Raw genomic sequence first — 223,705 nt, forward strand, 5'->3', positions numbered from 1 at the left:
CTGCGGTGGAAGAGCTGACGCAGCCCACCCTCTCCCGCCGGGAGAGGGCTTGAGCGCCCGAGAGCGTCAGCGATCGGTCTTGCGCGAAAGGGTGAGGGGCACAGTGTTGAAAGGGTGAGGGGCAAGGTGGTGCGAACTGGCCCACCGGCGGACCCCTCATCCGGCCCTTCGGGCCACCTTCTCCCGCAAGGGGAGAAGGAAGAAACGCTTACAGCTTCAACCCGGCTTCACCGGCCAGATCGGCCAGTTTCACCATCGGCCGCGGACCCCAGTGGGCGATGACTTCAGACGCGGCCAGCGAGCCGAGCTTGCCGGCCTCTTCCAGCGTCAGGCCGCGCGCGACGCCCAGCAGGAAGCCGGCGGCGTATTGGTCGCCGGCGCCGGTGGTGTCGATCACCTTGGCGACCGGATAGGCGGCGACGACGACGCGCTCCTCGCCCTTGATCACGACCGAGCCTTCCGCGCCGCGCGTCACGGCCGCGATCTCGACGATGGCGGCCAGTTTCGCGGCGGCGGCGTCGAAATCATCGGTTTCGAACAGGGCGCCCAGTTCGGCCTCATTGGCCAGGACGATGTCGGCCGACTGTTCGATGAAGCTCAGCAATTCGGCGCGCCAGCGGGCGACCACGAAGGTGTCGGACAGGGTGATGGCCACCTTGCGGCCGGCCTTGTGCGCAGCGGCGGCGGCGCGTTCGAAGGCGGCGCGGGCCGGGGCCGGGTCGAACAGATAGCCTTCCAGATAGACGATCTCACTGGACGCGATCAGGGCCTCGTCGATGTCGTCGGCGTACAGCTGGTTGGCGGCGCCCAGGAAGGTGGCCATGGTGCGCGCCCCGTCCGACAGGACGTTGATCAGGCAGCGACCGGTGCCGAAGCCCTTGTCGGCCCCTCCGGTCAGGACCGGGGTGTCGAAATGCACGCCGGCGGCGCGAATGTCGTGGCTGAACACCTCGCCCAGGGTGTCGTCGGCCACCTTGCCGATATAGGCGGCGCGCCCGCCGAACGAGCCGACGCCCGCCACGGTGTTGCCGGCCGAACCGCCAGAGGCCTCGACCCCCGGCGCCATGGCCTCATACAGGGCGGCGCTGCGTTCGGCGTCGACCAGTTGCATGGAGTTGGGGGCCAGGTCCTGGGCCGTCAGGAAGGCGGCGTCGCAGGGGCTGAGCACGTCGACGATGGCGTTGCCGACAGCGCAGACGTCATATTGGGCGGTGTTCTGGGTCATGGTCGCGCCTTAACGGTTGAAGGCCCGCACGTCATCCGAAAACCTATAAGGAAGCCCTTATATGAGGCGGCGCAGTGCGATAGGCAGGCGTCATGACCCAGATCGCCGTCCTGATCCCCGACCCCGCCGACAAGACCTACGCCGGTCGCTGGCCCGAGGTGCTGGCCCGGCTGAGGGCGACGCTGGAGAGCGGCGGCGCGACCGTCGTCCCCACGCCCTGGACCGATCATGTGGAGGACGCCTCGGCTCTGACGGCCTATGACCTGATCCTGCCGGTCATCGCCTGGGGCTATCACCGCGACCACGCCCGCTGGCTGAAGGCCTGTGCGACCTGGACGCAGACCGGCCTGCCGGTCGCCAATCCGGCGACGGTTCTGGGCTGGAACTCGGACAAGACCTATCTGGCCCGGCTGGCTGACAAGGGCGTGCCCATTCCGCCGACCCAGTGGAGCGAGGCGATCAGCCAGGACCAGGTGGACGCCGCCTTCGCCGAAACCGGCGTCCACACCCTGATCGTCAAGCCGACCGTCTCGGCCGGGGCGTTTCGCACCCTGCGCCTGACGCCGGGCCAGATCCTGACCGACGCCCCGGAAGGCCCGGCCATGATCCAGCCCTATCTGAAATCGATCGAGACCGAGGGCGAGACCTCGCTGCTCTTCTTCGGCGGCCGCTTCAGCCATGCGGTCAACAAGCGGCCTGTCCCCGGCGACTTCCGCATCCAGATCCAGTTCGGCGGCCTCTATACGGCCGTGACGCCGGACGCGGCGGCGATGGCCCTGGCCGAACAGGTGATGGCCGCCGTCGAGGAGCCGCTGCTTTACGCCCGCATCGACCTGGCCCGCGACGACGCGGGCGCCTGGGTGTTGATGGAGGCCGAGCTGATCGAGCCCGACTTCTATCTGGACCACGACCCCGCCGACGGCGCCGGCTTCGCCCGCGCGGTGCAGGCCCGGCTCTAGAAGCTCTCCCAGCCCCCGCCCCCGCCGCCGGCGGCCAGACGCGGTCTGGCAGGCGCGGAGGACTCGGCGGCGAAGGCCTTGATCCGGGCCTGGGCTTGGCGGATCGGCGCCGGAGCCCCGCCTTCGCTGACCTGGAACCGCCCGACCAGTTGCGCCATATCGGTCGCCTCACGATTCAGACTCAGGCTGGCGGCGGTCGACTGCTCGACCATCGCAGCATTTTGTTGCGTGACCTGGTCCATCTCGTTGACGGCTGTATTGACCTCGTTCAACGCCAGGGCCTGTTCCTGGGTCGAGGCGCGGATTTCCCCCATCAGATGGGTGATCTCATTGACCCGCTCGGCGATCGCGGTGAGCGCCTCGCCCGACTCGCGCACCAGCACGACGCCGCTCTTGACCTGGGTGCTGCTGGTCGAGATCAGGGTCTTGATCTCGCGCGCCGAGTCCGCCGACCGTTGCGCCAGGGCGCGCACTTCCGACGCCACGACCGCAAAGCCGCGACCGGCCTCGCCCGCCCGCGCCGCCTCGACCCCGGCGTTCAGGGCCAGAAGATTGGTCTGGAAGGCGATCTCGTCGATCACCCCGATGATGTCGCCGATCTGTTTCGAGGACGATTCGATCTCGCTCATGGCAGAGATGGCGCGTTGAACGACGGAGCCGCCGGTCTCCGCCTGGGCCCGGGTCTGCCCAACGACCGCATCCGCCGACTGCGCGTTCTCGGCCGACTTGCGCACGGTGGCGGTGATCTGATCCAGGGCGGCGGCTGTTTCTTCCAGCCCGGCCGCCTGACGTTCCGTACGCCGCGACAGATCCTCGGCCGCGCTGCTGATCTCGTTGGCGCCCGACTGTATCGAGCCCGCATTGCCGCGAATGACCGCCACCGCCTGGTCCAGCGACGTGATGGCCCGGTTGAAGTCCTCGCGCAGGATCGCATACTCGCCGGGGAAGGTTTCATCGATCCGGTAGGACAGGTCCCCGGCCGCCAGGGCGGACAGGCCGCGCCCTGTGGCCTGGACCACTGAGGTCTGAACCTCGGCCGCCATGCGATCGGCCTCGGCGCGACGCTCGCGTTCCGCCTCCACCGCAGTGACGTCGGTCGCGAACTTGACGACCTTGTAGGGTTTGCCGTCGGCGTCGAAGACCGGATTGTAAGTGGCCTCGATCACGGCGCGGGCGCCGCCCTTGCCGTAACGCACGAACTTGTCGGAGAAGAACTCGCCGGCGTTCAGTCGACGCCAGAAGTCGAGATAGGCGGGCGCGTCTGCCTCGGCCGGATCCACGAACATCCGGTGATGGCGACCCCGAACCTCGTCCAGACTGTAGCCCACGACCTTCAGGAAATTCTCGTTGGCGGTAATGATCGTGCCATCCAGCTCGAACTCAATCACCGCCTGGGCCCGCTTCACGGCCGCCACGATGCTACGCAGTTCACGAAGTTCGACCTCGTCGAGCCGCCGCTGTGTCTTACCGAACATTACCTAGTTCCTCTTTCGCTCGACGGAGAGATAGAGAAGATTAGATAACAATTGATTATATCAACCGTGATATTTTGAGATGTATATTTCCTCGTCGCGGAGCTCGCTTTATGGTCCGTCTCCCGCACAAGATCGGCAGCGTATGACAAGCTTGAATCCCGGCGATGCACGGATCCCCGATCTCGAGATCGACGCCCAACTGTGTCTCGCGCTTCAGACGACCAGCAGTCTGGTGACCCGGATCTATCGGCGCCTGCTCGACCCGCTGAACCTGACGCATCCGCAGTATCTGATCCTCCTGGCGCTATGGGAGGCGGGCGCCCCCCTGACCATGGGCGAGATCGGTCTACGGACCCACATGGACACCGGGGCCTTGACGCCGCAGATAAAGAAGATGGAGGCGTCCCGCCTGCTGACCCGCAGACGTGACGTCAAGGACGAGCGCAAGGTCTGGGTCCAGCCGACCGAGGCGGCCTGGGACTTGCGGGACCGTGTTTTGGACGTGCGCCGCGAGGTGGTGAAACGCCTCCCGCTTTCAAACGGGCAAATCGCGCAGTTGCGCGCTCTGCTCCAAAAGATGAACGCCGAGATGGAAGCGGCCGAGGCCTAGCCGCCCGCCTCACCCAGCGCCATCAGCCCCGCCCGCGACGGGCACAAGTCGGCGATGACGCAGGCCAGGCATTTGGGCTTGCGCGCCGTGCAGGTGTAGCGCCCGTGCAGGATCAGCCAGTGGTGCGCCTTGGGCAGCCACTGCTCCGGCACGACCTTGAACAGCTGGGCCTCCACCTTGTCCGGCGTGCCCGCATTGGCCAGGCCCAGCCGGTGCGAGACGCGGAACACATGGGTGTCCACGGCGATGGCGGCTTCGATCCCCAGTTCGTTCAGCACCACCGAGGCCGTCTTGCGCCCCACGCCGGGCAGGGCCTGCAGATCGGTCCGGTTCAGCGGAACCTCGCCCCCGTGCTGCTCCAGCACCAGGCGGGACAGGGCGATGACGTTCCTCGCCTTGCCACGATACAGGCCGATGGAGGCGATATAGGTGACCAGCCCCTCCTCCCCCAGGGCCAGCATCTTCTCCGGCGTGTCGGCGACCTGGAACAGGCGGTCGGTGGCCTTGTTGACGGCGACGTCGGTGGTCTGGGCCGACAGGGCCACGGCGACGACCAGGGTGAAGGGGTTGGAGAAGTTCAGCTCGGTCTTCGGCTCGGGCATGATCCCGGACAGCCGCTCGAAAATGGTTTCGACCCGGTCCTCGTCCGGCGGCCAGCGCAGTACGGGCACGGATGCGCCGGTCATCACCGCCGGACGTTTCGCACCGGGCGTCTTGGCCTTGGCGACAGATTTTCGGGCCTTGGTCGGCTTCATGCCTCGCTGTCGCCGTCGCCGCGATGCGGGTCAAGACCCAGGGTCGTCAGGGCCGCATCCGCCGCCCGCTCGCCCTCCATCCAGGCGCCGTGGGCCGTGCCGTAATAGACCGGCGCCGTCGCCTCGCCCGCCAGGAAGATCCGATCCTCAACCGCGATCCGTAACTTCGCCCGCTCCCCCGCGTGGCCCGGCAGGGCGTGGGAATAGGCGCCGCGCGACCAGGGATCGACGCCCCAGTTCGACACGGCCACGGCCTCCAGCCGCCGCCTCATGTTCGACCCCAGGGCCGCGACCAGTTCGGACACGGCGAAATCGACCAGTGCGGCCGGCCCCTCCGCCTCCAGCCCCCAAGCCAGTCCTGCGCCGAAATAGGCCTCGATCATCGGCCGCCCGAACGGCCGCAGATGATAGCCGCCGGTCTCGGCCGTATCGGCCCGCGTCCACAGCTGGGTGTCGGGCTGGAAATCGCCCGCGCCCCGCACCGTCATATGCACCTTGGACGCCAGCCCCAGGGGCACGCCCGCCGTCGCCTCCAGCCAGGCCGGAACGGGCGGATCGATCCGCACCGCCTCGGTCGCGATCAGACTGTTGGGAACCGTCAGGATCACGACCCGCGCCGTCAGCTCGCCCCGGCTGGTCTCCAGCCGCAGCAGGGGACCGGACCGGTCGATCCGCCGCACGGCGCAGTCGCGCACCACCGCATCCGACACGGCCTCGCCCAGACGGGCGATCAGCCGGCCATAGCCTTCGCGCACCCGCCAGTTCACCCCGGTGTCGCCATAGGCGTCATAGTCCAGACTGGACACCTCGGCGAACCGCGCCCCGTTCAGCGCGCCCGAGATGGCGTCCATCCGGGCGTTCCAACGGCAGTCCAGATCGAAGAAGTCGGAGGCCGGCCGATCTTCCCCCCGCCCCGCCGCCTCGGTCACGCGCTGATCGAAGGCGGCGAAGGCCACGCCGAACTCCGCCTGATCGGCGGGCGTCATCTCGTGGTTGAAGGCCTGGGTCCGCCACGGGGGCGGGGTCTGGTCCAGCGTCAGCCCCTCGGCCTCCACCCGCCCGGCCAGGACGTTGTCGTCGGCCGAGTGCAGCCAGCCGCAACCCATGTCCAGTCCCTCGCCCTCGACCCGCGCCGTCCAGGCGCGGCCGCCGATCCGGTCGCGGGCCTCCAGCACCAGCACCGACAAGCCGGGCCGCATCAGCCGTCGCGCGGCGGCGATCCCCGCCGCCCCCGCGCCGATGATCGCCACGTCGACCTGGGACGGCAGCGGATGGGAGGCGGAAACACGATCGATCATGGGCAGGGAAATACACGAAAACCACGCGTGATCCGGCATTTGTCGATTGGACATTGATTTTTGGACGGCGACGTCCATTTTAGCGCCGCTTCAAAACGCCGCACCCTCCCCAGGATGTCCCATGTCGCCTGAACTGAAGAAACGCCTGCCGCTGTTCGCCGCGGTCATCGTCGGCCTCGCCCTGATCGCGGGCGGGATCGTCTGGTGGATGAACGGCCAGAGGTGGGAGACCACCGACAACGCCTTCGTCCAGGCCGACACCACCCTGATCAGCCCGCAACTGGCCGGCCGAGTGACCGAGGTCCTGGTCGGCGACAACCAGCGGGTCGAGGCCGGTCAGATGCTGGTCAAGCTGGACGACGGCGACCAGCGCGCAGAACTGGCCCGCGCCGAAGCCAATCTCCAGGCCGCCATCGCCGCCGTCGGCAATGTCGACGCCCAGTCCGCCCAGGAACAGGCCGCCATCGCCGCCCGCGCCGCCGCCGTGACCCAGGCCCGCGCCCAGGCCGGCCTGGCCCGCGCCGAGGTTGATCGTTACGGCAAGCTGGCCCAGCAGGGCTGGGTCTCGCAGCAGCGGATCCAGACCGAACGCGCCTCGGCCGCCACCGCCGACGCCAGCGTGCAACAGGCCCAGGCCGCCCTGGTCGCCGAACAGCGCACCGCCGGCGTGCTGGGCTCGACCCGCGAACAGAGCGTCGCCGCCGTCGAACAGGCCCGGGCCCAGGTCGAGACGGCCCGCATCGCCCTGGAACGCACCGTCATCCGCGCCCCCATCGCCGGCGTCGTCGGCGCCCGCAGCGTCCGCCCCGGCCAGTTCGTCAACGCCGGAACCCAGCTTCTGTCGATCGTGCCCCTGACCCAGACCTATGTCGTGGCCAACTTCAAGGAGACCCAGCTGGACCGGATGCGTCTGGGCCAGACGGTCGAGATTTCCGCCGACGCCTTCCCCGGTCGCAAGATCGAGGGCCGGATCGACAGTTTCGCCCCCGCCACCGGCTCGGAATTCGCCCTGATCCCGGTTGAGAACGCCACCGGCAACTTCACCAAGATCACCCAGCGGGTGCCCGTGCGGATCGTCGTCAGCGGCGCCGACCGGGGCCTGGCCCTGCGCCCTGGCCTGTCGGTCGACGTCAAGGTCGACCTGAAGAGCGAGGGCGGCCAGAGCTTCGCCGAGGCCGCCGTCGGCGCCCAGATGGCCGCCAACGAGGCGCCCCGCCCGTGACCGCCGTCGCCCCTGCCGCAAACGGCGGGGCCCCTTCCGACGCCAAGGGCCCCGTCGCCGGCCATCCCGAGATCAACTGGACCATGCTGCTGCTCGGCTTCGCCGGCATGGTGGTGGGCCAGTTCATGGCCATCCTGGACATCCAGATCGTCGCCGCCTCCCTGCCCCAGATCCAGGCCGGGGTCGGCGCCTCGGCCGACGAGATCAGCTGGATCCAGACCGCCTATCTGATCCCCGAAGTGGTGATGATCCCCCTGTCCGGCTTCCTGTCGCGACTGTGGGGCACCCAGAAGCTGTTCCTGGCCTCGTGCGCCGGCTTCGTCCTGATGAGCATCGCCACCGGCCTGTCGAACTCCATCGACACCATGATCCTGTTCCGGGCCATCCAGGGCTTTGTCGGCGGGGCCATGATCCCGACCGTCTTCGCCGTGGCCTTCACCGCCTTCCCGCCGGACAAGCGGGTCACGGCCAGCGTGGTCATGGGCCTGATCGTCACCCTGGCTCCGACCGTCGGCCCGACCCTGGGCGGACACCTGACCGACTGGCTCAGCTGGCGCTGGCTGTTCTTCATCAATGTCGCGCCGGGCTTGCTGGTCCTGTTCCTGGTCGGCCGCTACGGCAACTTCGACAAGGGCGATCCGTCCCTGGCCAAGGGGTTCGACTGGTGGGGCCTGGGCTTCATGGCGACCTTCCTGATGAGCATGCAATATGTGCTGGAGGAAGGCTCCAAGAACGACTGGTTCGACGACACCCACATCCTGATGCTGTCGGTCGTCGCCGCCGTGGCCGGGCCGGTCTTCATCTGGCGCTCCCTGGCCTATCGCCAGCCCATCGTCGAGCTGCGCGCCTTCGCCAACCGCAACTTCCTGGTCGGCTTCATCATGACCTTCATCGTCGGCTTCGCCCTGTACGGCGGCACCTTCCTGTTGCCGTTGTTCCTGGGTCGGGTGCTGGACTATTCGTCGTCCCAGGTGGGCACCACCATGGTCGTCTCGGGTCTTGCGATGTTCGCCACCGCCCCCTTCGCCGGACGGCTGGTGCGCCGGATGGACGCGCGGATCCTGATGTTCGGCGGCTTCATGCTGTGCGCCTGGGGCATGTGGGAGGCGCGGGTCGTCACCGACGACTGGGGCTTCTGGGAGTTCGCCTCGGTCCAGGCCTTCCGCGGCGTCGGCGTCATGCTGGCGATGATCGCCTCGCAGCAGGTGACCATGGCCACCCTGCCGCCGCATATGGTCAAGAACGCCTCGGGCCTGGTGAACCTCGCGCGCAACGTCGGCGGCGCCTTCGGCCTGGCCATTCTGAACACCAGCCTGACCACCAACACCGCGGTCCATATCGGCGAGCTGACCAGCGGCATCGCGCAAGGCGACCAGGCCATGCGCAATATGATGGCCGGCATGGCCCAGAGGTTCGCAGGCACCATCGACCCGGCCGCCTCGGCGATGAAGGCGGTCTATGGCCTGTTGCAGAAACAGGCCACGACCATGGCCTTCGGCGACGCCTTCGCCCTGCTGGGGATCATGTGCGCCGGCGCCGCCTTCGTCACCCTGCTGGCCCAGCCGGTCAAGGCTCAGCCGGGCGCCCCGCCTTCGGACGTCCACTGATGGCGCGCCGTCGCGGCCAGATCGACGAGAAGAAGAGCGAGGCCATCCTCGACGCCGCCATGAGCCTGTTCGCCGACAAGGGGATGACGGCGTCGATGGAGGAGATCGCCCGCCTCGCCGGGGTGTCGAAACAGACCCTCTACAACCGTTTCGCCTCCAAGCTGGAGATCGCCCGGGCCATGGCCAGCCAGAGGTCCGACGCGGTGGCGGCGCCGCTGAAGGCGCCCGGCGATCCGGTCGCGGTGCTGGAGGCCCTGGCCCTGAGCCTGCTGGAGCGCATCTGCCACCCGGACAAGGTCGGCTCGATGCGGGGCGTGGTTCTGATGTCCGCCGACGCCCCCGAGATCGCCCAGGCCGTCTATGAGGCGGGGCCCCTGCGCAGCCTCAAACTCCTGTCGGCCTGGCTGGCGGACCAGACGCGCGCGGGTCGGCTGGCCGTGCCCGATCCCGACGAGGCCGCCGAGATGTTCTCGGGCCTGGTCCTGGGCCACGGCCATCTGCGGGCCATGCTGAACGTGCCCCAGATCGACGCCGACCAGCGCCTCCGCCGCGCCCGCGAGGCCGCCCGCCTCTTCGTCACGGCCTATGCGCCAACCGTGGATCGCGCTAGTTGATGCGGGTCGCGTAAAGGAGTTCGCCCATGCTGATCCACCTGTCGTCCTGGCCCGAGATCGACGCCCGCATCGCGGCGGACCAGCCCCTGTCGAAGACGGTCGTGGTCCCCATCGGCTCCAACGAGCAGCACGGGCCGACCGGCCTTCTGGGCACCGACTGGCTGTGCCCCGAGATCATCGCCCACGAGGCCGAGCGTTCGGACGCCGCCCTGATGGTCGCCCCCACCTTCAACATCGGCATGGCCCAGCATCACCTGGCCTTCGCCGGCACCATCAGCCTGCGCCCCTCCACCTTCATGGCCGCCATCACCGACTGGGTCTCGTCGCTGAGCCGGCACGGGTTCGAGCGGATCTATTTCCTCAACGGCCACGGCGGAAACGTCGCCACCATCGAGGCGACCTTCTCGGAAATCTACGCGGAATGGAGCTTCGTCGAGGAGGCTCCCCCGTTCGTCCTGAAGCTCAAGAACTGGTGGGACCTGCCCGGCGTCCAGGGCCTGTGCAACTCGATCTTCCCGACCGGCCACGGCATGCACGCCACCCCGTCCGAGATCGCCGTGACCCAGGCCGCCTATCCCGACCGGATCAAGACGGCGGAATACGCCCCCAAGATCGCGCCCAGCGGCCCGATCCGCGACGCCCTCGACTATCGCGCCCGCTTCCCCGACGGCCGCATCGGCTCGGACCCGGCCCAGGCCAGCCCCGAAAAGGGCCGCCGCATCATCGACCTGGCCGTGCCCGCCCTGCTGTCCGACGTCGCGGCCTTCGCCGCCGAGGTCCGGCCTGGAGACGCCCCCGGAGACGCGTCCTGACCCGCAAAGCCCGCTCGCCGGCCGTTTTGGGCGCCGAACTCCTGTCCGCCTCGGCCGAGGTGATCGCCGCCCGCACCACCCTGATGGCCCAGGGCCTGACGGACCCCAAGGGCCAGGACCCGGTCGAACTGGCGCTGATGAGCTCGGAAAAGACCGAGGCCATGGCCGCCTCCGCCGCCGCCCTGACCGCCAGCGCCGGCGCCGTCGGCGAACGCCTGAGCCGCGACGCCATGAACGAGGGCGCCCGCGCCCTCCACGCCGCCACCGAAATCGCCGGCGCCCACACCCCGGCCGAAGCCGCCCAGGCCCAGTTCCGCTACGCCCTGGGCTGGTGGAGCCGCGCCGCCGGCCAGGCCCAGACCCTGACCGCCGAACTGACCCAGGCCCAGACCGACGCCCTCACCCCCATCCACAAGACCGCCGTCGCCAACGCCAAGCGGCTGAGGAAGACGTAGGGCGTCTCCTCCCCACACAGTGGGGAGGGGGACCGCGCGTCGCATGGTGGAGGGGCTCCATCCGCCCCCACCCCCGTCATCCTCGGGCTTGACCCGAGGACCGGGCGCCGATCGGGCGCTGCGCCAAAACCATCGCACAGGCGGCGGACCGCTCGATCCTCGGGTCAAGCCGAGGATGACGGGGTGGGGTCCAAAGGCGGACATTGCGAAGGGCTGTTTGGGGTGGTTAGCGGACGTTCGCGGCGTAGGGCTCAACAGAGCAACCCGTCGGTGTGGATTGCGGCGGCTGATCTGACCAATCGAATAGGACGAAGCGGTTAAGCGGCTCAGCCACGTTGTCGCCGGTCGCCCTGTTCAGCAGGCGTTCGCCGCAGACGAAAACCGTTATTCGTTCGGCGTTTGCCCCTTGCTCGACAAGCAGCGCAGCAACCGCTCGGGCGCGCTCTCGCGACAGTACCTCATTGGTGTCGGCGGTGCCTAACGTATCGGTTTGGCCCCGCACGTAGACGAAGTTGTCTGAGGTGATGCGCTGGCCGAGATACGCGATCGGATCGTATTCCGACCGCAGCCGGATAGGAACGGAAGACCCCAACTCAAAGCGAACGTAGCCGTGAACAAGTGGCGTTTGTTTCCGGGGCGCGGTCGTCGGGTTGGCTGTCTGAGCGGCTACAAGGAGCAACGTCGAAAACAGGGCTTTCATCGTCTGCGCTCCATGCCAGATGTAATCCTAGCCCGAAGTTGCGAGCGTCCGCTATGGGTCGGTTTGCGAAATTGAAGTCTGATCGCAGAGCAGACGTTCGTGCGCTCTCCTGTCCCCTCCCCACTTGGCGGGGAGGGGGACCGCGCGCAGCGGGGTGGAGGGGCTCCCTCCGCCCCCACCCCCGTCATCCTCGGGCTTGACCCGAGGACCGGGCGCTGATCGGGCGCTGCGCCAGGATCATCGCACAATCGGCGGACCGCTCGATCCTCGGGTCAAGCCCGAGGATGACGGGGGGGTTCTGTCGAGCAATGCGTCGTCAGCCTAAAAGCGGGCTACGCCGAGAGCTGCTTGGTTTGGCGGCGGCAGTCCTACAATAGCGTTTTCGTCGCCAGTTCACATCCGCTTGCGAGACTTGGGGTTGCGCGCCAGTTTACTGATGAACCACAGAAAAGCAGCGGGCGGCAACCAGAGAAGCGCGAACATGGCGATAGCGGGCACGCTCCCATCGAGCAGCAGCTTTGGGCTATTCCAAATCCACGGCAGCAGGCACTTGCGATAGCAATGGACACCGTATGCTTCTGGCCAACCAATTTGTCCGGAGGCCCAAACGAGAGAGAAGGGCCAGATCAACACAAACAGCACCGTACCGACGATCATCGCCCAGTAACGAGCTGGGCCGACCTTCTTCAAATATGCTGGCTGCTCATCAAGCCATTTCATCCGCTGATGTTATCGTAATGGGGTGAGAATGGAGAGAGAGGAAGGTCCGCATCAGTTCGATTAGCGCAACAGCCGCCCGCGCCGCAACGAACTCCCCCCTCACCTCAGCGGCAAGAACAACTCCGCCGCCGCCCCCCTCTCCGGCTCCCCCACGAACAGCCGCTGGCAGTAGATCGGAAAGTCCCGCATCTCTTCGCCACTGGCCGGCAGCCACTCGCGGTACAGATACAGCGCAGCGGGCTCCAGGTTATGGGTGTCGCCGACGACGCGCAGCACGGCGCACCGCCCGCCGGGGATTTCGCCCGCCTTCACCGCCGGGTCCTCCGCCTCCACCCGCTGACCGGGGTTCAGGCCGACGCACAGGTCCATCCGATAATCGGCGGGGTCGGCGGGGCGGCGTTCCGAATGCCAGACATTGAAGGTCGGGTTGGTCTTGGGCGACAGGCCGGCGGCCTTGCGCCAGGCGATGAACCGCTGGACCGTGGCGTCGATGGTCTCGGGATCGCCCCGATGTTCGAAGATCGCCACCCGGATCGGGGGCGTCTCGCGGATCGTCACCTGATCGGGGGTGAAGGGCGTCTGCATGAGCCTGCTCCGGGCTGAGTTGAGGGGGCCCAAGGCCTGAAGCCACGGCGCCCAGTCGGGTGATTTGCGGAAGCTGGACGGCGACTGCCGGAACCTCTGGCGAAAGGCGCGGGCGAAGGCGTCGGGCGTCTCGTAACCGGCGTCCAGGGCGATGTCGGTCACGCTTTCCCCCTGCCCGCCCGCCAGCCGTTTCGACGCCTGTCGCATCCGCGCCAGCTGGACATAGCGGTGCAGGGACAGCCCGAAGGTCGCCTTGAACTGCCGGTGGAAATGGAATTTGGAAAAGGCCGCGACACCGCTGACCGTCTCCAGGTCCAGATCGCCGTCCAGATGCCGGTCGATATGATCCAGCACCCTCAGCATCCGGGAATGGTAGTGGTCCAGCGCCGCCGTCATCATCCTCATCCGTCGTGGTGCGCTCAGATTGGCGCCTGACGCCGTCGCACGCTCTACCGATCTTGCGGTTTGAGACCCATCGCCGAACGCCCGCCTTGACTCATTTTGACGTTTAGCTAATGATCACATTATGAGCCAGGTCTTCAAAGCCCTTTCCGATCCGACCCGCCGGCGCGTGCTTCAGTTGCTGCGCCAGGGACCGATGACGGCCGGCGAGATCAGCGATCAATTCGACGTCTCGAAACCGACCATGTCGGCCCATTTCGCGGTGCTGAAGGAGGCCGATCTGGTTCATGCGGAGAAGGCCGGCAAGTCGGTCGTCTACCATCTGAAACTCTCGGTGCTGGAAGAGGCCCTGCTGGGCTTCGTCAATTCGTTCGGCCTCGGCGCAGAGACGCCCGGGCCCTCACAGGAGCCTGCGAAATGAACAAGGACGTCATCAACAGCCTCGCCTGGGGCGGCGGGATTCTGGTTCTGGCCCTGTGCGCCAGCCTGGGACGCCGGCTGGGCTATATCGACCACGAGACCACGCTTCGTCTGGTTCTGGGCGCCACCGGCCTGATGATCGCCGCCTTCGGCGATCGCATCCCCAAGACCTTCACCGCCAGCGCGGGCGCCAGAAAGGCCCAGCGCGTCTCGGCCTGGTCCATGGTGCTGAGCGGCCTCGTCTACGCCCTGGCCTTCGCCTTTGCCCCCACCATCATGACGGCGGTCGTCATCGGCTGCGGCGCGGTGATCGGCGGCATGGCATTCACCCTCCTCTACTGCCTGCGCCTGTCGGCCAGGGCCAGGACCAACGCCGGCTAGGATCGCCGTCCCCTAGCCCGCGCCGGTCCCCTTCTCGCGATGCGGGCATCCCGGCCAGCAGCAGGGGCGGCGTTTGCCATCGCTGAGGTTCTCGCGCCCCCAGTCGATCCGCTTGAGCCGCGTCTCGGTCTTCTTCGCCGACTCGACCCAGCAGATCCATTCGTTGCGGGCCAGGGGCGTGATCGCCGTCCAGGTCGCCACGGCTGCGGCGTCGCGGTTCAGCGCCGCCCGCAGATCGGCAGGCAGCGGATGGACGACGCCGCCGGGCAGGTCTGTCTCAGCCATGGCTCATGGTCGCAGTCACGGAAGCGCGCCGCAAGCCATGTCATCCCGATACCATAAGAGGCGACCTGCGCCGCACCCACCCGACGAGTAAAAAGGTCGTGCCGCCCAAAAACGCTCCCGGCGATCTGACCCTCTTCAGGAAAGGTCCAGCACTTCATAAGCGGGGGCTGGCCGCTTGATTGGACTTGCACAGCGCACCGACACACGGCGAATTTCAGCGCCGAACTTCAAAATGGCCGCCACCTCTTCTTTGGCGTCGCAGGCGGCCGCCACGTCGTCGAAGGCCTTGCCGCCGGCGTCGGCAAACCGGTTCTCGCCCACGCCCAGCAGTTCAGGGTCTCCCGACAAGACGCCACACCGATTTCCGGTATCCAGCACCCAGCGTCCATCCTCCGTCGTCATGACGCCTCTCTGGCCCGTGCAACTGGTTTCCAGAAGCGGCCAGATCGCTGCGGCGGCCCAGGCGGAAGGCGTGGGTTGGGCCAACTGGACATGTCCGGCCAGAGAAGCGACGACCTCGCCGCGCACGTCCGGCCCGCCCTCCAGAAGCGATCTCAAGCCTGCGTTTACGCCAGACGGCGGGGCTAGGGCGAGGAAGTCGGAAACCGAGTAGCCGCTCTCCGACGCAAGCAGCGTGCGCCAGACCCTCCAGACCCCGCCCGGGTCGGCCGTCGCGACATCCACCAGCCACTGGACGACGGTCCCGCAGTCATAGCGCGTGCTTTCGGCGGCGCCCGTCTCAAGGGCGAGCAGGCCGGTCTGCTGATCCTGCATCTTCTCGAGGCAGGCGCCGAGCCTCTGAGCCAGGATGTTGCGGCTTCGAAGCGCGGCCTCGGGCGCGATCGACGCCCCGGCCAGAAGGCTGAAATATTCGGCGGCGCCTTCGTCGAGCCACCTCGTGTTGACCCCGTCGACATTGCGCTGTCGACCGCCTTGCCAGTTGTGGAACACCTCGTGCGCCACAAAGGGCTGAACCATATCCGTAAATCGTTGGTCCCTGTCCGCCGGAACGCCCCGGGACGCAAACTGGAGATTGATCACCCCGTTCGGCGTGACGTCGCCGACATAGGACGCCCGGTCTTCGGCCGGCAGCGGACTGACGAGCACGACCGGCGCGCCTGGCGCTGGAAGTTTGAGGCGGGCGCCATAGTAAGCGTTGCTGGCTTCTGCAGCGGAGCGAATGTCATCGACAAGCCAGACCGGCAGCGAAGGATCTGCGATGATATCATCCGGATCGCGTCCTTCGTCGGACGGGCCGACATAGATGAACCCGTCGAACATCGCTTGCGCCGGGCCTGCGATCACGGCCCATCCGTCCGCGACCGATATTGTCTCGGGGAGAAGCGCCCCCGGCTTTCTGTTCACCAGGGATGGCAAATAGATCATCCATCCGGCGCCGAGCCGCGTCAGGACAGGATAGGTCGCATCTGTGCGAACGCGATCCGGACGCAGCGTCAGGATGAAATGGTCGCGGGGACCGGTCGATGACAGGCCTGTGCGGCTCAGAGAGACTTCGGAATCCGCCGATTCAACACGGGCGCCGGGCGGAACCTCGGTGTCGAAATCGAACCCGGTCGTGGGCGTGTGCAAGCGGTATTCTGCGATGACCTGATCGGCGGAGGGGCGGAACAGGACCTGATCCTGAGCCCATGCGCCCGTCGAAAGGCCCCAGGCCGCAAGAGCGACCGTCAAAAGACGCATGCATACCCCCGATTTAGGTTGAGATGTTCCTTTGGGTTGTGGGGGCGGGTCAACCGATTTCGACGCCTGGGGAAGAGGTCTTGCGGCGAATTCCCGCAACGAGGTGAAAGAGCGGCCCTCTGATCGTCAGCCTCGGGTTGAATTTAGTTCATTTGATATCGTCGCTCATTCTGTTCAGCATCTCCGCCTGGCCTAAGGCGTGAGGATCGGATGAAGCAGTTCCTGATGACGGCGGGATTTATCCTGGCGCTCGCAACGCCGGTGCTGTCGCAGGATGCGGCTTCCGTTCCGGACAACCCGGAGATGGCGGCTATTCTGGCTGAGGACCAGGCCGTTCGCCAGGATTTGGCTGCGGTGTTGGCCGGCGGTCGGGAAGGCGCCTTGCGCATCCATGCCGCGGACGCTGTGCGTCGCCAGCAGGTGCGCGCCATGCTGGACGCCGGAGCGCTGCGGACAGCGACGGACTTCTACTCCGCCGCGCTGGTGTTTCAGCACGGCGACACGCCGGAGGACTATCTGATGGCCCACACTCTTGCCGTCGCAGCATTGGGCGAGGGATCGACCGAATCGCCCTGGCTCGCGGCGGCGACGCTGGACCGGTATCTTCAAGCGGTGGGGCAGCCCCAGATTTACGGCACTCAGACCCTGATGCGGCGGGGAGAAAAGCCGACGCGCGAACCTTTCGACCACGCCCTCATACCCGACAGCATCCGGCGGGTGCTCGCTGTGCCGACCCGCGCTGCCGAGGAGGCGCGCCTGGCGGCGCAAACCCCAACCGACAGCCGTTCAACGCCCCAATAGCTGTCTCGCGCAATGCCCACGACGGGTTCGGCTGCGGAATAGCCGCCAGCGCCGAAACCTGACCCCCCTCACCTCAGCGGGAGGATCAACGCCGCCCCCTTCACCGCCGTCATCCTCGGGATCACCCCGTCTCAGGCGCTATTTCAGCCCGTCCTGGGCCAGAACATGGGCGACCACCGCGTTGGCGTGGCCATGCCCCATCCCGTGCTGGTCCTTCAACACCGCCACCAGCGCCATGTGCCGGCCCGGACCGGCGGCGCGCACGATCTGGAACCAGTGCCCCATGGGCTGGCCGTAGGTCTTCTCGATGGATGGGAAGTAGGACGCCGGGCCCTTGACGGGTTTGTCGGTCATACGGTGCGCTCCTCCCTTGAAGGATGGCGCCTTGGGCGGATGCCGGCAACCAACGAACGGCGATATGGCCAAGACGATCTGGCGTGTTAGACCGGCGCCCTGCTTGAGGGGGCGGTGATGTCCGAGGTTGCAAGCTGGATCGCCGTCCTGGCCGGAGGCTGGCTGATCGTGGTCGGCGTCTTCATGGCCGCCGCCCCGCGCCGCGCCCTGGCGGTCCTGGCGGCCATGGGCGGGACGCCGTCGGTTCATTTCGGCGAAATGGTCGTGCGCGGACTGGCGGGTCTTGTTCTGGTTGTCGCGGCGCCCGCCTCCCGGCTGCCGGCCTGGATCGCCGTCATCGGGGGGTTTCTGATCGTGTCGGCCCTGGCGCTGGCCCTGCTGCCCCGCCGATGGCATTCACACTATTCGCGCTGGTGGGCGCAGCGGATTCCGCCGTTCGCCGTGCGGCTGATCGCCCCCGTGTCGATCCTGGGCGGCGGCCTGCTGATCCGCTGCCTGATCTGAGCGACCTCAGGCGACCTCGACGACCTTAAGCTTGGGCTTCTTGGCCTTGGCGGGCTTGGCCGGGCGGACCGCCTTCTTGGCGGCCTTTTCGGCCTTCTTGGCTTCCTTCTCGGCCGTCTTCAGCGCCTTCTTGGCGGCCTTGGCCTCGGCCTTGGCGGCGTCGGGGGCGGCGTCGGCGGCGGCGGCCAGTTCGGCCAGCTGGACCAGGAAGGTCTCGCGCTGGCCCTTGGGCAGCAGGCCCATGATCCGCTTGTCGGCGGCCTCGACCAGCGGCCGGGCGGCCTCCAGACGGGCGGCGCCTTCCGTGGACAGACGAACCGCCTTGGCGCGGGCGTCCAGGGTCGAGCGTTCGCGCTCCAGCAGGCCCTTGGCGGTCATGCGGGTGACGAGATCAGCCAGGGTCGAGCGGTCGATGCCGGTCATCCGCACCAGTTCCGTCTGGGTCAGGCCCGCCTTCAGCGAGGCGGCCTCGAGAACCGCGAACTGGCGCTGGGTCAGGCCGTCGGCCCCCGTTTCCTCGGAATAGATGTCCAAGGCCAGCTGCAACGCGCGGTGCATCAGATGGCTGGGCGAGGTGGCCAGAGGACCGACCTTGCGCAACGCCTTGCCTGACTTGACCATATCGACCGTCCCCCGATTGTCTTTCGTCCGCACGCGTACCAGCGGCGCTTTACGATTTGACGCGAGAAGTATGTCGGTTACGCGACATTTTGTCTGTGCGCTACCGCGCTTCCGTCAAAGTCCCGTGTCCGGCGAGACCGGGCCGGGCTCCTCGTCCTTGGTCATGTTGCGCATGATCAGCGGCACCTGCGACAGGCCGAAGACCGAGGCGGCGATCCACAGAACCCCGCGGAACCCGGTCCAGACGTCGTTCGGATTGGGCGTGTCGCGGCCCAGGGCGTGCCAGAGGGCGGTGACGGCGGCGGGGCTGCGGAACACCTCGTTCAGCACGGCCACGGTCAGGAAATACAGGCCATAGCGCAGCGTCAGCGTCCGCCAGGCGGCGTCATTGACCTTGATGGCCGAACCCAGCAGGGCCTTGAACGGATACTTCTTCAGCGGGATCGAGCCCAGCAGCACGACCGCCAGCAGCCCGTTCTGCACCGTCAGCTTCAGCTTCACATACAGGTCGTCGTGGGTGAAGACGGTCAGCAGGCCGAACACCAGGGCGAACAGGCCGGTGATCAGCGGCAGGGGCGCGAACCGCCGCTCGACCGCATAGCCGACGACCAGGGCCAGGGCCGAGGCCCCGACCAGCACCCAGGTCGCGAAGATCATGTCCCGCGTCACGAAATAGCTGATCATGAAGGCGGCCAGGGCGCCGAAATCCACCAGTTGGCGGATCCACTGGCGGTTCTTCTTCTCGGGCGCGGGGGTCTCTTGGACCTTCGTCACCTCAACGTGTTCAACATCAACAGGCACTAGGTCGCGGCCGGGCTTTTGGTCGATCATCTCAGTCTTCCAATCCCACCAGCGAGCGGGCGAAGGCGCGGGCGTCGAAGGGTTGCAGATCCTCCACCCCCTCGCCCACGCCGATCAGCATCAGGGGCGCGTCGGAGGCCTGGGCCACGGGCACCAACACCCCGCCCCGCGCCGTCCCGTCCAGCTTGGTCATGACGACGCCCGTGACGAAGGCGGTGCGGCCGAAGATCTGTTCCTGGGCCAGGGCGTTGCGCCCCACCGTGGCGTCCAGCACCAGAAGCGTGTCGTGCGGCGCCTCCGGGTCCACCTTCTTCAGCACCCGCACGATCTTCAGCAGCTCGTCCATCAGGGCCGACTTGTTCTGCAGCCGCCCGGCCGTGTCGATCAGGACGACGTCGAACCCCTCGGCCCGCGCCTTGGTATAGGCGTCGAACGCCAGGCCCGCCGCATCCGCCCCGTCCCGGCGGCTCTCGAAATCAGCCCCGGCCCGGTCGGCCCAGACCTTCAGCTGTTCGCGGGCGGCCGCGCGGAAGGTGTCGCCGGCGACGATCATCACCTTGGCGCCCTTGCCCGTCAGGTCGGCGGCGATCTTGCCCAGGGTGGTGGTCTTGCCCGAGCCGTTCACCCCGACGAACAGCACCACATAGGGTTTGGGCCCGCTCAGCGGATCAAAGGTCGCCTGGCGCGGCGCCAGTTCGGCCGCCACCGCCTCGGCCAGGGCCTCCTTGACCTCGTGCTCCTGGGCGTCCTTGCCGAACTTCAGCGCCCGGAACCGTTCGACGATCCGCGCCGAGGCCGCCGGCCCCAGGTCGCTCTCCAGCAGATGTTCCTCCAGCCCCTCCAGCGCCGCCTCGGACAGGGGTTCCTTGACGAAGCTGGCGACGACCTGGTCGGTCATCTGTTTGGAGGAGCGCGAGAGCCCCGCGGACAGGCGCTGGAACCAGCCCTTTTTCGGCGTATCGTTCATGGATCAGGCTCTAGCGCGCCCGCCGCGCCCCGTCACGCGCAAAGCCCGCCCTCACAACACCCTGAACCACGGCCCCTGCCGTTCCTCCCCCAGCATCAGGTCGGTCAGGGCCCAGACCAGGGCGTCGGCCCGGTCCAGACTGCCCGTCTCGTCCCCGCCCAGGGCCATCAGCTCCTCCTCCAGCTCGCGGAACCGGCCCAGGTGCGTCACCCGCCCCTGTTCGTACAGGGCCGCCACCGGCTCGGCCCGCATCCGCTTGCCGCGCGTGGCCCGCACCTCGCGCACCACCACATCAGGGTCCAGAGTCTTCAGCACATGGGCCACCATGTCCCCGCCCTGGTTGACCTCGGCGACGATAGCCCCGGCCCCGAACTCGGCGGCGCAGGCCAGGGCCCGCCGCGCCCAGCCGTCGGGGCTTAAGCCCCGCATCGACCGGTCGGCCAGGACATAGGCCTGCGTCCCCACCCGCCCCGCCGCCACGATGCCGCAGGCGTCGCCCCCCGGCGTGGTGGTCGGATCGATCGCCACCACCACCCGGTCGAACCGCGCCGGCGCCGCCCCCTCAAACCGATTGGCCCGCGCCAGATCCTCCGCCCGGAACAGCGCCCCTTCGACGTCGAGGATCAGCCCCTCCATCTCCTGCGCCGCCCGCCGCGTGCCGCCGTACAGGTCCTCCAGCCGCGCGATCACCCCCGGCGCCAGATGGTCGGCATTGTCCCGCGTCGGCGCATGGGTGGTCACGCACCCGGCCTCGGCCCGCAAGGCCTTCAGCGCCGCCATCGGCCGGGGCGTGGTCGTCACCACCAGACGCGGATCCCGCCCCAGCCTCAAGCCCAGCCTCAGCATGGCCAGGGTCTCGTCCGGCCGCGCCCAGGCGCAGAATTCGTCGGCCCAGGCCCCGGCGAACTGTGGCCCGCGCAGGCTGTCGGGGTCCTCGGCGGAAAAGGCCCAGGCCTCGGCCCCGCTCGGGAACACCAGCCGCCGAGGCGTCGATTCATAGACCGGCCGCGCCCGCCCCCGCCAGCGCGGCAGGGCGTTGATGCCGCTGGGCCCGCCGATCATCACCTCGCGCACATCGTGCAGGGTCGCCCCCACCAGGGCCAGCCGCCCGCCGGGCCCCAGCCGCTCGGCCTCGTCCGCCGCCCACGACGCCCCCGCCAGGGTCTTGCCCGCCCCCCGTCCGCCCAGGAACAGCCAGGCGGACCAGGCGTCCTCCGGCGGCTTCTGCGCCGTCCTCAGCACCAGCTCCGGCCCCGGCTCTGCGTCGTCGCCCAGCCCCGCGGCCTCCAGAGCCTCCCGCGCCGCCTCGGGCCAGACCACATAGGGCAGGGGCGCCCCCGTCGCCGCGCGCAGGCCCGCGATACAGCGCAGGATTTCGCGAAACTCGGGCAGACGCCCCAGGCGGCACGCCGCCTTGCCCAGCTCGATCAGGGCCTCCATCGACAGATCCGGACGCTCGGGGTCCCATTCGAACCCCATCAAGGCGGCTCTCGCCTCCTCCAGCGTCCGCGTCTCCGGCGCCGCCGTCCCCTTCAGGAAGTTGGCCGGCAGGGACTCGCGCGGCGTCTGCCGGAAGAACCCGCGCTTGTGCATCTGGGTTTCCAGCGTGCCCTTGGAGACGCCCAGCTCGGCCGCCATCGCGCGCGCGGTCTTGTGCCGCTCGTTCATGTATCGTGGGCCGATCTCCTCGTCCCACACCTTATCCGTGAATATGCTCTTGGCTCCCATGCGCCCAGTATTCGCGCACCCGCACCTCAGGCGCGCAAATAGGCCCTCGCGCGCCTCAAGCCGCTGAAGTCCCAGACTTTCGATCGTCCAGTTATAAGCGCTGGACCGCCCAACCCATCACAAGTCGGCCCATCCTAGGTGGGACGAAGAACCCGCCGATCAGTGCTGGTTCTGCGGCAACCGCACCACCAGGCCGTCCAGCGCCTCCGACACCCGGATCTGGCACGACAACCGGCTGTTGGGCTCGACCTCTTCGGCGAAGTCCAGCATCGACTCCTCCATGGCCGAGGGTTTGCCCGCCGCCTCGCGCCAGGCTTCATCGACATAGACATGGCAGGTGGCGCAGGCGCAGGCCCCGCCGCAATCCGCATCGATCCCCGGCACATTGTTCCGGATCGCGCCCTCCATGACGGAAAGCCCCGGTTTCACGTCAACGACGTGCTCGGTTCCGTCATGCTCGATATAGGTGATGCTGGCCATGGCCCGCTCATATCAAGCCGGGGCGCGGGCGCAAGGCCGTAAGTCGACGCCCATATCGGAGTATGGCATCCTCGCCGCATGGACGACATGCGCAAGATCACCTCCATCCTGCCCGCCCGCCTGCTGGCGGCGGCCCAGGATGCGACCGGCCAGGGCGTGACGGAAACCCTGCGTCAGGCGCTGGAAACCCTGGCCCATTCCGACTGGAGCCGCCGCATGCTGGCCCTGGAAGGCGGCGCCCCCCTGGACCTCGATCTGGACGACCTGCGCGAGGATCTCGCCTTGGACCGACGAGCTGACCGACCGGATCAGCGAGTTTGATCGCCGCCGACACCAGCGCCGTCCTGCACTTCCTGCACGGCTTCGACGGCCCGGCCCGCCCAGCGCATCGACGGCGCCTTCAGTCCGGCTTCACGCACAGGCGGCTGATCGGATTGCTGGACGAGGCCGTCAGCAGGGCCAGTCGGTAGGGCAGGTTGATATAGTCCGTGTCCGGCGCGTGCGGCTCCAGGCCCTGGTACAGAAACTGCAATGGCTTGCACGGGTCGATGGTCAAGGTCTGGTCATGGCCGCTGCGGATCAGTTCGCCGTGCGACACCCCTTGCGACCAGGCAGGGCCGTCGAAGGCGACATTATCAGACCCGGCGAAGGGATCCGCGACGGTGGTGGCCAGCGGTCGCCATTCGCCGTCCAGCCTGTCGCTGATCCAGGACCGGAAGTATCGGCCCTGCGGTCCGATCGCCTCGACCGCCGTCAGATATTGGCCCGTGCCGGCGATCCTGTAGTGCATGCTGGCCTCGAAGATATCGTCCGCGCGGCCGGTCATGACCACTTCGGTGTCGGCGAACCCCTCGGGAAACCGCGTGATCGGCGTCTGGGATCGGAACAGCGATCCGTGATCGTCGGTGTTGAACAGGTGGCAGACGGCGTCGTCGCAGATGACCCAGAAGTCGAGCCAAGCGTCTTCACCGGTGGCGGCCTTGATGATCGCCGGGGTTTCCGAGAAGAAGGGCTTCGGCGCGCTCCAGGACGTGGGATCGTCAAGGGTCGCGGTCGTCGAATACATCGGCGGTCCGCTCTGATAGACCATGTACCAGAGCTTCTGGGGCTCGAAATAGAAGACCTGTGGCGCGGCCCGATAGCCGGGACCGATACCCGAACGTTCCAAACTGACGACAGGCGCGCGCGACGCCTGCGACCAGTCGGTGAAGCGGCTGTAGGCCATATGCCAGCCGTCCGGCGCGGCGGTCGTCATGAAGACGTGATAGGCCCCGTCATAATAGACGACCGACGGATCCTTCAGCCCTGAAAACCTCTTTTCGTCCTGGGGGCCAGGCGAGATCAAGGGCGCCGATGAGCGCCAGGCGAACTGCGGCGCCTCGGACGACGCCGGCGCAGCGACCGCCCCTGACACGCCGACCAGAAGGGCGACGGCGGCGGCCATCGTCGTGGATCGGGCGGCGAATTTCATGGGCAGACGTCCTTTGTGCAGGCGAACAGGGTCGGGCCGACGGCCGACATGAGGATAGGGATCATGCGGAGCCGCCCGGCCGCGCCAGCGTCAGCACCTCGTAAACAGTCAGGTTCCCGCCCTTCGCCTTCAGCGTGATCCGCGCCGGCGCGACACCCGCGGGGATCGGCAGATCGAAGGCCTGGAAGCCGTCACGGCGCTCGCCGGGGAAGGCGACGTCGCCCAAGGGCGCGCCATCCAACAGCACGACTCCCCGCTGGCCGACGTCGTCGCCCCAATAGATCAGGCGCAGCAGCATCGGGGTCTCGCGTCGCGCGATCCTGAGCTCGATCTGACCGCCGTCCGCGATGCGGCGGCCGCTACGTCCGTTGATCTGGATAATCTCGGCACGGTCGGCCTTCACCTCGTGATCGACCTCCGGCTGCTGTTCGCCCAGGAAGACGGTGTCGATGGTGCGTTGCGCCAGGTCGATACGGCGTCGCTCCGACTCCAGAAACGCCTCGCCGTCCGTGGCCCAGCGCGAGGGTGTGAACAGCGGCGAATAGACGGCCGTGCGCTGATCATACTGGTTGAAGAAGGGGGCGAAACGCACCCGCCCGCCCTGGGCCAGGGGAGCGCTGAAGAAATGAGGCTTCCCCGGTTCGGGCGTCAGCAGGGCCTTGGGCGTGTCCGTCACAATAAAGGCCGGGGCCGGCCGGTCGAACGCCTTGTCGGCCGGTCCCAGGTCGGACGCCAGGACCAGGGGGCCGCTGAGGAAGGCGACCAGATTCGGATCATCGGGCGTCGGCTCGACCCGCACCTCGAGCGGCAGGCTCAAAACGACACGGTCGCCGGCGCGCCAGCGGCGGCGAAGCCGCAGATAGCCCCGATCCGGCTCCGCGCCTTGCGTCGCGCCATTGACCGTCAGTCTGTGCGACGCCGCCCAGGCCGGCAGGCGAAGCGCCAGATCCATGGCGTCGGACGGCGCGCGGACCACGGTCAGCGTCACCACGCCGTCCATCGGATAGGCGGTCTCCATCTCCAGCGTCAGGCCGTTGTCCGGCAAGCTCAGGCGCGACGGGATGAAGAGGTTGACGTATAGGGCGCCCGCGTCGCGCCAATAGATCGAGTCCGCGTGTTTGGCGTGACTTTCCATGCCCGAGCCGACACAGCACCAGAAACTGTCCTCCGGCGTCGAATAGCTGCGCCGCGACCCGGCGGCCAAAGGCATGAAATAGACGAACCGCCCGCTGTCCGGTCGCTGGTGCGCCATGATGTGGTTCAGTTGGGCATGCTCGTAATCGTCGAACAAGGCCGCGTCCGGCGCCCATTGGTACAGGCGCCGGGTCAGTTTGAGCATATTGTAGGTGTTGCAGGCTTCGCAGGTCGTTTCGCTGATATGGGCGGCGATCTCGCCCGGCGGCGTGAAATGCTCCCGATCGGAGTTGCCGCCGATGGCGTAGCTGTGACGCCGCGTGACGGTGTCGTAGAAGAACCGCGCCGTCTGCGCCTCGGCGACGTCGCCTGTGACCTCGTAAAGACGCGCCAGGCCGATGACCTTGGGAATCTGCGTATTGGCGTGCAGGCTGGCGAGTTGGTCGCGGCCTTCCGCCAGCGGATCCAGCACCGCCCGGTGGCGAAGCCGGCGCGCGACATCCAGCCAGCGCCGGTCGCCCGTCAGGGCATAGGTCTCGGCATAGGCTTCATTGATCCCGCCGTGTTCGGCGATCAGGATCTCTTGCACCTGATCGTCGCTGAGGCCGTCCAGGATCGTCGCCAGATAGCCGGCCATGCCGACGGCGACATCCAGGGCGCCCGGCGTCCCCGCCAGACTATGGGCGGCCAGCAGACCGGCGTGAACCTTGTGCCAGGTGTAGATCGGCACCCATCCGTCGTTCAGACTGAAAGGCGTGGCGCGGATATCGCCGTGACGCAGCTGTTCGAACACCGCCTTGCCGCCGACGATATCGGTTTGCCCCCACAGGGTGGTTCCCCCGACGTATCCGTCGCCGTGGACCGCCTGGATGCGGGCCATTTCCTTGACGGTCTCGACCAGCCGCGCCCGCAGAACCGGGTCGCCGGTATTGGCCACGGTCAGGGCGCAACCGCTCAGATAATGGCCCAGCGTATGGCCGGCGATGCTCTGGGCTTCCCAGCCGCCGTAGATCGCGCCCTGCGGCTCCAGCCCGGCCGCCTTATGAAAATTATGAAGCAGTCTCTGGGGCGACAGCGAATGGAGATAGGCGCTGTTGGCGTCCTGGGCCTGAGAGAAGATCGAGGGCTTCAGCACCACCTGGCCCGCCGGGACCGGCGCGATCCGACCCGGTCGTCCCTGCGCCGGGGCCAGGCTCGGCCAAGCCAGGACAGGCAAGGCTGACGACAGCGCGGCCGTCGCCATCAGGCTTCTGCGGGTCATCCAGGCCCTCTGTCCGGCGTTCACCATCCATCCCCTCGCATCTCGCACTAAGCAGACACAGGATTGATAGCGCTAACAAGACAGACCCAACAAGGCGCCGTTAGGTCGCGTCCGCCGCCACATACACCCAGACCTCGGCGCCCGCCGCCGTCGTCGTGCGGATGCGGCGATACTCATCGGCCTCGTAGATGTCGGCGGCCGCGAGTTCGTCGGCGGTGATGCGGAACACCGTGCCGGGGATGACGTCGGCGGGGTCGTCGCTTTGCGTCAGGACCGGATGGTGGGTCAGGCCGCTTTCGGCGATGACTTCGAGGTCCGTGATCTCGAGCTCCGACAGGGCGAAACCGACCAGGCTGTCGGCCGTCCCTTCCAGCAGACGGCCGAAATTGGCGGTCTGCACCGCCGGGTCCTGCAAGGTGCCATAGGAAAACAGCAGGACGTCGGCGGTCATGGAAGGCACAGTCTCCAGGTCAGGCAGCCGGCGGTCAGGCCGCCTGTTTCTTGCGGCTGGGCGCGACCATCAGCTTCTTGGTTTCGGCGATGGCCTTGGCCGGGTTCAGGCCCTTGGGGCAGACCTGGGCGCAGTTCATGATGGTGTGGCAGCGGTACAGTTTGAACGGGTCTTCCAGGTCGTCCAGACGCTTGTCCGTGGCGTCGTCGCGGCTGTCGGCGATCCAGCGATAGGACTGCAACAGCGCCGCCGGGCCGAGATATTCCTCCTGGTTCCACCAGTAGCTGGGGCAGGAGGTGGAGCAGCAGGCGCACAGGATGCACTCGTACAGGCCGTCCAGTTTTTCGCGCTCGGCCGGGGTCTGGAGCCGTTCCTGTTCCGGGTCGGGCTCGTCCGACTGGAGATAGGGCTGGATCGAGTCGTACTGGGCGTAGAACAGGCTCAGGTCCGTCACCAGGTCCTTGACCACCGGCTGGTGCGGCAGGGGGGCGATGGTGATGTTGTGCGACTGGCACTCTTCCCAGCCCTTGGTGCAGGCCAGGGCGTTGCGCCCGTCGATATTCATCGAGCAGGAGCCGCAGATGCCCTCGCGGCACGACCGGCGGAAGGCCAGGGTCGGGTCGATGGCGTTCTTGATGTGGATCAGGGCGTCCAGCAGCATCGGACCGTGATCGTCGGTCGAGACCTCATAGACGTCCCAGCGCGGGTCGGCGTCGACCTCGGGGTCGTAGCGATAGACCTTGTAGGTCTTGACGTTCTTGGCGCCGGCCGGGGCCTTGTGGACCTTGCCCTTGGTGGGCTTGGAGCCGCGGGGGAGGGAGAGTTGAACCATCTGCGTTCGACCTCAGTAAACCCGAGCCTTGGGCTCGATGTACGCGATGTCGTCGGACATCGTGTAATTGTGCACGGGGCGGTAGTCGATCTGGACCTGCTCGCCCGGACGCTTCCACGCCAGGGTGTGTTTCATCCAGTTGGCGTCGTCCCGGTCGGGATAGTCCTCGCGGGCGTGGGCGCCGCGCGATTCCGTGCGGTTCAGCCCGCTCTCGATGGTGACGACGGCCTGAGCGATCAGGTTGTCGTACTCCAGCGTCTCCATCAGATCCGTATTCCAGATCAGGCCGCGATCGGTGGTCTTGATGTCGGCGCCGGCGGCGTCGATGGCCCTCAGCTTGTCGGTGCCCTGTTGCAGGGTCTCGCCGGTGCGGAACACCGCTGCGTCGGCCTGCATGGCGCGTTGCATGGACAGGCGCAGCTCGGCGGTCGGGGTCGAGCCGTCGGCGAAGCGGAAGCGGTCCAGGCGGGCCAGGTGGGCGTCGGTCTGGGCCTTGGAGGCGGACGGCACGGCCGAGGACTTGTCCACCACCTCGCCGCAGCGCAGGCCGACGGCGCGGCCGAAGACCACCAGGTCGGTCAGGGAGTTGGAGCCCAGACGGTTGGCGCCGTGCACCGAAACGCAGGCCGCCTCGCCGACGGCCATCAGGCCGGGCACGACGCTGTCGGGGTTGCCGTCGCGCAGCGTCAGGACTTCGCCGTGATAGTTGGTCGGGATGCCGCCCATATTATAGTGGACGGTCGGCAGGACCGGGATCGGCGCCTTGGTCACGTCCACGCCGGCGAAGATCTTGGCGCTTTCGGAAATGCCCGGCAGGCGCTGGTGCAGGATCTTGGGATCCAGGTGGTCCAGGTGCAGGAAGATGTGGTCCTTGTTCGGGCCCACGCCCCGACCTTCGCGGATCTCGATGGTCATGGAGCGCGAAACCATGTCGCGCGGCGCCAGGTCCTTCACGGTCGGCGCATAGCGCTCCATGAAGCGCTCGCCTTCCGAGTTGGTCAGGTATCCGCCCTCGCCGCGCGCGCCCTCGGTGATCAGGCAGCCGGCGCCATAGATGCCGGTCGGGTGGAACTGGACGAACTCCATGTCCTGCAGCGGCAGGCCGGCGCGCAGCACCATGGCGTTGCCGTCGCCGGTGCAGGTGTGGGCGCTGGTGGCGCTGAAATAGGCGCGGCCGTAGCCGCCGGTCGCCAGCACCACCATCTTGGCGCGGAATTGGTGCAGCTGGCCGTTATCGAGCTGAAGCGCTGTGACGCCGGTGCAGGCGCCGTCCTGCATGATCAGGTCCAGCGCGAAATATTCGACGAAGAACTTCACTTCCCGACGCACCGACTGGCCGTACAGGGTGTGCAGGATGGCGTGGCCGGTGCGGTCGGCGGCGGCGCAGGTGCGCTGCACCGGGCCTTCGCCGAAGTTGCGGGTCATGCCGCCGAAGGCGCGCTGATAAATCTTGCCTTCCTCGGTGCGCGAGAAGGGCACGCCCCAGTGTTCCAGCTCGTAGACGGCCTTGGGCGCGTTGCGGACCAGATATTCGATCGAATCCTGGTCGCCCAGCCAGTCCGACCCCTTGACGGTGTCGTACATGTGCCACTGCCAGCTGTCCTCGCCCATATTGCCAAGAGAGGCGGAGATGCCGCCTTGCGCCGCGACCGTGTGCGAGCGGGTCGGAAAGACCTTGGTGACGCAGGCGACCTTCAGCCCCTGCTGTGCGGCGCCGAGGGCGGCGCGGAGGCCGGAGCCCCCGGCGCCGACGACGACGACGTCGTATTCGTGGTCAATCAGTTCGTAAGCGGCCATCAGGGGATCAGGCTCCGAAACCGGCGGGCAGGGGCGCAGAACCCAGCGCCAACCGCACGATGAAGAACAGGCTGGCGGCCGCCAGCACGAAGAAGACCAGGTTCAGCAGACCCGTCAGCGCCTTGCGGGCGCCGGCCTGGGGCACATAGTCCTCGAGGATGACCTTCCAGGCCAGGCTGAGATAGCCGAACAGCAGCACGGCCGTGACCGCCAGCAGGCCGGCGTTCAGCGGCTTGGCGAACCAGACCAGCACGGCGTCATAGGCCGCGCCCGCCAGGGTAAAAGCGGTCGAGGCGACCCACAGGCCCAGCGGCAGCAGGGCCGTCAGCAGCACCCGCTCGGCCAGCCATTCGCCGCCGCCGTGCCGCTCGGAAATCTTGACGTTGTTCTTGAACTTGACGGCGCCGCTCACAGCGAGACCCTCCTGACAGCGAACAGGACGACCCAGAACAGGATCGCCAGGGGGACCGGCGCCCAGACCGCGATGTTGGACAGCGCAGTCGCCGACTTGATCGTCAGCCCATTGCCCGTGTCGTTGATCGTATGGCGCGCGCCGTTCAGGATGAAGGAGAACAAGATCACTGTCAGGCCGAAGCCGACGAACAGGCCCAACGGCGAACCCGCCAGGGCTAGGGCCGTCTCATAGGCCTCGGGCCCGAAGGCCAAGGCGCCCAGCCAGGCGACGACGAAGACCAGACCGACGGTGGCGGCGATCAGGGTCGCGCGGAACAGGATCGAGGCGGCCATGGTCACGTGCCAGCGCCAGATTCCCATATGGGGCGAGAGCGGCGTCTTGTGACCGTTGGGCTGGATGACGAAACGACCGGTCCGGTCGCCCGATGCAACCCCCGGGGTCGGGTTGGGTTGAGTCATGCGAATGGTTCTCAAAAGCGAATGAATTCAATCGCCGTGTGCGGTTGCGAAGGCTTTTGTGACCCTAGAGGGACGGTGTCAACGGACCGTTGATCACTTAGCGGATTCTAGCGTCGCTTAGCCCGAAAACGCGATATTCAAGGCATGATCGATCCTCGCTCTGCCTGATAGTAAGCCTTTACGCGGCGGCGGCGGTTTTGGATCACCAGCGCCCCGCTCGCCAAACCTGTGACCCGCCCTATATGAACCCCATGACCGAGACCACGCCCCGCCCCGTTCTTCGGCTGCATCCCGCCCACCGCGACGACATCGGCGACCTGACTACGCGTCGCCCCGTGCCCGGTCCGGGCCTGGACCAGGTCGATCCCTTCCTGTTCCTGAACCACCACGGGCCCCAGACCTATGCGCCGGGCAACGCCGGCCTGCCCTTCGGGCCGCACCCACACCGAGGGTTCGAGACCGTCACCTTCATTCTGGACGGCGAACTGGCCCACAATGACTCGGGCGGCGGCGAGAGCATCATCAAGGCGGGCGGAATCCAGTGGATGACGGCCGGTTCGGGCCTGATCCACGCCGAACTGTCCCCGGCCGATTTCAAGCGCGACGGCGGGCCGATGGAGATCCTGCAGCTGTGGGTGAACCTGCCGTCGCGCTTGAAGATGACCAAGCCCGACTATGTGGGGCTTCAGGCCGCCGACATCCCGACCTTCACCACTGAAGCCGGCGTCACGGTCGAGCCGGTCTCCGGCGAATGGCTGGGCGTAAAGGCGCCGATCCAGTCGCTGATCGACATCCATCTGGCCGTCGTCCGCCTGCCCGCCGGCGCCCGGTTCGAAGTCCCGGTCGCCGCCGGCCGCAATGTCTTCTTCTATGCGATCAAGGGCCAGGTCTCCGTCGCCGGAACCCCCGTGCCCGAATGGAACCTGGCCGCCCTGGGCGACGGCGACGTGGTCGAGATCACGGCCCAAAGCACAGACAAGACCGAGGCTGTCGTCCTGCTGGGCCACGCCCAACCGATCAACGAGCCCGTCTTCAGCCACGGCCCCTTCGTCATGACTACCCGCGAAGAAATCATCCAGGCCATCGAGGACTACCAAGCCGGCAAGTTCGGCCCGCAGCCGCGGGTGTGAGGCGCATGAAACGGGGGCGGTTCACCGAACCGCCCCTTGCCGATCAGTAAGGCCAGTCAGGCGGCAGATACGGGCCTATGCCAGAGCACACATAAGCGGGTGTCTCATCGTAGTAGGGCGTCGGAATATAGGGCTTGAGCACGTAGACGTTGCCGCCGCCTTCGCCGCAGCTGCCCCAAGCGTAGCCAAGCACTTCCGTCTTTGCTGCGTCTGCATAGTAGACATAGGAATAGGCCACGAGGTTGGGGTCCCAGGATTCTTGGACCAAGGCTTCGGCGGGGCCGAACGCCACCGTAGTCGCCGCGACCGCAGCGATCGCGATTGCGAGGTTTTGAACGCGTTTCATTTCAATCCTCTCCAGAGGCGCGAAATTGCGCACGTCAAATGCGCGTATAAATCAACTCAAGGTTCAACCTGTATATTGCTGCGAGGACGACCCTTTCGGAACCGCCTCACCACGCGCGGATGATGCGTTCCCCGACAAAACCCTATATGACGCCGGTTCCTTGCGACGACCGAGCCGAAGACACGCCCAAATGCCCAGCCTGAACGAGATCCGCGCCACCTATCTGAACTTCTTCGCGGCCGACGGCCACGAGAAGGTGCACTCGGCGCCGCTGGTGCCGCAGAACGATCCGTCCCTGCTGTTCGTCAATGCGGGCATGGTGCCGTTCAAGGACTATTTCACCGGCGCGTCGAAGCCGCCCTATCCCCGCGCCACCAGTTCGCAGAAATGCGTCCGCGCCGGGGGCAAGCACAATGACCTGGACAATGTCGGCTACACCGCCCGCCACCTGACCTTCTTCGAGATGCTGGGGAACTTCTCCTTCGGCGACTATTTCAAGGAACACGCCATCGACCGGGCGTGGAAACTGGTCACGCAGGAGTTCGGCCTGGACGCCAAACGCCTGCTGGTCACCGTCTATATCGATGACGACGAGGCCGCCGCGATCTGGAAGAAGGTCACCGGCTTCGGCGACGACAAGATCATCCGCATCGCCGGCAGCGACAACTTCTGGGCCATGGGCGACAGTGGTCCCTGCGGCCCCTGCACCGAGATCTTCTGGGACCACGGCGACAAGATTCCCGGCGGCCCTCCTGGCTCGCCGGACGAGGACGGTGATCGCTACGTCGAGATCTGGAACAACGTCTTCATGCAGTTCGAGAAGGAGAACGACCAGATCGTTCGCAACCTTCCCAAGCCCAGCGTGGACACCGGCATGGGTCTGGAGCGGATGACCACCGTGCTCCAGGGCGTGCATTCGGTGTTCGAGACCGACCTGTTCAAGACCCTGATCGCCGCCTCGGAAGACGCCACCTCGACCAAGGCCGCCGGCGACCAGGCCGCTAGCCACCGCGTCATCGCCGACCACCTGCGCTCGTCCTCCTTCCTGATCGCCGACGGCGTCACCCCGTCGAACGAAGGCCGGGGCTATGTGCTGCGCCGGATCATGCGCCGCGCCATGCGCCACGCCCACCTGCTGGGCGCCGCTGATCCGCTGATGCACCGCCTGGTGCCGACACTGGTGGCCCAGATGGGCGACGCCTATCCCGAACTGGCCCGCGCCCAGCCCTTCATCGAGGACACGCTGAAACAGGAAGAGGTCCGCTTCCGCACCACCCTGGGCCGGGGCATGGCCCTGTTCGACACGGCGGTTCAGGGCTTCCGTCCCGGCGACATGCTGGACGGCCAGACCGCCTTCACCCTGTCCGACACCTATGGCTTCCCGCTGGACCTGACCCAGGACGAGGCCCGGCGTCGCGGCTTCTCGGTCAATGTCGACGGCTTCGAATCCGCCATGGCCGAACAGCGCCAGCGTTCGCGCGAACACTGGAAGGGCTCGGGCCAGACCGCCAACACCAATGAATGGCTGGCGATCCGCGACCGCATGGGTCCGACCGTCTTCAACGGCTATGACACGATCGAGGGTTCGGGCGAGGTCCTGGCCCTGATGAACGGCGGCGCTCCGGCCGAGACGGCCGAGGCCGGCGACATCGTCGAAATCCTGTTCGACAACACCCCCTTCTACGCCGAGAGCGGCGGCCAGACCGGGGATCAAGGCACGCTGGAATGGCCCGGCGGGGAAGCCGAGGTGCTCGACGTCAAGAAACACGCCGGCGACCTGCATGTCCTGTCGGCCCAGATCACGGCCGGGACGCTTGAGATCGGCGCCCGCGTCGCCCAGCTGGTGGACGCCGACAAGCGCACCACCACCCGCGCCAACCACTCGGCCGCCCACCTGCTGCACACGGCCCTGAAGAATGTGCTCGGCCCGGCGGTCGCCCAGAAAGGTCAGCTGGTCGATTCCGAGCGCGCCCGCTTCGACTTCAGCCACGGCGCCCCCGTGACCGAGGACGAACTGGCGGCCATCGAGGCCGAGGTCAACGCCGTCATCCGCCAGAACGTCCCGGCGGAGACCAAGCTGATGGCCCCGCAAGAGGCCATTGAGGCCGGCGCCATCGCCCTGTTCGGCGAGAAATACGGCGACGAGGTCCGGGTTCTGACCCTGGGCCGTTCGCTGGTCAGCGACAACGCCCCCTATTCGGTCGAACTGTGCGGCGGCACCCATGTGGCCCGCACCGGCGACATCGGCCTGTTCAAGGTGGTCCAGGAAACCGGCGTCGCCGCCGGCGTCCGCCGCATCGAGGCCCTGACCGGCGAGGCGGCCCGCCTCTATCTGGAATCCCAGGCCAAGGTTACGCGCGGCCTGGCCCGCGACTTCAAGATCCAGACCCAGGACGTGCCCGGCCGGGTCGAGGCCCTGCAAGGCTCGGTCAAGACGCTGGAGAAACAGGTCGCCGAGCTGAAGAAGCAACTGGCCCTGGGCGGCGGCTCCGGCGCGGCGTCTGCGCCGGAAGAGATCGGCGGGATCAAGCTGATGGCCCGCGTTCTAGACGGTGTGGACGGCAAGGGTCTGCGCGGCGTCGCCGAGGACTTCCGCAAACAGGTCGGAACCGGCGTCGTCGCCCTGATCGGCGTGACCGAGGGCAAGGCCGCCGTCACTGTCGCCGTCACCTCGGACTTGGTCGGTAAGGTCAACGCCGCCGACCTGGCCCGCGCCGCCGTCATCGCCATGGGCGGCCAGGGCGCCGGCGGCAAACCCGACTTCGCTCAGGGCGGCGCCCCCGACGGCTCCAAGGCCGAAGACGGCCTCACCGCCGTCCGTGAGGCGCTGAAGGGCTGAGCCCCATCTTTCGTCATTCCGAGCAAAGGGCCGCTTGGCCCGAAGAACCGGAATGACGAAAAGAAGGTGGCCCGCGTCCCTAGCCCATCGGGTCGGGCGTCAGATCCACCCCGGCCAGCTTCCAGTTCAGCGGCCCCCGCCGTTCCATAATCAGCACCAGGGCGTCGTCCGGCCGGTCGTCGCGGGTCAGGGTGACGGCGAAGGTGTTGATCCCGCGATAGGCCCAGGACTGATGGATCCGCTCCTTCGGCGTCGCCGGCGTGTCGGACGCGGGGACGGGCCGCTCGGGCCGGGGCTTGTCGCCGGACCGGACCATGGCCGCGACCCCCTCGGGCGTGACCAGACCGTCCACGGCCCCCTCGACCAGCGACGGCGCCAGCAACATGCCCAGGGCGGCCATGGCCCGGTCTCCGCCGGTCCGCTCGCGGATCTCCAGCGCCGCGCGGGCGTTCAGCTCGGCCTTCAGACTGGCCCGGAAGGCTGGGAAGTCCACGGACTGCTCCAGACCGGCCACGTCGCCCGTCCGCGCCGCCCGGATCAAGGCCTGGGCGGCCACGAAGGGCGAGACGAAACAGGCGACCAGGGCCAGGCCCAGAATGGCCGCAACCAGTCCGATGGCGATCTTCTTCATGCTTACTCCTGCAGGCGAAACGTCGAGACGGGCCAGATGTTGCGCCTAGCGCGCCGTCGCGGGCGCAACCGCCTGGGGCGCGGCGGGCGCCGACCCATCGGGCAGACCGATCTGCACCAGAACCCACTCGAACGGCCCCCGCCGCTCGAAGGTGAAGACGGTGCGCGATCCGCCCTGGTCCTCAACCGCCATCCGCATCCGGTTCACGCTCCAGAACACAGGCCGGGGCCAGGGTTTGCGCGTCTCTGCGCTGGCCACAGGCGGAGCTGCCGCCGACCATTGGCTGGCGTAGCGGCCCTCCCCCCGCGTCAGGGCCGACAGGGCGGCCGGCGTAAGATAGGCGTCCACGTCCGGCGCGTTCAGGATCGGGTTCCGCTCCATCTGGCGTCTGACGGCGCCGATGGGGTCTTCCAGGAACGAGGGCGCCGGCGCCTGGACCCCGCCGCTCAGCTGCGGCCGCAGCGACTGGCGCACGGCCTGGAAGTCGATCAACCGGGCCAGCCCCTGCACATCCCCCGCCTCCGCCGCCGACCGGATGGCGAAGAAGCCCACCGCCGGCGCGAGGAAGAAGGCCACGGCGGCGGCCACCAGCCCCAGAACCACCAGATTGCCGAACAGTCGTTTCACGTCGCTTCCCCCACCCTCGGCCCGATCATGCACGGCCCATCGGAGGACGCAACGAAAAGCCCCGCCGGACGGATCCGACGGGGCTCTTTGTCATTGTCCTACCGCGCTTCGCGCTGCTTGAGGACGTTCTTTGTCCTACCGCGCTTCGCGCTGCTTGAGGACGGGCTCAGCCGACGTCGGGCAGGGCGGTCTTCAGGTTCTCGGCGACCTTGTCGAGGAAGCCCTCGGTGGTCAGCCAGCCCTGTTGATCGCCGACCAGCAGCGCCAGGTCCTTGGTCATGAAACCGGCTTCGACCGTCTGGACCACAACCTTTTCCAGGGTGTCGGCGAAAACGCCCAGGGCCTCGTTGCCGTCCAGCTTGGCGCGGTGCTTGAAGCCGCGGGTCCAGGCAAAGATCGAGGCGATCGAGTTGGTCGAGGTGGCCTCGCCCTTCTGGTGCTGGCGATAGTGGCGGGTGACGGTGCCGTGGGCGGCTTCCGTCTCCAGCACCTTGCCGTCCGGCGTCATCAGCACCGAGGTCATCAGGCCCAGCGAGCCGAAGCCCTGCGCCACCACGTCCGACTGGACGTCGCCGTCGTAGTTCTTGCAGGCCCAGACGAAGCCGCCGGACCACTTCATCGCCGCGGCGACCATGTCGTCGATCAGGCGGTGCTCATAGGTCAGGCCGCGCGCCTTGAACTCGGCGGCGTAGTGGGCGTCGAACACTTCCTGGAAGATGTCCTTGAAGCGGCCGTCATAGGCTTTCAGGATCGTGTTCTTGGTCGACAGATAGACCGGATAGTTGCGTTGCAGGCCATAGGCGAACGAGGCGTGGGCGAACTCGCGGATCGAGTCGTCCTGGTTGTACATGGCCATGGCCACGCCGGCGCCCGGGGCCTTGTAGACTTCGTGCTCGATCACGGCCCCGTCTTCACCGACGAACTTGATCGTCAGGGTGCCGGGGCCAGGCATCAGGAAGTCGGTGGCCTTGTACTGGTCGCCGAAGGCGTGACGGCCGACGACGATGGGCTGGGTCCAGCCCGGCACCAGGCGCGGCACGTTGGAGCAGATGATCGGCTCGCGGAAGACCACGCCGCCCAGGATGTTGCGGATGGTGCCGTTGGGCGACTTCCACATCTTCTTCAGGCCGAACTCCTTCACCCGGGCCTCGTCCGGGGTGATGGTGGCGCACTTCACGCCGACGCCGTGCTTCTGGATCGCGTGGGCGGCGTCGATCGTCACCTGGTCGTCAGTGGCGTCGCGGTGCTCCATGCCCAGGTCGTAGTAGTCCAGCTCGAGATCCAGGAACGGGAAGACCAGCTTGTCCTTGATCATCTGCCAGATGATGCGGGTCATTTCGTCGCCGTCGATGTCGACGATGGGGTTTTCGACCTTGATCTTGGCCATGCGTGCGGTCCGCCTCTGACTTTTGGGGAAAGAATATCGTGGCGGGGATATAGCCGGGCCGGGCGTCCGCGCAAACCCCGCTGACCGCCCTGAATCGTTCCCGCAGAGCCCCTACGACTTATTCGTAGAAGGAGCGCGTATCGACGCCAACGCGATCAATGATGACATCATCCCCGTCGAAATGGCCCGCAACCGTAGCGGGGTAAGCGTCGCTCATAGCGGCGCCGTCTTTCGAACCGCCGTATTGGAGCGTGACGTAGATTGTCGCGGTAGCTTCAAAACTATTGGTTCCCGAGACCTGAAATACACCGTCCGGGCTAGGATCGACGCCTTCGAAAAGCGTAGCCGAGGACAACTGGTTGAGGTCGTCAAGGGCGTCGGACATGACGGCGTCCTCAGCAGTCAAATCGGAAATCCTGCCGACGACCGACCTCAGCCTCTCCCCGTCGAGCGGTGCAAGATGTCTCGTGTCAAATGCGTGGGTCATCTAGCGCAAAGCTCCAAGCCCGATGCTGGATGAATACTGCCAAGCAATTCGCTCGCCGAGTCCATCCAGTCCGCCCTTTATACGCTGCGGCTCCACGCCGAGATAGAAGAGTCTCCTTCGAAAGAAGGCGCGCGCGTCACCCGGAATGTCGAAGATGTGCTGGTCGTCCTCCAGCGGATCGTCCCAAGGAACATCGGGCTGAGGGTGGACGCTAAAGACCCCGCTTTGAGTGACAATCCGCCCCGTAAGCGTTCGTGGAGATATGAAGCCGACCTTGCTTACTTCGAACGGCTTGTCTTCGTCGCTCAGCACCATACGAGGAAGAACACGATAGGCCACGATTCGGGCGGTCGTCGTAGCTAACGGCGGTGTGGCCGCCATCGACTTGCCGATCGTTCTTCCCGTTTCGCCGACACGGCGCATCTCAACAGGTTTGGGGTCGGAGGACACGGCGAAGTAAGCGGCAACCAACGGATTGGTCGTCCAATCCAACAATCGGGTTGGCAGCCCGTGATGCTGCGCCAACGCTAAAGCGTCCCAATCCTGCGGTGTCGTGAAGCCATTGAATTCGGCGACGCGTTTGCGGAAGATTTCCAGAATCGTGCGCTCGTCTGCAAGCTTGTAGGTTGGCCTTCTCCCGACGGAGGGCTTCAGTTCGAAGGCAGCATCGCCCAACCCCCTGAACACCCAGCGCGAGTCGCTATGGGCATCAACCCACGCCAGAAACCGACTCCATTGCCGGGTTCGGCGCTTCATCAGCCGACCGCTGTCGGTCTGAATGACTTTCAGAGACTTCATGTAGGCCCCGCCGATCTCGGATGGATCAAGACAAGAAACTTGCCTTGCGTTCAACTCACGGTTTTTAAATCGAGCATGATCGTTCGCCTCGCAAGAAAAACCTTCGGTGCCGACGGAATGACGGATGTAGAGCGCGAACTGGTCGAACGGTGGATCCTCGCCTTTTTTGCGAGCCGCCGCCCGTGGTCGATGCGGAACTGATGCGCCGGCTGCTCGCTGAACCGCATCTGCCGAAGGAGGCCGCACCATGACAGACAGGACGTTCAAGCCCGGCGACCGCGTGAAGTGGGATCACAGCCACGGGACGACCACCGGAAAGGTCGTGCGCAAGGTCACCGCCAAGACGCATATCAAAGGCCATGAGGTAGCGGCCTCGCCGGAGAATCCGGAGTATGTCGTCGAGAGCGCCAAGACCGGCGCCCGCGCCGCGCACAAGCCTTCGGCGCTGAGAAAGGCATGAGGATCATGGGTCTGTTTCGTGGGAGCGCCTTGGCGGCGTTGACGATTTCCGCCGCAGCGGTCGCGGGATGTGGCGACCGGGAGGCCGCGAAAGGGCCCGCCCCGACCCAGCCGGCCGTCTCCGAGGCCACGGCGGCAGCGGCCCCGCCGGCCGTCCTGGAGACTCGCAGCGAGACGCATCAGTTCAAGGACTGGAGCGCGACCTGCAGCAATGACGGGACCTGCTGGGCCTTCGGCTTTGCACCGGACTTTGCGGCGGGCTGGGTCCGCATCGCCTTGCCGCCCGGTCCCGACGCCAACCCGGAGGTCGCCTTCGGCTACTGGCCCGACAGCGACGCGCCCGCCTCGACCGCCGTGGGCCTTCAGATCGACGGCCGCGCCTTCCCGGCGACCCTCGACAACGGCGGCCAGACGCCGATCGGCCGCATCCGCTCCGACATCGCGCCCCTCATCGATGCGATGGCCCAAAGCCGTGCGATGACGATCAAGGGCGCGACGATCCAGCCTGTCTCCCTGAACGGCGCCGCCGCCGCCCTGCTTTGGATCGACGAGAAACAGGGCCGGCTGGGCACGACCACCGCCCTGATCCGCCGAGGCGATCGCCCCGCCTCGAGCGTCCCTGTGGCCCCGCCCCTGCCGACCGTCCCGGTCGCGCCCCGCGTCGATCAGACCGGTTTCGGCGACAGCGGCCAGACCCTGCCCGCGACCCTGCGCGCTCGAAAGGAAGTCGGCGACTGCCTCAAGGAGTCGCAGATGTCCGGCATAGGCGACGGAGTCTCGTCCGCGAGGTTGGACGCCCGAACGGTGCTGTGGGCGGTGGCGTGCGGATCAGGCGCCTATAACCTGACCCACTCCTGGTACCTGACCGGGCCGGACGGACGCGAGCCCCGTCCCGTCGCCCTGGTCGGAACCGCCGGACCGGGCGCGAACCCGGTCATGGCGGACAACACCACCATCAACGGCGCCTATGATTCCGAGACCCGAACCCTCTCCGCCTTCGCCAAGGGCCGGGGCATCGGCGACTGCGGCGCGCTCCAGACCTGGGCCTGGACCGGCGACCGCTTCGCCCTGACGCGTGAGAGTTCGATGGGGAATTGCGCCGGCGTCCCCAACTACCTGTGGCCCGTCGCCTGGCGCACCCGATGACGGATCCTGAGGTTCTGATCATCGGCGCCGGCCCCGCCGGCCTGACGGCGGCCACCTATCTCGGCCGGTTCCGGCGCCGCGCTTTGGTGATCGATGCGGGCGAGCCCCGCGCCTGCTGGATTCCGCTGAGCCATAATATGCCGGGCTTTCCCTCCGGCGTTTCCGGCGCCGATATCCTGAAGCGGATGCGCGAACAGGCCGAGGAGTTCGGGGCGGTCATCGAACCCGGCCGGGTCGAGCGCCTGGCCCACGACGGCGACGTCTTCACAGCCCAGGTTCAAGGCCGCGAAATCCGCACCCGGGCGGTGCTTCTCGCGACCGGAGTCGTCGATCACCACCCCGACCTGCCGGGCGTGGAGCGGGCGGTTCAGCGGTCGCTGGTCCGCATCTGCCCCATCTGCGACGGCTACGAGGCGACCGACAAGGCGGTCGCCGTCATCGGCCACGACGACAAGGGGGCGCGCGAAGCCGCCTTCCTGCGCACCTATTCCGATCGGGTGACGCTGATCCATATCGGGCCGCCCCAGGCCTTGACCCGGCACGAGGAACTGGACCGGCTGGGCGTCGAGCTGATCGTCGCACCGTTGGAGGCCGTCAATCTGGAACAGGACCGGGTCACCGCCCTGGGCTGGGGCGGTCGGACCCGCGCCTTCGATCTGGTCTATTCCGCCCTGGGCACGTCGCCCAACGCCGAACTGGCGCAGGGGCTCGACGCCCGGCTGGCGCCCGACGGCCGGCTCGAGGTCGATCTGCATCAGGCGAGCAGCGTGCCGGGCCTCTACGCCGCCGGCGACGTGGTGCGGGGCCTCAACCAGATCGCCGTCGCTACGGCCGAGGCGGCCGTCGCCGCCACCGACATCCACAATCGCCTGCGCCGAATGGATGGGCTGACCGTCTCCGACTAGGCCCCCATTAAGCCTGGGTCGCGATCCAGCCGTCCACGATCCGTTCCAGCACCGACAGGGGCACGCCGCCGGCAGACAGGGTCGTGTCGTGAAAGCCCTTGATATCGAACCGGTCGCCCAGGCTCGACTTCGCCTTTTCACGCAGACGCACCCATTCGGTATGTCCGACCTTGTAGCTGCAGGCCTGGCCGGGCCAGACGCAGTATCGATCAATCTCGGTGGCTATGGCGCTTTCCTCGTCGCCGCCCGTATCCACCATATAGCGGATCGCCTGTTCCCGGCTCCAGCGCTTGTGGTGCAATCCGGTGTCGGCCACCAAGCGGGAGGCTCGGAACAACAGGCTCTGCAGATAGCCCAGTTCCCCGAACCGATCCTCGGCGTAGACGCCCATCTCGTCGGCCAGTTGCTCCGAGTACAGCGCCCAGCCTTCACCGTGGGCGCTGAAGAACAGAGCCTTTGAGATCAAAGGCAGGCGGGTGTTTTCGATCGCCAGAGTGCCCTGGAGATGATGGCCTGGCAGCGCCTCATGATAGGCCAAGGTCGGCAGGCTGAAGCGAGGACACTCGGCCGTGTCGCGCAGATTTATGTAGAAGGCGCCCGGTCGCGACCCGTCCAGGCTGGGCGCCACGGCATAGCCCCCCGGCGCCCCGGCCTCGATAGCGGCGGGCACGCGGCGGACCTCCACCCTCGCTTTCGGCAGCCGTCCGAAATACTGGGGAAGTCGCGTCTCCATGTCGGCGATCTGGGCGTTCAGATCCGCCAGAATCTGGGCCTTGCCCGCATCGGTGTTCGGATAGATCTGGGACGGCTGGCGGCCCAGGGCGGCCATTCGCCGGCCGACCGTTCCCTCGGTCATGCCTTCGGCCTTCAGCAGGGCGTCCATGCGGGACAGGATGTCGCGCGACTGGTCCAGCCCCATCTGATGGATGGTCTCGGAGTCGAGCTCGGTGGTGGTCATCAGCCGCAGATTGGCGGCGTAATAGGCCTCGCCCTGAGGCCGAGCCCAGAGGCCTGCGTCGGTCGTGGCGCGAGGCCTCCAGGTCTCGAGCAGGGCGATCTGTCGCTCCAGCGCGGGATAAATCTCGCGCTCGACGATGACGGCGGCGCGCTCCGACCAATCGCCGGCGATGCCCTTCTCCGCAGCGCGTCGAGCGACGCTGCGCGTCAGGCCGGCGTCGGTGGCGGTCGGCGCACGCAGGGCCCGCATCTGGTCCAGCGCCTTGGCGACGATGAAGATCGGCGGAATCACGCCGCGATCCGCGTCCAGGCCGCTGGCCTCGGTCTCCTGATCCAGAACCTGTGCGAACGCCGAGAGGCGAGACAGATAGGCGTCTGCGTCGGCGGCGGTCTCGATCGAATGCTGGGTGTCGAGGAAATCCGGCGTCGCCTGATAGGCGCCCGTCAGCTGGGAGACCGTATAGGGCTGAAGCGGATAGACGCTGGGATCGACGAAGCCGAAATCGCCGTAGCCAAAGCCCTTGGCCGCATCGAGAGCCTCGGCCTGGAAACGAACCACTTCGAAACTGGCGGCGCTCTGGCCGGTCAGGCTCGAGGCGTCGACGGCGCGGATCTCGGCCAGCCAGGTCTCGTTCAGGGCGATCGCCCTGGCCCGGCCCTGAAGCCCTCGCCCCGCCAGGGCGGACTTCAGGCCGGCGCGGGATCCCGTATCGAGGCCGAGATTGGTCGCCAGCTGCGGATTGATATCGACGGCCTGCTCGCCGATCCGGGCGACGAGGGCGTCCGCCGCCCCGCTCTGGGCGCGCGCGAAGGCCGGCGCGGCGAATGCTGCAACGCTCGCAAGAGCTCCCGTCTTCAGCAGTTGGCGGCGGTCGATCATCTCAGCCTCCTCGGCTATCGGAGTGGCCGGCCTAGGCCTGCGTCGCGATCCAGCCGTCCACGATCCGCTCCAGCACCGACAGGGGCACGCCCCCGGCGGCCAGGGCCGTGTCGTGGAAGCTCTTCAGGTCGAACTTGGCGCCCAGGCTGGTCTTGGCCTTTTCGCGCAGCCGGACCCACTCGTTGTGGCCGACCTTGTAGGCGCAGGCCTGGCCCGGCCAGCCGCAATAGCGTTCGACCTCGGACACGGCGGCGCCTTCCTGATCGCCATAGGCCTCCATCATGTACTGGATGCCCTGTTCGCGGCTCCAGCCCTTGGAATGGATGCCGGTGTCCACCACCAGACGGGCGGAGCGGAACATCAGCGACTGGATATAGCCGATCTGCCCCACCGGATCGTTCTCATAGGCGCCCAGCTCGTCGGCCAGCTGTTCGGCGTACAGGCCCCAGCCCTCCACATAGCTTGAGAAGCCCAGCAAGTTCATCAGCTTGGGCGCGGCCGCACTCTCCTGCTGCAGGCTGATCTGCAGATGGTGGCCTGGCGCGGCCTCGTGATAGGTCAGGGTCGGCAGGGTCCAGGACGGCCATTCCGCCGTGTCCTTCAGATTGATCCAGTAGATGCCCGGCCGCGTCCCATCCAGGCTGGGCGAGTTGTAGTAGCCCATCGGCGCGCCGGCCTCGACCTCGGGCGGCACGCGCTTGATCTGGACCGAGGCCTTGGGCAGACGGCCGAAGGCGCTGGGCAGACGGGCCTGCATGTCGGCCATCTGGTCGTTCAGCTTCTCGATCAGCTCGGCCTTGCCCGCGTCGGTGTTGGGATAGACGTATTTCGGATCCTGGCCCAGGGCGCGGATCCGCTCAGCGACCGTTCCCTGGGTCAGGCCCTGGGCCTTGAGCAGGGCATCAGCGCGGGCGGACAGCTCGGCCATCTGGGCGCGGCCGGTGCGGTGGATCTCGTCCGCCGTCAACCGGGTGGTGGTGATGAAGCGCAGGCTGTTGGCGTAATACTGCTGGCCTTGCGGCAGGCGACGGACAGAAGCCTCGTGTCCGGCGCGCGGCAGGGCGGCCTTCAGCAGGGCGTTCTGGGCCGACAGGGCGGGATAGACCTTCTGGGTCAGCAGGGCCTCGACCTGGGCGCCCCAATCGCCCGACAGGCCCTTGGCCGTCGTCCGGTCCACCACTGAGGCCAACATGGGCGAGGCGGCGACGTCGGTGGCCAGTATGCCCTCCTGCTGAGCGATCGCCTTGGCCAGGATGAAGTCCGGCGGGATCACGCCCAGGCCATAGTCCTCGCGCAGCCGCTCGGTCTCGGCGCTCAGCACCTCGGCGAAGGCGGCGACGCGCGCCACATAGGCGTCGGCGTCGGCGGCGGTCTGGATCGTGTGCTGATTGGCCAGGAAGTCGGGCGTCGACTGATAGGCCCCGCCCTGCTGGCTGACCCGGTAAGGATTGGGCCAGCCGCCCTGGCCGTAGGGGATGGCGAAGGTGGCGATCACCCCGTCCAGATTATCGGCGATGGTGTCGTAGTAGATGCCGTCCTGGGCGTCCATCGACGACCGATCCAGGGCGCTCAGAGCGGCGCGTTGCGCCTTGGTGAAGGCCCGGAACTTCTCCTCGTTCTCCAGGGTCGGAGCGGTCAGCTTCGACTTGGCGGCGGCGCGCGCGCCGGTGTCCAGGCCGAAGGCCGTCACGGCCTCGGGGCTGAGGTCCAAGGTCTGTTCAAAGGCCTGATCCATGTAGGCGGCCAGCGCCGCCTTGGTCTGGGCGGCGTCGCCCGAGGCGTTCAGCGCCCATGCCTGACCATTGGCGGCGGCGAGGCCCGCGCCTGCGGCGGCGGACAGGAGAAGGCGGCGACGGTCGATCATGGAAGGCCCCAGCGAATATGTCTGGCGCCAATGGAGCGCCGGTCGCCTCGCCCCGCAAGTGAAATCGCGGACAGGCTCGATCCCAGCTCACCTCCCCGTCGGCGAAGGCCGACGGGGAGGACGGGCGCGCTCTGCGCGCCAGGAGGGGGCGACTCCGACGGCGGTGATGACCTCAAGAGCTTCAGACACCGAGTCGCCCCCTCCTGGCGCCCGCTGACGCGATCGCCTGTCCTCCCCGTTCGCCTTCGCGAACAGGGAGGTGAAGATCACCCGGCCGCCTTCACCGCCGCAGACACGTCCGACACAACGCGCTTCACCAGCGCCGCGTCATCCCCCTCCGCCATCACCCGGATCAGCTTCTCGGTGCCGGACGGGCGCACCAGCAGACGGCCCGAGCCGTTCAACGCCGCCTCGGCCTCGGCGATGGCCGCCTTGACCGTATCGCTCTCCAACGGCTTACCGGCCGTGAACCGCACATTCTCCAGCCTCTGCGGCACCGGGTCGAACTGGCGGGCCAGTTCGCTCATCGGCTTGCCGGACTCGACCAGCACCGCCAGCACCTGCAAGGCCGCCATCAAACCGTCGCCGGTGGTGGCGTGATCGTGCAGGATGATGTGGCCGGATTGTTCACCGCCGATATTGAACCCGCCCTCGCGCATCCGCTCCATCACATAGCGGTCGCCGACCTTGGTCCGCTCCAGCGTCAGACCTTCCGACTTGAGCTTCCGTTCCAGCCCCAGGTTGGACATGACGGTGGCGACCACGCCGCCCCCGGTCAGCAGACCGCGTTTGGCCCAGTCCAGCCCGACCAGGGCCATGATCTGGTCCCCGTCCACCACCTGGCCCTTTTCGTCGCAGATGATCAGTCGGTCAGCGTCCCCGTCCAGGGCGATGCCGATGTCGGCGCGGTAGCGTTTGACCGCCTCGGCCAGGGTCGCCGGATGGGTCGAGCCGCATTCGGCGTTGATATTGGTCCCGTTCGGGGTCACCCCCACGGGGAAGACCTCGGCGCCCAGCTCGAACAGGGTGGTGGGCGCGACCTTGTAGCCGGCGCCGTTGGCGCAATCGACCGCGATCCGCAGGCCTTGCAGCGACAGCCGCTTGGGGAAGGCCTGTTTGGCGATCTCGATATAGCGGGCCTGGGCGTCGTCGATGCGTTTGACTCGACCCAGCTTGTTCGACGGCGCCAGACCCTGGTCCAGGCCGTCGTCCATCAGGGCTTCGATCTTCAGCTCGATCTCGTCCGACAGCTTGTAGCCGTCCGGTCCGAACAGCTTGATGCCGTTGTCGGCGTAGTCGTTGTGCGAGGCCGAGATCATCACCCCCAGGTCGGCGCGCATGGACCGAGTCAGCATGGCCACGCCCGGCGTCGGCACCGGGCCGAAGGTCCGCACGTCCATGCCCACCGAGGCGAAACCGGCGACCAGGGCCGGCTCGATCGTATAGCCCGACAGCCGGGTGTCCTTGCCGATCACCACCAGATGGCGGCGGTCGTCGCCGGTGCGGAACAGTTTCCCGGCGGCCAGGCCCACGCGCAGCGCGACCTCGGCCGTCATCGGATAGGTGTTGGCGCGCCCGCGGATACCGTCGGTGCCGAAATATTTCCTGTCGCCCAAGGCGTCGTCCTTCGTTTCGGGTAACGTTCCGAAACCCCTTTTTTGATGCGGTCCGCCTTAAGATTGCATAGACGGCCGGTGGGGCTCGATGCGTGGCTTAGCCCCGGATCGCCGCCAGTGCAAAGCGGCGCCTTATCTGTCCCTCTTCCTCGGAGTTCCCAGCGCATGTGCGGCATCATCGGCGTCACCGGCAATGGACCCGTCGTTCCCCGGCTGATCGACAGCCTGAAACGGCTGGAATACCGGGGTTATGACTCGGCCGGGGTCGCCGCCGTCGTCGACGGCGCGGTCGAGCGCCGCCGCGCCCAGGGCAAGATCCGCAACCTTGAAGCCGTCCTGGCCGAAGCGCCGCTGAAGGCGACCGTGGGCATCGGCCACACCCGTTGGGCAACCCACGGCGCCCCGACCACCGCCAATGCCCACCCGCACAAAGCCGGCCGCGTCACCCTGGTCCACAATGGCATCATCGAAAACTTCGCCGAGCTGAAGGCCGAGCTGGCCGCCGAGGGCCATGTCTTCGAAAGCCAGACCGACACCGAGGTCATCGCCCACCTGCTGGACGCCGAGCTCGAGACGCAGCGGGCGCCGCTGGAGGCGTTCAAGCGCGTGCTGGACCGGCTGACCGGCGCCTATGCGCTCGCGGTGCTGATCGACGGCGAGGACGATCTGATCCTGGGCGCCCGTCGCGGCAGTCCGCTGGTGGTCGGCTGGGGCGAGGACGAGATGTATCTGGGATCGGACGCCCTGGCGGTCGGTCCCTTCACCCAGAAGATCTCCTATCTGGAAGAGGGCGACTATGTCGCCGTGAACAAGGGCGGCGCCCGGATGTTCGACGTCGCGGGCAAGCCGGTCGAACGGGCCGTCGTTCAGGTGTCGGCCTCCTCGGCCATGGTCGAGAAGGGCGAATATCGCCACTTTATGGAAAAGGAGATCCATGAACAGCCCGACAGCGTCCAGCATACCCTGTCGGAATATCTCGACCTGGTGACCGGCACGGCCAAAACCAACGCCGTCGACTTCGCCGCCATCGACCGGATCCAGATCGTCGCCTGCGGCACCGCCTTCTACGCCGGCCAGATCGGCCGCTACGCCTTCGAGAAGATCGCCGGCCTGCCCTGCGACGTCGAGATCGCCTCTGAGTTTCGCTACCGCTCGCCAGCCGTGTCGCCCAGGACCCTGGCCGTCGCCGTCAGCCAGTCGGGCGAGACGGCCGACACCCTGGCCAGCCTGACCTGGTGCAAGGCGCAGGGGCTGAAGACCGCCGCCGTGGTCAACGTCCACTCCTCCTCCATGGCGCGCGAGGCCGAGGCCCTATGGCCCACCCATGCCGGGCCGGAGATCGGCGTGGCTTCGACCAAGGCCTTCACCGCCCAGGTCGCCGCCCTGCTGGCCCTGGCCGTCGCGGCGGGCGTGGCGCGCGGCCGCATCGACGCGGCCCAGGAGCACGAACTGGTCAAGGCCCTGTTCGAGAGCCCCCGCCTGATCGCCGACGCCCTGCGGATGGACGCCAGCATCCGCGCCGTGGCCCACGATCTGGCCAAGGCCGACGACGTCCTGTTCCTGGGCCGGGGCGCCATGTTCCCACTCGCCATGGAAGGCGCGCTGAAGCTGAAGGAGATCAGCTATATCCACGCCGAGGGCTACGCCGCCGGCGAGCTGAAGCACGGCCCCATCGCCCTGATCGACGAAGAAACCCCGACCATCGCCCTGGCGCCCCTGGACGATGTGTTCGAAAAGACCGCTTCAAACCTGCAGGAAGTCGCCGCCCGCGGCGGCCCAGTGATCATGATCGCCCCGGAAAAGGCGCCCGACCCGCACGGCGCCGGCATCCGCCGCATCCATGCCCCGGACTGCCACCCCCTGATCGCGCCCCTGGTCTATGCGGTCCCGGTCCAGCTTCTGGCCTATTACACCGCCGTCCAGAAGGGCACCGACGTCGATCAGCCCCGCAACCTGGCCAAGTCCGTCACGGTGGAGTGAGGCCGGCGAGCGCTCAGGGGATGCGGTCAACCTCGCACTCGAACTGGCGCCGGGTGAAACGACAACCTCTAAAAGCGGAAACCGCCCAACCATATGTCGGCTCGTTCGGGATCGCAGGAGGCGTCGAGCGGGCCTGGAAACAGTTCGTCGGTCTCTTCAACCTGGTAGCGTGATCTGTTGACGAAGGTCGCCTCCAGCACATTGGGGAAGGTGACTCCGGCCATATTGGACAATCCCCCGTGGATATTGCCGTGGACGTGCACCAACGCATAGTGCTGATGCAGTTTTTCCAGGCAACGGCGTACCTTCTGCCGGAAAATCGGATCGGCCAAGCCTTGGAAATAATGCAACTCGCAGACAATCTGAGAAAAGGCTCCGACATTCTCCAGAGTATCGAACGCCTCCCACTCCCAGGCCTCGATATCCATCTTCAGTAATATGTTCTTCTGGTCGCCACCCTTGTCGTGTCGGTTCGCCAGGTCTTCTAGATTGATGCTGCCCTCTTTGGTATGGGCGGCGATCATAGTGGGCGAGAACTCCATCCGGTCGTCGTCAGGAGCGGGATCGGCGACCGTGTGGTCGAACTGATAAATCTTCAGTCCCCGGTCGGCGACAGCCAGGTCCCAGGTGATATCGTCATTGATTCCAAGGGAAAGGGCGACGTCCAACCCCTCGAAGTCGTCGATCATGACATAACCGCCGTCAGCCTCGTTCCCCAATCGCACCTTTTGGTGTCCCACGACCCGGTGGGGGCGCATCAGGCGGAGAATTTCACGGATAGCCAGCTGTTGTTGCGCCGGGGGCTCTGACCACTGTCGTCCCTTGGCCGGCGCATCGCCGCCACGGTCAGCCACAACAGGTTCGTCGATCGCGATGAGCGCGCGCACGCCCACCGCAAACACCCGGTATTCAAGTGTGGCGGAGACATCGAGGTCGAACTCGACCCGAAAGGGGCCGCCCCTTTTCAGGTCCCCGAGCGTGACATAGTCCACCGCGAAAACCTGTTTCCCAAACTCGGCTGTAACGTCCACGCGAGCGACAATGACCTCATCCGCTGCGTGACTTTCCTCGGCGTCATAGATCAGGAAATCAACAGAGTAGCGCCCAGGCTCCACCGGTTTATAGGGCCCGTAGACAGCGTGACCTGATCGTCCAAGCTCCGTTCGGATAGCCGGACCTTGGGCATGGTCTACGGCTTGGCCCAGGGCGAAGTTCAACATTGGACACTCTTGGAAATCTGAGATTGCGGACCGATCATTATCAGATCGACCGACCAAGTCGATCATTCCAAGCGCTTTTCTATTTCCTCAATAAACCCACTGCGTGCTTCGGGATACAGAGTTGCGGCGGAACGGAGCCAGATGTTTCTGAATTTCAGCTTCAGCATAGACTGGAAGGATTTCTACAACTGATCGCAGCCATAAAGCGCTAGACGTGTCCGCATTGACCACCGCCTTTACGGTCCGGGAGGCGCTTCGTTCATAGCGCCTCCCGGCATCAACTCCGAAACCTAGCCAAGTCCGTTTTTATGGTGCGCCATCTGATGGCGGACGACGCCGGCCGCAGAATCTTTCAAGAGTTCCAGATCGCAGAGGCGAATGGCCGCCCGTCCCACGCGTATGCCGCCAGCAGCCTGCAGTTCACCGCCCGCTGTGGAAATCCCCGCCCGCCGCACGGCCAGAAAACCGGCGATGTCGCTTTGGCGCAATGGGATTTCCATAACCTGGCTCAGGCCGTGAATATCGAGCAGCAGTGAGGCGAGGCGTTCCGTTACTCGTCCACGCGCCTGACGCTTCACTTCCACATGAGCCGCGTCCATCCGGCGCCGCAGGTCCGCCAAGGCGGTCTCTACCAAGGTTGGACGGTCGATCGTCTCGACCAGACGTTCCGCCGGGATGGTGACCTGCCGGCCGGCCGTCAGCCATAGGCCGTCCTCGTTCGCCTCGCCTCCGACAGCAGCGTCGAAGTTCAAAAGATCGCCCGGACCGGCCAGCCCGAGGCAGAGGGAATCCCGCCCTTGCCGCGCCACTGCGCCCTCGAGAACCAGGGTGACGAACGTCTGGCCGTCCTGAAACGGCGAGATACGGCCCCCGGGCGCGGCGGATTGATCCAACAGATCGACGCCCTGATCCGCCAAGCGAGAAAGTAGGATTTTGGCGAGATTCGGTGCGGACATGACGTCGATCAACCCCAGAGCGGGGTTGCGCGCGATAACATGGATTAAGTCAGACCGGCTCGTTCTGCAGACGCAGATAGGTAGCGTCGAACTCGGCGATCTCCGCCAGTCGGCGCCAGTCCAGAATCTCGACCTGGCCTCCGCTCCAGTTGATCACACCTTCGCCCCGGAGTTCGGTGACCAGGCGGCTGACATGGACGGTGGACAGGCCCAAGGCGTCGGCGAGCGTGGCCTGGGTCAGAGGCAGGTCGAACCGCAGTCGCTCCGCCTGGCCCACCGCCTGGAGTCGCAGATACAGTTCGCAAACCAGGTGGGCCAGATGGCCCAGGCCGCTGCGCCGCCCCATCGCCACCAGCCATTGTCGGTGGATGGCCGCATCGATGATCGTGTCCAGCCAAAGCAACCGCGTCAGATGCGGATGGCGTTCGGTCAGGGCAATGAGTTTCACATGGGGCGCGGGCGCTACGACGCAGTCGGTCAAGGCCACGACCCCATGGTCCATCTGCTTCATCAGCAGACTGTGCAGATCGATGAAATCACCCGGCACATTGATCTCGGTGATCTGACGTCCACCATCAGCAAGCGTGCTGTAACGCGCCGAAAAGCCCGAGATCAGCAAGGTGCTTTGCAGGGGGTGAGCATGTTCCTTGACGATGTCCGCGCCGCTGCGAACCTCCTGTGGAGACCCCAGAACATCCTGGAGCGCTTCGACTTCTTCTGGGCTGACATGATCGCGCAGGGACAGTTTGTCGATCAGGGTGGCGATCTTCGGCTGGGGTCCCGCCTTGGTCATGTCTCAGACTCGGCCAACGTCCAGCCCTCAGGCGCGGCGTCGGACGCCTTGGCAGTGACGCTGACCACCGTGCGCCCGTCGGCGTCGGTTACGATCACGCTGAACGAGGCCGTCTCCCAGAAGGCCGCGCCCCTGTACCGCAGGATCTCCCCCAGCACCGCCACCGCCTCTTCGCGGGCCGCGTCGGCATCGGGCAGATCCTCGCCCTGATCATCCCGAATACAATCGCCGTTTTCGGTGTGAAAATAAAAGTGCGGCAAGCGGTCCTCCAGCGTCAGGTCTGGATGAAGCGGTCGCAGGGCGGATTGGTTCAGGCCCTTTATATTTCCTGATTGAAGGCGCCGATCTCGGGATAGGCGGCCAGGCGCGGCTTGATCTCCTTGCGGAACAGGTCGCGCATGTCGTCCTCGGATCGCATGCTCTCGACCACCACGACCAGTTCGGGCTTGTTCGACGAGGCGCGGACCAGGACCCAGGAGCCGTCCTCCAGGTGCACCCGCACGCCGTTGACGGTGATGGCTTCAAGGATCTTGCGGCCCAGGATCTCGCCGCCGGCCTCGGCCAGGTCGGAGTATTCCTTCACGATCCGCTCCAGCACCCCGTATTTCAGCTCGTCGTCGCAGTGGGGCGACATGGTCAGGCTGGTCCAGGCGTCCGGCAGGGCGGCCTTCAGTTCGGAAAGTTTCTTGCCGGGATTGCGGTCCAGCATGGCGAGAACCGCCCCGGCCGCGACCAGGCCGTCGTCGTACCCATGCCCCAGATCGCCGGCCATGAAGAAGTGGCCCGACTTCTCGAACCCGGCCAGGGCGCCCAGTTCGGCGGTCTTGCGCTTGATGTAGGAGTGGCCCGTCTTCCAATAGACCACCTCGGCGCCATTGGCCTTGAGGATCTCGTCGGTCTTGTAGAGGCCGGTCGACTTCACATCGACGACGAAGGTGCTGTCCGGATAGACCTTGGACAGGTCGCGGGCCAGCATCAGGCCGATCTTGTCGGCGAAGATTTCCTCGCCCGTATCGTCCACCACGCCGCAGCGGTCGCCGTCGCCGTCGAAGCCCAGGGCCAGGTCGGCGCCCGTCTCGCGCACCCGCTGGGCCATCTGCACCAGCATGGCGTGATCTTCCGGGTTCGGATTGTACTTCGGGAAGGTGTAGTCGAGGTCGGTGTCCATCTCGATCACCTCGACGCCCATCCGGCGCAGGGCGTCCGGGGCAAAGGCGCCGGCCGTGCCGTTGCCGCAGGCGCAGACCACCTTCAGCGGGCGCTTGATCTGCACCTTGGAGGCGACGTCGGCCACATAGGTCTCGCGGAAGTCCTCGACACGGACCAGTTTCCCGCCCGGCCGGGCCACGCCCTCGCCGTTCAGCACGATCTGTTTCAGCCGGCCCATCTCCTCGGGGCCGAAGGTCAGGGGCTTGTTCGCTCCCATCTTCACGCCGGTCCAGCCGTTCTCGTTATGGCTGGCGGTGACCATGGCGACGCAGGGCGCGTCCAGCTCGAACTGACCGAAATAGGCCATGGGCGACAGGGCCAGGCCGACGTCCAGAACCTCCATCCCGCCTTCCAGCAACCCCAGGATCAGGGCCTGTTTGACGCTGAGGCTGTAGCTGCGGAAATCATGGCCGGTGACGATCTTCGGCGCGACGCCAATCTCGTGGACATAGGTGGCCAGGCCCAAACCCAGGGCCTGGATGCCGAGAAGATTGATCTCCTTCTCCAGGATCCAGCGGGCGTCGTATTCCCGGAACCCCGTCGGCTTGACCAAGGCCTGCGTCTCATAGGCCGCCGTGTTCGGCTTCAGGTCTTGCGGGGTTTAGGCATGCGTCTTCTTTCGGGGGCGGCTTACGGTCACAAACGATGCGCGCCGAATTAAGCCGCAGCGCGCTTGCGAATCCGGGCGATACGCCGAAGACGGCGCCAAAAACGGCCGCGCTCGGGCTCTGGATAAGGTTCCAGGTTCTCGACGAATTGCTCGGCCGAGGCGCGCCAGCTGAATTTTTCAGCATAGGCGCGGACATCCCGGCGGTCGAGCTCGAGACATTTCAGGCAGGCGGTCTTCAGATCCTGGTCGATCACTCCGGCGTTCGAGCCGGGAATAATGTCGATCGGACCATGCGCCGGATAGGCGGCGACCGGCGTGCCGGCGGCCATGGCCTCAAGGATCACCAGGCCGAAGGTGTCGGTCCAACTGGGGAAGACGAAGACGTCCGCATCGCGGAAACAACGGGCCAGGTCATCGCCGAACCTGGCGCCCAGGAACTTCGCTTCGGGGTACTTTTCCTGAAGCTCAGCTCTCGCCGGGCCGTCGCCGACGATGATCTTGGTGCCGGGAAGGTCCAACTCGAGGAAGGCCTCGATATTCTTCTCCACCGCGACCCGACCGACGTTCAGGAAGTAGGGTCGGGGCCAGTCCTTGCCGCCCATCTCGTCATAGATCCGGTCCAGATCGGGGTTGAACATCTCTGTGTCCACGCCGCGCGACCAGGGCGAGACATTCTTGAACCCATGTTCGACCAGTTCGTCGCGCAGCGTCGGGGTCGCCACCATCAGCCGGCCCGACGGCTTATGGAACCACTTCATATAGGCGTAGCCGACCTGAACCGGGATCGGGAACCGGGCCGAGACATATTCGGGGAATTTGGTGTGGTAGCTGGTCGTGAACGGCAGTTTCCATTCCACGCAGATGCGGCGCGTGGCGATGCCGATCGGCCCTTCGGTGGCGATGTGGACAGCCTCGGGCTCGAAAGCCCGCAGCATTTCGCGAATCTCTTCTTCCGCCCCCAGCGCCAGCCGGATTTCCGGATATGTCGGGCAGGGAATCGTCTTGAACAGGCTCGGCTCGATGACCTCCACCTCATGACCCATGCCGCGGCATTCCGCGACCGTGCGGGTCAGGGTGCGGACGACGCCGTTGACCTGAGGTTCCCAGGCGTCGGTGGCCAGAACGATGCGCATTGAGGCGGGCGGACCCTGAGCCGTTAAGTAAGGGCGGAACTTCTAGACGGTTCGAATGACGAAGGCGAGACGTTCGCTACAACGGCAGCACCGTCGTCGACTTCACCTCTTCGAGAACCGCATAGGTCCGCGTCTCGCGCACGCCCGGCATCCGCACCAGGACGTCGCCCAGAAGGGCCCGATAGGCGTCCATGTCGCCGACGCGCGCCTTGATCAGATAGTCGAATCCGCCGGCGACCATGTGGCATTCCAGCACTTCGGGCTGACTGCGGACGGCGGCGGCGAAGGCTTCGAAGACGTCGCCGGTCGTGCGGTCCAGCAGGACCTCAACGAAGATCAGCAAATCGCGACCAACCTGAGCCGGATCGATCATGGCGGCGTAGCCGGTGATGATCTTCTTTTCCCGCAGGCGCTTGACCCGCTCGAAACAGGCGGCCGGCGACAGGTTGCAACGCCGCGCCAGCTCGGCGTTGGAAATGCGGGCGTCGGTCTGAAGCACCCGCAGGAGGCGGCGGTCGACGGCGTCAATATCGATCATCGGAAAATGAGCCCCTACACCGAACGATTATCAGCATCGGGCCATATCATACGAAGCACCTTCAATGAACTCCGGCATATACGGCGGAAATCCACAGGATTGTCACCGATGACCGCCCCCGCCTTCATGCCTTCGAGCCTGGCCGTCTGGGACGGCCTGGACCACCACAAGTTCCGCGATGAGCGCGAGGCGGTCGCCGCCAACCTGGCCCGCATGCCTTTGAACGCCGCCGAACGCGCGGATGTCGTCGCCGAGGCCACCGCCCTGGTCGAACACGCCCGCCGCAGCCAGAAGAAGCAGGGGGTGGTCGAAAGCTTCCTTCAGCAGTTCAGTCTGGGCACCCGCGAGGGTCTGGCCCTGATGTGTCTGGCCGAGGCCCTGCTGCGCGTGCCGGACGAGGAGACGCGCGACCGGCTGATCGCCGAGAAGATCGGCTCGGCCGACTGGGCCAGTCATCTGGGCCAGTCCGACAGCCTGTTCGTCAACGCCTCGACCTGGGGCCTGATGCTGACCGGCAAGCTGGTGGACGTTGACGAGGAGGCCCGCAGCGACCTGCCCGGCTTCCTCAAGCGGATCGCCGGGCGACTGGGCGAGCCGGTCATCCGCCAGGCCGTGGCCACCGCCGTCAAGATCATGGGCGAGCAGTTCGTCGTCGGCCGCACCATCCAGGGCGCGCTGAAGCGGTCGAACAAGGAAGGCTGGCTGTGCAGCTTCGACATGCTGGGCGAGGGCGCCCGGACCATGGCCGACGCCGACCGCTACGAGAAGATCTACGCCGACGCTATCGAGGCCGTGGGCAAGACCTCGAAAGGCCAAGGTCCCGAGCACGGTCACGGCGTGTCAGTGAAACTGTCGGCCCTGTCGCCCCGCTATGAGGCGACGCACGAGGACGACGTCTGGGCGACCCTGTATCCCCGTATCCTGCGCCTGGCCCAGATCGCGGCCCGCTACGACATCAACTATACGATGGACGCCGAGGAGGCGGACCGTCTGGCCCTGTCGCTGAAACTGCTGGACCGACTGGCGCACGAACCCAGCCTGGGCGGCTGGACCGGCCTGGGTCTGGCGGTTCAGGCCTATCAGAAACGTGGCCTGGAGACGATCGAGCGCGTCGCCGACCTGGCCCGTCGCTCGGGCCGCCGGCTGATGGTGCGGCTGGTCAAGGGCGCCTATTGGGACACCGAGATCAAGCGCGCCCAGGTTTTCGGCCGCACCGACTATCCGGTCTTCACCACCAAGGCGGCGACCGACCTGAACTATCTCGTCTGCGCCAAGGCCATGATCGAGGCGGCGCCGGCCATCTATAGCCAGTTCGCCAGCCACAACGCCCACACCCTGGCGGCCGTGCGGCGCATGGCGCGCGACCGGGGCGTGGCCGTCGAGCACCAGCGCCTGCACGGCATGGGCGAGGCGCTTTACGACGCGGCGCACGAGGCGTGGGCCAACGAGACCGTCATCGTCCGCGCCTACGCCCCTGTCGGCGGGCATGAAGAGCTGCTGCCCTATCTGGTTCGGCGCCTGCTGGAAAACGGCGCCAACTCCTCCTTCGTCCACGCCCTGCTGGACGAACGCGTGCCCGCCTCGGCCGTCGCGGCCGATCCCATCTCCCTGGTCGAGCAAGCGCCCGACCGTCACCCCAAGATTCCGGTTCCGCAAGACATGTACGGCGATCGTCAGAACTCCATCGGCCGCGACTATTCGCAAGCCGCCGTCCGTGAAGCCCATGCGCGCGCGCTGGAGGGGATCGACCGTGAGAAGCTGACCTCCGGCCCGATCATCGGCGGCAAGCTGCGCGCCGGCATCGACGCCCAGGCCGTGACCAATCCGTTCGACCGATCGCAGACGCTCGGCCATGTCTCGGAGGCCGAGGCGACCGACATCGACGCCGCCGTCGAGGCCGCTGCGAACGCTCAGGTTCAATGGGACCGTCAGGGCGGGGCCAAGCGGGCCGTGACCTTGCGCGCCATGGCCGATGCGCTGGAGGCCGATCTGGACCGGCTGGTCGCCCTGCTCAGCCGCGAGGCGGGCAAGACCCTGAACGACGGCGTCGCCGAGGTGCGCGAGGCCGCCGACTTCTGCCGCTACTACGCCCTGCTGGCCGAACGCGACTTCACCGCCCCCCAGACCCTGAAGGGCCCGACGGGCGAGACCAACCAGCTGATCCTGCACGGGCGCGGCGTCTTCGCGTGCATCTCGCCGTGGAACTTCCCCCTGGCCATCTTCACCGGCCAGATCGCCGCCGCCCTGGCCGCCGGCAACGCCGTCCTGGCCAAGCCCGCCGAACAGACGCCGCTGATCGCCGCTGAGGCCGTGCGCCTGTATCACAAGGCCGGCCTGAACCCCGACCTGCTGGCCCTGGTTCCCGGACGCGGCGAGACGGTCGGCGCCACGCTCGTCACCCATCCCGGAATCGACGGCGTCGCCTTCACCGGCGGCACTGACACGGCCGGCGCCATCAACCGCGCCATCGCCGCCCGCCCCGGCGCCATCATCCCCTTCATCGCCGAGACCGGCGGCCTGAACGGCATGTTCATCGACACCACGGCGCTGAAGGAACAGGTGATCGACGACGTGATCCAATCCGCCTTCGGCTCAGCCGGCCAGCGCTGCTCGGCCCTGCGCGTCCTCTATGTGCCCAAGGATTCGGCCGACGCCCTGATCGAGGGGCTGAAGGGTGCCCTGGCGGTCCAGACCGTCGGCGATCCCGCCGACCCCAAGACCGACATCGGCCCCGTCATCGACCCGGAATCGCGCCGCGCCCTGGAAGCCCACGTCGAGCGCCTGGCGAAGGAGGCGAAGATCATCGCCCGCGCCACCCTGCCGCTGGGCGCGGAAAAGGGCGACCTGTTCGCACCCACTATCGCCGAGATCCCGACGCCCGACTTCCTGGAGCGCGAGGTGTTCGGGCCGATCTTGCACATCTATCGCTACGACTCGGCCGACCTGAAGTCGGTCGCCGGCAAGCTGGCCGCCCGAGGCTACGGCCTGACACTCGGCGTCCACAGCCGCATCGAAGCCTTCGCCGCCGAGGTGGTCGATCTCGTCCCTGCCGGCAATGTCTACATCAACCGGTCGATCACCGGCGCGGTGGTCGGGGTGCAACCTTTCGGCGGCGAAGGGCTTTCAGGCACCGGCCCCAAGGCCGGAGGACCGAACAGCCTGATCCGCTACGCGGCGGAAAAGGCGATCAGCGTGAACATCGCGGCGCAGGGTGGGGATCCGGCCCTGTTGAACCTCTAGCTCGGAACGGCTTTGCACTGGTGCTTCAAGGCCGCTATCTTCATCCCGCCGGGCGCCCGCGACACTGGCCTAACTGGATTTCATAATTGGCATGATCCCGGCATTCGCCCGAAGACAAGGCCGCATAATCGGTGCCTTGATCATGCGAGAAATGACCACTCGCTTTGGCCGCAAGGGGCTGGGATTCGCTTGGCTGATCGCTGAGCCGATGCTCTTCTGTTTTGGCGTCTTGATCCTCTGGTCTTTCACGAAGCCCGCCTATGAACACGGCGTTCGGCTCGCCCCCTTTGTGATGACCGGCTACATGTGCCTGATCCTGATCCGGCACCTCATCTCACTGCTTTCCGCAGCCATCCCGGCCAACATCGGCCTTCTCTACCATCGCCACGTCACGCCGCTTCATATCTTGATCGCGCGGGTTCTGCTGGAAGTGGGTGGGGCGACGATCGCGTTTATCGTGGTCTATGTCGCATTGATCGCCCTGGGTCAGGTCAACCTGCCCCACAGCTATCTGCTGATTTACGGAGGCTGGCTCGTGGTCGCCTGGGCGTCAACCGGCCTTGCCCTGGTCATGACCGGCCTGGTCATGCGGTACGAGGTCTTCGAACGCGTGGTGAACCTGATCAGCTACATCATGATCCCCGTGTCCGGAGCCTTTTTCATGCTCTCGTGGCTGCCTCCCGGCTTTCGGCATTTTGTGATGCTGATCCCGTTTGTTCACGGCGTCGAAATGGTGCGGGCCGGGGTCTTTGGTGAATTTGTGGAAACCCACTTCGATTTGCCCTATGCGCTGGCCGTTGGAACGGTTCTCAACATCGTCGGACTGTTACTCGTGGCCAGTTCGATGGATCGGATCGAGGTCGATTGATTTGCCATGCTTTCCAGCGTTGAAAACGACCAGACATGACTGAAGCCAAGCTCGACTATCAGGGGCCGCCCCCCCATCTTCTGACGTCCAGCGTCGAGGCGCCCTGGTGGCGCAAATTGCCCGTGGGTTTTCTGGTGGTCGTCGCCCTGCCGACACTGATCGCCCTCTTGTATTATTTGCTGATCGCCTCGCCGCGATATGTTTCGGAATCCCGTTTCATCGTGCGTTCACCCGATCGGATGCAGTCCACGGGCCTGGGCGTCATGCTTCAAGGCGTGGGCCTGTCCAGCACCCAGACCGACGCCTATGCGGTTCACGAATATATCACCTCACGAGACGGGCTGGATGACCTTCAACGCAGATTCGACGTGGCCGGCATCATCGGGCGGCCCGGCGCTGATCTGTTCTCCAAGTATCCGTTGCCCTGGGAGAGCCGGACTGAAGAGGGGCTCTATAAAGGACTGCAGCGCTTCGTCACCGTCGGCTATGACTCGACGACAGGCATCAGCACCTTGCGCGTCGAGGCCTTTCGAGCGCCGGATGCTCAAGCCCTAAGCAACGCCCTGCTCTCGGGTGGGGAAAGCCTGGTCAATCGGCTGAATGAACGCGCCACCCGCAACAGCGTCGAAGAAGCCGGCCGGGCTGAAGCCGAGGCGCGTGAGCGCCTCGCCGACGTGAGGGAAAGGCTGACGGCGTTTCGCAATCGTGCGGGTTTCATCGATCCGAAGCTTCAGGCCACCGAAAGCTCCGAACTCATCGGCGGTCTCTCGGCGACCGTGGCGCAGCTACGCGCCGAGCGAGAACAGCTTCAGATGGAAGCGCCTGACAGCCCTCAACTCCCGGCCCTGAGCGGCCGAATCTCCGCCTATGAGCGTCAGATAGCGGCCGAACGCGCCAAATTGACGGGCGGCGAATCCTCCCTGGCCCCAAACCTCGGCGTCTATCAGAACCTCGTGCTTGAGCAGGAGCTCGCGGACCGCCAACTTGGCCTGGCCACCGCCGCTGTCATCTCAGCCCGACAGGAAGCGCGCAGGCAGGCGCTTTATCTCGAACGGATCGTCAACCCCAGCCTTCCGGACAAGCCCACGGAGCCACGTCGCTGGCTAGCGATCCTGACCGTCTTCACCTCGGCGATGCTGATCTATGGCGTTGGCTGGCTGGTTTGGGCAGGCGTGCGCGAGCACAGGCAGAACTAATGGAAGTCGCCGCACCAGGCCTGCGGGTAAGGAACCTCTCGAAAACCTACCACGGCACGCACAAGCCGCTTTTCACCGGTCTGACCTTCGACGTCGAGCGGGACGGTCGGCTGGCTATCCTCGGCCGCAACGGGCAGGGAAAGTCCACCCTGATCAAGATGCTGGGCGGCATACTCCCGCCCAGCGGTGGGTCTATCGACTGGTTGATGACATCGTCTTGGCCGATCGGTTTCGGCGGGGGTTTTCAGGGCAGCCTTTCGGGCCTCGACAACATCCGTTTCTTGTCCCGCCTCTATGATCGGGACTATGAGTCTATTCTGGAAAGGGTCGATAGTTTCGCCGAACTGGGCAAGTCGTTGCGGCTGCCCGTCAAACACTATTCCTCCGGCATGCGGGCGCGCTTGGCCTTCGGCCTCTCGCTCGCCATCGAGTTTGACTGCTATCTTATCGATGAGCTCGTGGCTGTGGGCGACGCCCGATTCCAGCGTAAATGCGAAGAGGAGCTGTTTCAGCATCGCGCCAACCGATCCTATCTCATGGCATCCCATGACATGAACCTGATTGCGCAGCACTGCAGTCGCGCTCTTATTATCGAAAGTGGCAGGGCGAAGATGTTCGATGACGTCAACGAAGCCATAGATATTTACGTCTGGCTTAGGGCAGCCTGAGTCTTGTCTAGTTTGCTCGTTTATTTCACCGGTTCGCCGCGCGCCGCGAAATGGCGCAACGCTATAGCGGGCGTCGCCCACGACCACGGCTGGCTTGTCATGGAGGACGATGGCACGCCGGAGATCGGACAGCGATTGGTCGGCGGCCAACCCGCCCTCATACTGTCGTCGCTCACTATTCCTTCGCAGATTCCGGCGAATGGCCTGAAGACCGCCGTAGTCAAGGACACGCCAGGAGCCGCGATGTTCGCCTTGGCGGAAGACCAGTCCCGAAACGGGCTGATCATGGCCGCCTACCAGGGATCCGCGCTGTTCGCTTACGCGGCCGGCATGGCTAAAGAGGGCGCGGTCGTTCTGGACGCCAACGCCTCCACTCTGTCCTTGCCGCTGCTGGGGGATGTGGCGGTCGATGGGGACGTCCGGACGCCTGCGAACGCCTGGCGATCCCTGGACATTTACGAAACCCTGCCGCTCAGCGTAGGCGCGAAGGCTGACTGGCCGCTCGACGGCTTTTATTTTCCGATCATGACCGCCGAGGGTCTGGTGGACAGCGGCCGACCGTCCGTCGACCTGACCGGGAGAGCCCGCACCATCGTCTATGGCCCCTATACCTATCTTCCCGTAGGTCTATGGGAGGTTGAGGTCACAACCTTGATTGATCCCGATGGCGGATCCGCTCACCTACGGTTTGAATGGGGCGCCAATCCGGACTTTGTCGGGTCGTCCGCCTCCGTCTCGAGAAGCGGCGTTTATAGCATAAAACTCCAACGATTTTGGTCGGCGATCGGACCCTCGGAGATGCGGATCACGACCGTTCAGCCCCATTTCCACGGCCATTTCGAGCTTCTGTCCGTGTCGGTGAGGCTGCTCTCCGAAGGCCCGCCCCTTGACCCAGCCGTGCTGGATTGACCGAGATGCGGGGGGGTGCGAAGACCTCCACCTTCGTGGGTCGTCATGTCTTAGGGTATGGAAATCGTGACTCGGTCGGAGGTGTTGCGCTGCTTCGAGACGCGCTGCTGAAGTGAGAGCAAGTTTCGTATGACACGCAGCCTTATCGACACCCCGACTACGAGACATTATCGACCGGCGACCTGGGAAAAAGGCGCGCGCTGGGTCCGGCGCGGGATCGGTCGGTGGATCATTCGTCACGCCAACGGCAAACGAAACGCAGCCTACTGGGCGGAGGCGGCAAGGCTTTATCGCCTCGCGCTGGCGTTTGTGCCGCACCGCCACGACATCGCTGTACAAGCGGGAAACTGCTTCAAAGAAGCGGGGCAATACGACCTCGCCCTGCGTCACTATGATAAGGTCGTCGATCCTGCTCAGCAGGCTGAAGCCCAGTTGCAGAAGGGCGACACGCTAGCGCGGGGCGGCGCCGCAGCGGAGGCGATAGTCGCGCTCGAAGAGGCTATCTCACTGGGTCATCCTGCAGCGGAGGCCCGATTGTCGGAAGTCGCCCAGTTCGGGCTTCTTGGCTCTAAGAGACTCATCAAAGCAGAACCCCAACTCAACCAACCGCTAGCCGAACGCTTCCTCCTCAATCGGCTGACCCGCGGCAAGCGCAAAGACCGGCGCTGGCTAGGCTCCCTCGACAGAACCACCCACCAGCGCATCACAGGGGCAGCCGTTTTTTGGCGCGATCATGTCGCCTTCACCCAGGTGGGGTGGTTGAAGATCCGCAATCAAGGCCGCAGCGAACCCCTCCTCACCGGGGTGGTCGCCGTACGAGCCCGCATCATATCCACCGCTGCGGCCGAAAAGGCTCAGCTGCTGATCGACGGCCGGGTCATAGCGGAAGCCTCACCTGTGGAAGTCGAGGCGCATCCCTCCGGGCGCATTCTCTATTCGGTAAATATCTGGCTGGACGCTGCAGCTCTGCCTGTGGGGCGTAAAGCTCTCATGTTGAACGTTATCGACACTCAGGGCCACCCACAGACGATCAAGACGATCGTGAACATCTTTCGAACCCCCGCCGACCTAGAGCTCCTAGAATCGGACGCCTTCGTCCCCTCCTCTTCCGCCCCGACTCTCGGCGACGTCGCCGCCGAGGTCGCCGCGAGGCCGCCCCAAGTGCGCTCAGCGGCGCGCCGGCTCATCCACGCGCCGGTACGCAATATTCTCGCTATGCGGGTCGATCAATTGGGGGACCTCTCCGCCAGCCTGCCGGCCTTAAGCCGACTAAGAACCCTTTTTCCCCAGGCGCGAATAACCGCAATGATCGCCCCCGGGTTGATCGAAATGCTCGAGGCGACAGGGCTGTGCGACGAAGTGCTGGGCCTTCATCTGGCCTACGATGCTGCTACGGGGCGGCGTTACCTCGAATCCAAAGAAGAAAAGCGTGCCGCAGCCATGCTGTCCGGTCGCCGCTTCGATCTCGCCGTCGATCTCTGTCCAGGTGAAGAGACCCGCCCCTTGTTGAAGATGGCGGACGCCTCTGTTCTGGTCGGGTTCAATCCCAGGGAGTTTGATTTTCTCGACTTCGGAATCGACGTCGTCACCAGGGACAAGGTGAACCGTCTCGCCAAGGCGCCGCACGCCGCGTCTGTCCTCATGCTGATCGAGTGTTTAGCTGAGGCCATGGCCGATGAAAGACCGCCCACGCCGCGACTACGAGATGATCGCGCACTGCTGGCCGAGTATGGCCAGACGCCGAAGACCTATCTGGTGGTCCATACGGGCGCTCGCCACCCCCTCAATCAGTGGCCGATGGAACGTTTTATCGCATTGGCGAACCGGTTTTCAGAGAGGGTCGATGCGCCCATCGTCTTCTTCAGTGATGCTCCGCTTGATCCACAACAGTGCGCATCCATCCGTCATCCGGAGCGAATAAAATTCCTTCAGAAGACGCCGATGAACATTTTCGACGCCCTGATTTCAAACGCCGCCGTAATGGTCGGGAACGATTCCGGGCCGAAACACCTTGCAGCAGCACGCGGTGTGGAAACCGTAAGCCTGCACGTAAATCGGCTGAACTGGAATGAATGGGGCCAAGACGGGCGAGGCGTGATCATCACCAAAAAGGTTCCTTGCAATGGATGCGGCCTGAACGACGTTAGCATGTGCGCAAAGAACGTCCTTTGCCTCACCTCAATTGAAGTAGAAGACGTTCTATCCGCTGTTTTGGAGCGATGGACGCACGTAAAGGCCTCCGGGAAAGGCCAACCGAAACCTCTTCGCAGAGCATAGATCAAATTGAGCAATTCGAGACTTTTTCGTCCGGAAACCAGAATCCTGGTTCTGGGCGACGTCATGTTGGATGGATATGCGAGCGGGGGGGTGGAGCGCATCTCGCCCGAGGCGCCGGTTCCGGTGCTACGCCATCTTTCTCATCACGAGGTGCCGGGCGGCGGCGCTAATGTCGCGATGAACATCGCCGCCCTGGGCGGGCGGCCCTGCCTGATCGGGCTCGTTGGAGAGGACGAGGAAGCGCAGAGACTGGATAAGCTGCTGCAGGCGGCGGGGGTTGAAACCCGGCTGGTGCGTGCGCACAACCGCCCCACGACGTTCAAGCTCCGCATCCTCGCCGGCAATCACCAGATGCTGCGGATCGACAAGGAAGAGGTGGGCGCCGCCTCCGCTGACATGGAAGACGCGTTGCTGGAGGCAGTGCTGGACGTTCTTCCACAGATGCAGGCGGTCATTCTCTCGGACTATCGCAAGGGCTGTCTGACGGATCGCGTCCTAGGCGAGGTGATCGGCGCGGCGCGGGCTCGGAACCTGCCCGTGTTCGTGGATCCGAAGCGATCCGACTTCTCGGCCTATAAGGGTGTGAGCTTCATCACCCCCAACCGATCGGAACTGAAAGGCGCCACCGGCGTGGCGTGCGAGGACGACGCCGCGTGCGCGGATGCGGCTACGATTGCACGTCAAGCCTCCGGAGCCGCCATTCTGCTTACACGTTCAGAACAGGGCATGACCTTCTACCCCGTCGAGGGCGACGTCATTTCTCTGCCGACCGAGGCGCAGGAGGTGTTTGACGTTTCCGGCGCCGGCGACAGCGTCATCGCCACCTTCGCCCTCGGCGTAATCAGCGGAATGACAATTCCGCAGGCCCTGCGCGCCGCAAACTGCGCTGCGGGCATTGTTATTTCCCGCGCCGGCACGGCGACGACGACCGAGGCTGAAATCGCCGCCGCCATGGACAGAGGCCATCTGGCGTCACGCCCTGACGGCGCCTTGTCATGGGAGGAGGCGCGCCGCCTGCGCGAACACTGGCGAGACGAGAAACTGGTCGTCGGCTTCACCAACGGATGTTTCGACCTGCTTCATCCAGGCCATATCGCCCTGTTGCGCGAATCCGCCCGAAACTGCGACCGTCTGATCGTTGCACTGAACACCGACGCCTCCGTTCGTCGGCTAAAGGGCGAGGCGCGGCCGATCCAGAACGAGGATGCGCGGGCGGAAGTGATGGCGGCCATCACCTATGTCGACGGGGTCGTGCTGTTCGACGAAGATACGCCCTACGATGTCATCGCCGCACTTGAGCCCGACGTCCTAATCAAGGGCGCGGACTATGAAGAGCACCAGATTGTCGGCGCCGATCTGGTCAAGTCGCTCGGCGGCGTCATAGTCCGGGTCGATCTCAAACGCGGTCATTCCACAACCAACCTCGTGGCGCGTAGTCAGGGCGGACGCTAGAAGATGAGCGCGCCAGTCCTCAAGGTCGCGGCCGCACAGGCCTCGTCCTGGCTGTTCGACACGGCCATGCCGCTCTGGCTGGAGCACGGCGTGGACTGGACACACGGCGGGTTTTACGAATCCCTGAGCGTGCCTGACCTTAACCCGGCGACCGACTTCAAGCGCCTGCGTGTGCTGACACGTCAGATTTACGTCTTCTCCGAAGGCGCTGCTCACGGGGTCGCCCGCGCCGACGAGGCCGTCGATCGAGGGCTTAGCTTCCTGCTGCGACATGCCCGCCACCCGGACGGAGGCTTCGCCAGCCGCCAGGACATGACCGGCGGCGTCATCGATCCCACTCGAGATCTGTATGACCTCGCTTTCGTACTGTTTTCCCTGGCACATGCCTATCGGCTGACACAGCAAGAACAGCTTAAGATCGAGGCGCTGTCCTTGTTGACCTTCATCCAATCGGAGATGCGCCATCCGGCCGGCGGTTATCTCGAATCCATCCCGCCTCGCACGCCTCGCCGTCAAAACCCCCATATGCACCTTCTCGAGGGGGCTCTGGCCTGTCTGGAACATATGCCGGATCCAGCCTTCGGGGCCTTGGTGGATGAGCTGACGGCGCTTTGTGAACGGGCGTTCCTGAATAAGACCCGTGATCGGCTGTTCGAGTATTTCGATGACGGTCTATCGACGCCACTGCGACCGGGCGGCATCGCTTCAGTCGAGCCCGGGCACCATATGGAGTGGGCCTGGCTGTTTGAAGAGGTTCAACGGGTCTGCGGGCGTTCCATCACAGGCGGCGCCGACTTGGCCCAGTTCGCCCTTGCCCGCGGCCTGGACCGAGACACCGGCTTTCTGCGGGGCGAACTGGGCGACGATGGAAGCGTCCAGGAGCCGATGGTCAGGCTATGGCCTCATGGCGAATGGCTGAAAGCGGCGCTTCGAGTGAAGGGTTTGGGGGAAACATGGGGCGACGCCTGGTCGGCCATGTCCCGTTTTCTTGACATTTCGACGCCCGGCGTCTGGCGTGAACAATGGAATCCGGCGGCGAATGACTTTTTGAACACGCCCGCGCCCGCCAGCACATTCTATCATATCACCACGGCGATCATGGAACTTCGCCGGGCGGCTCGCCTTTCGGCCAGTGCCGCCTAATCTGATCGCGTCGGCCGGGGGGTCGATCTACAAGGACTGAAGATGTCGGACGAATGGGAAGAGCGTGCGCGACAGGCGCAGGAACGTCGTGAACGTCTGAAGTCATTCGGACCTTACGCTGCGGGCGTTTTGGTCCAGACGGAAGGCGGCCTGTTTGTGGTCGATCCGGAAGACAACAGCGTCAGCGCGACCCTGCTTCATCAGGGAGACTACGCCCGGTCCGAGGTCGAGCTGGCCCGCGCCTTCCTGCGCGGCGGCGATGTGCTCGTGGTGGGCTCCCACATCGGCGCCCACGTGGTCGCCCTGTCGCGGCATGCTCCGTCCGTGGTGGCCATTGAGGCCAATCCCAATACGTTCAAATTCCTCGCCGCCAATATCAGGCTCAACGGTTGCGACAACGTCGAGGCCCATAATCTCGCCGCCGGCGAGAGCGAGGGCAGCATTCAATTTGTGCTGAACCGTGAAAACAGCGGCGGCTCCAAGCGGATGCCCAACGCCCAGCACACCCACTATTTCTACGACAACCCCGATGTGGTCGAGGTCGAGATGACCGCGCTGGACAGCCTCATCGGCCCGCGTGCGTTCGACCTGATCCTGATGGATATCGAGGGATCGGAATATTTCGCCCTGAAAGGCATGACGGCGATCCTCGAGCGGGCGGGGGCGCTGGCGGTCGAGTTTCTAGGGCACCATCTGACCGAGGTGGCGGGCATCACGCCGGAACAATTTGTCGAGCCTTTGCTCAGCCATTTTTCTTGGCTCTATCTTCCCCGCCATCGTCTGGTCGTCCCGCAACCCATGATCGCGGCGAAGATCAGGGAGATGTACGATACAGGCGACGGTCACGACCTTATTGTTTTCTCGAAAGATCTTCCGGGTAGCCTCGGCGTCCCAGACAATAGCTTCGTCCTCCGTCCCTGATTAAAATTTCCTAATCAGCTTCTCCTCTCCCAAGTCCAAGAGCTCGATGTGAACCGGAACGACCCCAAGAAACAGTTGATCAAAACTCTGATCACACGGGCTGACGCCGCTCGGGATCAAGGCGCGTTCGTCGCTGCAGCCACGCTGTTCGAAACCGCTCTGGAGTTGCGCCCCGATCACCCTGGGCTGCACATGCAGGCTGGCCATATGCGCAAGGAAGCTCGTGATTTCGAGGCGGCTCAGAAGCATTATGATCGCGTTCGGGAACTCACGCCTGACGACCCGGAAATCCATCTGCAGCTAGGGCATTTTTACAAGACCAGCGGTCGGATCGACGATGCGAGGAACGCCTATTCCCGCGCGGCTGAACTAAAGCCGGACTGGGACACGCCGGCGCATGAGATGGCGATGCTGGATTCGGAAAAGGCGGTCCGGTTGTGGGAACAAGGCGCGATTTCAGCGCCTTCCCCGTCACATCTAGACGCATTCAGCGTGCCTCCGGTCTTTGTGAATCCGGCTCTTTATCCGAAAAAGTTCGACGACTTGCTGATCGAACTTATGGACGCCCTTGTCATTACCCGGATCGGAAATCACCAACGTACGCGCTGGGGCGAGGGGAATACCGTCAGAAATATTGACGCGTTTCGCGGCTACTTTATTTCCCGCACGCCCTGCTTTTACGTCGAAATATTCGTCGATGGACGCCTCCTGAAAAGAGAGCCGCTTACGCCAGGACGTGAAAGACGCGAAAAGACCGGCATCCCCATCAACAAGTATTCCTTCAACGCCTGGATCGATTTTTCGACCTTGGACTATGGGTGGCATGAGGTTGTATTCAGGGGGGTGGGCGTAAAGGACGAAATGATCGAAGGCGTAAATTGGAGACGCGAACGGATCATTGTCGCAGAACCCCTAGATTCAAACGTTTTCAAAGATTCCGATGGCTGGTTGCCGACCCTCCCGCTCGATCCATCAAAGACGCTCGACGAACAGATAAATGCACTTCCAAGCGTCATGCACAGGGCGTCATCCCGGTCCGTGCCTGTGGAGCCAAACACGATCCTGGTGCAGCGCCTCGACCAACTGGGCGACCTCGCCGTCTCCTCTTCGGCGATCAAGCGTCTGAGGGAGATCGTGCCTGAGGCCAAGATCGTAGGGCTCTTGGGGCCGGCTAACGCCGATCTTGCTCGAACCCTCAATCTCTTCGACGAAATCCTTGTTTTCGATTTCCCCGATGACCCGCTGCTCGAGGACCGCATACTGGACCGGGACGGCCAGCTTGAGCTGGCGCGCATGCTCGCGCCTTACAAGTTCGACGTCGCCTTCGATCTCGCCTGCTATGGCACGACCCGGCAGTTGCTTCCCTTGTCCGGCGCACCGCTGATGATCGGCTTTGGACCCGAGGACTGGCTCACCCTAAGTGTGGCGTTACGATATAATGAGGGCCGGAGCCGACGTGAGTTCCTTCGTCACGCCGGCGCTGTTCGTGTCCTGATCGAGGCCTTCGCCGTTATGTTGGACAGCGGCGCGCGAACCGTGACCCGTGACGACCTCGATCCGTCGGTTCTGTCGTCGTTCGGGATTCAGGCGGGTGACCGTTTCGTTGTCTTGCACGCCGGATCTCGCATCAAATTCACGCGCTGGCCCTATTTCGCCCAGCTGGCGGAACGTCTCCTGCAGGAAACCGATCTGAAGATCGTCGTGATGGCGGAGGATCGCGCCCTCGAGACAGAAATAGCCACACGTCACATCGCGTCTGACCGTCTTATCTTCATCAATGGGAAAATCCCCTTCGATCAGTTCGACGCACTGGCCACCTTCGCAGCCTCGTTCGTCGGAAACGACTCGGGGCCCAAACACCTGGCCGCTCTTCGAGGCGCAAACTCGATCAGCCTGCACAGTGCGCGACAGAACTGGACCGAGTGGGGCCAATCTCCGACCGGCGTGGTCATCAGTCGTAATGTGCCGTGCGCTGGGTGCGCACTGCACTACAATCCAGAAGAATGCGCCAAAGGCGTTGTTTGCATAACGGGCATCACTGTGGACGAGGTCCTGACTCAGGTGCTCGAACAAGTTCACGCCGGCTGACACGCAGACAGGACTCTATGACGATCTAAGTTCGGGAGATGCAGTTTTGGCGCGCCCCATACCGTCTCGGCGGCGCGCGGAGCGGCGGTTATATTGGGCGGATCGGCTGTGTCGGCGCCGGAGCGACTTGGCTTAATTTCCGCCACCGCATCCGTGCGGTCTCGGTCAAAGTGCGGCGTAGGCCTCACGAAGGCGCTCGCGATAAAGCGTCGGCGTAAAATCTTCCGCCCGGGCGCGCCCCAGCCCCTCAAGGGCGACGACGAGCGACGGGTCTGCGTCTAGAGCTCGGATTCCGTGCGCGATCGACGAGACATCGTACGGATCGACCAGGAGAGCGGCTTCTCCGGCGACTTCGGCCAAGGCCCCGACGTTCGACGTCAGGACCGCCGTGGACAAGGTCATGGCCTCCAGCACAGGAAGGCCGAATCCTTCGTACAAGGAGGGGAACAGCACGGCGCGCGCGCCTCGGATGAGGCTGATCAGCATTGAAAGCGACGTATATTCATAGCGACGGATTTGCTTGGCCAAGGGACGCTGATCGCGTTCCATCTGATCCACAAGAGCGGTCTCGCCTTCATGTAACCAGCCCGGCGCCCCGATCAGCACCAGAGGGGTCGTCGAGCCGCTGGCGACATAGGCCTCGGTCAACCGGCCCAGATTCTTCTTCGGCTCAACCGCGCCGAAATGCAGAAAATAGTTCTTCCATTCCAGACCGAAGACGGCCTCGACCTCCGAAGCCGCCGCTGAAACAGGGCGTCCCGTCAGTTCCGCTGGGAGAGAAACCGCCTGATAGGTATTGATCACTCGATCCTCGTCCACTTTCAGCAGGCGGACGACGTCCTGGCGCGTGGTTTCGGACACCACGACGATCCGATCGGCCTTGCTGGCGATCGCCTGGTGCAGGGCCAGAAAGGCGCTGCGGTCATGAAGCGTCGTGTGGGGCAGGCGCAGCGGTATCAGATCGTGAATCGTATAGATGTTCGGCCTTCCCTGCGCGAACAGGGGAAGGGGGGCGGTCCAGTGCATGGCGGACGGGGCCTGACCCTGGTCGCCGCCGAACCGGACGGGCGTGAAGCGGCCGTGAAGGCGATAGCAGCGTCGGGCGCGGGAATAGAGGTCTTGCGCCGACCACAACGCGTCGACGGGGGCGCCCCTGCCCTCCAAGGGCCAGATGACCTCGCCGGTCGCGTGCGTCAGGTGCGCGGTTCGTCCGAACTGGCTGAGAAAGGTTTGCGCGCCCCTGCGGATTCGGTCGCCGGCCCGCAGCGACGTCCTGCGTTCGGCGCCGGCGATCACCGCTTCGCTGAGGAGCGGATTATCAGAGACCACGCCGGCCGGGCCGAAAAGGGCCTGGGTTTGAACCCCGTCTTGCTTCATCGCCGTCAGCAGGTTTCGACCATAGGTCGCTATGCCGGTGCCCTTGCTGAGGGCGAGATTATAGCCGTCGATACAGATCGAACGCATACAGTGAAGCTCTGTTTCTCGCCGAGAGGCCGCCCGCCGTTTCGCTACGAGCCGCCGCCCATTGTCAATGCCTGGCCGTGTGGTCTCGACAATCGGGGCACGGCGTTTCATTAAGACGCATGGAGCGAAGCTTCGCCGACCGCGAGCTGAACCGCCTACCGCTCGACAATGTTTCAATGGCGAACACAGTGATACAAGACCATGGTGTCTCACGCCGCTCAGCAGGTGCCGTGCTCGACGCCGCAGCCCTGTTGGAGTTGGAGGCCCGCCCCTTTCTCGACATCGACGCCGGCGTCGATGTTGAGAATGAAAGCCAGGCCGTGGTCCTGGCGCATGAAAAGCTCCAGGACACAGCGGACTATCGACAGGCTCTGCAGACCTGGTTTGATGCGGTCGCCCCAGGCGGACGACTGATCCTGACCGTCCCGCACGCGTTTCTTCACGATCGCGCACTGCGATTGGAGCAGCGGCGGCGAGCCGGTCAAAAACGCCTCTACACCCCTGCTTCGCTTCTCCAAGAAGTCGAAGAAGCCTTGGCGCCCAACACCTATCGCGTGCAAAGGCTAAGCGATTCCGACGTCGGCTACGACTATGACGCGCTACGCGAACAGGCGCCAAAGGGTGCGCATCATCTGATCCTCATCCTTCAGAAAATCGCTCCGCCGCAGTGGACAGTCTCCGCTGCGCCGTCCGTGGCGACCCAGCCGGCGGCGCCGGACTTCGAAGTCGCTCGTACGCGGGTCGAATTTTCTGCGCTTGCCCCCCGGCGGCGCATCCTGGCCTTGAAACTGGATCACCTGGGCGACTTCATCATGGGCCTGCCCGCTCTGGAAGCCCTTCGCGACGCCTTCCCATCCGCGGATATCACGCTGGTTGTCGGGTCGTGGAACCTCGATCTGGCGCTCGAATCGGGCCTGGCGGACACGGTGGTGGCGTTCGACGTCTTTCCTCGCAATTCCAACGAGGAGAAGGTGGATGTGGCGGGCAGGACCGCGCTTTTCGAAGCCTTGATCACCGAGGAATACGATATCGCAGTGGACCTGCGCATTGATTCGGACACACGCGGCCTGCTTCAAAGCGTGCGGGCGTCGCTGAGGGCCGGAGTCGGCGCGCGATCGCGGTTCCCGTTCCTGGACGTCTTCCTGCCTGTCGACGCCGCCCGCGAGGGACCCGAACAGGCGCGACGCGACACCCTGGATCATCACGGTTTCCACTCGAAGGATGGGCTGGTCCGGTCGCAGCGGCGCCTCCATTGCGATGGATCCGTGGCGCGCGACAATGCTCTGGTCTGGGGTCCATACTGGTCGCTGAGTGCGGGCCGATATGTGTTCGAACCCTTCCTGGATATCGAAGGCGAAGGCTCGCTCGTTCTGGATGTGGGGCTGGACACCCATCGGGAATGCGGACTGGTGGTCCCCTCGACCGAGCCGGCGCGCCTCGCGTTCCGGGTCGACCGCGACAACACCCAGTTCGAGTTCAGGATATGGCCGATGGAGGGCGCGGAAGTTCCAGCGTTCAGTTTCTATGGCGGTCTTCTGATCCGTGAGGGCGCGGCCAGCGTGCTGCACCAGTCTGAATATGGCCGGCTGCTTGTCGAACTGCTGCGCTTGCGGGTCAGTGAAAGCGGTCTGCTGGAAGAGGGCGCGGTTTTCTGATGGCCGACATCCTCATCGCCCCCTTCTCCAACAGCGACATTCGCGACTGGCCGCCGCAACATTTCACGCGTCTCATCCGACTTTTGATCGACAGACGTCCGCAAGGGCTTGTTCGAGTCATCGGCGCGCGAAGCCAGACTCTCCGCGCCAACGAAATCGTCCGGTCCCTGCCGGCGGATCGCGTCATCAACGACTGCGGTCGCCTGTCATGGCCAGAGGTGGAGGCCCGGTTGCGCGCCGCCGCCTGCGTGATCGGCAACAACTCCGGGATCGCCCATCTGTCGGCGCGCCTGGGCGCGCCGACCGTCTGTATTTTCGGCGGAGCGCACCAGAGGGCGGAGTGGCGACCGCTCGGCTTCAACGTCGCCCTGGTTTCCCGAGCGATCGGCTGCGCGCCCTGCCTGCTGCACCGCGCGGCGGACTGCCCCTACGCCTTGGCCTGTCTCGATCTGGTGACGCCGGAGACCGTGTGCGAGGCGGTCATGGATATCATGACGAGGACAAGAATGCAGAACCGATCGGCGTCTATGCGGTGGACGCGTCAACAGCCGGCGGAACAGTCAGAGCAGGAAGTGGTGGCCGCATGATCAAGCGATGGATCGCCCGGCGTCGACGCCGCCTGAACCTCTATGGCCGGATGAGCAGCGTCGAGAGCCGCCTCGGCGCGCTTGCGCTGGATTCGACCTCGACCGCAGAAGGTCTGGCGGGGCGGCTGAGACGGATCGAGGAAGACGTCGCCGGCGCGACGGCGCGCCTGTCACAGACAGAGAATGATCTCAGCATCTTCAAGGGCGATGTCCTTCAGGCCGCCGCCTCGCAGCGCCAGGATCGTGACACACTTCATGACGGCGTCGCCGCAGCGAAGGGCCGCGCCGATGAAGCCTTCGCTGCGGCCGCCGAAGCGCGCGATGTCTTGCACGCCCTGTCCATCCGCTTGGCGCGGCTGGAGACGCAGCGGCAACTGGACGTCGAGGAGGGGCGGCAGACCGCCTCCGCCTCGCTCCAGGCCTTGAAACGCACCGTCCTGAAGTGGCGCACCCAGGCGGATACGCTCGAGCAGATCGACAAGGCCCTGCCCACGCCGTTTTATGCCGGCCGCCCCTCGGAGAACCGCCGTCCTTCGCGGCTTCGGCTCAACCTTGCAGCGGGCACGCCTGTGTTGGAGGCGCAACTGGGCGAAAAGCTCCATCTGGCGCTGCTTGCGCCGGACGGCGCACCGACGCCCGCCGCCCTTCAGCTGGACCATGCAGACGACGACTGGGCCGTCTTTGCCCCGATCGGCAGCCTACTGGCGCCACACTTCAGACAGGCGATCCTGGACGCGATCAAACGCCATCCGGACGCAGCCCTCTTCTATGCAGACGATGTGGCGGCCGAGACCGAGGACGCCATAGATCAGATTCGATTCAAGCCTGAGTTTGATCCCACGCTTCTGTCCGCACAGGACTATATCGGATCTCCGATTATCGTCCGGCTCGGAGCTCTGAGCGCTCTAGGCGGTCTCGACGCCGCCCGGGGGACAGCGGCCTGCGCAGATCTTGTGTTCCGAGCGAATGCTGAAGGGATGATGATACGGCGTATTCCGGAAGTGCTTTTGGTTCACCCCAAGCAGAGGGTTCGGGCCACTGTTTCTGACTATCGCGCGATGCTTCAGGCCCAACCTTCGCTCGGCGACTACGACATCCTGCCGGGCCAGACGCTGGACAGCTTCCGGCTTGCGCGCCGTTTTGTGGCGACGAAACAGGCGCCGGTCTCCATCCTTATTCCGACACGGCGGGCGACGCCGCAGGCGTCCAGCGAAGCCTATGTCGAACGCCTTCTGATATCGCTGGCGGCGACGGACTGGCCGATGGACCGGCTGACGGTCATCGTCGGCGACGATATCCCCGAGGCGCCGGAATGGGCCCTGCGGAAATGGCCATTCACCTTGCGCCGCATAGCGACGCCGCGGGCCCCGCTCGAGCGGTTCAACTACGCCGCCAAGATGAACCTGCTCTGGCGGGCCGCCGACACCGAGCAGATCGTCTTCATGAACGACGATGTGCGGGCGCTGGACGGCGGATGGCTGAAAGCCCTTCAGACCTTCGCCATGGACCCCGCCGTGGGCGGCGTGGGCGCGCGGCTGTTGTTCGAGGACGGGTCTCTACAGCATGCGGGCATGGCGCCTCATGGCGAGGGAACGGCCCATCTCTGGATTCAAAGACTGGGCTCGCGCGGCCTTTACCAGGACTGGGCGCTGGTGCATCGGGAGTGGTCGATGGTGACCGGGGCCATTTTCGCCACGCGGCGCACTCTGATGGAGACGATGGCCGGGTTCGATGAGCGGTTCTCGTTGGAGTTCAATGATACCGACCTGTGCCTGAGACTGCGCCGAGCGGGTCACCGGATCGTCTGCACACCCTTTGCGCAAATGGTGCATGTCGAACGTGCTTCACGTCGGCAGACCCCGCCCCCCCGCGAGGAGGCGGATCTGTTTGACCAGCTCTGGTCCGAATGGCTGGCGAATGATCCCTCCTGGCACCCCGGACTGGACCGCGCGCGCGTCGAGGTCATGCCCCAGCCGGCGGCCGACGCCTGGTACCTCTGAAGGGCGACGCGTCACGGATCAGCGGCGGCCTCTGACAGCGCGCCCCGCCTGCCTACCCCGTCAGGATTCAGGCGCGTTCGCCGCCGAGCGGCCCATCATCAGGGCGTAGGCGCGCTCGATGGCTTCGTTCTTGACGAAGACCAGACCGGTGTCTGGCCTGGGCTGGTCGCCGTCCGCGCCCGGCGTCGAACGGCCATCCAGGGGCGCTCCGTAGAATATGTGGGCGCCGATCCGATGAACGCGCTCAAGGCGACGGGACCAGGAAGGCCGGACATAGTTGGCGTGATAATTGACCGACCGCTTGGGCAAGATGGAGACGTACCCGCTGGAATAGACGTCGCGGGCGATCCGCTCAGCCCGGGCCCAGCTGGCTGGATTTATCCGTGAACGGCCGATCGAACCATCGCAGGTGAAGGTGAACTGGCAGGTCCGCGTGTTGCGCTGGTAGACGACTTCACAGATGTCGTTGGGGTAAAGCCTGCTGGCGGTGCGGTTCATGACGACCTCCGCGACGGCGGCCTGCCCTTCTTCATTCTCGCTGCGGGCTTCATAATAGATCGCCTGAGTCAGGCAGGTGACGGGATCCCTCGGCATCGCCGTCGGCGTCGTCAGGTCAAGCTTCGGGGCCGCATATCGGGACGATCGCGATAAAGGTTTCACGTCCCGGGCGGCGACAGCGGCAGGGCCCCGATCGGGCTGCGCCGAAGCGTGCGCAGGCGGAGTTGCGACCGCCGAGCTCTTTCTGTCGCCGAGACGGGCGCCGCGCCCGTCGGACAGCATTTGCTGCAGACGGTTATTCAGGGCGGCGCGCCGGTCGGAGTCCTTAATGACGGGCTTTATAGCCTCGGCCGAACGCACCGCCGCTATCGGCGGTCCAGCCTCGGCCTGAGCCAGCAGGTCGCGCGAGACGACGCCGCCCCACAGCGCCGCCGCCAACCCACCTGCAATCATGACAGAGGCTGTCGCCTTCATCTGCATCCCCGTTTGCGGCTCAACCTAACAAACATCCGTCGGACTCGCCAAGCTTAGCCTGGCGACCATTGGCGTTTCGTGTCGAGAGGGCTAACAGAACGACATGACAGCGTCCGTATCACGCCGAAGCGGCTTTTCGCTGATCGAGGCCTTGGTGGTGCTCGCGATCGGCGGGATGGCGCTGGCGATCATCTTCTCAATCGGGATCAAGGCGGGCGATTCAGGCTTCCGGCTGGGCCGCCGGGCCATGGCGGTCGCCGACGCCGATATTGCAGTCAGCGACACGCGCAGCCTGGTTCGGAGCATCGTTGTGCGACCGGCGGAGACCGTCAATGACGCCATGGATCGTCAGATCGAGGGGCGGGCGGACCTTCTTGAGGCGGACATCATCGCCGAACGGGCAAGCCAGTGCGCGCCCTTGGGCTGGACCGGACGCATGCGGTTGCTGATCGAACCCGCAGGATCGGAACGGCGTCTGGTCTGCGAAGCGGGTGAAAAGCGCGTCGTTCTGTTGACGACGACCGATCGGAATGCGGCGCTGTCCTATTCCTTAGACGGAAGCAACTGGACCGAGACCTATCGTTCTCCCGGGCGTCAACCGGTGCGGGACGGCGGCATGCGATCCACGACCCTTTTCGTCCGTTTTCGGGGCGGGGTTATCGATGTGGTGGACAGCGCAGGCTCGGCGCGCCCAGAAAGCTGGATAAGGTTCGATGATCCGCTTTAATCGTCGCCCCGGCTTCTCCCTACCGGCCGTCCTGGCTGTGACCGGCATGGTGTCGCTGATCTTTCTGGTCGCGATGACCGCCTTGCGCAGCCTGACGGCGGAGGCCGCATCGGCGCGCGCGCGGGTGCAGTTTATGGCCCGCGCCATGACCATGGAGGCGTCAGCCGCCTATATGATCGCCACCGAGCCTATGTCTCCCATGGCGATCGATGTCGGCGCGCCCAGACGTTATGATGACGCTGTGCCGGGCTCGGGAGCGAACACCGATCAAGTGCGGCTGGATGGTCGGCCGTATCTGGTGGAGGCTAGGCCTCCCTTGATCATTGAGTTCAGAGATCAGGCCGGTCTCATCAATCTGGCCTATCTGTCCGAGGACGGCGTTCGTCGTCTGGCCGCGGAACTAGGCGTCCCGGATCGCACGTCTCGACTGCTCGCTGCGCGTTTCCGCGACTACATTGATCAGGACGAGCTGGAACAGGCCCCGGGAGGAGAAGGCGCTGGCTATCCCGGCGGCCGACCGCCAAACCGCACCATGCGAACGCCGAATGAGTGGCTGTCCTTGCTGGATGTGAGGGAGGCCGTCGATCCGGGCGCCTGGAGACGGCTTCGTCCGTGGCTGGCCATGGACTCGACTTCGACCAACGAGAACATCAATACCGCTGGACCGGAGGCCATGCGTATCCTCTACGGCGCGACGCCCGGCCAGATATCAACGGCTATGAGGCAACGCGAAGATGCGCCCTTCTTGTCGTTTCAGAATTTCGCGGCCGCCACGGGACTGCCGAACACCAGCGGCGAGAGCTTCTACACCTTCCCCTCCGGCCGGGTGATCCTGACCCTCAAGGACACGCGTTCCGCCTGGATCTATCGTAGTCGACTGACCTTGACGCCGACCGGGCTTGAGCGTCCGGTCTGGATCGATCAAACTGAAATGACCGAGGCTCCTCGACGGGCCGTTGCGGACGCCTCTGATGCCGTTAGATTTTCTTACGCCCCGCGTTGAGCGGCTGTCCGCCGATGGGCGATGGACCACGCTGAATGAGGGCGGCGCCCTGGGACGGCTGAGGCCTGCCGTCGTCCTGATCGCCCGCGAAATGACGGCGTTTTCTCTGTTCGAAGCGGCAAGCCTGCCCCGGTCAAAGCGGGGGCAGGCGGCCGGCCTGCACGCGCGGACAGGCTCTCCCTATCTCGAAAGCGGCCATACGCTGGCTTGGGCGGGCGCGGATTGCGGCGTCTGGTGGTGGGACGCCGCCCGTATCGGTCCTCAGGTCAGGGCGCGGTTTGGCGGCGCCAGGCCGGAGGTTCGGCCGGAAACCCTGTCGCAGCCTGCCGGCGTCGGTTGGCGGATCGTGCGCCTGGCGGACGGCTACGAGGCGCAGCGCTGGCGAGCCGGCCGGCTTGTCGCCTCCGCCTGGCGTCGGGAACGGTTCGACGCACAGGCATGGACCGCCTTCGTGCGTTCCCAGCGCGGCGCCGATGACGCGCCTGAAGGCCCGCCGCCGCCGCAGACCCTGCCGCTCGCCTTCGACGCCCCCGCCTTCGCCCTGTCGGCTTCGAACCTGAGCCGGGAGCAGATGATCGGCGCCGGCGCCGGCGCCTTTGCCATGGTTTCGATCGGGCTCAGCCTGTTCTTCGTGGGTCAGGCCCAGCGACTGTCATCCGAACGCGAGGCTCTGGAGACGGAGACCGTCGAAATCCGCGCGGCGACCCCTCAGACGTCGAGCCTCTCGGGACTCGAAACCAACAAGCGCAAGCTCGCCGCCTATGCGGAGATCGAAGCGGAGACCAACCCCCTCACCGCGACCGGCGCAGCCATCGGCATCGTCGCATTCCACGATCTGACGCCTACCGCGCTTGAGGCGGAGGGAGAGACCTTGAGCCTGACCCTGCCCTATACGGCGGTGTCCTTGGTCGAGACCCTGGTGTCGGACCTGGAGACGTCAGGCTACTTCTATGATGTCCGGCCCCGCACGGACGCCCAGGGACAGAGACTGATCATCGAGATGCTGGTCCGCGAGGCTGCGCCTCCGTTGTCTGCAGGCGGATAAAGCGGCAGTCCCCGTCTGAGGTTCTCAAGGTCATAACGACCCGATCGCCGTTTATGAGGTTGGCTGTCGCTGCCGAGCAGGCGCCCCCCGCAGCGATATCCAGGTTCGGCGCCAGGGTGTAGCGCCAGGGTGAACGCAACAGGATCGTGCGCGGAGGATCCGGCTCAATGGTCGATTCAGGCGACGAAACCCGTCCTGTCGTTTCACCTTGCCCGCCATCCTGAGCCCCAGGTTCGGTCAGTCGAATGGCGACGCCGGTCCGATTGGCTTCCCGCCGCAGGTTCGACACCTGTTCCTGGAATTCGAAGAAGACCGCATGAGACGTCGCCTGATCGAGCATTCGCGACGTGCTCGGCATGATCACCGCGGCGCTGAGCGCGAAAATCGCCAGCACCACGAGAATTTCCATCAGGCTGAAGCCCTCGCGCCTGGCCCTAGCGCTGATCGGAGGTGATATCCGCATTGACGCCCTGTCCGCCTTCCTGTCCGTCAGCGCCATAGCTGATGACACGCGCCCGCGCTTCCGGCGCGCCCGGCGTGCCGTCTGCGGCGCTGCTCGGCGGCAGATAGATATAGGGCCTGTTCCAGGGATCCGACGGGAGAGCCTTGTCGAGATACGGGCCGGACCAGCCGGCGACCTGCTGGGGATCCGCCTGCATCAGCAGCGGCAGCCCTTCGGACTCGGTCGGCAGCCGGCCGATATCAAGACGCATGGTCTCCAACGCCGCCTCGAGCGATCGAATCTGAAGCCGCGACGTCGTCGTCTTTGATCGGTCCAGTTGCGCGAACAGGCGGGGCCCCACCACTGCGGCAAGCATGGCGATAATGGCCAACACGACCAGAATTTCCAGCAGAGAAAAGCCGGCGCGGACGGTGCGGGACGATTTGGAACGACGAACGCGCCGGGCCAAGTCAACGACAAATGAGAACAAACTGGACGCCTTTTGTATTCACGGAGCTAGGAGCCGTGCTCACCGGCTGCTATAGCGGAAGCTTGTGGCGGCGTCGATAATACAGGCGTGGCCGCCGGGGATGCGGCGGGAACAAGTTGCGAAACGTGATTGCTGGTTCGAAGGCCGCCGTGCGCGAGCAGGTCCGCGCCTTGACGGCCCGGTTTCAGCAGACGACGCCGCGTGAGCGCGCTCTTCTCGGAGTGTTGGCCCTGGGCTTTCTGACGATTGTTCCTGTCGCCGGCGCCGATTGGCGCACCGGGCAGGAGGATCTTTATATCGAGGCGATGGAGGATCGCGCCCAGGCGCGCCGTGCGGCGGACGCTGCAGCGCGAATTCGCACCGCTCTGGACGACAAGGTCGCGCTGGAAGACATGGAGACCTGGGGCTTCAAGGCCTCGAACGTCGATGTCGCGCGGGTCATGATCGAAGATTCGCTGTCTCGCGCCGCACGCGAGGCGGAATTGACCAGCGTCTCGATCACGACCGAAGAGGAAGTCGAAGCCATAGGGCCCACCGAATGGCTGGGCGCCGAGGTTCAGGCCGATCTGCGCTGGACGACTGTATTCGGCTTTCTCGACAAGATCGCAGCCCTGCCCGAGGGGTTCCGGGTGGTCGCCTTCAGCTATGAACTGACGCCGCAGCGGGTCAGGGTCCAGCAAACGCCTGAGCCGTTCAACCCGATCACCGGCAAGGTCCGGGTTCGTCTGGCCTTCCCCGTGGCCCTGCCCGCCGGCGCCGCCGCGCGCGGGCCGGCGGAACGGCCGAACGATCAGGCCTACGGGGCGCGCCGCTGATGCGACTTCTCCCCATTCTAGTCCCCGTATTTCTGGTCCTGGCCCTGATCAGCGGCTGGCTTTCACCCGGGCTGCCGGAAGAGCCGCCCGGCGTGCGCCGCGGCGCAGGCGGGACCAGCGGACCGATGCTTCGTCCCGGCGAGACGGCCGCTGCGGCCCTGAGCTTCCTGCGCACCCTGCGGTCAGACCCGCCGCCGCCGCCGCCGCCACCTCCCCCGCCGCCGCCGCCCCCTCCCCCGCCGCCTCCGCCGCCGCCCGATGTCGCGGTGGTGTTCAAACAGGCTTTGCGTGGTATCGAACGTGATCAGACGAGCGGCGCCTTCATGGCCCTGGTCGCTCACCCCGCCCTATCGGGGGCGCAAACCCAGGCTATGACGCAGGGCGATCTGTTCCAGGACGGCTGGCGCATCAGCGAAATATCAGAATACGCCGTAACCTTGCGCCGGGGCCGAGACGCGCGCGTCGTCCGGCTTTTCGGCTAAGGCAGCAGGAGTTGAAGACCATGCCGATTCATCACGAGCGCGTTGAGGGTTCGCGCCGGTGGACCGCAGGCCTGACGGCTGCGGTTTGTCTGGCGCCTTTGCTCCTGACAGCGGGATGCGCCGCCTTTCCAACCATGACGGCGGGCGACGGCACTTCGCGGCCGGCGCTCGATCAGGCCCGAAGCCAACCCGAAGGGTCCGCGACCGACGCGACGGTTGGCGGGCAAAGACGCCCGGCGGAAACCCTGTCCATCCCGGGACGCGCCTCAACGGCGCCCAGCCGCCAACCCGCCACCGAGGCGGAGATCGCAGCCCTGTTGCCCGACGAACCGGTCGACGCCACCCTGGCGCCGCAGTCAATTCCTCAGTTCGTCGCCACAGCCTTTGGCGTCCTGAACCTTCCCTACAGCCTCAACGGAGACGTAGCGACGCGGACAGAGGTGATCGCGGGCGGCACAGGCGGCTCGGTCAGCAAGCGGGCGCTGTTCCGCCTCACGCAACAGGCGCTGAAACAATACGGGATCGACGTCTTCATCGAAGGCGGGACGGTTGTGGTCGGATCCAGCGAGACCCAGGCCATAGGCGCCACACTGCAACGATCGCGCACCGCGCCGAACAGCGGCGGGCGTGTCGTCCAGTTCTTCAATGTGCAGACGATCGAGGTCAATGTCCTGCAGTCCCTGCTGTCGGACCTGTTCCCAAACCTAGGCGGCGCGCGTATCACGCCGGACCCTCTCTCCAACAGCCTGATCATTTCGGGCTCGGCCCGGGAAGTCAGTCAGGTCGTGCGTGTGCTGCGCGAGGTCGACCAGCCGCGCTTCGCCGGCGCTGAAGCCCTGCGGATCGAACCCGTCTACTGGTCGGCCGACGCCCTTGCGCGATCGCTCGAACAGACGCTGACGGCCGAGGGCTATATTGTCAGCACCCAGCCCCTGGCTGGGCGCTCCATCCTCATTCTGTCCTTCCCCCAGACGAACCAGATTCTCGTCTTCACCAAGGACCGAGAACTCGCCGACCGCGTCAACTACTGGGTGGGCATGCTGGACCGTCCCACGGCCCTGGGCGACAAGGCGACCACCTTCGTCTACCAGGTCCGCAACACCGACGCCCAGTCGCTGGGACAACTGGCTATGGGCCAGACGCCGACCACCAGCACGCCGCAGCCGCCCGTGGGCGTGCCAGGAACGCCTGCCGTAAGCGTGACGAGCGGATCATCCTCGACGACGTCGTCGTCCTCCTCCTCGAACCGGAACTCGACGAACAACGGCAGAAACCAGAGCCGGCAAGGCGCCTCGGGGTCGTTCCTTGGCGGAAGCCTTCTGACCGACCCCATCGGCAACCGGATCATCTTCACGGGCACGGCCAGCGACTACGCCCAGCTCCGCAATCTGCTCAACACACTGGACACTCCCGCCCCCCAGGTGGTCATCGAAGTCATGATCGCCGAGGTGACGCTGACGGACTCGACCAGTATTGGCGTCAGCCTGTTCGGAACCGATGCGCGCGGCGACGGCCTTCTGACGGGGTCCACCGAAGCGCTCGCTACGGCGGGCGGCGCGGGCGTCTTCACCTTCGTCGGACCAGACTTCAGAGCTCGGCTTGTCGCCAATGCCTCCAATGACCGACTCACCATCCTTCAACGCCCGCAGCTGGTCACGCGGAGTGGGGGCACGGCTCGGTTCCAGGTCGGCACAGACGTGCCGATTCTCACCTCCCAGTCTGCGTCGAACACCGACTCCGACGGTTCCACCGACATCCTGCAAAGCGTCCAGTATCGGCAGACCGGTACGATCCTTGAGGTCACGCCTGTCGTCTATGGCGACCGGGTGGATGTCACGATCAGCCAGGAAATCTCTTCCGCAGGCGCCGCCCCGGCCGGGATCTCAAGTCCGACCATCACCAACCGCAGCCTGACCACGCAGATTGCGATTCGGGACGGTTGGACCGGCGTGCTAGGCGGCCTGATCGCCAACAATTACAGCAAGGTGAATACTGGAGTTCCTTTCCTCAAGGATATCCCCATCATCGGGTCGGCGCTGCAATCCAACACGGTTGAAGGCGCCAAGACCGAGCTGCTGCTTCTGATCACGCCCTATATCGTCCGCAATGACGAAGAGATGGCGGACTTTGCCGATCGCTATTCGGAAGACATGAACGCCGCGTTCAAGACCGGCGCCGGCTGGTCTTACACGCTGACGCCCCTGACCTTTGGCACGCGCGTCAGAGGCGTGGGCCTGAACCTGCCGCGTCCGATGCCCGCGGCGAGTGAGGCAGAGGCGGAGGTCGAGCCGGAACCTGAGGAACCCAGCACCGCGATTGAGCCGGAAGAAGTCGCACCACAAGACTGACGCCTGTCTAAGCCCCCTCGGCGATTAGACTAGCCGGCCAAGGCGTCCACACGCCGCCAGCCCAGGCGGTCGATGACCAGAGGCGCGGGCGAGCGGCCGTTGCGGCGCTCGACCTGCACGGTCAGGGTGAAAAGCTGGACGTCGAACAGGCCGTCCCCGATGGGGAAACCGGCGTTGCGGCGGATTTCCGTCTTGGGCGTCGCGCTCCAGGTGACCGTGTCGCCTTCAGGCAGGCTGATGGAGCCTTCCGGCTGTTCCATCGGGTTCAGCCCGCGGATCAGGGCCAGGGCGTTCTCCTGGGCCGCGACCTGCTCCATCACATCAGTCGCCCGACGCTGGCCCCGCGTCATCTGCTGCTGAAGCTCGAAGATCGCCGTCAGGGTCATGGCGGCGATGGTCAGGGCGATCAGGGCCTCGATCAGGCTGAACCCGTCCCGACCGCCCGTTTTCACGCGACGCCCTCATAGACGCTGGACAGGGCCAGGACGAGCGACAGGGCCACAAAGCCGACGATGATGGAGATGGAGCCGATGGCCAGAGGCTCCAGCAGCGACGTCATCCGCTTCATGCTGTCACGCAGCCGGTTCTCATAATTGTCGGCCATGAAGCCGAACATGGCCCCGACCGCGCCGGAACGCTGACCGGCCCGGAGCAGGCTGAGATCCATCGCCTCAAGCTTGGTGTGTGACGCCAGCGAGGCGTCCAGCGTCAGCCCCGCCTTCAGGTCGCCGTCCAGCTGGTTCAGCCCCTCGCGGAACGGGCCGATCGGCACGGCGGCGCGGGCCAGGCCCACCGCCTGAAGAATAGGCACGCCATTGCTCAGGGCGAAGGCGGTCAGCCGCGCCCAGGCGGCGATTTCGCGCGCCTGGATGACGCCCCCGATCACCGGCAGGCCGTGGGCCGCCGTATAGGCATAGGCTTTTACCTTGGCGTTGGTCGCGATCACGACGCCCAGGGCCACGATCGCGCCCATAACGATCCCCACGACGCCGATATGGGCGTTGGCGTATTCGCCGGCCGACAGGACCCAGCGCGACATGGCGGGGACCCGGCTGCGGTCCTCGCCGATCATGGCGCCGAACCGGGGCACCACCTGGGTGAAGATGAAGCCCACCGCGCCCAGGCCCGCCGTCAGCAAGAAGGCGGGATAGGTCATGGCGTTGCCGAAATCCCGCCTCAGCCGGTCTTCGTAGGCCATCTGTTCGGCGGCCTGTTTCAGCACGTCGGCGATCTTGCCCGAGGCCTCGCCGACCCGCGCCATGGCGTAGAGATAGTCCGGAAAGCCCGGGACATGCTCTTCCAGCGCCTTGCCCAGCGAGTCGCCCCGCCTCAGGGCGGCGATGGCCGCCTGGAACTGGGCCTTGCCCTTGGCAGCCTGCATCCCTTGCGAGACGGTGTCCATGGCTTCCAGAAGGGAAACCCCGGCCTCCAGCATCAGGCCCAGCTGGCGCAAAACCAGCACCCGTTCGGCAGGCTTCAGGTGACGGTTCTGACCCTGGCCGCGCGGCGCCGCGACCGGGGTCACCTTGACGGCGATCAGACCGTCGCCGGCCAGGCGGCGCACCACGGCGGCCTCATCAGGCGCCGTGGTCACGCCGCGAGAGGCGCGCCCCTTGCGATCCATGGCCTGATACTGGAAGTTCTGGCTCATGCCGTCAGTCGCCGCCGCCGGCGACGCGGTGGACCTCTGGCAGGGTGGTCAGGCCGCGCCGCGCCTTCAGGAAGGCGTCGTCGCCGAAGCTCAGGAAGCCGTCGTCGCGCGCGATCCGGGTCAGATGATCCTCGTCGGCGTCGGCGCGCAGAGCCTGGATCAGATGCGGGGTGGCGACCGCGATCTCATAGACGCCCAGCCGCCCCCTATAGCCGCTGTGGCCGCAGCGGGGGCAGCCGACCGGTTCGCGCCAGGCCGCCGGCTCGGTGTCGGCGACAAGCCTGAGGTGGGTCGGCAGGGCGCGTTCATGCGCCTCGGCCTCGGCCGGCGTCGATGGGCGGGCGCAGTCGCACAGGCTGCGCACCAGCCGCTGACCCGCCACCCCCCGCAGGACGTCGCCCAGCAGATAGTCCTCGACCCCCAGGTCGATCAGGCGCGGCACGGCGGCCAGGGCGGTGTTGGTGTGGACGGTCGAGATGACCAGGTGGCCGGTCAGCGCGGCCTGCACGGCGATGCGCGCCGTCTCGGGGTCGCGGATTTCGCCCACCATGATGACGTCGGGGTCCTGACGCAGGATGGAGCGCAGCCCGGCGGCGAAGGTCAGGCCGATCTCGGACCGCACCCGCACCTGCACCACGCCGGGCAGGTCCAGCTCGACCGGATCCTCGACGGTGATGATCTTGCGCTCGCCGTCGTTCAGATGGGTCAGCAGGCGGTAGATGGTCGTGGTCTTGCCCGAGCCGGTCGGACCGGTGATCAGGACAACGCCGTTCGGCCGTTCAGCCAGGTCGATCAGCTTGCGCTCCTGATCCGGGCCGACGCCCAGTTCGGACAGCTCGGGCAGGCGGCTGGTCTTGCCCAGCAAACGCAGGACGATGGATTCGCCCCACGAACACGGCAGGGTCGAGACGCGCAGGTCCACTTCCTGGCCGGACACCCGGATCGACTGGCGGCCGTCCTGGGGCAGGCGGCGTTCGCCGATGTCCATCTGGGACAGCAGTTTGATGCGCGAGGCGACGGCCTCGAAATTGGCGCGCGGCGCGGCGCGGACGGTGGTCAGGACGCCGTCGATCCGCATACGGACCAGGAACCGGTCCTCGAACGGCTCGACGTGAACGTCGGAGGCGCGCCGGGTCAGGGCCTCGGCGAAGACCGCATTGACGAAGTCGATGACCGGCGCCTCCTGCGCCAGCTCCCGAAGGCGGGTGGCGTCGGCGCCGCTGGCGAGGCTGAGGTCCAGGCCGGGTCCGGCGTCGGTGTCGAGGTCATGGGTCAAGGCCTCGATCAGGGATCGCTGGGCCAGCATGAAGACGACGCGTTCCGCGGTCGATTGCGCCAGCCGTTCGCCCAACTGCGGGTCCAGCGGCTGAACGGCCGCGCAGACGATATGGGCGGTCTGGCCTTCGCCTTCGGCGGAGGCGCGCCAGGCGACGGCCTCATGCTCGGCCCACCAGTTCAGGGGCGAGCGGATCTCGGCCAGGAAGCCCGCCACCTGATGGGGGGCGGGGCCGTTCTCGGGCAGGAGGATGGGCAGATCCAGCTGCTCGGACAGGACCTCCAGCAGCTGCGACTCGGAAATGGCGCCCAGGCGGACCAGGTTCAGGCCAAGGAGGCCGCCGTTCTGCTGCTGCAGGGTCAGGGCGTTGGCCAGGTCCTCGGCGCGGATCAGGCCCCGGTCAAGCAGCACCTCGCCCAGGCGACGACGGGCGGCCGGAGAGGGGAAACGGATGGCCACGGGCGCGGCGTCGGTCAAGGAAGTCTCTGATCGGCAAAGGTGAGGCCCCAGCTTATAGCCGAGCGCCACGCCCTTGTCCCCGGCTTCGCCAGGGCCTCAGGCAAAGAAAAAGGGAGGGCAGAAGCCCTCCCTTTCCCCAGTTCAGACCGGAATCTGGACTTAGCGGACGCCTTCCAGGTTGCCCAGCGAGGTTTCGAAGATCTCGCCCGAAGCCTGGGTCACGCGAACCTTGCCGCTGATGAACTGCGGTTGAGCTTCGATCGACACTTCCAGGTCGCCGTTGGCGGCGTCGGTGCCGAAGGCGGTCTTCAGAGCGGCGCCCGAAACGGACACCAAGCCACCGGCGGGGATGCCGCCCGAAGCGGTCAGCGAACCGGAGACCAGTTGACCGGCGCCGATAGTGACAGTTTCGGTCGTGGCGGCCGAACCATTGCTGGACGTCAGGGTCATCTGGATCGGACCGGTGTCGCTCGAACCGTTGTTGGCCAGACGGATGGTCGAGTTGGCCGAGGCGGCGCCCAGGGCGATCCACGGGGCGACGAACGACGTGCCGTCACGCTTGACCGGAGCCAGCGAACCGGTGGCGGTTAAGTCATTCAGGCCGGCGGCCAGATCGACAGCGGCCGTGACCGAGAAGGTCGAGGCCGGGATCACGCCGTCGGCGTCAATGCCGGCGGTCGTGGCGGTAGAGATGTTGTCGACAACAAAGATGCCGACGCTTTTATCACTGCCACCCAGGTCGAGAACGCGGACGGTCGAGACCGTGGCCGAAGACGTTCCCGAGGTGAAGCTGGAGCTACCTGCCGACAGGTTGTAACCAGTGAACGTTCCCGTCAGGGCGGTCGCGGTCAGAACGACGTTAGTGATGTGGGACGCGGAGGCGGTGACGCCACCGACGCTTGTGTGAACGCTGTTGTCAACGGCGACGGTCAGGTTGCCGATGGCGACGGGCGAACTGCTCAGCTCGCGATAGCCTTCGGCGACCAGGGCAGTGACGGTGTTGTTAGTGGCTTCGATTTCGGCGCTGAAGGCGGGGGCGACGGTGACGAAACGGGCCGAGGTGCGGCCACCGTCGACATTGATCAACGAACCGCCGAAGCTTTGCTGCAGCTGAGCGCCGATCGTCATGTTGGAGCCGGTGACTTGCACCGGAGCCGAGATCGCGATGGCCGAGCCGGTGGCGCAGGTGGCCGTGGTGTCGTCCAGAGTGATCAAATATTGGGCCGAAGTCGCGCCGCGAGCGATCGGCGTGACCGGAACCACATTGCTGACGTCGCAGCTGGCCGTGACGACGTCACTGACGCTGAAGCCCGACGAAGACGTGAAGACACCGCCGGTCAGATCGATGGTCAGCAGCAGGGATTCGCCAACGGTGAAGCCAGAGGTGGCGACCATGTTGAAGGTGGCGTCGCCTTGCGTGGCGGCAGCGCCGGTGGCCGACGAATAGGCGGTGAAGTAGGTCAGTTCTTCAGCCAGCTTGTAGGCGCCGGTCGTCGTCGACGACAGGACGCCCGAGAAGGCGCCGGTGCCGGTGATGGATGCGGCCTGGGCGTGAGCAGCCGTGACAAGCACGGCGGCCGAAGCAGCGAGATAAAGAGACTTACGGATCATTGAACTTTCCAGGCGGCGAATACGTACGAAGGACTGACAGCGACCTTATGTGGCAGCGATTAACAAGGCGCTGCACCCCTGCAGATGCCGTAACAAAAAAAGGGAGGGCCGAAGCCCTCCCTTTCCCCAGTTCAGTCGTGAGACTGGACTTAGTTGGACAGGTTGCCCAGCGAGCTTTCGAACACTTGGCCCGAAGCTTGCGTGACGCGAACCTTGCCGCTGATGAACTGCGGCTGAGCTTCGATCGTCACTTCCAGGTCGCCGTTGGCGGCGTCGGTGCCGAAGGCTTCCTTCAGAGCAGCGCCCGAGACGGACACCACGCCACCGGCGGGGATGCCGCCAGCGGTGGTCAGCGAACCGGAGACCAGGTCAGCGGCGTCGATCGTGACGGTTTCGGTCGTGGCGGCGGCGCCGTTGCTCGACGTCAGCGTCATTTGGATCGGGCCGGTGTCGGTCGAACCGTTGTTGGCCAGACGGATGGTCGAGTTGGCCGAGGCGGCGCCCAGGGCGATCCACGGAGCGACGAACGAGGTGCCGTCACGGACGACCGAGTCCAGCGAACCGGTGGCGGTGAAGTCGGTCAGGCCGGCGGCCAGATCGACAGCGGCCGTGACCGAGAAGGTCGAGGCCGGGATCACGGCGTCGGCGTTGATGCCGGCGGTCGTGGCGGTCGAGGTGTTGTCGACGACGGAGATGACGTCGCTGCCGACGAAGGCGCCCAGGTCGGCGACGCGGATGGTCGAGACGGTGGCCGAAGCAGTACCCGACGTGAACAGGTCGCCGTCGAAGTCCAGGTTGTAGCCGGTGAACGAACCGGTCAGGGCGGTCGCGGTCAGGACCACGCCATCGACGTCGCCAGCAGCGGCGTTGGTGCCGGCCAGGTCGACGTTGACGTCGGTGTCGACGGAGACGGTCACGCTGCCGATGGAGCCCGCGCCGCTCAGTTCACGGTAGCCTTCGGCGACCAGAGCGGTGACGGTGTTGCCAGCGGCTTCGATTTCAGCGTCGAAGGCCGAAGCGACGGTGACGAAGCGAGCCGAGGTGCGGCCGCCGTCAACGTTGATCAGTTGGCCGCCGAAGCTTTGTTGCATCATAGCGCCGATGGTCAGGTTCGAACCGGTGACCTGAACCGGAGCCGAGATCGCGATCAGCGAACCCGGGTCGCAGTCGCCCGACAGCTGAACCAGGTACTGGGCCGAGGTGCCGCCGGCGGCGGCTGCCGTGACCGTCACCGGCGAGCTGACGGCGCAAGCCGTAGCCGTGACTTCGGCGACGGTGACGCCGCTGCCGGTGAACACGCCGCCCGCCAGATCGAGCGTCAGCAGCAGGGATTCACCCGTGGTGAACCCGCCAGTGGCGACCAGGTTGAAGGTGGCGGCGCCTTGAGTGGCGGCGGCGGCAGTGGCCGACGAATAGGCGGTGAAGAAGGTCAGTTCTTCGGCCAGCTGGTAGGCGCCGGTCGTGGTCGTCGAGGTGACGCCCGTGAAGGTGCCGGTGCCGGTGATGGAGGCGGCTTGCGCTTGAGCGGCCGTGAGAAGCACGGCGGCCGAAGCGGCGAGATAGAGAGACTTGCGAATCATTGGGGTCCCCAAAAGGTTCCTAGAGGTTGCATACGGAGCTGCGTAGGATGGTCACAGAGATTGACCGTGCGGCCCACCCTGCTTCCCCTGGCATAAGAGTGTTACCGTTCACCTACTCGTGTCGTCAACCACAAAAGATGTCGACACGACGTCAACACTTTGTCAATATTTGACATTTGCATGACCGCCGAGAGTCAAATTCCCCAACCAGAGAGTCTTTTGGAGCCGAGGACGCCTCGCCCTAGGCGGGCTTGGCGCCCGATAGAAGCAGGTCAGAGTAACGACCTTCGTATTTCATGTCGCCGTAATGGGCGACACTGACGTCGATCAGGGCGAAGATCTTGCCCCCAGCCTTGCGGTAATAGCGGCAGAAACTGATGTCTTCGCTATATTTACTCGTCCCCTCCTGGATATTGTCGAAGCAGCGAATCAGCCGCTTCAATCCCAGGTCAGCTTCCATATCGCTGATGTTTTGAGTTTGACGCAAATTGGGCGACTTTGTCCAGAGGAGTTCGACCGCCGATTTGCGAATAAGCATGCAACCGCCGGGGATTTCGTTCATCTCGAGGTAGCCCTCGCGGATATCGATCTGGCCGCCGTTGTGCACGAAGCCGCCGGCCGCGATGAAGCTGAGGGCGCCGGTCTGGCATTTTTCAAAGGCATGGCCTTCCTGGGCCAGCCGGTGGAACTTCGCCATGTCGATCTGGCGGCGCGGATAGGTCAGGCCGCACACCTCGTGGCCCGAGGCCAGCAGGCGCGAAAAGGTGTCGGCCGGAACCCCCATGTCGGAATCCAGCATGAAGAGGGCGTCATAGCCGTCGAGAAGCATGGAGGCGAAGATGTTCCGCACCCGCGCGATCTCGGCCATGTTGATGGTGAACAGTCGGATTTCGGCGCTGGGGAAGTTCTGCGACAGCTGGATCACGCCCGTCGAGACCGAAATCATGGTCTCGGCCCGGACACTGCCGCCGTAGGCGGGGATGCAGAACAGGATTTTCATTTTCGAGGCCCCTCGCTTGCGCCGCCCGCCGACGCCGGGCAGGGATATGGCGAGCTGGTTTAGGCCATTGTTCTCTCCCTATTTCAAGGGCGTCGCGCCTCGCGCCGGCGCGTATCTCGCAAGGCCGCAGACGGCATGAATTCAGACAGCATCCTGTTCATTTCGCTGGATTCCTGCCGGTACGACACATTTTCCGCCGCCAGACTGCCGCACATGAAGGCCCTAGCCCCCCTGCACCGGGCCCAGGCGCCGTCGCATTTCACCTACGGCTCTCACGCCGCGATGTTCGTCGGCTTCACCCCGGGCGTCGAGGGCGCGCCGCAGCCGTTTCTGACGCCCAAGCTGGCGCGCCTCTTCCGGCTCAGCTACGCCGGCCACCCCGGCGTGGCGCCGCCCGGCTTCACCGTGGCCGGCGACAATATCGTGGACGGTTTCCGTCAGGGCGGCTGGCGGACCATCGGCACGGCGGCCATGGGCTGGTTCGATCCCGCCACGCCGGTGTCGGCGACCCTGCGCCACGGCTTCGACGCCTTCTGGTTCGCCGGACGCGACGGCGTCGAGGCCCAGATCGCCTGGGTCGAGGCCCAGTTGGAACAGGCCGGCGACGCGCCCGGCTTCGTCTTCATGAACATCGGGGAAACCCACGTCCCCTACCACTATCAGGGCGCGCCCTGGTCGGAGGACGACAACCCCTGCGTCCCGTTCCAGACGGTCGATCGTTCAGCGGACTGTCGCAGCCGCCAGACCGCCTGCGTCGAATACGTCGATGCACGCCTGGTCGGGCTTCTCGACCGGTTCCGGGACGCGACCATCCTGATCTGCGCCGACCATGGCGACTGCTGGGGCGAGGACGGGCTGTGGGAACATGGCGTCAGCCACGAGATGACCCTGACTGTGCCCCTGTTGTTGCGCTATCGCGGCAGGCCGGTTTAGTCCCTTGGTCTCCAAACACCCCCGAGTGAGTGCGCCCGCATGACCGCGACAAAGACCGCCCTTGTCGTCCTGGGCATGCATCGCAGCGGTACGTCGTCCGTGGCCGGCGCCCTGTCCATGCTGGGCGCCGCGCCGCCCCGCACCTTGATGACGCCCGGCGAAGACAATCCGCGGGGGTTCTGGGAAAGCCGGGTGTTGATGGAGGTCAACGACCGGATACTGGCGGCAGGACACTCGGACTGGCGCGATTGGCGGCGGTTCGAGCCCGATCCCGCCGTTCTCGCGGCCTTCCAGCCGGAAGCCGCGCGAAGTCTGGCGGACGAGTTCGGCGGGCAAGACTTGATCGTGTTGAAGGACCCGAGACTCTGTCGGTTCTTCCCCTTCTGGCGGGGCGTGCTTGGGGCAGCCGGTTATGAACCGCACATCATCTCGCCCGTGCGCGACCCGCGCGAGGCGGCGGGATCGCTGATCGCGCGTAACACCATGTCACGTGAGGCGGCGCTGAGGCTGTGGCTTCGCCATGTTCTCGACGCCGAGACCGCCAGCCGGGGACTGAAACGCCGCGTCCTGCTGTGGAAGGATTTTCTGAACGACTGGCGTGGCGAAGCGGCGCGCATAGAGGTGCGCCTGAACATCAACCTGAACCTGGAAGACGCCGAACGGGGCGCGGCTGTAGACGCCTTTCTGTCGGCCGACCTGCAGAGACAAAGGGGCGATGACCAAGTCTTGCCGCGCGCCGTAGCAGAGACCTATGGCCTGCTGACGGAACTGGCGCATGGGGGAGAACATCCAGGCGTCCACCTTCGGTTGGACGAGATCCGAGCCCGCTTCGACGCCGTCACCGATCTGTTTGCCGACGCTCCGCGTTGAGGCGACGGCTTTCCCCGTGACTCCTCGCCCCTCCCCCGCTATCTCGCGCCGGTGATGAACGAAACAGAACGCCAGTCCGAGGAACGCAGCTGGGAGACGGCGAAGACGCTCGCCGAAGCCTTGCCGTATATTCAGGTCTATGACCGCGAGACCGTGGTCATCAAATACGGCGGCCACGCCATGGGCGAGAGCGCCGTGGCGCGTCAGTTCGCGGCCGATGTGGTGCTGCTGAAGCTGATGGGGGTGAACCCGGTCGTGGTGCACGGCGGCGGGCCGCAGATCAGCGCCATGCTGGACAAGGCGGGAGTGAAATCCAGCTTTGTGGATGGGCTGAGGGTCACAGATCCAGCGACGATGGAGGTGGCCGAAATGGTCCTGTCCGGCGCCGTAAACAAGGAGATCGCCCACTGGATCACCATGGCCGGCAAAGAGGCGGACGTGCGCGGCGTCGGCCTGTCAGGCAAGGACGCCGGCCTGCTGACGGTCGAGAAGACCCGCCGCACCAAGCGCGATCCCGACAGCATGATCGAGCACGAGGTCGACCTGGGCTATGTCGGCGAGCCGACCAAGGTGGATCCCAAGCTGATCAGGGGCCTGATCGCGTCGGAGACCGAGGACTGGGTCCCGGTCATCGCGCCGATCGGGGTGGCCGAGGACGGCCAGACCTATAACGTCAACGCCGATACGGTGGCGGGCGCCGTGGCCGGGTCGCTGGGCGCCAAGCGGATGCTGCTGCTGACCGACGTGCCGGGGGTCAAGGGGGCGGACGGCGACATCATCCGTCAGATGACCCTGGACGAGGCCCAGGAGTTGATCGACACCGGCGTCGCCCACGGCGGCATGATCCCCAAGCTGGAGACGGCCATGGCCGCCGTGCGCGCCGGGGTCGAGGCCGTGGTCATTCTGGACGGCCGGCGGCCCCACGCCATGCTTGTGGAGTTGTTCACCGAGTTCGGCGCCGGCACCCTGGTGAAGGCGTCTTGATCGACCTGTCGCACGTCAACGCCTGGGTGTTCGACATGGACGACACCCTGTATCCGCGCGAACAGGGGCTGATGTCCTTGGTTCAGGCGCGGATCAACGCCTATGTGGTCGAGGCGGTCGGCCTGGCGCCGCAGGAGGCGCGGGTGCTGCAACGCCAGTTCCTGGACGAACACGGCACGACCCTGGCCGGGCTGATGGCCAACTATACCATCGATCCCGAGGACTTCCTGCACGTGGTGCATGATGTGCCCCTGGACGGGGTCGAGCCCAATCCACGCCTGGCCGAGCGGCTGAAGACCCTGCCGGGGCGCTGTTTCGTCTTCACCAACGGCGCGCGGGACTATGCGCATCGGGTGCTGGACCGGATCGGCGTCGCCGACTGTTTCGAGGGGGTGTTCGCCATCGAGGACGGCGATCTGACGCCCAAGCCGGCCCCATCGGCCTTTCGTCGTATGATCGAGCGGTTCGATTTCGAACCCCGTTGCGCCGCCTTCTTCGAGGATACGCCCAAGAACCTGGAGCCGGCCAAGGCTTTAGGCATGGCGACCGTCCTGATCGGCGACGGCCACGGCAAGCCCCTGGGGGACCATATTGACTGGATCGCCCCCGATCTTCTCGACTTCCTCAACGCCCTGAACTTCAAGGACGCCGCCGCATGACCGACCTGTCGCATCTCGAATCCGTCATCGAGTCCGCCTGGGAAGAGCGCGCGGACGTCTCGGCCGCCACCCATGGCGACGTGCGCGACGCCGTAGAGACCGCCCTGGCCCTGCTGGACTCGGGCCAGGCACGTGTCGCCTCGCGCGGAGAGGACGGGGTCTGGACCACGCATCAATGGCTGAAGAAGGCGGTGCTGCTGTCCTTCCGCCTGAACGACAACCAGATCATGCGCGCCGGCGACCGCGGCCCGACCAGCCACGCCCCGGGCGTCGGCCCCTACTGGGACAAGGTGCCCAACAAGTTCGGCGACTGGGCCGCCGCCGACTATCAGGCCGCCGGCTTCCGCTCGGTGCCCGGCGCCATTGTTCGCCAAGGCGCTTACATCGCCAGGAATGTCGTGCTGATGCCGTCCTTCGTGAACATCGGCGCTTTCGTTGATGAAGGCTCGATGGTCGACGCCTGGGCCACGGTCGGATCCTGCGCCCAGATCGGCAAGAACGTGCACCTGTCGGGCGGGGCGGGCATCGGGGGAGTGCTGGAGCCGCTTCAGGCCAATCCGACCATCATCGAGGACGGCTGTTTCATCGGCGCCCGCGCCGAAGTTGCTGAAGGCGTGATCGTGCGCGAGGGCGCGGTCCTGGCCATGGGCGTCTATCTGTCGGGCTCGACCAAAATCATCGACCGCGCCACGGGCGAGGTCTTCCGCGGCGAGGTGCCGGCCTATTCGGTCGTGGTTCCGGGCGCTCTGCCGGACCCCAAGGGCGGCCCGTCGCTGTACTGCGCCGTCATCGTCAAGCGAGTAGACGCCCAGACCCGGGCCAAGACCGGGGTCAACGAACTGCTGCGCGACTGATCAGATACGAAAACGGAGGCGACCGCGCGGCCGCCTCCGTTGTTTATCCGGCCGACAAGATCAGGCGGCGGACTTCATCGCGTCCTTGTTGACCGCGGCGTCGGCTATGCCGGTCAGGTCTTCGTCGGTCTGGGACTCTTCCTGCAGGGTCTCGTCCAGCAGGGCGGCGGCGTCCTTCATGCCCAGCACCAGGGCCCAGCGCTTCAGGGTGCCGTAGCGGGTGATCTCATAGTGTTCGACCGCCTGGGCGGCGGCCAGCAGGCCGGCGTCGAGGGCCGGGTTGTCCTTGTATTCTTCCATGATCTCGTCGCCCTCGGCCAGGATGCCTTCGATAGCGTCGCAGGTCTTGCCGCGGGGGGCCTTGCCGATGATCTCGAACACCTGCTGGAGGCGTTCGATCTGGCCTTCGGTCTGGTCCTTGTGCTTTTCGAAGGCGGCCTTCAGCTCGGGCGACTGAGCGGCGCGGGCCATCTTGGGCAGGGACTTCAGGATTTTACGCTCGGCGTAATAGATGTCCTTGAGCGTGTCGTGGAACAGGGTGTCGAGGGTTTTCTCGGCCATGGGATGTCTCGCTGTGTGTGGGGCGCGGGGGCGCACCCCATCACAAGCGATCAGACCGGCGAATGTTCCTGTGTCCGACTCCGGGCTTAAGCCTGGAGCGCGCGTTTCAAATCGGGCGGGGTGGCTTCTTCGGTCAGGATGCGGATGGCTTCTTCCACCGTCACCACCGTCTGGGCCTGGGAGCCGAGGCGGCGGATGGCGACCAGGCCCTGTTCGGCTTCCTGGCGGCCGACCACGGCGATGACCGGCACCTTGCCGACCGAGTGTTCGCGGACCTTGTAGCCGACCTTCTCGTTGCGCAGGTCGATCTCGGTGCGCAGGCCGGCGGCCTTGAACCGGTCCATCACCTCGCGGGCGTAGTCGTCGGCGTCGGAGGTGATGGTGGCCACCACGGCCTGGGTCGGGGCCAGCCACAGGGGGAAGGCGCCGGCGTAGTTCTCGATCATGATGCCGATGAACCGCTCGAACGATCCGAGAATCGCCCGGTGCAGCATGACCGGACGGTGCTTCTGGCCGTCCTCGGCGATATAGGTGGCGTCCAGCCGTTCGGGCAGGACATAGTCCAGCTGGATCGTGCCGCAGGTCCATTCGCGGCCGATGGCGTCCTTGACGATGAAGTCCAGCTTGGGCGCGTAGAAGGCGCCGTCGCCCTCGGTCACGACCGGCTCGGTCCCGGCGGCGCGGGCGGCCTCGGCCATCAGGGCCTCGGCCTTGTCCCAGAACTCGTCCGAACCGGCGCGGTTCTCGGGCCGGGTGCCCAGGCTGATATAGGCGGTCTCCATCCCCAGGTCGGCGTGGACGCTGCGGGCCAGTTTGATGAACTCGGCCGTCTCCTCGACGATCTGGTCCTCGCGGCAGAAGATGTGGGCGTCGTCCTGGGTGAAGCCGCGCACCCGCATCAGGCCGTGCAGGGATCCCGACGGCTCGTAGCGGTGGCAGGCGCCGAACTCGGCCATGCGCAGCGGCAGTTCGCGGTATGAGCGCTGGCCCTGGTCGAAGATCTGGACGTGGCCGGGGCAGTTCATCGGCTTGAGGCTGAGGGTCTCGCCCTCGACCGTCTCGCAGACGAACATGTTGGGGCGGTACTTGTCCCAGTGACCGCTCTGTTCCCAGAATTTGCGGTCCAGCACCTGGGGCGTCTTGACCTCGACATAGCCGGCGGCGTCCAGGCGGCGGCGCATATAGGCCTCGAGCACACGCCACAGGATCCAGCCCTTGGGATGCCAGAAGACCATGCCCCGGCCCTCTTCCTGCATGTGGAAGAGCTCCATCGCCTTCCCGACCTTGCGGTGGTCGCGCTTCTCGGCCTCTTCCAGCCGTTGCAGATAGGCGTCCAGGTCTTCCTTGGTGGCCCAGGCGGTGCCGTAGATGCGCTGAAGCTGTTCGCGTTTGGAATCGCCGCGCCAGTAGGCGCCGGCCAGCTTGGTCAGTTTGAACGCCTTGCCGACATGGCGCGTCGAGGGGAAGTGCGGGCCCCGGCACAGGTCGATCCAGTCGCCCTGCTTGTACAGGGTGATGGTCTCGTTCTCGGGCAGGTCGCGGATCAGCTCGGCCTTGAACTTCTCGCCGCGCGCCTCGAAGAAGACGATGGCCTCGTCGCGGTCCCAGACCTCGCGCTCGAATTTGGCGTCGCGATCGACGATCCGGCCCATCTCCTTCTCGATGGCGGCGAAGTCGTCGGTCGAGAAGGGCTCGTCGCGGAAGAAGTCATAATAGAAGCCGTCCTCAATGGCCGGGCCGATCGTGACCTGGGTGCCGGGGAACAGGGTCTGGACCGCCTCGGCCAGGACGTGGGCCGTGTCGTGACGGATCGTATAGAGGGCCGCGGGATCGTCGCGCATGATCAGACGGAAGTCGCCGCCAGTCTCCAGCACCCGGCCCATGTCGCGCTGCTCGCCGTTCAGCTCGGCCAGCACGGCCTTCTTGGCCAGGGACGGCGAGATCGAGGTCGCCACGTCGCGCGCCGTCGAACCGGCCGGATACTGACGCACCGCGCCGTCGGGGAATTTCAGATCGATCATGACTGTTCTTTTTCGTCGGTCTTCTGGGGCGGGACCGGGTCATAGCCCGAACCGCCGAAGGGATGGCATTTACAGAGGCGGCGCACGGTGAGCCACCCCCCCTTGACCGGCCCGTGCTGGATCAGGGCGTCGCGCCCATAGTCCGAACAGGTCGGCAGGAACCGGCACTGCTGGCCGATCAGGGGGGACAGCGTCAGCTTGTAGCCCCGATGGGCCGCGCGGACGCCGCGTTCATAGAGAGACATTTGTCCCTTCGCCGGGGGCTGGATGGGTTCGCCGCACTTATCCCCTGTCATCGCAGGGGGATCAACCGGTCAGAGCCCGTCAGGCCGCGCCGGCGAGACGAGTTCGTTCCGCCAGGGCCTGATTGACCGCTTCCAGCGTCGCCTCAACGGCCACCAGGGTCGAGGCGTGGCGGGCGGGATAGTCGGCGACCTGGCGCAGAAGGCGCAGATCCTCGAACCGGCCGACCGGGCCTTTGCCGCCGGATTTCAGCATCGCGATCATGGCGTCGCGGGCGCCGGCGATCTCCTCGACTGAGGCGCCGATGACGGACTGGCCCAGGACGCCGGCCGCCGCCTGGCCCAGGGCGCAGGCCTTGACGTCCTGAGCGAAGCCGACGACGCGGCCCTCATTGTCCAGCGTCACATCGACCGTCGCGCGCGATCCGCACAGTTTGGCGACCCGCTCGCCGGTTCCCCCAGGCGACGGCAACCGCCCCGCATGAGGCAGGTTGGCCGCAAGCGCCAGAATGCGCGCGCTGTAGAGATCGTCGATCATGGGGCGAAGATAGGACGGGCAGTGGCCGGGTGGAACCCTATGCGCGCGGATGGGCCGCCGCATAGGCGTTCAGCAGGCGTTCGGCGTCAACGCCGGTGTATTTCTGGGTCGTCGACAGGCTGGCGTGGCCCAGCAGTTCCTGGATCGAACGCAGATCGGCGCCGGCGCCCAGCAGGTGGGTCGCGAAACTGTGGCGCAGGGCGTGGGGGGTGGTGCGTTCGGGCAGGCCCAGCCGACCGCGCAGCCGCTGGACCGAGGCCTGGACGTGACGCGGGCTCAGCGGCCCGCCGCGTCGGGCGCGGAACAGGGCGTCGGACGGCTGAAGCGGAAAGGGCTGGAGCGCCAGATAGGCGTCCACCGCGGCGCGGACCGCCGGCAGAACCGGGACGATCCGGGTCTTTGACCCCTTTCCGAGAACACGCAGGGCTTCGCCCAGCGGGGCGTCGGCTCGGGTCAGAGACAGGCCCTCGGAAATCCGCAGACCGCAGCCGTAAAGCAGGGTCAGGACGGCGCGGTCGCGCGCGGCCTCCCACGGCTCGGCGTCCGGATCAGCGTCAGGTTCGGCCAGCAGGCCGCGCGCCTGGTCCTCCGTCACCGGTCGAGGCAGGGACGGCTTGATCCGGGGGCCCCGCACCAAGGCCAGCTGGGGCGCGGGTGTGTCCAGTCGTCGGTCCAGAAAGGCGTGAAAGCCGCGAATGGCCGACAGGGTTTGGCTGAGGGACCGGGCCGCCAGGGGATGATCGCCGGATCGGCGGTCCGCCAGATGGGCGCGGACCTCGGCGGCGGTGATGGTCCCCATGGCCTTCAGCGTCAGGGTTTCGCCGCGATGGCGTTCGAGGAAGGCGACATAGAGCCGGCCGATATGGCCGTAGGCCTCCAGGGTGCGGGGCGACAGCCGTCGCTCATGCGCCAGATGCTCGAGCCAGGCGAGGAGGGCCTCGGCGGCGGTCAGTTCAACACCGGCCATCGCTCGGCCATCCGCTCCACCACCCGGGCCAGGAAGGCGGCCAGTTCGCAGCCCATGGTGGGGGTGAAGCCCTCGGGTTCGGGCGAGCCGAAGGCGCACAGGCAGGGCCGGGGCGGTTCGCCGGGCGTCAGATGGGGCGCCATGCGGATCAGGGCGACGGACTTCACCTGATCGGCGGCCGCGCCGAACAGGTCCAGCCCCTCGAACATCGGGCCCAGCCAGGTCAGGCCGTGTTCGCCGAGCAGGCCGTCCACTTCGCCGGCTTCCAAGCCACGCCAGCCGAAGGGCACGCCGCCCGGTCGTTCCAGAGCAATGGCGGCGCCGGCCAGGCCGAACCTCCCCTGGGCCGCCGCGTCCAGGCGTCGCGCCAGATCGGAATGGTTGCGGGCCTCCATCAGGTCCAGGGCGGCGACGTGGGTCTGGGTCTGGGCGGCGAAATTGGCGCGGGCGATGGTCTCGACCTCGCGCCGGGCGCCGGTCTCGCGTTCGACCACCGCCTCGAGCCGCGTCAGGGCGGCGGCGCCGAACTCCAACACATTGCGGCCGTGCGGACGCAGGCCGATCTCTTCCAGCAGGGAGCGGTCGTCCAGCAGGGTCTGGGGATGGGTCTGAAGCCAGCCGCGCACCTCGGGCCAGTGCAGGCCGTCGCCCAGATGGGGGACGGCGTCCGCTTCCGAGGTTTCGAAAAGGTCCAATGAGCCGCTCAAACAGACCTCTCCGTGACGCGCGATTTACAGGATGGACTGACCGGTCTTGGCCCAGTCCGCCACGAAGGCATCAAGACCTCTGTCGGTTAACGGGTGCTTTACCAGGGCCTTGAATGTGTCAGCGCCGAAGGTTGCGGCGTCCGATCCGGCCACGGCGGCGGCGGCCACATGGGCGACGTTGCGCAGCGAGGCGGCCAGGATCTGGGTCTCGAAACCGTGCACGTCATACAGGACGCGGATCTCTTCCAGCAGGGCGATGCCGTCGGCGCCATTGTCTTCCAGCCGGCCGACGAAGGGCGAGACGAAGGTCGCGCCGGCCTTGGCCGCCAGCAGCGCCTGGGCGGCGGAGAAACACAGGGTGACGTTGGTCTGGATCCCCTTGTCGGTGAAGACGCGGCAGGCGCGCAGGCCGTCCCAGGTCAGGGGCAGTTTCACGACCACATTCGGGGCGATGGCGGCGAGCTTGTCGCCCTCCTTGACCATGGTCTCGAAATCGAGCGAGACGGCCTCGGCGGAAATCGGCCCCTCGACCAGGGCGCAGATTTCGGCGATGACCTCGGCGATGTTCCGACCCGACTTGGCGATCAGCGACGGATTGGTGGTGACGCCGTCCACCATGCCGGTGGGGATCATGTCCTTGATGACGGCGACGTCGGCGGTATCGAGAAAGAGTTTCATGGACGGCTTCATAGCCGAGGGCGAAGTTCGGTGAAAGTCGCCTCGGTCCTCATTCCCCTGCCCGTGCCGGAAGCCTTCGATTACGAGGCGCCCGAAGCCATGACGCTGGCGCGCGGCGATCAGGTCGCCGTGCCCCTGGGGCCTCGGCTGATCCGGGGCGTGGTGGCCGAGGTGTTCGAGACCACCGGCTCCAACCGGCGGCTGAAATCGGTGGAGTCGAGACTGGACGATCCTGCGCTACCCGCAGGCGTGATGGACTTCGTCGAATGGGCCGGGCGCTGGACCCTGTCGCCGCCCGGCGAGATGGCGGCGACGGCGCTGAAGGGTCTGCGCGCGCCACGCCCCAGGCCGGAACGTCGGGTGCGACGGGTCGGCGACCGCCAGCCGGCGCGCGCCACCCCGGCCCGGACAGGCGTGCTGGAGGCCCTGGGTGAGCGCTCCATGGCGGGCGCCGATCTAGCGCGCGCCGCCGGCGTGTCGTCGGGCGTGGTCAAGGGCCTGATCGACGAGGGGGTTCTGGAGATCGTCGAGATCGCGGCGGAGGCGGCCTTCGACCGGCCCGATCCCGACCATGCGCCGGCGACCCTGAACGGCGACCAGGCGGCGGCGGCTTCGGCCCTGGCGGCGGGCGTAACCGGCGGCGGCTTCCGCCCCTTCCTGCTGGACGGGGTCACGGGGTCCGGGAAGACCGAGGCCTATCTGGAGGCGATCGCGCGGGTGCTGCGGGCCGATCCGACGGCGCAGATCCTGATCCTATTGCCCGAGATCGCCCTGACCCAGGCGCTGATCGAGCGGATCACGGACCGGTTCGGCGCCGCCCCGGCCGAATGGCATTCCGGCGTCGCTCCACCCCGCCGCCGGCAGGTGTGGGAGGCGGTGGTCGCCGGTCGGTGCAATATCGTGGTCGGCGCCCGCTCGGCCCTGTTCCTGCCCTTCGTCAATCTGCGGCTGATCGTGGTGGACGAGGAGCACGACAGTTCGTTCAAGCAGGAAGAGGGTCTGGTCTATCACGGGCGCGACCTGGCGGTGGCGCGGGCGCGGATCGAAAAGGCGGCGGTGGTTCTGGCCTCGGCGACTCCGTCGCTGGAGACCCTGTGGAACGCCCAGGCCGGACGGTATGACTGGCTGAAGCTGGGCGCGCGTCACGGGGTGGCGGTGATGCCTGATATCGAACTGCTGGACCTGCGCCAGCACACGCCCGATCCCCAGACCTGGCTGTCCCAGCCCCTGCGTACTGCGGTGGGCGAGACCCTGGCGCGGGGCGAGCAGACCCTGCTGTTCCTGAACCGGCGCGGCTATGCGCCCGTCGTCCTGTGCCGCGTCTGCGGGCACCGACTGACGGCGCCGGACACCGACAGCTGGCTGGTCGAGCATCGCTATACCGGCCGTCTGGTTTGTCACCTGACCGGCTTCTCCATGGCGCGGCCCAAACTCTGCCCGTCATGCGGGGCCGAGGACTCCCTGGTCTCGGTCGGACCCGGCGTCGAACGGGTCGAGGAGGAGGTGCGCCAGCTGTTCCCCGAGGCGCGGACGGCGGTGTTCAGTTCTGACACCGCGCCCGACGCCAAGTCGGCCCGGGCCTTGATCCAGCGGATGACCGACGGCGAGATCGACATACTGGTTGCGACCCAGGCCGCCGCCAAGGGGCACAACTTCCCCCGCCTGACCCTGGTCGGGGTGGTGGATGCGGACCTGGGCTTGCGGGGCGGCGACCTGCGGGCGGCCGAGCGCACCTATCAGCTCTTGGCCCAGGCGACGGGACGGGCGGGTCGCGCCGACCGACCGGGGCGGGCCATTTTGCAGACCTGGACCCCCGAACATCCGGTGCTTCAGGCCCTGGCGGCCGGCGACCGGGACGCCTTCGTCGAGGCGGAGATGGCCGAGCGGGAAGCGGCGGCCCTGCCCCCCTTCGGCCGGTTGGCGGCGATCATCCTGTCCAGCGAGAATGCGGCGGCGGTGGGGAAGGTCGCCGCCGACCTGGCCCAGGCCATTCCCAACGCCGAACGGCTGGAGGTCTATGGCCCCGCCGATGCGCCCCTGGCCCTGGTGCGCGGACGGCGCCGCAAGCGGCTGCTGGTGCGGGCCGACCGTGATGTGAACCTTCAGGCCTTCCTGCGCGCCTGGCTGACGCGGGTGAAGATCCCCGCCTCGGTCCGGCTGACCGTCGATGTCGATCCCTACTCCTTCCTCTGACCTCTGAGAGGCGAAGAGGATGGAGGCCTGGCCTCCGAGTCGAACGGAGGGTTTTCGGGCTTGCAGGCCCGCCGCGTAGCCACTCCGCCACCAGGCCGTAACGCCTGCAGACTGCCACGGGGCGGGCCGTGGCCGATGTCGCGTGCGTTTCGACATGTAACGGGCTGTAGCAGCGAAATGGGGCGCGAAAACTGATCGAGTGGGTGGCGACCGGCGCTTCGTGGGCGGCCGAGACGGTCATTCACGAAGGCCGGGTGGTCGCTCCCGCATGTCCGATGGCGAGGGCGACCCATCGTCTTCAGGGTCAGGTCATCAAGGGCCGGTCGTCGGCCCCCCAGAACAGGACACTGCGCCATGAAGACCCTTTCCGCCCTCTGTGCTTGCGCCGCCCTTGCCGCCGCCGCCCTGGCCTCCACCTCCGCCCTGGCCGCCGACGTCACCTTCGACTTCGACGTGGCCGCGCCGACCGGGCGGATCATGGTCGCCCTGTTCAACAGCGAGGCCAACTACGGCGGCGAGGGCCAGCCGGTCCGCTACGCCATGGTGGACGCGACAGACGCTTCCAAACAGGTCCGGTTCGAGGACCTGCCGGACGGCGACTACGCCATGCGCGCCTTCCACGACGTCGACGGCGACGGGAAGATGAAGACCAATCCGTTCGGCATGCCGATCGAGCCCTTCGCCTTCTCCAACAACGCCGCCGGCAACATGGGTCCGGCCTCGTGGGAGCGCGCGAAGTTCGCTGCGGCCGGCGCGGTCGTCCAGACCATCAGCCTCAAATAGTCCGTCCCAGCAGGAGCCAGACCATGACCCCGTCCCGCCGTTCCTTCCTGTTGGGCGCCGCCGCTCTGTCGGCCGCCGTCACTACACCCGAGATGGTCCGCGCCGCTGCGGCCCTCGACGCCGCCGCCAAGGCCGACTGGGCCCTGGCCACCCGCGACGTCGAGGGCGATCTGCCGCGTCAGACGATGCGGCTCATCCATGGCCGGGCGCCGGCGGGGCTGGAAGGCGCCCTGTTCCGCAACGGACCCGGCCGATTCCGTCGGCCGGGCGGGTCCGTCACCCACTGGTTCGACGGCGACGGCCTGATGCGGGCGTTCCGCATCCAGGATGGCCAGGCCACGCTGGAGGCCCGGTTCGTCGATACGCCCAAGCGTCGGGTCGAGACCGAACTGGACGCCGTCGTGACGCCCGGCTTCGGCACAAGGGGCGACGCGCGCGCCCGCGTCGGCTCGAACGACGACTCCAACGCCGCCAACACTGCGGTCATGGCGGCCGGGAACCAGGTCTGGGCCCTGTGGGAAGGCGGCTCTCCCCTGGCGATGGATGCGTCCGACCTGTCGAGCCAGGGCTTCGTCACCCTGCGCGACGACCTCAAGGGCATGCCGTTCCAGGCCCACCCCCGCCGCGCGCCCGACGGCTCGATCTGGAATGTGGGCACGGCCGGCGATCGGGCGGTGATCTGGCGGCTGAACGCCGACGGGGGCCTCAACCGGGCCGAGATCATCCGCCTGCCACGCGCCAGCTATATGCACGACTTCACCGCCACCGACCGGCATGTGATCCTGGTGCTCCAGCCCTGGATCCAGGAACGCCAGGCCCTACCGATCATCAACGGCCTGGTCTGGCGGCCCGAGACCGGGACCCAGGTCATGGTGCTGGACAAGGACGACCTGACCCAGTCGCGCCTCTATGAACTGCCGGGCTTCTTCCACTTCCATCTGGGCGACGCCTGGGCCGAGGCGGACGGGACGATCCGCTTCGACGTGGCGGCCAGCGGCGATCCGCGCTTCGCCGTCGATGGGGCGCGGGTTCTGGTCGAGGGACACGGGGTGGTGCCGGGCGATCCGGCCAAGCTGGCCCTGATCACCCTGCGTCCCGACGGCAAGGCCGAGATGCTGACGACGGACGCTGTTGGCGAGTTCCCCAAGGCGGACCCGCGCCGTCTGGGCCTGAAGCGCAGCCTGACCGTCCACACCAGCGGTGAGACGTCGGGACGTCCCCTGCCCACAGGTCTGGCCGTGCAGGACTGGGAGAGCGGTCGGTCGCACGGCTTCACCTTCGGCCTCCATCAGATCGTTGAGGAGACGGTCTTCGTGCCCAAGCCCGGAGCCACGGCCGAGACCGACGCCTGGCTGGTCGGGCCTTCGGTGAACCTGGCGGCGGGTCGGACCGAGCTGCACGTCTTCGACGCGGCCCATGTCGAGGACGGGCCGGTGGCGACCTGGCAGGCGGATACGGCCCTGCCGGCGGGGTTCCACGGGACGTGGGTCGCGTAAGGCGGCGGGGGCGCCAAGCTTGCGGGCCTTCACGGTTCGACAAGACCGACGTGCCAAGGTGAGACCATGACCCCCGTCCAGACTCCCGCCGATCTCCGCCCCATCACCGCCCTCCGCTTCGGCGCAGCGATCTGGGTGGCCGTCTATACCTTCTGGGAGAACCTGGCGGGGGCGCCCGCGTCCGGCCTAGTCGACAAGGGCTATCTGGGGGTCGAGCTGTTCTTCGTCCTGTCAGGCTTCATCCTGAGCCATGTCTATCTGCAGGCGGCGGGGGAGAAGCGATTCTCGTACCGCAGCTTCCTGTGGGCGCGGGTGGCGCGGGTCTATCCGTTGCACATCGCGACCCTGGTCGGGGTGGGGCTGCTGGCCGGCGCGGCCGTGGTCGCGGGGATGAGCGTGGACGGCAATGTGCTGAGCTGGGCGTCGCTGCCGGCCAATCTGCTGATGGTCCACGCCTGGGGCCTGGCGCCGGTGGCGGGGTGGAACCATCCGTCCTGGTCGATCTCGGCCGAATGGTTCGCCTATCTGTGCTTCCCCCTGTTCGCCTTCGTCTTCTGGCGGCTGCGTCAGCGGCCGGTCGCGGCCGTGATCGGAGCCGCGCTGTTCCTCGCGGCCCTCTACTCCGGGTTCGAGCGGCTGGCGGGCTTCCCCCTGACCGAGGCCACCATCCGCTGGGGCGCGCTGCGGATCGTGCCCTGTTTCGCCCTTGGGTGCGCCCTGTACCTGGTCTATCGCCGGGCGCCGCTGAAGGCGCCCTGGACGGCCTCGGCTGTGTCGTTCGGCCTGATGGTGCTGAGCGCGGCCCTGGGCCTGTGGGACGGGGTCACCGTCCTGCTGGCCGGCGCCCTGATCCTGTCGCTGGCGTCCCTGCCGAACGAACGGGCCGGATGGCTGGCGTCCAAGCCCGCCGTCTATCTGGGGGAGATCAGCTATTCGGTCTATATGGTCTGCGTGCCGTGGAAATTGCTGGCCGTGAACCTGGCGGCGAAGGCGACGGACGCCCCGGACAAGCAGGTTCACGTTTTCGTGTGGTTGGCGATTCTGGCGCTTTTGCCGGTCGTCGCGGCCCTGTCCTACCACCTCGTCGAACACCCGGCTCGCAAGGCTTTGAGGGCCTGGGGCCAGGGTCGAAATCCCCTGTCAAGCGAACAGAAGGATAAGCCCCTACCACACGGCGATACGCCGAAAGGGGTTGTCGAATCCTGAGGCTCTGTGTTCTAAAAACCACCATCGGCAGTCGGGATACAGCCTCAGCATGATTAAACGGCTCAAAGCCGTCGCGGTTGCGACGACCTTCGGATTTCTTGCGCTGGGCGTCGCGCCCGCTTCCGCAAAGGCCGATGAGCCGTACTGGCAGTGCGTCACCTTCGCCCGCATGTTCTCGGGCATCAACATCTTCGGCGACGCCTGGACCTGGTGGCGTCAGGCCGCCGAGAAGTTCCGCACCGGCGCTGCGCCCGAGACCGGATCGGTCCTGGTCTTCCGGCCTGAGGGCCGCATGAGCCGGGGCCATGTCGCCGTGGTTTCCGACATTCTGACCGACCGCGTGGTCCGCGTGACCCACGCCAACTGGGGCGGCAGCCGCGGCAAGGTCGAGGAGAACGTCACCGTCGTCGACGTCTCGCCCTCCAACGACTGGTCGCAGGTCAAGGTCTGGTACAATCCGATCAACGATCTGGGCACCACCGTCTATCCGACCTACGGCTTCATCTACAAAGGCGCCCGCGACGCTTTCGACACCGGCCGCCAGATCGCCTCGAACGCCACGAGCCAGTCCCGCCAGTAGGCCGCTTGCGCCGCCCGCCCGCCCGGGCGATAGGCGGGCATGACCCAATCCAGCGACATCACCTACGCCGGCTATCTGGCGTTGGACGACCTGCTTTCCACCCAGCATCCGCTGTCGGACCAGCACGACGAAATGCTGTTCGTCGTCATCCACCAGACCAAGGAACTTTGGCTGAAGCAGATCCTGCACGAGGTCGCCCTGGCCCAGACCATGGTGCGCGCCGGCGATCTGGTCCCCGCCTACAAGAGCCTGGCCCGCGTCAGTCGTATCCAGGCGGTGATGACCCAGAGCTGGGACATTCTGTCGACCATGACCCCCGCCGACTATCTGCGGTTCCGGGGTTCGCTGGGTTCGTCCTCGGGCTTCCAGAGCGATCAGTTCCGCCGGTTCGAGGCCATGCTGGGGCTCAAGGATTCCAGCTTCCTGAAATTCCACACGGACCGGCCCGAGGCCCTGGCCGCGCTCCAGGCCGCCATCGCCGCCCCCAGCCTGTATGACGACGCCCTGGCCCAGATGGCCAAGGCCGGCCTGCCGGTGCCGGCCGAGGTGCTGAACCGCGACGTGACCCAGCCCTATGAGCCGTCGCAAGCCGTGGAGGCGGCCTGGCTGGAGGTCTATCGCGACACCGAACGCTGGTGGCCCCTGTATCAGCTGGCCGAGAAGCTGGTCGATCTGGACGACGCCCTGCTGACCTGGCGGCACAAGCATGTGGTCACGGTCGAGCGGATCATCGGCCGACGGCGCGGCACCGGCGGCACCGAGGGAGCGGCCTATCTGGCCTCGACCCTGACCAAGCGCTGCTTCCCCGAGCTGTGGTCGCTGCGCACCAGCCTGTGACGCCGTTCTGATCATCTGATCGGTGCGCGGCAACCTTCGTCACGCCCGACCATTTCGCCGTTCGACCGCAATGCGGAAGGAATGAGCGAAATGACCAATCCCAACGCCCACGACATCAAGGTTCTGAATGGGCTGATCGAAACCACGCTGGACAGCGTGGACGGCTATCGCGAGGCGGCCGAACAGACCGAGGATCCGCACTACCGCACCCTGTTCGAGAACCGCAGCGCCGAACGGCGGCAGGTGGTCGAGGAACTATCGGGCGCCGTGCGCGGCCTGGGCGGCGACCCCGAGCCGCACGGATCGATCCTGGCCAAGGCCCATCGCGCCTTCCTGGATGTGAAACACGCCCTGATGCGCAACGACGATTCCGTCGTCGGTTCGATCAACAGCGGGGAAGGCTTCATCGCCGACAAGTTCGAAAAGGCGCTGGAGGATACCGGCATCTCGGCCACCACGCGCGAGACCGTCCGTCGCGCCTATGCGGCGATCAAGGTCGGGCATGACGAGATGCACGCCCTGAAACACAGTCTGGAAGGCCAGAGGGACGCGTCGAACCCCCTGTATCCGACCTAGGCGCCCGCCCGTTTCGCAAAGCCCCAGGCCGCGTCGCTGAGCGGGCCGACCTGGGCCGCCATGCTGCGGGCGTGGGCGCTGGCCGCCGTGCCGTCGCGGACCCGGCCGGCGATGCCCTGGCAGATCGCCGCCAGTCGGAACAGGTTGTAGGCGTAGAGCCAGTCCAGATCGGCGGGCCGCATGCCGGTGGCGGCGGCGTAGCGGTCCACCGTCTCCTCGACCGAGGGAATGCCCAGGGCCACGAGATCAGCGCCGGCGAGGCCGTTTCGCAAGCTTGCAGGAATAGCCCAGGCGATCAGTAGATAGGAGAAGTCAGCCATCGGATCGCCCAGGGTCGACAGTTCCCAGTCCAGCACAGCGCGGACTTCCGGCTGGTCCGGCGCCAGGATCATGTTGTCGAGACGGAAGTCGCCGTGGACGATGCGGCTGGGGCCCTCGGGCGGCAGGCTGTCCGGCAGGAAGGCGATCAACCGGTCCATGGCGGGGACGGATTCGGTTTCCGAGGCTCGATACTGTTTGGTCCAGCGACCGACCTGGCGGGCGAAATAGTTGCCGGCCTTGCCATAGTCGGCCAGGCCGATGGCGGCGGGGTCGAAGGCATGGAGCCGAGCCAGGGCATCCGTCTGGGCGTGATAGATGGCGCGGCGTTCGACGGGGGTCAGGCCGGGCAGTTTCAGGTCCCAGAGGATGCGGCCCTCGACCTTGTCCATCACATAGAAGATCGAGCCGATGACGGCCTCGTCCAGGCACAGCGCATGGGGCTTGGCCACCGGGAATCCCTGGGCGGCCAGGGCGGAGATGACCTGGAACTCGCGGTCCACGGCGTGGGCGCTGGGTAGAAGAACGCCGGGCGGCTTGCGGCGCAGCACATAGGCGGCGGTCGGGGTGGTCAGCTCATAGGTAGGGTTGGACTGCCCGCCCTTGAACTGGCGCACCGTCAGCGGGCCGGCGTAGCCCACGACGTGGTCGGTCATCCAGGCGTCCAGCGCGGCCTCGTCCAGCCGGTAGCGGGGATCGACCTCGCGCGTGCCGGAAAAGGCGGTTTGAGCATCCTGCATAGGCGCGTCGGAGGCGTCGGAGGCGTCGGTCATGTGCAGCCCTGTCGTTTCCTTTGAGCCGCCCGCGTCTTAGGCGCGGTCCGGCGCGGCGATGATGGCGGCCTTGACGGCGCGGCGCCAGCCGGAAAGCAGACGGTCGCGTTCCTCAGGCTTCATCCGGGGTTTCCAGCAGGCCGGGGCCTCCGCCGGACGGGCCTCCAGATCGGACAGCAGGCCGACGCCCAAAGCCGCCAGACGCGCGGCGCCAAGGGCCGTCATTTCCTGGAAGGCGGGACGTTCGACCTCGACCTCGCAGATGTCGGCGACGAACTGCATGGCGAAACTGTTGGCGGTGACGCCGCCGTCCACCTTCAGCGTCTTCAACGGCGGAGCGCCGTCCTGGGCCAGGGCGTCGAGCAGGTCGCGGGTCTGATAGGCCAGGGCTTCCAGCGCGGCGCGGACGAAATGGGCCGGGCCCGAATCCCGCGTCAGCCCCACCACGGTCCCGCGCGCCTCCGGCTCCCACCAGGGGGCGCCCAGGCCGGTGAAGCCGGGGACCATATAGACCCCGCCGTTGTCGGCCAGGCTCTGGGCCAAGGCTTCGGACTGGCGGGATTCGGAGATCAGCTTGACCCCGTCCCTCAGCCACTGGATGGCGGAACCGGCCGAGAAGATCGATCCCTCCAGCGCATAGGCGGTGCGGCCGTCGGCCCGGTAGCCGAGCGTGCCGAGCAGACGACGGGTCGAGGCGACCGGCGTCTCGCCGACATTGGCCACCAGAAAGGCGCCGGTGCCATAGGTGATCTTGGCGTCGCCCGGCTGCAGGGCGCCGTGGCCGACCAGGGCCGCCTGCTGATCGCCCGCCGATCCGGCGATGGGCAGGGGGCGGCCGAACAGCGCCGGATCGGTCTCGCCGATCAGGCCGGCGCAGGGAACGATGGCGGGAAGCGCCGCGCGCGGCACGTCGAACAGGGCGCACAGGTCATCGCGCCATTCCACCGTCTTCAGGTCCATCAGAGCGGTGCGGGACGCATTGGTGGCGTCGGTGGCGTGAACCCGGCCGCCGGTCAGTTTCCAGATCAGCCAGGCGTCGATCGTGCCCAGCTTGACCTCGCCCCTCGCCGCCCGGTCGCGAGCCCCCGGCACGGCGTCCAGCAGCCAGGCGAATTTGGTCGCCGAAAAATAGGGGTCGAGGATCAGGCCGGTGGCGGCCTGGACCATCGGCTCATGACCCTCGGCGGTCAGGCGGGCGGTGACGTCGGCGGTGCGACGGTCCTGCCAGACGACGGCGCGATGCAGGGGTTCGCCGGTCGCGGCGTCCCAGATCACCGATGTCTCGCGCTGGTTGGTGATGCCTATGGCGGCGAAACGGTCGACGCCGCCCGCCTGGCGCACCACCTCGCGGCAGGTCTGGAGGGTGGCGGACCAGATTTCGGCCGCATCATGCTCGACCCAGCCGGAGCGCGGGAAATGCTGGGCCAGTTCGATCTGGCTGACGGCGACGGGGCGCAGGTCATGGTCCCGGACTTCAAACGCAATGGCCCGGGTCGAGGTCGTGCCCTGGTCGATGGCGAGGATCAGGCTCATGAATTTCTCTCCTGCACCGTCTTGGGCGGCGCCTGCGGCTCGGTCTAAAGGGAGCATATGACGACGCACCTGCCCAGCTATGAAGGCGTTCTCGACGCCGCCCGCCAGATCGACGGCGTCGCCGTCCGCACGCCCCTGATCGAGAGCCCCGCCCTGAACGCCGTCGTGGGCGGCCGGGTTCTGATGAAGGCGGAAAACCTGCAGCGGGCCGGCGCCTTCAAGTTTCGCGGCGCCTATAACCGGATCAGCCGGCTGAACGCCGAGGAGAAGGCGCGCGGGGTCGTGGCCTTCTCCTCCGGCAATCATGCCCAGGGCGTGGCGGCGGCGGCGGCCCTGGTGGGGACGTCGGCCCTGATCGTCATGCCGTCAGATTCGCCGAAGGTGAAGATCGAGGGGGTGATCGGCTTTGGCGGCGAGGTGCGGCTGTATGATCGCTGGACCGAGAGCCGCGAAGCGATCGGGGCCGCCATCGCCGCCGAGCGGGGGTGCGTCCTCGTGCCGCCGTTCGACGACCCCTTCATCATCGAGGGTCAGGGGACGACGGCCCTGGAGATGCTGGACCAGGCCGATGCGCCGATGGACCAGCTGCTGTGCGGCGCCTCGGGCGGGGGGTTGATGGCCGGGATCAATCTGGTCATGGCCGAGCGCAGTCCGCAGACCCGCGTCCTGGTGGTCGAACCCGAGTCCTATGACGACACGGCCCGGTCGCTGGCGGCCGGGGAACGGGTCGGGCATCCGGCCGGATCGCCGTCGATCTGCGACGCCCTGATGGCGCCCATGCCGGGCGTGCTGACCTGGCCGATCAATAAGCGGCTGGCAGGCGCCGTGACCGTGTCCGACGTCGAGGTCGCCGAGGCGGTGCGGTTCGCCTTCCGCCACCTGAAACTGGTGGTGGAGCCCGGCGGGGCGGTGTCGCTGGCGGCGCTGCTAGCCGGCAAGGTCGAGGTCGCGGGGCTGACGACGGGCCTGATCCTGTCCGGCGGCAATGTCGATCCCGGCCTCTATGGCGAGATCATCGAGGGTCGTTTCGGCGCGTGACCTCTTTCCTTCCCCGTGCGGCTGGGTCAGCTTCGCGAAAAAGGGAGGATAGGATAATGAAGCCACAGGAACTCCAGGACCTGATCGGACAGGAGGTCGGGGTCTCGCGATGGTTCGAGGTCAGCCAGGCGCGGATCGACGCCTTCGCCGACTGCACCGAGGACCGGCAATTCATCCATGTCGATCCGGAGGCGGCCAAGGCCACGCCCTTCGGCGGGACCATCGCCCATGGTTTCCTGACCCTCAGCCTGGCCTCGGCCATGAGCTATGACGCCGTCGCGCCGCTGGAAGGTCTGACGATGGGGATCAACTACGGGTTCGACAAGCTGAGATTCCTGGCGCCCGTCCGAGCCGGGTCGCGCGTGCGCGGCCGGTTTCGCCTGCTGTCGGCCGAAGACAAGGGTGACGGTCGCTGGCTGCTGAAGCACGAGCTTACGGTAGAGATCGAAGGCGCCGACAAACCCGCCCTCGTCGCCGAGTGGCTGGGGATGCAGGTTACGACTCCCTAAACCGGCGCTCAGGGCTGCGCCCGCCGATGTCGGCCGTCATGGTGAATGCAAGTCCTCAGGAAACGGCCTAAAATCGTTCCAATCACGGCTGGGTCGCTAATTTAACCTGTAGCATCAATAGCACGATGTTGATCTCGGGGCCTTCTATCGCCCCGTTTTCGCCTCGACCTTCCACGGCAACGCTGATAAGACCCGCGCAGGCGGTAGACCCGCCCTAGATTACAACAGGCGGAGGGCTACCCCCTATGCGTATGAAGACTTTCGTGCTGGCCTCCAGCGCAGCGGCCGCTCTGGCCCTGTCCGCTGGCGTCGCGTCGGCCGAGCCGAACGGCTGGTACGGCGCGATCGACGCCGGCTACCAGATCATCGACGACATCAATGCAGAGTCGTCGATCACCGGCGCTAACTGGAACTATGAAGTCAACGACGGCTGGGCGGCCTTCGCCCGTCTCGGCTATCGCTTCAACCCCAGCTGGCGCGTTGAACTTGAAGGCGGCTATCGCTCGGGCGACATCGGCACGATCCGCGCCGTGTCGGGCAGCCAGGGCGTCTGCGCCGTCACCCCGGCCGCCGGCGCCTGCTATTCTCCGGAAGGCGACATCGAGTCGATGAGCCTGATGGCCAATGTCATATATGACTTCGGCTATGAAGCCTGGGGCGTGCGTCCGTTCGTCGGTCTCGGCGCCGGCGTGAACCACATCTCGACGGAAACGACCGGCTACCTCCGCGCGAACCGCGGCGCCAGCTTCGCAATCGACGACGACTCGACCGAGTTCGCCGCTCAGGCGATCGCCGGTCTGGCCTGGGCTGTCAGCGACCGCGCCAACATCGACCTGACCTATCGCTATCTGACCGGCGACGCCTCCTGGGCTTCGACGACCGTCGGCGTCGGCCCCGGCGCTACGGCCTTCGGCGAATGGGACGGCGACTACGACCAGTCGCACACCGTGACCCTGGGCCTGCGCTACAGCTTCGGCGCAGAAGAGATGGCTCCCCCGCCGCCTCCGCCCCCGCCGCCCCCGCCGCCGCCGCCTCCTCCGCCCCCGCCGCCGCCTCCGCCGGTCGCTCAGAAGCCGGCCGCGCGTCAGTTCGTCGTCTACTTCGACTGGGATCGTTCGGACCTGACGGCTGAAGCCCGCTCGGTCGTGAGCCAGGCCGCCAGCTACGCCAAGACCGGCGCTGCGACCCGCGTCGTCATCGTCGGCTACACCGACACCTCCGGCTCGGCCGCCTATAACCTCGGCCTGTCGAACCGTCGTTCGCGCACCGTCGCGGACGCCCTGGTCGCACAAGGCGTCAACGGCGGCGTCATCGCCCTGGACGGCAAGGGCGAAACCGCCCTGGCCAAGCCCACGGCTGACGGCGTGCGTGAGCCGCTGAACCGTCGCGCCACCATCGACATCAACTTCTAAGACCGTTCCAAGGGTCGGCCCGGATCCCGGGTCGACCTGAGGTCAGAAGCCTGTCGTAAGATTGAACGCCGCTTCCACCCGGAAGCGGCGTTTTTCTTTGGCTGTTGTTGTGTGTGAGCCGGCGCCTGCCCCTTCGGGCGTCAGTCTGCCGAGGATGTCAGCTGGATCTGGGGGTCGAGTGTTGTCGGCTGAGACGGTTGAAGAAACGCTTCCCCGACTAGGACGACGAGCGTGGCCGTAAAGATGGCGCTGACCAGCGCAATCCCCGCAAGCTTCAGACCCTGCCCAAACCCCGGACCGTCAGGCGCCACCAGACTTCTCCCACCACCACCCTCTCCGGGGAATCATACGGCGCGAGCCGGTGCAAATCACGGTTCGGTGCGCCCCATGAAAAAGGGCGGCGTCCATGACGCCGCCCTCCTTGAACGTTGCGACAGGTCAGATCAGCCCGTGAACGGCCGGATCAGGATCTCCACCCGTCGATTCTGGGCCTTGCCTTCAGGCGTCGCATTGGACGCCACCGGCTGGCTGGAGCTGACGCCCGCAACATACAGACGTTCAGCGATCACGCCCCGACGCACCAGTTCCGACGCGACGCTGGCCGCGCGACGTTCCGAAAGCGGCTGGTTGATGGCGTCGCCGCCCGACGAATCCGTATGGCCGACGATGTCGATGGTCGAACGGTCATATTCCTGCAGCACCCGCGCGACGTCGTCCAACACCGGCAGGAAGCGCGGATCGATCGACGACTGGTTGGTGGCGAAGGTGACGTCCGACGGCATGCGCAGCACGAGATTATCGCCCTGACGGGCGACGCCGACGCCGCTGCCCGACAGTTCAGCCTCCATGGCGCGCTGCTGGCGGTCCATATATTGGCCCACGGCGGCGCCGCCGAGCGCGCCGATGCCGGCGCCGATAAGGGCGTTCTTGCGTCCCTGCTCGCCGTTGGACGTATTGGTCAGATAGCCCAGCAGTGCGCCGCCCAGTGCGCCAGCTATGGCGCCCGTGCCGGTGTTGTTGCGGGTCGGGGTGGAGCTGTAGGGGTCGGTCGTGGTGCAGGCGGCGGTCCCCAGCAGGGCCGCGATGGAAACGCTGGCGACGAAGATCTTGGCGCGCATGGAATGGTCCTTCCGAATTGCAGTCTGGCGCAAAAACGCCTGCTTACTGTCTAGGTTCCAAGCTGTACCATAGATGAACAGGTCCTCCGCATCCGTCGGCGCGTAACGCCACCCTTCAGGACAATCCGCCCCGACTGACACAGAGGCGGAATAGGCGTATGAAGCCGCCGCATATCGCCTGAAGGAGACCGCCTGTGAGCTCGACCGAAACCCAGACCATCGCCCCCGGGGCCATCACGCCGGTTTCGATGACGCGCTATGACGCGGACTTCCAGGGTTTCAGCGACGCCTTGGGCGCATCCTTCGCGCGCTTCGGTTTCGCCGTGGTGGCGGACCACGGGCTGGACGAGGCGCGGATCGCCGCCGCTCTTGACGACGCCAAGGCCTTCTTCGCCCTGCCGGAAGAGGTGAAACGCCAATATCACCAACCGGGAACCGGGGGGGCGCGCGGACTGACCCCGTTCGGCGTCGAAGCGGCCAAGGGCGCCGCCACCGTCGATCTGAAGGAGTTCTGGCACGTGGGCCGCGAACTGCCGCAGGACCATCCGTACCGCCAGTTCATGCGGGACAATGTCTGGCCGACCGAGACGCCCGGCTTCAAGGCCCATGTCTATGGCATGTACGAGGATCTGGACGCCCTGGGGCGCAAGATCCTGAGGGCCATCGCGCGCTATCTGGGCCTGGACGACGGCTATTTCGACGACAAGGTCGAGATGGGCAACAGCGTGCTGCGGCTGCTGCACTACCCGCCGGTGCCGGCCGATGCGCCGGGCGTTCGCGCCGGGGCGCATGAGGACATCAATGTCATCACCCTGCTGCTGGGGGCCGAGGAGGCCGGACTGCAGTTGAAGGAGAAGGACGGTAGCTGGCTGGACATCGCCCCGCCGCCGGGCGCCCTGGTGATCAATATCGGCGACATGCTGCAGCGGCTGACCAATCATGTCCTGCCGTCGACGACCCACCGGGTGGTCAATCCGGCGCCGGAAAGGCGGGGCTTCGCCCGCTATTCGACGCCCTTCTTCCTGCACTTCAACCCGGACTTCCCGATCGAAACCCTGCCCACCGCGGTGACGCCGGACAATCCCGACCGCTACGCCGGAAAGACCATCACGGCCGAGGACTATCTGACCGAACGTCTCCGGGAAATCCGCCTGCTCTGACGGCGGCGGTTCAGCGGCTCAGCGCGCGATCCGCAGCTGGGTGATGTCGCGGCCGATGGCCTCGAAGGCCGCGACCAGGGCCGTTCCGCTGTTGGCGAGATAGGCCTTGTCGGACGAGGAGGCGCAGTTGGACAGCAGGGTGGCCGCCGCGCTGTTGGCGGCGATCGCAAAGCCGACGGTATAGACGACAACCCCCTCCTCCTCCTTCATGGCGGTGCAGAGCTTCTCAGCCTGCGAGGCGGAAGATCCGTTGCTGGCGTTCTGGTTGATCCGAACATCATTGTACGAATAGGAGCCGCCCAGCGAATTCTTGGCTATGACCCCGTTATAGTAGGGGGTGTTGAAGTCGCCGTCGGTCATCAGCACCACGGCCTTGATCGTCTTGAACTCATCATAGTCGTTGGCGGCCGAGGCGGACGGCCACAGGCTGTTGAAATTGGGCGCCACCGTGTACCAGCCCCAGGCCGTGCCAATATGGCCGGCGGTGGATCCACCGTCGGACAGGCTGTTGATGATGGCCTTCAGGCTGGCGCGGTCGCTGGTCAGGGGCTGAACGCCGACGGTGAGGCAGGTGTTCTCATTGGTGCTGGGATAGTTGCGGCCCACATAGGCAGACGCGGGCGAGGCGTCGGTATAGGCGGCGGATCCGATCCGCTCCGTCACGCAGTCGCTGATCTCATGAACGGACGTACTGCCAGCAGCATTTGTGTAAGCGAGATACTGGCAGCCGGCGACCGTGCAATAGGCCGTGCCGCCGCTGGAATAGCTGCCGCTGACGTTCTTGCTGATGACATAGGTAAAGGTGTCGGTCGTGCGAGCCGTGACGGTGAAGGCCGTGTTGGAGGAACTGCGGTTTGCATTGGTCGTGCTGTTGATCGCCATGCCTGACACCCCGGTTACGACGACGCGATCATTGACAGCGAATCCATGGTTCACTGCCTTCACCGTAATGGTGCAGCTGGTGGGGCTGTACGACGGCGTGCAGGCCTTGGTCGCGCCGGTAATCGTCTTGCCCGCCGCCACCGGACCCCGCGCCGCAGAGGCGCGCGATCCCAGGTTCACGCCCATCGAATAGGGGACGACGGACATGCGCGAAGTGTAGGGAGTCTGGACGTCCTTGACGACGATATCGACCATCTTGAGGGCGGCGGTCTTCAGGTCGGTGATCTTGCTGCCGCTCATCGAGCCGGTGATGTCGAGCACCATGGCCACTTCAAGATTCTTGGCCGACCGATTGACCTCGGAATGGACGTTGACGGGAATAGTGTCGTCGAGCAGTTGGCCATAGGGCGGCAGGACGATGTTGGCGACCAGGGTCTTCACCCGGCCGACCGCGTCGGAGACGACGACGGTCGTGCCGTTCATCACGACAGTGACATCGGAGTCCTGGATTGGCTCGATCTCAGTATTCTCGAGATTGGCCCGCAGAGTGATCAGGGTGACGGTCTTCAGGTCCTTGGGGTCCGTGTAGGACGACCGGGCCGCAGACAGGGTGGCGGCGTCCAGAGCGTCCTGAAACTGGGACCGGGCTGTGGTCACGCGGTGCAGATCAATGCCGCCGAGCGCCAGCATGGCGATGATCGGAAGGCTGAACGCGAAGATCATCGCCACATTGCCGCGCCGGTCGTGACCCAGGCGCGAGACGAGGCTGCAGAGGCGGCGGACCGCCCGACGGATCGATGGAGAGGCCAAGTTCGTCGCTTCCCTGCCGGGCGCACACGGCCCGTATGACGGCAGAATGCCGTCATACGGTTAAGAGAAGCCTCAAGCCTCAGGTTAACGGCGCCGCAGACTAAGCGCCGGGCGGCCTCAGGCCTCGGACCAGCCGCAGTCGCGGCCGCGGTTCTGGACGGTGAGCCATTCATTCAGCGGGGCGAAATAGTCGGCGACGGCGGACGCGTCATTGGTGGTCTCGCCGGTGAAGGCCTGCATCGCCTCGGGCCAGGGCTTGGACTGGCCCATTTCGAGCATGGCGTTGAAGCGGGCGCCGACCGCCTCGTTTCCATAGACCGAGCAGCGGTGCAGCGGGCCGGTCCAGCCCGCCTGTTTGCAGGCCGCGCGCTGGAACTGAAACTGGTAGATGTGGGCCAGGAAGTAGCGGGTATAGGGGGTGTTGCCCGGCACGTGATATTTTGCGCCCGGATCGAAGGCGTTGGTCGGACGCGGCCCCGGCGGAACCAGGCCCTGGTATTTCAGCATGTCGGCGCTCCAGGCGGCGTTGTACTGGTCCGGCGAGGTCTCGCCCGAGAAGACGCCCCAGCGCCAGCGGTCGACCATCAGGCCGAAGGGCAGGAAGGCGATCTTGTCCAAGGCCATCTTCAGCAGGAAGGGAATGTCCTCTTCCGCCCCCGGCGTCGTCTTCAGCAGGCCGATCTGGTTCAGATAGGTGGGGGTCAGGGCCGACAGGCCGACGAAATCCCCGATGGCCTCGTGGAAGCCGTCGTTGGCCCCGTTGCGGAACAGCATCGGCTGGTTCTTGTAGGCCCGCTGGTAGTAGTTGTGACCCAGCTCATGGTGGACGGTGTAGAAGTCGTCGCCGTTGACGTTGGTGCACATCTTGATGCGGATGTCGTCGGCATTGTCCAGGTCCCAGGCCGAGGCGTGGCAGACGACCTCGCGGTCGCGCGGACGCACGATCTGGCTGCGTTCCCAGAAGGTCTGGGGCAAGGGATCGAGGCCCAAGGAGACGTAGAAGCCCTCGCCCGTCCTGACCATCTTCACCGGGTCGTAGTCGGCGGTCTTCAGCAGTTCGGTCAGGTCGTAGCTGGAAGCGCCGCCGCTGGTCGGGGCCACGACGTCATAGATATTGCCCCACTGCTGCGACCACATATTGCCCAGCAGATCGGCGCGGATCGGGCCGTGGTCGGGCTGGACCGCGTCGCCGTATTTGGCGTTCAGCCGGGCGCGGACATAGCAGTGCAGGTTCTCGTAGAAGGGTTTGACCTGGGCCCAGAGCCGGTCGGTCTCATTGGCGAAATCGTCGGCGGGCATGTCGTAGCCGGAGCGCCACAGGGCGCCGGTGTCGGCGAAGCCCAATTCGCGCGCGCCCTCGTTGGCGATCTCGACCATGCGGGCGTAGTCATTCTTCATCACCGGCGAAATGGTGCGCCAACCTTCGTACAGGGCCTTGGTCTCGTTGGGGTCGCGGCTGTCGGCCAGGATCAGCGAGGCCTCGTCCAGGGTGATCGGCTGGCCCTTGAAGTCGAACTTGCCGGTCGAATAGGTCGAGTCCAACCGGGTGGTGATCTGCGACAGTTCCTCAGCCGCGCCGGGGCGGTTGGGGGCCGGCAGGACGATGCCGAGCCGCAGCAGGTTCAGCTTGCGCCGGACGACGGGATCCACCGCCACATCATTGAACCTGGCCGCCTGGTTGGCGAACTGGACCTGAAGCTCGGTCGCCTCGGCGTTGACCTTGGACTCCAGCCACATGGTGTCGAAGGTGATGTTGGTGGCGCGCGCCCACTGCACCCGGGCGGCGTATTCGCCGAAGGTCAGCATCTTGGCCTCGGCGTCGGCGACGAACTGGGTCGCGCCTTCGACGGTCGTCGGATAGTCGGCGCGCAGGCCGGTGGCGGTGACAGGGGCGGGGGTGAAGGGCTGTTCGCCGCCGCCGGCCTGAAGCGGCAGGGCTTCGTCCGGGATCGCGGTGGCGGCGCAGCCGGCGGTGAAGGCGAGGGCGCAGACCGCGACGGCGGTCATCATCTGACGCTTCATGATGGGATCTCCTGAACAGCGGGCGCAGGAGAGGTCAGGCCTGATCCGCCGTCAAGCGGAGCGGTTCAGCGGAGCTTTTTGGCGGCTATCGGCCTTCGGCCTACTTGAGCCGAATGCAGTCGTTCAGATCCTGAGTGCGGACCGTGCCCATGGCGGCCTGGATGCGCGAGGCGCGCCGGCGAACATAGGGGCCGGGCGAGGCGGCCTGGTAACGGCGCGGGGCTGGCAGGATGGCGGCGAGGCGGGCGGCCTCGCGTGGGGTCAGGTCGGCGGCGTCCTTGCCGAACCAGTGCTGGGCGGCGGCTTGGGCGCCATAGACGCCCGGCGCCCATTCGACCACGTTCAGATAGACCTCCATGATCCGCCGTTTGGACCAGACGGTCTCGATCAGGACGGTGTAGCCCGCCTCGAATCCCTTGCGGATCCAGTCGCGGCCCGGCCAGAGGAAGACGTTCTTGGCCGTTTGCTGGCTGATGGTCGAGCCGCCGCGCATGCGGCCGCCCTCGGCGTTATGATCCAGCGCCTTCTGGATCGCCTCGATGTCGAAGCCGTGGTGGCTGCAGAAACGGGCGTCCTCGGCGGCGATGGCGGCGTTGACCAGATTGGGCGAGATGTCGTTCAGCCCGCGCCACTGATAGTCCAGACCCTCGCCGCGCACGGCCTGGCGCAGCATCAATATGGTCGGAGCGGGCGGCACGACGGCGACGATCAGCACCCCGCCGATCGGCAGCAGGGCCAGGACCGCCAGGGCGATCAGGGCCGCCCGGAACCAACCCTTTTTCCGCCCGCGCGCCATTAGAGGATCAAGACCCCGGCCGCGCCGTCCTCGTCCGCCCAGGCGACCTTGTCGGCGGCGGGGCTGAGCGACAGGGCGACGATGGTCGGGCCCTTCTCGGCCTTGACGAAGTTCAGGCCATGGGCGGCCGGATGTGCGACCCAAACGCGGCCGTCGGTCAGGCCGGCGGCCAGCAGGCCATGTTCCGTCCGGGCCGAGACCAGATTGACCAGGGTAGAGTCGTCATAGCCGATCTCGCTCGCCTCGCGCCCCATGGGGCCGTTCGAGCCGACGAAGGGCCACAGGACGGCGCCTTGGGCGCCCGAGGTGGCCAGAAGCTGGCCGTTGGCGAGGAAGGCCAGCGAGCGGACCTTGGACGGATAGCCGCCCATGCGCAGGTTCTTGGCGTCCTTCAGCCGCCAGCCGTGCAGCTGACTGTCCTGCATGGTGGTGACCACAAAGGCCCCGTCGGGTGAAAAGGCCACGGCGGTGTGCGAGCCGGCCCAGGCCAGTTTGATCGGTTGCTGCTTCTCGATCCGGGCGTACCAGAGGGCGGCGCCGCCGTAGGTCGAGGCGGCGATACGCCGGCCCTTGGGATCGAAGGCGACCCCGGAGACGGTGCGCTCATGCTGAAAATCACGACGGAAGCCGGCGTCCTTCGGATCGATCACCGACAGGGTGCGGCCCCAGGAGAAGGCGACCAGGCCTGAAGCCAACGAAGCGTCGATGGAGTCGATCCACAGGTTCTTGGCCGTGGCCAGGACGAGGGGGGCCTCGCCGGGGCGGCTCCAGACCACCTGGCCGTCGTCGCCGCCGGTGACGATCCCCTCGCCGCTCGGGTGGACGGCGGCGCACAGCACGGCCCCGTCATGGGCCTGGACCGTCGCGCCGTCCTCGAACCGAACCGAGCCGTCGCCGAGGGCGAAGACGGCGCCGGCGCTGTCGAACAGGGCGGCGGTGACCTGGGCGTCGAAATCGAAGTTCATGCGGGACGCGTTAGCGGGTTGCGGGGACGGGAGCAAATCGCGGGCTTTATTCTCCCTCCCCTTCATGGGGAGGGATGATCGCGCAGCGATCCGGGTGGGGGCGTTAGGGCGGAGCGAGGTCTGACTGCCCCACCCCGGCTACGCTACCCTCCGCCGCCCCTCCCCATGAAAGGGAGGGAGAAGACTACACCGGGTCGGTGGGCGAAGGCGCCACAGGCGCCGGCGCGGCCTGGGCCTTGGCGGGTTCTTCCGGGAGGGGGATGAATTCCAGATCGTCCTCGCTGGGCAGGGCCATCCGGCCCGCCTTCCAGTCGGCCTTGGCCTGATCGATGCGGGCCTGGCTGGAGGCGACGAAATTCCACCAGATCAGGCGCTCCCCGACCGGCTCGCCCCCCATGACCATGACGGTCGATTGGACCAGCGCCTTGATGGTGGGCTCGGCCGTCGGCTCAAGCACGATCATCTGGCCTTCGTGGAAGGTGCGGTCGCCGACCTCGATGGAGCCCTTGGCCACGAACAGGGCGCGCTCGCTCATGCCGCCGGCGCCCTTGCCCGGAGGGGGCGCGGTGCGGACGCCGGGCTGAAGCTCCCAATGGACATAGAAGAGCGGCGACGCCACAGGTACGGCCGCCTTGGCGCCGTAAGCCTCGCCCGCCACCAGACGCGCGAACAGGCCGCCGTTCTCGTAGGCGGGCTGGGCGTCCTCATCCAGGTGATGGAAGGAGGGATCGATCTCCTCGGCCTCATTCGGCAGGGCGATCCAGGCCTGCATCCCGTGCATCGGCCCGCCTCGGCTCTTCTTCAGCGGGTCGGTGCGCTCGGAATGGACGATGCCCTTGCCGGCGGTCATCCAGTTCACCTCGCCGGGGCGGATGGGCTGGTTATAGCCGAGGTTGTCATGGTGCATGATCTCACCCTCGAACAGATAGGTGAGGGTCGACAGGCCGATGTGCGGATGCGGCCGCACGTCGATGGCCGTGGCGCCCGGCGCGAACTCGGCCGGCCCCATCTGGTCCAGGAAGATGAAGGGCCCGACCATCCGGCGCGAATGGAAGGGCAGGACGCGGCCGACCTCGAACCCGCCCAGGTCCTTGCGGCGCGCGTCGATCACCAGTTCGATCATGATTTCGGCATCCCTCGGCGGAGACGCCGCCGAACAGTCTTATCCGACGTGAGGGGTGACTATGCCAAGAGGCAGGGCGGTCACATTCTTCACGCCACGGGTGACGATATGGCTCTCGCAGTCCGAGACGATGCCTAGGGCCAGCAGCTTCTCACGCAGGAATTTGTCGAAGGCGTGCATGTCGGACGTGATGATCCGCAGCACATAGTCTTCGCGCCCCGTGATGGTGGCGCACTGGACGACCTCGGGCCATTTGGCGACGGCGGCCTCGAAGATGTCGAGGTTCTCGGCCGACGGCAGCATCAGTTTGACGATGGCGTAGACCTCGAAGTCCAGACCCAGAAGTTGCGCGTTCAACAGGGTGACGCGCTTGGTGATCAGGCCGGAATCCTCCAGCCGTTTGATCCGGCGCCAGCAGGGCGAGGCCGACAGACCGACCCGGTCAGCGACCTCCGCCACAGACAGGCCGGCGTCTTGTTGCAGGATATCCAGGATCCGAGCGTCGATGGGATCGAGTTCGTCCGCCAATGCGTTTCTCCGATTAACAGTATGGCGAAATAAAATACCCTAAATCGGGATTTCGCAAGGTCAAATTGAGCGAGCACCTGCTTAGGCGCCGTGTTATCAAACGTCCAGAGGAAACACGGACGGACCCCCGAACGGACATGGACGCCCGCATGAACGACAAATTGAACCAAAAGAACAGCCGCCCGCTGTCGCTTCGCGTGCCGGAGCCGTCGGGCCGGCCGGGCGATGCGCCGGACTTCAGTCATCTGTCGATGGACCCCGCCGGGGCCGTCGAACGGCCTGACGTGGCGACGACGCCCTATGAGATGCGCGAGCACGCATTCCGGCTGATCCGCGTGCTAGACGACGAAGGCAATGCGGTCGGCCCGTGGAATCCGCGTCTGGACCCCGAGACCCTGCGTCGCGGCCTGAAGGCCATGATCCTGACCCGCGCCTTCGACGATCGGATGCACCGTGCCCACCGCCAGGGCAAGACCAGCTTCTATATGAAGTGCACCGGCGAAGAGGCCATTGCGGTGGCGCAGGGCATGCTGTTGAGCCGCGAAGACATGGGCTTCCCGACCTATCGCCAGCAGGGGCTGCTTATCGCGCGCGGCTATCCGCTGGTCGAGATGATGAACCAGATCTATTCGAACGCGGCGGACCCGATCAAAGGCCGTCAGCTGCCGATCATGTATTCGGCCAAGGACTATGGCTTCTTCACCATCAGCGGCAACCTCGGCACCCAGGTGCCCCAGGCGGTCGGCTGGGCTATGGCCAGCGCCTATAAGGGCGACGACAAGATCGCCATCAGCTGGATCGGCGACGGCGCCACGGCGGAAGGCGACTTCCACAACGCCCTGACCTTCGCCAGCGTCTATCGCGCGCCGGTCATCCTGAACATCGTCAACAACCAGTGGGCCATCAGCTCCTTCCAGGGGATCGCCGGCGGGCTGGAGACCACTTTCGCCTCCAAGGCCATCGGCTATGGCCTGCCGGCCCTTCGGGTGGACGGCAACGACTTTCTGGCGGTGTGGGCGGCGACCCAGTGGGCCGAGGAGCGCGCTCGGTCGAACCAGGGGGCGACGGTGATCGAACTGTTCACCTATCGCGGCGCCCCGCACTCGACCTCCGACGATCCCAGCCGCTACCGCCCCGGCGACGAGCACGAGAAATGGCCGTTGGGCGATCCGCTGGACCGTCTGCGCCAGCACCTGACCGTCATCGGCGAGTGGGATGACGAGCGCCACGCCACGGCCTTGCGCGAGGCGGTCGAACAGGTCCGCGCCGCCGGCAAGGAGTCCGAAGCCATCGGCACCCTGGGCCAGTCGCGCCCCAGCGTGAAGACGATGTTCGAAGAGGTCTATGCGACCGAAGACTGGCGGCTGATCGAACAGCGCCGCGAGGTGGGGGTCTGACCATGAGCGAGCAAACCACCTTCACCGACGCCGATCGCAACGACGGCGTCGAGCCGGACATGGTCGACCAGAACGCCGCCCCCGCCTCGGAAGCGACGGGATCCGGCGTACAGCCGATGAACATGATCCAGGCCCTGAACTCGGCTATCGACGTCAAGATGAGCGAGGACGCCAACGTCCTGTCGTTCGGCGAGGACGCGGGCTATTTCGGCGGGGTCTTCCGCGTCACCGACAAGCTGCAGCAGAAGCACGGCCTGACCCGCAGCTTCGACGCCCCGATCAGCGAATGCGGCATCGTCGCCGCCGCCATCGGCATGGGCGCCTATGGTCTGCGCCCCGTGGTCGAGATCCAGTTCGCCGACTACATCTATCCGGCCTATGACCAGATCGTCTCCGAAGCGGCCAAGATGCGCTATCGCTCGGGCGGCCAGTTCACCAGCCCCATCGTGGTGCGTTCGCCCTATGGCGGCGGCATCTTCGGCGGCCAGACCCACAGCCAGTCGCCGGAAAGCCTGTTCACCCATATCGCCGGACTGAAGGTGGTCATCCCGTCCAACCCCTATGACGCCAAGGGCCTGTTGATCGCCGCCATCGAGGACGATGATCCGGTCGTCTTCTTCGAACCGAAACGCCTCTACAACGGCCCGTTCGACGGCTGGCACGAGAAGCCGGTCTCGCCGTGGAAGGCGCAGGACCTGGCCCAGGTTCCGACGGGCAAATATGTCGAGCACATCGGCAAGGCGCGCGTGATGCGCGAGGGGAACGACGTCACCATTCTGGCCTATGGCACCATGGTCTGGGTGGCGCTGGCCGGGGCTGAGCACGCGGGCGTGGACGCCGAGGTCATCGATCTGCGGACGCTCGTGCCACTGGACATCGAGACCATCGAGGCCAGCGTGAAGAAGACCGGCCGCTGCGTCATCGTGCACGAGGCGCCCAAGACCTCGGGCTTCGGCGGCGAACTGTCGGCCCTGGTTCAGGAGCGCTGCTTCTATCACCTGGAGGCGCCCATCGCGCGCGTCACCGGCTGGGACACGCCCTATCCCCATGCTTTCGAATGGGAATATTTCCCCGGGCCGCAACGGGTCGCAGACGCCTTGAAGAGCGTCATGACGGGAGGTCGTTGATATGGGTCGTTTCGTCTTCAAGCTGCCCGACGTGGGCGAAGGCACCGCCGAGGCCGAACTGGTCGGCTGGCACGTCAAGGTCGGGGACACGGTCGCCGAGGACCAGATCGTCGCCGACGTCATGACCGATAAGGCCACCGTCGAGATCACCGCCCCGGTGTCCGGCAAGGTCATCGCCCTTCACGGCGAGCCCGGCGCCATGGTGCCGGTGCGCGGGCCGCTGGTGGAGTTCGAGGTCGAGGGTGACGGGAATGCGGAGGATGCGCCCGCATCCGCACCGGTGGTCGCCAAGCCGGATCCTGCGCCTGCTGAAGCGCCGAAAGCCGAAAAGCCCAAGGCGGAAGCGGTCGCTCCGTCACCTGCCGGCAACTACGTCTTCAAACTGCCCGACGTGGGCGAAGGTACGGCCGAGGCCGAGCTGGTTGGCTGGCACGTCAAGGTCGGGGATGCGGTCGAGGAAGACCAGATCATCGCCGACATCATGACCGACAAGGCCACGGTCGAGATCACCTCGCCGATCGCCGGAACCGTGGTCGCCCTGTACGGCGAGGCGGGCCAGCAGGTTCCGGTCGGCGGACCGCTGGTGGCCTTCGATGTGGCGGGCGCCGGGAATGTCGCCAAGAGCCCCTCCGTCTCTCCGCTGCGCTCCGAGCCACCTCCCCCCGCTTCGCGCGGGGAGGAGACGGTTAAATCTCCCCCCCCTGGGGGGAGTACCCGCGCAGCGGGGGAGGGGGGCAAGTCCGTCGCCCCCGCCCTGACCGGCCGCGCGCCCGGCGAACGCCCGTCCGCCTCGCCCGCCGTGCGCAACCGCGCGCGGGACCTGGGCGTGGACCTGACCTTCGTGCCCGGCTCCGGCCCAGCCGGTCGGATCACGCACGAGGACCTGGACGGCTTCATCGCGCGCGGCGGCGCCCAGCCGGCGACCGCTCCGGCGGCCAGCTCGACCTTCGCCCGCGCGGACGGGACCACCGAGGTCCGCATCATCGGCCTGCGCCGCAAGATCGCGGAGAAGATGGCCGAGAGTGTGCGCCGCATTCCCCACATCACCTATGTGGAGGAGATCGACGTCACGGCGCTGGAGGAACTGCGCGCCCACCTGAACGCCACCAAGGCCAAGGATCAGCCCAAGCTGAACCTGCTGCCCTTCATCGCCCGCGCCATCGTGGTCGCCCTGCGCGACCAGCCGCAGATCAACGCCCACTATGACGACGAGGCGGGCGTCCTGACCCAGCACGCCCCGGTCCATCTGGGCATCGCCGCCCAGACGCCGAACGGCCTGATGGTGCCGGTGGTCCGCCACGCCGAGGCGCGCGACGCCTGGGACACGGCGCTGGAGATCGCCCGCGTTTCGGGCGCGGCGAAGGACGGGACGGCCAAGCGCGAGGAATTGTCGGGCTCGACCATCACCATCACCTCGCTGGGGACCCTGGGCGGGGTGGTCCACACCCCGATCATCAACCACCCCGAGGTCGCCATCGTCGGTCCCAACAAGATCGCCGAACGGGTCGTGGTCCGCGACGGCCAGATGGTGGTGCGCAAGATGATGAACCTGTCGTCCAGCTTCGATCACCGGATCGTCGACGGGCATGATGCGGCGGTGTTCGTCCAGCGGATCAAGGGTTTGCTGGAGCAGCCCGCGACTCTGTGGATGGGGTGAAGGCGTGAAGCTCGCCGGTCCAATCTTCTCGCTGGCGGTGCTGACAGCCTCGGCGACTCCCGCCTTGGCCTGCAGTCTCCCATCGGACTATGCGAAGTTCGAGCAAGCGTACTATCGATCCGTGACATCGGTCTATCGAGTGGAGGCAGAGGACTTCACGCCGGTGGACTCCCGCTCTCCTGATGACAGTTTCAGCGTTCGCCTGAAGCCGACCGAGGCGATCTGGGGCCAGGCTCCGCCTAAGCCGTTCACGCTCACCTTCACACCGGGAATGTGTAATGGCTGGTTTTTTGAGAATGTGAAGCAAGGCGAAACGCTGAACGGCAGGACCTATTTTGTATTCCTGGCCCCACTGGCGCAGGAGCAGCCTTCCGAACTCCATATAATGCCGGCCGGCGATCAATCAGCGGCGGAGGCCCTCGTCATGCTGGGGCGGTTGCAAGAGTCGGGAGGTTGGGCGCCACGCGCGGAAGACGATGCGCTTCCGTCCTGGCCACCGGCAGGCGCAATCGACTCCACCAGGCCGGCTCCCTACTGGTCACACCTAGTCCGTTGGCCTGCGATTATCGGGCTTGCGGTCGTTCTGTTCCTTATCGGCCTCGGGGTTGGACGCGCGTCTCGCCCAGGTCGAGCAAAGTCGTAGCCATGACCCAGACCCTGAAGACCAAAGTCCTGATCATCGGCGCGGGCACCGGCGGCTATGTCGCCGGCATTCGCTGCGGCCAGCTGGGGCTCGACACCGTTCTGGTGGACGGCGGCGACGGACTCGGCGGGACCTGCCTGAACGTCGGCTGTATTCCGTCCAAGGCCATCATCCATGCGGCGGGCAAGTTCGAGACGGTGGCCAAGGCGGCCGGCGGCGGGACGCTGGGGATCACGGCGGCCAAGCCGGCCATCGACCTGAAACAGACGGTCGCGTGGAAGGACGGGATCGTCCGTAAGCTGAACGCCGGGGTCGCGGCCCTGCTGAAGAAGGCCAAGGTCAAGGTGATCAAGGGCTGGGCGGCCTTCGAGGACGCCAAGACCTGCGTGGTGAAGACCGAAGACGGCGACATCCGCATCACCGCCGAACACGTGATCCTAGCCACGGGATCGGAGCCGGTCGAACTGCCCTTCCTGCCGTTCGGCGGCGACGTCATCTCCTCGACCGAGGCGCTGAGCCTGTCGGAGGTTCCGAAGAAGCTGGTCGTGGTCGGCGGCGGCTATATCGGACTGGAGCTGGGCATCGCCTTCAGGAAACTGGGGGCCGAGGTGGCCATCGTCGAAATGGCCGAGCGGATCCTGCCGCTCTATGACAAGGCCCTGACCGATCCGGTCGCGAAGTGGCTGGAGACGCACGGCGTCGAACTGCACCTGGGCGCGCGCGCCGGCGGGTTCGGGGAAGGCAAGCTGTCGATCACGACCAAGGACGGCGAACCGCTGCAACTGGACGCCGACAAGGTGCTGGTCACGGTGGGGCGTCGGCCGCGCACCCAGGGCTGGGGTCTGGAAAACATGGGCGTGGCCATGGCCGGGCCGTTCGTGAAAATTGACCCGCGCTGCGCCACCAGCATGAAGAACGTCTGGGCGGTCGGCGACCTGACCGGCGAACCCATGCTGGCGCACAAGGGCTCGGCCCAAGGGGAAGTGGTCGCGGAGATCATCGCGGGTCATGACCGGGTGTTCGATCCGGTCACCATCGCCGCCGTCTGTTTCACCGAGCCGGAGATCGTTTCGGCGGGCCTGGGTCCGAACGATGTGGCGGGCCGCGACGACATGATCACCAGCGTCTTCCCCTTCGCCGCCATCGGCCGGGCCCTGGCCATCGAGGCGGGCGAGGACGGCGGCTTCGTGCGGGTCATCGCGTCCAAGGCCGATCACCGCATCCTGGGCGTCCAGGCGGTCGGCCAGCATGTGTCGGAGTTGTCGAACAGCTTCGCCCAGATGCTGGAGATGGGGGCGGTGCTGGAGGATGTGGCGGGAACCATCCACGTCCATCCGACCCTGGGCGAGGCCTTCCACGAGGCTTCCCTGCGGGCCCTGGGTCACGCCATTCATATCTGAAGGCCGGGTCCAAACACCGACTGTCCGGCGACGGACCCGCGCGACCCTCGACGTCAGGCGGCCGGGAGACCGGGCGGCGGCGAATGGCGCTGTCACGAAAACAGGGTGACAAAGCGCCAAAAGCGCCAAGGGCGCCATTCGCCGGGGACGCGGACAGCGACGGGAGTGGGGATTCGATTTTCAAAGACCGTTGGGCGGAGAGTATCGCACGGTTTTGGAGCGTGGTGGGTCGAGGCGCGACCTCACGCGGTAAAGGTCTGAAAAGACTGGATTCGGGTTGCGGAATTAGGATGGCCGGCGCGGCCTGAGCGACCAAAGAAAAAGGGCGGGACCTTGCGGTCCCGCCCTTCTGCACTTCCAGCCTGGAGTGACTTGGACTTAGAAGTCCATTCCGCCCATGCCGCCCATGCCGCCCATGTCAGGGGACGAAGAGCCGCCCGACTTCTTGGGGGCGTCGGCGACGGCGGCTTCCGTGGTGATCAGGATGCCGGCCACCGAAGCGGCGTCTTGCAGGGCCGTGCGGACGACCTTGGCGGGGTCGATGACGCCCATCTTGACCAGGTCGCCGTATTCTTCGGTCTGGGCGTTGAAGCCGAACGAGGCGTCGTCGTTCTCCAGAACCTTGCCGACCACGATCGAGCCTTCGACGCCGGAGTTTTCGGCGATCTGACGGATCGGAGCCTGCAGGGCGCGACGGATGATGGCGATGCCGGCGTTCTGGTCGGCGTTGTCGCCCTTGACGTCGGCCAGGATCTTGGAGGCCTTCAGCAGGGCGATGCCGCCGCCAGGAACGATGCCTTCATCAGCCGCGGCGCGCGTGGCGTTCAGGGCGTCGTCGACGCGGTCCTTCTTTTCCTTCACTTCGACTTCGGTCGAGCCGCCGACGCGGAGAACCGCGACGCCGCCGGCCAGCTTGGCCAGACGTTCCTGCAGCTTTTCCTTGTCGTAGTCGGAGGTGGTGTCTTCGATCTGGCGCTTGATCTGGGCCACGCGGGCTTCGATGGCTTCCTTCTCGCCGACGCCTTCGACGATGGTGGTGTCATCCTTGGTGATCGAGACCTTCTTGGCCTTGCCGAGCATGTCGAGGGTGACGGTCTCGAGCTTGATGCCCAGGTCTTCCGAGATGACCTGGCCGCCCGTCAGGATGGCGATGTCTTCCAGCATGGCCTTGCGGCGATCACCGAAGCCCGGCGCCTTGACGGCGGCGACGCGCAGGCCGCCGCGCAGCTTGTTGACCACCAGGGTGGCCAGGGCTTCGCCTTCAATGTCCTCGGCGATGATCAGCAGCGGACGGCCCGACTGCACCACGGCTTCCAGGATCGGCAGCATGGCTTGCAGCGAGGTCAGCTTCTTCTCGAACAGCAGGATCAGGGGCTCTTCGAGAACAGCCTCCATCTTGTCGGCGTTGGTGATGAAGTAGGGCGACAGGTAGCCGCGGTCGAACTGCATGCCTTCGACGACGTCGACGGTGGTGTCGGCGGTCTTGGCTTCTTCGACGGTGATGACGCCTTCGTTGCCGACCTTGGCCATGGCCTGGGCGATCAGCTCACCGATTTCCGAGTCGCCGTTGGCCGAGATGGTGCCGACCTGGGCGATTTCCGAGTTGTTCGAGACCGGCTTGGACTTGGCCTTGATCTCTTCCAGCACCAGGCCGACGGCCTTGTCGATGCCGCGCTTCAGATCCATCGGGTTCATGCCGGCGGCGACGGCCTTCAGGCCCTCTTGCACGATGGCTTGAGCCAGGACGGTCGCGGTGGTGGTGCCGTCGCCCGCCTTGTCGTTCGTCTTCGACGCGACTTCGCGGATCATCTGGGCGCCCATGTTCTCGAAGGCGTCTTCCAGCTCGATCTCTTTGGCGACCGAAACGCCGTCCTTGGTCGAGCGCGGGGCGCCGAAGGACTTCTGGATCACGACGTTGCGGCCCTTGGGACCGAGCGTCACCTTCACGGCGTTGGCGAGCACGTTGACGCCGCGCAGCATCTTGTCGCGCGCGTCGGTGTTGAAGTGTACGATTTTAGCGGCCATGCGGGCAGCTCCTATCTAGATGGATTGATTGAAGAAAATCGACCGTCGGGTGCTTAAGAAAGCACGCCCAGGACGTCGGATTCCTTCATGATGATCAGGTCGTCGCCGTCGATCTTCACTTCCGTGCCCGACCACTTGCCGAACAGGATGCGGTCGCCGGCCTTCAGTTCCAGAGCATTGACCTTGCCGCTGTCGTCGCGGGCGCCGGGGCCGACGGAGACGACTTCGCCTTCCTGCGGCTTTTCCTTGGCGGTGTCGGGGATGATGATCCCGCCCTTGGTCTTGGATTCTTCTTCAACGCGCTTGACCAGCACGCGGTCGCCGAGCGGACGAAACGCCATCGGTTCTCTCCTTATGTACCCCCGGACGGGGGCGACTTGAAAACGGTGGGTCAGCCTCCCTTCGATCACCGCTTTGGCAGCCGACCGGTGAGAGTGCTAACGCGAGCGGGAGTTAGTCAGAGCCAAGGCCAGCGTCAAGGCGACCCGCCCCATCGGGCGTGCGAAACTTCCGCGACAGGTGAACCCCAAATGAACGGCCGGCTCCGGGCCTGTTCAAGCGGGGACTGGCAGAACCGTCTCAACGCTGGAGCCCGTCCACACCCGGACGCGCGAAACCCGGCCCGAAAATAAAAGGAGACGACCATGTCCAAGATGCTGAAGATCACCGCCGTCGTCGCCGCCCCGCTGGTCGCCATGAGCCTGATGGCCGCTCCCGCATCGGCTCAATCCTACCGCGACCGTGACCGCGGCGATGACAACACCGGCCGCAACGCCTTGATCGGCGCGGCGGTGGGCGGTTTGGCCGGCGCCATCTACGGCAATGGCGACGGTCGCTATATCGCCGGGGGCGCCCTGGGCGGCGCCGCCATCGGCGCCGTGGCCTCGTCCTCGAACCGGGGTTCCGGCTGCGAATATTATCGCGGCGGCCAATGCTACCGGAACCAGGGCCACTGGGAACGCGAGCACGGCATCAACAGCCGCGACCCGCGCTGGGAGCAGCGCCGCGACTACCGCGACTATCGTCGCGAGCAGCGTTATGACCGCCGGGATGACCGCCGCGACTACCGCTACGACCGCCGCTGGTAGGCGGATCGGATGAAGAAAAGGGCGTCCTGCGGGACGCCCTTTTTTATTACGCCGCGTCCTGACGGGGTCCCCAGTGCGGGAAGGGATCCTCCAGTCTCGCCCAGCCCCTGGGCCCGCGCTCCATCTCGAACCGGCTCAGCAGGGCGGCGTCGAAAAGGGAGGTCAGCAGATCGCGGTTCATATCCTTGCCAATCAGGACGATCTCCTGGCGGCGGTCGCCGTAGGGCTGACGCCAGACCGCCTCGATCGCCTTCAGCCATTCGAGATTGTCTTCGGGCCAGCGCTCGCGCGGGGCCGAGGCCCACCACAGACCGCCCCACTCATGCTCCGTCACCGCCCCGGCCTGGCTCCAGGATCCGACATAGTCCATCCGACTGGCCAGCCAGAAGAAGCCCTTGGAGCGCCAGACGCCGGGCCATTCGCGGTTCAGCAGGTCGTGAAAGCGCCGGGGGTGGAACGGCCTGCGCGCCCGATAGACGAAGGTCGAGACGCCGTATTCCTCGGTCTCGGGCGTCACCTCGCCGCGCAGGGCCTGGGACCAGCCGGCGGCCTGTTCCGCCCGCTCCATGTCGAACAGACCCGTGCCGATCACCTGATCCAGAGGCACGGCGCCCCGCACCGCCTCGATGATCCGGGCGCGGGGATTGAACTGGGTCATCATCGCCTTCAGCGTTCCGAGTTGCACAGCGTCGAGCAGGTCGCCCTTGTTCAGCACGATGACGTCGGCGAACTCGATCTGGTCGATCAGCAGATTGGCGACCGTGCGTTCGTCGTCCTCGCCCAGATGTTCACCGCGGGTCTTCAGGCTGTCGGTGGAGGGATAGTCGCGGTGGAAGTTGAAGGCGTCCACCACCGTGACCATGGTGTCGATCCGAGCCAGGTCCGACAGGCTGAAGCCGTCCTCGTCGCGGAAGTCGAAGGTGGCGGCGACCGGCATGGGTTCGGAGATCCCGGTGGATTCGATCAGCAGGCAGTCGAACCGACCCTCGCGCGCCAGCTTGCCGACCTCGATCAGCAGGTCCTCGCGCAGGGTGCAGCAGATACAGCCGTTGGACATCTCCACCAGCCGTTCCTCGGTCCGCGACAGGTCCGCCCCGCCGCCGTCCCGCACCAGGGCCGCGTCGATGTTCACCTCGCTCATGTCATTGACGATCACCGCGACCCGCAGCCCGTCGCGGTTCGACAGGATGTGGTTCAGCAGGGTCGTCTTGCCGGCCCCGAGGAAGCCGGACAGGACGGTGACGGGCAGTTTCTTGAACTCGGACACGAAGGCGCTCCACGGATGCTGCGCCGAGCTTGACCACAGCCGGGCGATTGTGAGAGTTACGTTATAGTATAACACACACAGTCAGCAAGGTTCTCCATGGCGGTCGGCGCAGTCGTCCAAGGGCTTGCGCCCACGGTCTTCACCACCCTGTTCGAGCCGCAGGTGCGGATGGCGATCTGGTCGCGGCCCAGCCCCATGCCGCCCGACGCCCCACCCCCGGCCGACTTCACCGCCGAGTGCGACGGGCGCTGGATCGCCCTATCGGGTGCGGCGCCCGAGTGGTTTCTCCAGGATATCGAAAGATTGGCGGAGATCGTGGCGGCGATCAGCGGATGCGAGGCCTGGCGCGCGCGGTGCGAGACCGTGACCCGGCGCGCCTGTCCGCGGTTTCATCAGGACGCGGTCCCGGTGCGCCTGATCGTCGCCTATGAGGGGCCGGGGCCGGAATGGGCCTTCGCCGGCGAGATCGGCGAGGATCTGGACGGGCGCTACATCGGCACGCGACGCCGGGTCCGCACCCTTCATCCCGGCGACATCGCCATCATGAAGGGCACGGCGCCGGGATGGGAGGCCTGGCCGGAGTTTCCGGTGGTTCTGCACCGCTCGCCGCCGGCCGGGCGACGAGCCCCCCGGCGCGTTCTGACGATCGACGCCGCGCCGATGTGAGCCTTAACCCATCAACCGCGTCATCAGGCCGGCGGTCGAGGGGTCCAGATCGGCGGAGGGGCCGCCGGCGTGGACATCCTTCAGGATCGCCTTGGCCAGGACCTTGCCCAGTTCGACGCCCCACTGGTCGAAGCTGTTGATGTCCCAGATCACGCCCTCGACGAAGGTCTTGTGCTCATAGAGGGCCAAGAGGGCGCCCAGGGTCTCGGGCGTCAGACGGTCCATCAGGATGGCGGTCGAGGGGCGGTTTCCGGTGAAGGTGCGGTGGGTCGCCAGACGGGTCGCCTCTTCCTCCGACAGACCCTGGGCCAGGCCTTCCGCCTTGGCCGCCTCGGTCGTCTTGCCCAGCATCAGGGCCTGACCCTGGGCCAGGGCGTTGGACCAGAGGGGGGGTTCCGGCGCGTCCGCATGGGTCTTGGCCACGATCACGAACTCGGCCGGGACGATCTGGGGCCCCTGGTGGATCTGCTGGAAGAAGGCGTGCTGGCCGTTGGTGCCGGGCTCGCCGAACACCACCGGGCAGGTCTGGCGCGTCACCGGGGTTCCGTCGCGATGCACCCGCTTGCCGTTCGACTCCATCTCCAACTGCTGCAGGAAGGACGGCAGGCGGCGCAGGGCGTGGGCGTAGGGGGCGACGGTGCGGGCGGGCCGGTTCAGGCCGTCGACGTTGAACACCTGGGCCAGGGCCAGAAGGATCGGGGCGTTCTGCTCCAGCGGGGCCGAGACGAAATGGTCATCCATAGCGGCGGCGCCCGCCAGCATGGCCTCGAACACGTCCCAGCCCAGGGCGATGCCGCAGGACAGGCTGACGGCCGACCACAGCGAATAGCGGCCGCCGACCCAGTCCCGGAAGGCGAAGGTGCGGCCGCAGCCGAATTGGCCCGCCTTTTCAGGCGCGGCGGTGACCCCGATAAAGTGTTTGGTCATGCCCTCGGCCGGCAGGGCGGCGGCCAGCCAGGCCTTGGCCGCCTCGGCGTTGGCCAGGGTTTCCTGGGTGGTGAAGGTCTTGGACACGACCACGACCAGGGTGGTTTCGGGATCCAGGCCGGTCAGGGCCTCGGCCATGTCGCGCGGGTCGATATTGGCGACGAAACGCAGGTCGATGGACGGGTCCAGCGGGCGCAGGGCGTCCCAGACCACGCGCGGGCCCAGGTCCGACCCGCCGATGCCGACGTGGACGATGGCCTCGAACTTGCGGCCCGTGGCCCCCGCCTCGGCGCCCGAGCGGACGGCGTCGGCATAGGTTTTCATATCGGCCCGCACGGCGTCCACCTCGGCCGAGACCGGTTCGCCCAGGGCCTTGAAGTCGGCGCCGGCGGGGGCGCGCAGGGCCGGGTGTAGCACAGCCCGACCCTCGGTCAGGTTGACGGCCTCGCCGGCGAACAGGGCGGCGCGACGCCCCTCGACGTCGCTGGCGCGGGCCAGATCCAGGCAGGCCTCGAAGGCGGCCTGGGTCCAGCTCTGTTTCGACAGGTCCAGATACAGGCCCGCCGCCTCGACCGACATGCGGGCCAGACGGCCGGGATCGGCGGCGAACTGATCCACGATACGGGTCTTGCCGGCCGTTTCAGCAGCGGCGTCGAAGGCGGTCCAGGCGTCGTCACGGGTCATCGGTCGTCCTCTGGGGAGAGAAGTCGGGAGAGAGAAGAAGGTAAACACTCGTTTACGGGTCAGGCGTATGCCGGTTCAACGTCCTAGCCGACGCTGAAACAGGAAGTCACCTCATGTCCTGCGGCCTTGCTCTCACAATCGCCCTGTCGATGTCCAATCCTGCGGTGGCCCTGGCGGCCGAACAGCCCCCCGCAGCGGTCGGCGCGCCTGTTTCGGTCGCCGGCGAGCCCCTGTTCGCCGACATCGTGGCTCGATCCGGCGCCTTGAAGGCCGTGGTGGACGGCTGGGCGGCGTCAAAAGCGACCGAAGACGCGGCCTTCTTCACCAGCCAGGCCTTCGTCGGCTTCAAGGCCCAGGCCGAGGCCCTGGCCGCCCTGGACCTGCAGGGTCATCTGATCCTGAAGGAACGCGGCACGGACGGCGATCTGAAATGCATCCTGCGGGGGATTTCCGAGGATATGCCGAAGAAGCTGGAGGCCGTTCAGGCGGCGGCTACGCCCGCCGAGCGCGCCACCGCCCTGTCGGAGCTGTCCTATCTGCTGAACGACAATGTCGAAGTGATCACGGCGCCGCCTCAGCCCGAGGTCTAGAAAATCAGAACTCGGAGATCGCGCCTGGACGACGCGACCGGGTCTTCAACCACATGACGCCCAGCAGGTCGGCGAAGGCGACCTTCAGCCGGCCCCAGTTGGTGTATTTCGAGCGACCCGTCTCACGGTGGCGGTGATCGACGTCGAGATACAGGTTCCGGAACCCCTCGCGGATCACCAGCGCCGGCAGATAACGGTGCAGGTGATCGAAATAGGGAAGACGCAGGAAGACCTCGCGGCGGAAAACCTTCAGGCCGCATCCGGTGTCGTCGGCGTCGTCGCCCAGAAGCCTGCGGCGAATCCGGTTGGCCCAGAGCGAGGCCTGGCGTTTGGCCTGTGAGTCCTGGCGCTTGGCGCGGCGGCCGCCGACCAGACCGACATCGGCAGGTGCGGCCAGCAGGGCGTCCACCAGGCGCGGCGCGTCGGAGGGCGGGTTCTGGCCGTCGCCGTCCATGGTCACGATCACAGATCCCCGCGCGGCGAGAACGCCGGTGCGGACCGCGCGGCTCTGGCCGGCGTTGGCGCCGTGCGACAGGATCCGCAAGGCCGGCAGCTCGGCCTGAGCGGCCTTCAGTTCGGCCAGGGTGGCGTCCTTGGAGGCGTCGTCGACGAAGATCATCTCATACGACCGACCGGCGAAGGCCTCAGCGATCTCGCGGGCCAGGGGCACGGCGGCGCCGGCCTCGTCATGGACGGGAACGACGACGGAAATCTCGGGCGCAGGGCGGCTTGTCTCGGCGGTCATCGCCGCTCCATAGACGAGATCGCCCGCTTAGGGGAGACGGCTGACGACGGGCCGGTCGCCGTGTAAGGATCGCCGGATGAAGACTTTCGATCTGGATCGCCGCATCGCCGGCTGGAGGGGGCCGCTGCTCGCCGCCCTGCTGACGGTGGTCGCCGGCCTGCCGGGCCTGTTGCTGCTGCCGCCGCTGGACCGCGACGAGAGCCGGTTCGCCCAGGCGACGGTGCAGATGCTGGAGAGCGGCGACTATGTCGATATCCGCTTCCAGGACGAGCCGCGCTGGAAGAAGCCGGTCGGCATCTACTGGCTTCAGGCGGCCGCCGTCTCGCTGACCTCGGATGTCGAGGATCGCGAGATCGCCCCCTATCGGATTCCGTCCCTGCTGGGGGCCATGCTGGCCGCCTGGGCCGTGGCCTGGGCCGGATCGGCCATGCTGGGCAGCCGCGTCGGCTTCTTCGGCGGGGCCATCATGGGGGCCACCTTCCTGCTGTCGACCGAGGCGGGCATCGCCAAGACCGACGCCATGCTGTGCGGCGCCACCACCCTGGCCATGGCGGCCCTGGCGCGGATCTATATGGCGGCCAAGGCCGGCGAACGGCCGATCCGGCCGCACAAGCTGCTGTTCTGGATCGGAATCGGCCTGTCGATCCTGATCAAGGGGCCGATCGGGCTTCTGGTCATCGCCCTGGCCGTCATCGCCCTGTCGATCTGGGATCGCGACGTGAAATGGCTGGCGCGTCTCGGCTGGGGCTGGGGCCTGCCGCTGGTCGCCCTGATGGTCGGCCCCTGGGCCATCGCCATCACCATCGCCACCGACGGCGGCTTCTGGCGCGAGGCCATCGGCGGGGATCTGGCCCCCAAGATCGCCGGCGCCCATGAAAGCCATTCCGGCTTCCCCGGCATGTATCTGTTGCTCGCGCCCCTGCTGTTCTTCCCCTCGACCCTGCTGCTGCCCGCCGCCGTCTCGACCGGCTGGAGCCGGCGGGCCGAGCCGGCCATCCGCTTCCTGGTCTGCTGGCTGGTTCCCGGCTGGCTGATGTTCGAACTGGCCCCGACCAAGCTGTGGCACTACACCCTGCCGACCTTCGGCGGTCTGGCCCTGCTGGCCGCCGCCGCCCTGGCGCGGCCGATCGGCAAGGTGTCGCGCATCACCGGCGCCGTGCTGGCGATGTTCGCGGCCGTGCTGATCATCGGCATCACCGTCTATGGACTGACGGTCTATGGCACTTCGACGGCCCAGACCTGGGCGGCCCTGACCGTGGGAACCACCCTGGCGGCGGCGGCCATGGGCGCCTTCCTGTTGCTGAACCGGGCGACGGTCGCGGCCCTGGTCGCCTCGCTCGCCTTCGGGATCGTGGCCCATGGCGCCCTGGCCGGCACCATCCGTCAGCTGCGCCCCCTGGCCATCGCGCCCCAGCTGGAAAAGACGCTTGAGGCCGCCGACCTGCATCCGCGCCAGGGCCGCACGCCTGGCCCGGTGGCCATCACCACCTTCCATGAGCCCAGTTTCGTCTTCCTGACCGGGCGGGACACCGAGCTGACCGACGCCGAGGGCGCCGCCCGCGCCCTGGCCGAAGGCCGGCCCGCCATCGTCGAGGGGCGCGACGCCGACGCTTTCCGCGCCGCCGCCGGGCGACTGGGCGTATCGGGCCGGGCCGTCGGGGTGGTCCGCGGCTACAACTATTCGGGCGGGGACGAGATGAACCTGACCGTCTATGCGCCGCCCCCCCGGCCGATCACCCGCGAGGGCGAGGCGCCTTGAGCCGGTTCATCCAGATCGTCGAAGTCGGTCCCCGCGACGGTCTTCAGAACGAAAAGACGGTGCTGGAGCCCGCCGTCCGCGCCGATCTGGTTCGGCGACTGGAGACCGCGGGCGCGCGGCGGATCGAGGCCGTCTCCTTCGTCCATCCCAAATATGTGCCCCAGATGGCCGGCGCCGAAGCCGTGATGGCGGCCCTGCCGCCCGCCCCCGGCCACAGCCGCATCGGCCTGGTCCTGAACGGCAAGGGCTATGACCGGGCCCTGGCGACGGGGGTGAACGAGGTCAATGTCTCGGTCGCCGCCACCGACGGCTTCGGCCTGAAGAACCAGGGCCTGTCGGTGAAGGACCAGTTGGTGATGCTGGGCGAGATCATCGCCCGCCGACACAATGCGGAGGCGTCGGAAGGCGCGCCGTCGCTGTCGGCCATGATCTCCTGCGTCTGGGGCTGCCCGTTCGACGGCGAGGTTTCCGTGGACCAGGCCACGGACATGGTCGGCGCCATCGCCGAACTGGGGGTCGGCGAGATCGGTCTAGCCGACACCATCGGCGCCGGCGATCCCTGGGCCGTGACGCGCAAGGTCGAGGCCGCGCGCAAGGCCGCGCCCGAGGCCACACTGCGCCTGCACTTCCACGACACCCGAAACACGGGCCTGGCCAACGCCTATGCGGGGGTCGAGGCCGGGATCGACGTGCTGGACGCCTCGGTCGGCGGCATCGGCGGCTGCCCGTTCGCGCCCGGCGCCACGGGGAATATCGCCACCGAGGACCTGGTCTATATGCTGACGCGCGGCGGGTTCGAGACCGGCTATGATCTGGACGCCCTGATCGCCACGGCGCGCTGGATCGGCGAGGCCCTGGGCCGGCCCGCGCCGTCCGCCCTCAGCCGCGCCGGCGGTTTCCCCCGCGCCTGAGGCCCGCCGTCACACCTCCGTCGTGGCGAAACGGGACAAATAGAGTTAATCAAGCTTAACAAGCGCAGCCATTGCGCCGGGGAGGACCGCCATGCTGATCGCCATACCCCTGCTGCTGATCCCGGTGATCCTGTACAATATCGTCGTGTTGTTCGGCGCCTCGAGCAATGTCGGCATGGCCCAGGCCGACGCCATTTTGCGCGACCCGCTGTTCTCGATCCCCATGGCCTCGGGCGCCCAGTGGAACATCGGCTCGGGCGACCTGATCCTGTTCCTGGGCCTGATCCTGCTGTTCTTCGAGCTGATCAAATCGACCTCCAGCCAGAAGGTCGCCATCGTCAATCACGCCCTGTCGATGATCCTGTTCATCGTCGTCCTGGTCGAATTCCTGCTGATCCGCGGCTTCGCGACCTCGACCTTCTTCCTGATCGTGGTGATGATCCTGCTGGACGTGCTGGCGGGCTTCATCGTCACCATCATCTCGTCCCGCAAGGATTTCGACCTCGGGAACTGACCACTGAGGGCGGACAGCAGGCCCTATTCGGCCTCAAGCAGTCCGATAGGGAGATAGGCCCCACACGGCCTCAAGCAGCCCGAAGGGCGAAAGGCCCCAAGAAGTCGATAGGCCCTAAGAGAATGCCGTGAAGATCAGGGCCACGACGGCGACGTCGAAAACCTTGGCGGCGAGGCTGAATGCGGCGGGCATGGGCTGGTCCGAAAAGAGGCGGTCTGCCCCAGCCCCAGCAAGCCCCGTGCCGCCGCCTCAGATGTCGGTCTTGGCGGCCTTGCCAGTCGGCGGACGGCGCTCGGCCTCGCCCGAATATTCGGTCCCCAGATAGGCGGCGCGGGCCGCATCCAGCACCGGCGGACCGCCGCGCAGGCCCCGTTTCTGGCCGCGCTGTCCCATCTGCTGGGCGACGAAGGCCGCCGCGCCGGGGTCGATGGCCGCATGGACGGCAGGTCTTGCCGGGCCGACGTCCGGCTTGAACTCGGGCTCAGGGGTCTCGCTTCGGACCAGGGCGCGCGAGGCGGCCTGCTGGGCGCGGCGTTCCCGCTCGCGCCGCTCGCCGTCTCGCCGGTCCACCCGCTCGGGGCCGCCGACCGGCTGAATCCGGTCGGTCATTTCGTCTTCGATCCGCCCGCCAGACGATCGATCTGGGCGCGCATCTCATCCATCTGGCGACGCATCTCGTCCAGGGCGTCAGGCGCAGCGGGCGGCGTCTCTTCCTTGGGTTCCGCGCCTGCGGCCTGGGGCGTCGGCTCGACGCGCGAATAGCCGAAGGCCGGGAACATCTGCATGGCCCGTTCGAACATAGCCATATTGGCCTTGGCCGCCTCTTCCATCAGGCTGGCGCCCGAACCCGTCCCAAAGGCGCGGCTCATCTGGCTGGCGAACTGTTCCTGCTGGCGACCGAAATTCGCCAGCGACATCTCCAGATAGGAGGGCAGGACGCCCTGCATCTGGCCGCCGTAGAAGCCGATCAGCTGACGCAGGAACTGCACCGGCAGCAGGGCCTCGCCCCGGCTTTCTTCCTCGAAGATGATCTGGGTCAGGATCTGGCGGGTCAGGTCGTCGTTCGTCTTGGCGTCATAGACGACGAACTCGGTCCCCTCGCGCACCATGGCGGCGAGGTCCTCCAGCGTCACATAGGCGCTGGTCCGGGTATTGTAGAGCCTGCGGTTCGCGTACTTCTTGATGACGACCTGTGCGCCGTCGCCGTGTTTTCCGCCCTTTGTCTTTTCGTCAGCCACGCTTGTTCTCGCGATGTTGCAACGCGTCACTATCCTCCGTTGCGACGCGAAGCGCTAGGGGCCGTAAAAGCGCAGGCCCCGGACGGCCTCAGTGGCTCATCGCAGGCGCCAGGACCACGCCGACCAGCACCGCCGTCCAATGGACCGTGGCGCCGGTGACGACGAAGCCGTGCCAGATGGCGCGGCGGAAACGCACCTTGGGGCTGATGAAGACGAAGACCCCGGCCGTATAGATCAGGCCGCCCAGCACCAGCAGGCCCAGGGCGATCGGGTGAACCGTCTCCACCATCGGCTTCAGGGCAGCGACCGCCAGCCAGCCGAACACCACATAGACGCCGCTCCAGAACTTGTCGGAAATGCGCGGCGCGAACAGCTTCACGCCTGCGCCGACGAAGGCCAGGGTCCAGATCAGGGCGGTGAAGCCGACCGACCAGCCGCCTTCGAACCTCTGGGTCGTGAAGGGGGTGTAGCTGCCGGCGATCATCAGGAAGATGGCGGCCTCGTCGAGCCGGCGCAGCACGGGCCGCGCGGCGCAGGGCTTGGTCCAGTTGTAGATTGTCGAAGCGGTCAGCATGCCGACCAGGCACAGGGCGTAGATGGCCGTGGCCAGCACCCCGCCGATCCCGGTGTAGACGCCGGCCAGCCCTGCCAGAATGACGCCCCCGACCGCCGCCAGCATCAGGCCGACGACATGGACCCAGAGGTCGGCCAGGCGTTCGGCGCGCGTCTGGTAATGCTCGATCATGTCCAGCTCGTCCGGCGTGCAGACGTGGGTGACAAGGCGGTTCAGCGTTCGCAGCATGGCCAATCAAATCCAGGATCGTCCGTATCGTTCCGCCAAAATGGGCCATCAGGGTGACGAATGACTGAATCCACGCCGATGTTTTTCGTCCGCAGGTGACGAAGCCGCAGGGATGCGGCAAAACGGCAACGAAATATTCTGCAGAGAGTGAAATCCATGACCGACGTCGTCATCGTCTCCGCCGCCCGCACGCCCGTCGGGTCCTTCCTCGGCGCCCTGTCGGCCCTGCCGGCGTCGAAGCTGGGCGAGATCGCAATCACGGCGGCCCTCGAACGCGCGGGCGTATCCGGCGATGAGGTGGACGAGGTGATCCTGGGCCACGTGCTTCAGGCCGCCGCCGGCCAGGGTCCGGCGCGCCAGGCGGCCGTCGGCGCCGGGGTGCGCAAGGAAGCCCCGGCCTGGAGCCTGAACCAGATCTGCGGCTCGGGCCTGCGCGCCGTCGCCATCGCCGCCCAGCAGATCGCCCTGGGCGACGCCAAGATCGTCGTCGCCGGCGGACAGGAAAGCATGAGCCAGGCGCCCCACGCCCAGCAGCTTCGGGCGGGCCACAAGATGGGCGACGTCGCCCTGGTCGACACCATGGTCAAGGACGGGCTGTGGGACGCGTTCAACGGCTATCACATGGGCCAGACCGCCGAGAACATCGCCGACAAATGGGCCATCACCCGCGAAGCCCAGGACGAATTCGCCCTGGCCAGCCAGCACAAGGCCGAGGCGGCGCAGACTGCGGGACGGTTCGACGCCGAGATCGTTCCGGTCGTCATCCCCGGCAAGAAGGGCGACCTCGTCGTCGACAAGGACGAATACATCCGCCACGGCGCGACCATCGAACTGATGCAGAAGCTGCGGCCCGCCTTCACCAAGGAGGGCAGCGTCACCGCCGCCAACGCCTCGGGCCTGAACGACGGCGCCGCCGCCCTGGTGCTGATGAGCGCCGAAGAAGCCAAGGCGCGCGGCCTTGAGCCCCTGGCCCGTATCGCCTCCTACGCCACGGCCGGGGTCGATCCGTCGATCATGGGCACCGGGCCGATCCCAGCCTCGAAAAAGGCGCTGGAGAAGGCGGGCTGGACCGTTGCGGACCTGGACCTGGTCGAATCCAACGAAGCCTTCGCCGCCCAGAGCCTGTGCGTGGTCAAGGAACTGGGCCTCGACCCGGCCAAGGTCAACGTCAACGGCGGCGCCATCGCCATCGGCCACCCCATCGGCGCCTCGGGCGCCCGCATCCTGACCACGCTGCTGTTCGAGATGAAGCGGTCGGGGGCCAAGAAGGGCCTGGCCACCCTGTGCATCGGCGGCGGAATGGGCGTGGCGATGTGCGTGGAGCGGGCGTGATCCGCTCCGATCGCCCTACGACCCAGGCGATCATACTGGCCAGACCGAGCCACCATATGGCTCAACGCATCATGCCGGCGCTGTGGTCCACGTTGGCCGTTTCGATCATCGGCGGAACAGCTGTATTCCTGCTTCCTCAAGCCAGCTTAGGCATGAACACCGCAAAGGGCATCGTGGCCCTTTGCGCTCTAGGATCTGCGCTCTACTGCCTAATTTTTTTGGCTGATATTCGAAAGGGAAAGGTCGGACTGGTCTGGGTCGACGGGGGATTTCTATTCTGTAGGACGCCCCATCTTGATCGATTGCGACTGCAGCAGCCTGTAACCGCGCGTGTCGTCCGTCGCCGCTCCATTTACGGCTCCAACGATGAGCTGATTGTAAGAAATGTGGACGGTGAAAGCCTGACCGTGACAGCTTTTTATTCTGACACATCAGCCGCCGCCATGCGCGACGCCTTGATCGGCCCGGAGGATGCGAAGATCACTCCGGACCGTCCTTGGGGTTAGATCCTCAGTCCGCCGGATACTCGAACGGGTCGCTCGGCGTGGGCTGGGTCGGCAGGGGCATGCGCGGCAGGGGTTCGTCGCGGTTGGCGGCGTTCAGCAGGAAGCTGGCCAGGATGATGGCCGCCTGACGCATGTCTTCGGGCTTCAGGTGGTCATAGGAGTCGATGCTGGTGTGGTGAATGCGCGCCGAATAGTCGAGCGGGTCCTGGATGAACTGGTACCCGTTGATGCCGACGGCTTGCATATAGACATGGTCGGTGCCGCCGGACGGACGCAGGGAGACGGTGGTCGCCCCCATGCTGGCGAAGGGCGCCAGCCATTCCTGGAAGATCGGGGCGACGGCGACATTGCCCTCGGCGTTGATCCCGCGGATCTTGCCCGAGCCGTTGTCGATGTTGAAATAGGCCACCAGATCGCTGTGGCCTGCGCGCGGCTCGACCGGCCAGCGGTTCCGCCAGGTGCGGTTGTTGGGCAGATTGGCCCAGGCCGGATCGGTCGCCGGGGCGCGGGTCGCCAGATAGCGATCGACATAGGCCAGTGAGCCCAACAGCCCCTGTTCCTCGCCGTTCCACAGCGCGAAGCGGATGGTGCGTTTGGGTTTGACGCCCAGCTGTTTGAGAATGCGCGCCGCCTCCATGACCACCGCGCTGCCCGCCGCATTGTCCTGGGCGCCGTCCGAAGCGACCCAGGAGTCCAGGTGGGCGCCGGCCATGACATATTCGGTCCCGCGCGCCGTGCCGGGGATCTCGGCCAGGATATTGTAGGCGTTGACGTCGTCGTCGTGGAACCGGACCTCGCTGTTCAGCTCCAGGGTCGGCGGCGCATCGGTCAGGGCCAGGCGCGCCAGGCGGCGATAGTCTTCAGCCGCCAGTTCCATACCGGCCAGCTTCGGCGTGGCCCCGACCTGATAGGTGTAGCCCGTGCCGTGCAGCAGGCCGCCGTCGCGCTGTGAGATCTTCACCCAGGCCAGGGCGCCCTGTTCGGCCAGGAAGGCGTCCAACTTGGCGCCGAAGTCGACGGTCTCGAGCTGTTTCTGGATGGCGATCGGAGAATATTGCGGCTGGGAATAGGTGTTCCGCTCGGCCAGCTCAGCGCTGGTCCAGCGGCGGAAGGCCGGCTCGCTGGGCTCGGAACCCGTCCCTGGCTGGGACAGCATGACGATCTTGCCGGACAGCTTGCCGCGCCATTTGTCGAAGTCCTCGACCTTGGAGATCGGGGCGACGATCACCCCGCCGCTGATCGTGCCGTTGGTCGACGGGGTCCAGGCCACCGGGATGGCGCGCAGGTCCAGCGGGCGCGGCGCCGTCATCCGGGCGCTGGAGCGGACGATGGACCAACCCCGCCCGAACTCGAACCCCTCGGCGCGGACGTTGGACAGGCCCCAGTCGCGGAACTGCTGCTGGGTCCACTGCTCGGCTTCGCGCATCTGCGGGGAGTTGGTCATCCGGCCGCCGATCCGGTCGGTCAGATAGGCGGCGGTCTGCATCACCTGGCTGTGGTTCAGCCCCTGATCGATGATGCCGTTGACGGCGACCCGATCCACCGACTGGGCGGCGACAGGCGTGGCCAGAAGAGCGGCGACGGAAACGAAGGCAAGCAGACGCGACATGGGATCCCCTGAAACTGAACAGGGCGCATCTGAAGTGATCCGGCGGCGAAGTGCAAACCGCAAAGCTCGATCTTTGGCTGCGGCGATCAGCCCCAGGGACCGTTCGGCTTGACCGGAGTGGGAGGCACGCCGGTGGTCGTGCGAACGGTCGTGACCGGCACGGCTGATGCGGCGGCCGATTCCACAAATGCGCGAGGCCGCACGCCCATCTTCTGCCCCAAATCCATCAACGCCTTCACGCGGTTGCCGGTGGCCGGGTGGGTCGAGAACAGGTTGTCGGCGCCGCGCCCGGCCAGGGGGTTGATGATGAACATCTGGCCCGAGGCGGGATTGCGCTCGGCCGTGGGATTGTGGATCCGCTTGGCGTAGGCGTCGATCTTCTGCAGGGCCGAGGCCAGGGCCTGGGGGTCGCCGGCGATCTCGGCGCCGACGCGGTCGGCCTCATATTCGCGGCCCCGGCTGATGGCCATCTGCACCAGGCCGGCCGCCATGGGGGCCAGGATCATCAAGGCCAGGGTCCCGATGATCCCCCCCGGCCGTTCGCGGTCGTCGCCGCCGCCGAAGAAGAGGGCGAAATTGGCCAGGGCCGCGATGGCGCCGGCGATGGTGGCCGTCACCGTCATGATCAGGGTGTCGCGGTTCTTCACATGGGCCAGTTCGTGCGCCATCACCCCGCGCACCTCCTCGCGCGTCAGCATGTCCAGCAGGCCGGTGGTGGCGCAGACGGCCGCCCGTTCGGGATTGCGGCCGGTGGCGAAGGCGTTCGGCTGGTCGTTGGGGATGATGGCGACCTGGGGCTGGGGCAGGCCGGCGTCACGCGCCATCTGGCGCACGTCGGCGACATAGTTGCGCACCACCGCATTGGGATGCTGCTCGTCGACCGGCTGGGCCCGGTACATCTTCAGCACGATCTTGTCGGCGTTCCAGTAGCTGAACAGGTTCATGCCGCCGGCGAACACCAGGGCGATGGCCATGCCCGTCGCACCGCCAATGCGATAGCCGAGGCCCCCGAACAGGGCGGTCAGGGCGGCCAGCAGGATGAAGGTCTTCAGATGGTTCATCGTCGTTCCGTCCGCGATCGACCGGTTTTTCTGGCGTCACGGCTTCAATTGACTATTTGAGGCCACGAGACGCCGCCCTCAAGGGAGCTGACCTGTGACCGAACATCCCACCCCCGACAGGGACCCCGATACGGGCCCCGAGACTGCTGACAACGAGAACGCGCCCGTTTTCAACGCCGACATCCCGCACGCGACGCCTGAGAAGCCGCTGAGCGAGGTCGCGCGACGCGCTTTGCTGGAGGCGGCCGATCGCCGCGCGGCGGAGCAGATCGCGACGACCGCCTCCGAATACGGCGGTCCGACCGGCCCTGAGCCTACCCGCTATGGCGACTGGGAGAAGAAGGGCCTGGCTGTCGATTTCTGACCGACGGCGACGCCGGCCGGGCGCCGCACTTGCCTGAACAGGGACAACTCAAAGGAGTCTGTCCCGTGACGATACAGTCCATGATCGCCGCCGCGTCGGCGGCCCTTCTGCTTTCCGCCGCGCCCGCCCTGGCCGGGGGGCCGTCGGGCGGCCATGGCGGCGGCTTGGGCGGCGGCTGTGGAAGCTGCGGCGGAGGGGGCGGCCATCACGGCGGCGGCCACTCGGGCGGGGGTCATCACGGCGGGAGCTACAACAGCAACGTCAATGTGAACGTGAATGCGGGGGCCAACGCCTCGGCCTATGCCGGCGCGTCCGCCTATTCGGCCATCAACGCCCGCGCCTATTCCCATTCTTCGAGCATCAGCCATGGCTCCAGCGGCGGCGGCGTGACCTATGTCGGGGGCGGCGGGTACGCCGACGGCGGATACTCGGGAGGCTATATTCCCGGCCCGCCCGTGAACTTCGTCGGCCCTGCCCCGGTCAGCGCTCCGGTCGGCTATCCCGTCTATGGCTTCGGACGCGACTATGTCGGCTGGCGGCCCTATCAGCCGCAACGACCGGCGGACTGCAACTGCCGCCCCGCCCCGCGCCCGACCTATCGCGAAGAGCGATACGAAGGCCGTTATCAAGAGCGGTCCGAACAGACCTATGAACAGCGCGGCTACTACGAGCAGCAGCGCGCCTATGTGCAAGCGCCCCCGGTCCAGGTTCAGGGTCCGCCCGTCTATGTCGCGCCGCAACGGATCTATGTCGCCCCGTCCCAGGTCAATATCGCGCCGCCGGAGATCGTGACCGGTCCCCCCGTCTATATCGAACAGCCGCCCGTCTATGTGCAGGCGCCGCCGGTCAATATCGGGCCGCAGCGCATCCATGTCGCGCCCAGCCAGGTCAATCTGGCGCCGCCCCAGATCGAGACGGCCGGCCCCGTCTATATCGACCAGGCGCCGGTTCATGTTCAGCCGGCCCCGGTCGAGGTCGCCCCGGCCCCGATCTATGTGGCCCCGCCCGAGGTCCACACTGCGCCGCCGGTCCAGGACTATTACGGCGACCTGCCCCCGCCCAACTATGTCGCGCCGCAGGCCCCGCCGCGCCAGTATTACGCCCAGGAGCCGGGCGAACGCGGCTGATCGTTAGATCAGGGCGATGCTTTCGGCGACGGCCAGGGCTGCGGCCCGGGGGTCGGTCGCCGCCGTGATCGGGCGGCCGATCACCAGATGGGTGGCGCCGGCCTGAAGCGCGGCTTCGGGCGTCGCCGCCCGGGCCTGGTCATCCAGGGCGGAGCCCGCCGGCCTGACCCCCGGAGTCACGATCAGGAAGTCCGGGCGACCGGCGGCGGCGGCGATCTCGCGCACCCGCGCCGCCTCGTGGGGGCTGGAGACCACGCCGTCGATCCCGGCCTCCAGCGCCTGGCGCACGCGGCGTTCGACCAGTTCGGCCGGCGACAGACTGTGGTCGTCGGCGGCCAGATCCTCGGCCGTCAGACTGGTCAGGACCGTCACCCCCAGAACCTTCAGGCCCGAGCCGGCCACGCCCCGCGCCGCCGCCGCCATAACCTGGGGCCGGGCATGAACGGTCAGCAGATCGCAGCCCGCGTCCGCCAGATTGGCCGCCGCCTTCTCGACCGTGGCGCCGATGTCGTGCAGCTTCCAGTCCAGAAACACCTTGCGACCCTCGGCCTTCAGGTCGCGCGCCAGGTCCATGCCGCCCGCCGCAAACAGCTGCAGCCCGATCTTGTAGAAGCCCACCGCGTCCTGCACCCGCGCGACCAGGGCGGCCGCCTCTGCGACCGTCGGCACGTCCAGGGCGCAGATGATCCGTTCGTCGGGACCGCGATTGGGGGCGACGGTTTGGGTCTGGGTCATCGACGGACTCGCGCTGAGCGGCTATGCGGGGACGCAAGGGGTGCGTCGGCGCGGCCGGCGTGTTGAATTTCAAGAGCGAGGCGAGGCGATGAACGCGGTCGATCTGGGTGTCAACCTGTTCGTGACCCTGTTCGCCCTGCTGGACCCGATCGGCAATCTGCCGATCTTCGCCGCCGCCACCGCCGGGGCGACCCTGCGCCAGCGGATCTCCGTCTCGGCCCTGGTCTGCCTGTTCGCCGCTGTCTTCCTGTCCTTCTTCCTGTTCACCGGCCTGGGCCTGCTTAAGTTTTTCGGCATTTCGCTGGCCGCCTTCCGCATCGCGGGGGGCATATTGCTGCTGCTGCTCGGCCTAGACATGGCGCGCGGCGACTTCCTGGCCATGTTCGCCGACAAGGACGCCCTGGCCGACAGCAAGGACGTCCGCGGCTACGCCCGCAGGCGTTTCCAGCGGCTGGTGGTGCCCTTCGCCATTCCCCTGATGATCGGCCCCGGCGCCATTTCAGCCGTGATCATCAATGCGGGCGAGGCCGCCCAGCTGGGCTATGCCGGCATGGCGGGCTCGGTCATCGCCATCGCCGCCGCCTGTGTCGTCTCCTGCATCTGTTTCGCCCTGACCGGTTATCTGAGCCGGGTGCTGGGCGAGGTGGGCATGGCCATCATCGTCAGGGTGCTGGGCCTGATCCTGTGCGCCCTGGCCATCCAGTTCATCCTGCTGGGCCTGGGCGAGGCCATTCCGGGCATGATCTCGGGCGCCGTGACCGCACCCTATCCGGCCGCCCCCTGACCGCTCAATCGGCCGCGTCCTCGATGGCGTGGATGTCGTCGTCGGACAGGCCGAAATGGTGGCCGATCTCGTGCACCAGGACATGGGCGATCAGTTCGGCCAGGCCGACGTCGCCCCGTTCGCACCATTCGTCCAAGATCGGACGACGATAGAGGAAGACCCGCGACGGCTCGGCCGCCGGCCCCAGACTGTCGCGGCGGCCGATATCGACGCCGTGATACAGACCGGTCAGTTCGAACGGATCCTCGATTTCAAGGTCCGCCAGGGTCTGTTCATCGGCGAAGTCGTCGATCCGGAAGACCACCTCGCCCGCTGCGGCGCGGAATTCCGCCGGCAGGGCCTCAAACGCCTCGCGCGCCAGTCGGGCGAAGTCGTCCAGAGAGGGGGCGAAAAGGTCAGCGGTCGCGTCGGTCATGCGTCCGCTATCGCCGCCTGGGTGGCTCAACGCAACAGGGCGGGTTGACGCAAAGACCGCCCCGATTTTTTCTCGCGCGGTTGGGGTATGGTAAAGGCGAATCAGGTCGCCGTGACCACAGGGACAAGTATGGCCGAGGCCGACATCGCCTATGTCGCCACAGCAGGCGCCGCCGGACTGGCTCTGGCGGTCAGCGCCTGGGCTCTCCGGCTGCGCACACGGCTGAACGCCACGACGGCCGCCGCAACGCATCAGCGGGACGCCGCCCTGGCCGACCTGGGTCGTCACGACAGCATGTTACGCGCCTTCGACGACGTCAGCCTGGCCCTGACGGCCACCGGCGAGGCGAGCGGACCGCCCATTGGTCCGGGCGAATTGATCGACCGGCTGTCCGGCCCGGACGCCGGGGCTGCGGGTGATATGGGCGTCGTTGTCCTGGCCCGGCTGAAACAGACCCACGCCGGCCAGATCGAGGCCCTGGTCGAGACCGGAAAAGGTTTCGAGGGCCTGATCGACCTGAACGACGTCGAACCCTGGCGGATCGAAGGACGGGTTGCGGGCGGCGCGGCCTGGCTGCGGCTGTCGCCGGCGTCCCGGGTCATGCTGACAGGCGCGGACGCCACTGAGAGCGGTCTGGCCATGCTGGGCGACGCCTCGCCGATCCCGACCTGGGTGGTCGACGGCGCGGGGAAACTGGCCTGGGCCAACCGGATCTGGCTGCATGAGATCGGAGCAGAAACCGTGGTGCAGGCGCGGGAGATGAGCCTGTCCTTCGACCGGGGCGCCGACGCCCTGGTCGCAGAGGCCGGGCGGCTGGGCCTGAAACAGGAGGGGTTCCGTTGGACCACCGGCGGCGGCCATCGCCGGGCCTGGCGGATCATCGCAGAACCGGCCGGCGGCGGCGCCGTCATCGCCTTCGCGATCGAGGTGACCGAGGCGGAAGAGACGCGCGACACCCTGCGCCGCCACGTCGACGCCCATGACGAGACCCTGAACCACCTCGCCGACGCGGTCGCCATCTTCGGCCCGTCCAAACGGCTGGCCTTCCACAACACCGCCTTCCAGACTCTGTTCGATCTGGATTCCGCCTGGCTGGACGAGCGCCCCACCCATGCCGAGCTTCTGGACCGGCTGCGCCAGCGCCGCCGCCTGCCCGAGGTCATGGACTACGCCGGCTGGAAGGCGCGCGAGCTGGACTTCTACGGCGCCGCCCAGGCTTCGCCGGACGACAGCTGGTCCTTGCCGGACGGGCGCACGCTGCGCGTGGTGCGCCAGCCCCACCCGTTGGGCGGGATATTGCTGATCTTCTCGGACATTACCGACGAGCTGAACCTGCGCAGCCGGTTCAACGCCCAGATCCAGGTCCAGACCGCGACCCTGGACAAGCTGAACGACGCCGTGGCCGTGTTCGGGTCCGACGGCCGGCTGCGCTTGCACAATGAGGCGTTCGAGGACTTCTGGAACCTGACCGGCGAGCGGATCGCCGCCTCGAACGACTTCGACGCCATCGCCGAGCTGTGCAAGACCACCCTGCCCGACCCGGCCCTGTGGCTGGGTCTGAAGGCGCGGGTCGCCGATCCGGATCCGGAGAGCCGCATCGCCATCTCGGGCGAAGGGCGGACGGTCGACGGCCGCGTCGCCGCCTGGCAGACCCGCCCCCTGCCCGACGGGGCCACCCTGGTCGCCTTCTCGGACGTGACGGCCCGGCGCGGCCTGGAACAGGCCCTGGTCCAGCGCGAACAGGCCCTGGCGGAAAGCCAGGCGCTGAAGCGAGAGTTCGTCGGCAGCGTCTCCTATGAGCTGCGCACGCCGCTGACGACCATCGTCGGCTATTCCGAACTGCTCGAGACCATGGGCGATCTGCCCGAGCGCAGCCGACAGCATGCCGGGGCCATCCGCGTGGCCGCCAGTCAGCTGGCCCGCTCCATCGACGACGTGCTGGATATGGCCCAGATCGACGCCGGCGAGATGGAGCTGTCCTTGGGCGACGTCAGCATTTCCGACCTGCTGGGTCAGGCCGCCGAGCGCATACGGCCCAAGATCGAGGGTCGCGGCGCTGCGCTGACCGTCCTGTGCGAACCCGGTCTACGGCCGATCCGCGCCGACGCCCATCGCATCGGCCAGGCCCTGAATCATCTGCTGGAGAACGCCGCACGATCGGTATCCGAAGGCGGCGACGTGACGCTGTCGGCGGAAACCGGGAGCTCGGAGATCCGTCTTTCGGTGTCGGATTCCGGCCGCGGCATCCCCTATCATCTTCAGGCCCACGTCTTTGACCGGTTCGTCCGGCGCGAACGCGGCGGTCCGGGCGTCGGCCTGGCCCTGGTCAAGGCCCTGGTCGAACTACACGGCGGATGGGCCGAGGTCGAAAGCGAGCCCGGCAAGGGGGCCGCCTTCATCCTGCACCTGCCCCTGGGCGTCTCTCCGGCCGCCGCCGCGCCGGAACTTCCGCTGGAAGTTCCGGCTATCGCTGCCGCCCAGGCCGTCGCCTCCTAAGGCCTTTCGGCCTTGGACTGGTCCCGCGCGGGGCCGAATTCAGCACCAGGGTTCCATTCCGGCCATTGGGTCGAGTCCGCCAGTTCGCGCCCCACGGCGTAGATCAGAGCGACATCCGCAGCGGCGGCGTCCATGCGCCAGGTCGCATCCCATTCGTCGGTAGGCTGGTGATAGCGGTTCTGGACGTAGTCGCGGCTGGCCGCACTGGCGCCCGTGAAGCCGGCCGCTGGGAACAGGGCGGGCACGCCCTTCAACGCCAAGGGGAAGTGGTCGGAGCGATAGAAGGCCCCGGCCTGGGGCGCCGGATCGGCGATCAGGGTCCGACCGGTCGCAGCGGCGTGCCGGGCCAGCACATCGTCCAGCTGGTTCTTGCCCTTGCCGATGACCACGACATTGGGATCGATCTCGGTTCCGGGCAGCAGGCTGTCGACATTGATATTGGCCACCGTCGTCTCCAGCGGCCAGACGGGATTGGCGGCGTAGTAGGTCGAACCCAGCAGGCCCGCCTCCTCGCCCGACCAGGCGGCGAAGACCACCGAGCGCTTCGGAGGCGGACCCTCTGCGAAGGCGTGGGCCAGTTCCAGCAGGGCGGCGACGCCGGTCGCATTGTCCACGGCGGCGTTATAGATCTTGTCGCCCTGGGCGTTGGCGGTGCCGACCCCGTAGCCGTCCCAGTGGGCGCCGTACATGACGGTCTCGTTCGGGCGTTCGGCGCCGGGAATGCGAGCGATGACGTTCTTGGTCTCAACCCGGTCGGCGATCTGACGGAAATCGACGCTCATCGTCAGGCCGGGCAGGACGACGGGACGGAAATCGGCGCGACGAGCGCTGTCCTTCAGCGCAGCGAAGTCGAGCCCGGCGGCGGTGAACAGGTCCTCGGCCTTGGCGCGCTGGATCCAGCCCTGGAAGGGCGCGCGCTCGGCGTTGGGGTCGGCGCGGACGATGTCGAACTTGGGCGCCGCCGACGAGTTCTGCAGCACCGACCAGCCGTAGCCGGCGCCCGCCGTCTCATGCACCACCAGCACGCCCGCCGCGCCGCGACGGCCCGCCTCCAGGAACTTGTAGGTCCAGCGGCCGTAGAAGGTCATGGCCTTGTCATCGAACTTGCCCGCCACCGGTTCGTCCGCTGACGCCTCGAAATCGGGGTCGTTGACCAGGACGACGATGACCTTGCCGCGCACGTCCACGTCCTTGAAGTCATCCCACTGACGCTCGGGCGCTGTGGCCCCATAGCCGACGAAGACCACGGGCGCGTCCCTGACGGTGATGTGGTCTGTGGGCCGGTCGCTGGACACTAGGACGTCCGGGCCGCGCTCGAGGGCGATGGTCCGGCCGCCGACATGGGCGGCGACAGTCGCCGGGCCGTCCTGGCGCGTGCGCGACAGATGGGCGACCTGGACGAAGGCGCCGTCCGGCCCGCCGCCCTCTGCGCCGGCGGCGCGGAACTGTTCGACCAGCCAGGCGACCGTCTTTTCCTCTCCCGGCGAAGCCGGCGCCCGCCCCTCGAATTCGTCCGACGCCAGAACGCGCACGGCCTCATTCATCCGCGACGCGTCGATGTCAGGCTTCTCTTGCGCAGTCGCAGATGAACTGGCGATGATCAGGGCGAGGGCGGAAACAGCGGGCAGGGCGTGGCGCATCGGGGGAGAGCTCCAGAATGGCGGGGGGTTCAACCCTGCCCGCGTCAGTCCCGGCTGTCGAGCCAGGCCATAAGGCCGCGCGCCGCGACGACGCCCGATGCGAAACTGGCCTGAAGCAGGTAGCCGCCGGTCGGCGCCTCCCAGTCCAGCATCTCGCCGGCGACGAAGACGCCCGGTCGGGCGGTGAGCATCAGCCTGTCGTCGACGCCCTCCAGCACCACCCCGCCGGCCGAAGAGATGGCGCGTTCCAGCCCTTGGACTCCCGTCAGCGTCAACGGCATGGCCTTGATCCGCTCGGCCAGGGCGCGGGGCGAAACCGGCAGGGGGCCGGCTTCATACAGCAGGGCGACGGCGGCCGACTCGAGCCCGACTACCTTGCGCAGATGGTTCGATAGGCTGGCCTTGCCGCGGGGCTTCGACAGCCGGTCGGTCAGTTTGCCGACCGCGACATCCGGCTTCAGATCGATATGGACATCCGCCCGCCCGTCCGTCTCTACCGACGTCCGCAGCACGGCCGACAGGGCGTAGATGGCGCCCCCTTCGAGGCCGTACCGCGCGATCATGGCCTCGCCGCGCGCTGTCTTTTCCCCATGGGTCACGGCGACGCCCTTCAGCGGCTGACCGGCGAACCGATCGCGGAACAGCGGGGACCAGGCGAGGTCGAAGCCGACATTGGCGGGGCGGAAGGGCGCGACGGCGACCCCGGCGGTCTCGAGCCAGGGCTTCCAGGCGCCGTCCGATCCCAGGCGCGGCCAGCTGGCGCCGCCCAGGGCCAGGACCACCGCATCCGGTCGTTCCAACCGCTCTCCATCCGGGGTCTCGAACACCAGAGCCCCATCCCGCCAGCCCGCCCAGCGCGACCGGGTGCGGATTTCGACGCCCAGACCCTCCAGCCGCGCCAGCCAGGCCCGCAGCAGGGGCGAGGTCTTCATCGCATCGGGAAACACTCGCCCGCTGGACCCGATGAAGGTCGGCTGGCCCAGTTCTTCGACCCAGGCGGTCAGGTCGGCAGGGGTGAACGCGTCGATCCAGCGCGAAACCGGCGCCTGGGCCGAGCCATAACGGGTCAGGAACCGATCCAGCGGCTCCGAATGGGTCAGGTTCAGTCCGCCGCGACCGGCCATCAGGAACTTGCGGGCCACGGACGGCATCCGCTCGTGAACCACGATGCTCAGACCCGCCTGGGCGAGGCGTTCAGCCGCCATCAGTCCCGCGGGGCCGGCGCCGATGACATGGACTTGAGGTTTGGATTGGGTCATCCCCCGCTTTGCCCGCTCGCGGCGACGCTGGCTATAGGGACGCGGGTCGCTATGTTCCGAACCATGAGCGTCGCATTCACCCGAGAAGAAGATCTGGAAGCCACCGCCGCCGACCTGGCGGACCGCCCGATCTCACCCCATCCCAATCTGGTCACGCCTGAAGGCCTGGCCCTGATCGAGGCGGAACTGGCCGCCGCCCGCGCGGCCTATACCGCCGCCCAGGTCCAGGGTTCGATCGAGAGCGACCGCACCGCCATGGCGCGCGCGACGCGGGATCTGCGCTACTGGTCCGCACGTCGCGCCTCGGCCCAGCTGATGGAGCCGACGCAAGACGACGGCGGGGTGAGGTTCGGCGGCTGGGTCTCCATCGAGCGCGAGGACGGACGGGCCCAGACCTGGCGGATCGTCGGCGAAGACGAGGCGGACCCGGCGAAGGGCTCGGTCAGCCATGTCTCGCCTCTGGCCCGCGCCCTGTTGGGAAAACGCGTCGGGGACGAGGCCGTGGTGGCCGGCCAGTCGGTAGAGATCACCGCCGTCGGCTGAGGCCTCAGTGGGACTTGTCGTCGGACTCGCCCAGGATTTCGCGCATCATCTCCAGGATCAGCTTCTGGTTCCGGACCGGCAGACGAGGCGCAAGTCGGGCGATCTCGACACTCTGTTTCGTCGGCCTGTGCTCATGATCGAAACCGGGAGCCTCCTCTTCCCCCAGTCCGGGGTGAGCGTCCCTGAAACCCTGAAAGAAGAACGGGATCTCGACCTTCATGAACTCGGCCATCTCGAACAGTTTCGAAGCCGAGACGCGGTTCGTGCCCTTCTCGTATTTCTGAACCTGTTGGAAGCTGACGCCGACGGCGCGCGCCAGGGCGCTCTGGGTCAGGCCCAGGTCGAGGCGCTTTTCCTGGACACGGCGGCCGACGTGGCGATCGACGGCGTGCGGCTGTTCGGTCTTGTCTCGCGCCATACCTTGCCCGTCCCAGATCAACGTTCGATTCGGGGAACCCTAGATCGTGCGATCAACGGCCACAAGCCGACGAACCCCGCCGCCAGAAGGCCGGCCAGAAACAGCCAGTCACCCAATCGGCCGTAGGGCGTGACGCCGGTCGGGCGCGGCAGCGGCGCGTCGATCACCCCCATGACGCCGGGGTCCAGCCGTTCCCCGTCCACGATCCGGCCCCAGGGGTCGATCATGGCCGAAATCCCCGTCGGCGTCGCGCGGGCGATCGGCAGGCCGGTCTCGATGGCGCGATAGGAGGCCAGGTTCAGATGCTGACGCGGCCCCGAGGTGGCGCCGAACCAGGCGTCGTTGGAGGCGTTGACGATCCAGTCCGGGCGGCCCGCAGATCCCGGCGTGAAGCCGGGATAGAGGCTTTCGTAGCAGATCAGGATCTGAGCGGGCGGCGCGCCAGGAATCTGGATCGGGGCAGGGGTTGGGCCTGCCGTGAAGTCGCTGGGCATGTGCACCAGGCTGCGCAGACCCACGGCGGTCATGATCGAGCCCAGGGGCAGATATTCGCCGAACGGCACCAGCCGGTGCTTGTCGTAGACGGCGGCGATCCGCAGGCCCGGCCCGCCCTCGTCGGCCAGGGCGAACAGGCTGTTGTAATAGCGTGCGCCCTCGGGGGCCGTCAGATCCGCCTCGCCACGCGCCAGGCCCATCAGCAGGGTTTGGCCAGGACGCAGAGCCCCCGCGATGGCCGTCGCATCCGTCGAGGCGAAGACGTCATTGGCCGAGGCCGGCAGGGCGCCTTCGGGCCAGACCACGACGTCGGGCGTCTTCGCGCCCGGCTGCCCGGTCAGGGCGACGTAGCGGTTCACGATGGAGCGATAGGCCTCAGGCGACCATTTGGTCTCCTGTTTCACATCGGCCTGAACCAGACGAACCACCGTGTCGGTGAACTGCAGCTCGGCCTGGGCCAGACGTACGGCGCCGAAGACGCCGACGGCGGTCAGGGCCAGAACGCCCAATCCCGCCGAGACCAGGCGGCTGCGCGCCGCCCCTGGACCGATCAGGGGCGCCAGGGCGGCGGTGGCGGCGACCGTAATCAAGCTCAGCCCATAGACCCCGACCACCGAGGCGAACTGCGACATGCCGCCGCCTGCCCGCCAGGTCGCGCCGGCCGGGTTCCAGGGAAAGCCGGTCAGCACATGGCCGCGCAGCCATTCGGCGGCGCAGAACAGGGCGGCGAACAACAGAACCCGGACGACGCCTATAGGGGCGAACCGGCGATAGAGGGCGCAGGCCGCCCCCCAGAACAGGCCGATGCCGGCGGGCAGCAGGCTGGCCGCGAAAGGCGCCATCCAGGCCTGTTCCGGATTGACGAAGAAGGCTTCCGCCACCCACCAGCAGCCGATGAAGAAATAGGCGAACCCCGCCAGCCACCCCATCCAGAAGGCGCCGCGCGTCGTGTCCGATCGCTCGGACAGGATCATCAGCAGCGGATAACCCAGCAGGCCGATCAGCACTCCGAACGGCGGATGGGCCAAGGCTGTCCCCGCCCCCGCCAGCAGGGCCAGGCCGATGCGGATCAATCGCCAGGTCAGGGCGCGTCGCTTGTCCGGAAGGGCGCGCACGCGGGCGGCGAAACGGTCGAGCACGGCGTCGGGAAACATCAGGTCAGTCCTGCCCATCTACCAAGGAATCGGCGGCGTAGGGGTTGGCGACGCCGATCTGGGCCAGGATCTCGCGCTCCTCGGCCTCCATCTCTTCGGCCTCAGCGTCATCCTCGTGGTCACGCCCCAAGAGGTGCAAAACGCCGTGCACGACCAGATGGCTCAGATGATCCGACAGGCTCTTGCCCTGGGCCTCGACCTCCGCCGCGCAGACGCCGTAGGCGAGAACGATGTCGCCCAGATGCGGCGCGGCGTTTTCGGGAGCGGGGAAGGACAGGACATTGGTCGGCTTGTCCTTGTCGCGGAACCGGGCGTTCAGGTCGCGCACCGCTGCGTCGTCGGTCAGCAAGACGACGATGTCGCCCTCGACGGCGCCCAGGGCCGCCTTCGCAGCGGTCTCCACCACGGCTTCGGCGTCCGGCAATGCGGCGGTCCAGGCCTCGGCCTCGACTTCGATCTCGATCATGCGGGGTCTTCGAGGTCCGGGGCCGGGCGGCCTTTTGCGGCGTCGGCGTCATAGGCGCGCACAATCCGCTCGACCATGGCGTGACGCACCACATCCGAGGCCTCGAACTTGAGAATGCCGACGCCCTTGACCCCGTCGAGGATGCGCAGGGCGTGGGCCAGGCCGGAATCACGCGGGTTCAGCAGGTCGATCTGCGAGGGATCGCCCGTCACCACCATCCGCGCGCCCTCGCCCAGCCGGGTCAGGACCATCTTCATCTGCAGCCGCGAAGTGTTCTGGGCCTCGTCGACGATGACGAAGGCGTGGCTGAGGGTGCGGCCGCGCATGAAGGCGATAGGGGCGGCTTCGATCTCGCCCTTGTCACGGCGGCGCTGCACGTCCTCGGCGCCGAGAATGTCGTTCAACGCCTCCCAGATCGGGGCCAGATAGGGGTCGACCTTCTCGTTCAGATCGCCCGGCAAGAAGCCCAGTTTCTCGCCCGCCTCGACGGCGGGGCGAGTGATGACCAGCCGGTCCACCTGCCCGCGCCGCAGAAGCGATGCGCCATAGGCCGCCGCCAGGAAGGTCTTGCCTGTACCCGCCGGGCCGACGCCGAAACTGAGCTCGCAGCGGCCCAGCATGGCCAGATAGGCGGCCTGGGCCTTGGTCTTGGGCACAATGGAGCCGCGCTTGCCGCCCGGAAGCGACACGCCCGCCGCCGCCATGCCCGGCGTGCCCTTGCCGCCACGCGCCTGGCCCAGGGCCGCGCGCACATCGGCCTCAGTGACCTCCGCGCCCATGGCGGCGCGCTTGGCCAGATCCTCGATCACCTGACGGGCGTCCGCACGGTCGCGCGTGCCGCCATTGACGGAGACCCCGCCGCCCGGCGCCTCGACCAGAACCTTGAAGGCGTCCTCAATCAGGGCGACGTGACGGCTGTTGGGTCCGATCACCGCACGCAGTTCAGCGTCATTCAGGGGAACGAACTCGGAGTCTCTCGCCACTAGGCCGCCTTTTCTTTCTTCGCCGCCTCTGTCGAGACGAGCCGACCGGTCAGACTGTTCTGCTGGCCGGCGATAATCTCGACCGGAACGATCTGGCCGATCAGATGATCCGCGTCATCGACGTGGACAGACTGAAGATATGGGGATCGACCGACCGCCTGGCGACGGTGGCCGTGTCGGCCCGGCTTGTCGAACAGCACATTCAGGGTGCGGCCCGCCTGGGCGAGGTTGAAGGCGGTCTGCTGTTCGGTCAGCAGTTCGATCAGACGGTGCAGCCGTTCCTTGGCCACCTCGGGCTCGACCTGTTTGCCCATGCCGGCGGCGGGGGTGCCGGGCCGGGGCGAATACATGAAGGCGAAGGCCCCGGCGTAGTTGACGCGGCGCACCAGATCCAGGGTGTCCTCGAATTCCTTGTCCGTCTCGCCGGGGAAGCCGACGATGAAGTCGCCGGCCATGGCGATGTCGGGCCGGGCCTCGCGGATGCGGGCGATCAGATCGAGGTATTTCTCTCGCCCATGCTTCCTGTTCATCAGCCGCAGGATCCGGTCCGACCCCGCCTGCACCGGCAGGTGCAGATAGGGCATCAGGGCGTCCAGATCGCCATGGGCCGCGATCAGGTCGTCCGACATGTCGTTGGGATGGCTGGTCGTATAGCGGATCCGGTCCAGTCCGGGGATTTCGGCCAGGGCGTAGGCCAGTTCGACCAGGCTGGACTTGCGGCCATCCGGCCGTTCGCCGTCATAGGCGTTGACGTTCTGACCCAGCAGGGTGACTTCGCGCACGCCGCGCCCGGCCAGGGCCCGCGCCTCTTCCAGCACCGAGGCCAGGGGACGCGACCATTCGGCGCCGCGTGTATAGGGCACGACGCAGAAGGTGCAGAACTTGTCGCAGCCCTCCTGCACCGTCAGGAAGGCGGTCGGGCCTTCGGTAAAGCGGGCGGCCGGCAGGGCGTCGAACTTGTCATCAGGGGCGAAGTCGGCGCCGATCCGCTCGCCCCGCGCCCGCGCCGTGCGGGTCAGAAGCTCGGGCAGTTGGTGATAGGCTTGGGGGCCGACGACGATATCGACCGCCGGCTGGCGCTTCATGATCTCCTCGCCCTCCGCCTGGGCGACGCAGCCGGCGACGGCGATGGTCATGTCGCCGCCGGCCTCGCGCTTGATGTCGCGAAGTTCGCGCATCTTGCCCAGTTCGGAATAGATCTTCTCCGCCGCCTTCTCGCGAATGTGGCAGGTGTTCAGGATCACGAAGTCCGCCGCCTTGACGTCGTCCGTCACCGCATAGCCTAACGGGCGCAGGACATCGGCCATGCGCTCGCTGTCATAGACATTCATCTGGCAGCCGTAGGTCTTGATGAACAGGCGCTTGTGCGGCGTGTCCAGCGTCGCCTCGGCTTGCGGAACCAGGGTCTCGGTCATGCCGGGCTTATGATCGCCCGCACCGACGACGACAAGTCCAGGGTTCAGCCTGGGGTTCAGCCGGCATCCACGTCTTCAGGGGCGACCCGGGCGGCGTGGCGCTTGAAGATCAGGCCTTCGCGCTTGGACGGTTCGGCGCCCTCGATCGGCACGCCGTACAATTCGAGCTTGTGGCCGATCAGTTCGAAGCCCAGCCGTTCGGCGATCTCGGTCTTCAGCTTCTCGATCTCCGCGTCGAAGAATTCGATGACCTCGCCGGTCTTGGTGTCGATCAGATGGTCGTGATGATCGTCGCCCGCCTCTTCATAGCGGCTGCGGCCGTCCCCGAAATCGTGTTTCTCGACCACGCCCGCCTCTTCGAACAGGCGCACGGTGCGATAGACGGTGGCGATCGAGATGTGCGGATCGATCGACGACGCGCGGCGATACAGCTCCTCCACGTCGGGGTGATCCTCGGCGTTGGACAGCACGCGGGCGATCACCCGACGCTGTTCGGTCATACGCATGCCGCGGTCGGCGCAGAGTTTTTCGATCCGGTCCATAAACCTAGAATAGGGGTTTGGATCGCTTCAGGGAAGCGGCGCCTTGTCGGGATTATTCCGGAGGTCCAGGCCGAGCACCAAAGCGTCGGTGCGGCGGCCGTCTGGAGCCGCATAATAGGCCTTCCGCCGACCGATCTGGCGAAAGCCGGCACGATCATAGAGGGCGCGGGCCGCCGCATTGTCTTCCGCCACTTCCAGAAACAGTCGCACGGCGCCGGCTGCGGCTGCGGTCAAAGCCCCCTGCCCCGTCAAGCGGCCGCCCAGGCCCGCGCGCCGCGCCTCGGGTCTGACGGCCAAGGTCAGGATCTCCGCCTCATCCAGCACGACGCGGATCAAGATGAAGCCGTCCGGTTCAATCACGGCGAAGACGCCCGCCTGGTTCAGCAGATCCGCAAACTCCGCCTCGCTCCACGGCGCGGCGAAGGCCTGGGCGTGAAGTCGGGCCAGAAGCGCGGGATCGGCGGCGGTCATGAGGCGGGCTGGCGCGGCTGGCCCGGCAGACGGCTGGGCGGGGTGGCGTCCGGCGCGCGAAGATAAAGCGGACGGGGCGGGTGGCGGTCTGGATCGGCCGCTCGGACCAATCGGGCCAGCGCTTCGGGCGCAGGCGCCACGCGGGCGTCCATGGCTGCGAAGCCCAGATCAGGAAAGGCCTCGACCAGCACGGCGGCGCCGTTGCCGACCAGACGAACGCCGTCGCCCTGAGCAGCTATTCGCCGCGCCGCCTCGTCCAGCGGCAGGGCTTCGTCCGGGCCGACAGCCACACCGTGGCTGAACAGTTTGGCATAGACTTGGCCCCGACGGGCGTCGATCAGGGCCGCGACCGGCGTTTCGGCTTGTTCGAGCGACGCCGCCAGCCCGTCCAGCGTCGACACCCCGACGACCGGTCGATCCAGGGCCGCGCCCAGACCCTGGGCGAAGGCCAGCCCGACCCGCAACCCGGTAAAGGAGCCGGGTCCGACCGTGACGCCGACGCGGTCCAGGCCTTCGAACGCTACGCCGGCCTCGGCCATGACGTCGCGCACCAGCCCCCCCAGCCGCTCCTGATGGCCCTTGGTCATGGGCTCGAACCGGACGGCCATGGGACGGTCGTCCTCGAACACCGCCGTCGTGCAGGCGCCGAGCGCCGTATCAATCACCAGAAGTCTCATGCCCGCCTTCTAGGCGGCTCTCGCCAGAACCTCCACCAGTCGTGTCAGGGCGCGCCGGACCGCCCGATCCTCGATACGGGAAAAACCGCTGGCCATGGCCCGGCCCTCGGGCGTTTCGGCAAGCGACCGGATCAGGGACAGTTCCGTGTTCTGGGCGTCCTCGGGTCGTTCCGGGAAGAAGGCCTCGACCGGAAGTCCCAACGCCAAGGCCAGATGGTGCAGGCGCGCCGCTGAAATCCGGTTCTGGCCCCCTTCGTACTTCTGCACCTGCTGACAGCTGACGCCGACCAACTCGCCCAAGGCGGTCTGGGACAGGCCCAAGGCCGTGCGTCGCGAGGCGATCCGTGCGCCGACCTCAACATCCAGGGGTTCGACCGCGCGGGCCGTTTTGCGAGAGGGGGGCGTCCTGTCCATAAAAGAGAAGATGGCACAACCCCTGCGGGCATACAACCTTTTCGTTTCATGGCTCGTGGCGGGCGATCACGGCGGACAGGCGCACTACGTCCCGCCGATCGATAACCTCAGCGCGATCCAGCGCGCCGGGGCCACGGACATGGATCGCTTCTGCATCGGATCTGTCGAACAAGCGGAGGCGGACGGCCCCGTCGATGGTCTCCACGACGCACCCCTGGCCGGCCCGTGGCCATAGCCCCGGCTGATATTCAAGAAGGACGCCCTTTTCAGCCCAGGGCGACAGGGCGTCGTCGCGGACCTCCAGTCGCTTCGACCTCGTCGATACTTCGAAATCGCGACCCCGGCTCTCCACACCCGTTGTCAATGAACCGGGTTCCGGCGCGGCGCCGCCCAGGATCAGGGCCAGGGCCTCGGGCGTCGAATCCAGGGCGCCGGTCAGACGCCGCTGCACATCAGGACGAAACAGGCCCGGGCGTCGGCCGGATTCATAGAGGCCCCAGCCCTGGCTGGTCATGTCCAAACGCGATCCCGCCTCCGCCTGGGACAGGCCGCGCTCGCGGCGCAACGCAGCAAGCGCCTCGCCCAGACGAAGGACTTCAGGATCAGGAACGAAACGCGGCATGTCGCATCATAGATGACGCACCGACGCACGTGTGGCGAGAACGAAAACGCCTCAGGCGATCAGACGGTCTGCTCGACCCGCGTCACTTCCGGTACATAGTGGCGCATCATCTGCTCGACGCCTGCCTTCAGGGTCGCCGAAGACGAGGGGCAGCCGGAACAGGCGCCGCGCATCCGCAGGCTCAGCACGCCGGTCGCCTCGTCGAAGGAATCGAACAGGATGTCCCCGCCGTCCTGGGCCACGGCCGGGCGAATGCGGCTGTCCAGCAGGGCCTTGATCTCGGCGACGATCTCGCTGTCGTCCTCCGCATGGCCCTCGGCTTCGGCGCCTTCGCGGGTCAGGGGACGACCGGAAACGAAATGATCCATGATCACGCCCAGGATCGGGGCCTTCATCTCGGACCAGTCCGGTCCGCGCTCGTTCCGCGTCACCGACACATAGTCGGCGCCGAAGAAGACGCCGTCGACGCCTTCGAGTTCGAACAGGGCTTCGGCCAGAGGCGAGGCGGTGGCCTCGTCTATGGTGCGATAATCCAGCACCGTCAGCGGCGAGACATCGCGTCCCGGCAGGAATTTCAGCACGTTCGGGTTGGGCGTGGGTTCGGTCTGGATGAACATGGGCGGGAGATGCGCACGCGACCGTCAGGTTGCAAGCCTTAACGGCGTCGCAGCCCGCCCAACACGCCCCGCAGCAGTTCGCGGGTGAGGGTCGATCCGGCCGTGCGCAACACCGACTTGGTCAGGGCCTCCATCGGGGTCTGTCGATTGGAGGCGCGAGCACGCGGCGCCGGCGCAGGTCGGGCCTGCGCCTTGGCGCGCGTCTTCGCCGCCGCTTCATCAGCCTTGGCCTGGGCTTCCGCCTGATCCGCAGCGGCATGGCGCGCCGCGAGGATTTCCTCGGCCGACTCGCGGTTCAGCACCTGGTCGTAGAGACCACGCACCGGGCTGGCGGCGATGATAGCCGCGCGTTCGGCCTCGGTCGCCGGGCCCAGGCGCGACGCGGGCGGACGGATCTTGGTGCGGGCAACGACGGTGGGCGCGCCCCTCTCGTCCAGAACCGACACCAGGGCCTCGCCCACCCCCAGGGCCTGGATGGCCTCGGCCGTGTCGAAATCGGGATTGACGCGGAAGCTTTGAGCCGCAGCCTTCAGCCCCTTCTGTTCGGACGGCGTATAGGCGCGGAGCGCGTGCTGGATGCGGTTGCCCAGCTGGGCCAGGACGCTGTCAGGGATATCGGCCGGGTTCTGGGTGACGAAATAGACGCCAACCCCCTTGGACCGGATCAGCCGCACCACCTGTTCGACCTTTTCCAGCAGGGCGCGCGGCGCGTCGTTGAACAGCAGGTGGGCCTCGTCGAAGAAGAAGACCAGGCGCGGCTTTTCCGGGTCGCCCACTTCCGGCAGTTGTTCGAACAGTTCGGACAGCAGCCAAAGCAGGAAGGCCGCATACAGGCGCGGACTGTTCATCAGCCGGGTGGAATCCAGAATATTGACCTGACCCCGCCCGTCCAGGCCGGTGCGGATCATGTCCTCCAGCTTCAGGGCCGGTTCGCCGAAGAAGGCCGATCCGCCCTGCTGTTCCAGCTGGAGCAGGGCGCGCTGGATCGCCGCGATCGAGGCGGGGGCGACGTTGCCGACCTCGCGGCCGATCCGCTCGGCGTTCTCGCCCACATAGGCCAGCAGGCTGCGCAGGTCGTCGAGGTCCAGCAGCAGCAGGCCCTCCTTGTCGGCGATATGGAAGACCACCGTCATCACGCCTTCCTGAACCTCGTTCAGGTCCAGCATCCGGGCCATCAGAACAGGACCGATCTCGGACACGGTCGTACGGATTGGATGACCCTTCTGGCCGTACAGGTCCCAGAACACCGTCGGCGCGGCGCGCGGCGTCAGGGTCAGGCCCATGTCGGCCGCGCGGGCGAGCAGCTTCTCGTTCGGAGCGCCGACCTGCGAAATCCCCGACAGGTCGCCCTTCACATCGGCGCAGAAGACCGGCGTGCCGGCGTCCGAGAACCCCTGGGCCATGATCTGCAGGGTCACCGTCTTGCCGGTTCCGGTCGCCCCCGCGATCACCCCATGACGGTTTGCCCGGTGAAACAGAAGGGTTTCCGGCTGAGCGGCGTCAGACTGGCCGAGGAAGAGGCCGGAAGGAACTTCTGACATCGATAGGTCTCCAGAGGGATGACCAAGGTCTAGCGCAGACCCTCGCGCGCCGGAACCGCCGCTGTTCGCACGTGTTGACGCCGCTCGGCGAGCCGCCGACAAGGATCGTCATGAAAAGTCCCATCACCATGCAGGCGTCGGCCGTCTCACGGAACGCCGCCGCCTTGATCGCGACCGTCGCGGCGGGCGCGGCCATATACTGGCTTCGAGACATACTGACGCCTCTGGCCATGGCCATGTTCCTGCTGATCATGATCGACGGGGTGAAGCGATCAGTGGCCGCCCGGACCCCGCTGAACGACCATTGGGCCGGCATCGCGGCCTTGGTGCTGGTTGTTCTGGCCTTCTTCGCCTCCATCGCCATCATCGTGAACGGCGCAGCGGGGTTCTTCGGCGAAGCCTCCGGCGTGTCACAGAACATCGGGCCGCGCATCGATCAGATCATCCGCGACGTCTATGGCATGGTGCGGCTGGACAATCCGCCGACGGCGCAGGAGTTGATCAACGGCGTCGATATTCGCGGCTATGTCGCCTCGATCGCCATCCAGGTCCAGGGGATCGCCTCGGGGGCCTTCTTCGTCATGGTTTATCTCGGCTTTCTGCTGGCCTCGCAGATCGGCTTCCGGCGCAAGATCGTCGCCATGTTCCCCCAAAAGGCTCAACGCGACGAAGCGGTCGCCGTGTTCGAACGGGTGCGCGGCGGCGTCGAGGGCTATATCTGGGTCCAGACCGTCACCGGGGCCATGATCTGTCTGGCGGCCTGGATCCTGATGCGGGCCGTCGGCCTTCAGAACGCCGAGTTCTGGACCTTCGTCATCTTCATCGTCGGCTTCATTCCCGTGCTGGGCGGGGCCGTGGCGGGACTGGCGCCCCCCCTGTTCGCCCTGGTGCAGTTCCCCAGCTATTGGCCCGCCCTGATCCTGCTGGTCGGACTTCAGACTATTCTCTTCATTGTCGGCAATCTGGTTCAGCCGCGCATGCAGGGCGACAACCAGAACATCGATCCGGTCGTGGTCCTCCTGTCCCTGGCCTTCTGGGGCAAGCTGTGGGGCGTGGTGGGCATGTTCCTGTCGACCCCCTTGGCCGTCATGGCCATGGCGATCCTGGCCGAGTTCCAGGGCTCGCGCTGGATGGCGATCCTGCTGTCCGGCGACGGCGAGCCCTATGCCGACGAGGGGCGAGGCAAGGCGAAGGCTGGAGCCAAGACCCCCACAAGCAAGACGGCCGAAAAGGAGGCCTGAGCCCTGCGGCGCCGGGTCGCGCCAAAAGCCGCGCTTGCGTCCCTTGAACCGGCCGAAAGGCTTCCCATTTCCCTTATCGACGCCGCGGGACATTCCCCTCCGAACCGCGGCGAAGCGACCGACGCACCTTCCCCTCCCCTCGCGTCGGTTCGCGCAGGCCGCCGAGTTCCCCCGCTCGGCGGCCTTCTCGTTTTTGCGACGCAAAAGTCTTCCAACCTGAACACTGTTCAGAAGACTCTTCGGTCTTCAGGGGCTTCACGAGCGACCAGACCTGGCCTAGTCAGCGATGTGACGCGCAGTCGCGCGCCCGCCCCAGCGGCCAAGGCCGCGTCGCCCGAGACCATTGTCCATGACCGCCCTCGATCCGCGCCCCGCCCCGGTTCAGCCGATCTCTCCGGCCGCCCTGGAAGCTTCCTTTGCGCGGATCCTGGGGACCTCCCCCGGCAAGGCCGAACAATCCTTCCTGGCCCAGGCCCATGAAGACTATGCGGCCGACGAGACGCCCGAACTTGACGGCGAGGACCTGGCCGCCCTGCTGGCGGCCTCCTGGCGTGCGGCGAAGGATTACCCCGCCGGCTCGGCGCCTCTGATTACCGTGGGCCCGCTGTCGGGCGCGGACGGTCAGGCGCTGGACTATGATCTGGTCCGTATCATCCAGACGGACGCCCCCTTCCTGGTCGACAGCGTCATGGGCGCCCTGGCCGAGGCCGGGGTTTCGGTCCGCGCCCTGTTCCATCCCGTCGTGGAGCTGGAGGGGCGTCGCCTGTCGGTGATCATGCTGGTGATCGACGGCGCCCCGCAGGAACGACGCGACGCCATGGGCGAGGGCCTGGCCGAATGCCTGGCCGACGTCCACGCCGCCGTCGCCGACCATGAGGCCATGACCGGCCTGATGCGCCAGGCCCTGCTGCGACTGCAGGAGACGCCGCCGAAGGTCGATCCTGCCGTCCTGGCCGAGAACATCGCCTTCCTGAAATGGCTGAAGAGCGATCATTTCGTCTTCCTGGGCGCCCGCGACTACGACTATCCGCTGAACGCTGAGGGGGATTACGAGGCCGAGGCCCCGCTGAGCCAGTCGAGCGCCGGCCTGGGCATTCTGGCCGATCCCGAGCGCACCGTCCTGCGCCGCGCCTCCGAGCCGGCCGTGCTGACGCGCCAGATGCGCCGCCAGCTGGACCTGAGCGAACCCGTCACCGTCGCCAAGGCCAACGCCCGGTCGCGGGTCCACCGCCGCGCCTACATGGACTATGTCGGGGTCAAGCGTTACGGCCCGGACGGCAAGGCGACGGGCGAGACCCGGTTCGTCGGCCTGTTCACCTCCGACGCCTATGACCAGCTGGCGACCGAGACCCCGCTGATCCGACGCAAGGTGGCCAATGTGATGGCTCGCGCGGACAAGGCGCCGGGCAGCCACAACGAGAAACGGCTGCGCAACATCCTCGAGAATTATCCGCGCGACGAGCTGTTCCAGATCGGCGAGGACGAGCTGCTGTCCATCGCCCTGGGCATTCTCCACCTGTATGACCGACCGCGCATCCGCCTGTTCTCGCGGCAGGATCCGTTCGACCGGTTCGTTTCGGTCCTGTGCTTCATCCCGCGCGAGAAGTTCGACGCGGCGGTGCGCGAGCGGATCGGCCAGATCGTCGCCCGCGCCTGGGGCGGCCGGATCTCGGCCTGGTATCCGCAACTGTCCGACGCCCCTCTGGTGCGGGTCCATTTCATCATCGGCGTGACGCCGGGCGATCACCCGACCCCCGATGCGGGCCAGCTGGAACACGACGTCGCCGAGGCGGGTCGCGGCTGGGTCGAGCGGTTCGAAAGCGCCCTGCGCCGTGCGGATGTGACCGATGTCGAGGTCGGGCCGCTGAGCACCCGCTGGGCCCGCGCCTTCGGCGCCGCCTATCGCGACCGCTATGACGCCGACGAGGCCGCGATCGATCTGGGCGAGATGGACCGGCTGAACGCGACCGGTCAGGTCGGCGCCGGAGAACCTGTCGTGGTTCGCGCCTTCCGCAACGCCGAGGACAGCCGCCTGCAGTTCCGGTTCAAGCTGTATCGGCGCGGTCCCGCGGTTCCCCTGTCCGACGTCCTGCCGATCATGGCCGACATGGGTCTGAAGACCCTGGAGGAATACGGCTATCCGATCCGGCCGTTGGGTGCGGACGAGATCCACGTCCATGAGTTCCTGATGGAGGATCCGCGCGGCGAGGAACTGGTGTTCGCCGATGTGAAGGGCCCGTTCGAGCGCGCCTTCGCCGCCGTCTGGAACGGCCGCACCGAGAGCGACGGCTTCAACCGTCTGGTCGTCGAACTGGGCGTCGAATGGCGCGAGGCCGCCCTGATCCGCGCCCTGGCCCGCTATCGCCAGCAGACCGGCCTGGACCCGTCCCAAGCGGTGCAGGAAGAGGCGCTTCGGGAGTACCCGGACGTGTCCCGGGCCCTGCTATCGCTGTTCAAGGCGAAGTTCGATCCGATCGACGGGGCGGTGGAGACCCGCGAGGCGGCCGTCGCGGCGCTGAACGCCAAGATCAACGCCCTGCTGCAGGACGTGAAGAGCCTGGATCACGACAAGGCGCTGCGTCGCATGGCCGCCCTGATCGGGGCGATCAAGCGGACCAACTACTTCCAGCTGGACGCCGACGGCCTGCCCAAGCCGCACATCTCGATCAAGATCGCCTCGCGCGAGCTCGAGGATCTGCCGCTGCCCAAGCCCTATCGCGAAATCTTCGTCTGGGCGCCCCATGTGGAGGGGGTTCACCTGCGCTTCGGCCCCGTGGCGCGGGGCGGCCTGCGCTGGTCGGATCGTCGCGACGACTTCCGCACCGAGGTGCTTGGCCTGGTCAAGGCGCAGCAGGTCAAGAATGCGGTCATCGTGCCCGTCGGATCCAAGGGCGGCTTCTATCCCAAGCAACTGCCCCGGACGACCGACCGCGAGGCCATTCAGGGCGAGGCCATCCGCGCCTATCGCACCTTCCTGTCCGGCCTGCTGGACATCACCGACAATATCGCCGCCGACGGGTCGGTGACGCGTCCGGCCCATGTCGTCGCCTGGGAGCAGGACGATCCCTATCTGGTCGTCGCCGCCGACAAGGGCACGGCGACCTTCTCGGACATCGCCAACGGGGTTTCGGCGGCCTACGGCTTCTGGCTGGGCGACGCCTTCGCCAGCGGCGGTTCGATCGGCTATGACCACAAGGCCATGGGCATCACGGCGCGCGGCGCCTGGGAGGCGGTCAAGCGCCACTTCCGCGAGATCGGTCCGCGCGACAAGGTCTGGGACATCCAGACCGAGCCCTTCACCATGGTCGGCGTCGGCGACATGTCGGGCGACGTCTTCGGCAATGGCGCCCTGCTGTCCAAGGCGACCAAGCTGATCGCCGCCTTCGACCATCGCGACATCTTCATCGACCCCACGCCCTTCCCCGCCGCCAGCTGGGCCGAGCGCAAGCGGCTGTTCGACCTGCCGCGCTCGTCCTGGCAGGACTATGACAAGGGCTTGATCTCAAAGGGCGGCGGCGTCTTCTCGCGGTCCGCCAAATCGATCCAGCTGACGCCCCAGATCAAGGCGGCGCTGGACATCGCCGAAGACGAACTGGACCCGGCCAGCCTGATCCGCGCCATCCTGAAGGCGCCGGCGGACCTGCTGTATCTGGGCGGCATCGGCACCTATGTGAAATCGGCCGCCGAGACCGACGCCCAGGTCGGCGACAAGGGCACCGACGCCCTACGGATCAACGCCGACGAACTGCGGGTCAAGGTTGTGGGCGAGGGCGCGAACCTGGGCTTCACCCAGGCCGGGCGGATCGTCTTCGCCCAGGGCGGCGGCCGGATGAACACCGACGCCATCGACAACTCCGCCGGGGTCGACACCTCGGACCACGAGGTCAATATCAAGATCCTGGTCGGGTCGGCCGTGACCAACGGCGTCCTGCCGGTCGAGGAACGGACCCCGCTTCTGGCGTCGATGACCGATGAAGTCGGGCTGAAGGTGCTGGCTCACAACTACGACCAGACCCTGGCCCTGACCCTGCAGCAGTCTGAAGGACCGGGGGCGCTGGACGCCCAGCAGAGGTTCATGCAGGCCCTGTCGGCGCGCGGCAAACTGGACCGCAAGGTCGAGGGTCTGCCGGGCGACGCCCGGGTCAAGGAGATGATGGCCGCCGGAATCCCGCTGGCCCGGCCCGAGCTGGCGGTGCTGACCGCCTACGCCAAGCTGGAGCTGTCGGAAGAGATCGTCGCGTCCCAGGCGCCGGAGGATCCCTTCTTCGAACAGATCCTGGTCCGCTACTTCCCCGAGGCCCTGGCGCGGTTCGAACCGCAGATGAAGAGCCACCGGCTGCGGCGCGAGATCATCGCCACCGTCATGGCCAACGAAGTCGTCAACATGTGCGGCCCGACCTTCCCGGACCGGCTGCGCGGCTCGGCCGAGTGCGACACCACGGCCCTGATCATCGCCTTTGAGGCGGCGAGGCGCGTCTTCCGGCTGGACGAGGCCTGGGACGCAGTCTCGGCCCTTGACCGGACGATCTCGGCCGAGGCCCAGATCGACCTGTATCGTGAGATCGCCGTGGTCCTGCGTCGCCAGACCTTCTGGCTGGCCCGGCGCGCCAAGGCCGGGGTCTCGGTCCAAGCGCTGATCGATCGCTATCGGCCGACGGCCGACGCGCTTCAGGCCGAAGGCGCGCCCGTGCTGTCACGCTTCGAACAGGGGCGTCTGGACTGCCGGGTCGAGGCCTTCGCCAAACATGGCGCGCCGGAGGATCTGACCCGGCGGATCGGCATCATGCGGCCGCTGGTCGCCGCCTCCGACATCGGCGATCTGGCCCAGGAGACGGGCTGGCCCGTGGCGGCCATGGCGCGCCTGTATCACCAGGTCGGGGCGGCCTTCGACTTCGACCGGCTGCGGGCGGCGGCGGGATCCATCCCGTCGGCGGACCATTTCGATCGCCTGGCCGTGCGTCGCCTGATCGAGGACCTGATGAACGAGCAGGCGACCCTGACGCGGGCCGTGGCCCGGGCGTCAGACCCGTCGGTGGGCGTCAGCGAGGACGCGGCCGAGGGCGCCGTCGACGCCTGGATCGGATCGAAACAGGCGACGGTCGAAGGCGTGCGCGCCTCGGTCGACGAGATCGAACAGTCGGGTTCGGGCTGGACCTTCGCCAAGCTGACCATTGCGAACGCGACGATCCGCGATCTGGCCACGGCGGCGGTGCAGGCTTGACGGCGGCCCCGTCTCACCGCCTCTTCGGCCGATAAGAACAGGCGGGGAGGCCGACATGCCGAGAAAGTTCCTGGTCGTCGTGGACGACAGTCCCGAGTTCGAGGCCGCGCTGCGGTTCGCCTGTCGGCGCGCGCGCTCGACGGGGGGGCGGGTGGTGATGCTGCGCGTCATGCCCTCCAACAGCGACGCCCACTGGTCGGGCGTACGCGAGGAGATCGAGCGTCAGCAGCGCGAGGAGGCCGAGGCCCTGCTGAATCGGCTGGGCGAGGAGGCGACGGAGCGGTCCGGCGCCGCGCCGATCTTCCTGATCGAGAAGGGCGAGGCCCAGGGCGCGATCAAGAAGGCGGTCGGGGACGATCCGGACATCAAAATCCTGGTCCTGGCGGCCGGAAGCGGTTCGCGCGGGCCTGGGCCGCTGGTCTCGGCCATCATCAAACAGGGCGCCCAGCTGGGCGGACGCAAACTGCCGGTCACCATCGTGCCCGGCGAATTGACCGAGGCCGAGATCGAGGATCTGGCCTAGAGGCGCGAACCGGTCAGGGTCCAGGCCGTGGATAGACTCATTCCACCCTAAAAAATGGAGTCTATTTTCGTCTATTCCGGCGCGTAGTCCGGTGCGGCGTGACGATGTCAAAGACCCGGCGACATCCTACACCCGCCGGGACCGGCACCGGGTTGAAGGCGGACCTTTTAAGTCAGGCGATTGAAGTCGCGTTCTTATAGTCTCGGAATTAGGCGCGTTGACCGTCTTCGACGTCCGTCTGGACGCCGAGGCGAAGCTGGTCCCGAATCGTGGTCAAGCCGTCGCGCAACCGGGCCATGGCTTCAGGCGTGAGATCAGTCTGGTCCATCACGGCCTGGGCGAGGCAGCCGGCGTCGGCGGCAAGGGCGCGGCCGGCCTCGGTCAGGCGGACGCGGACCACCCGTTCATCGGCGGCGTCACGGGCGCGCGTGACCAGGTCGGCGGCCTCCAGACGCTTGATCAGCGGGGTCAGGGTGTTGGATTCCAGAAACAGCCGCTCGCCCAATCGGCCGACGGTCTGGTCGTCCTCGCGCCACAGCAGGCTCAACACCAGAAACTGCGGATAGGTGAGCCCCATCCGGTCCAGCATCGGCTTGTAGAAGCGACTGAAGGCCAGGCTGGCGGAATAGGCCGCGAAACACAGCATGTCGTCGATGGCGAACGGCGTGCTGAAGTCGGGCGTGGGGGCGGGGGCCGGGGTGCTCATCGGTCAATAATAATCGCGCGCGATTTAATCGCAAGCTTGACGACCCGAGAAGCGCGGCCTAACTCATCGTTCGCGATTATATCGCACACGATGTTTAATCACCCCAAGGGAGATCCGCCATGTCCATCACTGTTCTATATCGCACCGCCGCCGTCGCCACCGGAGGCCGTGACGGCCGCGTCGCCACCACCGACGGCGCGCTGGACCTCGCCCTGGGCATGCCCAAGGAGCTGGGCGGCGCCGGCAAGGGCAATAATCCGGAACAGCTGTTCGCCGCCGGCTACGCGGCCTGCTTCCTCAGCGCCCTGAAGCTGGTGGCCTCGCAGAAGGGCCAGGCCCAGGCGGCGGCCGAGGCGACGATCAAGGCCACGGTCGGCATCGGCCCGCGCAGCGACAAGGGCTTCGGCCTGGAGGTCGAACTGGAAGCCAGCCTGCCGGGCGTCGATCGCGATGCGGCCCTGGCCCTGGTGGAAGAGGCGGATTCGGTCTGCCCCTATTCGCACGCGGTGCGGGGCAATATCTCGGTCAAGCTGACGGTGGCGTGACGGGGTTCCTTCTCCCCTTGCGGGAGAAGGTGGCCCGAAGGGCCGGATGAGGGGTCAGCCGGTGGGCCAGTTCGCACCACTGGGCCCCTCACCCTTTGGCTGCTTCGCGCCGCCCTTCGGGTCGCACAAGGACGACGGCTTCGCCGCCGTGTGCTCAAGCCCTCTCCCGGCGGGAGAGGGTTTTTGCGTGCTTCACCACTTGGGGACCAGCCGCCACATGTGGAGGGGGTGGCGCACGGTTCCGGCCTCGGCGCCGGCGGCGTCGCCCCGGCCCATATAGAGGTCGGCGCGGACCGGGCCGCGGATGGCCGAGCCGGTGTCCAGCGCCATGGCCAGACCGCGATAGGAGGCCGTGGCGCCGCGCAGATTACCGCCATCGGCCTCCATCCAGACCAGTTCGCCATAGCGCCAGTGGGACGGATCGACCGCGATGGCGCGGCGCTCGGTCAGGGGAATGCCCGCCGCTCCGGGCGGATGGCCGTTGTCGTCCGGATCCAGGCGGAAGAAGATGTAGCGGGGGTTCAGGGCCATCACCCCCTGGGCTTCATACCCCCGGTGATCGGCCAGCCAGCCCCGGATCGCGTCGCCGGACGTACCGTTTTCCGGCAGCAGGCCCTGGCGGGCCATCGGCCGGGCGATGCCGACGAAGGGCCGGCCGTTGTCGGCGGCGTAGGCGGCGCGGGCGCGCGTCGCGTCCTCAAAGGTCAGATATCCGGAGCCTTGAATCTGGAGGAAGAACAGATCTTCGGGCCGCATCCAGGCCAGGGCCTGGTCGGGACGAGCCTGGGCTTCGATGGTCGCCCGGTCGCCGGCGCTGCGCGGATCGGCGGGCTTGGGCAGGACGGGGGCCGAAAACTCGGCGTCCGGGATGCGCCGGGCCGGATATTCGGGTGCGAAATAGGAGGTCAGCAGCCCCGGCGACCCGTCAGGGGTGCGTGCAGGCACGGCGCTGAAGTTGGCCTCGAAAAAGGCGCGGGCGGCGCTGGGGGAGAAGGCCGGGCCTGCGGACAGGGCGCGGGCGCGGGCGCAGACCGTTCGACCGGCCATATCCCGCGCTGCGCTGCAGCCTTCGGCATAGGCGCGGAAGGCGGCGAGGTGATCTTCGTCATTCCAGCCGGGCAGGACAGCCGGGCTAACGGCGTCGGACGGCGAGGGGGGGAGAGGCGCGTCCGGCGTCGGCGAGGGAATATAGGGTGTAGGCCCGGATTGGGGTCCTGTTCCCGGCGTGGCCGGCGCCGTCGGAGTCGGGGTCGTCGGAGCGGTCGAACAGGCGGCGGCCGCCAGGACCGACGCAAGCGTCGGCGCCCAGCGCAAGACCCGCCTGGGCGCCGCCTTCCTGGCCGCCGACATCAGGCGTTGGCCGGCTCGACGCGGGCCAGGACCCAGTTGGGATCAGCGGCCCCGAGGGTGCGTTCGAAGGTCCAGTGTTCGGCGGTGCGGCGTTCCTCGACCAGGGGCTCGCCCGTGACGGAATCGGCGGTTTCGCCCGAGGCCTTGGTCACGCGGCTGCGCAGTTCGGCCAGGAAGCGGACCTTGGCCACGGCCTTGTCGCCCTGGACAGTGGCGCCTTCCAGGTCCGCGCGGGGCGGGAAGAGGAATTCGACGGTCTCGGTCTCGCCGCGCGTCTCGCGCGCCGCGATGCCGGCGTCGAACGAGGCCATGACATTGGGGGTCAGCAGGGGCGTCAGGGCCGCGCGGTCGCCGGCGGCGTAGCCGCGAACGATGGTCTCATAGGCCTGCCGCGCACCCTCGACGAAACGGTTGGGGTCGAAGGCCGGGTCGCGCGCCTTCAACCCGGCGATGGAGGCCAGGGTCGCAGCGTCCAGCGCCGGGGTCTTGGAGGCCTCGGGCGTGGCGGTCGGCGACGGCGGGAGGGCCTTGGCGTCCTCCTGCGGCTGACGGCCGACCCTTTTGCCCAGCACATTATAGAGCTGGAACAGGACAACCGCCGCGATGACGGCGAAGATCACGATCTGGAACTGGACCGGCAAGGGGACTTCCTGACTTTCGGCGCGCGAGCGAGAATGCGCCATGGAGACGATTAGGGTCTCATATAGGAGGACGCAAGGCGATGCGCCCCCCTGGCGAGCAAGCGACGTTGCGGCCAAGCGTCTCGCCGTGGTAGTCGCGGCGCCTTATTCCCGGCCCAATCGGCCCTTTCCCGTAATCGAAGACGCCCATGACCGACGCCGCTCCGCCCGCCGACACCAACGCCCCGACGCAGGGCCAGCCGCAGCAGGGTCAACCCGCCGGTCCCGGCTTCCGCATCCTGGCGCAATATGTCCGCGACTTCTCGTTCGAGAACCCGCGCGCGCCGGAATCCCTGCGCATCGACGGCAAGCCGGCCATCGACCTGGGCGTCGAAATGTCGGCCCAGGGCCGTCCGGACGGCCTGTTCGAACTGGATCTGAAGCTGTCGATCAAGGCCAGCCACGAGAGCCAGGCGGTCTTCCACGTCGAGCTGGTCTATGGCGGCCTGTTCCAGCTGGCCAATGTCCAGGAGAAGGACATCGAGCCGCTGCTGCTAATCGAATGCCCGCGCTATCTGTTCCCGTTCGCCCGCGAGATCATCTCGCGCGCCACGGCGGACGGCGGCTTCTATCCGCCCTTCATGCTGGACCCGATCGACTTCGCCGCCATCTATATCGCCCGCCAGCAGCAGATCGCTCAGCAGCCGGTCGAAACGGGCCAGGCGTAAGTTTCTCCCTCCCCTTCATGGGGAGGGACGATCGCGCAGCGATCAGGGTGGGGCTCGAAAGGGCGCGAGCGAGGTCCTGACGGCCCCACCCCGGCTGCGCCGCCCCTTCCCATGAAGGGGAGGGAGAATTCCCTAGGCCGCTTCTTCCTCGGCCTTGATCCCATAGGCGTCCCACAGGGACCGGTCCTTGAGCACCTCGGCCAGGAAGGCGAGATGGGCGGCCTGTTCGTCCGGCGTTGAGCGCATCGCCAGCGGGCGAGGGCGGGCGCCATAGGCGGCGGCCTGGATCACGCCGGACGCATCCCGTCCCGCGACCGGGGCCGAGGACAGGTCCAGCACCCGCTCCTTACCGCCGCGAAGCTCCAGATAGACCTCGGCCAGCAGACGGGCGTCGATCAGGGCGCCGTGCAGGGTGCGTTCGACCAGCGACACCTTGAACCGTTTGCACAGGGCGTCCAGCGAGTTGGGCATGCCGGGAAACCGGCTCTGGGCCAGTTTCAGGGTGTCGATCCAGCGCGCCTCGCCGGTGATCGGCCGGCCGCACAGCTTGTATTCGAAGTCGATGAAGTTGCGGTCGAAGGCGGCGTTGTGCGCGATCATCTGCGCATCGCCGATGAATTCGATCAGATCGTCGGCGATCTCATGGAATTTGGGGGCGTCCTTGACTTTGTCGTCGGTGATGCCGTGGACCCGGATCGCATCGGGCGGGATCAGGCGTTCCGGATTGACGAAGCGGTGGAAGGTGCGGCCGGTCGGCAGCAGGTCCTGAATCTCGATACAGCCGACCTCGATCAGCCGGTCGCCCGTCTTGGGGTCGAAGCCGGTGGTTTCGGTATCCAGAACAATCTCGCGGGCCATTGCCCCTTAATGGAGTCGTTCGTCGCTTTACGAAAGGCCGGCCTTGCCGTGACGGGGAGATATCCACGCCGGATCCAGCACAGTTTCGACGACGGCGGCGACCTCGGCGCGGGCGGCCTCGAGCCCGCGGCCCGTATCGATGATGAAGTCGGCGCGGGCGCGTTTTTCGGCGTCGGGCAGTTGGCGGGCCAGGATGGCTTCGAACCGGTCGCGGGTCATGCCCGGGCGGGCCAGGACGCGCTCGGCCTGGATCGCCGGGTCGGCGGTGACCACGACCACGGCGTCCACATGGGCGTCGCCGCCGGTCTCGAACAACAGGGGGATGTCGAGGACCGCCAGTTTCACGCCAGCGGCCCGCGCGGCCTCCAGGTCTGCGGCCCGGCCCTGGGCCACCAGAGGATGGACGATGGATTCCAGCCGGCGAAACGCGGTTTCGTCATGGCCAAGGGCCTCGGCCAGGCGGGTGCGGTCCACGGCGCCGTCCACGACCACGCCGGGGAAGGCGGCGCCGACCGGTTCGACGGCCGCGCCGCCGGGCGCATAGAGCCGATGCACGGCGTTGTCGGCGTTCCACACCACCGCTCCCAGATCGGCGAACATGGCGGTCGTGGTCGACTTGCCCATGCCGATGGAGCCGGTGAGGCCCAGCAGGATCATGTCGCTTTGCTCAGATGCGTCGTCAGCAGGGCGCGCAGGTCCAGCGGCGGGGGCGGGCGGCGGAACAGGGCCTGGAACGAGGGCGCCGCCTGGCCGATCAACATGGCCAGGCCATCCACGGTCGGCAGGCCGCGCGCCCGCGCCGCTGTCAGGAAGGGCGTGGCGAGGGGCTTGTAGGTCATGTCCATCATCACCGTGCCCGGCGCGACGGCGTCGAAATCGAGATCCGGCTGAACGCTGAGGGCGTTGATCACCAGCACCGCGCCGTCGAGGGCTTCGGCCGACGACATGACCCGGACCGAAGCGCCCAGATCGGCGGCCAGGGCCTCAGCCCGATCCGGCGAGCGATTGACGATCCGTACCTGAGCCCCGGCCTCGACCAGGGCCCCGGCTCCCGCCCGCGCCGCGCCCCCGGCGCCCAGCATGACGACCGGGCGGCCGGCGAGGTCCAGATCCGGCGCCTGTTCCTTCAGACCCAGCATCAGGCCCACGCCGTCCGAACTGTCGGCGGAGACCCGGCCGGAGTCGAACGTCAGGATATTGGCCGACGCGGTCAGACGCGCCGCCGGAGTGGCCTGATCCGCCAGGGCGAAGGCCTGTTCCTTGAACGGGGCGGTGACGTTGAGGCCCAGGATCAGACCGGCGCGGCCAGCAGCCACCAGGGCCTCAAATCCTGACGCGTCTGCGGGAGCGAAGGGCACATAGGCGCCGTCGATGTCGCCGGCCGCCAGCCAGGCGTTGTGGATGACGGGGCTGAGGGAATGGGCCACCGGATTGCCGGCGATCCCCGCGACCATGGCCGCCCCCGTGATGCGATGACGGCTCATGCGGGCAGGACTCCGGCGCGCCGCAGCTCGGCCAGGACCGGCCACAGGGGCAGTCCCAGAACGGTGAAATAGTCGCCGTCGACCGCCTCGAACAGCTGGGAGCCCACGCCTTCGAGCCGGTAGGAGCCGACGCAGGCCATCAGGGCCTCGCCCTCGGCGGCCAGATAGGCGTCGAGGAAGGCGTCAGAGAAGTCGCGCATCCGCATCTCGACCGTGTCCACGCCGGACCAGACGATCTGGCCCTTCACCGCTAGGGCGGCGCCGGAGTGGAGGTGGTGAGTACGGCCACGCATCGATTTCAGCCGGTCTCGAGCGGCGTCGAGCGATTTGGCCTTGGAAATCAGGCCGCCGTCGAAGGCCAGGGTCTGATCCGAGCCCAGCACCCAGGCGGTTTCGTCATCACGCGAGACGGCCAGGGCCTTTGCCTCGGCCAGGCGCACAGCCAGGGCGGCGGGGTTCAGATCGGTCGAGACGGCCTTGATTGCGTCCTCGTCGACATCGGCGACGCGGACTTCGAACGGGACGCCGGCGTTTTCCAGCATGGCCCGGCGGGCGGCGCTCTTGGACGCCAGGATCAGGGGTCGGCGCTCAAGCAGCCCAAAGGGCGATAGCGCAGCGGAAATGATCATCTACCAGCTCGTTCCGATCTTGTGGTTGCGATGCTCGCTGAGCAGGTTGGTGATGGCGGCGGCCGTCTCCTCGACCGAGCGACGGGTGACGTCGATCGTGGGCCAGCCGCGGCGGGCGAAGGCGCGTTTGGCCTTAATGGTCTCGTCGCGAACGGCGTCCTGGTCGGTATAGTTGGAGGACTGGCTGGCGTTCAGATTGTCGATCCGGTTGCGCCGGATCTGGACCAGACGGTCGGGCGAGACGGTCAGGCCGATGACCAGGGGGTTCTTCAGCTGGGTCAGCCGCTCGCCGTCCTCCTGCCCCGGCACCAGGGGTACATTGGCGGCGCGGATGCCGCGGTGGGCCAGATAGATGCAGGTCGGGGTCTTGGACGTCCGGCTGACGCCGCACAGGACGACATCAGCGCCTTCCAGCTGTTCCAGCGAGCCCTGGCCGTCGTCATAGGCCATGGCGAAGTCCAGGGCGGCGATCCGGTTGAAATAGTCGTGGTCCAGGGCGTGCTGGGCGCCCACGCGGGTCGACAGGGCCGCGCCCAGATAACGAGACATGGCGCCGACCAGGGGATCCAGGGCGCCGATCTGAGGCATGTCCAGACGACGGCAGCCCTCTTCCAGCTGTTCGCGCAGATCGCGATCCACCAGGGTGTGCAGAACCACGCCGGGCGCGGCCTCCACCTCCTGCAACACCCGCTCCATCTGCTTCTCCGACCGCACCAGGGCGTAGATGTGCTCGATCGGAATGACCCCGTCGAACCGGGCCGTCACCGCCTTGGCCATGGCGTTCAGGGTCTCGCCGGTCGAGTCTGACACCAGGTGCACATGGAAATAGGTCGCCAGACGGGCTGGACCGGGGCGGGCGCCGGTAGGTCGCGCGGGGCTCATGCGATGGGTCGACTCCCTGTTGACAGACTCAGGGCGCCTTGGGGACGGCGGGGGACCGTCGGGGCGCCGTTCTCCTTAACGCCTGATCGATCCGACCGCGAGCGGGGATGAGGGTGGATGGCGACGACGATCCAACCCCGGTTCATCCCAAGGCGGAAAACCGGTTTCGCCATCGCTGTGGAAAATCCTAATGAAGGGTTAACGCCGGTTTACCCCGTTCACAGCCGCATCCCCCCGCAAACCCTTTGGCGTTAAGGTTTCGTTAGGGATTGTCCACTGGCTGGATAGTCCTGTTCCGCATCCCCGATCGGGTTTGAGCCCTCGTGGATATCCGCTTTTGTTCCGCGGCCGCCGCCCCAATCATCCCCGCCGTTCCACCGCCCTACCTGCCACTTCGAATCTTTTAATTCTAAATCTGATTAGGGATTGAGAGCGGGGGGCTGTGACCTTAATCGTCCGGCATGACCGATCCGACCCAGAACGCCGTTCAGACCCCCGTGATGATCCGGGCTCTCCGAGGAGAGACGTTGGACCGTCCGCCGGTCTGGTTCATGCGCCAGGCGGGACGGTATCTGCCCGAGTATCGTCGCCTTCGTGCCGAGGCGCCGGACTTCATCGCCTTCTGTCTGAACCCCGAGATGGCGGCAGAGGCGACGCTTCAGCCGATGCGTCGGTTCGGTTTTGACGCGGCCATTGTCTTTGCCGACATCCTGCTGATCCCCCGCGCCCTCGGTCAGGACGTCTGGTTCGAGACCGGCGAGGGGCCGCGTCTCGGCGAAATGCCTATTCCTGGTCGAATGGCGGAACTGGCCCCCGCCGCCGGCGAGTATCTGTCGTCGGTGGGCGAGACCCTGTCGATCGTGCGCAAGGCCCTGGAGCCTAAGCGGACGCTGATCGGTTTCGCCGGCGCGCCCTGGACGGTGGCGACCTATATGCTGGATGGAGAGGCCCGGACCATCGGCAAGGGCGAGCGCGCCCAGGCCCGGACCTACGCCTATGCCGACCCCCGTCGGGTGGACGAAACCCTGGAGGTTCTGGTCGAGGCCACGGCCCGGTATCTGAAGATGCAGGCCGACGCCGGCGCCCAGGTTTTGAAGATCTTCGAGAGTTGGGCCGAGGGGCTGCCGGACGACCTGTTTGAAAGACTGGTCCTGAAGCCCCACCAGGCGCTTGTGAGGCGTACGCGGGAGCTGGGTGTCACCGTGCCCCTGATCGGCTTCCCACGGGGCTCTGCGGCGCTTGCAGAGCGATATGCGCAGGAGGTTGAGGTCGACGCCGTCGCCCTGGACACCGCCTGCCCGCTGGAGGTCGGCAAAAGGGTGCAGCAGATCAAGCCGATCCAGGGCGCGCTGGACCCCCTGTTGCTGCGCGCCGGGGGCGAACTGCTGGACCGCCGGGTGGATCAGCTGGTGGAGGCCTGGGGCCAGGGGCCGTGGGTGTTCAACCTGGGTCATGGCATATTGCCGGACGTGCCCATCGACCATGTCGAACGGGTTCTCAAAAGGATCGGCGCCCAATGACCCAAACCTCGCAAGGCCGCCGTATCGCGGTGGTGCTGTTCAATCTGGGCGGGCCCGACGATCAGGCCTCGGTGAAGCCTTTCCTGTTCAACCTGTTCAATGACCCGGCCATCATCGGCCTGCCGGGATTTGCGCGGACGCCTCTGGCCAAGCTGATCTCCAGCCGGCGCGAAACCAGCGCCCAGGCCAACTATGCCCTGATGGGGGGCGGTTCGCCCCTGTTGCCGGGCACGCGCCGTCAGGCCGAGGCGCTGGAGGCGGTGCTGAACGCGCGCCTGGCCGGGGATGAGGCAAGGGTCTTCATCGCCATGCGGTACTGGCATCCTTTTACGGAAGAGACGGCCGAGGATGTGGCGGCCTTCGGGCCCGACGAAGTGGTGCTGCTGCCCCTCTATCCGCAGTTCTCCACCACCACGACCCAGTCCTCGCTGAAGATCTGGAACGAGACCTATTCCGGGTCCGGCGTCAGTCGGGCCGTCTGCTGCTATCCCCGCGCCGACGGCTGGGTCGAGGCCCAGGCCCAGGCCATCGGAGCGAAGTTGGACGAGGCGGGGGAAGGGCCTGTGCGGGTGCTGTTCTCGGCCCATGGCATCCCCGAGAAACTGGTCAGCGGCAAGGGCGACCCCTATCAGGAACAGGTCGAGACGACCGTGGCCGCCGTGGTCGCCGCCATCGAACGCGACCGCGGCCCCATCGACCATGCGCTTTGCTACCAAAGCCGCGTCGGGCCGATGAAATGGCTGGGCCCGTCGACGCCAGAGGCCATCGAACAAGCCGGCCGCGACGGGGTCGGTGTCGTGATCACGCCCATCGCCTTCGTCTCCGAACATATCGAGACCTTGGTCGAGCTGGATATCGAATACGGCGAACTGGCCCACGAAAAAGGGGTCAGTTTGTATCTGCGGGCTCCGGCTGTCGGGACGGCGCCGCTTTTCATTGAGGCCCTGGCCGATGCGGCCGTCGGCGCCTTGGGTCGGACCGGCGTCGCACCGTTCGGGCCCGGGTGCAAGGCGGACTGGAAGGCCTGCCCCTATCGTCATCGCAAGGATGCGGCATGAACCTGTATGATTTGGCGCGCGGTCTGCACATTCTGGCGGTGATCGCCTGGATGGCGGGGCTGTTGTTCCTTCCGCGCCTCTACGCCTATGACGCCGAGCAGAACGCCAAGCCGGAGCCCCTGCGCGGCGAGATGCAGGCGCTTCTGAGGCTGTGGCAGACGCGGCTGCTGCGGATCATCGTCAATCCAGCCATGATTCTGGCCTGGGGGTTCGGCCTGTGGCTGATCCATATCGACGTCTCGGCGCGGGGCGCCGCCTTTTTGGCGGAGCCGTGGATGGTCGCCAAACTGGTCGGCGTCTTCCTGTTGAGCGGTTGGCACGGTTTCCTGGCGGCGCAGCGCAAGAAGATCGCCGCAGGGACGTCGAAATATTCCGGCAAGTTCTGGCGTATGACGAACGAGGTTCCGTTCGTCCTGGCCATCGTCATGGTGCTGTCGGTGACGACGGAGTGGACGTTCGGGTGAGCTCTTCCTTATCCCCTCGCGGGAGAAGGTGGCCGAGCGAAGCGAGGTCGGATGAGGGGGGTTCAGGTTTTGGACACGGCGCCACCCCTCACCCTTTCGTCTGACGGATCGCCTGCGGCTCTCCGAGGCTCAGGCCCTCTCCCGCAAGGGGAGAGGGTAAAGCGCAACGCCTCCGCTTGACCTGACCTTCCGGCTGTGGTTCCGCTGGCGGTGAACCGTTCGGTCCGTCCGGCGGTCCCTCTCTTTTCGCGACGCCCGCCGGTTCGACCAGCGGGAGCCCGTCGTGCTCCCCTTCGGCCTCACGGCCAGACATTTCCAGAGACTTGACGCCGTGCGGTTCCGTGCGCGCGTTCGCGAGCCTGTATTATGACCGACGTCACCGACAACGACACCCCCGAGACCGAGAACGCCCCGACTGAGAGCTCGGGGGCTGAAGCCCTGGCCCATCACGGCGCCGAGCATGAAGCCGGCGAGGCGGCGGGCGCCGATTCCGGCGTGGACACCACGGCTGACGACGAAGAAGATGATGGCGAGTCCGTGGTGCCGAACGGCCGGATCACCCTGGCCGAGCTGAACGAGAAGACGCCGGCCGACCTGGTCGCCTTCGCCGAACAGCTGGAGGTCGAGAACGCCTCGAACCTGCGCAAGCAGGATCTACTGTTCGCCATCCTGAAGGCCCTGGCCGACGAGGAAGTCGAGATCATCGCCGACGGGGTGCTGGAGATCTTGCCCGACGGCTTCGGTTTCCTGCGCAGCTCGGACGCCAACTATCTGCCCGGCCCGGACGACGTCTATGTGTCGCCGTCGCAGATCCGACGTTTCGGCCTGCGGTCGGGCGACACCGTCCATGGCGCCGTGAGGGCGCCGCGCGAAGGCGAGCGCTATTTCGCCCTGCTGAAGGTCGACACGATCAATCTCGAAGACCCCGAGATGGTCAAGACCAAGGTCCTGTTCGACAACCTGACGCCGCTCTATCCCGAAGAGCGGCTGCACATGGAAATCCAGGATCCGACGCTGAAGGATCGCTCGGGCCGGGTCATCGACATCGTCGCCCCCCTGGGCAAGGGCCAGCGCTGCCTGATCGTGGCGCCGCCGCGCGTCGGCAAGACGGTGATGCTGCAGAACATCGCCAAGTCGATCGAGAAGAACCACCCGGAAGTCATCCTGATCGTCCTGCTGATCGACGAACGGCCGGAAGAAGTCACTGACATGCAGAGGACGGTCAAGGGCGAGGTCGTGGCCTCGACCTTCGACGAACCGGCCACACGCCACGTCGCTGTCGCTGAAATGGTGATCGAAAAGGCCAAGCGTCTGGTCGAACACAAGAAGGACGTGGTGATCCTGCTGGACTCCATCACCCGCCTGGGCCGCGCCTATAACGCCACCGTGCCGTCGTCGGGCAAGGTGCTGACCGGGGGCGTGGACGCCAACGCCCTGCAACGGCCGAAACGCTTCTTCGGCGCCGCGCGGAATGTGGAGCAGGGCGGGTCGCTGACCATCATCGCCACGGCCCTGATCGACACCGGCAGCCGGATGGACGAGGTGATCTTCGAAGAGTTCAAGGGCACCGGTAACTCGGAAATCGTGCTGGACCGCAAGGTGGCCGACAAGCGCATCTTCCCCGCCATCGACGTGCTGAAGTCCGGCACCCGCAAGGAAGATCTGATTACGCCGAAGGACCAGCTGGCCAAGACCTATGTCCTACGCCGCATCCTGAACCCCATGGGTCCGCAGGACGCGATCGAATTCCTGCTCGACAAGCTGCGCCAGTCGAAGAACAACTCGGACTTCTTCCAGTCGATGAACACCTGATCCGTTGTCTGACGGTTTCACGTGGAACAGGAGACCGCAGACATGAAGGTTCAAGTCGAGATTGATTGCACGCCGGCCGAGGCGCGGGCCTTTCTGGGCCTGCCCGACGTCACGCCCCTGAACGAGGCGATGGTGGCCGAGATGACGAAGCGGATGGAGGCCAATGTCGCCGCCATGCAACCCGACGAACTGCTGAAGACCTGGACCAGTTTCGGACTTCAGGCGCAGGATCAGTTTCGGCGCCTGATGGAAGCGGCGGTGAAGTGAACGCCCTTCCTCCCCGCAGCGTGGGGAGGAGACAATGAGATCATGACTGACACCATTTTCGCTCTCGCCACCCCGCCCGGTCGGGGGGCTATCGCCGTGTTGAGGCTGTCTGGGCCGGCGGTCGAGCCGACCCTGAATGCGATCGGCGCGGGGCGGTTGAAGCCGCGGATGGCGTCGGTGCGAGACCTGACCCATCAAGGCGCCCATATCGATCAGGCCCTGGTGCTGCGGTTCGTCGGGCCCAATTCCTATACCGGCGAGGATGCGGCTGAACTGCACCTGCACGGCGGGCGGGCGGTGGTGGAGGCGGCGAGTCAGGCCCTGATCGCCCTGGGTCTGCGGCCGGCTGAGCCGGGCGAGTTCACCCGGCGCGCCTTCCAGAACGGACGGATGGATCTGGCCCAGGCCGAGGCGGTCGCTGATCTGATCGACGCGGAGACAGCGGCTCAGGCGCGTCAGGCCCTGGGGCAGTTGGATGGACAGCTCAGCGCCACCTATGCCGGCTTCCGGCGCGACCTGTTGCACGCCCTGGCCCTGGTTGAGGCCGAGATCGATTTTCCGGACGAGGAGGTGCCGGACAATCTGGCGCTGACCGCCGGACCGGTGCTGGAGCGATTGGCGGATGATCTACGGCGGGCCGTCGCGGCCGGTCGTCGGGGCGAACGGGTGAGGGACGGGTATCGCATCGTCCTGATCGGCGAGACCAACGCCGGCAAGTCGTCGCTGTTCAACGCCCTGATCGAGCGCGAGGCGGCCATCGTGACCCCGATCGCGGGCACGACGCGGGATGTGCTGGACGCGGATCTGGTGATCGGCGGCTATGCCGTGACCCTGTCGGACACGGCGGGCCTGCGGGACAGCGACGATCCGGTCGAGGCCGAGGGCGTGCGACGGGCCCGGCGGCGCGCCGAAGAGGCCGAGCTGCGCCTCTGGGTCCGCGCGCCGGGCGACCCGGAGGGCGTGGCGGCGGGCTATGTTCAGCCCGGCGACTTGGTGGTGGCCAATAAGGCGGACCAGGGTACGGCGAGCGGCGCGGCGCGGGGTCTCGCGTGCATCAGCGTGAGCAGCCAGACCGGCGAAGGCTTGGCGGTTCTGCACGACTGGATCGCCCAGCGGCTGGCTAATGACCTGTCGGGGGCTGACTTCCCGGCGATCACGCGGGAGCGGCATCGGTTGCGGCTGACCGAGGCGCTGGAGGCGGTTGAGGCGGCTGGCGCGGCGCTTGGCGTGGCGCCGGAAATGGCGGGCGACGATCTGCGTCGGGCGGCATCGGCTCTGGGTCGGGTGACCGGCGAGATCGGGGTGGAGGACGTCCTGGGGGAGGTCTTCTCCACGTTCTGCATAGGAAAGTAATACCGGTGTTTCACGTGAAACACCCTAAGTATGACTACGTTCGACGAACTCCGGCCTGATCGCCGGGACTGGCGAAATCCGCCCGTTTGGCCTATGTGGCGCGGATGACCACCCCCATGGATAAATCCTTCGACGTCGTCGTGATCGGCGGCGGCCACGCCGGCTGTGAAGCGGCTGCTGCGTCGGCGCGTGCGGGCGCTCGCACCTTGCTGTTGACCCAGAAGCTCGAGACCATCGGCGAGATGTCGTGCAATCCGGCCATTGGGGGCCTGGGCAAGGGCCATCTGGTCCGGGAGATCGATGCTCTGGACGGGATCATGGGCCGCCTGGCCGACGTGTCGGGCATCCAGTTTCGGTTGTTGAACCGGTCCAAGGGGGCGGCGGTTCGTGGCCCGCGCAGCCAGATCGATCGACGCCTGTACCGTGAGGCCATGCAGGCCGAGCTGGCCGCCACGTGGAACCTGAGCCTGATGGCGGGGACGGCCGAGCGGCTGATCCTGAAGGGCGACCGAGTGGTCGGCGTGGTGACCGGGGCAGGGGAGACGGTGCGGGCCGGGGCTGTGGTGCTGACCACGGGCACCTTCCTGAACGGGGTGATCCATCGCGGTGACGAACGGATCCCGGCCGGGCGCCATGGCGAAGACCCATCCACGGGGCTGGCCGCCGATCTTCATGCGGCCGATCTGATGATGGGGCGGCTGAAGACCGGGACCCCGGCGCGGCTGGACGGACGGACCATCGCCTGGGACCGGCTGGAGATGCAGGAGGCGGACGAGACGCCGACCGCCTTCTCCTTCATGACCGACCGCATCCACGTGAAACAGATCGCGTGCGGCGTCACCCATACGACCGAGGAAACCCACCGCATCATCGCCGAGAACCTGGGCGAGAGCGCTGTCTATGGCGGCAAACTGTCCGGCCGAGGGCCGCGCTATTGTCCGTCCATCGAGGACAAGGTGGTGCGGTTTGCGGACAAGACCAGCCACCAGATCTTCCTGGAGCCTGAGGGCCTGGACGATCCGACCGTCTATCCGAACGGCATCTCGACCTCGGTGTCGGAGCCGACCCAGCTGGCCTTCCTGCGGACCATCCCCGGCCTGGAGGCGGTGGAGGTGTTTCGCTACGGCTATGCCATCGAATACGACTATGTCGATCCCCGTGAACTGAGCCCCGCGCTCGAGGTCAAGAAGCGGCCCGGCCTGTATCTGGCCGGTCAGATTAACGGCACGACCGGCTATGAGGAGGCGGCGGCTCAGGGGCTGATGGCAGGGCTGAACGCTGCCCGAGCTGCGGCCGGGCAGGGTCCGGTGATCCTGGGTCGGGAGCAGGCCTATATCGGGGTGATGATCGACGACCTGGTGACGCGGGGCGTGACCGAACCCTATCGCATGTTCACCAGCCGAGCCGAATATCGGCTCACTCTGCGTGCGGACAATGCCGATCAGAGGCTGACGCCGCTCGGTATGGCCGTCGGGATTGTCGGCGAGGCGCGCGCGCAGCGGTTTTCGGCCAAGGCAGAGAAACTGTCCGTGGCCGGTATTGTTTCACGTGAAACCCTCTTTACGCCTAAAGAGGCCAATGGATTGGGGATTCCCGTCAACGCCGATGGACGGCGGCGATCCATGCGGGAGCTTCTCGCTTTTCCGGATGTGACCCTGAATCACTTCATCAGTGTGCGGCCTGACATCGCGGATTGGGATGCAGAGGTGCGTGAGCAGATCGAGATCGACGCGGGCTACGCCAACTATCTGGACCGCCAGTCTATCGACGCGGAAGCTCTGCGTCGGGAGGAGGATCTGCTGCTTCCCAACGATCTCGACTATGGACTGATCGGCAGTTTGTCGAACGAGGTGCGCGAGAAACTGGCTCGCGTTCAGCCGCGCACCCTGGGCCAGGCGGGGCGGATCGAGGGGATGACGCCGGGGGCTTTGACGGCCTTGCTCGCCCACGTGAAAAAAGCCCCTAAAGCCTCGGTCGCCGCCTGATGTTGGAAAATGAACGGGCCGCGTTTCAGGCCAGGACGGGGGCGTCTCCGGCGCAGATGGCGGACCTGGACGCCTTCCGCGTTCGGCTGGCCGAGGCCAATACGGTAATGAATCTGGTCGGGCCGGATAGCCTGCCGGACTTCTGGAACCGTCACGCCTGGGACAGCGCCCAACTGTTGACCCATGCGCCCGACGCCCTGACCTGGGCGGACCTGGGGGCCGGCGCCGGTTTTCCCGGCGTGATCCTGGCGCTGTTGGCGAAAGGGCGGGAGGGAGCGCACGTCTGGCTGATCGACAGCCTGGGCAAGCGCTGCCGATTTCTGCAGGAAATGGTCGATCTGTTTGATCTGCCGGCGACGGTGATCAATGGCCGCGCCGAGGAACAGAGCGTCACGTGTGACATTGTGACGGCGCGGGCTGTGGCCCCGATGGAGCGGCTGCTGGGTTATGCACAGCCCTACTTCCAAAGGGGTGCACAAGGTCTGTTCCTGAAGGGGGAGAAGGCGGAATCCGAGTTGATTGAGGCGCGGAAATCCTGGCATTTCGAAGCTGAACTGGCCCCGTCGCAAAGCGACCCGCGCGGCCGTATCGTGACAGTCCGGAGTGTTCGACGTGCCCGCCCCCAGCACTAGCAAACTGCCTGCCCGCGTTCTCGCCGTGTCCAACCAAAAGGGCGGGGTGGGCAAGACCACGACGGCCATCAACCTGGGCACCGCCCTGGCCGCGATCGGCAAGCGCGTCTTGATCGTGGATATGGACCCCCAGGGCAATGCGTCCACCGGCTTGGGCGTTCCACGTGAAACGCGGCGAGTCACCATCTATGACGTGGTGGTCGATCAGCGCTCGGTCGATGACGCCGCGGTGCAGACCACGGTTCCCGGCCTCTGGATCGTGCCGGCGGACGCCGACATGTCCGGCGTGGAGATTGAACTGAGCCAGGCGGATCGTCGGTCCTATCGCCTGAGGGACGCGTTGCGGGCGCATGACCATGGCCCTACCGCGTATGACTATGTGCTGATCGACTGTCCGCCCTCTCTGAACCTGTTGACCCTGAACGCCATGGCGGCGGCGGATGCGGTTCTGGTGCCGCTTCAGTGCGAGTTCTTTGCTCTGGAAGGTCTGAGCCAGTTGATGCGCACGATCGACATGGTGAAGCAGAGCCTTAATCCGGCGCTGGAAATCCAGGGCCTGGTCCTGACCATGTTCGATCGCCGCAGCGCCTTGTCGGGCCAGGTGGCCAATGACGTGCGCGCCCATTTCGGCGACAAGGTCTATGACAGCGTCATCCCGCGCAATGTGCGCGTGGCCGAGGCGCCGTCCTTCGGCAAGCCGGCCCTGATCTATGATCTGAAATGCGCCGGCAGCCAGGCTTATCTGCGTCTGGCCAAGGAAGTGGTGAAGCGCGAGCGCCAGCGCCTGAAGCTGGCGGCGTGACACGCGCGTTGCGCGTCTGAATTCTAGAAGAACGGAAGAATATCTTGGCTGAACGACAAAGAGGTCTGGGACGCGGCTTGTCGGCCCTGATGGGTGAGAATGTCGAGGCGCCGACGGCGGCCGGCGCCGCCATGCCCTCGGGCGTCCAACTGGCCCCGATCGAAAGCCTGAAGCCCAACCCGGACCAGCCGCGCAAGATCTTCACCCAGGAACATCTGGAAGAACTGACGGCGTCGATCCGCGACAAGGGCGTGCTGCAGCCGATCCTGGTGCGGACCCAGCCCGGCGAGGACGGGGTCTGGCAGATCATCGCCGGTGAACGCCGCTGGCGCGCCGCCCAGGCTGCGCGGCTGACCGAGGTGCCGATCGTCGTCCGCGAAATGGACGACGTCGAAGTGTTCGAAGTCGCCATCATCGAGAACGTCCAGCGCGCGGACCTGAATCCGCTGGAAGAGGCCGACGCCTATCGCGTGCTGATGGAACGGTTCGGCCGCACCCAGGACCAGGTGGCCGGCATCGTCGGCAAGAGCCGCAGCCATATCGCCAACACCCTGCGCCTGCTGCAGTTGCCGGAAGAAGTGCTGTGGTATGTGCGGCACGGCAAGCTGACCGCCGGCCACGCCCGCGCCCTGGTGACCGCGCCCAACGCCGCCGCCCTGGCCGACCAGGCCTTCAACGAAGGTCTGAACGTGCGTCAGGTCGAGGCCCTGGCGCGTCGCGCGGCGGAAGGCCCCAAGCCGGTCAAGGCGACGCCGGCGCCGGCCGGGGAGGGCGCCGCCGACGTTGCCGCCCTTCAGCAGGACCTGGCCGACGCCCTGGGGCTGAACGTCCAGCTGAACGACCGTAGCGGCAAGGGCGAACTGACGATCCGCTATGGTTCGCTGGAGCAGTTGGACGACCTGTGCCGCCGGTTGATGCGCACCTGAGGCTTCTCGGCCAGACTCGGGGGCGCAGCCGTGCTAGGGTGGCGGCATGAATGATCAACCGACACCGACCGCCGCCGACAAGCTGAAACAGGCGCTCGCCGCCAAGAAGGCCAAGACCGGCCACGGGTTCAACGCCCAGGTCGGCGCCAAGGCCGAGGAAAAGACCGTCTCGGCGCGCAATGTCGCCATGGCCCAGCCGGCCTTCCGCAAGGCGTCCAAGCGGGGCTAGGCCCCGGACGAAAAGGCCTATTGCGCCTTGGGGCAGCCGCCCCCTGTGGCGCCAGGACGCATGGCGGGGCGGCCTCGCGGCGCCTAGCTTGAAGGGGCGGAACGGGCCCCTCTGGCGTCGCCGCGAACGGCGAGTGTTCCCCTGCCTCGCCGGATCGCGACGATGCGATGTCGCACCGTACGGATGCGCCGATGCGAACGGACCGCCCCCTCGGATCCCTCGCATCGGCGCCCGTTTCTTGAACCTGTTCTTGATCCGTGTGGAGACCTCATGCCGCTTCTGATGTGCCCGAACGACAATTCCTCGATGCAGACCCTGGATCGCGACGGGGTGCAGTTCGACATGTGCCCGACCTGCCGCGGCGTCTGGCTTGATCGAGGCGAACTGGAAAAGCTGATGGAGTCGGCGGCCCAGGACGGAAGGGCCTCCGCGCCCGCGCCACAGGCGACGCCTCAAGCCTATCCTCCGCCGCCTCAACCCCAAGCTCAGCCCTGGGGTGGCGGCGCACGGCCGTACGGGGATGATCGCGGCTATCGCGATGATCGCCGTCGGGACGACGACGATTATCGCTACAAGAAGAAGCGGGACAGCATCTTCGACATCTTCGACTGACGGTCAGATCTTCAGACCGGCAGCCTGCATCATGGCCTGGAGCGCCGCTTCGCCGGCCGTGGCGTCGCGGATTTCAGGCAGCCGCAGCATCTTGACGGCTTCGCTGCGCGCCCGGTCCGCCGCCGGTCCAAGCGGCGCAGTCTCGCCGGTGATCATCTTCATCAGGGCGGTCAGCTTCTGCACCGGCGTAGCCTGGGCCCGTCCGATCTGGGTCAGCAGGCCGGCGTCCGCCTCCAGCGTTCCGCCCAGGACGCCGATCGCAGTCGATATTTCTCTTTCGTCGATTTCTCCCAACTGCACGGCGCGCACCGACCGTTGAAGTCGAGCGAGCACCAGTAGTTTCTGCGACACGCTTGGCCCGCCGGCCGTCGTCTGGCGCATCTCGTTTTCCAGCCTCAGCGAGGTCACGCAGGCGCTGAGCCAGCGCGCCGCCGCCCGCTTGTTGGCGCCGCCGGTGACGTTTTCGCACAGTCGTGTCAGATACTCGGCCTCCGACAGGACCGTCTTGCACCGGCTGACATAGGCGGCGACGAATTCGGGGGTGACCAGGCTCTTTGAGCGGTCCACGAAGGCGTTCTGCACCTCCTCCAGGGTTAGCAGACGCCCCGCCGCCGCCGTCAGGGCCATGGCGAGGGTGCGCAGGATATCGATCTCTCCGACCGCGTCATTGGGCCTGAGGCGACGCTGGCTAGCCAGTTCGCGCGTCACCATTCGGGCGAGGGATGTCGACAGTTTGGGGAAGTAGCCGTTCGCCAGACCCTGACCAAGACGCGCCGCCGGTCCCTCGACTACCGGGGTCATCAGAGCCATGCGGGGATCCAGTCCCACTAGCCGTTCCACCTCGCGTGGGGCGACCATGCGCACCACGGCGGCCAGGCTGGCGCCATGATCCAGCGAAGGACCGAGAATCTCCGCCAGATTGGAACGCACCGCCAACATTTCGGAGACGATTTGCTCCACCGCGCCGAGAACAAGGACGCGTGGAGGCCCCTCGGCCGGGGCGGCCTCGACCATATCCATCAGACAGTCCAGCCGGTCGCGCGCACCCTTGCGATCGGCCAGGCCGTGGGCGATCACGCCGCCCATGACGAAGGTCCGATCCTGGGTCGCGATCAGACGATGGGCCAGGTCGGCGATCGACTGGTTCTTTAACGAGGGGAACAGGCCTGCCCGTCCGGCCTTGATCAGGCGGGCGACCGACTCCTCGGCGAGACGCTGATAATGCCGTACGACGGCGTGCAGATCCTGTCCGCTGGCCTGGCTTTCCGGCACAGCGACCTTCTGGACGGCGTGCTGAAGCTCCACGCCCGAGGCGTCGAGCCGCTCGGCCAGGTCCGGCCGGTGCAGAAGCTCGAACGCCGTCACCCCTTGCCGCTTCAGCCAGTCCTCCAACACCCGCGCGATCAGGGCGCGCGCATGGGGCGTATAGAGTTCGGCCGGGGCGCTGCAGGCTGGGCGAGCAGCCTCGGTCGGCTTGGGCTTCTTCTTTTCCTCAGGCGCGCCGATCGTCAGGATGGCGAGGCTGTTGAACTCCCCCGTGTCCGGGTCCAGCGTCTCCTTGGTGACGCGGGCGGCGGCGGCCAGCCGGTTGGACAACTGGTCTTCCGCGGTCTCGAGCGCGTGTTTGCGGTCCTCGGTGGCGATCAACAGGGACCAGGAGGCCGGAACCGTCCTGCGGATATAGACTTCGTAGTGAATCGGACCGGCCATCCGTGGACCGTGGGGTCCAAGCCTTTAAAACGGAGTTTTCATGGTGAATTTTCTTTGCGCCGACGGAAACCGATCCGTCTATCGTTGAAATCGGCGGCTTGGCGGCCCATCTGCCATGGCCCTAATGTGACCGTGATCGAACGGTTACGCTTGCCGTGCGTTCTCGTTCGCGGGAACGGGAAGTTCAGGAGAAGACCACCTTGGCCAATATCACCCTGGTCGATGACGACGAGAATATCGTGGCGTCCGTCTCGCTGGCGCTGGAAAGTCATGGCCACAAGATCACGGCCTATCATGACGGGGCCTCGGGCCTGGCGGCGCTGGAAAGCACCCCGCCGGACCTGGCTATCCTCGATGTGAAGATGCCGCGTATGGACGGGATGGAAGTGCTGCGCCGCCTGCGTCAGACTTCGCAGATTCCCGTGATCATGCTGACCTCGAAGGACGAGGAGATCGACGAGATCCTCGGCTTCAACCTCGGCGCCGACGACTATATTCACAAGCCCTTCAGCCAGCGGCTTCTGATTGAACGGGTCAAGGCCCTGCTGCGCCGCACAGGCGCCGACGGGATCGAACCCGAACCCTCGGCCGAGGTGTCGGGCAAGGCGATCAAGCGCGGCAAGCTGAGCATGGACCCGGCCCGCCACGAATCGACCTGGGACGGCAAGCCGGTGAAGCTGACCGTCACCGAATTCCTGCTGCTCCAGGCCCTGGCCCAGCGCCCCGGCTTCGTGAAGAGCCGCGACAATCTGATGGACGCCGCCTACGACGATCAGGTCTATGTCGACGACCGCACCATCGATAGCCACGTCAAGCGGATGCGCAAGAAGTTCCGCGCCGTGGACAATGAGTTCGACGCGATCGAGACCCTGTATGGCGTCGGCTACCGCTACCGCGAAAGCTGATCATCCCGACGGGCGCGAGCCCGACGAGGAGCCTGTCCGCCGGCCGAGGCTTCGCTTCGGCGGATCGCGGCTGGGCGGGTTTATCCTGGCGCTCAATCTTCTCAGCCTGCTGATCCTGTTCGGCGGGGCCCTGGTGCTGAACGAATGGCGCCAGGGCCTGATCCAGGCCCGTCAGGAATCCCTGACTGTCCAGGCGGAGTTGCTCGGCAATGTGCTGGGCGAACTGGGCATCAGTCGCGGGGTGCCGACGCCGGAGCTCGACGTGGGGCAGGCCGCCAACTGGCTGCGCGATAATTTCGTGCCGACCGGCCAGCGGGTGCGGCTGTACGACATCAACGGCCTGCCGGTCATCGACAGCTATGAGGTGACCGAGAATATTCCCGGCCAGGCCCTGCCGCCGGCGCATCCGGCCGGCTTCCCCCTGCCTGCGGACCAGGCCGAAAAGACCGACCGTGACGCAGAACACAGGCGACAGGTCGAGGCCGAGGTCGCCGCCGAGGTCGAACGCGCCCTGGCTGGCGAGCCCCAGACGACCGTCCGGCGCAACGAGTCCGGTGACCGGGTCGTGTCCGTCTCCATCCCCATCCGCCATGTTCGCCAAGTTCTGGGCGTCCTGACCTTGGAAGCGGGCAATGTGGACGAAATCCTGGACGACCAGAGGCGCGCCCTGGTGCCCTTCGCTTTGGTGGCTCTGGCCGTCAATCTGCTGGCGTCCCTGGTGCTGCACCTGTTCGTGGCGCGGCCGATCATGCGGCTGTCCGCGGCGGCGGATCAGGTCAAGCTGCAGCGCGCGCGGGCCATCTCCCTGCCCGATCTGGAAGAGCGCAAGGACGAGATCGGCGATCTGGCGCGGTCGCTGGAATCCATGACCGACACCCTGTCTACGCGCATGGACGCCATCGAGCGGTTCGCCGCCGACGTGTCGCACGAGATCAAGAACCCCCTGACCTCGATCCGCTCCGCGCTGGAAACCCTGCCCCTGGTCAAGACCGACGCCCAGAGGGAGAAGCTGACCAGTCTGTTGCAGCAAGACGTGCGGCGCCTGGACCGGTTGATCACCGACATTTCCAACGCCTCGCGTCTGGACGCGGAACTGTCGCGCGACCGCCCTCGGCCCATCGATCTGAACCGACTGTTGGCCGACATCGTCAGTGTCTATGAGACGACGGCGCGGCCGGGCGAGATCCCCGTCCGGTTCGAACGGCCGTCCCAGACCTTGAAGGTGGCGGGCCGCGACGGTCCGCTGGGCCAGGTGTTCCGCAATCTGATCGACAACGCCCGATCCTTCAGTCCGGCCGATGGCGAGGTCCGGGTGGCGCTGGAGGAGGTCGACGGCGATTTGCCGATCCGTGTCCGGGTTGAAGATCAGGGCCCAGGCATACCGCCTGAGAACCTGGAGACCGTCTTCGAGCGCTTCTACACCTCGCGGCCGAAGGGGACGGCCTTTGGTTCGAACTCGGGCCTGGGTCTGTCGATCGTCAAACAGATCGTCGAGGCGCATGGCGGGGTGGTGACGGCCTCGAACCGGTCGGATGACGGCGGCGCTGTGATCGGCGCGCGGTTCGAAATACTCCTGCCTTCCGCCTTCGGTCCGAGCCGCCGGCCATGATGCCGGAGCCGCCCCTCCACGCCACCACGGTCGCCGTCCGCCGCGGCGGGACGTGGAAGGGCGTGATGATCCTGGGGCCGTCCGGCGCCGGAAAGAGCGACCTAGCCCTGCGGCTGATCGGGCGGGGATGGCGGCTCGTCAGTGACGACTATACCCAGGTCTGGGGCTCCGGCGGGGGGCTTTACGCCACGGCGCCGGCTGCGATCGCCGGGCGCATCGAGGCCCGGGGCGTGGGAATCGTGTCCGTCAGGACACGGCTGACGGCCCGGATCGTCTTGGCCGTCGCCTGCCTGCCCGAGGCGGTGGAACGCCTGCCTGAGCCGCAGTCCCGGCGTTTCTGCGGGATCGACCTGCCTCTTCTGGCGCTGGATCCTCGCCCCGCCTCGGCGGTCGATATGGTCACAGTCGCGTTTCAGACGCTTTGAACCCGCGCATAACGGGTCTATGACACGCCCCTTGCGGTCCCAAACGGGCGCGTCCGGCCTCCCTGTCGGACACGGGGAAGTCCGGGGATGGTTTGGGGTGGGATGCGAGTGAAGTTCTCATGATTGGCCTTGTTATCGTCACCCACGGGGGACTGGCCTCTGAATTTCTATCGGCGATGGAGCATGTGGTCGGGCCGCAGCGCGGCGTCGCGGCCATCTGCATCGGGCCCGAGGACGACATGGAGCGCCGTCGGCGCGACATCGTCGATGCGGCCGCCGCCGTCGATGACGGCGACGGCGTGATCCTGCTGACCGACATGTTCGGCGGCACCCCGTCCAACCTGGCGATCTCGGTGATGGAACAGACCCATGCCGAGGTCATCGCCGGCCTGAATCTGCCCATGCTGATCAAACTGGCCAGCGTGCGGGGGCGCGAGACGCTGGAATCCTGCGTCGCCCACGCCCAGGACGCAGGGCGGAAATATATCTCGGTCGCATCCTGGGTGCTCGCGGGCGAAAAATGACGGTCAAGGCGACGCTGAACATCTGCAACACGCGCGGCCTACACGCCCGCGCCTCGGCCAAGTTCGTCAAACTGGCCTCCAGCTTCGACAGCGAAATCCATGTCACGCGCGATGGCGTGACCGTGGACGCCCGCTCGATCATGGGCCTGCTGATGCTGGGCGCAGGCATCGGCTGCAGCATTGACGTGGCGGCCGAGGGCGCCGACGCCGAGGAAGCGATCGAGGCTCTGACGGACCTCGTCGCCCGCAAATTCGACGAGGATCAGTAGGCTTACAGCCCCAGGGCGCGGCGGATGTCGCGCCAGTCCACATATTTGAAGTTCTGGGTTCCGACGTCGTTCACGTCGTCCTGGATCACCACCAGCCCCTCGGGGAAGGGACCGACCACGCCGCTGGCCGCCGCCAGACCGTCCGTGCCTGTGACCCCGTCCACGACGCCGTCCACGATCTTGAACCGGCCCTTGTACTCGGGCGCCGTCCCGTCGATGCGCCAGACCGGGAAGGTCGAGTCGCCCTGACTGGAGCCGATCAGATAGCGTTTGTCGCCGTCCGTCAGCGTCGTCAGCCCTTCGGCGTCGGCGACCAGTATGTCCTTGGCGATCGGCTGCACCAGGGTGCGCGCCGCGCCGCTCGCCGGATTGAGGCCGTAGCGCCACAGGCCGACGTTTTCCTCGGCGATATAGAGGGCGTCCGTCGCCTCGTCGGCGGCGCAGCCCTCGGAAATCGTGCCGATCTCGGCGCGGCGCACCTCGCGCGAGACCGGTTGGCCCGCCGCGTCCACGCTCAGCACGAACTGACGCAGCTCGCCCTCATGGCCGACCAGGACCGCATGGATTTCGGCCCCGCGGCGCGCGAAACAGAAGCCATAGGGCTCGATCACGTCGGTGGCTATGGCGCCCCAGGGCCGCACGCCGTTCTCACCGGTTCCCGCCGGATCGAACAGATAGAGGGAGATGCCGGTCTTGCCCGGCGTCCGATCGCTGGCGCCCAGGACGACTTGCGGCCGACCGCCGACACTCAAGCCCTCGACCAGATCGACATTGTTCAGAAGGCCTTCCGGCATGAACTGCAGGATCTGGCCGTCGAAGCCATAGACATAGAGGCCGGACTTCTTGTCCGTTCCGGCGACGAAGCCTGATGTGGTCTTGCCCATCACCGTCACCGGCGAGGCCGAGGCCCAGACGGCGGGATCATCGGCCGCGTCCTGGCCGGCCGTGCCGACCGAAGGGGTTTCAAGCACGGCCTGAACCTCGACGCCCGGCCCGACGAAGCCTTCGCCCTCGCCCTGGAAATCGACCTCGTGCGTGGCGCAGGCCGTCAGCAACAGAGATGCGGAGACCAGAGCCCCGAACGCGGCGACACGAGACAAGGCTTTCATGGCCGTCCTCCAAAATGATCGTTCCGCGCCCTGATCAACAACAGGTCGGTCAAGGTCAATGCCGGTGTCATGACGGTTCCATGTCGTTTTGACCTCGATTTATCTGAGAACTGACAAATCGTCGTTCAATCGACCAAAAACAGAGAAGATCACGTCTTCAAATCGTCGCGAACGCTTCGCCGGCCGCGGTTAAGCGCCGCCGTATTCGTCGGGATTGAACCCGGCATGGGGAACTTCGTGATGAAACTGCACCTTCTCGCGAGCGCGTCGCTCGCGTCGCTCGCCGCCGTGACGGCCGCCATGCCGGCCCATGCCGATCAGGCGGTCGCTTCTATCGCCGCATCGACCGCCGTCGCCGGTGAAGTCGTTCATGGTCGAGTCACCAATGCCGCCGGCGAAGCTCTGCCGGGCGCCGAAGTCGTCGTTCGCGGCGTCGGCCTGCGCGCCGTCACAAACACCCAGGGCGAGTTCGATCTGGTCCTGCCGACCGGTGAGGTCACCCTCGACGTTCGCTACATCGGCCAACCCTCGGCCAGCCAGACCGTATCCGTCGTTTCCGGCGGCGCCGATGTCGCTATTGTGCTGGGCGGTGAGGACGCCACTACCCTCGGCGAAGTTATCGTGACCGGCGTCATCACCGACGGCGTGGCGCGTTCGCTGAACCAGCAGAAGAACGCCGACGGCACCCTGAACGTCTTGTCCGCCGACGCCATTGGTCGCTATCCCGACCCGAACGTCGCGGAATCCCTGCAGCGCGTCCAAGGCATCGCCATCCAGCGGGACCAGGGCGAAGGCCGTTACATCAACGTTCGCGGCGCGCCGGCAGCCTTCACCGCCGTATCGGTAGACGGCGTCCAGGTTCCGTCGGTCGATCCGGGCACGCGTGCGGTCGATCTCGACACCCTGCCCAGCGACATCGTCGCCAACGTCGAAGTCTCCAAGACCCTCCTGCCCAGCCAGGAAGCCGACTCCATCGCCGGCGCTGTCAACATCAAGACCCGTTCGCCGTTCGACCGTCGTCGCCTGGCCCTCAGCGGCTATGCCGGCGGCAGCTACAACGACTACGGCGGTTCCGACACCCGCGCCGCCGCCACGGCGTCTAACGTCTTCGCAAACGACACTTTCGGCGCTCTGCTGTCGATCAGCTATTCCGAAACCAACCGCCGCCCCGACAACGTCGAAAACGCCTGGGTCAAGGAAGAGCAGAACGGCAAGGACGTGTTCGTGCTCGAAGAGAGCCTGTTCAAGGACTACGAAACCAAGCGCACGCGCCAAGCCGTGACCGGCGCCCTGGAATGGCGCCCGACCGACGATTTCCGCGCCTATCTGCGCGGATCGTTCGCCCAGTTCGAAGACGACGAATACCGCAACACGCTGGGCCTGATCTATTCGGACGGCACGCTGCAACCCGGCGCCACGAACACGAGCGCGACCTACACCGGCGCTCGCATCACGCGTCAACTGCGTCACCGGACCCAGAAGAACGATATCACGACCCTGGTCGCGGGCGGCGAAAAGACCTTCGACAACGGCGCCGTTTGGGACGCCAGCCTGTCGTGGGCCGACAGCGAGCAGAGCTATCCGAACCGCAATGAGCTGCTGTATCGCTCCAGCGCCACGACGCTGAGCTACAACACCACCGACCACTATATGCCGACCTATTCGGTGTTCAGCGACGCGACCGGCTTCTATCGCGACCCGACCAAGTTCTCCTTCCGTGAGAACACCTTCCGCGAGAACACCACCGAGCAGGAAGACGTCGCCTTCAAAACCAACTTCGAGCTGCCCAGCCAGTTCGCCGGTCGCGACGTGACGTGGAAGTTCGGCGCCAAGTTCAACAGCCGCGAGATCAATGCGGACGAGCAGCGCTATCGTAACCGCGCCTCTTCGGCGAGCCCGGGCACGCTGGCTTCGGTGCTGAGTGACCGTGAATCGCGCAACTATGACTATGACCTCGGCTTCAAGTTCGACGCTGACATTGCCGACGCCTACTTCGCCAGCGCGCGCGCCGCGTCCCCGATCCGCCAGCCCGACTCCATCACTGCGGACTACACGGCGCAGGAAGACATTCTCGCCGGCTACGCCCAGGCTCGTTTCGACGTCGGCGCGACGAATGTCATCATCGGCCTGCGCGTTGAGAATACCAAGTTCGACGGCGACGCCGCCAAGGTGATCGATGGAGACGTCAGTCCGGCTTCGGTCAGTCGCGATGATACGGAGTTCTTCCCGAACCTGACGTTGCGCCACAGCTTCTCGGACCAACTGATCGGTCGTTTCGCCCTCACGCGCTCCATCTCGCGTCCTGAGTTCAACGAGATCGTCCCGCGTCGCATCGAGGAAACGGACGGCTCCAACATCTCGTACGAGATCGGCAACCCGGACCTGCAGCCGGCTCTGTCGAACAACATCGACATGGGCCTAGAGTACTACTTCACCTCGCTCGGCGTAGTGTCGGCCAACGCCTTTTACAAGGACCTGACCGACTACCGCTACACTCTGAAGTACAGCGATGAGGTGACGATTGACGGCACGGTTTACGACGCGGACTTCGAAACTCCGATCAACGCGCCCGACGGCCATATCGCAGGCCTGGAGCTGAACTGGCAGCAGAAGTTCGGCTCCCTGCCGGGCCTGCTGTCCGGCTTCGGCGTGTTCGCCAACTACACGGTCACGGACGCCGAGATCAAAACGGCCCAGTCCTACGGCGGCCGCGACACCTTCGCCCTGCCGGGTCAGTCGGACACCAACTACAACGCCGCGATCTTCTACGAGATGGCGGGCTTCAGCGCCCGCCTGTCGTACACCAAGCGCAGCGACTACCTGGAAGAGATCGACGCGGACGACGCCGATCTGGACCTGTATGTCGAAGGCCGCGAGCAGTTGGACTTCACCACCAGCTATGACTTCGGCAACGGGGTCGAACTGTTCGGCGAGGCCAAGAACCTAACCGACTCGGCCGGGGTTCGCTATTACGGCTCGCGCGAGCGCACCTACGAGTACGAGAAGTTCGGCTACAACATCTTCGTCGGCGTCCGCTTCAAGCTCTAAGCGTCTGGGCTTGAGAACACGAAAGGGCTGGACGGCGACGTCCGGCCCTTTTTTCATGCGCGGCGAACGAGTCGCGTCTCAGGCGCTTGACGGCGCCCATGTCGATGTCGTCAGGCTGTTCCCGCACTCCCCCCTCGTCGGATCGCTGGTTCAGCCCTTGCACAGCCGGGCCGAGGACGGGCGGGCCGCGCCCCAAATTGAGACGGATCGATCGATGTTCCTCGAAGGCGAGGTCAACTGGACGCTGATCTTCGGCGTCATGGCCGTAATCGGCTACGCCATAGCCGCCGTCGCCCTGTGGTTCGCCGTGACCCACGGCGCTCGTCACGCCAGCGCCACCGACCAGCTCGACATGGTCCAGAAGGTCGCCGAGTCCTCGGACAAGCGCTTGTTCGAGACCATGAACGCCGTGCCCGTGGCCATGGTCGAGACCGACAGCACCGGCAAGTTCGTCTTCGCCAACCGCGCCGCCCACCAGTTGCTGGGCCGCCGCGACGCCGAACTTCTGGGCCTGCGCTTCCACTCTGCGACCTGGGGCATCACCTTCCCGGACGGCAAGCCGATCCCGGCCGACCTGCTGCCCAGCGCCCGCGCCCTTCGCGGCCAGACGGTGCGGGGCTTCCAGCACCTGATGATGAACGCCGCGACCCGCAAGAAGATGCTGGTCTCGGTCACCGCCATGCCGATCGAGAACGACCGGGGTCAGGTCACCGGCTCCATCGCGGCGATCGTCGAGACCGACGTCCTGACCACCCCGGCCATCGAACCCGCGCCGCCGCCGCCTCCGCCGCCGGCGGGCCGGGCCAGCCTGGCCGACCGGGTGTTCGACGCGGCGTCCAGCGCCCTGGTCGTGGTCGATACCGAAGGCCGCATCCTCCAGGCCAATCGCACGGCCCTGATCATGCTGGGTCGCGGCGAAGGCGTGACGGGATCCGACTTCGCCGATCTGTTCCTGCCGCTGGACCGGCGCACCGAGGGCCGACAGGCCCTGCGCGCCGCCCTGTCCGTCGAGGACGAGAGCCCGGCGCCCATCGAGACGGTCGACGCCGACGGCGCCGGCATCCGCTGGGCCCTGCTGCCGCTGACCGACGAGACTGATCGGCCGGACGCCATCCTTCTGGCCGGCTCCGCCATGGTGGAGGCCCCGTTTGTCCATGTCGCGCCCCCTATCGAGGCCCAGAGCGACGTGGCGCAGGAGAACGAGAACGGCGCAGACGGTTCCGATCCGGTCGCGGCGGCGGTTCAGGCGGCCCAGGCCGATTTCGCTCGGCGCGAACGCGAGATCCTGGCCGCGCACAACCAGGCCTTGCTGGATACGATGGCGCAGGCGGAACGGGCCGAGCGCCTGGTCCGCGCCGAACTGGAGGCCGAGCGCCGCATGGCCAATGTCGGCCGTCTGGCGGGCGGCGTAACGCATGATTTCAACGCCCTGCTGGGGGTCATGACTTCGGCTCTGGACCTGATGCTGCGCCATGTCGATGAGCCCGAGCGCGTCCGTCGCCTGGGCCAGGCCGCCCTGGCCGCCGGTCAGCGCGGCGAACGCCTAACCCGGCGCCTGAGCGCCTTCTCCCAGGACGAGGACCGGACCAATTTGCAGCGGCTGGACATCGGCGTCTTCCTGGCGGGGCTGGAGTCCAAGCTGCGTCTGCTGGCGGGACCGGCCATCGACCTGATGATCGAGACCCCGGCCCAGCCCGCCTTCGCCCGGATCGACCCTGCGGCCTTCGAGGCCGCCGTTCTGGCCCTGACCCGAAACGCGGTCGAAGCCTCGAACGGCGCAGGCTCGGTCGCGGTTCGTCTGGCGGTCCTTGCGGACGGCGGCCTGAGGCTGAGCGTTCGCGATTCCGGCCCTGGCATGGACGCCGATACGGTAAGACGCGCTGCGGAGCCCTTCTTCACCACCCGCCCCGACGCGGCGGGCCTGGGCCTGTCGCAGGCCTTTGCCTTTGCGCGGCAGTCCGAAGGCGTCCTGGCCATCGACAGCACCCCAGGCGAAGGCGCGGAAGTCTCCGTCACCCTGCCTTCGGCGCCAGGTGCCGACGCGGAACGGGTCGAAAACCGGCCTTCCACGGACGAAACGGCCACAGAAACCGCGTCCTGAGCGCCGCCGCCCCCTGCAAAGGTCGATTCCGAGGCCCCATATGACGCGCGGCGGTTGACCCTTGCCGGGTCGGCGCTAGTGTCCGCCCGCCTGCCCCCACGCGCCAGAAGACCAGAGGATATCATGGCCGAAGCCACCGCTCCCTACGACGTCGTCATCATCGGCGGAGGGCCCGGCGGCTATAACGCCGCGATCCGCGCCGGCCAGCTGGGCCTGAAGGTCGCCTGCGTCGAGATGCGCGCCACCCTGGGGGGCACCTGCCTGAACGTCGGCTGCATGCCGTCCAAGGCCCTGCTGCACGCGTCGGAAATGTTCGATGCGGCCAACAGCGAATTCGCCAAGATCGGCATCGAGGTCCAGCCCAAGCTGAACCTGGGCCAGATGCACAAGTCCAAGGACGACAGCGTCACCGCCCTTACCAAGGGGATCGAGTTCCTGTTCAAGAAGAACAAGGCCGACTGGATCAAGGGCCGGGGCAAGATCGTCGGTAAAGGCAAGGTCGAGGTGACCGCCGCCGACGGTTCCGTCCAGACGCTGGACGCCAAGAACATCGTCATCGCCACCGGCTCGGAGCCCACCCCCCTGCCCGGCGTCGCTTTCGAGGACGGCAAGGTGATCGATTCCACCGGCGCCCTGTCCCTGCCGGCCGTGCCGAAGAAGCTGATCGTGATCGGCGCCGGCATCATCGGCCTGGAGCTGGGCTCGGTCTGGCGCCGTCTGGGCGCCGAGGTGACCGTGGTCGAGTTCCTGGACCGGATCACGCCGGGCATGGACACCGAGGTCGCCACCGCCTTCCAGCGCACCCTGACCAAACAGGGCATGAGCTTCAAACTGGGCGCCAAGGTCACAGGCGCCAAGTCGGTCAAGGACGGGGTCGAGCTGACGGTCGAGCCCTCGGCCGGCGGCGCCGCTGAAACCCTCAAGGGCGACGTGGTCCTGGTCGCCATCGGCCGCCGGCCCTACACCGAGGGCCTGGGTTTGGAGAGCGTCGGCGTCACGCCGGACAAGCGCGGCTTCATCGACCATGACCACTTCAAGGTCGCAGAGGGCGTCTGGGTGATCGGCGACGTGACCCACGGGCCGATGCTGGCGCACAAGGCGGAAGAAGACGCCGTCGCCGTGATCGACACCATCGCCGGAAAATACGGCCACGTCGACTACGCCCTGGTCCCCAGCGTGGTCTACACCTTCCCCGAAGTGGCCTGGGTCGGTCAGACCGAGGACCAACTGAAGGCCGCCGGCGTCGCCTACAAGAAGGGCAAATTCCCCTTCACCGCCAACAGCCGCGCCAAGATCAACCACGAGACCGACGGTTTCGCCAAGGTGCTGGCCGACGCCGCCACCGACAAGGTCCTGGGCGTCCACATCATGGGCCCCCAGGCCGGCGAAATGATCCACGAAGCCGCCATCACCATGAGCTTCGGCGGCGCCTCGGAAGACATCGCCCGCACCAGCCACGCCCACCCGACCCGTTCAGAAGCCGTCCGTCAGGCGGCCATGGATGTCGAAGGCTGGATGATGCAGGCCTGATCAGGCGCGACTTGCCAGGCTTCTGAATGAAAAAGGCCCGCCCGGGGATCGCCGGGCGGGCCTTTTGCTTGGGTCTGGGCGGATGGGGCCTAGGCGGCCCAGGACGTCCGGTCGTCCTGCGCATGACCGCCGCGCGCGGCCTCGCCGATGCGGAACCGCGACACCAGTTCGGCCAGCTTCTCGGCCTCCTGGCTCAGCGCCTGGTTGGCGGCGGTGGTCTGTTCGACCATGGCCGCGTTCTGCTGGGTCGTCTGGTCCATCTGGTTCACGGCGACGTTGATCTCGGCCAGGCCCACAGCCTGTTCCTTGGCCGAGGCGGCGATCTCGCTCGCCAGCTGGTTGATTTCGGCCACCTGGCTGATCAGGGCGGTCAGGGCGCCGCCGGTCTGGGACACCAGCCGGGCGCCTTCGCCGACGCTGGCGCTGGAGGCCGCGATCAGGCCCTTGATCTCGCGCGCGGCGTCGGCTGAACGTTGCGCCAGGGCGCGCACTTCCGACGCCACCACGGCGAATCCGCGACCCGCCTCGCCCGCGCGGGCCGCCTCGACGCCTGCGTTCAGCGCCAACAGATTGGTCTGGAAGGCGATTTCGTCGATCACGCCGATGATTTCGCTGATTCGGCCCGACGTCGCCTCGATCTCGCCCATGGCGGCGGTGGTGTCGGCGATGATCTGTTCGCGCGCGCCAGCCCCGCCACGGGCCTGGGCCGTGATTTCGGCGGCGGACTGGGCGCCCTCGGCCGTCTTGCGAACGGTGACGGTGATCTGGTCCAGGGCGGCGGCGGTCTGTTCCAGGGCGGCGGCCTGGCGTTCGGTGCGGCGCGACAGGTCGTCGGTGGCGCCTGACACCTCCGTGGTTCCCGCCCGCATGGCGCCGACCAGTTCGATGATGTCGCCCATGGTTCCCGCCAGGGTGTCGACGGCCGCGTTGTAGTCGTCCTTCAGCTTGCGGCTGCGCTCGGCGAAGGTGGCGGTGATGCGGTGGTTCAGGTCGCCGCGCGCCAGGGCCGCAAGCCCGTCGCCCAGCGCCTCCACCACCACGGCGTCCTCTTCGGCCAGACGCTCGCGCTCGGCTTCGCCGGCGGCGCGGGTGGCGCGGGCGGCCTCGCGCATGGCCTCGGTCTCGGCCTCGCTCTCTTTCTGGCGGACGGCGGCGTCGCGGAAGGCGATGACCGCGCGGGAGATCTGGCCGATGTCGTCGCCGCGAGACACCCAGGGGGCGTCGAAGTCGGTGCGGCCCTGACGCAGGGCTTCCATCCGCTCGCACAAGGCCTTCAGCGGCGAGAACATCCGGCGCGAAACAACCAGGCAGGCCCCTACCACGAGCAGGGCGGCGACCAGACCGCAGGCGAACAGGGCGATCATCACCTGGTTCACCGAGGCCATGAAGTCGACCTTGGGTATGCCGACGTACAGCACGCCAATGGTCTGGCCTGCGGCGTTCTTGATCGGGTCGTAGGCGACGAAATAGGGTTTGCCGAGGATTTCAGTCTGGCCGCGATAGGGCTTGCCGGATTTCAGCACAGCGTCATAGACGGGGCCCGGCTTCAGCTTGGTGCCGACGGCGCGGGAACCGTCGTCCTTGACCACATTGGTCGTGACCCGTAGGTCGTTCAGGAAGACGGTGGCCGTGCCGCCGACCAGGGCCTTGATCCGGTCGACCGGCTCGACGAAGTCGTTCATCGGCGTCGAGCCGACATAGAGTTTGCCGTCCCGCGCCGAGAAGCCGTCGCCATAATCGGCCAGGACGTCCCAGGCGACGCGCATATTGGCTTCTTGCCGCTCAGCCGCGTGGGCTTCGGCGTCGCGGGTCAACAAGACCGCGGCCACGGCTGTCAGGACGAGCGTCAGGACGCCGAGGGCGGCGATGACCATCAAGGCCGTCTTGGCCGAAAGGGAGAGCGCGCTGAGTTTCATGGCCGAATCCGCACAAGTCTAATCTAGCTTAGGAAGGACCCTCCGCGAACAGGGTTAAGATTTACAATTGATAGGTATTAATCCTTACCTTGAGCCGAGCAGGCCTCTCAGCCGGTACAGGGTTTCCAGCGCGTCGCGCGGCGTAAGGGCGTCGGGGTCTACGGCCTGCAAAGCCGCCTCCACCTGCGACGGGCCGCGCGCCGGCTCCGGCTCGGTCACGGCGAACAGGGGCAGATCGTCCAGCCGCGCCGTGGCGGCCTTTTCGCCCTCCAGCCGCTCCAGCACTGATTTCGCCCGCGCGACGACCGCCAGCGGAACCCCGGCCAGCTTGGCCACCTGCACCCCGTAAGACCGGTCCGCCGCCCCCGGGGCCGCCTCGTGCAGGAAGACCAGATCCCCGTTCCATTCCCGAGCCGTCATGGACAGGTTGCAGACATGATCGAGCCGCGTCTCCAGCTGGGCCAGCTCGTGATAATGGGTGGCGAACAGGGTGCGTGCCCGATTGACGTCGTGCAGGGCCTCGGCCGTGGCCCAGGCGATGGCCAGACCGTCATAGGTCGCGGTGCCGCGCCCGATTTCGTCCAAGACGACAAAGCTGCGCGGCGTGGCCTGGGTCAGGATGGCGGCGGTCTCGACCATCTCCATCATGAAGGTGGAGCGGCCGCGCGCCAGATCGTCGCCGGCCCCGACGCGGCTGAACAGCCTATCCACCACGCCCAGACGCATCGACCGCGCCGGAACGAAGGCCCCGGCCTGGGCCAGGATCACTAGAAGCGCGTTCTGGCGCAGGAAGGTCGACTTGCCCGCCATGTTTGGCCCGGTGACGATGGCCAGGCGCGCGCAATCCGACCCTGACCCGTCCAGCCGTGCATTATTGGGCGTATAGGGGTCGCCCGCCGCCTTGACCGCCGCCTCGACCACCGGATGCCGCCCGGCCTCGACGGAAAAGACCAGGCTGTCGTCCACCACCGGCCGGGTCGCCCCGACTTCTTGCGCCCATTCCGCCAGAGCCGCGTGGGCGTCGAGCTCGGCCAGGGCCTCGGCGACCGCCTGCAGCGGCTGAGCCAGACGCGCGACCTCGCGCCGCCAGGTCTCGAAGATCTCGGCCTCGATGGCCAGGGCGCGATGGCCGGCCTGGCTGATCTTGGCGTCCAGTTCCGACAGTTCGACGGTGGTGAACCGCACCTGGCTGGCCAGGGTCTGGCGGTGGATGAAGGGGCTGTCCGGCCCGGCCCGCAGCAGGCCTTCCGCCGCCTTGGCCGAGGTTTCCAGGAAATAGCCCAGGACGGCGTTGTGCTTGACCTTGAAGGCCACCCCGGATTCCGCGACGGCGCGCGCCTCCAGATCAGCCACCACCCGGCGGCTGTCGTCGCGCAGGGTGCGGGCGGCGTCCAGTTCGGGGCGATAGTTGGGGCGCACGAAGCCGCCGTCGCGCGCCAGATGCGACGGCTCGTCCACCAGGCCCTCGGCGAGGTCAACCATAAGCCGCGACACGTCCGGAGACAGGGTCAGCCGGTCCAAAGCCAGGGCGATGCGGCGGGGCTGACCCGTGATCGGATCCACCTGGCCGATGAACAAGCCGGCGATCCCCTCTGCAATCGACAGTCCCACGCGCACCGCCGCCAGGTCGCGCGGCCCCCCCCGTCCCAGCGCCAGTCGCCCGACCGCCCGCGCCACATCGGCCGAGGCCTTCAGGCCGTCGCGCAGATCGCGCCGCAGGTCGCGCCGCTCCAGCAGCCATTCGACCGCGTCGAGTTGTTCATTGATCGCCAGCGGATCGCGCAACGGCCGGGCGATCCGCTCCGCCAGGGCCCGCGCCCCGCCCGAGGTGACGGTCCGGTCGATACAGGCCAACAGCGAGCCTTCGCGCTCGCCCCTCTGAGTCCGGTCGATCTCCAGACTGGTGCGCGTTGCGGGGTCAATGGCCAGGAAGCCGCTCTCGCCCAGACGGCGCGGCGGGGCCAGGGCCGGGACCTTGCCGGCCTGGGTCGTCTCCAGATAGGCGGCGATCAGGCCCATGGCCGAGACCTCGGCCTCCTCAAAGGCGCCGAAACCGTCCAGAGCCGCGACGCCATACAGCCGCTCGACCCGCGCTTGGGCCGCCTGGGGCTCGGCGATGGCGCTGGCCAGGGCCTGGACCACGCCGCCGGACCCGTCCAGGGCGTCACGCGTCGTCGGGTCCGAATAGATCCGGTCCGTGACCAGAACCTCGGACGGACGAAACGCCGCCAGGGCCGCACCCAGATCCTCCAGCGCACAGGCGACGCTGTCCACGGCCCCAGACGACAGCTCCACCACCGCCACGGCCGCCCGGCCCTTGCGCACCGCCACCGCCGCCAGCCGGTTGGCGCCGCGCGCGTCCAGCAGACTGTCCTCAGTCAGGGTGCCCGGCGTCACCACCCGCACCACGCCGCGATGGACCACGGCCTTGCCGCCGCGCTTCTTGGCCTCGGCCGGATCTTCCAGCTGTTCGCAGATGGCGACCTTGTGGCCCAGGCGGATCAGCCGGGCCAGATAGCCCTCCATGGCGTGGACCGGCACACCGGCCATGGGGATGTCCTCGCCCTGGTGCTTGCCCCGCTTGGTCAGGGTGATGCCCAGGGCCGCCGCCGCCACCTCGGCGTCCTTGAAGAACAGTTCGTAGAAATCCCCCATGCGGAAGAAGAGTATGGCGTCCGGCTGTCCGGCCTTGGCCGTCAGATACTGCGCCATGAAGGGTGTCGCCCCTTCCAGCGAGGCGGCGACTTCGGGCGAATGTTCGGGGGAGGGAAAAGCGGGCGCGTTCATATGCTGTCAGGGTGAAGGATCACAGCCGACCGCTCAAGCCCGTTAACGGCTCTTGCACAGGCTTCTCCCCCCTGCGATAGGCCGCGTCAGGCGGTTAAGGGAACACGGTGAGACACCGTGGCTGTGCCCGCAACTGTAGGCGGCGAGAGCGTCGTCCGTCCGGGGTTCTTCACCCCGGCGCCACTGGGTGACTGGGAAGGCGAGGACGGCGGTTTATGACCCGCAAGCCAGGAGACCTGGCCGCCTAATGTCGCTCGTCCGCTGTCCGGGACCAGACAGAGGCGCGGGGATTCTCGTCGTAGCGACCCGATCTTGCGCCGTCCGGACCCTTCAGGCCCGGCGGATCGGCTCGCTCATACCGGTTCCTCGCGCGCACTCGCGGAGCCGACATCGGGGATTCTCGCTCAATGAAGCGCTCCATTCTTCTGTCTACGGCGGCGATCGCCGCCGCCCTCGCCGCGCCCGCCTTGGCGGCCGACGACGTGACTTCGCTGGACGACGTCGTCGTCACAGCCACCCGCATTCCCGCCATCGTCGAAGACACGCCCGGCGCACGCGTCATCGACTCCAAGACCATCGAACAGCGCGGCGCTGTCTTCGCCGCCGACATCCTGTCGGACGTGCCCGGCCTGTCGGTGACCCGTTCAGGGGCTTTCGGAGGCGTCGCCCAGGTCCGCATGCGCGGCGCGACGCCGGGCAAGACCCTGGTCCTGGTGGACGGCGTCTCCGTCAACGACCCGGCCGAGATCAATGGCGCCTATGACTTCTCCGGTTTCGATCTGGGCGACGTCGCCCGGATTGAGGTCTTGTCGGGGCCGCAGTCGTCGCTGTGGGGGTCGGACGCCATCGGCGGCGTGATCGCCTTCACCACCAAGCAGATCGACGGCCTGCGCGCCGAGGCCGAGGCCGGCAGTTTCGACACCGTGCGCGGTCGCCTGGCCGCCGGCGTCGCCAATGAGACCTATGCCGTCAGCGCCTATGTTTTGCACTTCGACACCGACGGCATCTCCGCCGCCGACGAGGCCGACGGCAATCCCGAGGCCGACGGCTTCACCAACACCACCGTCGGTCTGAAGGGGCGCTACGCCGTCTCCGACACGGTCAAGTTCGACGGCTCGGCCCGCTGGTCCAAGAGCGAGGCCGATCTGGACGGCTTCCCGGCCCCGACCTACGCCCTGGCCGACACCGACGACACTCAGGAGTCCGAACAATGGTCTGGATTCGGCCGCGCCAGCCTGACGGCCCTGGGCCTGAAGCACCAGTTCAGCGTCTCGGCCTCCGACATCGAACGCACCTCCTACAGCGGCGGCTTCGGCTCCACCTTCAGCGGCGACCGGCAGGCCTATCGCTGGCAGGCCGACGGCGCGGCACGGGGCGTGACCTACGCCTTCGGCGCTGAACGCGATGAATCCTCGGCCGACCTGTCTTCGGGCGAGGCGCGTGACCTGGCGACGACCTCGGTCTTCGGCGTGGCCCAATACGATATCGGCGCCCTGAACCTGACCGGCGGCCTGCGTTACGACGACACCGACGATTTCGGCTCAAAGACCACCGGCCGGATTTCGGCGGCCTATGATCTGGCCGGCGGCTTCATCCTGTCCGGCGCCTATGGCACGGGTTTCAAGGCCCCGACCGTCAGCCAGGCCGTCTGCGACTACTGCTACGCGCCCCTGCCCTGGCCGGAACTGAAGCCGGAAACCGCTGACAGCGTCGAGATCGCTCTGGGCTGGGCCTCGGCCGACGGCCGTTTCGACGGTCGCGCGACCTTCTACCGCCTGAACGTGGACGATCAGATCACCTATTCCGCCGGTCGCTACATCAATGTCGCCAAGACCCGTTCCGACGGGGTCGAGCTGGAAGGCCGCGCTCAACTCGGGGCCGGATTCGACCTGACCCTGGCCTATGCCTGGACCGACGCCGAGGACCGCTCGACGGGCGCCCGTCTGCTGCGCGTGCCTGAACACGCCGGTTCGGCGACCCTGGGCTGGACGGGGGATCGGCTTTCGGGCGCCCTGACCGTCCGCGCCGAGGGCGACCAGGATGATTCCGGCGGCGTGCGCGACAGCTTCGTCACCGCGAATCTGAACGCGGCCTATCAGCTCACCGATCAGGTCGCGCTGACGGCCCGTGTCGAGAACCTGGCCGACGAGCAGTATCAGCAGGTGCTGGGCTACGGCGAGCCCGGTCGGTCGGCCTATGTCGGGGTCAGGCTGCGCTACTGATCCGCGCGCGGGCGTCGGCGGCGAAGGCCGCCGGCGCCTCGAGCGCCAGTTCCGACCAGTTCAGATCGGGGCTGGGCGCATGGGCGGCGGCCAGGATGGCGCGCAGTTCGGCGGCCGAGGCGACGCTGGCCACCACACGATCCACAGCCTTCAGTGAAAAGGCGTAGGCCAGGGCCGCCTGCATCGGGTCGCAACGCCGTTCCGCCAGGCGCCGCCGCGTCCGCGACAGGACCTGGGCATAGTCGGCCAGATGCGAGGGCAGGTCGTCCCCGCCTGAGAACAGCAGGCCGCCGGCGAAGACGGAGGCCAGATGGACCTGGGCGCCGACGGATTTGAGCTCGTCCAGAACCCCTTCCGCCGCAGCGCGCTGATCCAGAAGATTGCACGAGACCTGGACCACATCGGCCTCAAGACGACGGGCCAGCAAGGCGGGCCCGTCCTCGATCGTGGCGCAGAAGCCGATGCTGCGGAATAGGCCGCGATCCTTCAAAGATTGAAGACGATCCCACAGGGCGCGGCCTTCGGCGCCGGCCAGATCGGCCGCGTTGTCGACCAGCAAGGCCTCGCCGCGCGGCAGGCCCAGTCGTTCCAGCGACCGGCGCGCCCGGGCTTCGACCCGGTCCAGGCCTTCATTCAGGGACACGGTGCGCACCGTGACACGGAAGGGCGAGGGGAAGGGCCAGGCTTGGCCGAGCAGGCGTTCGCCGTCGCCCCCGGGACGGGTCGCGATCATTCGCACGCCGGCGTCGGATCCGGTCTGCAGCAGGAAGCGCATCGCGTCTTCGCGCGCGCCCGTCTGGCTGTTCATCAGGGAATTGAGCGGGCGCTGAGGCTCGGTCACCACGGCGAGAGCCAGGCGATCAATGGGCGAGGGCGCCGAAGGGGTGGCGGAGGAATGCGTCACATTCCCATCTTGCCCCCCAATACTTAAGGGAGGCTGAGCGAGAGGTTACGCGAACCTTACTTATCCACCGCTGGTATCGGGATCAGGCGTCGGCGTCGGGCTGGCGGTCGGGGTCCGCGGCCTGGAAGGCGGGATGCGCCAGAGCGCGAGCTTCGACCGCCAAAAGGCCCGGCCAAGCCTGCAGATCCATATTGAACCGTCGCGCCGAATAGAGCTGCGGGATCAGATAGCAATCGACCAGGCCGGGCGCGTCGCCGAAACTCCAGCCTTCGCCGTGGCGCGCCACCAAGGTCTCCATGGCCGCAAACCCCGGCGTGATCCACCGCGCGGCCCAGGCGTCGACGGTCGCCTGATCGGCGCCGAAGTCCCCGCGCAGAGACTTCAGGACCCGCAGATTGTTCAGCGGATGAATGTCGCAGCCGATCAGCGCCGCCATGGCCCGCACATGGGCGCGGTTCGTCGCCTCTTTCGGCAGTAGCGCCGGCTCGGGATGAGTCTCCTCCAGCCATTCCAGAATGGCGGGGCTCTGGGTGACGATCAGGTCGCCGTCCTGCAGCGCCGGCACCATGCCCTGGGGGTTCAGCGCCAGATAATCGGCCGCCTTCTGCTCCCCCAGGCGCAGGTCATGCGCCGCTGTTTCATAGGTCAGGCCCTTCAGCCCCAGGGCGATACGGACCCGATAGCTGGCGCCTGACCGCCAATAGCCGTGCAGGATCATCAGACCATCTCGAAGCTCAGGGGCTCCAGCCCGTCGATCGTCACCACGACCCGATCCCCGCGCACCAGCGGCCCGACGCCCGACGGCGTGCCGGTGAAGATCAGGTCGCCGGCTTCCAGCGTCCAAAGTTTCCCGGCCTCTTCGACGATCCGGTCGGGGTTCAGGATCATGTCGTCCAGGGTGCTGGACTGTTTCGTCTCGCCATTGACCGTCAGGGCGATGGTCCCCGCCGGGTTCGGCAGGGCGCCCAGGGTCACGGCCCCGCAGGGGGCCGACTGATCGAACCCCTTGGCCGCGTCCCAGGGACGGCCCGCCTTCTTCGCCTCGGCCTGCAGGTCGCGACGGGTCAGGTCGCACCCGACCGCCCAGCCCACGATCCCGCCGTCCTCGCCGATGGCGGCGACCAGCTCGGCCTCGAAATGCAGATTGGCCGTCGCGGACGGATAGGCCGGATCGGCCCCGTCCGAAACCAGGGCGTCGCCGGGCTTGGAAAAGAAGAAGGGCGACTGCTTGTCCGGATCGGAGCCCATTTCACGCGCGTGAGCGGCGTAGTTCTGGCCGACGCACAGGATGCGTCGAACCGGGAAACGCCGGTCGTCGCCGGCGATCGGCAGGCTGGGAACGGGGCGGGGCGCGAACAGGAAGTCGGTCATGGGCCCAATCTAGTGCGGCGGATCGTCCCTGACGAGGCCGACCAGCCCATAAGGCCTTATGGATCGACGGGAACTTCGCCCACGGTGTGGCGTTCGCAAACAGGGTCCCCTATTCTAATGCCAAGCTTGAAACTGGAGCGCGCACCATGGCCACCACCAAGGCTAGAGAAGACATCAAGGCTGACCTGAAGACCCTCAAGGAGGATCTGAAGACCGGCGCCCGCGAGGAAACCCAACGCCTGCGCGAAAAGGCCGAAGAGGCCGAGGCCAAGCTCCGCGCCAAGGGCGAGGAAGTGCGCGAACAGGCGCGCGGCTACTACGACACCGCCCGGGTGCGCGGCCGCGAGTACTATGACGACGCCGCCGAACGCCTCGACGAGGCCCAGCGCTATATCGTCGAACGCGTCCAGGAGCGTCCTGTCCAGTCGACCGCCATCGCCCTGGGCGTCGGCGTCGTGCTCGGCCTGCTTCTGGCCGGCCGCCGTCGCTGATGTTCAAGGGCATCGTCAAACGGATCGTGGCGACCAGCGTGGTCGCCGCGAGCGTGTTCCTCGCCGTGGTGTTCCTCGGCATCGCCATCTTCAACGCGATCAGCCTGATGACCACGCCCCTGGGCGCGGCGGCCATCACCTTCGGCCTGTTCGCCCTGGTCGCCCTGATCGTCGCCCTGGTCTTCCTGAAGGGGGACAGCCACGACGATGAGGATGAAGAGGATGCGCCGGACGGTCTGGTCGGCAAGCTGATCCACATCGTGCGCGAACGCCCGATCATCGGCGCGGTCGGCGGTCTGGGCGCCGCCTTCCTGCTGCTGCGCAATCCCGCACTCGCCGCCATTGTCGCCAGCATGGTGGCGGAGCGGAAGATGGACCAGGGCGGCTACGCCAAACGTCGCCGCCGACGCTGAGCTTTCTGCGGACGCGACGGAACGCCGCGCGGTCGCAAACGTTGATCTGCCGACGGGACGAACGGTCGCAAGGCCGCCGTCGGCAACATCAACGCAGGAGAGCTAAACCCATGATTCGCTGGGCAATTATCTTCCTGGTCGTGGCCTTGATCGCAGCCGTTCTCGGCTTCGGCGGCATCGTGAACTTCTCGTTCGAGATCGCCAAATTCATCGCCGTGATCGCCATCATCCTGTTCGTCATCGCCCTTGTGGCCGGCGGACTGCGCGGGCGCGGCGCTCCCCGATTATAGGGGCGTCCAACCGACAAGACGAAAGGGCCGGAACGCAAGTTCCGGCCCTTTTCTTGTCCGCTTCATCTCAACCTGTCGAGCGAGCGAACCTCAGACAGCCGCCTTCTCCAGCGTGCCGGGGGCGTTCGGATTCGGCGCCGTCGCAGCTCGACGGGTGTCCTGACGGCGAGGCAGCCGCCAGACCTGCTGAGAACTATATTCCTGGCCGTCCCAGGCCAGAGCGGTGACGGTAATGGTCTTCTCGTCCCAGTCGACTTGGTTGAACCCGGGCGGAGAGCCCCGTTCGCGATGCGACAAGGTTCCGCAGCCGACGGCGTAGGAACAGCGGTCCGCCAGATCGATCGCCAGGGCGAAGGGCACATGGACGTGCCCGGTCATGATCAGGTCCACCCCCGCCTCGGCGAAGATCAGTGCCGCCTCGTCCCCGCGCTTGACCTCCCCGGTCATCGGCGCGCCGATCATCTCGATCAGGGGGTGGTGGCAGGCCAGGATGCGCAGGGCGCCGATCGGCGCCTGACGCAGGGCCTCCGCCGCGCGCCGGGTCTGATCCAGATCGATGACCCCCTTGGACCAGTTGGGCCGCGCCTGCCAGCCGCGCGCGGTGACGACGCCGCGCACCATCACCGTGTCATTGCAGAACTGGCCGTCATGAGCGGGAAAACCGGTCGCCGTCTCGAACGCCCGCCACGGGTGGAACAGCCGAGCGACGGGGCTCCAATAGGGGACGTCATGATTGCCGACGATGACGAAGCGCGGCTCGGGCATGGCGCGCATCCATTCGCCCGCCGCTCGGAACTCGGCCGGATAACCCTTCTGGGTGATGTCGCCGGTGATCAACACCAGGTCATTGGTGGTGGCGTGGGCGTATTCCAGCGCCGCCGCCACCGCGCCCTTGTGCTCGCACCCGAAATGGACGTCGGAAAACTGAAGAACCCGCCCCATTACAGACTGTCCTCGGCCGCCGGCGGTCGGGGGGCGAGGGCGCGGAACGCCTTGGGTATGAATCGCACAGTGGCCTCGGATTTCAGCAGGATGGGTTCGCCGTCTATCACGGCTGGAATGCGCGAGCGGGCCCGGACGTCGATCCGTTTGGCGGCCCGGGTGGACACCGCCGGATCATGGCGCCAGTCGCTGAACAGGGCGTTGGCCGCCAAGCGGAAGGCCTGGCTGGCGTCGGACGGGTCCATCGCCGCCGCCTCCAGCCCGTCCGGTTCCTCCATCGCCTTGGAGATCATCGGGCTGATCAGCACCAGGGCCTCGGCCCGCCGCCGGGGGCCCCTGTCCAGGCTGAACCTCAACCGGCCGGTGAAGGCCCGTTTCAGCGCCCGTCGCGCATAGGCCCAGGCCAGTTTGACCTTGCCGGTTCGCATCGCCTCGCGCGCCGGCGCCCACAGGGCCGGCGACCCCAGTATTGCAGCGCAGTAGAAGTACTCGCCCTCGACCTCCCCGCCCGACACGACTTGGGGCTCGCCCTCTTCAAGGGCGCGGCGCAGGGCCAGCTTCCAGTCGGCCGTGCCGTACAGGGCCTTGGGCAGCATGTTCATCGTCCCGCCCGGCAGGGGGGCGATCATCGGGCCGTCCGGCTTCGCCTTCGACGCCACCGACCGCGCCGTGCCGTCGCCCGCCAGAACGAAGATGACATCCGCCGACGCCGAAAAGGCCTCGGCGATGGCCTGATCGAAATTGCCGCCGTCCAGGACCACGACCTGGCTTTCCAGATCATAGTCCGCCAGCGCCGCCTCCGCCTCGGCGGCCGCGCGCGGGCCCACGCTGCCGGACAACGGGTTGACCAGCATGACCACCCGTTTTAGCGGCGCATGGGACGTCAGGACGCGCAGGGGCGCGTCCTGCGATTGGCCGATGTCGGCCTCGGGTTCGGGACTTACGATATCGGTCATGGCGCCCGAACGTCCGGCGCGCGCGCCCGTTCCCTAAAGCTTGGCTATTGCTTCAGTTCGTCGCGGGCCGCCGCAGCCCCGGGCTCCGCCTCTGGGGCGCGTCCCGCCAGTTTCTGGGCGCCGGCCCAACCGGTGGCGATCCAGCCGTCCGCCATCCGACCGGCCGCCTCGACGGACCGCTCCTTGATCGACAGCACAAGCGTCAGGGCGCCGACCAGGGCCAACAGGGTCACCAGCACATTGATCAATGGGGCGGCCGAGGCCTTCTTCTTCTTGCGCCGCGTCCAGAGCGGGCCTTCGGCGCCGTCGATTGCGCGCACCATCTTTGAAAATCGCATCATTCCCCCCACTGACTTTGCCGGGCCAGGCCCAGGATTGAAGCTTAACGCTTTCTACAGAACGACGATAGACACGGGAACCTGAACCGTATTCCAGCGTTCTCGCCTTCGGGGCGAACCCAGACAAAGGATTTCATCATGAACAAGGCCATCATCGCGATCGCCGGGGCCGGCCTTCTGGCCTCGGCCTGCGCCAGCGACCCTTACGGCAATTCGAACCAGACGGTCCGCCAGGGCGCCATCGGCGCCGGCCTCGGCGCTGTCGCCGGCGCTGTCATCGGCAATAATGTCGGCGGCGGCAATGCGGCCACCGGCGCCCTGATCGGCGGCGCCCTGGGCGGCGCAGCCGGCGCCATCCGCGGCTCGGCTCAGGACCGCAACAACCAGCAGCGTTACCGCGACAGCCAGGGTCGCACCTACTACTGCTACGATAATCGCCAGGACGAATGCTACTGGGACAACGGCCAGCGCCGGTACTGATCGGCTAAGGGCGGCGGGGCTTGCTCCTGTCGCACTGATCGGGCTTCGGAGGGGCGGTTCGTCATGGACGGGCCGCCCTTTCATTTGAGGGGAATGGGACGGGCATGAAGAGTTTTGCAATTGCGGCCGTGGCCGGAGCGCTGGCGCTCGGGGCCTGTGCGACGCCGATGCGGCGGGATGCGATCGTGACCAGCAGTTCGCCGTGCATGCCGGTGCGGTTCGACATCTATTTCCGTGAAAACGAGGCGCGGCTGACCGATGCGGCCGGCCAGGCCATCGAGGCGGCGGCCGGCGTGCTGCGGACCTGCGAGGTGCGCAGCGTCCAGGTGCTGGGCCTGGCGGACGCCACAGGCGGCAGCGAGGCCAATCTCAGCCTGTCGCAACGCCGCGCCCGAACCGTGGCCCAGGCCCTGACAGCGGCGGGCCTGCCGGCCCCGGCCTTCGAGGTGACGGCGGCAGGCGACGCGGGCGCGACCACGGTCGGCGGATCGGCCGAGCCCCTGCGTCGTCGCACCGAGGTGGTGGTGGACGCGCACCCCCGTCGCTAAGCGGGCGCGGCGACAGAGGCGCTGACAGGCCGGTCTCCAGGGCCTAGAAACACGGCCATGCGCGCCATCGCCCCTCTGTTCGCCCTCTGTCTTCTGGTCCTTTCGGGCGCCGCCGGCCCAGCAACGGCCCAGCCGGTCAGCCGACCTGCCCAGACGGCCGCGCCCGTCCCGGCGGGCCCGCGTCAGGCCGACAATATCGAGGCCGAACTGGTTCCCCTGTCGCAATGGGCCGCGCCGGGATCGACCGTCGTCGTCGCGGTGCGCCAGAAGATCGCGCCCGGCTGGCACACCTATTGGCGCAATCCCGGCGACTCCGGCGGGCCCACCACCATCGACTGGCGCCTGCCGCCGGGGGTGAAGGCCGGCGAAATCGTCTGGCCCCTGCCCAGCCGTCAACGGCTGATGAGCCTGGTCAACTACGGCTATTCCGGCGAAGTCTATCTGCCCGTGCCGATCGAGGTTCCGGCCTCGGCCCGGCCCGGAACCACCCTGCCCCTGACCGCCGACGTCCTGTTCCTGGTCTGTAGCGACCAGATGTGCGTGCCGGTTCAGATGAGCCTGCGCCTGGACCTGCCGATCCGCGAAGGCGCCCCGCCGCTGGACCCCGATCACGGCGCCGCCCTCGAGGCCGTGCTGGCCGCCGCCCCGCGTCCGGCCGGGATCGAGGCCCGCGCGGCCCTGGCCGACGGCGTCCTGACCCTGTCGGCGACGGGCGGACCCCTGACCGCAGCCCTGTCGGACGGCGAACCGACCCAGGCGGTCTTCTATCCATTCGAAGGCGGCGTCATCGACCACGCCGCCGCCCAGTCGGGCCAGACCGGACCGAATGGTCTGAGCCTGAGCCTGACGCCGAACGGCGACCTCGCCGCCAAGGGTTTGACCGGCCCGATCTCCGGCGTTCTGGCCACCGACGCCGGGGCCTGGGAGATCACGGCCCGCCCCGGCCCGGCCCTGGCGGGAACCACAGGCGGCCGAACCCTGTCGGGAGAGGTGGAGGTCCCCGCTCCGGCCAAGACCCGCCTGGTCCTGATCCTTCAATCGGCCCTGTTCGCCCTGCTCGGCGGCCTGATCCTGAACCTGATGCCCTGCGTCTTCCCCATTCTGGCGATGAAGGCGGCGTCCCTGGCGGCCTCGGCCCACGAGACGAAGACGGCCCGCCGCGACGGCCTGTTGTTCATGGCCGGGGTGCTGGCCAGTTTCCTGGTCTTGGCCGTCGCCCTAATGGCCCTGCGCGCGGGCGGCGAGGCCATAGGCTGGGGGTTCCAGTTACAGTCCCCGGCGGTGATCGCCGGCCTGGCCCTGCTGATGCTGGCGGTCGGACTGAACCTGTCGGGCGTCTTCCACGTCGGGGCGGGGGTGCAGGCCGCCGGCGCCGGCCCCCTGTCGCGCCTGCCGGGCGGAACGGGCGCCTTCTTCACCGGCGTTCTGGCGGTGGTGGTCGCCGCCCCCTGCACCGCCCCCTTCATGGCCGCCGCCCTGGGCGCCGCCCTGTTGATGCCCTGGCCCGCAGCCCTGCTGGTCTTCCTGATGCTGGGTCTGGGTCTGGGCCTGCCCTATCTGGCCGTCAGCCTGTCGCCCGGCCTGCTGCGACGTTTCCCGCGTCCCGGCCCCTGGATGGAGCGGCTGAAGGGCCTGCTGGCCTTCCCCATGTACGGCGCGGCCCTTTGGCTGGTCTGGGTCTTTGCGCGTCAGGCCGGGGCTGAGTCCCTGGCGCAGTTCCTCGTCGCCGCCCTGATGCTGGCCTTCGGCCTGTGGCTGGCGGGCATAAACCAGTCGCGCCGGGCGGAAGGCGGAACCGCCGTCGTCAGCGCCGTGGCGGCGTTCCTGGCTCTCTTCTTCACCCTGTGCTTCGCCGGCCTCGCCGCCAGCCGTGCGGAAGCCCCGACGATGGCGCCAGACTCCAGCCTCCTGGCCGCCGCCCCCTGGTCGGCAGAGGCCGTTCGCGCCGCCCAGGCCCAGGGCCGCCCGGTCCTGGTCAATTTCACCGCCGACTGGTGCGTCACCTGCAAGATCAACGAGCGCGCGGCCCTGTCATCACCGCGTGTCGCGGAGGTCTTGCAGGCCGCGAACGCCGTCTATCTGGTCGGGGACTGGACCCGCCGCGACGACGCCATCACTCGCGAACTGGAACGTCACGGTCGATCCGGCGTGCCCCTATATCTGCTGTATCCGGCGGGCGGCGGCGAACCGCGCATCCTGCCGCAACTGTTGACCGAAGGCGTGGTGACCGAGGCCCTGCAGACCGCTCGAACGCCAAATCCGGCGTCTTAAAGCCGGTCCAGCCGTTTGGCGTGGTTCGCCACCATCCGCAGCGCCAGCCCGTCGGGCAGAAAGCGCGCCAGACCGGCCATGATGTTGTTCATCACCCCCGGAGTCACGCTGGCTCGGTTCGCCTCGCAGGCCTCGTAGCCGATGCGGGCGACGCGGGCGGCGTCCATCCACATCCAGGCCGGATAGGCGCGCGACACCTGATCGCGTGAACCATTGACGTCGTGGAACTCGGTCAGGGTGTAGCCGGGGTTCAGCACCGTGACATGGACCCCGGTCCCCAGGGTCTCCAGATACAGGCCCTGGGACGCCTTGATCAGGAAGCTCTTGATCGGCCCATACAGGGTGTCGCCGCCGGTCGCCGGCATCTGGCCCGCCAGAGAGGCGACGTTCAACACCCGGCCAAAGCCCCGCTCGACCAGGCCGGGCAGGACCAGGCGCGACAGCTCGACCGGCGCCGTCAACATGACCTGGATCATTGCCCGATGAGCGCTCAATTCGGTGTCGAGGAAGCCGGTCACCCGGCTGAAGCCCGCATTGTTGATCAGGCCGTCAACCGTCAGCCCCCGCCCCGCGATGGCGGCGATCAATCGTTCAGGGGCCGCCGGATCGGACAGATCCTCGGGGATCACGGTCGCGGTCACGCCATGGGCGGCGATCAGTTCATCGGCCAGAGCCTGCAGCGGCCCCTCGCGTCGAGCGGTCAGGATCAGGTTCCAGCCGTTCGCCGCATAGGTCCGGGCCAGGGCCGCGCCTATGCCGGCCGAGGCGCCGGTGACGAGAACCGTCCGGCTCATCCGATCGTCAGGCCGCGACGGGGCAGGACTTGTGCGGCGTGAAGGCCGCCAGCGAGACGGGGTTTTCCGCCAGCAGATCGGCGATGGTGATCTTGGACAGGGCCTCGGTCGCGGCCTCGTCGGCGGCGGTCAGGGCCTTGGCCACCTGGCGCGGAATATGTTCGCTGATCGGGCAGCCCTTGGCCCCGGCGGGGGGCGAGCCGATGTGGGCGCAACCGTTGACGGCCCTCAGCACCTCGTCCAGGCGGATATCTTCGGGCTGGCGCAGCAGCCACGAGCCGCCGGTGGCGCCGGGCCGGGTGGCGATCAGCCCGGCCTTGGCCAGC

Annotated in this window: 213 protein-coding genes, 1 tRNA gene, 1 pseudogene and 1 riboswitch (2 of these 216 only partly in view); of the genes and pseudogenes, 104 read left to right on the forward strand and 111 right to left on the reverse strand. The window is 66.8% G+C overall.

Annotated elements, in window-relative coordinates; translation table 11 throughout:
- On the forward strand, positions 1–18 hold the 3' portion of the coding sequence (locus ACW17X_RS10610; RefSeq protein WP_492097214.1) for an aromatic ring-hydroxylating oxygenase subunit alpha. It extends 1,113 nt beyond the left edge of the window; only the last 18 of its 1,131 coding nucleotides appear in the window; its start codon lies beyond the left edge, outside the window; it ends in the stop codon at positions 16–18.
- Between the two features lie 190 nt (positions 19–208).
- Here ACW17X_RS10610 and ACW17X_RS10615 read toward each other — a convergent pair whose 3' ends face one another.
- The gene (locus ACW17X_RS10615; protein WP_492097216.1) at positions 209–1,225 is read right to left on the reverse strand and encodes an adenosine kinase; all 1,017 of its coding nucleotides are present in this window, start codon (positions 1,223–1,225) and stop codon (positions 209–211) included.
- A gap of 92 nt (positions 1,226–1,317) precedes the next feature.
- On the opposite strand from ACW17X_RS10615, the gene ACW17X_RS10620 reads away from it, so the two are divergent.
- Positions 1,318–2,184 (forward strand): ATP-grasp domain-containing protein, encoded by an 867-nt coding sequence (locus ACW17X_RS10620; protein WP_492097217.1) that lies wholly within the window; start codon positions 1,318–1,320, stop codon positions 2,182–2,184.
- Here ACW17X_RS10620 and ACW17X_RS10625 read toward each other — a convergent pair.
- Positions 2,181–3,659, reverse strand: coding sequence for a methyl-accepting chemotaxis protein (locus tag ACW17X_RS10625; protein WP_492097219.1), 1,479 nt, complete (start codon positions 3,657–3,659; stop codon positions 2,181–2,183). The genes ACW17X_RS10620 and ACW17X_RS10625 overlap by 4 nt on opposite strands.
- Positions 3,660–3,801: 142 nt before the next feature.
- On the opposite strand from ACW17X_RS10625, the gene ACW17X_RS10630 reads away from it, so the two are divergent.
- Positions 3,802–4,269 carry a MarR family winged helix-turn-helix transcriptional regulator gene (locus tag ACW17X_RS10630; protein WP_492097221.1) on the forward strand — a complete coding sequence of 156 codons (468 nt, stop codon included), beginning with the start codon at positions 3,802–3,804 and terminating at the stop codon, positions 4,267–4,269.
- On the opposite strand, the gene nth is transcribed toward ACW17X_RS10630, so the two are convergent.
- Together nth and ACW17X_RS10640 are read right to left on the reverse strand one after the other, a co-directional pair.
- The gene (gene nth, locus ACW17X_RS10635; protein WP_492097223.1) at positions 4,266–5,024 is read right to left on the reverse strand and encodes an endonuclease III; all 759 of its coding nucleotides are present in this window, start codon (positions 5,022–5,024) and stop codon (positions 4,266–4,268) included. The genes ACW17X_RS10630 and nth overlap by 4 nt on opposite strands.
- Positions 5,021–6,322: a flavin monoamine oxidase family protein gene (locus ACW17X_RS10640; protein WP_492097225.1), complete on the reverse strand. Its 1,302-nt coding sequence runs from the start codon at positions 6,320–6,322 to the stop codon at positions 5,021–5,023. The genes nth and ACW17X_RS10640 overlap by 4 nt, the downstream gene beginning before the upstream one ends.
- A 121-nt stretch (positions 6,323–6,443) precedes the next feature.
- Between ACW17X_RS10640 and ACW17X_RS10645 the strand changes: the two genes are divergently transcribed.
- Genes ACW17X_RS10645 through ACW17X_RS10665 form a run of 5 tightly spaced genes read left to right on the forward strand, consistent with a single transcriptional unit; the run spans position 6,444 to position 11,032 of the window.
- Positions 6,444–7,544, forward strand: a complete 1,101-nt coding sequence (locus ACW17X_RS10645) for an HlyD family secretion protein (protein WP_492097227.1) — start codon at positions 6,444–6,446, stop codon at positions 7,542–7,544.
- Positions 7,541–9,151: a DHA2 family efflux MFS transporter permease subunit gene (locus ACW17X_RS10650; protein WP_492097229.1), complete on the forward strand. Its 1,611-nt coding sequence runs from the start codon at positions 7,541–7,543 to the stop codon at positions 9,149–9,151. Before ACW17X_RS10645 ends, ACW17X_RS10650 begins: the two co-directional genes overlap by 4 nt.
- A complete protein-coding gene (locus ACW17X_RS10655) occupies positions 9,151–9,765 on the forward strand; it encodes a TetR/AcrR family transcriptional regulator (RefSeq protein WP_492097230.1) in 615 nt (204 codons plus the stop codon). The genes ACW17X_RS10650 and ACW17X_RS10655 overlap by 1 nt, the downstream gene beginning before the upstream one ends.
- 26 nt (positions 9,766–9,791) lie before the next feature.
- A complete protein-coding gene (locus ACW17X_RS10660; protein WP_492097232.1) occupies positions 9,792–10,577 on the forward strand; it encodes a creatininase family protein in 786 nt (261 codons plus the stop codon).
- A gap of 26 nt (positions 10,578–10,603) precedes the next feature.
- Entirely contained in the window at positions 10,604–11,032 is a 429-nt protein-coding gene (locus ACW17X_RS10665) for a phasin (protein ID WP_492097233.1), read from the forward strand.
- A gap of 226 nt (positions 11,033–11,258) precedes the next feature.
- Here the strand turns inward: ACW17X_RS10665 and ACW17X_RS10670 are convergent, their stop codons facing one another.
- From ACW17X_RS10670 to ACW17X_RS10680, 3 genes are all read right to left on the reverse strand, one after another.
- A complete protein-coding gene (locus tag ACW17X_RS10670; protein WP_492097235.1) occupies positions 11,259–11,732 on the reverse strand; it encodes an OmpA family protein in 474 nt (157 codons plus the stop codon).
- Positions 11,733–12,125: 393 nt separating this feature from the next.
- Positions 12,126–12,452 (reverse strand): hypothetical protein, encoded by a 327-nt coding sequence (locus ACW17X_RS10675; protein ID WP_492097237.1) that lies wholly within the window; start codon positions 12,450–12,452, stop codon positions 12,126–12,128.
- A 99-nt stretch (positions 12,453–12,551) separates the two neighbouring features.
- Positions 12,552–13,433, reverse strand: a complete 882-nt coding sequence (locus ACW17X_RS10680) for an AraC family transcriptional regulator (protein ID WP_492097239.1) — start codon at positions 13,431–13,433, stop codon at positions 12,552–12,554.
- A 130-nt stretch (positions 13,434–13,563) separates the two neighbouring features.
- Here ACW17X_RS10680 and ACW17X_RS10685 point away from each other — a divergent pair, with 130 nt between their 5' ends.
- On the forward strand, positions 13,564–13,860 hold the full coding sequence (locus ACW17X_RS10685; RefSeq protein ID WP_492097241.1) for an autorepressor SdpR family transcription factor: 297 nt from the start codon (positions 13,564–13,566) through the stop codon (positions 13,858–13,860).
- Entirely contained in the window at positions 13,857–14,240 is a 384-nt protein-coding gene (locus tag ACW17X_RS10690; protein WP_492088614.1) for an SdpI family protein, read from the forward strand. Before ACW17X_RS10685 ends, ACW17X_RS10690 begins: the two co-directional genes overlap by 4 nt.
- 12 nt (positions 14,241–14,252) lie before the next feature.
- On the opposite strand, the gene ACW17X_RS10695 is transcribed toward ACW17X_RS10690, so the two are convergent.
- Positions 14,253–14,525 carry a YdeI/OmpD-associated family protein gene (locus tag ACW17X_RS10695; RefSeq protein ID WP_492097243.1) on the reverse strand — a complete coding sequence of 91 codons (273 nt, stop codon included), beginning with the start codon at positions 14,523–14,525 and terminating at the stop codon, positions 14,253–14,255.
- 135 nt (positions 14,526–14,660) lie between these two features.
- Positions 14,661–16,226 carry a hypothetical protein gene (locus tag ACW17X_RS10700; RefSeq protein WP_492097245.1) on the reverse strand — a complete coding sequence of 522 codons (1,566 nt, stop codon included), beginning with the start codon at positions 16,224–16,226 and terminating at the stop codon, positions 14,661–14,663.
- A gap of 210 nt (positions 16,227–16,436) precedes the next feature.
- On the opposite strand from ACW17X_RS10700, the gene ACW17X_RS10705 reads away from it, so the two are divergent.
- Positions 16,437–17,027, forward strand: coding sequence for a hypothetical protein (locus ACW17X_RS10705; protein WP_492097247.1), 591 nt, complete (start codon positions 16,437–16,439; stop codon positions 17,025–17,027).
- 138 nt (positions 17,028–17,165) lie between these two features.
- On the opposite strand, the gene ACW17X_RS10710 is transcribed toward ACW17X_RS10705, so the two are convergent.
- The gene (locus tag ACW17X_RS10710; protein ID WP_492097249.1) at positions 17,166–17,381 is read right to left on the reverse strand and encodes a DUF4287 domain-containing protein; all 216 of its coding nucleotides are present in this window, start codon (positions 17,379–17,381) and stop codon (positions 17,166–17,168) included.
- 117 nt (positions 17,382–17,498) lie between these two features.
- Here ACW17X_RS10710 and ACW17X_RS10715 point away from each other — a divergent pair, with 117 nt between their 5' ends.
- Complete coding sequence (locus ACW17X_RS10715) at positions 17,499–17,885, forward strand: hypothetical protein (RefSeq protein WP_492097251.1); 387 nt, start codon at positions 17,499–17,501, stop codon at positions 17,883–17,885.
- 6 nt (positions 17,886–17,891) lie between these two features.
- Here ACW17X_RS10715 and ACW17X_RS10720 read toward each other — a convergent pair whose 3' ends face one another.
- The 5 genes from ACW17X_RS10720 to ACW17X_RS10740 all read right to left on the reverse strand — a co-directional run bounded on the left by ACW17X_RS10720 (position 17,892) and on the right by ACW17X_RS10740 (position 22,482).
- Positions 17,892–18,506, reverse strand: a complete 615-nt coding sequence (locus ACW17X_RS10720; RefSeq protein ID WP_492097253.1) for a MarR family winged helix-turn-helix transcriptional regulator — start codon at positions 18,504–18,506, stop codon at positions 17,892–17,894.
- A gap of 114 nt (positions 18,507–18,620) precedes the next feature.
- Entirely contained in the window at positions 18,621–19,337 is a 717-nt protein-coding gene (locus ACW17X_RS10725; RefSeq protein WP_492097255.1) for an inner membrane-spanning protein YciB, read from the reverse strand.
- A gap of 1 nt (position 19,338) precedes the next feature.
- Positions 19,339–20,274 (reverse strand): signal recognition particle-docking protein FtsY, encoded by a 936-nt coding sequence (gene ftsY / locus ACW17X_RS10730; RefSeq protein ID WP_492097257.1) that lies wholly within the window; start codon positions 20,272–20,274, stop codon positions 19,339–19,341.
- A gap of 51 nt (positions 20,275–20,325) precedes the next feature.
- Positions 20,326–21,942 carry a DNA-packaging protein gene (locus ACW17X_RS10735; protein ID WP_492097259.1) on the reverse strand — a complete coding sequence of 539 codons (1,617 nt, stop codon included), beginning with the start codon at positions 21,940–21,942 and terminating at the stop codon, positions 20,326–20,328.
- A gap of 219 nt (positions 21,943–22,161) precedes the next feature.
- Positions 22,162–22,482: a 2Fe-2S iron-sulfur cluster-binding protein gene (locus ACW17X_RS10740; protein ID WP_267515239.1), complete on the reverse strand. Its 321-nt coding sequence runs from the start codon at positions 22,480–22,482 to the stop codon at positions 22,162–22,164.
- Positions 22,483–22,569: 87 nt separating this feature from the next.
- On the opposite strand from ACW17X_RS10740, the gene ACW17X_RS10745 reads away from it, so the two are divergent.
- Positions 22,570–22,803, forward strand: coding sequence for a hypothetical protein (locus ACW17X_RS10745; protein WP_492097261.1), 234 nt, complete (start codon positions 22,570–22,572; stop codon positions 22,801–22,803).
- Positions 22,804–22,882: 79 nt separating this feature from the next.
- On the opposite strand, the gene ACW17X_RS10750 is transcribed toward ACW17X_RS10745, so the two are convergent.
- From ACW17X_RS10750 to sdhC, 7 genes are all read right to left on the reverse strand, one after another.
- A complete protein-coding gene (locus ACW17X_RS10750; protein ID WP_492097262.1) occupies positions 22,883–23,953 on the reverse strand; it encodes a glycoside hydrolase family 62 protein in 1,071 nt (356 codons plus the stop codon).
- A gap of 61 nt (positions 23,954–24,014) precedes the next feature.
- On the reverse strand, positions 24,015–26,348 hold the full coding sequence (locus ACW17X_RS10755) for a beta-L-arabinofuranosidase domain-containing protein (protein WP_492097264.1): 2,334 nt from the start codon (positions 26,346–26,348) through the stop codon (positions 24,015–24,017).
- A 100-nt stretch (positions 26,349–26,448) separates the two neighbouring features.
- Positions 26,449–26,799, reverse strand: a complete 351-nt coding sequence (locus ACW17X_RS10760) for a gamma-glutamylcyclotransferase family protein (protein ID WP_492097266.1) — start codon at positions 26,797–26,799, stop codon at positions 26,449–26,451.
- A gap of 34 nt (positions 26,800–26,833) precedes the next feature.
- Entirely contained in the window at positions 26,834–27,631 is a 798-nt protein-coding gene (locus ACW17X_RS10765; protein WP_492097268.1) for a succinate dehydrogenase iron-sulfur subunit, read from the reverse strand.
- Positions 27,632–27,643: 12 nt separating this feature from the next.
- Positions 27,644–29,428, reverse strand: coding sequence for a succinate dehydrogenase flavoprotein subunit (sdhA, locus tag ACW17X_RS10770; protein ID WP_492097270.1), 1,785 nt, complete (start codon positions 29,426–29,428; stop codon positions 27,644–27,646).
- Positions 29,429–29,435: 7 nt separating this feature from the next.
- Entirely contained in the window at positions 29,436–29,840 is a 405-nt protein-coding gene (sdhD, locus tag ACW17X_RS10775; RefSeq protein WP_492097272.1) for a succinate dehydrogenase, hydrophobic membrane anchor protein, read from the reverse strand.
- Positions 29,837–30,301: a succinate dehydrogenase, cytochrome b556 subunit gene (sdhC, locus tag ACW17X_RS10780; RefSeq protein ID WP_492097274.1), complete on the reverse strand. Its 465-nt coding sequence runs from the start codon at positions 30,299–30,301 to the stop codon at positions 29,837–29,839. Before sdhC ends, sdhD begins: the two co-directional genes overlap by 4 nt.
- A 251-nt stretch (positions 30,302–30,552) precedes the next feature.
- On the opposite strand from sdhC, the gene ACW17X_RS10785 reads away from it, so the two are divergent.
- Entirely contained in the window at positions 30,553–31,431 is an 879-nt protein-coding gene (locus tag ACW17X_RS10785; protein WP_492097275.1) for a pirin family protein, read from the forward strand.
- 43 nt (positions 31,432–31,474) lie between these two features.
- Here the strand turns inward: ACW17X_RS10785 and ACW17X_RS10790 are convergent, their stop codons facing one another.
- Entirely contained in the window at positions 31,475–31,777 is a 303-nt protein-coding gene (locus ACW17X_RS10790) for a hypothetical protein (protein ID WP_492097277.1), read from the reverse strand.
- Between the two features lie 190 nt (positions 31,778–31,967).
- Between ACW17X_RS10790 and alaS the strand changes: the two genes are divergently transcribed.
- Entirely contained in the window at positions 31,968–34,616 is a 2,649-nt protein-coding gene (gene alaS / locus ACW17X_RS10795; RefSeq protein WP_492097279.1) for an alanine--tRNA ligase, read from the forward strand.
- A 79-nt stretch (positions 34,617–34,695) separates the two neighbouring features.
- Here alaS and ACW17X_RS10800 read toward each other — a convergent pair whose 3' ends face one another.
- From ACW17X_RS10800 to ACW17X_RS10820, 5 genes are all read right to left on the reverse strand, one after another.
- Positions 34,696–35,247, reverse strand: a complete 552-nt coding sequence (locus ACW17X_RS10800) for a DUF2939 domain-containing protein (protein ID WP_492097281.1) — start codon at positions 35,245–35,247, stop codon at positions 34,696–34,698.
- 45 nt (positions 35,248–35,292) lie between these two features.
- Positions 35,293–35,874 (reverse strand): DUF2939 domain-containing protein, encoded by a 582-nt coding sequence (locus ACW17X_RS10805; RefSeq protein ID WP_492097283.1) that lies wholly within the window; start codon positions 35,872–35,874, stop codon positions 35,293–35,295.
- Between the two features lie 166 nt (positions 35,875–36,040).
- On the reverse strand, positions 36,041–37,261 hold the full coding sequence (locus tag ACW17X_RS10810) for an NADP-dependent isocitrate dehydrogenase (RefSeq protein WP_492097284.1): 1,221 nt from the start codon (positions 37,259–37,261) through the stop codon (positions 36,041–36,043).
- Positions 37,262–37,379: 118 nt separating this feature from the next.
- Positions 37,380–37,748, reverse strand: coding sequence for a pPIWI-associating nuclease domain-containing protein (locus ACW17X_RS10815; RefSeq protein WP_492097286.1), 369 nt, complete (start codon positions 37,746–37,748; stop codon positions 37,380–37,382).
- On the reverse strand, positions 37,749–38,813 hold the full coding sequence (locus tag ACW17X_RS10820; RefSeq protein ID WP_492097288.1) for an FRG domain-containing protein: 1,065 nt from the start codon (positions 38,811–38,813) through the stop codon (positions 37,749–37,751).
- Here ACW17X_RS10820 and ACW17X_RS10825 point away from each other — a divergent pair.
- The 3 genes from ACW17X_RS10825 to ACW17X_RS10835 are packed head-to-tail and all read left to right on the forward strand — an operon-like array spanning position 38,794 to position 41,056.
- Positions 38,794–39,006, forward strand: a complete 213-nt coding sequence (locus ACW17X_RS10825; protein WP_492097290.1) for a hypervirulence associated TUDOR domain-containing protein — start codon at positions 38,794–38,796, stop codon at positions 39,004–39,006. The two genes, ACW17X_RS10820 and ACW17X_RS10825, sit on opposite strands and share 20 nt — an antisense overlap.
- A gap of 5 nt (positions 39,007–39,011) precedes the next feature.
- Positions 39,012–40,151, forward strand: coding sequence for a DUF1176 domain-containing protein (locus tag ACW17X_RS10830; protein ID WP_492097292.1), 1,140 nt, complete (start codon positions 39,012–39,014; stop codon positions 40,149–40,151).
- The gene (locus ACW17X_RS10835) at positions 40,148–41,056 is read left to right on the forward strand and encodes an NAD(P)/FAD-dependent oxidoreductase (RefSeq protein WP_492097294.1); all 909 of its coding nucleotides are present in this window, start codon (positions 40,148–40,150) and stop codon (positions 41,054–41,056) included. The genes ACW17X_RS10830 and ACW17X_RS10835 overlap by 4 nt, the downstream gene beginning before the upstream one ends.
- A gap of 7 nt (positions 41,057–41,063) precedes the next feature.
- Here the strand turns inward: ACW17X_RS10835 and ACW17X_RS10840 are convergent, their stop codons facing one another.
- The 3 genes from ACW17X_RS10840 to glmM form a co-directional block, all read right to left on the reverse strand.
- Positions 41,064–42,893, reverse strand: coding sequence for a DUF885 domain-containing protein (locus ACW17X_RS10840; protein ID WP_492097296.1), 1,830 nt, complete (start codon positions 42,891–42,893; stop codon positions 41,064–41,066).
- Between the two features lie 31 nt (positions 42,894–42,924).
- Complete coding sequence (locus tag ACW17X_RS10845; protein WP_492097297.1) at positions 42,925–44,757, reverse strand: DUF885 domain-containing protein; 1,833 nt, start codon at positions 44,755–44,757, stop codon at positions 42,925–42,927.
- Positions 44,758–45,023: 266 nt separating this feature from the next.
- Positions 45,024–46,373 (reverse strand): phosphoglucosamine mutase, encoded by a 1,350-nt coding sequence (gene glmM / locus ACW17X_RS10850; RefSeq protein ID WP_492097299.1) that lies wholly within the window; start codon positions 46,371–46,373, stop codon positions 45,024–45,026.
- A gap of 165 nt (positions 46,374–46,538) precedes the next feature.
- On the opposite strand from glmM, the gene glmS reads away from it, so the two are divergent.
- Positions 46,539–48,353 (forward strand): glutamine--fructose-6-phosphate transaminase (isomerizing), encoded by a 1,815-nt coding sequence (gene glmS, locus ACW17X_RS10855; protein WP_492097301.1) that lies wholly within the window; start codon positions 46,539–46,541, stop codon positions 48,351–48,353.
- A 68-nt stretch (positions 48,354–48,421) separates the two neighbouring features.
- On the opposite strand, the gene ACW17X_RS10860 is transcribed toward glmS, so the two are convergent.
- The 7 genes from ACW17X_RS10860 to ACW17X_RS10890 all read right to left on the reverse strand — a co-directional run bounded on the left by ACW17X_RS10860 (position 48,422) and on the right by ACW17X_RS10890 (position 54,812).
- The gene (locus ACW17X_RS10860) at positions 48,422–49,573 is read right to left on the reverse strand and encodes a hypothetical protein (protein ID WP_492097303.1); all 1,152 of its coding nucleotides are present in this window, start codon (positions 49,571–49,573) and stop codon (positions 48,422–48,424) included.
- A gap of 290 nt (positions 49,574–49,863) precedes the next feature.
- Entirely contained in the window at positions 49,864–50,541 is a 678-nt protein-coding gene (locus ACW17X_RS10865) for a Crp/Fnr family transcriptional regulator (RefSeq protein WP_492097305.1), read from the reverse strand.
- 37 nt (positions 50,542–50,578) lie between these two features.
- Positions 50,579–51,322, reverse strand: coding sequence for a Crp/Fnr family transcriptional regulator (locus ACW17X_RS10870; RefSeq protein ID WP_492097306.1), 744 nt, complete (start codon positions 51,320–51,322; stop codon positions 50,579–50,581).
- The gene (locus ACW17X_RS10875) at positions 51,319–51,582 is read right to left on the reverse strand and encodes a DUF6894 family protein (protein WP_492097307.1); all 264 of its coding nucleotides are present in this window, start codon (positions 51,580–51,582) and stop codon (positions 51,319–51,321) included. The genes ACW17X_RS10870 and ACW17X_RS10875 overlap by 4 nt, the downstream gene beginning before the upstream one ends.
- A 59-nt stretch (positions 51,583–51,641) precedes the next feature.
- Positions 51,642–53,084, reverse strand: coding sequence for a phosphomannomutase/phosphoglucomutase (locus ACW17X_RS10880; RefSeq protein ID WP_492097308.1), 1,443 nt, complete (start codon positions 53,082–53,084; stop codon positions 51,642–51,644).
- A gap of 104 nt (positions 53,085–53,188) precedes the next feature.
- Complete coding sequence (locus ACW17X_RS10885) at positions 53,189–54,274, reverse strand: glycosyltransferase family 4 protein (protein WP_492088585.1); 1,086 nt, start codon at positions 54,272–54,274, stop codon at positions 53,189–53,191.
- A 76-nt stretch (positions 54,275–54,350) separates the two neighbouring features.
- Positions 54,351–54,812, reverse strand: coding sequence for an Lrp/AsnC ligand binding domain-containing protein (locus ACW17X_RS10890; RefSeq protein ID WP_492097310.1), 462 nt, complete (start codon positions 54,810–54,812; stop codon positions 54,351–54,353).
- Between the two features lie 108 nt (positions 54,813–54,920).
- On the opposite strand from ACW17X_RS10890, the gene putA reads away from it, so the two are divergent.
- The 10 genes from putA to ACW17X_RS10940 all read left to right on the forward strand — a co-directional run bounded on the left by putA (position 54,921) and on the right by ACW17X_RS10940 (position 69,574).
- Positions 54,921–58,052: a bifunctional proline dehydrogenase/L-glutamate gamma-semialdehyde dehydrogenase PutA gene (gene putA / locus ACW17X_RS10895; protein WP_492097311.1), complete on the forward strand. Its 3,132-nt coding sequence runs from the start codon at positions 54,921–54,923 to the stop codon at positions 58,050–58,052.
- Positions 58,053–58,143: 91 nt separating this feature from the next.
- Entirely contained in the window at positions 58,144–58,920 is a 777-nt protein-coding gene (locus tag ACW17X_RS10900) for an ABC transporter permease (protein ID WP_492097313.1), read from the forward strand.
- Positions 58,921–59,054: 134 nt separating this feature from the next.
- Entirely contained in the window at positions 59,055–60,116 is a 1,062-nt protein-coding gene (locus ACW17X_RS10905; RefSeq protein WP_492097315.1) for a KpsE/RkpR family capsule polysaccharide export protein, read from the forward strand.
- Positions 60,116–60,784, forward strand: a complete 669-nt coding sequence (locus ACW17X_RS10910; RefSeq protein ID WP_492097317.1) for an ABC transporter ATP-binding protein — start codon at positions 60,116–60,118, stop codon at positions 60,782–60,784. The genes ACW17X_RS10905 and ACW17X_RS10910 overlap by 1 nt, the downstream gene beginning before the upstream one ends.
- Before the next feature lie 12 nt (positions 60,785–60,796).
- Entirely contained in the window at positions 60,797–61,693 is an 897-nt protein-coding gene (locus ACW17X_RS10915; protein WP_492097319.1) for a hypothetical protein, read from the forward strand.
- A 129-nt stretch (positions 61,694–61,822) separates the two neighbouring features.
- Positions 61,823–63,970: a glycosyltransferase family 9 protein gene (locus ACW17X_RS10920; RefSeq protein ID WP_492097321.1), complete on the forward strand. Its 2,148-nt coding sequence runs from the start codon at positions 61,823–61,825 to the stop codon at positions 63,968–63,970.
- Between the two features lie 6 nt (positions 63,971–63,976).
- The gene (gene rfaE1, locus ACW17X_RS10925; RefSeq protein WP_492097323.1) at positions 63,977–65,422 is read left to right on the forward strand and encodes a D-glycero-beta-D-manno-heptose-7-phosphate kinase; all 1,446 of its coding nucleotides are present in this window, start codon (positions 63,977–63,979) and stop codon (positions 65,420–65,422) included.
- A gap of 66 nt (positions 65,423–65,488) precedes the next feature.
- On the forward strand, positions 65,489–66,565 hold the full coding sequence (locus ACW17X_RS10930) for an AGE family epimerase/isomerase (RefSeq protein WP_492097325.1): 1,077 nt from the start codon (positions 65,489–65,491) through the stop codon (positions 66,563–66,565).
- A 42-nt stretch (positions 66,566–66,607) separates the two neighbouring features.
- Positions 66,608–67,486, forward strand: a complete 879-nt coding sequence (locus tag ACW17X_RS10935; RefSeq protein ID WP_492097327.1) for an FkbM family methyltransferase — start codon at positions 66,608–66,610, stop codon at positions 67,484–67,486.
- Between the two features lie 48 nt (positions 67,487–67,534).
- The gene (locus ACW17X_RS10940; RefSeq protein ID WP_492097329.1) at positions 67,535–69,574 is read left to right on the forward strand and encodes a glycosyltransferase family 9 protein; all 2,040 of its coding nucleotides are present in this window, start codon (positions 67,535–67,537) and stop codon (positions 69,572–69,574) included.
- Between the two features lie 165 nt (positions 69,575–69,739).
- On the opposite strand, the gene ACW17X_RS10945 is transcribed toward ACW17X_RS10940, so the two are convergent.
- On the reverse strand, positions 69,740–71,038 hold the full coding sequence (locus ACW17X_RS10945; RefSeq protein ID WP_492097331.1) for a glycosyltransferase family 4 protein: 1,299 nt from the start codon (positions 71,036–71,038) through the stop codon (positions 69,740–69,742).
- Between the two features lie 230 nt (positions 71,039–71,268).
- Between ACW17X_RS10945 and ACW17X_RS10950 the strand changes: the two genes are divergently transcribed.
- The 3 genes from ACW17X_RS10950 to ACW17X_RS10960 are packed head-to-tail and all read left to right on the forward strand — an operon-like array spanning position 71,269 to position 75,280.
- Positions 71,269–72,693, forward strand: coding sequence for a glycosyltransferase family 9 protein (locus ACW17X_RS10950; protein WP_492097333.1), 1,425 nt, complete (start codon positions 71,269–71,271; stop codon positions 72,691–72,693).
- Entirely contained in the window at positions 72,693–73,280 is a 588-nt protein-coding gene (locus tag ACW17X_RS10955; protein WP_492097335.1) for a glycosyltransferase family 9 protein, read from the forward strand. The genes ACW17X_RS10950 and ACW17X_RS10955 overlap by 1 nt, the downstream gene beginning before the upstream one ends.
- On the forward strand, positions 73,277–75,280 hold the full coding sequence (locus tag ACW17X_RS10960; protein WP_492097337.1) for a glycosyltransferase family 2 protein: 2,004 nt from the start codon (positions 73,277–73,279) through the stop codon (positions 75,278–75,280). Before ACW17X_RS10955 ends, ACW17X_RS10960 begins: the two co-directional genes overlap by 4 nt.
- Before the next feature lie 60 nt (positions 75,281–75,340).
- Here the strand turns inward: ACW17X_RS10960 and ACW17X_RS10965 are convergent, their stop codons facing one another.
- Complete coding sequence (locus ACW17X_RS10965; protein WP_492097339.1) at positions 75,341–76,252, reverse strand: cell wall hydrolase; 912 nt, start codon at positions 76,250–76,252, stop codon at positions 75,341–75,343.
- A gap of 103 nt (positions 76,253–76,355) precedes the next feature.
- Between ACW17X_RS10965 and ACW17X_RS10970 the strand changes: the two are divergent.
- From ACW17X_RS10970 to ACW17X_RS10985, 4 genes and pseudogenes are all read left to right on the forward strand, one after another.
- Positions 76,356–76,439: pseudogene (locus ACW17X_RS10970) on the forward strand (type II secretion system protein); the annotation flags it as partial.
- A 60-nt stretch (positions 76,440–76,499) separates the two neighbouring features.
- Entirely contained in the window at positions 76,500–76,979 is a 480-nt protein-coding gene (locus ACW17X_RS10975) for a hypothetical protein (RefSeq protein WP_492100485.1), read from the forward strand.
- Positions 76,966–77,982: a hypothetical protein gene (locus ACW17X_RS10980; protein ID WP_492097341.1), complete on the forward strand. Its 1,017-nt coding sequence runs from the start codon at positions 76,966–76,968 to the stop codon at positions 77,980–77,982. Before ACW17X_RS10975 ends, ACW17X_RS10980 begins: the two co-directional genes overlap by 14 nt.
- Entirely contained in the window at positions 77,951–79,027 is a 1,077-nt protein-coding gene (locus tag ACW17X_RS10985; protein WP_492097343.1) for a hypothetical protein, read from the forward strand. The genes ACW17X_RS10980 and ACW17X_RS10985 overlap by 32 nt, the downstream gene beginning before the upstream one ends.
- Here the strand turns inward: ACW17X_RS10985 and ACW17X_RS10990 are convergent.
- Together ACW17X_RS10990 and gspG are read right to left on the reverse strand one after the other, a co-directional pair.
- Positions 78,975–79,526 carry a prepilin-type N-terminal cleavage/methylation domain-containing protein gene (locus ACW17X_RS10990; RefSeq protein ID WP_492097345.1) on the reverse strand — a complete coding sequence of 184 codons (552 nt, stop codon included), beginning with the start codon at positions 79,524–79,526 and terminating at the stop codon, positions 78,975–78,977. The two genes, ACW17X_RS10985 and ACW17X_RS10990, sit on opposite strands and share 53 nt — an antisense overlap.
- Entirely contained in the window at positions 79,462–79,959 is a 498-nt protein-coding gene (gspG, locus tag ACW17X_RS10995; protein WP_492097347.1) for a type II secretion system major pseudopilin GspG, read from the reverse strand. The genes ACW17X_RS10990 and gspG overlap by 65 nt, the downstream gene beginning before the upstream one ends.
- Before the next feature lie 149 nt (positions 79,960–80,108).
- Here gspG and ACW17X_RS11000 point away from each other — a divergent pair, with 149 nt between their 5' ends.
- The 3 genes from ACW17X_RS11000 to ACW17X_RS11010 are packed head-to-tail and all read left to right on the forward strand — an operon-like array spanning position 80,109 to position 83,604.
- Entirely contained in the window at positions 80,109–80,774 is a 666-nt protein-coding gene (locus ACW17X_RS11000) for a hypothetical protein (protein ID WP_492097349.1), read from the forward strand.
- Positions 80,774–81,256 (forward strand): hypothetical protein, encoded by a 483-nt coding sequence (locus ACW17X_RS11005; protein ID WP_492097351.1) that lies wholly within the window; start codon positions 80,774–80,776, stop codon positions 81,254–81,256. The genes ACW17X_RS11000 and ACW17X_RS11005 overlap by 1 nt, the downstream gene beginning before the upstream one ends.
- 20 nt (positions 81,257–81,276) lie before the next feature.
- Positions 81,277–83,604 (forward strand): secretin GspD/PilQ domain-containing protein, encoded by a 2,328-nt coding sequence (locus ACW17X_RS11010; protein WP_492097353.1) that lies wholly within the window; start codon positions 81,277–81,279, stop codon positions 83,602–83,604.
- Positions 83,605–83,633: 29 nt separating this feature from the next.
- Here the strand turns inward: ACW17X_RS11010 and ACW17X_RS11015 are convergent, their stop codons facing one another.
- The 6 genes from ACW17X_RS11015 to ACW17X_RS11040 all read right to left on the reverse strand — a co-directional run bounded on the left by ACW17X_RS11015 (position 83,634) and on the right by ACW17X_RS11040 (position 91,181).
- Positions 83,634–84,056: a type IV pilus modification PilV family protein gene (locus ACW17X_RS11015; protein WP_492097355.1), complete on the reverse strand. Its 423-nt coding sequence runs from the start codon at positions 84,054–84,056 to the stop codon at positions 83,634–83,636.
- Positions 84,053–85,255 carry a type II secretion system F family protein gene (locus ACW17X_RS11020; protein ID WP_492097357.1) on the reverse strand — a complete coding sequence of 401 codons (1,203 nt, stop codon included), beginning with the start codon at positions 85,253–85,255 and terminating at the stop codon, positions 84,053–84,055. Before ACW17X_RS11020 ends, ACW17X_RS11015 begins: the two co-directional genes overlap by 4 nt.
- Positions 85,256–85,259: 4 nt before the next feature.
- Entirely contained in the window at positions 85,260–87,008 is a 1,749-nt protein-coding gene (locus ACW17X_RS11025) for a GspE/PulE family protein (RefSeq protein ID WP_492097359.1), read from the reverse strand.
- A gap of 141 nt (positions 87,009–87,149) precedes the next feature.
- Complete coding sequence (locus ACW17X_RS11030; protein WP_492097361.1) at positions 87,150–88,601, reverse strand: autotransporter outer membrane beta-barrel domain-containing protein; 1,452 nt, start codon at positions 88,599–88,601, stop codon at positions 87,150–87,152.
- A gap of 149 nt (positions 88,602–88,750) precedes the next feature.
- Positions 88,751–90,181 (reverse strand): hypothetical protein, encoded by a 1,431-nt coding sequence (locus ACW17X_RS11035; protein ID WP_492097362.1) that lies wholly within the window; start codon positions 90,179–90,181, stop codon positions 88,751–88,753.
- Between the two features lie 241 nt (positions 90,182–90,422).
- Positions 90,423–91,181 (reverse strand): hypothetical protein, encoded by a 759-nt coding sequence (locus tag ACW17X_RS11040; RefSeq protein ID WP_492097364.1) that lies wholly within the window; start codon positions 91,179–91,181, stop codon positions 90,423–90,425.
- 135 nt (positions 91,182–91,316) lie between these two features.
- Between ACW17X_RS11040 and ACW17X_RS11045 the strand changes: the two genes are divergently transcribed.
- From ACW17X_RS11045 to dapD, 5 genes are read left to right on the forward strand one after another with little or no spacing between them, the layout of a single operon-like run.
- A complete protein-coding gene (locus ACW17X_RS11045) occupies positions 91,317–92,114 on the forward strand; it encodes an alkaline phosphatase family protein (RefSeq protein WP_492097366.1) in 798 nt (265 codons plus the stop codon).
- 39 nt (positions 92,115–92,153) lie between these two features.
- Complete coding sequence (locus ACW17X_RS11050) at positions 92,154–92,984, forward strand: sulfotransferase family protein (protein WP_492097367.1); 831 nt, start codon at positions 92,154–92,156, stop codon at positions 92,982–92,984.
- Between the two features lie 54 nt (positions 92,985–93,038).
- Complete coding sequence (gene argB / locus ACW17X_RS11055; protein ID WP_492097369.1) at positions 93,039–93,968, forward strand: acetylglutamate kinase; 930 nt, start codon at positions 93,039–93,041, stop codon at positions 93,966–93,968.
- Positions 93,965–94,627, forward strand: coding sequence for a pyrimidine 5'-nucleotidase (locus tag ACW17X_RS11060; RefSeq protein ID WP_492097371.1), 663 nt, complete (start codon positions 93,965–93,967; stop codon positions 94,625–94,627). The genes argB and ACW17X_RS11060 overlap by 4 nt, the downstream gene beginning before the upstream one ends.
- Positions 94,624–95,481: a 2,3,4,5-tetrahydropyridine-2,6-dicarboxylate N-succinyltransferase gene (dapD, locus tag ACW17X_RS11065; protein ID WP_492097372.1), complete on the forward strand. Its 858-nt coding sequence runs from the start codon at positions 94,624–94,626 to the stop codon at positions 95,479–95,481. Before ACW17X_RS11060 ends, dapD begins: the two co-directional genes overlap by 4 nt.
- A 60-nt stretch (positions 95,482–95,541) precedes the next feature.
- On the opposite strand, the gene ACW17X_RS11070 is transcribed toward dapD, so the two are convergent.
- From ACW17X_RS11070 to fsa, 7 genes are all read right to left on the reverse strand, one after another.
- Positions 95,542–96,042, reverse strand: a complete 501-nt coding sequence (locus ACW17X_RS11070; protein ID WP_164952646.1) for a YciE/YciF ferroxidase family protein — start codon at positions 96,040–96,042, stop codon at positions 95,542–95,544.
- Positions 96,043–96,128: 86 nt separating this feature from the next.
- Positions 96,129–98,063 (reverse strand): threonine--tRNA ligase, encoded by a 1,935-nt coding sequence (gene thrS, locus ACW17X_RS11075; RefSeq protein WP_492097374.1) that lies wholly within the window; start codon positions 98,061–98,063, stop codon positions 96,129–96,131.
- The gene (yidD, locus tag ACW17X_RS11080) at positions 98,060–98,308 is read right to left on the reverse strand and encodes a membrane protein insertion efficiency factor YidD (RefSeq protein ID WP_267515079.1); all 249 of its coding nucleotides are present in this window, start codon (positions 98,306–98,308) and stop codon (positions 98,060–98,062) included. The genes thrS and yidD overlap by 4 nt, the downstream gene beginning before the upstream one ends.
- A 79-nt stretch (positions 98,309–98,387) precedes the next feature.
- Entirely contained in the window at positions 98,388–98,843 is a 456-nt protein-coding gene (locus tag ACW17X_RS11085; RefSeq protein ID WP_492097377.1) for an iron-sulfur cluster assembly scaffold protein, read from the reverse strand.
- A gap of 37 nt (positions 98,844–98,880) precedes the next feature.
- Complete coding sequence (locus tag ACW17X_RS11090) at positions 98,881–99,810, reverse strand: tyrosine recombinase XerC (protein ID WP_492097379.1); 930 nt, start codon at positions 99,808–99,810, stop codon at positions 98,881–98,883.
- A complete protein-coding gene (locus ACW17X_RS11095; RefSeq protein WP_492097381.1) occupies positions 99,792–100,505 on the reverse strand; it encodes a DUF484 family protein in 714 nt (237 codons plus the stop codon). Before ACW17X_RS11095 ends, ACW17X_RS11090 begins: the two co-directional genes overlap by 19 nt.
- Positions 100,506–100,541: 36 nt before the next feature.
- Positions 100,542–101,195 (reverse strand): fructose-6-phosphate aldolase, encoded by a 654-nt coding sequence (fsa, locus tag ACW17X_RS11100; protein WP_492097383.1) that lies wholly within the window; start codon positions 101,193–101,195, stop codon positions 100,542–100,544.
- A 30-nt stretch (positions 101,196–101,225) separates the two neighbouring features.
- Here fsa and ACW17X_RS11105 point away from each other — a divergent pair, with 30 nt between their 5' ends.
- Entirely contained in the window at positions 101,226–103,388 is a 2,163-nt protein-coding gene (locus tag ACW17X_RS11105; protein WP_492097385.1) for a primosomal protein N', read from the forward strand.
- A 20-nt stretch (positions 103,389–103,408) separates the two neighbouring features.
- Here ACW17X_RS11105 and ACW17X_RS11110 read toward each other — a convergent pair.
- Positions 103,409–103,485, reverse strand: a tRNA-Ala gene (locus ACW17X_RS11110).
- 257 nt (positions 103,486–103,742) lie between these two features.
- Here ACW17X_RS11110 and ACW17X_RS11115 point away from each other — a divergent pair.
- The 6 genes from ACW17X_RS11115 (at position 103,743) to ACW17X_RS11140 (ending at position 108,866) form a co-directional block, all read left to right on the forward strand.
- The gene (locus ACW17X_RS11115; RefSeq protein ID WP_492097387.1) at positions 103,743–104,171 is read left to right on the forward strand and encodes a DUF2141 domain-containing protein; all 429 of its coding nucleotides are present in this window, start codon (positions 103,743–103,745) and stop codon (positions 104,169–104,171) included.
- A 23-nt stretch (positions 104,172–104,194) separates the two neighbouring features.
- Complete coding sequence (locus ACW17X_RS11120; RefSeq protein WP_492097389.1) at positions 104,195–105,667, forward strand: carotenoid oxygenase family protein; 1,473 nt, start codon at positions 104,195–104,197, stop codon at positions 105,665–105,667.
- A 66-nt stretch (positions 105,668–105,733) separates the two neighbouring features.
- A complete protein-coding gene (locus ACW17X_RS11125) occupies positions 105,734–106,873 on the forward strand; it encodes an acyltransferase family protein (RefSeq protein ID WP_492097391.1) in 1,140 nt (379 codons plus the stop codon).
- Between the two features lie 49 nt (positions 106,874–106,922).
- Positions 106,923–107,453, forward strand: a complete 531-nt coding sequence (locus tag ACW17X_RS11130; protein ID WP_492088544.1) for a CHAP domain-containing protein — start codon at positions 106,923–106,925, stop codon at positions 107,451–107,453.
- 39 nt (positions 107,454–107,492) lie between these two features.
- A complete protein-coding gene (locus ACW17X_RS11135) occupies positions 107,493–108,290 on the forward strand; it encodes a tryptophan 2,3-dioxygenase (protein ID WP_492097393.1) in 798 nt (265 codons plus the stop codon).
- A 90-nt stretch (positions 108,291–108,380) separates the two neighbouring features.
- Entirely contained in the window at positions 108,381–108,866 is a 486-nt protein-coding gene (locus tag ACW17X_RS11140; protein WP_492097395.1) for a PA2169 family four-helix-bundle protein, read from the forward strand.
- On the opposite strand, the gene ACW17X_RS11145 is transcribed toward ACW17X_RS11140, so the two are convergent.
- Positions 108,863–109,957 (reverse strand): phosphotransferase family protein, encoded by a 1,095-nt coding sequence (locus ACW17X_RS11145; RefSeq protein ID WP_492097397.1) that lies wholly within the window; start codon positions 109,955–109,957, stop codon positions 108,863–108,865. The genes ACW17X_RS11140 and ACW17X_RS11145 overlap by 4 nt on opposite strands.
- A 36-nt stretch (positions 109,958–109,993) precedes the next feature.
- Positions 109,994–111,490 (reverse strand): glycerol kinase GlpK, encoded by a 1,497-nt coding sequence (glpK, locus tag ACW17X_RS11150; protein ID WP_492097399.1) that lies wholly within the window; start codon positions 111,488–111,490, stop codon positions 109,994–109,996.
- 57 nt (positions 111,491–111,547) lie between these two features.
- Here glpK and ACW17X_RS11155 point away from each other — a divergent pair, with 57 nt between their 5' ends.
- From ACW17X_RS11155 to ACW17X_RS11165, 3 genes are all read left to right on the forward strand, one after another.
- On the forward strand, positions 111,548–112,528 hold the full coding sequence (locus tag ACW17X_RS11155) for a threonine ammonia-lyase (RefSeq protein ID WP_492097400.1): 981 nt from the start codon (positions 111,548–111,550) through the stop codon (positions 112,526–112,528).
- A 56-nt stretch (positions 112,529–112,584) separates the two neighbouring features.
- The gene (locus ACW17X_RS11160) at positions 112,585–113,037 is read left to right on the forward strand and encodes a MaoC family dehydratase (protein ID WP_492097402.1); all 453 of its coding nucleotides are present in this window, start codon (positions 112,585–112,587) and stop codon (positions 113,035–113,037) included.
- A 251-nt stretch (positions 113,038–113,288) separates the two neighbouring features.
- Complete coding sequence (locus tag ACW17X_RS11165; RefSeq protein ID WP_492100463.1) at positions 113,289–114,449, forward strand: OmpA family protein; 1,161 nt, start codon at positions 113,289–113,291, stop codon at positions 114,447–114,449.
- A gap of 443 nt (positions 114,450–114,892) precedes the next feature.
- On the opposite strand, the gene ACW17X_RS11170 is transcribed toward ACW17X_RS11165, so the two are convergent.
- Entirely contained in the window at positions 114,893–115,567 is a 675-nt protein-coding gene (locus ACW17X_RS11170; protein ID WP_492097404.1) for a YiaD family glycine zipper/OmpA-like lipoprotein, read from the reverse strand.
- A 248-nt stretch (positions 115,568–115,815) separates the two neighbouring features.
- Here ACW17X_RS11170 and ACW17X_RS11175 point away from each other — a divergent pair, with 248 nt between their 5' ends.
- Positions 115,816–116,727 (forward strand): isopenicillin N synthase family dioxygenase, encoded by a 912-nt coding sequence (locus tag ACW17X_RS11175; protein WP_492100464.1) that lies wholly within the window; start codon positions 115,816–115,818, stop codon positions 116,725–116,727.
- Positions 116,728–116,745: 18 nt separating this feature from the next.
- Here the strand turns inward: ACW17X_RS11175 and ACW17X_RS11180 are convergent, their stop codons facing one another.
- The 6 genes from ACW17X_RS11180 to ACW17X_RS11205 all read right to left on the reverse strand — a co-directional run bounded on the left by ACW17X_RS11180 (position 116,746) and on the right by ACW17X_RS11205 (position 123,853).
- The gene (locus tag ACW17X_RS11180; protein ID WP_492097406.1) at positions 116,746–118,419 is read right to left on the reverse strand and encodes a TadE/TadG family type IV pilus assembly protein; all 1,674 of its coding nucleotides are present in this window, start codon (positions 118,417–118,419) and stop codon (positions 116,746–116,748) included.
- A gap of 117 nt (positions 118,420–118,536) precedes the next feature.
- Positions 118,537–120,441, reverse strand: coding sequence for a M2 family metallopeptidase (locus ACW17X_RS11185; protein ID WP_492097408.1), 1,905 nt, complete (start codon positions 120,439–120,441; stop codon positions 118,537–118,539).
- Between the two features lie 100 nt (positions 120,442–120,541).
- Positions 120,542–121,237, reverse strand: coding sequence for a monofunctional biosynthetic peptidoglycan transglycosylase (gene mtgA / locus ACW17X_RS11190; protein WP_492097410.1), 696 nt, complete (start codon positions 121,235–121,237; stop codon positions 120,542–120,544).
- Positions 121,237–122,202, reverse strand: a complete 966-nt coding sequence (locus tag ACW17X_RS11195) for a WD40 repeat domain-containing protein (RefSeq protein ID WP_492097412.1) — start codon at positions 122,200–122,202, stop codon at positions 121,237–121,239. The genes mtgA and ACW17X_RS11195 overlap by 1 nt, the downstream gene beginning before the upstream one ends.
- A 184-nt stretch (positions 122,203–122,386) precedes the next feature.
- On the reverse strand, positions 122,387–123,325 hold the full coding sequence (locus tag ACW17X_RS11200; RefSeq protein ID WP_492097414.1) for a pirin family protein: 939 nt from the start codon (positions 123,323–123,325) through the stop codon (positions 122,387–122,389).
- A 39-nt stretch (positions 123,326–123,364) separates the two neighbouring features.
- Positions 123,365–123,853 (reverse strand): Lrp/AsnC family transcriptional regulator, encoded by a 489-nt coding sequence (locus tag ACW17X_RS11205; RefSeq protein WP_166621736.1) that lies wholly within the window; start codon positions 123,851–123,853, stop codon positions 123,365–123,367.
- A gap of 149 nt (positions 123,854–124,002) precedes the next feature.
- Between ACW17X_RS11205 and ACW17X_RS11210 the strand changes: the two genes are divergently transcribed.
- The 4 genes from ACW17X_RS11210 (at position 124,003) to lpdA (ACW17X_RS11225) (ending at position 130,077) form a co-directional block, all read left to right on the forward strand.
- Positions 124,003–125,250: a 3-methyl-2-oxobutanoate dehydrogenase (2-methylpropanoyl-transferring) subunit alpha gene (locus ACW17X_RS11210; protein WP_492097416.1), complete on the forward strand. Its 1,248-nt coding sequence runs from the start codon at positions 124,003–124,005 to the stop codon at positions 125,248–125,250.
- A gap of 2 nt (positions 125,251–125,252) precedes the next feature.
- Complete coding sequence (locus ACW17X_RS11215; protein ID WP_492097418.1) at positions 125,253–126,377, forward strand: alpha-ketoacid dehydrogenase subunit beta; 1,125 nt, start codon at positions 125,253–125,255, stop codon at positions 126,375–126,377.
- Position 126,378: 1 nt separating this feature from the next.
- Positions 126,379–128,034, forward strand: coding sequence for a 2-oxo acid dehydrogenase subunit E2 (locus ACW17X_RS11220; protein WP_492097420.1), 1,656 nt, complete (start codon positions 126,379–126,381; stop codon positions 128,032–128,034).
- A 645-nt stretch (positions 128,035–128,679) separates the two neighbouring features.
- Positions 128,680–130,077, forward strand: coding sequence for a dihydrolipoyl dehydrogenase (lpdA, locus tag ACW17X_RS11225; RefSeq protein WP_492097422.1), 1,398 nt, complete (start codon positions 128,680–128,682; stop codon positions 130,075–130,077).
- Between the two features lie 378 nt (positions 130,078–130,455).
- Here lpdA (ACW17X_RS11225) and groL read toward each other — a convergent pair whose 3' ends face one another.
- Both groL and groES read right to left on the reverse strand, forming a co-directional pair.
- Positions 130,456–132,102 (reverse strand): chaperonin GroEL, encoded by a 1,647-nt coding sequence (gene groL, locus ACW17X_RS11230; protein ID WP_492088525.1) that lies wholly within the window; start codon positions 132,100–132,102, stop codon positions 130,456–130,458.
- A gap of 53 nt (positions 132,103–132,155) precedes the next feature.
- Positions 132,156–132,443: a co-chaperone GroES gene (groES, locus tag ACW17X_RS11235; protein WP_021698725.1), complete on the reverse strand. Its 288-nt coding sequence runs from the start codon at positions 132,441–132,443 to the stop codon at positions 132,156–132,158.
- A gap of 303 nt (positions 132,444–132,746) precedes the next feature.
- Between groES and ACW17X_RS11240 the strand changes: the two genes are divergently transcribed.
- Positions 132,747–133,190 (forward strand): hypothetical protein, encoded by a 444-nt coding sequence (locus ACW17X_RS11240; protein WP_492097424.1) that lies wholly within the window; start codon positions 132,747–132,749, stop codon positions 133,188–133,190.
- 46 nt (positions 133,191–133,236) lie between these two features.
- Here the strand turns inward: ACW17X_RS11240 and zigA are convergent, their stop codons facing one another.
- Positions 133,237–134,457: a zinc metallochaperone GTPase ZigA gene (zigA, locus tag ACW17X_RS11245; protein WP_492097426.1), complete on the reverse strand. Its 1,221-nt coding sequence runs from the start codon at positions 134,455–134,457 to the stop codon at positions 133,237–133,239.
- 96 nt (positions 134,458–134,553) lie between these two features.
- On the opposite strand from zigA, the gene ACW17X_RS11250 reads away from it, so the two are divergent.
- Positions 134,554–135,123: a DUF1826 domain-containing protein gene (locus ACW17X_RS11250; RefSeq protein ID WP_492097428.1), complete on the forward strand. Its 570-nt coding sequence runs from the start codon at positions 134,554–134,556 to the stop codon at positions 135,121–135,123.
- A 3-nt stretch (positions 135,124–135,126) separates the two neighbouring features.
- Here ACW17X_RS11250 and pgi read toward each other — a convergent pair whose 3' ends face one another.
- Complete coding sequence (pgi, locus tag ACW17X_RS11255; RefSeq protein WP_492097430.1) at positions 135,127–136,734, reverse strand: glucose-6-phosphate isomerase; 1,608 nt, start codon at positions 136,732–136,734, stop codon at positions 135,127–135,129.
- A 113-nt stretch (positions 136,735–136,847) separates the two neighbouring features.
- Here pgi and ACW17X_RS11260 point away from each other — a divergent pair, with 113 nt between their 5' ends.
- Entirely contained in the window at positions 136,848–137,324 is a 477-nt protein-coding gene (locus ACW17X_RS11260; protein WP_492097432.1) for a hypothetical protein, read from the forward strand.
- A 4-nt stretch (positions 137,325–137,328) separates the two neighbouring features.
- Here ACW17X_RS11260 and ACW17X_RS11265 read toward each other — a convergent pair whose 3' ends face one another.
- Positions 137,329–138,069 carry a glycosyltransferase family 2 protein gene (locus tag ACW17X_RS11265; protein ID WP_492097434.1) on the reverse strand — a complete coding sequence of 247 codons (741 nt, stop codon included), beginning with the start codon at positions 138,067–138,069 and terminating at the stop codon, positions 137,329–137,331.
- Positions 138,070–138,145: 76 nt separating this feature from the next.
- On the opposite strand from ACW17X_RS11265, the gene ACW17X_RS11270 reads away from it, so the two are divergent.
- From ACW17X_RS11270 to ACW17X_RS11280, 3 genes are all read left to right on the forward strand, one after another.
- Entirely contained in the window at positions 138,146–139,828 is a 1,683-nt protein-coding gene (locus ACW17X_RS11270) for an ArnT family glycosyltransferase (RefSeq protein ID WP_492097436.1), read from the forward strand.
- A complete protein-coding gene (locus ACW17X_RS11275) occupies positions 139,825–140,739 on the forward strand; it encodes a hydroxymethylglutaryl-CoA lyase (protein WP_492097438.1) in 915 nt (304 codons plus the stop codon). The genes ACW17X_RS11270 and ACW17X_RS11275 overlap by 4 nt, the downstream gene beginning before the upstream one ends.
- Before the next feature lie 91 nt (positions 140,740–140,830).
- A complete protein-coding gene (locus ACW17X_RS11280; RefSeq protein WP_492097439.1) occupies positions 140,831–141,253 on the forward strand; it encodes a hypothetical protein in 423 nt (140 codons plus the stop codon).
- A gap of 249 nt (positions 141,254–141,502) precedes the next feature.
- Here the strand turns inward: ACW17X_RS11280 and ACW17X_RS11285 are convergent, their stop codons facing one another.
- The 3 genes from ACW17X_RS11285 to trhA all read right to left on the reverse strand — a co-directional run bounded on the left by ACW17X_RS11285 (position 141,503) and on the right by trhA (position 143,293).
- Positions 141,503–141,862 carry a hypothetical protein gene (locus ACW17X_RS11285; RefSeq protein ID WP_492097441.1) on the reverse strand — a complete coding sequence of 120 codons (360 nt, stop codon included), beginning with the start codon at positions 141,860–141,862 and terminating at the stop codon, positions 141,503–141,505.
- Positions 141,859–142,491 (reverse strand): polyhydroxyalkanoate synthesis repressor PhaR, encoded by a 633-nt coding sequence (gene phaR / locus ACW17X_RS11290; RefSeq protein WP_492097442.1) that lies wholly within the window; start codon positions 142,489–142,491, stop codon positions 141,859–141,861. Before phaR ends, ACW17X_RS11285 begins: the two co-directional genes overlap by 4 nt.
- Positions 142,492–142,579: 88 nt before the next feature.
- On the reverse strand, positions 142,580–143,293 hold the full coding sequence (trhA, locus tag ACW17X_RS11295) for a PAQR family membrane homeostasis protein TrhA (RefSeq protein WP_492097444.1): 714 nt from the start codon (positions 143,291–143,293) through the stop codon (positions 142,580–142,582).
- A 156-nt stretch (positions 143,294–143,449) separates the two neighbouring features.
- Between trhA and ACW17X_RS11300 the strand changes: the two genes are divergently transcribed.
- Together ACW17X_RS11300 and ACW17X_RS11305 are read left to right on the forward strand one after the other, a co-directional pair.
- Positions 143,450–144,625 carry an acetyl-CoA C-acetyltransferase gene (locus ACW17X_RS11300; RefSeq protein ID WP_492097446.1) on the forward strand — a complete coding sequence of 392 codons (1,176 nt, stop codon included), beginning with the start codon at positions 143,450–143,452 and terminating at the stop codon, positions 144,623–144,625.
- A 56-nt stretch (positions 144,626–144,681) separates the two neighbouring features.
- Positions 144,682–145,131, forward strand: coding sequence for a hypothetical protein (locus ACW17X_RS11305; protein ID WP_492097448.1), 450 nt, complete (start codon positions 144,682–144,684; stop codon positions 145,129–145,131).
- Between the two features lie 4 nt (positions 145,132–145,135).
- Here ACW17X_RS11305 and ACW17X_RS11310 read toward each other — a convergent pair whose 3' ends face one another.
- Positions 145,136–146,740 (reverse strand): M20/M25/M40 family metallo-hydrolase, encoded by a 1,605-nt coding sequence (locus tag ACW17X_RS11310; protein ID WP_492097450.1) that lies wholly within the window; start codon positions 146,738–146,740, stop codon positions 145,136–145,138.
- An 86-nt stretch (positions 146,741–146,826) separates the two neighbouring features.
- The gene (gene htpX, locus ACW17X_RS11315; RefSeq protein WP_492097452.1) at positions 146,827–147,801 is read right to left on the reverse strand and encodes a zinc metalloprotease HtpX; all 975 of its coding nucleotides are present in this window, start codon (positions 147,799–147,801) and stop codon (positions 146,827–146,829) included.
- A 94-nt stretch (positions 147,802–147,895) separates the two neighbouring features.
- On the opposite strand from htpX, the gene ACW17X_RS11320 reads away from it, so the two are divergent.
- Together ACW17X_RS11320 and ACW17X_RS11325 are read left to right on the forward strand one after the other, a co-directional pair.
- Positions 147,896–148,165 carry a DUF1674 domain-containing protein gene (locus ACW17X_RS11320; protein WP_492097454.1) on the forward strand — a complete coding sequence of 90 codons (270 nt, stop codon included), beginning with the start codon at positions 147,896–147,898 and terminating at the stop codon, positions 148,163–148,165.
- Between the two features lie 65 nt (positions 148,166–148,230).
- Positions 148,231–149,292: a hypothetical protein gene (locus ACW17X_RS11325; protein ID WP_492097456.1), complete on the forward strand. Its 1,062-nt coding sequence runs from the start codon at positions 148,231–148,233 to the stop codon at positions 149,290–149,292.
- A gap of 3 nt (positions 149,293–149,295) precedes the next feature.
- Here ACW17X_RS11325 and pyrF read toward each other — a convergent pair whose 3' ends face one another.
- A complete protein-coding gene (gene pyrF / locus ACW17X_RS11330) occupies positions 149,296–150,027 on the reverse strand; it encodes an orotidine-5'-phosphate decarboxylase (RefSeq protein ID WP_492097457.1) in 732 nt (243 codons plus the stop codon).
- Positions 150,028–150,115: 88 nt separating this feature from the next.
- On the opposite strand from pyrF, the gene ACW17X_RS11335 reads away from it, so the two are divergent.
- Positions 150,116–150,811 carry a MarC family protein gene (locus ACW17X_RS11335; RefSeq protein WP_492097459.1) on the forward strand — a complete coding sequence of 232 codons (696 nt, stop codon included), beginning with the start codon at positions 150,116–150,118 and terminating at the stop codon, positions 150,809–150,811.
- 4 nt (positions 150,812–150,815) lie between these two features.
- Here ACW17X_RS11335 and ACW17X_RS11340 read toward each other — a convergent pair whose 3' ends face one another.
- Positions 150,816–151,226 carry a metallopeptidase family protein gene (locus tag ACW17X_RS11340; RefSeq protein WP_267515031.1) on the reverse strand — a complete coding sequence of 137 codons (411 nt, stop codon included), beginning with the start codon at positions 151,224–151,226 and terminating at the stop codon, positions 150,816–150,818.
- A gap of 129 nt (positions 151,227–151,355) precedes the next feature.
- Here ACW17X_RS11340 and ACW17X_RS11345 point away from each other — a divergent pair, with 129 nt between their 5' ends.
- Positions 151,356–153,722 (forward strand): sensor histidine kinase, encoded by a 2,367-nt coding sequence (locus tag ACW17X_RS11345; protein ID WP_492097461.1) that lies wholly within the window; start codon positions 151,356–151,358, stop codon positions 153,720–153,722.
- Here the strand turns inward: ACW17X_RS11345 and ACW17X_RS11350 are convergent.
- Both ACW17X_RS11350 and ACW17X_RS11355 read right to left on the reverse strand, forming a co-directional pair.
- Positions 153,719–155,362: a M28 family metallopeptidase gene (locus ACW17X_RS11350; protein WP_492097463.1), complete on the reverse strand. Its 1,644-nt coding sequence runs from the start codon at positions 155,360–155,362 to the stop codon at positions 153,719–153,721. The two genes, ACW17X_RS11345 and ACW17X_RS11350, sit on opposite strands and share 4 nt — an antisense overlap.
- Positions 155,363–155,406: 44 nt before the next feature.
- Complete coding sequence (locus tag ACW17X_RS11355) at positions 155,407–156,621, reverse strand: BaiN/RdsA family NAD(P)/FAD-dependent oxidoreductase (RefSeq protein ID WP_492097465.1); 1,215 nt, start codon at positions 156,619–156,621, stop codon at positions 155,407–155,409.
- Positions 156,622–156,684: 63 nt separating this feature from the next.
- Between ACW17X_RS11355 and greA the strand changes: the two genes are divergently transcribed.
- Positions 156,685–157,164, forward strand: a complete 480-nt coding sequence (gene greA, locus ACW17X_RS11360) for a transcription elongation factor GreA (RefSeq protein ID WP_492097466.1) — start codon at positions 156,685–156,687, stop codon at positions 157,162–157,164.
- Between the two features lie 4 nt (positions 157,165–157,168).
- Here greA and ACW17X_RS11365 read toward each other — a convergent pair whose 3' ends face one another.
- The 12 genes from ACW17X_RS11365 to ACW17X_RS11420 are packed head-to-tail and all read right to left on the reverse strand — an operon-like array spanning position 157,169 to position 166,979.
- Complete coding sequence (locus ACW17X_RS11365; RefSeq protein WP_492097468.1) at positions 157,169–157,582, reverse strand: helix-turn-helix domain-containing protein; 414 nt, start codon at positions 157,580–157,582, stop codon at positions 157,169–157,171.
- A gap of 17 nt (positions 157,583–157,599) precedes the next feature.
- Positions 157,600–159,231, reverse strand: coding sequence for an apolipoprotein N-acyltransferase (gene lnt, locus ACW17X_RS11370; RefSeq protein WP_492097470.1), 1,632 nt, complete (start codon positions 159,229–159,231; stop codon positions 157,600–157,602).
- 4 nt (positions 159,232–159,235) lie between these two features.
- Positions 159,236–159,697 carry an rRNA maturation RNase YbeY gene (ybeY, locus tag ACW17X_RS11375; RefSeq protein WP_492097472.1) on the reverse strand — a complete coding sequence of 154 codons (462 nt, stop codon included), beginning with the start codon at positions 159,695–159,697 and terminating at the stop codon, positions 159,236–159,238.
- The gene (locus ACW17X_RS11380) at positions 159,694–160,680 is read right to left on the reverse strand and encodes a PhoH family protein (RefSeq protein ID WP_492097474.1); all 987 of its coding nucleotides are present in this window, start codon (positions 160,678–160,680) and stop codon (positions 159,694–159,696) included. The genes ybeY and ACW17X_RS11380 overlap by 4 nt, the downstream gene beginning before the upstream one ends.
- Positions 160,680–162,095: a tRNA (N6-isopentenyl adenosine(37)-C2)-methylthiotransferase MiaB gene (miaB, locus tag ACW17X_RS11385; protein WP_492097476.1), complete on the reverse strand. Its 1,416-nt coding sequence runs from the start codon at positions 162,093–162,095 to the stop codon at positions 160,680–160,682. The genes ACW17X_RS11380 and miaB overlap by 1 nt, the downstream gene beginning before the upstream one ends.
- A 56-nt stretch (positions 162,096–162,151) precedes the next feature.
- Positions 162,152–162,637 carry a Fur family transcriptional regulator gene (locus ACW17X_RS11390; protein ID WP_492097478.1) on the reverse strand — a complete coding sequence of 162 codons (486 nt, stop codon included), beginning with the start codon at positions 162,635–162,637 and terminating at the stop codon, positions 162,152–162,154.
- A gap of 27 nt (positions 162,638–162,664) precedes the next feature.
- Positions 162,665–163,108 (reverse strand): ribosomal protein S18-alanine N-acetyltransferase, encoded by a 444-nt coding sequence (gene rimI / locus ACW17X_RS11395; protein ID WP_492097479.1) that lies wholly within the window; start codon positions 163,106–163,108, stop codon positions 162,665–162,667.
- Positions 163,105–163,785, reverse strand: a complete 681-nt coding sequence (gene tsaB, locus ACW17X_RS11400) for a tRNA (adenosine(37)-N6)-threonylcarbamoyltransferase complex dimerization subunit type 1 TsaB (protein ID WP_492097480.1) — start codon at positions 163,783–163,785, stop codon at positions 163,105–163,107. The genes rimI and tsaB overlap by 4 nt, the downstream gene beginning before the upstream one ends.
- Positions 163,786–163,794: 9 nt before the next feature.
- Positions 163,795–164,199, reverse strand: a complete 405-nt coding sequence (locus ACW17X_RS11405) for a helix-turn-helix domain-containing protein (RefSeq protein ID WP_492097482.1) — start codon at positions 164,197–164,199, stop codon at positions 163,795–163,797.
- Positions 164,200–164,245: 46 nt separating this feature from the next.
- The gene (locus ACW17X_RS11410) at positions 164,246–164,821 is read right to left on the reverse strand and encodes a helix-turn-helix domain-containing protein (RefSeq protein ID WP_492097484.1); all 576 of its coding nucleotides are present in this window, start codon (positions 164,819–164,821) and stop codon (positions 164,246–164,248) included.
- A gap of 59 nt (positions 164,822–164,880) precedes the next feature.
- Positions 164,881–165,438, reverse strand: a complete 558-nt coding sequence (locus ACW17X_RS11415) for a NifU family protein (RefSeq protein WP_492097486.1) — start codon at positions 165,436–165,438, stop codon at positions 164,881–164,883.
- Positions 165,439–165,476: 38 nt separating this feature from the next.
- Entirely contained in the window at positions 165,477–166,979 is a 1,503-nt protein-coding gene (locus ACW17X_RS11420) for a helicase HerA-like domain-containing protein (RefSeq protein WP_492097487.1), read from the reverse strand.
- A gap of 110 nt (positions 166,980–167,089) precedes the next feature.
- Between ACW17X_RS11420 and ACW17X_RS11425 the strand changes: the two genes are divergently transcribed.
- The 3 genes from ACW17X_RS11425 to ACW17X_RS11435 all read left to right on the forward strand — a co-directional run bounded on the left by ACW17X_RS11425 (position 167,090) and on the right by ACW17X_RS11435 (position 173,964).
- Entirely contained in the window at positions 167,090–168,220 is a 1,131-nt protein-coding gene (locus tag ACW17X_RS11425; protein ID WP_492097489.1) for an AI-2E family transporter, read from the forward strand.
- A gap of 349 nt (positions 168,221–168,569) precedes the next feature.
- Positions 168,570–173,441, forward strand: a complete 4,872-nt coding sequence (locus tag ACW17X_RS11430; protein ID WP_492097491.1) for an NAD-glutamate dehydrogenase — start codon at positions 168,570–168,572, stop codon at positions 173,439–173,441.
- A 55-nt stretch (positions 173,442–173,496) separates the two neighbouring features.
- Positions 173,497–173,964, forward strand: a complete 468-nt coding sequence (locus tag ACW17X_RS11435; protein WP_492088490.1) for a universal stress protein — start codon at positions 173,497–173,499, stop codon at positions 173,962–173,964.
- Positions 173,965–174,172: 208 nt separating this feature from the next.
- On the opposite strand, the gene ACW17X_RS11440 is transcribed toward ACW17X_RS11435, so the two are convergent.
- Positions 174,173–174,670 carry a MarR family winged helix-turn-helix transcriptional regulator gene (locus ACW17X_RS11440; protein WP_492097493.1) on the reverse strand — a complete coding sequence of 166 codons (498 nt, stop codon included), beginning with the start codon at positions 174,668–174,670 and terminating at the stop codon, positions 174,173–174,175.
- 119 nt (positions 174,671–174,789) lie between these two features.
- Here ACW17X_RS11440 and ACW17X_RS11445 point away from each other — a divergent pair, with 119 nt between their 5' ends.
- The gene (locus ACW17X_RS11445) at positions 174,790–175,215 is read left to right on the forward strand and encodes an organic hydroperoxide resistance protein (protein WP_492097495.1); all 426 of its coding nucleotides are present in this window, start codon (positions 174,790–174,792) and stop codon (positions 175,213–175,215) included.
- Between the two features lie 192 nt (positions 175,216–175,407).
- On the opposite strand, the gene ACW17X_RS11450 is transcribed toward ACW17X_RS11445, so the two are convergent.
- Together ACW17X_RS11450 and timA are read right to left on the reverse strand one after the other, a co-directional pair.
- Complete coding sequence (locus tag ACW17X_RS11450) at positions 175,408–176,565, reverse strand: MltA domain-containing protein (protein ID WP_492097497.1); 1,158 nt, start codon at positions 176,563–176,565, stop codon at positions 175,408–175,410.
- On the reverse strand, positions 176,565–177,206 hold the full coding sequence (gene timA, locus ACW17X_RS11455) for a TIM44-related membrane protein TimA (RefSeq protein ID WP_492097499.1): 642 nt from the start codon (positions 177,204–177,206) through the stop codon (positions 176,565–176,567). Before timA ends, ACW17X_RS11450 begins: the two co-directional genes overlap by 1 nt.
- Positions 177,207–177,394: 188 nt before the next feature.
- Here timA and secB point away from each other — a divergent pair, with 188 nt between their 5' ends.
- Positions 177,395–177,913: a protein-export chaperone SecB gene (gene secB, locus ACW17X_RS11460; protein WP_492097500.1), complete on the forward strand. Its 519-nt coding sequence runs from the start codon at positions 177,395–177,397 to the stop codon at positions 177,911–177,913.
- 132 nt (positions 177,914–178,045) lie between these two features.
- Here the strand turns inward: secB and dnaQ are convergent, their stop codons facing one another.
- The 5 genes from dnaQ to ACW17X_RS11485 are packed head-to-tail and all read right to left on the reverse strand — an operon-like array spanning position 178,046 to position 181,766.
- Positions 178,046–178,771 carry a DNA polymerase III subunit epsilon gene (gene dnaQ / locus ACW17X_RS11465; RefSeq protein ID WP_492097502.1) on the reverse strand — a complete coding sequence of 242 codons (726 nt, stop codon included), beginning with the start codon at positions 178,769–178,771 and terminating at the stop codon, positions 178,046–178,048.
- 27 nt (positions 178,772–178,798) lie between these two features.
- A complete protein-coding gene (gene coaE, locus ACW17X_RS11470) occupies positions 178,799–179,428 on the reverse strand; it encodes a dephospho-CoA kinase (protein WP_492097504.1) in 630 nt (209 codons plus the stop codon).
- Positions 179,425–180,255 (reverse strand): shikimate dehydrogenase family protein, encoded by an 831-nt coding sequence (locus ACW17X_RS11475; protein ID WP_492097506.1) that lies wholly within the window; start codon positions 180,253–180,255, stop codon positions 179,425–179,427. Before ACW17X_RS11475 ends, coaE begins: the two co-directional genes overlap by 4 nt.
- Complete coding sequence (locus tag ACW17X_RS11480) at positions 180,252–180,884, reverse strand: Maf family protein (protein WP_492097508.1); 633 nt, start codon at positions 180,882–180,884, stop codon at positions 180,252–180,254. Before ACW17X_RS11480 ends, ACW17X_RS11475 begins: the two co-directional genes overlap by 4 nt.
- Positions 180,885–181,766 (reverse strand): pyruvate, water dikinase regulatory protein, encoded by an 882-nt coding sequence (locus ACW17X_RS11485; RefSeq protein ID WP_492088482.1) that lies wholly within the window; start codon positions 181,764–181,766, stop codon positions 180,885–180,887.
- A gap of 461 nt (positions 181,767–182,227) precedes the next feature.
- Between ACW17X_RS11485 and hemE the strand changes: the two genes are divergently transcribed.
- The 12 genes from hemE to ACW17X_RS11545 all read left to right on the forward strand — a co-directional run bounded on the left by hemE (position 182,228) and on the right by ACW17X_RS11545 (position 193,426).
- Positions 182,228–183,286 (forward strand): uroporphyrinogen decarboxylase, encoded by a 1,059-nt coding sequence (gene hemE, locus ACW17X_RS11490; protein WP_492097510.1) that lies wholly within the window; start codon positions 182,228–182,230, stop codon positions 183,284–183,286.
- Complete coding sequence (gene hemH / locus ACW17X_RS11495) at positions 183,283–184,344, forward strand: ferrochelatase (RefSeq protein WP_492097512.1); 1,062 nt, start codon at positions 183,283–183,285, stop codon at positions 184,342–184,344. Before hemE ends, hemH begins: the two co-directional genes overlap by 4 nt.
- The gene (locus tag ACW17X_RS11500) at positions 184,341–184,808 is read left to right on the forward strand and encodes a CopD family protein (protein ID WP_492097513.1); all 468 of its coding nucleotides are present in this window, start codon (positions 184,341–184,343) and stop codon (positions 184,806–184,808) included. The genes hemH and ACW17X_RS11500 overlap by 4 nt, the downstream gene beginning before the upstream one ends.
- Before the next feature lie 366 nt (positions 184,809–185,174).
- Positions 185,175–186,620 (forward strand): transcription termination factor Rho, encoded by a 1,446-nt coding sequence (gene rho / locus ACW17X_RS11505; RefSeq protein WP_492097515.1) that lies wholly within the window; start codon positions 185,175–185,177, stop codon positions 186,618–186,620.
- A 42-nt stretch (positions 186,621–186,662) separates the two neighbouring features.
- Complete coding sequence (locus ACW17X_RS11510) at positions 186,663–186,887, forward strand: DUF6489 family protein (RefSeq protein WP_267514993.1); 225 nt, start codon at positions 186,663–186,665, stop codon at positions 186,885–186,887.
- A gap of 42 nt (positions 186,888–186,929) precedes the next feature.
- Positions 186,930–188,240, forward strand: coding sequence for a tRNA uridine-5-carboxymethylaminomethyl(34) synthesis GTPase MnmE (gene mnmE, locus ACW17X_RS11515; protein ID WP_492097517.1), 1,311 nt, complete (start codon positions 186,930–186,932; stop codon positions 188,238–188,240).
- Positions 188,241–188,356: 116 nt separating this feature from the next.
- A complete protein-coding gene (mnmG, locus tag ACW17X_RS11520; protein ID WP_492100465.1) occupies positions 188,357–190,225 on the forward strand; it encodes a tRNA uridine-5-carboxymethylaminomethyl(34) synthesis enzyme MnmG in 1,869 nt (622 codons plus the stop codon).
- Positions 190,226–190,281: 56 nt separating this feature from the next.
- A complete protein-coding gene (rsmG, locus tag ACW17X_RS11525; protein WP_492088475.1) occupies positions 190,282–190,857 on the forward strand; it encodes a 16S rRNA (guanine(527)-N(7))-methyltransferase RsmG in 576 nt (191 codons plus the stop codon).
- A 4-nt stretch (positions 190,858–190,861) separates the two neighbouring features.
- Complete coding sequence (locus tag ACW17X_RS11530; protein WP_267516672.1) at positions 190,862–191,659, forward strand: ParA family protein; 798 nt, start codon at positions 190,862–190,864, stop codon at positions 191,657–191,659.
- A 44-nt stretch (positions 191,660–191,703) separates the two neighbouring features.
- Positions 191,704–192,585, forward strand: a complete 882-nt coding sequence (locus ACW17X_RS11535; RefSeq protein ID WP_492088474.1) for a ParB/RepB/Spo0J family partition protein — start codon at positions 191,704–191,706, stop codon at positions 192,583–192,585.
- Between the two features lie 46 nt (positions 192,586–192,631).
- Positions 192,632–192,814 carry a hypothetical protein gene (locus tag ACW17X_RS11540; protein WP_492097519.1) on the forward strand — a complete coding sequence of 61 codons (183 nt, stop codon included), beginning with the start codon at positions 192,632–192,634 and terminating at the stop codon, positions 192,812–192,814.
- Between the two features lie 270 nt (positions 192,815–193,084).
- Positions 193,085–193,426 (forward strand): TFIIB-type zinc ribbon-containing protein, encoded by a 342-nt coding sequence (locus ACW17X_RS11545; protein ID WP_492097521.1) that lies wholly within the window; start codon positions 193,085–193,087, stop codon positions 193,424–193,426.
- Positions 193,427–193,429: 3 nt separating this feature from the next.
- On the opposite strand, the gene ACW17X_RS11550 is transcribed toward ACW17X_RS11545, so the two are convergent.
- A complete protein-coding gene (locus ACW17X_RS11550; RefSeq protein WP_492097523.1) occupies positions 193,430–195,136 on the reverse strand; it encodes a hypothetical protein in 1,707 nt (568 codons plus the stop codon).
- A gap of 200 nt (positions 195,137–195,336) precedes the next feature.
- Between ACW17X_RS11550 and chvI the strand changes: the two genes are divergently transcribed.
- The 5 genes from chvI (at position 195,337) to ACW17X_RS11575 (ending at position 198,868) form a co-directional block, all read left to right on the forward strand.
- Positions 195,337–196,041 (forward strand): two-component response regulator ChvI, encoded by a 705-nt coding sequence (gene chvI / locus ACW17X_RS11555; RefSeq protein ID WP_271164992.1) that lies wholly within the window; start codon positions 195,337–195,339, stop codon positions 196,039–196,041.
- Positions 196,010–197,650 carry a two-component sensor histidine kinase ChvG gene (gene chvG / locus ACW17X_RS11560; RefSeq protein WP_492088471.1) on the forward strand — a complete coding sequence of 547 codons (1,641 nt, stop codon included), beginning with the start codon at positions 196,010–196,012 and terminating at the stop codon, positions 197,648–197,650. The genes chvI and chvG overlap by 32 nt, the downstream gene beginning before the upstream one ends.
- On the forward strand, positions 197,650–198,075 hold the full coding sequence (locus ACW17X_RS11565; protein ID WP_492097525.1) for an HPr kinase/phosphorylase: 426 nt from the start codon (positions 197,650–197,652) through the stop codon (positions 198,073–198,075). Before chvG ends, ACW17X_RS11565 begins: the two co-directional genes overlap by 1 nt.
- Positions 198,076–198,194: 119 nt before the next feature.
- Positions 198,195–198,599: a PTS sugar transporter subunit IIA gene (locus ACW17X_RS11570; protein ID WP_135193946.1), complete on the forward strand. Its 405-nt coding sequence runs from the start codon at positions 198,195–198,197 to the stop codon at positions 198,597–198,599.
- Positions 198,596–198,868: an HPr family phosphocarrier protein gene (locus ACW17X_RS11575; protein WP_271164989.1), complete on the forward strand. Its 273-nt coding sequence runs from the start codon at positions 198,596–198,598 to the stop codon at positions 198,866–198,868. Before ACW17X_RS11570 ends, ACW17X_RS11575 begins: the two co-directional genes overlap by 4 nt.
- A 2-nt stretch (positions 198,869–198,870) precedes the next feature.
- On the opposite strand, the gene ACW17X_RS11580 is transcribed toward ACW17X_RS11575, so the two are convergent.
- Positions 198,871–199,977 carry a phytase gene (locus ACW17X_RS11580; RefSeq protein WP_492097527.1) on the reverse strand — a complete coding sequence of 369 codons (1,107 nt, stop codon included), beginning with the start codon at positions 199,975–199,977 and terminating at the stop codon, positions 198,871–198,873.
- A 240-nt stretch (positions 199,978–200,217) separates the two neighbouring features.
- Here ACW17X_RS11580 and ACW17X_RS11585 point away from each other — a divergent pair, with 240 nt between their 5' ends.
- The 3 genes from ACW17X_RS11585 to lpdA (ACW17X_RS11595) all read left to right on the forward strand — a co-directional run bounded on the left by ACW17X_RS11585 (position 200,218) and on the right by lpdA (ACW17X_RS11595) (position 206,656).
- Entirely contained in the window at positions 200,218–203,025 is a 2,808-nt protein-coding gene (locus ACW17X_RS11585) for a TonB-dependent receptor (protein WP_492097529.1), read from the forward strand.
- A gap of 55 nt (positions 203,026–203,080) precedes the next feature.
- Positions 203,081–205,126, forward strand: coding sequence for a PAS domain-containing sensor histidine kinase (locus ACW17X_RS11590; protein WP_492097531.1), 2,046 nt, complete (start codon positions 203,081–203,083; stop codon positions 205,124–205,126).
- Positions 205,127–205,249: 123 nt separating this feature from the next.
- Complete coding sequence (lpdA, locus tag ACW17X_RS11595) at positions 205,250–206,656, forward strand: dihydrolipoyl dehydrogenase (protein WP_492097533.1); 1,407 nt, start codon at positions 205,250–205,252, stop codon at positions 206,654–206,656.
- A gap of 89 nt (positions 206,657–206,745) precedes the next feature.
- Here lpdA (ACW17X_RS11595) and ACW17X_RS11600 read toward each other — a convergent pair whose 3' ends face one another.
- Both ACW17X_RS11600 and mutS read right to left on the reverse strand, forming a co-directional pair.
- Positions 206,746–208,572: a methyl-accepting chemotaxis protein gene (locus ACW17X_RS11600; protein ID WP_492097535.1), complete on the reverse strand. Its 1,827-nt coding sequence runs from the start codon at positions 208,570–208,572 to the stop codon at positions 206,746–206,748.
- Between the two features lie 84 nt (positions 208,573–208,656).
- Positions 208,657–211,359 (reverse strand): DNA mismatch repair protein MutS, encoded by a 2,703-nt coding sequence (gene mutS / locus ACW17X_RS11605; protein ID WP_492097536.1) that lies wholly within the window; start codon positions 211,357–211,359, stop codon positions 208,657–208,659.
- A 74-nt stretch (positions 211,360–211,433) separates the two neighbouring features.
- A riboswitch (cobalamin riboswitch) is annotated at positions 211,434–211,618 on the forward strand.
- A gap of 148 nt (positions 211,619–211,766) precedes the next feature.
- Here mutS and ACW17X_RS11610 point away from each other — a divergent pair.
- A complete protein-coding gene (locus ACW17X_RS11610; protein WP_492097537.1) occupies positions 211,767–213,581 on the forward strand; it encodes a TonB-dependent receptor plug domain-containing protein in 1,815 nt (604 codons plus the stop codon).
- Here the strand turns inward: ACW17X_RS11610 and ACW17X_RS11615 are convergent.
- From ACW17X_RS11615 to ACW17X_RS11625, 3 genes are all read right to left on the reverse strand, one after another.
- Positions 213,565–214,485, reverse strand: a complete 921-nt coding sequence (locus ACW17X_RS11615; protein WP_492097539.1) for an aldo/keto reductase — start codon at positions 214,483–214,485, stop codon at positions 213,565–213,567. The two genes, ACW17X_RS11610 and ACW17X_RS11615, sit on opposite strands and share 17 nt — an antisense overlap.
- Before the next feature lie 82 nt (positions 214,486–214,567).
- Positions 214,568–215,203 (reverse strand): maleylacetoacetate isomerase, encoded by a 636-nt coding sequence (gene maiA, locus ACW17X_RS11620; RefSeq protein ID WP_492097541.1) that lies wholly within the window; start codon positions 215,201–215,203, stop codon positions 214,568–214,570.
- The gene (locus ACW17X_RS11625; protein WP_492097543.1) at positions 215,203–215,856 is read right to left on the reverse strand and encodes a fumarylacetoacetate hydrolase family protein; all 654 of its coding nucleotides are present in this window, start codon (positions 215,854–215,856) and stop codon (positions 215,203–215,205) included. The genes maiA and ACW17X_RS11625 overlap by 1 nt, the downstream gene beginning before the upstream one ends.
- Before the next feature lie 146 nt (positions 215,857–216,002).
- Between ACW17X_RS11625 and ACW17X_RS11630 the strand changes: the two genes are divergently transcribed.
- The 3 genes from ACW17X_RS11630 (at position 216,003) to ACW17X_RS11640 (ending at position 217,050) form a co-directional block, all read left to right on the forward strand.
- Positions 216,003–216,347, forward strand: a complete 345-nt coding sequence (locus ACW17X_RS11630; protein ID WP_267514971.1) for a glycine zipper domain-containing protein — start codon at positions 216,003–216,005, stop codon at positions 216,345–216,347.
- Positions 216,347–216,760, forward strand: coding sequence for a hypothetical protein (locus tag ACW17X_RS11635; protein WP_492088458.1), 414 nt, complete (start codon positions 216,347–216,349; stop codon positions 216,758–216,760). Before ACW17X_RS11630 ends, ACW17X_RS11635 begins: the two co-directional genes overlap by 1 nt.
- 110 nt (positions 216,761–216,870) lie before the next feature.
- On the forward strand, positions 216,871–217,050 hold the full coding sequence (locus ACW17X_RS11640; RefSeq protein ID WP_492097546.1) for a DUF1328 domain-containing protein: 180 nt from the start codon (positions 216,871–216,873) through the stop codon (positions 217,048–217,050).
- A 90-nt stretch (positions 217,051–217,140) separates the two neighbouring features.
- Here the strand turns inward: ACW17X_RS11640 and ACW17X_RS11645 are convergent, their stop codons facing one another.
- From ACW17X_RS11645 to ACW17X_RS11655, 3 genes are read right to left on the reverse strand one after another with little or no spacing between them, the layout of a single operon-like run.
- Positions 217,141–217,992, reverse strand: coding sequence for a metallophosphoesterase family protein (locus ACW17X_RS11645; RefSeq protein ID WP_492097548.1), 852 nt, complete (start codon positions 217,990–217,992; stop codon positions 217,141–217,143).
- Complete coding sequence (locus ACW17X_RS11650; RefSeq protein ID WP_492097550.1) at positions 217,992–218,948, reverse strand: diacylglycerol/lipid kinase family protein; 957 nt, start codon at positions 218,946–218,948, stop codon at positions 217,992–217,994. The genes ACW17X_RS11645 and ACW17X_RS11650 overlap by 1 nt, the downstream gene beginning before the upstream one ends.
- A gap of 44 nt (positions 218,949–218,992) precedes the next feature.
- Positions 218,993–219,271 carry a hypothetical protein gene (locus ACW17X_RS11655; protein WP_492097552.1) on the reverse strand — a complete coding sequence of 93 codons (279 nt, stop codon included), beginning with the start codon at positions 219,269–219,271 and terminating at the stop codon, positions 218,993–218,995.
- A gap of 153 nt (positions 219,272–219,424) precedes the next feature.
- Between ACW17X_RS11655 and ACW17X_RS11660 the strand changes: the two genes are divergently transcribed.
- The 3 genes from ACW17X_RS11660 (at position 219,425) to ACW17X_RS11670 (ending at position 222,585) form a co-directional block, all read left to right on the forward strand.
- The gene (locus tag ACW17X_RS11660) at positions 219,425–219,766 is read left to right on the forward strand and encodes a YMGG-like glycine zipper-containing protein (protein WP_271164973.1); all 342 of its coding nucleotides are present in this window, start codon (positions 219,425–219,427) and stop codon (positions 219,764–219,766) included.
- Positions 219,767–219,870: 104 nt separating this feature from the next.
- On the forward strand, positions 219,871–220,314 hold the full coding sequence (locus tag ACW17X_RS11665) for an OmpA family protein (RefSeq protein ID WP_492088454.1): 444 nt from the start codon (positions 219,871–219,873) through the stop codon (positions 220,312–220,314).
- A gap of 57 nt (positions 220,315–220,371) precedes the next feature.
- On the forward strand, positions 220,372–222,585 hold the full coding sequence (locus tag ACW17X_RS11670) for a protein-disulfide reductase DsbD family protein (protein WP_492097554.1): 2,214 nt from the start codon (positions 220,372–220,374) through the stop codon (positions 222,583–222,585).
- On the opposite strand, the gene ACW17X_RS11675 is transcribed toward ACW17X_RS11670, so the two are convergent.
- Together ACW17X_RS11675 and ACW17X_RS11680 are read right to left on the reverse strand one after the other, a co-directional pair.
- A complete protein-coding gene (locus ACW17X_RS11675; RefSeq protein ID WP_492097555.1) occupies positions 222,582–223,379 on the reverse strand; it encodes an SDR family NAD(P)-dependent oxidoreductase in 798 nt (265 codons plus the stop codon). The genes ACW17X_RS11670 and ACW17X_RS11675 overlap by 4 nt on opposite strands.
- 7 nt (positions 223,380–223,386) lie before the next feature.
- A protein-coding gene (locus tag ACW17X_RS11680; protein WP_492097557.1) for an Rrf2 family transcriptional regulator crosses the window boundary here: on the reverse strand, positions 223,387–223,705 show its 3' portion. Its footprint extends 152 nt past the window's final position; only the last 319 of its 471 coding nucleotides appear in the window; its start codon lies beyond the right edge, outside the window; the stop codon is at positions 223,387–223,389.

Source organism: Brevundimonas sp. FV1ye4L (assembly GCF_058681255.1).

Excerpts from the sequence above, each read along its gene's own strand:
- ACW17X_RS10615 (WP_492097216.1), bottom strand. The coding sequence starts at position 1,225 with ATGACCCAGAACACCGCCCAATATGACGTCTGCGCTGTCGGCAACGCC.
- ACW17X_RS10620 (WP_492097217.1), top strand. The coding sequence starts at position 1,318 with ATGACCCAGATCGCCGTCCTGATCCCCGACCCCGCCGACAAGACCTAC.
- ACW17X_RS10625 (WP_492097219.1), bottom strand. The coding sequence starts at position 3,659 with ATGTTCGGTAAGACACAGCGGCGGCTCGACGAGGTCGAACTTCGTGAA.
- ACW17X_RS10630 (WP_492097221.1), top strand. The coding sequence starts at position 3,802 with ATGACAAGCTTGAATCCCGGCGATGCACGGATCCCCGATCTCGAGATC.
- nth (WP_492097223.1), bottom strand. The coding sequence starts at position 5,024 with ATGAAGCCGACCAAGGCCCGAAAATCTGTCGCCAAGGCCAAGACGCCC.
- ACW17X_RS10640 (WP_492097225.1), bottom strand. The coding sequence starts at position 6,322 with ATGATCGATCGTGTTTCCGCCTCCCATCCGCTGCCGTCCCAGGTCGAC.
- ACW17X_RS10645 (WP_492097227.1), top strand. The coding sequence starts at position 6,444 with ATGTCGCCTGAACTGAAGAAACGCCTGCCGCTGTTCGCCGCGGTCATC.
- ACW17X_RS10655 (WP_492097230.1), top strand. The coding sequence starts at position 9,151 with ATGGCGCGCCGTCGCGGCCAGATCGACGAGAAGAAGAGCGAGGCCATC.
- ACW17X_RS10660 (WP_492097232.1), top strand. The coding sequence starts at position 9,792 with ATGCTGATCCACCTGTCGTCCTGGCCCGAGATCGACGCCCGCATCGCG.
- ACW17X_RS10670 (WP_492097235.1), bottom strand. The coding sequence starts at position 11,732 with ATGAAAGCCCTGTTTTCGACGTTGCTCCTTGTAGCCGCTCAGACAGCC.
- ACW17X_RS10675 (WP_492097237.1), bottom strand. The coding sequence starts at position 12,452 with ATGAAATGGCTTGATGAGCAGCCAGCATATTTGAAGAAGGTCGGCCCA.
- ACW17X_RS10680 (WP_492097239.1), bottom strand. The coding sequence starts at position 13,433 with ATGACGGCGGCGCTGGACCACTACCATTCCCGGATGCTGAGGGTGCTG.
- ACW17X_RS10685 (WP_492097241.1), top strand. The coding sequence starts at position 13,564 with ATGAGCCAGGTCTTCAAAGCCCTTTCCGATCCGACCCGCCGGCGCGTG.
- ACW17X_RS10690 (WP_492088614.1), top strand. The coding sequence starts at position 13,857 with ATGAACAAGGACGTCATCAACAGCCTCGCCTGGGGCGGCGGGATTCTG.
- ACW17X_RS10695 (WP_492097243.1), bottom strand. The coding sequence starts at position 14,525 with ATGGCTGAGACAGACCTGCCCGGCGGCGTCGTCCATCCGCTGCCTGCC.
- ACW17X_RS10700 (WP_492097245.1), bottom strand. The coding sequence starts at position 16,226 with ATGCGTCTTTTGACGGTCGCTCTTGCGGCCTGGGGCCTTTCGACGGGC.
- ACW17X_RS10705 (WP_492097247.1), top strand. The coding sequence starts at position 16,437 with ATGAAGCAGTTCCTGATGACGGCGGGATTTATCCTGGCGCTCGCAACG.
- ACW17X_RS10710 (WP_492097249.1), bottom strand. The coding sequence starts at position 17,381 with ATGACCGACAAACCCGTCAAGGGCCCGGCGTCCTACTTCCCATCCATC.
- ACW17X_RS10715 (WP_492097251.1), top strand. The coding sequence starts at position 17,499 with ATGTCCGAGGTTGCAAGCTGGATCGCCGTCCTGGCCGGAGGCTGGCTG.
- ACW17X_RS10720 (WP_492097253.1), bottom strand. The coding sequence starts at position 18,506 with ATGGTCAAGTCAGGCAAGGCGTTGCGCAAGGTCGGTCCTCTGGCCACC.
- ACW17X_RS10725 (WP_492097255.1), bottom strand. The coding sequence starts at position 19,337 with ATGATCGACCAAAAGCCCGGCCGCGACCTAGTGCCTGTTGATGTTGAA.
- ftsY (WP_492097257.1), bottom strand. The coding sequence starts at position 20,274 with ATGAACGATACGCCGAAAAAGGGCTGGTTCCAGCGCCTGTCCGCGGGG.
- ACW17X_RS10735 (WP_492097259.1), bottom strand. The coding sequence starts at position 21,942 with ATGAACGAGCGGCACAAGACCGCGCGCGCGATGGCGGCCGAGCTGGGC.
- ACW17X_RS10740 (WP_267515239.1), bottom strand. The coding sequence starts at position 22,482 with ATGGCCAGCATCACCTATATCGAGCATGACGGAACCGAGCACGTCGTT.
- ACW17X_RS10745 (WP_492097261.1), top strand. The coding sequence starts at position 22,570 with ATGCGCAAGATCACCTCCATCCTGCCCGCCCGCCTGCTGGCGGCGGCC.
- ACW17X_RS10750 (WP_492097262.1), bottom strand. The coding sequence starts at position 23,953 with ATGAAATTCGCCGCCCGATCCACGACGATGGCCGCCGCCGTCGCCCTT.
- ACW17X_RS10755 (WP_492097264.1), bottom strand. The coding sequence starts at position 26,348 with ATGACCCGCAGAAGCCTGATGGCGACGGCCGCGCTGTCGTCAGCCTTG.
- ACW17X_RS10760 (WP_492097266.1), bottom strand. The coding sequence starts at position 26,799 with ATGACCGCCGACGTCCTGCTGTTTTCCTATGGCACCTTGCAGGACCCG.
- ACW17X_RS10765 (WP_492097268.1), bottom strand. The coding sequence starts at position 27,631 with ATGGTTCAACTCTCCCTCCCCCGCGGCTCCAAGCCCACCAAGGGCAAG.
- sdhA (WP_492097270.1), bottom strand. The coding sequence starts at position 29,428 with ATGGCCGCTTACGAACTGATTGACCACGAATACGACGTCGTCGTCGTC.
- sdhC (WP_492097274.1), bottom strand. The coding sequence starts at position 30,301 with ATGACTCAACCCAACCCGACCCCGGGGGTTGCATCGGGCGACCGGACC.
- ACW17X_RS10785 (WP_492097275.1), top strand. The coding sequence starts at position 30,553 with ATGACCGAGACCACGCCCCGCCCCGTTCTTCGGCTGCATCCCGCCCAC.
- ACW17X_RS10790 (WP_492097277.1), bottom strand. The coding sequence starts at position 31,777 with ATGAAACGCGTTCAAAACCTCGCAATCGCGATCGCTGCGGTCGCGGCG.
- alaS (WP_492097279.1), top strand. The coding sequence starts at position 31,968 with ATGCCCAGCCTGAACGAGATCCGCGCCACCTATCTGAACTTCTTCGCG.
- ACW17X_RS10800 (WP_492097281.1), bottom strand. The coding sequence starts at position 35,247 with ATGAAGAAGATCGCCATCGGACTGGTTGCGGCCATTCTGGGCCTGGCC.
- ACW17X_RS10810 (WP_492097284.1), bottom strand. The coding sequence starts at position 37,261 with ATGGCCAAGATCAAGGTCGAAAACCCCATCGTCGACATCGACGGCGAC.
- ACW17X_RS10815 (WP_492097286.1), bottom strand. The coding sequence starts at position 37,748 with ATGACCCACGCATTTGACACGAGACATCTTGCACCGCTCGACGGGGAG.
- ACW17X_RS10825 (WP_492097290.1), top strand. The coding sequence starts at position 38,794 with ATGACAGACAGGACGTTCAAGCCCGGCGACCGCGTGAAGTGGGATCAC.
- ACW17X_RS10830 (WP_492097292.1), top strand. The coding sequence starts at position 39,012 with ATGGGTCTGTTTCGTGGGAGCGCCTTGGCGGCGTTGACGATTTCCGCC.
- ACW17X_RS10835 (WP_492097294.1), top strand. The coding sequence starts at position 40,148 with ATGACGGATCCTGAGGTTCTGATCATCGGCGCCGGCCCCGCCGGCCTG.
- ACW17X_RS10840 (WP_492097296.1), bottom strand. The coding sequence starts at position 42,893 with ATGATCGACCGCCGCCAACTGCTGAAGACGGGAGCTCTTGCGAGCGTT.
- ACW17X_RS10845 (WP_492097297.1), bottom strand. The coding sequence starts at position 44,757 with ATGATCGACCGTCGCCGCCTTCTCCTGTCCGCCGCCGCAGGCGCGGGC.
- glmS (WP_492097301.1), top strand. The coding sequence starts at position 46,539 with ATGTGCGGCATCATCGGCGTCACCGGCAATGGACCCGTCGTTCCCCGG.
- ACW17X_RS10860 (WP_492097303.1), bottom strand. The coding sequence starts at position 49,573 with ATGTTGAACTTCGCCCTGGGCCAAGCCGTAGACCATGCCCAAGGTCCG.
- ACW17X_RS10870 (WP_492097306.1), bottom strand. The coding sequence starts at position 51,322 with ATGACCAAGGCGGGACCCCAGCCGAAGATCGCCACCCTGATCGACAAA.
- ACW17X_RS10885 (WP_492088585.1), bottom strand. The coding sequence starts at position 54,274 with ATGCGCATCGTTCTGGCCACCGACGCCTGGGAACCTCAGGTCAACGGC.
- ACW17X_RS10890 (WP_492097310.1), bottom strand. The coding sequence starts at position 54,812 with ATGATCGATATTGACGCCGTCGACCGCCGCCTCCTGCGGGTGCTTCAG.
- putA (WP_492097311.1), top strand. The coding sequence starts at position 54,921 with ATGACCGCCCCCGCCTTCATGCCTTCGAGCCTGGCCGTCTGGGACGGC.
- ACW17X_RS10900 (WP_492097313.1), top strand. The coding sequence starts at position 58,144 with ATGATCCCGGCATTCGCCCGAAGACAAGGCCGCATAATCGGTGCCTTG.
- ACW17X_RS10910 (WP_492097317.1), top strand. The coding sequence starts at position 60,116 with ATGGAAGTCGCCGCACCAGGCCTGCGGGTAAGGAACCTCTCGAAAACC.
- ACW17X_RS10920 (WP_492097321.1), top strand. The coding sequence starts at position 61,823 with ATGACACGCAGCCTTATCGACACCCCGACTACGAGACATTATCGACCG.
- ACW17X_RS10930 (WP_492097325.1), top strand. The coding sequence starts at position 65,489 with ATGCCGCTCTGGCTGGAGCACGGCGTGGACTGGACACACGGCGGGTTT.
- ACW17X_RS10935 (WP_492097327.1), top strand. The coding sequence starts at position 66,608 with ATGTCGGACGAATGGGAAGAGCGTGCGCGACAGGCGCAGGAACGTCGT.
- ACW17X_RS10945 (WP_492097331.1), bottom strand. The coding sequence starts at position 71,038 with ATGCGTTCGATCTGTATCGACGGCTATAATCTCGCCCTCAGCAAGGGC.
- ACW17X_RS10955 (WP_492097335.1), top strand. The coding sequence starts at position 72,693 with ATGGCCGACATCCTCATCGCCCCCTTCTCCAACAGCGACATTCGCGAC.
- ACW17X_RS10960 (WP_492097337.1), top strand. The coding sequence starts at position 73,277 with ATGATCAAGCGATGGATCGCCCGGCGTCGACGCCGCCTGAACCTCTAT.
- ACW17X_RS10965 (WP_492097339.1), bottom strand. The coding sequence starts at position 76,252 with ATGAAGGCGACAGCCTCTGTCATGATTGCAGGTGGGTTGGCGGCGGCG.
- ACW17X_RS10975 (WP_492100485.1), top strand. The coding sequence starts at position 76,500 with ATGGCGGTCGCCGACGCCGATATTGCAGTCAGCGACACGCGCAGCCTG.
- ACW17X_RS10980 (WP_492097341.1), top strand. The coding sequence starts at position 76,966 with ATGATCCGCTTTAATCGTCGCCCCGGCTTCTCCCTACCGGCCGTCCTG.
- ACW17X_RS10985 (WP_492097343.1), top strand. The coding sequence starts at position 77,951 with ATGCCGTTAGATTTTCTTACGCCCCGCGTTGAGCGGCTGTCCGCCGAT.
- ACW17X_RS10990 (WP_492097345.1), bottom strand. The coding sequence starts at position 79,526 with ATGGCGCTGACGGACAGGAAGGCGGACAGGGCGTCAATGCGGATATCA.
- ACW17X_RS11005 (WP_492097351.1), top strand. The coding sequence starts at position 80,774 with ATGCGACTTCTCCCCATTCTAGTCCCCGTATTTCTGGTCCTGGCCCTG.
- ACW17X_RS11010 (WP_492097353.1), top strand. The coding sequence starts at position 81,277 with ATGCCGATTCATCACGAGCGCGTTGAGGGTTCGCGCCGGTGGACCGCA.
- ACW17X_RS11020 (WP_492097357.1), bottom strand. The coding sequence starts at position 85,255 with ATGAGCCAGAACTTCCAGTATCAGGCCATGGATCGCAAGGGGCGCGCC.
- ACW17X_RS11030 (WP_492097361.1), bottom strand. The coding sequence starts at position 88,601 with ATGATCCGTAAGTCTCTTTATCTCGCTGCTTCGGCCGCCGTGCTTGTC.
- ACW17X_RS11035 (WP_492097362.1), bottom strand. The coding sequence starts at position 90,181 with ATGATTCGCAAGTCTCTCTATCTCGCCGCTTCGGCCGCCGTGCTTCTC.
- ACW17X_RS11040 (WP_492097364.1), bottom strand. The coding sequence starts at position 91,181 with ATGAAAATCCTGTTCTGCATCCCCGCCTACGGCGGCAGTGTCCGGGCC.
- ACW17X_RS11045 (WP_492097366.1), top strand. The coding sequence starts at position 91,317 with ATGAATTCAGACAGCATCCTGTTCATTTCGCTGGATTCCTGCCGGTAC.
- ACW17X_RS11050 (WP_492097367.1), top strand. The coding sequence starts at position 92,154 with ATGACCGCGACAAAGACCGCCCTTGTCGTCCTGGGCATGCATCGCAGC.
- argB (WP_492097369.1), top strand. The coding sequence starts at position 93,039 with ATGAACGAAACAGAACGCCAGTCCGAGGAACGCAGCTGGGAGACGGCG.
- dapD (WP_492097372.1), top strand. The coding sequence starts at position 94,624 with ATGACCGACCTGTCGCATCTCGAATCCGTCATCGAGTCCGCCTGGGAA.
- ACW17X_RS11070 (WP_164952646.1), bottom strand. The coding sequence starts at position 96,042 with ATGGCCGAGAAAACCCTCGACACCCTGTTCCACGACACGCTCAAGGAC.
- thrS (WP_492097374.1), bottom strand. The coding sequence starts at position 98,063 with ATGATCGATCTGAAATTCCCCGACGGCGCGGTGCGTCAGTATCCGGCC.
- yidD (WP_267515079.1), bottom strand. The coding sequence starts at position 98,308 with ATGTCTCTCTATGAACGCGGCGTCCGCGCGGCCCATCGGGGCTACAAG.
- ACW17X_RS11085 (WP_492097377.1), bottom strand. The coding sequence starts at position 98,843 with ATGATCGACGATCTCTACAGCGCGCGCATTCTGGCGCTTGCGGCCAAC.
- ACW17X_RS11090 (WP_492097379.1), bottom strand. The coding sequence starts at position 99,810 with ATGGCCGGTGTTGAACTGACCGCCGCCGAGGCCCTCCTCGCCTGGCTC.
- fsa (WP_492097383.1), bottom strand. The coding sequence starts at position 101,195 with ATGAAACTCTTTCTCGATACCGCCGACGTCGCCGTCATCAAGGACATG.
- ACW17X_RS11115 (WP_492097387.1), top strand. The coding sequence starts at position 103,743 with ATGAAGACCCTTTCCGCCCTCTGTGCTTGCGCCGCCCTTGCCGCCGCC.
- ACW17X_RS11120 (WP_492097389.1), top strand. The coding sequence starts at position 104,195 with ATGACCCCGTCCCGCCGTTCCTTCCTGTTGGGCGCCGCCGCTCTGTCG.
- ACW17X_RS11125 (WP_492097391.1), top strand. The coding sequence starts at position 105,734 with ATGACCCCCGTCCAGACTCCCGCCGATCTCCGCCCCATCACCGCCCTC.
- ACW17X_RS11130 (WP_492088544.1), top strand. The coding sequence starts at position 106,923 with ATGATTAAACGGCTCAAAGCCGTCGCGGTTGCGACGACCTTCGGATTT.
- ACW17X_RS11135 (WP_492097393.1), top strand. The coding sequence starts at position 107,493 with ATGACCCAATCCAGCGACATCACCTACGCCGGCTATCTGGCGTTGGAC.
- ACW17X_RS11140 (WP_492097395.1), top strand. The coding sequence starts at position 108,381 with ATGACCAATCCCAACGCCCACGACATCAAGGTTCTGAATGGGCTGATC.
- ACW17X_RS11145 (WP_492097397.1), bottom strand. The coding sequence starts at position 109,957 with ATGACCGACGCCTCCGACGCCTCCGACGCGCCTATGCAGGATGCTCAA.
- glpK (WP_492097399.1), bottom strand. The coding sequence starts at position 111,490 with ATGAGCCTGATCCTCGCCATCGACCAGGGCACGACCTCGACCCGGGCC.
- ACW17X_RS11155 (WP_492097400.1), top strand. The coding sequence starts at position 111,548 with ATGACGACGCACCTGCCCAGCTATGAAGGCGTTCTCGACGCCGCCCGC.
- ACW17X_RS11160 (WP_492097402.1), top strand. The coding sequence starts at position 112,585 with ATGAAGCCACAGGAACTCCAGGACCTGATCGGACAGGAGGTCGGGGTC.
- ACW17X_RS11165 (WP_492100463.1), top strand. The coding sequence starts at position 113,289 with ATGAAGACTTTCGTGCTGGCCTCCAGCGCAGCGGCCGCTCTGGCCCTG.
- ACW17X_RS11170 (WP_492097404.1), bottom strand. The coding sequence starts at position 115,567 with ATGCGCGCCAAGATCTTCGTCGCCAGCGTTTCCATCGCGGCCCTGCTG.
- ACW17X_RS11175 (WP_492100464.1), top strand. The coding sequence starts at position 115,816 with ATGACGCGCTATGACGCGGACTTCCAGGGTTTCAGCGACGCCTTGGGC.
- ACW17X_RS11185 (WP_492097408.1), bottom strand. The coding sequence starts at position 120,441 with ATGAAGCGTCAGATGATGACCGCCGTCGCGGTCTGCGCCCTCGCCTTC.
- mtgA (WP_492097410.1), bottom strand. The coding sequence starts at position 121,237 with ATGGCGCGCGGGCGGAAAAAGGGTTGGTTCCGGGCGGCCCTGATCGCC.
- ACW17X_RS11195 (WP_492097412.1), bottom strand. The coding sequence starts at position 122,202 with ATGAACTTCGATTTCGACGCCCAGGTCACCGCCGCCCTGTTCGACAGC.
- ACW17X_RS11200 (WP_492097414.1), bottom strand. The coding sequence starts at position 123,325 with ATGATCGAACTGGTGATCGACGCGCGCCGCAAGGACCTGGGCGGGTTC.
- ACW17X_RS11210 (WP_492097416.1), top strand. The coding sequence starts at position 124,003 with ATGAACGACAAATTGAACCAAAAGAACAGCCGCCCGCTGTCGCTTCGC.
- ACW17X_RS11215 (WP_492097418.1), top strand. The coding sequence starts at position 125,253 with ATGAGCGAGCAAACCACCTTCACCGACGCCGATCGCAACGACGGCGTC.
- ACW17X_RS11220 (WP_492097420.1), top strand. The coding sequence starts at position 126,379 with ATGGGTCGTTTCGTCTTCAAGCTGCCCGACGTGGGCGAAGGCACCGCC.
- lpdA (WP_492097422.1), top strand. The coding sequence starts at position 128,680 with ATGACCCAGACCCTGAAGACCAAAGTCCTGATCATCGGCGCGGGCACC.
- groL (WP_492088525.1), bottom strand. The coding sequence starts at position 132,102 with ATGGCCGCTAAAATCGTACACTTCAACACCGACGCGCGCGACAAGATG.
- groES (WP_021698725.1), bottom strand. The coding sequence starts at position 132,443 with ATGGCGTTTCGTCCGCTCGGCGACCGCGTGCTGGTCAAGCGCGTTGAA.
- ACW17X_RS11240 (WP_492097424.1), top strand. The coding sequence starts at position 132,747 with ATGTCCAAGATGCTGAAGATCACCGCCGTCGTCGCCGCCCCGCTGGTC.
- ACW17X_RS11250 (WP_492097428.1), top strand. The coding sequence starts at position 134,554 with ATGGCGGTCGGCGCAGTCGTCCAAGGGCTTGCGCCCACGGTCTTCACC.
- pgi (WP_492097430.1), bottom strand. The coding sequence starts at position 136,734 with ATGACCCGTGACGACGCCTGGACCGCCTTCGACGCCGCTGCTGAAACG.
- ACW17X_RS11260 (WP_492097432.1), top strand. The coding sequence starts at position 136,848 with ATGTCCTGCGGCCTTGCTCTCACAATCGCCCTGTCGATGTCCAATCCT.
- ACW17X_RS11265 (WP_492097434.1), bottom strand. The coding sequence starts at position 138,069 with ATGACCGCCGAGACAAGCCGCCCTGCGCCCGAGATTTCCGTCGTCGTT.
- ACW17X_RS11270 (WP_492097436.1), top strand. The coding sequence starts at position 138,146 with ATGAAGACTTTCGATCTGGATCGCCGCATCGCCGGCTGGAGGGGGCCG.
- ACW17X_RS11280 (WP_492097439.1), top strand. The coding sequence starts at position 140,831 with ATGCTGATCGCCATACCCCTGCTGCTGATCCCGGTGATCCTGTACAAT.
- ACW17X_RS11285 (WP_492097441.1), bottom strand. The coding sequence starts at position 141,862 with ATGACCGACCGGATTCAGCCGGTCGGCGGCCCCGAGCGGGTGGACCGG.
- trhA (WP_492097444.1), bottom strand. The coding sequence starts at position 143,293 with ATGCTGCGAACGCTGAACCGCCTTGTCACCCACGTCTGCACGCCGGAC.
- ACW17X_RS11300 (WP_492097446.1), top strand. The coding sequence starts at position 143,450 with ATGACCGACGTCGTCATCGTCTCCGCCGCCCGCACGCCCGTCGGGTCC.
- ACW17X_RS11305 (WP_492097448.1), top strand. The coding sequence starts at position 144,682 with ATGGCTCAACGCATCATGCCGGCGCTGTGGTCCACGTTGGCCGTTTCG.
- ACW17X_RS11310 (WP_492097450.1), bottom strand. The coding sequence starts at position 146,740 with ATGTCGCGTCTGCTTGCCTTCGTTTCCGTCGCCGCTCTTCTGGCCACG.
- htpX (WP_492097452.1), bottom strand. The coding sequence starts at position 147,801 with ATGAACCATCTGAAGACCTTCATCCTGCTGGCCGCCCTGACCGCCCTG.
- pyrF (WP_492097457.1), bottom strand. The coding sequence starts at position 150,027 with ATGACCCAGACCCAAACCGTCGCCCCCAATCGCGGTCCCGACGAACGG.
- ACW17X_RS11335 (WP_492097459.1), top strand. The coding sequence starts at position 150,116 with ATGAACGCGGTCGATCTGGGTGTCAACCTGTTCGTGACCCTGTTCGCC.
- ACW17X_RS11340 (WP_267515031.1), bottom strand. The coding sequence starts at position 151,226 with ATGACCGACGCGACCGCTGACCTTTTCGCCCCCTCTCTGGACGACTTC.
- ACW17X_RS11345 (WP_492097461.1), top strand. The coding sequence starts at position 151,356 with ATGGCCGAGGCCGACATCGCCTATGTCGCCACAGCAGGCGCCGCCGGA.
- ACW17X_RS11350 (WP_492097463.1), bottom strand. The coding sequence starts at position 155,362 with ATGCGCCACGCCCTGCCCGCTGTTTCCGCCCTCGCCCTGATCATCGCC.
- ACW17X_RS11355 (WP_492097465.1), bottom strand. The coding sequence starts at position 156,621 with ATGACCCAATCCAAACCTCAAGTCCATGTCATCGGCGCCGGCCCCGCG.
- greA (WP_492097466.1), top strand. The coding sequence starts at position 156,685 with ATGAGCGTCGCATTCACCCGAGAAGAAGATCTGGAAGCCACCGCCGCC.
- ACW17X_RS11365 (WP_492097468.1), bottom strand. The coding sequence starts at position 157,582 with ATGGCGCGAGACAAGACCGAACAGCCGCACGCCGTCGATCGCCACGTC.
- lnt (WP_492097470.1), bottom strand. The coding sequence starts at position 159,231 with ATGTTTCCCGACGCCGTGCTCGACCGTTTCGCCGCCCGCGTGCGCGCC.
- ybeY (WP_492097472.1), bottom strand. The coding sequence starts at position 159,697 with ATGATCGAGATCGAAGTCGAGGCCGAGGCCTGGACCGCCGCATTGCCG.
- miaB (WP_492097476.1), bottom strand. The coding sequence starts at position 162,095 with ATGACCGAGACCCTGGTTCCGCAAGCCGAGGCGACGCTGGACACGCCG.
- ACW17X_RS11390 (WP_492097478.1), bottom strand. The coding sequence starts at position 162,637 with ATGGACCGGATCGAAAAACTCTGCGCCGACCGCGGCATGCGTATGACC.
- rimI (WP_492097479.1), bottom strand. The coding sequence starts at position 163,108 with ATGACCGCCGCCGATCCCGCGCTTCTGGCCCGACTTCACGCCCAGGCC.
- tsaB (WP_492097480.1), bottom strand. The coding sequence starts at position 163,785 with ATGAGACTTCTGGTGATTGATACGGCGCTCGGCGCCTGCACGACGGCG.
- ACW17X_RS11405 (WP_492097482.1), bottom strand. The coding sequence starts at position 164,199 with ATGGACAGGACGCCCCCCTCTCGCAAAACGGCCCGCGCGGTCGAACCC.
- ACW17X_RS11410 (WP_492097484.1), bottom strand. The coding sequence starts at position 164,821 with ATGCCGCGTTTCGTTCCTGATCCTGAAGTCCTTCGTCTGGGCGAGGCG.
- ACW17X_RS11415 (WP_492097486.1), bottom strand. The coding sequence starts at position 165,438 with ATGTTCATCCAGACCGAACCCACGCCCAACCCGAACGTGCTGAAATTC.
- ACW17X_RS11420 (WP_492097487.1), bottom strand. The coding sequence starts at position 166,979 with ATGTCAGAAGTTCCTTCCGGCCTCTTCCTCGGCCAGTCTGACGCCGCT.
- ACW17X_RS11425 (WP_492097489.1), top strand. The coding sequence starts at position 167,090 with ATGAAAAGTCCCATCACCATGCAGGCGTCGGCCGTCTCACGGAACGCC.
- ACW17X_RS11430 (WP_492097491.1), top strand. The coding sequence starts at position 168,570 with ATGACCGCCCTCGATCCGCGCCCCGCCCCGGTTCAGCCGATCTCTCCG.
- ACW17X_RS11435 (WP_492088490.1), top strand. The coding sequence starts at position 173,497 with ATGCCGAGAAAGTTCCTGGTCGTCGTGGACGACAGTCCCGAGTTCGAG.
- ACW17X_RS11440 (WP_492097493.1), bottom strand. The coding sequence starts at position 174,670 with ATGAGCACCCCGGCCCCCGCCCCCACGCCCGACTTCAGCACGCCGTTC.
- ACW17X_RS11445 (WP_492097495.1), top strand. The coding sequence starts at position 174,790 with ATGTCCATCACTGTTCTATATCGCACCGCCGCCGTCGCCACCGGAGGC.
- ACW17X_RS11450 (WP_492097497.1), bottom strand. The coding sequence starts at position 176,565 with ATGTCGGCGGCCAGGAAGGCGGCGCCCAGGCGGGTCTTGCGCTGGGCG.
- secB (WP_492097500.1), top strand. The coding sequence starts at position 177,395 with ATGACCGACGCCGCTCCGCCCGCCGACACCAACGCCCCGACGCAGGGC.
- dnaQ (WP_492097502.1), bottom strand. The coding sequence starts at position 178,771 with ATGGCCCGCGAGATTGTTCTGGATACCGAAACCACCGGCTTCGACCCC.
- coaE (WP_492097504.1), bottom strand. The coding sequence starts at position 179,428 with ATGATCCTGCTGGGCCTCACCGGCTCCATCGGCATGGGCAAGTCGACC.
- ACW17X_RS11475 (WP_492097506.1), bottom strand. The coding sequence starts at position 180,255 with ATGAGCCGTCATCGCATCACGGGGGCGGCCATGGTCGCGGGGATCGCC.
- ACW17X_RS11480 (WP_492097508.1), bottom strand. The coding sequence starts at position 180,884 with ATGATCATTTCCGCTGCGCTATCGCCCTTTGGGCTGCTTGAGCGCCGA.
- ACW17X_RS11485 (WP_492088482.1), bottom strand. The coding sequence starts at position 181,766 with ATGAGCCCCGCGCGACCTACCGGCGCCCGCCCCGGTCCAGCCCGTCTG.
- hemE (WP_492097510.1), top strand. The coding sequence starts at position 182,228 with ATGACCGATCCGACCCAGAACGCCGTTCAGACCCCCGTGATGATCCGG.
- hemH (WP_492097512.1), top strand. The coding sequence starts at position 183,283 with ATGACCCAAACCTCGCAAGGCCGCCGTATCGCGGTGGTGCTGTTCAAT.
- ACW17X_RS11500 (WP_492097513.1), top strand. The coding sequence starts at position 184,341 with ATGAACCTGTATGATTTGGCGCGCGGTCTGCACATTCTGGCGGTGATC.
- rho (WP_492097515.1), top strand. The coding sequence starts at position 185,175 with ATGACCGACGTCACCGACAACGACACCCCCGAGACCGAGAACGCCCCG.
- ACW17X_RS11510 (WP_267514993.1), top strand. The coding sequence starts at position 186,663 with ATGAAGGTTCAAGTCGAGATTGATTGCACGCCGGCCGAGGCGCGGGCC.
- mnmE (WP_492097517.1), top strand. The coding sequence starts at position 186,930 with ATGACTGACACCATTTTCGCTCTCGCCACCCCGCCCGGTCGGGGGGCT.
- mnmG (WP_492100465.1), top strand. The coding sequence starts at position 188,357 with ATGGATAAATCCTTCGACGTCGTCGTGATCGGCGGCGGCCACGCCGGC.
- rsmG (WP_492088475.1), top strand. The coding sequence starts at position 190,282 with ATGGCGGACCTGGACGCCTTCCGCGTTCGGCTGGCCGAGGCCAATACG.
- ACW17X_RS11540 (WP_492097519.1), top strand. The coding sequence starts at position 192,632 with ATGAATGATCAACCGACACCGACCGCCGCCGACAAGCTGAAACAGGCG.
- ACW17X_RS11545 (WP_492097521.1), top strand. The coding sequence starts at position 193,085 with ATGCCGCTTCTGATGTGCCCGAACGACAATTCCTCGATGCAGACCCTG.
- ACW17X_RS11550 (WP_492097523.1), bottom strand. The coding sequence starts at position 195,136 with ATGGCCGGTCCGATTCACTACGAAGTCTATATCCGCAGGACGGTTCCG.
- chvG (WP_492088471.1), top strand. The coding sequence starts at position 196,010 with ATGGCGTCGGCTACCGCTACCGCGAAAGCTGATCATCCCGACGGGCGC.
- ACW17X_RS11565 (WP_492097525.1), top strand. The coding sequence starts at position 197,650 with ATGCCGGAGCCGCCCCTCCACGCCACCACGGTCGCCGTCCGCCGCGGC.
- ACW17X_RS11570 (WP_135193946.1), top strand. The coding sequence starts at position 198,195 with ATGATTGGCCTTGTTATCGTCACCCACGGGGGACTGGCCTCTGAATTT.
- ACW17X_RS11575 (WP_271164989.1), top strand. The coding sequence starts at position 198,596 with ATGACGGTCAAGGCGACGCTGAACATCTGCAACACGCGCGGCCTACAC.
- ACW17X_RS11580 (WP_492097527.1), bottom strand. The coding sequence starts at position 199,977 with ATGAAAGCCTTGTCTCGTGTCGCCGCGTTCGGGGCTCTGGTCTCCGCA.
- ACW17X_RS11585 (WP_492097529.1), top strand. The coding sequence starts at position 200,218 with ATGAAACTGCACCTTCTCGCGAGCGCGTCGCTCGCGTCGCTCGCCGCC.
- ACW17X_RS11590 (WP_492097531.1), top strand. The coding sequence starts at position 203,081 with ATGCGCGGCGAACGAGTCGCGTCTCAGGCGCTTGACGGCGCCCATGTC.
- lpdA (WP_492097533.1), top strand. The coding sequence starts at position 205,250 with ATGGCCGAAGCCACCGCTCCCTACGACGTCGTCATCATCGGCGGAGGG.
- ACW17X_RS11600 (WP_492097535.1), bottom strand. The coding sequence starts at position 208,572 with ATGAAACTCAGCGCGCTCTCCCTTTCGGCCAAGACGGCCTTGATGGTC.
- mutS (WP_492097536.1), bottom strand. The coding sequence starts at position 211,359 with ATGAACGCGCCCGCTTTTCCCTCCCCCGAACATTCGCCCGAAGTCGCC.
- ACW17X_RS11610 (WP_492097537.1), top strand. The coding sequence starts at position 211,767 with ATGAAGCGCTCCATTCTTCTGTCTACGGCGGCGATCGCCGCCGCCCTC.
- maiA (WP_492097541.1), bottom strand. The coding sequence starts at position 215,203 with ATGATCCTGCACGGCTATTGGCGGTCAGGCGCCAGCTATCGGGTCCGT.
- ACW17X_RS11625 (WP_492097543.1), bottom strand. The coding sequence starts at position 215,856 with ATGACCGACTTCCTGTTCGCGCCCCGCCCCGTTCCCAGCCTGCCGATC.
- ACW17X_RS11630 (WP_267514971.1), top strand. The coding sequence starts at position 216,003 with ATGGCCACCACCAAGGCTAGAGAAGACATCAAGGCTGACCTGAAGACC.
- ACW17X_RS11635 (WP_492088458.1), top strand. The coding sequence starts at position 216,347 with ATGTTCAAGGGCATCGTCAAACGGATCGTGGCGACCAGCGTGGTCGCC.
- ACW17X_RS11640 (WP_492097546.1), top strand. The coding sequence starts at position 216,871 with ATGATTCGCTGGGCAATTATCTTCCTGGTCGTGGCCTTGATCGCAGCC.
- ACW17X_RS11645 (WP_492097548.1), bottom strand. The coding sequence starts at position 217,992 with ATGGGGCGGGTTCTTCAGTTTTCCGACGTCCATTTCGGGTGCGAGCAC.
- ACW17X_RS11650 (WP_492097550.1), bottom strand. The coding sequence starts at position 218,948 with ATGACCGATATCGTAAGTCCCGAACCCGAGGCCGACATCGGCCAATCG.
- ACW17X_RS11655 (WP_492097552.1), bottom strand. The coding sequence starts at position 219,271 with ATGGTGCGCGCAATCGACGGCGCCGAAGGCCCGCTCTGGACGCGGCGC.
- ACW17X_RS11660 (WP_271164973.1), top strand. The coding sequence starts at position 219,425 with ATGAACAAGGCCATCATCGCGATCGCCGGGGCCGGCCTTCTGGCCTCG.
- ACW17X_RS11665 (WP_492088454.1), top strand. The coding sequence starts at position 219,871 with ATGAAGAGTTTTGCAATTGCGGCCGTGGCCGGAGCGCTGGCGCTCGGG.
- ACW17X_RS11670 (WP_492097554.1), top strand. The coding sequence starts at position 220,372 with ATGCGCGCCATCGCCCCTCTGTTCGCCCTCTGTCTTCTGGTCCTTTCG.
- ACW17X_RS11675 (WP_492097555.1), bottom strand. The coding sequence starts at position 223,379 with ATGAGCCGGACGGTTCTCGTCACCGGCGCCTCGGCCGGCATAGGCGCG.